General features: G+C 43.4%; 186 protein-coding genes and 1 riboswitch (2 of these 187 running past the window's edge). Of the genes, 118 read left to right on the top strand and 68 right to left on the bottom strand.

Features of this window, described 5'->3' with window-relative positions; genetic code table 11:
* The 9 genes from V6M43_RS07500 to V6M43_RS07460 all read left to right on the top strand — a co-directional run.
* A protein-coding gene (locus V6M43_RS07500) for a helix-turn-helix transcriptional regulator (RefSeq protein WP_332733857.1) crosses the window boundary here: on the top strand, positions 1-111 show its final stretch. The gene continues 891 nt to the left of window position 1, outside the view; the window shows 111 of its 1,002 coding nt (coding positions 892-1,002); its start codon lies off the left edge, out of view; the stop codon is at positions 109-111.
* Positions 112-125: 14 nt separating this feature from the next.
* Positions 126-644, top strand: a complete 519-nt coding sequence (locus V6M43_RS07495) for a thermonuclease family protein (protein ID WP_332733856.1) — start codon at positions 126-128, stop codon at positions 642-644.
* 602 nt (positions 645-1,246) lie between these two features.
* Positions 1,247-4,162 (top strand): restriction endonuclease, encoded by a 2,916-nt coding sequence (locus tag V6M43_RS07490; RefSeq protein WP_332733854.1) that lies wholly within the window; start codon positions 1,247-1,249, stop codon positions 4,160-4,162.
* A 4-nt stretch (positions 4,163-4,166) separates the two neighbouring features.
* Entirely contained in the window at positions 4,167-6,131 is a 1,965-nt protein-coding gene (locus V6M43_RS07485; protein ID WP_332733852.1) for a site-specific DNA-methyltransferase, read from the top strand.
* 206 nt (positions 6,132-6,337) lie between these two features.
* Positions 6,338-6,532, top strand: a complete 195-nt coding sequence (locus tag V6M43_RS07480; protein WP_332733850.1) for a hypothetical protein — start codon at positions 6,338-6,340, stop codon at positions 6,530-6,532.
* 43 nt (positions 6,533-6,575) lie between these two features.
* Complete coding sequence (locus V6M43_RS07475) at positions 6,576-7,328, top strand: hypothetical protein (protein ID WP_332733848.1); 753 nt, start codon at positions 6,576-6,578, stop codon at positions 7,326-7,328.
* Between the two features lie 155 nt (positions 7,329-7,483).
* Positions 7,484-7,792 (top strand): hypothetical protein, encoded by a 309-nt coding sequence (locus tag V6M43_RS07470; protein ID WP_332733846.1) that lies wholly within the window; start codon positions 7,484-7,486, stop codon positions 7,790-7,792.
* Between the two features lie 705 nt (positions 7,793-8,497).
* Positions 8,498-10,693 carry an ATP-dependent endonuclease gene (locus V6M43_RS07465; protein WP_332733844.1) on the top strand — a complete coding sequence of 732 codons (2,196 nt, stop codon included), beginning with the start codon at positions 8,498-8,500 and terminating at the stop codon, positions 10,691-10,693.
* Positions 10,690-12,582 (top strand): UvrD-helicase domain-containing protein, encoded by a 1,893-nt coding sequence (locus tag V6M43_RS07460; RefSeq protein ID WP_332733842.1) that lies wholly within the window; start codon positions 10,690-10,692, stop codon positions 12,580-12,582. Before V6M43_RS07465 ends, V6M43_RS07460 begins: the two co-directional genes overlap by 4 nt.
* A 736-nt stretch (positions 12,583-13,318) precedes the next feature.
* On the opposite strand, the gene V6M43_RS07455 is transcribed toward V6M43_RS07460, so the two are convergent.
* Complete coding sequence (locus V6M43_RS07455) at positions 13,319-13,903, bottom strand: hypothetical protein (protein WP_332733840.1); 585 nt, start codon at positions 13,901-13,903, stop codon at positions 13,319-13,321.
* A gap of 253 nt (positions 13,904-14,156) precedes the next feature.
* On the opposite strand from V6M43_RS07455, the gene V6M43_RS07450 reads away from it, so the two are divergent.
* From V6M43_RS07450 to V6M43_RS07440, 3 genes are read left to right on the top strand one after another with little or no spacing between them, the layout of a single operon-like run.
* On the top strand, positions 14,157-15,449 hold the full coding sequence (locus V6M43_RS07450) for a hypothetical protein (RefSeq protein ID WP_332733839.1): 1,293 nt from the start codon (positions 14,157-14,159) through the stop codon (positions 15,447-15,449).
* A 5-nt stretch (positions 15,450-15,454) separates the two neighbouring features.
* Positions 15,455-17,539, top strand: a complete 2,085-nt coding sequence (locus V6M43_RS07445) for a hypothetical protein (RefSeq protein WP_332733838.1) — start codon at positions 15,455-15,457, stop codon at positions 17,537-17,539.
* A complete protein-coding gene (locus tag V6M43_RS07440; RefSeq protein ID WP_332733836.1) occupies positions 17,523-20,327 on the top strand; it encodes a helicase-related protein in 2,805 nt (934 codons plus the stop codon). Before V6M43_RS07445 ends, V6M43_RS07440 begins: the two co-directional genes overlap by 17 nt.
* 24 nt (positions 20,328-20,351) lie before the next feature.
* Here the strand turns inward: V6M43_RS07440 and V6M43_RS07435 are convergent, their stop codons facing one another.
* The gene (locus V6M43_RS07435) at positions 20,352-21,785 is read right to left on the bottom strand and encodes a GDSL-type esterase/lipase family protein (protein WP_332733834.1); all 1,434 of its coding nucleotides are present in this window, start codon (positions 21,783-21,785) and stop codon (positions 20,352-20,354) included.
* A 17-nt stretch (positions 21,786-21,802) separates the two neighbouring features.
* Entirely contained in the window at positions 21,803-23,389 is a 1,587-nt protein-coding gene (locus V6M43_RS07430) for a hypothetical protein (protein WP_332733832.1), read from the bottom strand.
* Positions 23,390-23,772: 383 nt separating this feature from the next.
* Here V6M43_RS07430 and V6M43_RS07425 point away from each other — a divergent pair, with 383 nt between their 5' ends.
* Positions 23,773-24,813 carry a hypothetical protein gene (locus V6M43_RS07425; protein WP_332733830.1) on the top strand — a complete coding sequence of 347 codons (1,041 nt, stop codon included), beginning with the start codon at positions 23,773-23,775 and terminating at the stop codon, positions 24,811-24,813.
* Between the two features lie 139 nt (positions 24,814-24,952).
* Here the strand turns inward: V6M43_RS07425 and V6M43_RS07420 are convergent, their stop codons facing one another.
* Positions 24,953-25,399, bottom strand: a complete 447-nt coding sequence (locus tag V6M43_RS07420; protein ID WP_332733828.1) for a hypothetical protein — start codon at positions 25,397-25,399, stop codon at positions 24,953-24,955.
* A 233-nt stretch (positions 25,400-25,632) separates the two neighbouring features.
* On the opposite strand from V6M43_RS07420, the gene V6M43_RS07415 reads away from it, so the two are divergent.
* Positions 25,633-30,426: a RecQ family ATP-dependent DNA helicase gene (locus V6M43_RS07415; protein WP_332733826.1), complete on the top strand. Its 4,794-nt coding sequence runs from the start codon at positions 25,633-25,635 to the stop codon at positions 30,424-30,426.
* 115 nt (positions 30,427-30,541) lie between these two features.
* Here V6M43_RS07415 and V6M43_RS07410 read toward each other — a convergent pair whose 3' ends face one another.
* Complete coding sequence (locus tag V6M43_RS07410) at positions 30,542-30,922, bottom strand: hypothetical protein (protein ID WP_332733824.1); 381 nt, start codon at positions 30,920-30,922, stop codon at positions 30,542-30,544.
* 16 nt (positions 30,923-30,938) lie between these two features.
* The gene (locus V6M43_RS07405) at positions 30,939-31,649 is read right to left on the bottom strand and encodes a hypothetical protein (RefSeq protein WP_332733822.1); all 711 of its coding nucleotides are present in this window, start codon (positions 31,647-31,649) and stop codon (positions 30,939-30,941) included.
* A 477-nt stretch (positions 31,650-32,126) separates the two neighbouring features.
* On the opposite strand from V6M43_RS07405, the gene V6M43_RS07400 reads away from it, so the two are divergent.
* The 10 genes from V6M43_RS07400 to V6M43_RS07355 all read left to right on the top strand — a co-directional run bounded on the left by V6M43_RS07400 (position 32,127) and on the right by V6M43_RS07355 (position 38,190).
* Positions 32,127-32,447 carry a LytR/AlgR family response regulator transcription factor gene (locus tag V6M43_RS07400; RefSeq protein WP_332733820.1) on the top strand — a complete coding sequence of 107 codons (321 nt, stop codon included), beginning with the start codon at positions 32,127-32,129 and terminating at the stop codon, positions 32,445-32,447.
* A gap of 431 nt (positions 32,448-32,878) precedes the next feature.
* On the top strand, positions 32,879-33,454 hold the full coding sequence (locus V6M43_RS07395; RefSeq protein ID WP_332733818.1) for a hypothetical protein: 576 nt from the start codon (positions 32,879-32,881) through the stop codon (positions 33,452-33,454).
* Positions 33,455-33,515: 61 nt separating this feature from the next.
* Positions 33,516-33,743 (top strand): hypothetical protein, encoded by a 228-nt coding sequence (locus tag V6M43_RS07390; RefSeq protein ID WP_039135420.1) that lies wholly within the window; start codon positions 33,516-33,518, stop codon positions 33,741-33,743.
* A 173-nt stretch (positions 33,744-33,916) separates the two neighbouring features.
* A complete protein-coding gene (locus V6M43_RS07385) occupies positions 33,917-34,675 on the top strand; it encodes a hypothetical protein (protein ID WP_332733815.1) in 759 nt (252 codons plus the stop codon).
* Positions 34,676-34,677: 2 nt separating this feature from the next.
* Positions 34,678-35,109 carry a DUF5675 family protein gene (locus V6M43_RS07380; RefSeq protein ID WP_332733813.1) on the top strand — a complete coding sequence of 144 codons (432 nt, stop codon included), beginning with the start codon at positions 34,678-34,680 and terminating at the stop codon, positions 35,107-35,109.
* Positions 35,110-35,202: 93 nt separating this feature from the next.
* Positions 35,203-35,526 (top strand): LytR/AlgR family response regulator transcription factor, encoded by a 324-nt coding sequence (locus V6M43_RS07375; protein WP_332733810.1) that lies wholly within the window; start codon positions 35,203-35,205, stop codon positions 35,524-35,526.
* 279 nt (positions 35,527-35,805) lie between these two features.
* Positions 35,806-35,943 (top strand): hypothetical protein, encoded by a 138-nt coding sequence (locus tag V6M43_RS07370; RefSeq protein WP_332733808.1) that lies wholly within the window; start codon positions 35,806-35,808, stop codon positions 35,941-35,943.
* Positions 35,944-36,073: 130 nt separating this feature from the next.
* Positions 36,074-36,997 (top strand): helix-turn-helix domain-containing protein, encoded by a 924-nt coding sequence (locus tag V6M43_RS07365; RefSeq protein ID WP_332733806.1) that lies wholly within the window; start codon positions 36,074-36,076, stop codon positions 36,995-36,997.
* Positions 36,994-37,824, top strand: a complete 831-nt coding sequence (locus V6M43_RS07360) for a FecR domain-containing protein (RefSeq protein WP_332733805.1) — start codon at positions 36,994-36,996, stop codon at positions 37,822-37,824. The genes V6M43_RS07365 and V6M43_RS07360 overlap by 4 nt, the downstream gene beginning before the upstream one ends.
* A gap of 42 nt (positions 37,825-37,866) precedes the next feature.
* A complete protein-coding gene (locus V6M43_RS07355; RefSeq protein ID WP_332733803.1) occupies positions 37,867-38,190 on the top strand; it encodes a LytR/AlgR family response regulator transcription factor in 324 nt (107 codons plus the stop codon).
* 187 nt (positions 38,191-38,377) lie between these two features.
* Here V6M43_RS07355 and V6M43_RS07350 read toward each other — a convergent pair whose 3' ends face one another.
* A complete protein-coding gene (locus V6M43_RS07350) occupies positions 38,378-38,725 on the bottom strand; it encodes a hypothetical protein (RefSeq protein ID WP_332733801.1) in 348 nt (115 codons plus the stop codon).
* Positions 38,726-38,792: 67 nt separating this feature from the next.
* On the opposite strand from V6M43_RS07350, the gene V6M43_RS07345 reads away from it, so the two are divergent.
* From V6M43_RS07345 to V6M43_RS07290, 12 genes are all read left to right on the top strand, one after another.
* Complete coding sequence (locus V6M43_RS07345) at positions 38,793-39,404, top strand: RNA polymerase sigma factor (RefSeq protein ID WP_332733799.1); 612 nt, start codon at positions 38,793-38,795, stop codon at positions 39,402-39,404.
* Positions 39,405-39,555: 151 nt separating this feature from the next.
* On the top strand, positions 39,556-40,629 hold the full coding sequence (locus tag V6M43_RS07340) for a FecR family protein (RefSeq protein WP_332733797.1): 1,074 nt from the start codon (positions 39,556-39,558) through the stop codon (positions 40,627-40,629).
* 21 nt (positions 40,630-40,650) lie between these two features.
* Positions 40,651-44,031 (top strand): SusC/RagA family TonB-linked outer membrane protein, encoded by a 3,381-nt coding sequence (locus tag V6M43_RS07335; protein ID WP_332733795.1) that lies wholly within the window; start codon positions 40,651-40,653, stop codon positions 44,029-44,031.
* A 29-nt stretch (positions 44,032-44,060) separates the two neighbouring features.
* Positions 44,061-45,614: a RagB/SusD family nutrient uptake outer membrane protein gene (locus V6M43_RS07330; protein WP_332733793.1), complete on the top strand. Its 1,554-nt coding sequence runs from the start codon at positions 44,061-44,063 to the stop codon at positions 45,612-45,614.
* 9 nt (positions 45,615-45,623) lie between these two features.
* Positions 45,624-50,615, top strand: a complete 4,992-nt coding sequence (locus V6M43_RS07325; RefSeq protein ID WP_332733791.1) for a glycoside hydrolase family 2 TIM barrel-domain containing protein — start codon at positions 45,624-45,626, stop codon at positions 50,613-50,615.
* Positions 50,616-50,617: 2 nt separating this feature from the next.
* Positions 50,618-52,924: an aminotransferase class III-fold pyridoxal phosphate-dependent enzyme gene (locus V6M43_RS07320; protein ID WP_332733789.1), complete on the top strand. Its 2,307-nt coding sequence runs from the start codon at positions 50,618-50,620 to the stop codon at positions 52,922-52,924.
* A 27-nt stretch (positions 52,925-52,951) separates the two neighbouring features.
* The gene (locus tag V6M43_RS07315) at positions 52,952-53,851 is read left to right on the top strand and encodes a DUF1338 domain-containing protein (RefSeq protein ID WP_332733787.1); all 900 of its coding nucleotides are present in this window, start codon (positions 52,952-52,954) and stop codon (positions 53,849-53,851) included.
* Positions 53,852-54,439: 588 nt separating this feature from the next.
* Complete coding sequence (locus V6M43_RS07310) at positions 54,440-57,154, top strand: phosphocholine-specific phospholipase C (protein ID WP_332733785.1); 2,715 nt, start codon at positions 54,440-54,442, stop codon at positions 57,152-57,154.
* Positions 57,155-57,290: 136 nt separating this feature from the next.
* Complete coding sequence (locus V6M43_RS07305) at positions 57,291-58,085, top strand: hypothetical protein (protein ID WP_332733783.1); 795 nt, start codon at positions 57,291-57,293, stop codon at positions 58,083-58,085.
* An 800-nt stretch (positions 58,086-58,885) separates the two neighbouring features.
* Complete coding sequence (locus tag V6M43_RS07300) at positions 58,886-60,187, top strand: patatin-like phospholipase family protein (protein WP_332733782.1); 1,302 nt, start codon at positions 58,886-58,888, stop codon at positions 60,185-60,187.
* A 298-nt stretch (positions 60,188-60,485) separates the two neighbouring features.
* A complete protein-coding gene (locus V6M43_RS07295; protein ID WP_332733780.1) occupies positions 60,486-62,189 on the top strand; it encodes a hypothetical protein in 1,704 nt (567 codons plus the stop codon).
* Complete coding sequence (locus tag V6M43_RS07290) at positions 62,186-63,793, top strand: hypothetical protein (RefSeq protein WP_332733778.1); 1,608 nt, start codon at positions 62,186-62,188, stop codon at positions 63,791-63,793. Before V6M43_RS07295 ends, V6M43_RS07290 begins: the two co-directional genes overlap by 4 nt.
* Before the next feature lie 434 nt (positions 63,794-64,227).
* On the opposite strand, the gene V6M43_RS07285 is transcribed toward V6M43_RS07290, so the two are convergent.
* Positions 64,228-65,073, bottom strand: a complete 846-nt coding sequence (locus V6M43_RS07285; protein ID WP_332733776.1) for a hypothetical protein — start codon at positions 65,071-65,073, stop codon at positions 64,228-64,230.
* A gap of 242 nt (positions 65,074-65,315) precedes the next feature.
* On the opposite strand from V6M43_RS07285, the gene V6M43_RS07280 reads away from it, so the two are divergent.
* Positions 65,316-65,867, top strand: coding sequence for a hypothetical protein (locus V6M43_RS07280; protein ID WP_332733774.1), 552 nt, complete (start codon positions 65,316-65,318; stop codon positions 65,865-65,867).
* 528 nt (positions 65,868-66,395) lie between these two features.
* Here V6M43_RS07280 and V6M43_RS07275 read toward each other — a convergent pair.
* Positions 66,396-69,203: a hybrid sensor histidine kinase/response regulator transcription factor gene (locus V6M43_RS07275; protein WP_332733772.1), complete on the bottom strand. Its 2,808-nt coding sequence runs from the start codon at positions 69,201-69,203 to the stop codon at positions 66,396-66,398.
* Positions 69,204-69,475: 272 nt separating this feature from the next.
* Between V6M43_RS07275 and V6M43_RS07270 the strand changes: the two genes are divergently transcribed.
* The 5 genes from V6M43_RS07270 to V6M43_RS07250 are packed head-to-tail and all read left to right on the top strand — an operon-like array spanning position 69,476 to position 78,192.
* The gene (locus V6M43_RS07270; protein WP_332733770.1) at positions 69,476-70,804 is read left to right on the top strand and encodes a sugar porter family MFS transporter; all 1,329 of its coding nucleotides are present in this window, start codon (positions 69,476-69,478) and stop codon (positions 70,802-70,804) included.
* A gap of 31 nt (positions 70,805-70,835) precedes the next feature.
* Complete coding sequence (locus V6M43_RS07265; protein ID WP_332733768.1) at positions 70,836-71,744, top strand: carbohydrate kinase family protein; 909 nt, start codon at positions 70,836-70,838, stop codon at positions 71,742-71,744.
* A 51-nt stretch (positions 71,745-71,795) separates the two neighbouring features.
* Entirely contained in the window at positions 71,796-74,930 is a 3,135-nt protein-coding gene (locus V6M43_RS07260; protein WP_332733766.1) for a SusC/RagA family TonB-linked outer membrane protein, read from the top strand.
* A 20-nt stretch (positions 74,931-74,950) separates the two neighbouring features.
* Entirely contained in the window at positions 74,951-76,657 is a 1,707-nt protein-coding gene (locus V6M43_RS07255) for a RagB/SusD family nutrient uptake outer membrane protein (RefSeq protein ID WP_332733764.1), read from the top strand.
* A gap of 47 nt (positions 76,658-76,704) precedes the next feature.
* Positions 76,705-78,192, top strand: coding sequence for a glycoside hydrolase family 32 protein (locus tag V6M43_RS07250; RefSeq protein WP_332733762.1), 1,488 nt, complete (start codon positions 76,705-76,707; stop codon positions 78,190-78,192).
* Here V6M43_RS07250 and V6M43_RS07245 read toward each other — a convergent pair.
* The 8 genes from V6M43_RS07245 to V6M43_RS07210 form a co-directional block, all read right to left on the bottom strand.
* Positions 78,189-78,725 carry a DinB family protein gene (locus V6M43_RS07245; RefSeq protein ID WP_332733760.1) on the bottom strand — a complete coding sequence of 179 codons (537 nt, stop codon included), beginning with the start codon at positions 78,723-78,725 and terminating at the stop codon, positions 78,189-78,191. The two genes, V6M43_RS07250 and V6M43_RS07245, sit on opposite strands and share 4 nt — an antisense overlap.
* A gap of 6 nt (positions 78,726-78,731) precedes the next feature.
* Positions 78,732-79,322 carry a hypothetical protein gene (locus V6M43_RS07240; protein WP_332733758.1) on the bottom strand — a complete coding sequence of 197 codons (591 nt, stop codon included), beginning with the start codon at positions 79,320-79,322 and terminating at the stop codon, positions 78,732-78,734.
* Positions 79,323-79,372: 50 nt separating this feature from the next.
* Entirely contained in the window at positions 79,373-80,026 is a 654-nt protein-coding gene (locus tag V6M43_RS07235) for a DUF998 domain-containing protein (RefSeq protein WP_332733756.1), read from the bottom strand.
* A gap of 164 nt (positions 80,027-80,190) precedes the next feature.
* Positions 80,191-81,324, bottom strand: coding sequence for a family 20 glycosylhydrolase (locus V6M43_RS07230; protein ID WP_332733755.1), 1,134 nt, complete (start codon positions 81,322-81,324; stop codon positions 80,191-80,193).
* Positions 81,325-81,369: 45 nt separating this feature from the next.
* Positions 81,370-82,701: an alpha/beta hydrolase gene (locus tag V6M43_RS07225; RefSeq protein WP_332733752.1), complete on the bottom strand. Its 1,332-nt coding sequence runs from the start codon at positions 82,699-82,701 to the stop codon at positions 81,370-81,372.
* A gap of 152 nt (positions 82,702-82,853) precedes the next feature.
* Positions 82,854-83,354, bottom strand: coding sequence for an SRPBCC family protein (locus V6M43_RS07220; RefSeq protein ID WP_332733750.1), 501 nt, complete (start codon positions 83,352-83,354; stop codon positions 82,854-82,856).
* Positions 83,338-83,670, bottom strand: coding sequence for an ArsR/SmtB family transcription factor (locus tag V6M43_RS07215; protein WP_332733748.1), 333 nt, complete (start codon positions 83,668-83,670; stop codon positions 83,338-83,340). The genes V6M43_RS07220 and V6M43_RS07215 overlap by 17 nt, the downstream gene beginning before the upstream one ends.
* A 113-nt stretch (positions 83,671-83,783) precedes the next feature.
* Positions 83,784-84,530 (bottom strand): GNAT family N-acetyltransferase, encoded by a 747-nt coding sequence (locus V6M43_RS07210; RefSeq protein ID WP_332733746.1) that lies wholly within the window; start codon positions 84,528-84,530, stop codon positions 83,784-83,786.
* An 85-nt stretch (positions 84,531-84,615) separates the two neighbouring features.
* Here V6M43_RS07210 and V6M43_RS07205 point away from each other — a divergent pair, with 85 nt between their 5' ends.
* Complete coding sequence (locus V6M43_RS07205; RefSeq protein WP_332733744.1) at positions 84,616-87,117, top strand: family 20 glycosylhydrolase; 2,502 nt, start codon at positions 84,616-84,618, stop codon at positions 87,115-87,117.
* Between the two features lie 73 nt (positions 87,118-87,190).
* On the opposite strand, the gene V6M43_RS07200 is transcribed toward V6M43_RS07205, so the two are convergent.
* A complete protein-coding gene (locus tag V6M43_RS07200) occupies positions 87,191-90,028 on the bottom strand; it encodes a DUF1080 domain-containing protein (protein WP_332733742.1) in 2,838 nt (945 codons plus the stop codon).
* 24 nt (positions 90,029-90,052) lie between these two features.
* Positions 90,053-91,327, bottom strand: a complete 1,275-nt coding sequence (locus V6M43_RS07195) for a Gfo/Idh/MocA family oxidoreductase (RefSeq protein WP_332733741.1) — start codon at positions 91,325-91,327, stop codon at positions 90,053-90,055.
* An 88-nt stretch (positions 91,328-91,415) separates the two neighbouring features.
* Here V6M43_RS07195 and V6M43_RS07190 point away from each other — a divergent pair, with 88 nt between their 5' ends.
* Positions 91,416-91,880 carry a hypothetical protein gene (locus V6M43_RS07190; protein WP_332733739.1) on the top strand — a complete coding sequence of 155 codons (465 nt, stop codon included), beginning with the start codon at positions 91,416-91,418 and terminating at the stop codon, positions 91,878-91,880.
* Between the two features lie 12 nt (positions 91,881-91,892).
* On the opposite strand, the gene V6M43_RS07185 is transcribed toward V6M43_RS07190, so the two are convergent.
* Positions 91,893-92,849 carry a hypothetical protein gene (locus V6M43_RS07185; protein ID WP_332733737.1) on the bottom strand — a complete coding sequence of 319 codons (957 nt, stop codon included), beginning with the start codon at positions 92,847-92,849 and terminating at the stop codon, positions 91,893-91,895.
* A 246-nt stretch (positions 92,850-93,095) separates the two neighbouring features.
* Between V6M43_RS07185 and V6M43_RS07180 the strand changes: the two genes are divergently transcribed.
* The 6 genes from V6M43_RS07180 (at position 93,096) to V6M43_RS07155 (ending at position 98,151) form a co-directional block, all read left to right on the top strand.
* Entirely contained in the window at positions 93,096-93,569 is a 474-nt protein-coding gene (locus V6M43_RS07180) for an Hsp20/alpha crystallin family protein (protein ID WP_332733736.1), read from the top strand.
* A gap of 55 nt (positions 93,570-93,624) precedes the next feature.
* A complete protein-coding gene (locus tag V6M43_RS07175; RefSeq protein ID WP_332733734.1) occupies positions 93,625-93,909 on the top strand; it encodes a hypothetical protein in 285 nt (94 codons plus the stop codon).
* Between the two features lie 55 nt (positions 93,910-93,964).
* Positions 93,965-95,143 (top strand): threonine aldolase family protein, encoded by a 1,179-nt coding sequence (locus tag V6M43_RS07170; RefSeq protein ID WP_332733732.1) that lies wholly within the window; start codon positions 93,965-93,967, stop codon positions 95,141-95,143.
* Positions 95,144-95,178: 35 nt separating this feature from the next.
* Positions 95,179-97,536 carry a mechanosensitive ion channel domain-containing protein gene (locus V6M43_RS07165; RefSeq protein ID WP_332733730.1) on the top strand — a complete coding sequence of 786 codons (2,358 nt, stop codon included), beginning with the start codon at positions 95,179-95,181 and terminating at the stop codon, positions 97,534-97,536.
* Positions 97,537-97,611: 75 nt separating this feature from the next.
* Complete coding sequence (locus V6M43_RS07160; protein WP_332733728.1) at positions 97,612-97,956, top strand: hypothetical protein; 345 nt, start codon at positions 97,612-97,614, stop codon at positions 97,954-97,956.
* Between the two features lie 9 nt (positions 97,957-97,965).
* Positions 97,966-98,151 (top strand): hypothetical protein, encoded by a 186-nt coding sequence (locus V6M43_RS07155; protein ID WP_332733727.1) that lies wholly within the window; start codon positions 97,966-97,968, stop codon positions 98,149-98,151.
* On the opposite strand, the gene V6M43_RS07150 is transcribed toward V6M43_RS07155, so the two are convergent.
* A complete protein-coding gene (locus tag V6M43_RS07150) occupies positions 98,133-99,410 on the bottom strand; it encodes a metal-dependent hydrolase family protein (protein WP_332733725.1) in 1,278 nt (425 codons plus the stop codon). The genes V6M43_RS07155 and V6M43_RS07150 overlap by 19 nt on opposite strands.
* Positions 99,411-99,522: 112 nt before the next feature.
* Here V6M43_RS07150 and V6M43_RS07145 point away from each other — a divergent pair, with 112 nt between their 5' ends.
* Complete coding sequence (locus V6M43_RS07145; RefSeq protein WP_332733723.1) at positions 99,523-100,158, top strand: hypothetical protein; 636 nt, start codon at positions 99,523-99,525, stop codon at positions 100,156-100,158.
* Positions 100,159-100,463: 305 nt separating this feature from the next.
* On the opposite strand, the gene V6M43_RS07140 is transcribed toward V6M43_RS07145, so the two are convergent.
* Positions 100,464-101,456 carry a GlxA family transcriptional regulator gene (locus tag V6M43_RS07140; RefSeq protein ID WP_332733721.1) on the bottom strand — a complete coding sequence of 331 codons (993 nt, stop codon included), beginning with the start codon at positions 101,454-101,456 and terminating at the stop codon, positions 100,464-100,466.
* A 111-nt stretch (positions 101,457-101,567) separates the two neighbouring features.
* Between V6M43_RS07140 and V6M43_RS07135 the strand changes: the two genes are divergently transcribed.
* From V6M43_RS07135 to V6M43_RS07100, 8 genes are all read left to right on the top strand, one after another.
* Positions 101,568-101,972: a VOC family protein gene (locus tag V6M43_RS07135; protein ID WP_332733719.1), complete on the top strand. Its 405-nt coding sequence runs from the start codon at positions 101,568-101,570 to the stop codon at positions 101,970-101,972.
* Between the two features lie 12 nt (positions 101,973-101,984).
* Complete coding sequence (locus V6M43_RS07130) at positions 101,985-102,560, top strand: dihydrofolate reductase family protein (protein ID WP_332733717.1); 576 nt, start codon at positions 101,985-101,987, stop codon at positions 102,558-102,560.
* A gap of 1 nt (position 102,561) precedes the next feature.
* Positions 102,562-102,972, top strand: coding sequence for a DoxX family protein (locus V6M43_RS07125; protein ID WP_332733715.1), 411 nt, complete (start codon positions 102,562-102,564; stop codon positions 102,970-102,972).
* A gap of 75 nt (positions 102,973-103,047) precedes the next feature.
* Positions 103,048-103,677 carry a Crp/Fnr family transcriptional regulator gene (locus tag V6M43_RS07120; RefSeq protein ID WP_332733713.1) on the top strand — a complete coding sequence of 210 codons (630 nt, stop codon included), beginning with the start codon at positions 103,048-103,050 and terminating at the stop codon, positions 103,675-103,677.
* Positions 103,678-103,741: 64 nt separating this feature from the next.
* A complete protein-coding gene (locus V6M43_RS07115) occupies positions 103,742-105,142 on the top strand; it encodes an MBL fold metallo-hydrolase (RefSeq protein WP_332733711.1) in 1,401 nt (466 codons plus the stop codon).
* A gap of 142 nt (positions 105,143-105,284) precedes the next feature.
* Positions 105,285-106,946 carry an alpha-glucan family phosphorylase gene (gene glgP, locus V6M43_RS07110; RefSeq protein WP_332733709.1) on the top strand — a complete coding sequence of 554 codons (1,662 nt, stop codon included), beginning with the start codon at positions 105,285-105,287 and terminating at the stop codon, positions 106,944-106,946.
* A 44-nt stretch (positions 106,947-106,990) separates the two neighbouring features.
* Positions 106,991-107,452 carry a low affinity iron permease family protein gene (locus V6M43_RS07105; RefSeq protein ID WP_332733707.1) on the top strand — a complete coding sequence of 154 codons (462 nt, stop codon included), beginning with the start codon at positions 106,991-106,993 and terminating at the stop codon, positions 107,450-107,452.
* A 114-nt stretch (positions 107,453-107,566) separates the two neighbouring features.
* Positions 107,567-108,760, top strand: coding sequence for a hypothetical protein (locus V6M43_RS07100; protein ID WP_332733705.1), 1,194 nt, complete (start codon positions 107,567-107,569; stop codon positions 108,758-108,760).
* Positions 108,761-108,835: 75 nt separating this feature from the next.
* Here the strand turns inward: V6M43_RS07100 and V6M43_RS07095 are convergent, their stop codons facing one another.
* A complete protein-coding gene (locus tag V6M43_RS07095; RefSeq protein ID WP_332733703.1) occupies positions 108,836-109,099 on the bottom strand; it encodes a hypothetical protein in 264 nt (87 codons plus the stop codon).
* A 115-nt stretch (positions 109,100-109,214) separates the two neighbouring features.
* On the opposite strand from V6M43_RS07095, the gene V6M43_RS07090 reads away from it, so the two are divergent.
* The 3 genes from V6M43_RS07090 (at position 109,215) to V6M43_RS07080 (ending at position 110,938) form a co-directional block, all read left to right on the top strand.
* Positions 109,215-109,706 carry a CinA family protein gene (locus V6M43_RS07090; protein WP_332733701.1) on the top strand — a complete coding sequence of 164 codons (492 nt, stop codon included), beginning with the start codon at positions 109,215-109,217 and terminating at the stop codon, positions 109,704-109,706.
* The gene (locus tag V6M43_RS07085) at positions 109,703-110,329 is read left to right on the top strand and encodes a DUF4142 domain-containing protein (RefSeq protein ID WP_332733699.1); all 627 of its coding nucleotides are present in this window, start codon (positions 109,703-109,705) and stop codon (positions 110,327-110,329) included. Before V6M43_RS07090 ends, V6M43_RS07085 begins: the two co-directional genes overlap by 4 nt.
* 81 nt (positions 110,330-110,410) lie before the next feature.
* Complete coding sequence (locus V6M43_RS07080; protein WP_332733698.1) at positions 110,411-110,938, top strand: YciE/YciF ferroxidase family protein; 528 nt, start codon at positions 110,411-110,413, stop codon at positions 110,936-110,938.
* Here the strand turns inward: V6M43_RS07080 and V6M43_RS07075 are convergent.
* Positions 110,928-112,514 (bottom strand): N-acyl-D-amino-acid deacylase family protein, encoded by a 1,587-nt coding sequence (locus V6M43_RS07075; RefSeq protein WP_332733696.1) that lies wholly within the window; start codon positions 112,512-112,514, stop codon positions 110,928-110,930. The genes V6M43_RS07080 and V6M43_RS07075 overlap by 11 nt on opposite strands.
* Before the next feature lie 170 nt (positions 112,515-112,684).
* On the opposite strand from V6M43_RS07075, the gene V6M43_RS07070 reads away from it, so the two are divergent.
* From V6M43_RS07070 to V6M43_RS07055, 4 genes are all read left to right on the top strand, one after another.
* Positions 112,685-114,049 (top strand): alpha-L-fucosidase, encoded by a 1,365-nt coding sequence (locus V6M43_RS07070; protein ID WP_332733694.1) that lies wholly within the window; start codon positions 112,685-112,687, stop codon positions 114,047-114,049.
* 21 nt (positions 114,050-114,070) lie between these two features.
* Positions 114,071-114,409 (top strand): L-rhamnose mutarotase, encoded by a 339-nt coding sequence (locus V6M43_RS07065; protein WP_332733692.1) that lies wholly within the window; start codon positions 114,071-114,073, stop codon positions 114,407-114,409.
* Between the two features lie 33 nt (positions 114,410-114,442).
* Positions 114,443-114,970, top strand: a complete 528-nt coding sequence (locus V6M43_RS07060) for a DUF6933 domain-containing protein (protein WP_332733690.1) — start codon at positions 114,443-114,445, stop codon at positions 114,968-114,970.
* Between the two features lie 109 nt (positions 114,971-115,079).
* Positions 115,080-115,619 carry a ferritin-like domain-containing protein gene (locus V6M43_RS07055; protein WP_332733688.1) on the top strand — a complete coding sequence of 180 codons (540 nt, stop codon included), beginning with the start codon at positions 115,080-115,082 and terminating at the stop codon, positions 115,617-115,619.
* 88 nt (positions 115,620-115,707) lie between these two features.
* Here V6M43_RS07055 and xseB read toward each other — a convergent pair whose 3' ends face one another.
* Both xseB and xseA read right to left on the bottom strand, forming a co-directional pair.
* Positions 115,708-115,902, bottom strand: a complete 195-nt coding sequence (xseB, locus tag V6M43_RS07050) for an exodeoxyribonuclease VII small subunit (RefSeq protein WP_332733687.1) — start codon at positions 115,900-115,902, stop codon at positions 115,708-115,710.
* Positions 115,880-117,295 (bottom strand): exodeoxyribonuclease VII large subunit, encoded by a 1,416-nt coding sequence (xseA, locus tag V6M43_RS07045; RefSeq protein WP_332733685.1) that lies wholly within the window; start codon positions 117,293-117,295, stop codon positions 115,880-115,882. Before xseA ends, xseB begins: the two co-directional genes overlap by 23 nt.
* A gap of 430 nt (positions 117,296-117,725) precedes the next feature.
* On the opposite strand from xseA, the gene V6M43_RS07040 reads away from it, so the two are divergent.
* The 14 genes from V6M43_RS07040 (at position 117,726) to V6M43_RS06975 (ending at position 137,582) form a co-directional block, all read left to right on the top strand.
* Entirely contained in the window at positions 117,726-120,758 is a 3,033-nt protein-coding gene (locus V6M43_RS07040) for a SusC/RagA family TonB-linked outer membrane protein (protein WP_332733683.1), read from the top strand.
* A gap of 32 nt (positions 120,759-120,790) precedes the next feature.
* Complete coding sequence (locus V6M43_RS07035) at positions 120,791-122,350, top strand: RagB/SusD family nutrient uptake outer membrane protein (protein WP_332733681.1); 1,560 nt, start codon at positions 120,791-120,793, stop codon at positions 122,348-122,350.
* A gap of 142 nt (positions 122,351-122,492) precedes the next feature.
* A complete protein-coding gene (locus V6M43_RS07030; protein WP_332733679.1) occupies positions 122,493-124,070 on the top strand; it encodes an alpha-N-arabinofuranosidase in 1,578 nt (525 codons plus the stop codon).
* A gap of 5 nt (positions 124,071-124,075) precedes the next feature.
* Entirely contained in the window at positions 124,076-125,566 is a 1,491-nt protein-coding gene (locus V6M43_RS07025) for an arabinan endo-1,5-alpha-L-arabinosidase (protein ID WP_332733677.1), read from the top strand.
* Positions 125,567-125,572: 6 nt separating this feature from the next.
* A complete protein-coding gene (locus V6M43_RS07020) occupies positions 125,573-127,549 on the top strand; it encodes an alpha-L-arabinofuranosidase C-terminal domain-containing protein (protein WP_332733675.1) in 1,977 nt (658 codons plus the stop codon).
* A 103-nt stretch (positions 127,550-127,652) separates the two neighbouring features.
* Positions 127,653-128,585: an arabinan endo-1,5-alpha-L-arabinosidase gene (locus tag V6M43_RS07015; RefSeq protein ID WP_332733673.1), complete on the top strand. Its 933-nt coding sequence runs from the start codon at positions 127,653-127,655 to the stop codon at positions 128,583-128,585.
* A 25-nt stretch (positions 128,586-128,610) separates the two neighbouring features.
* On the top strand, positions 128,611-129,762 hold the full coding sequence (locus tag V6M43_RS07010; RefSeq protein ID WP_332733671.1) for an aldose epimerase family protein: 1,152 nt from the start codon (positions 128,611-128,613) through the stop codon (positions 129,760-129,762).
* Positions 129,763-129,791: 29 nt separating this feature from the next.
* The gene (gene fsa, locus V6M43_RS07005; protein WP_332733669.1) at positions 129,792-130,442 is read left to right on the top strand and encodes a fructose-6-phosphate aldolase; all 651 of its coding nucleotides are present in this window, start codon (positions 129,792-129,794) and stop codon (positions 130,440-130,442) included.
* A gap of 2 nt (positions 130,443-130,444) precedes the next feature.
* Positions 130,445-131,095: an HAD family hydrolase gene (locus V6M43_RS07000; RefSeq protein ID WP_332733667.1), complete on the top strand. Its 651-nt coding sequence runs from the start codon at positions 130,445-130,447 to the stop codon at positions 131,093-131,095.
* Positions 131,096-131,216: 121 nt separating this feature from the next.
* Positions 131,217-132,920 (top strand): ribulokinase, encoded by a 1,704-nt coding sequence (locus tag V6M43_RS06995; RefSeq protein WP_332733665.1) that lies wholly within the window; start codon positions 131,217-131,219, stop codon positions 132,918-132,920.
* An 11-nt stretch (positions 132,921-132,931) separates the two neighbouring features.
* Positions 132,932-133,624 carry an L-ribulose-5-phosphate 4-epimerase gene (locus tag V6M43_RS06990; RefSeq protein WP_332733663.1) on the top strand — a complete coding sequence of 231 codons (693 nt, stop codon included), beginning with the start codon at positions 132,932-132,934 and terminating at the stop codon, positions 133,622-133,624.
* Between the two features lie 40 nt (positions 133,625-133,664).
* Entirely contained in the window at positions 133,665-135,164 is a 1,500-nt protein-coding gene (gene araA, locus V6M43_RS06985) for an L-arabinose isomerase (protein ID WP_332733661.1), read from the top strand.
* Between the two features lie 24 nt (positions 135,165-135,188).
* Positions 135,189-136,874, top strand: coding sequence for a sodium:solute symporter family transporter (locus V6M43_RS06980; RefSeq protein ID WP_332733659.1), 1,686 nt, complete (start codon positions 135,189-135,191; stop codon positions 136,872-136,874).
* An 18-nt stretch (positions 136,875-136,892) separates the two neighbouring features.
* Entirely contained in the window at positions 136,893-137,582 is a 690-nt protein-coding gene (locus tag V6M43_RS06975; protein ID WP_332733657.1) for an NUDIX hydrolase, read from the top strand.
* An 8-nt stretch (positions 137,583-137,590) separates the two neighbouring features.
* On the opposite strand, the gene V6M43_RS06970 is transcribed toward V6M43_RS06975, so the two are convergent.
* Entirely contained in the window at positions 137,591-138,427 is an 837-nt protein-coding gene (locus V6M43_RS06970; protein ID WP_332733655.1) for an ion transporter, read from the bottom strand.
* A 30-nt stretch (positions 138,428-138,457) separates the two neighbouring features.
* On the bottom strand, positions 138,458-139,048 hold the full coding sequence (locus V6M43_RS06965; RefSeq protein ID WP_332733653.1) for a peptidylprolyl isomerase: 591 nt from the start codon (positions 139,046-139,048) through the stop codon (positions 138,458-138,460).
* A 104-nt stretch (positions 139,049-139,152) separates the two neighbouring features.
* A riboswitch (cobalamin riboswitch) is annotated at positions 139,153-139,289 on the top strand.
* Positions 139,290-139,444: 155 nt separating this feature from the next.
* On the opposite strand from V6M43_RS06965, the gene V6M43_RS06960 reads away from it, so the two are divergent.
* The 3 genes from V6M43_RS06960 (at position 139,445) to V6M43_RS06950 (ending at position 143,898) form a co-directional block, all read left to right on the top strand.
* Positions 139,445-140,416 (top strand): ribonucleoside-diphosphate reductase small subunit, encoded by a 972-nt coding sequence (locus V6M43_RS06960; RefSeq protein ID WP_332733651.1) that lies wholly within the window; start codon positions 139,445-139,447, stop codon positions 140,414-140,416.
* A gap of 28 nt (positions 140,417-140,444) precedes the next feature.
* A complete protein-coding gene (locus V6M43_RS06955) occupies positions 140,445-142,790 on the top strand; it encodes a ribonucleoside-diphosphate reductase subunit alpha (RefSeq protein ID WP_332733649.1) in 2,346 nt (781 codons plus the stop codon).
* 136 nt (positions 142,791-142,926) lie between these two features.
* On the top strand, positions 142,927-143,898 hold the full coding sequence (locus tag V6M43_RS06950) for a glycoside hydrolase family 43 protein (RefSeq protein ID WP_332733647.1): 972 nt from the start codon (positions 142,927-142,929) through the stop codon (positions 143,896-143,898).
* Between the two features lie 6 nt (positions 143,899-143,904).
* Here the strand turns inward: V6M43_RS06950 and V6M43_RS06945 are convergent, their stop codons facing one another.
* The gene (locus V6M43_RS06945; RefSeq protein ID WP_332733645.1) at positions 143,905-145,227 is read right to left on the bottom strand and encodes a DEAD/DEAH box helicase; all 1,323 of its coding nucleotides are present in this window, start codon (positions 145,225-145,227) and stop codon (positions 143,905-143,907) included.
* A 51-nt stretch (positions 145,228-145,278) separates the two neighbouring features.
* Between V6M43_RS06945 and V6M43_RS06940 the strand changes: the two genes are divergently transcribed.
* Positions 145,279-145,755 carry a hypothetical protein gene (locus V6M43_RS06940; protein ID WP_332733643.1) on the top strand — a complete coding sequence of 159 codons (477 nt, stop codon included), beginning with the start codon at positions 145,279-145,281 and terminating at the stop codon, positions 145,753-145,755.
* A gap of 15 nt (positions 145,756-145,770) precedes the next feature.
* Here the strand turns inward: V6M43_RS06940 and V6M43_RS06935 are convergent, their stop codons facing one another.
* The 6 genes from V6M43_RS06935 to ric are packed head-to-tail and all read right to left on the bottom strand — an operon-like array spanning position 145,771 to position 150,052.
* On the bottom strand, positions 145,771-146,202 hold the full coding sequence (locus V6M43_RS06935) for an RrF2 family transcriptional regulator (RefSeq protein ID WP_332733641.1): 432 nt from the start codon (positions 146,200-146,202) through the stop codon (positions 145,771-145,773).
* 9 nt (positions 146,203-146,211) lie between these two features.
* Positions 146,212-146,538, bottom strand: a complete 327-nt coding sequence (locus V6M43_RS06930; protein WP_332733639.1) for a metal-sulfur cluster assembly factor — start codon at positions 146,536-146,538, stop codon at positions 146,212-146,214.
* On the bottom strand, positions 146,535-147,830 hold the full coding sequence (locus tag V6M43_RS06925; protein WP_332733637.1) for a cytochrome C oxidase subunit I: 1,296 nt from the start codon (positions 147,828-147,830) through the stop codon (positions 146,535-146,537). The genes V6M43_RS06930 and V6M43_RS06925 overlap by 4 nt, the downstream gene beginning before the upstream one ends.
* Complete coding sequence (locus V6M43_RS06920; RefSeq protein ID WP_332733635.1) at positions 147,827-148,651, bottom strand: DUF2249 domain-containing protein; 825 nt, start codon at positions 148,649-148,651, stop codon at positions 147,827-147,829. The genes V6M43_RS06925 and V6M43_RS06920 overlap by 4 nt, the downstream gene beginning before the upstream one ends.
* 2 nt (positions 148,652-148,653) lie before the next feature.
* On the bottom strand, positions 148,654-149,088 hold the full coding sequence (locus tag V6M43_RS06915; RefSeq protein WP_332733633.1) for a hypothetical protein: 435 nt from the start codon (positions 149,086-149,088) through the stop codon (positions 148,654-148,656).
* Position 149,089: 1 nt separating this feature from the next.
* Positions 149,090-150,052, bottom strand: a complete 963-nt coding sequence (ric, locus tag V6M43_RS06910; RefSeq protein ID WP_332733631.1) for an iron-sulfur cluster repair di-iron protein — start codon at positions 150,050-150,052, stop codon at positions 149,090-149,092.
* Positions 150,053-150,195: 143 nt separating this feature from the next.
* Here ric and V6M43_RS06905 point away from each other — a divergent pair, with 143 nt between their 5' ends.
* Positions 150,196-150,579: an SRPBCC domain-containing protein gene (locus V6M43_RS06905; RefSeq protein ID WP_332733630.1), complete on the top strand. Its 384-nt coding sequence runs from the start codon at positions 150,196-150,198 to the stop codon at positions 150,577-150,579.
* 5 nt (positions 150,580-150,584) lie between these two features.
* On the opposite strand, the gene V6M43_RS06900 is transcribed toward V6M43_RS06905, so the two are convergent.
* Together V6M43_RS06900 and V6M43_RS06895 are read right to left on the bottom strand one after the other, a co-directional pair.
* A complete protein-coding gene (locus V6M43_RS06900; protein WP_332733629.1) occupies positions 150,585-151,805 on the bottom strand; it encodes an RtcB family protein in 1,221 nt (406 codons plus the stop codon).
* Positions 151,806-151,856: 51 nt separating this feature from the next.
* Positions 151,857-154,712 (bottom strand): S8 family peptidase, encoded by a 2,856-nt coding sequence (locus tag V6M43_RS06895; RefSeq protein ID WP_332733628.1) that lies wholly within the window; start codon positions 154,710-154,712, stop codon positions 151,857-151,859.
* 132 nt (positions 154,713-154,844) lie between these two features.
* Here V6M43_RS06895 and V6M43_RS06890 point away from each other — a divergent pair, with 132 nt between their 5' ends.
* On the top strand, positions 154,845-155,651 hold the full coding sequence (locus tag V6M43_RS06890) for a M57 family metalloprotease (RefSeq protein ID WP_332733626.1): 807 nt from the start codon (positions 154,845-154,847) through the stop codon (positions 155,649-155,651).
* Between the two features lie 124 nt (positions 155,652-155,775).
* Here V6M43_RS06890 and V6M43_RS06885 read toward each other — a convergent pair whose 3' ends face one another.
* From V6M43_RS06885 to V6M43_RS06865, 5 genes are all read right to left on the bottom strand, one after another.
* Entirely contained in the window at positions 155,776-157,083 is a 1,308-nt protein-coding gene (locus tag V6M43_RS06885; RefSeq protein ID WP_332733624.1) for an O-acetylhomoserine aminocarboxypropyltransferase/cysteine synthase family protein, read from the bottom strand.
* Positions 157,084-157,149: 66 nt separating this feature from the next.
* On the bottom strand, positions 157,150-157,572 hold the full coding sequence (locus tag V6M43_RS06880) for a hypothetical protein (RefSeq protein ID WP_332733622.1): 423 nt from the start codon (positions 157,570-157,572) through the stop codon (positions 157,150-157,152).
* A 15-nt stretch (positions 157,573-157,587) separates the two neighbouring features.
* The gene (locus V6M43_RS06875; protein ID WP_332733620.1) at positions 157,588-158,169 is read right to left on the bottom strand and encodes a YceI family protein; all 582 of its coding nucleotides are present in this window, start codon (positions 158,167-158,169) and stop codon (positions 157,588-157,590) included.
* A gap of 92 nt (positions 158,170-158,261) precedes the next feature.
* Positions 158,262-159,617 carry a hypothetical protein gene (locus V6M43_RS06870; RefSeq protein ID WP_332733618.1) on the bottom strand — a complete coding sequence of 452 codons (1,356 nt, stop codon included), beginning with the start codon at positions 159,615-159,617 and terminating at the stop codon, positions 158,262-158,264.
* Between the two features lie 44 nt (positions 159,618-159,661).
* Positions 159,662-160,264: a YceI family protein gene (locus tag V6M43_RS06865; RefSeq protein ID WP_332733616.1), complete on the bottom strand. Its 603-nt coding sequence runs from the start codon at positions 160,262-160,264 to the stop codon at positions 159,662-159,664.
* A gap of 269 nt (positions 160,265-160,533) precedes the next feature.
* On the opposite strand from V6M43_RS06865, the gene V6M43_RS06860 reads away from it, so the two are divergent.
* Positions 160,534-160,869: a four-helix bundle copper-binding protein gene (locus V6M43_RS06860; protein WP_039133884.1), complete on the top strand. Its 336-nt coding sequence runs from the start codon at positions 160,534-160,536 to the stop codon at positions 160,867-160,869.
* A gap of 372 nt (positions 160,870-161,241) precedes the next feature.
* Here the strand turns inward: V6M43_RS06860 and V6M43_RS06855 are convergent, their stop codons facing one another.
* Both V6M43_RS06855 and V6M43_RS06850 read right to left on the bottom strand, forming a co-directional pair.
* A complete protein-coding gene (locus V6M43_RS06855) occupies positions 161,242-161,448 on the bottom strand; it encodes a hypothetical protein (protein WP_332733612.1) in 207 nt (68 codons plus the stop codon).
* 63 nt (positions 161,449-161,511) lie between these two features.
* Complete coding sequence (locus V6M43_RS06850) at positions 161,512-162,162, bottom strand: YdcF family protein (RefSeq protein WP_332733610.1); 651 nt, start codon at positions 162,160-162,162, stop codon at positions 161,512-161,514.
* A 103-nt stretch (positions 162,163-162,265) separates the two neighbouring features.
* Here V6M43_RS06850 and V6M43_RS06845 point away from each other — a divergent pair, with 103 nt between their 5' ends.
* From V6M43_RS06845 to V6M43_RS06820, 6 genes are all read left to right on the top strand, one after another.
* The gene (locus V6M43_RS06845; protein ID WP_332733608.1) at positions 162,266-163,609 is read left to right on the top strand and encodes an OmpA family protein; all 1,344 of its coding nucleotides are present in this window, start codon (positions 162,266-162,268) and stop codon (positions 163,607-163,609) included.
* A 95-nt stretch (positions 163,610-163,704) separates the two neighbouring features.
* Positions 163,705-164,904 carry an ATP-binding protein gene (locus V6M43_RS06840; RefSeq protein WP_332733606.1) on the top strand — a complete coding sequence of 400 codons (1,200 nt, stop codon included), beginning with the start codon at positions 163,705-163,707 and terminating at the stop codon, positions 164,902-164,904.
* A gap of 1 nt (position 164,905) precedes the next feature.
* Positions 164,906-168,508, top strand: a complete 3,603-nt coding sequence (locus V6M43_RS06835; RefSeq protein WP_332733605.1) for a response regulator — start codon at positions 164,906-164,908, stop codon at positions 168,506-168,508.
* 1 nt (position 168,509) lies between these two features.
* Entirely contained in the window at positions 168,510-168,896 is a 387-nt protein-coding gene (locus V6M43_RS06830; RefSeq protein WP_332733603.1) for a response regulator, read from the top strand.
* Positions 168,883-169,725, top strand: a complete 843-nt coding sequence (locus V6M43_RS06825) for a CheR family methyltransferase (protein ID WP_332733601.1) — start codon at positions 168,883-168,885, stop codon at positions 169,723-169,725. The genes V6M43_RS06830 and V6M43_RS06825 overlap by 14 nt, the downstream gene beginning before the upstream one ends.
* Positions 169,698-170,279 (top strand): chemotaxis protein CheB, encoded by a 582-nt coding sequence (locus V6M43_RS06820; protein ID WP_332733599.1) that lies wholly within the window; start codon positions 169,698-169,700, stop codon positions 170,277-170,279. Before V6M43_RS06825 ends, V6M43_RS06820 begins: the two co-directional genes overlap by 28 nt.
* On the opposite strand, the gene V6M43_RS06815 is transcribed toward V6M43_RS06820, so the two are convergent.
* Together V6M43_RS06815 and pta are read right to left on the bottom strand one after the other, a co-directional pair.
* The gene (locus V6M43_RS06815) at positions 170,276-171,496 is read right to left on the bottom strand and encodes an acetate/propionate family kinase (protein WP_332733597.1); all 1,221 of its coding nucleotides are present in this window, start codon (positions 171,494-171,496) and stop codon (positions 170,276-170,278) included. The two genes, V6M43_RS06820 and V6M43_RS06815, sit on opposite strands and share 4 nt — an antisense overlap.
* A gap of 17 nt (positions 171,497-171,513) precedes the next feature.
* The gene (pta, locus tag V6M43_RS06810; RefSeq protein ID WP_332733595.1) at positions 171,514-173,607 is read right to left on the bottom strand and encodes a phosphate acetyltransferase; all 2,094 of its coding nucleotides are present in this window, start codon (positions 173,605-173,607) and stop codon (positions 171,514-171,516) included.
* Between the two features lie 183 nt (positions 173,608-173,790).
* Here pta and V6M43_RS06805 point away from each other — a divergent pair, with 183 nt between their 5' ends.
* Positions 173,791-176,082, top strand: coding sequence for a GH92 family glycosyl hydrolase (locus V6M43_RS06805; RefSeq protein WP_332733593.1), 2,292 nt, complete (start codon positions 173,791-173,793; stop codon positions 176,080-176,082).
* 38 nt (positions 176,083-176,120) lie between these two features.
* Positions 176,121-176,834, top strand: a complete 714-nt coding sequence (locus tag V6M43_RS06800) for a DUF92 domain-containing protein (protein WP_332733592.1) — start codon at positions 176,121-176,123, stop codon at positions 176,832-176,834.
* A gap of 12 nt (positions 176,835-176,846) precedes the next feature.
* Here the strand turns inward: V6M43_RS06800 and V6M43_RS06795 are convergent, their stop codons facing one another.
* The 10 genes from V6M43_RS06795 to V6M43_RS06750 form a co-directional block, all read right to left on the bottom strand.
* Positions 176,847-177,449 (bottom strand): hypothetical protein, encoded by a 603-nt coding sequence (locus V6M43_RS06795; protein WP_332733590.1) that lies wholly within the window; start codon positions 177,447-177,449, stop codon positions 176,847-176,849.
* Complete coding sequence (locus V6M43_RS06790) at positions 177,436-177,930, bottom strand: RNA polymerase sigma factor (protein ID WP_332733588.1); 495 nt, start codon at positions 177,928-177,930, stop codon at positions 177,436-177,438. Before V6M43_RS06790 ends, V6M43_RS06795 begins: the two co-directional genes overlap by 14 nt.
* A 13-nt stretch (positions 177,931-177,943) precedes the next feature.
* Positions 177,944-178,789, bottom strand: a complete 846-nt coding sequence (locus V6M43_RS06785; protein ID WP_332733586.1) for an alpha/beta fold hydrolase — start codon at positions 178,787-178,789, stop codon at positions 177,944-177,946.
* 112 nt (positions 178,790-178,901) lie between these two features.
* Positions 178,902-181,046 (bottom strand): glycoside hydrolase family 97 protein, encoded by a 2,145-nt coding sequence (locus tag V6M43_RS06780; protein ID WP_332733584.1) that lies wholly within the window; start codon positions 181,044-181,046, stop codon positions 178,902-178,904.
* A 76-nt stretch (positions 181,047-181,122) separates the two neighbouring features.
* On the bottom strand, positions 181,123-182,019 hold the full coding sequence (locus V6M43_RS06775; RefSeq protein ID WP_332733583.1) for a DUF5777 family beta-barrel protein: 897 nt from the start codon (positions 182,017-182,019) through the stop codon (positions 181,123-181,125).
* An 11-nt stretch (positions 182,020-182,030) separates the two neighbouring features.
* Positions 182,031-182,570: a YceI family protein gene (locus tag V6M43_RS06770; protein ID WP_332733582.1), complete on the bottom strand. Its 540-nt coding sequence runs from the start codon at positions 182,568-182,570 to the stop codon at positions 182,031-182,033.
* Positions 182,571-182,574: 4 nt separating this feature from the next.
* Positions 182,575-183,009: an OB-fold protein gene (locus V6M43_RS06765; protein ID WP_332733580.1), complete on the bottom strand. Its 435-nt coding sequence runs from the start codon at positions 183,007-183,009 to the stop codon at positions 182,575-182,577.
* Between the two features lie 68 nt (positions 183,010-183,077).
* Entirely contained in the window at positions 183,078-184,319 is a 1,242-nt protein-coding gene (locus V6M43_RS06760) for a hypothetical protein (RefSeq protein ID WP_332733578.1), read from the bottom strand.
* The gene (locus tag V6M43_RS06755; RefSeq protein WP_332733576.1) at positions 184,300-184,902 is read right to left on the bottom strand and encodes an RNA polymerase sigma factor; all 603 of its coding nucleotides are present in this window, start codon (positions 184,900-184,902) and stop codon (positions 184,300-184,302) included. Before V6M43_RS06755 ends, V6M43_RS06760 begins: the two co-directional genes overlap by 20 nt.
* A gap of 98 nt (positions 184,903-185,000) precedes the next feature.
* On the bottom strand, positions 185,001-187,835 hold the full coding sequence (locus tag V6M43_RS06750; RefSeq protein ID WP_332733574.1) for a PAS domain-containing sensor histidine kinase: 2,835 nt from the start codon (positions 187,833-187,835) through the stop codon (positions 185,001-185,003).
* A gap of 326 nt (positions 187,836-188,161) precedes the next feature.
* Here V6M43_RS06750 and V6M43_RS06745 point away from each other — a divergent pair, with 326 nt between their 5' ends.
* The 4 genes from V6M43_RS06745 to V6M43_RS06730 all read left to right on the top strand — a co-directional run bounded on the left by V6M43_RS06745 (position 188,162) and on the right by V6M43_RS06730 (position 191,291).
* Positions 188,162-189,511: an MBOAT family O-acyltransferase gene (locus V6M43_RS06745; protein ID WP_332733572.1), complete on the top strand. Its 1,350-nt coding sequence runs from the start codon at positions 188,162-188,164 to the stop codon at positions 189,509-189,511.
* 35 nt (positions 189,512-189,546) lie between these two features.
* Complete coding sequence (locus V6M43_RS06740) at positions 189,547-190,509, top strand: hypothetical protein (protein WP_332733570.1); 963 nt, start codon at positions 189,547-189,549, stop codon at positions 190,507-190,509.
* Positions 190,510-190,579: 70 nt separating this feature from the next.
* Positions 190,580-191,032, top strand: a complete 453-nt coding sequence (locus tag V6M43_RS06735; RefSeq protein WP_332733568.1) for a MarR family winged helix-turn-helix transcriptional regulator — start codon at positions 190,580-190,582, stop codon at positions 191,030-191,032.
* A 22-nt stretch (positions 191,033-191,054) separates the two neighbouring features.
* Positions 191,055-191,291, top strand: a complete 237-nt coding sequence (locus V6M43_RS06730; RefSeq protein WP_332733566.1) for a hypothetical protein — start codon at positions 191,055-191,057, stop codon at positions 191,289-191,291.
* Positions 191,292-191,295: 4 nt separating this feature from the next.
* On the opposite strand, the gene V6M43_RS06725 is transcribed toward V6M43_RS06730, so the two are convergent.
* Positions 191,296-192,993, bottom strand: a complete 1,698-nt coding sequence (locus tag V6M43_RS06725) for a GMC family oxidoreductase (protein WP_332733564.1) — start codon at positions 192,991-192,993, stop codon at positions 191,296-191,298.
* Between the two features lie 27 nt (positions 192,994-193,020).
* A complete protein-coding gene (locus V6M43_RS06720; protein WP_332733562.1) occupies positions 193,021-193,944 on the bottom strand; it encodes a sugar phosphate isomerase/epimerase family protein in 924 nt (307 codons plus the stop codon).
* Positions 193,945-194,024: 80 nt separating this feature from the next.
* On the opposite strand from V6M43_RS06720, the gene V6M43_RS06715 reads away from it, so the two are divergent.
* The 7 genes from V6M43_RS06715 to V6M43_RS06685 all read left to right on the top strand — a co-directional run bounded on the left by V6M43_RS06715 (position 194,025) and on the right by V6M43_RS06685 (position 202,171).
* Complete coding sequence (locus tag V6M43_RS06715) at positions 194,025-195,299, top strand: alkaline phosphatase family protein (protein WP_332733561.1); 1,275 nt, start codon at positions 194,025-194,027, stop codon at positions 195,297-195,299.
* A gap of 47 nt (positions 195,300-195,346) precedes the next feature.
* Positions 195,347-196,804: a cardiolipin synthase gene (gene cls, locus V6M43_RS06710; protein WP_332733559.1), complete on the top strand. Its 1,458-nt coding sequence runs from the start codon at positions 195,347-195,349 to the stop codon at positions 196,802-196,804.
* A 37-nt stretch (positions 196,805-196,841) separates the two neighbouring features.
* Entirely contained in the window at positions 196,842-197,270 is a 429-nt protein-coding gene (locus V6M43_RS06705) for an RrF2 family transcriptional regulator (RefSeq protein WP_332733557.1), read from the top strand.
* Positions 197,271-197,481: 211 nt separating this feature from the next.
* Positions 197,482-200,370 carry a TonB-dependent receptor gene (locus V6M43_RS06700; protein ID WP_332733555.1) on the top strand — a complete coding sequence of 963 codons (2,889 nt, stop codon included), beginning with the start codon at positions 197,482-197,484 and terminating at the stop codon, positions 200,368-200,370.
* A gap of 10 nt (positions 200,371-200,380) precedes the next feature.
* Positions 200,381-201,133: a DUF2490 domain-containing protein gene (locus V6M43_RS06695; protein WP_332733553.1), complete on the top strand. Its 753-nt coding sequence runs from the start codon at positions 200,381-200,383 to the stop codon at positions 201,131-201,133.
* 50 nt (positions 201,134-201,183) lie between these two features.
* Positions 201,184-201,465: a hypothetical protein gene (locus V6M43_RS06690; protein ID WP_332733551.1), complete on the top strand. Its 282-nt coding sequence runs from the start codon at positions 201,184-201,186 to the stop codon at positions 201,463-201,465.
* A gap of 184 nt (positions 201,466-201,649) precedes the next feature.
* Positions 201,650-202,171 (top strand): pyridoxamine 5'-phosphate oxidase family protein, encoded by a 522-nt coding sequence (locus tag V6M43_RS06685; protein ID WP_332733550.1) that lies wholly within the window; start codon positions 201,650-201,652, stop codon positions 202,169-202,171.
* On the opposite strand, the gene V6M43_RS06680 is transcribed toward V6M43_RS06685, so the two are convergent.
* A complete protein-coding gene (locus V6M43_RS06680) occupies positions 202,168-204,078 on the bottom strand; it encodes an AAA domain-containing protein (RefSeq protein WP_332733548.1) in 1,911 nt (636 codons plus the stop codon). The two genes, V6M43_RS06685 and V6M43_RS06680, sit on opposite strands and share 4 nt — an antisense overlap.
* A gap of 237 nt (positions 204,079-204,315) precedes the next feature.
* Here V6M43_RS06680 and V6M43_RS06675 point away from each other — a divergent pair, with 237 nt between their 5' ends.
* Both V6M43_RS06675 and V6M43_RS06670 read left to right on the top strand, forming a co-directional pair.
* Positions 204,316-207,570: a SusC/RagA family TonB-linked outer membrane protein gene (locus V6M43_RS06675; RefSeq protein WP_332733546.1), complete on the top strand. Its 3,255-nt coding sequence runs from the start codon at positions 204,316-204,318 to the stop codon at positions 207,568-207,570.
* Positions 207,571-207,606: 36 nt separating this feature from the next.
* Positions 207,607-209,043, top strand: coding sequence for a SusD/RagB family nutrient-binding outer membrane lipoprotein (locus V6M43_RS06670; RefSeq protein WP_332733544.1), 1,437 nt, complete (start codon positions 207,607-207,609; stop codon positions 209,041-209,043).
* A 79-nt stretch (positions 209,044-209,122) separates the two neighbouring features.
* Here the strand turns inward: V6M43_RS06670 and V6M43_RS06665 are convergent, their stop codons facing one another.
* The 3 genes from V6M43_RS06665 to V6M43_RS06655 form a co-directional block, all read right to left on the bottom strand.
* Positions 209,123-210,352 carry a hypothetical protein gene (locus V6M43_RS06665; protein ID WP_332733542.1) on the bottom strand — a complete coding sequence of 410 codons (1,230 nt, stop codon included), beginning with the start codon at positions 210,350-210,352 and terminating at the stop codon, positions 209,123-209,125.
* A gap of 181 nt (positions 210,353-210,533) precedes the next feature.
* Positions 210,534-211,286, bottom strand: a complete 753-nt coding sequence (locus tag V6M43_RS06660) for a LytR/AlgR family response regulator transcription factor (RefSeq protein WP_332733540.1) — start codon at positions 211,284-211,286, stop codon at positions 210,534-210,536.
* A 15-nt stretch (positions 211,287-211,301) separates the two neighbouring features.
* Positions 211,302-212,414, bottom strand: coding sequence for a sensor histidine kinase (locus V6M43_RS06655; protein WP_332733538.1), 1,113 nt, complete (start codon positions 212,412-212,414; stop codon positions 211,302-211,304).
* Positions 212,415-212,716: 302 nt separating this feature from the next.
* On the opposite strand from V6M43_RS06655, the gene V6M43_RS06650 reads away from it, so the two are divergent.
* On the top strand, positions 212,717-213,886 hold the full coding sequence (locus tag V6M43_RS06650; RefSeq protein WP_332733536.1) for a hypothetical protein: 1,170 nt from the start codon (positions 212,717-212,719) through the stop codon (positions 213,884-213,886).
* A 5-nt stretch (positions 213,887-213,891) separates the two neighbouring features.
* Here the strand turns inward: V6M43_RS06650 and V6M43_RS06645 are convergent, their stop codons facing one another.
* Complete coding sequence (locus V6M43_RS06645) at positions 213,892-216,081, bottom strand: alpha/beta fold hydrolase (protein ID WP_332733534.1); 2,190 nt, start codon at positions 216,079-216,081, stop codon at positions 213,892-213,894.
* An 85-nt stretch (positions 216,082-216,166) separates the two neighbouring features.
* Here V6M43_RS06645 and V6M43_RS06640 point away from each other — a divergent pair, with 85 nt between their 5' ends.
* From V6M43_RS06640 to V6M43_RS06620, 5 genes are all read left to right on the top strand, one after another.
* Positions 216,167-216,598: a hypothetical protein gene (locus V6M43_RS06640; protein ID WP_332733532.1), complete on the top strand. Its 432-nt coding sequence runs from the start codon at positions 216,167-216,169 to the stop codon at positions 216,596-216,598.
* Between the two features lie 92 nt (positions 216,599-216,690).
* Positions 216,691-217,749, top strand: coding sequence for an L-rhamnose/proton symporter RhaT (gene rhaT / locus V6M43_RS06635; RefSeq protein WP_332733530.1), 1,059 nt, complete (start codon positions 216,691-216,693; stop codon positions 217,747-217,749).
* A 38-nt stretch (positions 217,750-217,787) separates the two neighbouring features.
* Positions 217,788-219,908 (top strand): bifunctional aldolase/short-chain dehydrogenase, encoded by a 2,121-nt coding sequence (locus tag V6M43_RS06630; RefSeq protein WP_332733528.1) that lies wholly within the window; start codon positions 217,788-217,790, stop codon positions 219,906-219,908.
* A gap of 24 nt (positions 219,909-219,932) precedes the next feature.
* Entirely contained in the window at positions 219,933-221,207 is a 1,275-nt protein-coding gene (locus V6M43_RS06625; RefSeq protein ID WP_332733526.1) for a sugar isomerase, read from the top strand.
* A complete protein-coding gene (locus tag V6M43_RS06620; RefSeq protein ID WP_332733524.1) occupies positions 221,207-222,448 on the top strand; it encodes an FGGY-family carbohydrate kinase in 1,242 nt (413 codons plus the stop codon). The genes V6M43_RS06625 and V6M43_RS06620 overlap by 1 nt, the downstream gene beginning before the upstream one ends.
* Here V6M43_RS06620 and V6M43_RS06615 read toward each other — a convergent pair.
* The gene (locus tag V6M43_RS06615; protein ID WP_332733522.1) at positions 222,439-223,140 is read right to left on the bottom strand and encodes a PKD domain-containing protein; all 702 of its coding nucleotides are present in this window, start codon (positions 223,138-223,140) and stop codon (positions 222,439-222,441) included. The two genes, V6M43_RS06620 and V6M43_RS06615, sit on opposite strands and share 10 nt — an antisense overlap.
* 316 nt (positions 223,141-223,456) lie before the next feature.
* Complete coding sequence (locus V6M43_RS06610; RefSeq protein ID WP_332733520.1) at positions 223,457-223,882, bottom strand: PKD domain-containing protein; 426 nt, start codon at positions 223,880-223,882, stop codon at positions 223,457-223,459.
* A gap of 672 nt (positions 223,883-224,554) precedes the next feature.
* Between V6M43_RS06610 and V6M43_RS06605 the strand changes: the two genes are divergently transcribed.
* The gene (locus V6M43_RS06605; protein ID WP_332733518.1) at positions 224,555-225,571 is read left to right on the top strand and encodes an aldo/keto reductase; all 1,017 of its coding nucleotides are present in this window, start codon (positions 224,555-224,557) and stop codon (positions 225,569-225,571) included.
* 15 nt (positions 225,572-225,586) lie between these two features.
* Complete coding sequence (locus tag V6M43_RS06600) at positions 225,587-226,216, top strand: flavodoxin family protein (RefSeq protein ID WP_332733516.1); 630 nt, start codon at positions 225,587-225,589, stop codon at positions 226,214-226,216.
* Between the two features lie 4 nt (positions 226,217-226,220).
* On the opposite strand, the gene V6M43_RS06595 is transcribed toward V6M43_RS06600, so the two are convergent.
* On the bottom strand, positions 226,221-227,117 hold the full coding sequence (locus V6M43_RS06595) for a helix-turn-helix domain-containing protein (RefSeq protein WP_332733514.1): 897 nt from the start codon (positions 227,115-227,117) through the stop codon (positions 226,221-226,223).
* 189 nt (positions 227,118-227,306) lie between these two features.
* Between V6M43_RS06595 and V6M43_RS06590 the strand changes: the two genes are divergently transcribed.
* Complete coding sequence (locus V6M43_RS06590) at positions 227,307-228,425, top strand: aldo/keto reductase (protein WP_332733512.1); 1,119 nt, start codon at positions 227,307-227,309, stop codon at positions 228,423-228,425.
* A 64-nt stretch (positions 228,426-228,489) separates the two neighbouring features.
* Here V6M43_RS06590 and V6M43_RS06585 read toward each other — a convergent pair whose 3' ends face one another.
* Together V6M43_RS06585 and V6M43_RS06580 are read right to left on the bottom strand one after the other, a co-directional pair.
* Complete coding sequence (locus tag V6M43_RS06585; protein WP_332733510.1) at positions 228,490-229,554, bottom strand: carboxymuconolactone decarboxylase family protein; 1,065 nt, start codon at positions 229,552-229,554, stop codon at positions 228,490-228,492.
* 11 nt (positions 229,555-229,565) lie between these two features.
* A complete protein-coding gene (locus V6M43_RS06580) occupies positions 229,566-229,979 on the bottom strand; it encodes a (R)-mandelonitrile lyase (protein ID WP_332733508.1) in 414 nt (137 codons plus the stop codon).
* A 395-nt stretch (positions 229,980-230,374) separates the two neighbouring features.
* On the opposite strand from V6M43_RS06580, the gene V6M43_RS06575 reads away from it, so the two are divergent.
* Positions 230,375-230,686 carry the beginning of a SusC/RagA family TonB-linked outer membrane protein gene (locus tag V6M43_RS06575; protein WP_332733506.1) on the top strand. It continues 2,604 nt past the right edge of the window, so the window shows 312 of its 2,916 coding nt (coding positions 1-312); it begins with the start codon at positions 230,375-230,377; its stop codon lies off the right edge, out of view.

The raw sequence follows: 230,686 nt of genomic DNA, 5'->3' as shown, positions 1-230,686 counted from the left end.
GAGCTTCGTTCATTGCTGCTTGGTCTTGGTCCCCGACTGAAAGTATTAAAACCAAAAGAATTGCGCGAACAAATGAAAGCCATGTACGAGGAGGGACTGGCGGCATATTAATCACTAAATCAAACATGAGAAATTTCACCTACATATTTCTGTTCGCCCTGCTAAACCTTGGTTGGAACAATAAAGAGAACACCATCCAGTCGGCAACTTTAACCGGTAAAGTGATCGGCATTAAGGACGGAGATACTATCGAAATCCTCTACAACGGCAAGCCACTAAAAATCAGGTTGGCGCATATCGATTGTCCGGAGATAAAGGGAAGCCAGCCTTTTGGCCGCGCCGCAAAAGAGTATGTATCAGACCAATGTTTCGGCCACCTGGTTAACATCCAGCATAACAATGAATACGACCGCAACAAACGACTCATAGGTGAAGTGATCAATCAGAAAGGGATAAATGTCAATAAGGCATTGGTGAGTGTTGGCCTCGCCTGGCATTATAAGAAATATTCTACCGACAATGATTATGCAAAGTTGGAAATGTCTGCCCGTATGCAGGGGATCGGGGTATGGAGTGAATCAGCGCCAGTAGCGCCCTGGGAGTGGAGAAAACCGGTGGGGAAAAGGCTAGGGGAAAGAAAATAAGAGGAATGAGTTAAGACAGCGTGTAGGCCTATCAAGTCATCGATAGAATTTTGTATAATAATGCGCCTGGACAAGCGATTTGTTTTTTTGCCACTTTACTTAGCTGTGGATAAGGCAAAAATATAAAAATTGTCAAATGCTGATTTACATCACTTGACCATGGGAGTGAGGAGGCGAAGCTGTGGAACATCAAGAACAAATCCTAGAATTGTACAATCTTAAAAAGGCAATGTGCAAATCAGGGGCTTTAGCTGAATGGACGCAATCGCTTATCAAATTTATTGAACCACAATACTTACCCGTTTGACAAACCCTGAAAATTTGCCGAGGCTGCCCCACCCAATTTTTAGCACATGGCAAGGCGCACAAAGCCCAGACACAAAAGCTAACCTTGCCAAGAGCTAAAAATGCCAACGCACAGCCTATCCCACCCAAGCTGACTGAATTCCTTTCAGCTTCAACTAAATACATCAGCAAATAACTATATTGGGCACCAAAATTCAACCACCAACCGGCAACTGGACAGGTGGATTGTCAATTAACAACAAATTGAACAACAGCATTATAGCACAACTTTGCCAATCAGAAAATTGAACAACTAAATGACGACAGAAACAAAACAGTTTCAATATGAAATACAAAACTATCAGGAGGACTGTGTTACAAACATTACTAGTCTTTTTGAAAGCCTTCGCCAAAAGGTGAATTTTGGTGAGGTGATGACAGCACACCACAAAAAGAACAAATACAATTTTCCTGTTCAAGCCACTAAAAACATTGACATAATGATGGAAACGGGAACGGGTAAAACGTTCACGTTCATCAAAACCATTTTTGAATTAGGTAAGCGTTTCGGCTATAAAAAATTTATCGTTCTTATTCCGACCGTTCCAATCAGAGAAGGAACAAAAACAAACTTAGAGGACACCAAAAACTACTTTAAAAGCTTTTACGCCAACGAGAAAGAAAAGGAAATTGAAACCTTTGTTTACGAAGGTGGAAACATTTCAGCCGTTAGACAATTTATCGGCACTTCGCATTTATCGGTTTTGGTAATGACACCAAGCTCATTCAGCCACAAAGACAATATTCTAAACCGACCATTAGAAAAAGACATTAACACACCTGAACTATTCGTAAACAATCAGGAACCGCCAAAATCATATTTGGAATGTTTGAAACGCTTAAATCCGATTGTGATAATGGACGAGCCTCACCGCTTTGAGGGCAACGCTTTTAAAACATATTTTGAAGGTTTTGAAAATTACTTTTTGCGTTTTGGTGCTACATTCCCTAAAAAGAAAGACAGTTTGCCTTTATCCAATGTAGCGTATGTATTAGACAGCATTTCCGCGTTCCGGCAAAGTTTGGTAAAGAAAATTGTGGTTTACACGCAAGACGTAATTGAAAATACAGATACACTCATTGGAGTTGAAAAAGTTGGAACAGTTAATAAAGCCCTTGTAAGCACACTAACCAACGGAATTATTGCAAGACGGGAATTAGGAGTTGGAGCAGTTTTCAACGGGAAAAGCATTAAGAAAATAAACAAAGACACTATTGTTTTAGCGGACGACACGATTGAAAAGGTTGATTATTCTTTGTCTGACGAATCATTGCGGGCAATGATTAAGGAGACAATCAAAATTCATTTTGAAAAAGAAAAGGGATTGTTTGTGCAAGGCATAAAGGCATTGACCTTGTTTTTTATGGAGGGTGACACCAGTTTGTTTCGTGGCGACAATCCCAAAATCAAGAACTTTTTTGAAGAAGAATACAAAAAGCAATACAGTGAAATTTTAGGCAAACTTGACCAAACAAGCGACTATTACAAATTCTTGCAGAATGATTTTGACAGCGGCAATACTTTGCAAGTTCACAAAGGGTATTTTTCAGGCGACAAAGGAAACGCTGATGAAAAAGTTAAAGCGGGAGTTGACGAAATTTTGAAAGACAAAAAGAAATTATTATCGTTTGAAAGTCCTACTCGTTTCATTTTCTCTATTTGGGCATTACAGGAAGGTTGGGACAACCCAAATGTTTTCACAATCTGCAAACTTTCTAATCAAGGAAGCGAAATATCAAAATTGCAACAGATTGGAAGAGGTTTACGCATTTGCGTAAATCAAAATTTACAGCGTAACACACTTAAAAATCTGAATGACGACCAAGAAGCATTTTGGAAAATCAACAACCTTGATGTAGTTGTATCAAGCAAAGAACACGGTTTTGTGGAGGCAATTCAAAATGAGATTTTAAGTAACTCATTCCTGATTTCTGAAACATTTACAGAGCAACAACTGATTAAAACGCTTAAAGAAAAATCGGGCTTTGATGATGATACGGTAGTTACTTTGGTGGATGATATTTTGAAAGACAAAAAAATGATTCTCCGCAAGGCAATTGTGGACGGTCAGAAGATTTATGCGAAATCGCCTGAGTTCTCTACAATTCTCAATGAGCAAAACTTGCCCGAAGAACAAGTAAAAGCAATTGAAAGCTTGTTTGCAACCGATACAAACACTTATGTTCAGAAAGCCGAGAAGAAAAAAGAGAAAAAGAAAGTTTTCATAAAGGCAACTCACTTGCAAGAGTTTCAAAACCTTTGGAACGCTATCAATAAAAATGCTTTCTATGTTTTAGAAACATTGACAGAAAAACAAGAAAACCAACTGATACAAAACATTAAAGCTCAAATTGAAGCAGTAAACATCGAAGAAATTCTATTGCAGACTATTCGTGCTGACCTAAACGTAAACAAGATTGGAGAACAAGGAGCAATTACAGAAAAGCTAACCGATACCGTTTCATACAAAAGCAAAGTTGATTATTTGGAATTGGTTCGCACTTTGTCCAACAACACCAAAACGCCTATTTCTTTTGTTGTGAAAGTTTTCAATGCTTTGAGTGATGATTTCAAGACGAAAATGCTCTGCAACAATCCTGAACAAGCACAAAGAGAAATTTCCGAAATAATCAACAAGAACTTAATTGCAATGCTCAAAGCAAATATTAAGTATGATGGAATTAATGGAACCGGTTTACCAAATGTATTTAAGACCGATAAAGGAAAAACATATTTAGACACAGGAAGCGTTGGTAAATTTCAAAAAGAAATTGCAGGCGCTTTCAATTTGAAAACCAAATGGGTATTTGAAGAGGTTATTGAATATGACAGTGATTTTGAATTGGAAATTGTGGAGCAAGACCCCGACATTGATAACATTGAAATTTTCGGCAAACTTCCACGCCTGAAAATCAAAACTCCTTTGGGAGATTACAACCCCGATTTTTGCTATGCTATTAAAAGCACCGGGGTCAACAAAATATTCCTTGTAGTGGAAGCCAAAGGCTATAAATCGTCAACAGCAATTCCCGTAGATGAAAAAGGCAAGATTGACTTTGCCAAAAAATATTTTGAGGCATTAGGCGAACACTACAAAGACCAAAACATTAAAATTTCATTTAAAGAACGTATCAATAAAACGCAATTAGCGGCATTGATAAACAACGCATAAGACAATGGCAGAACAGGATTTTACAAAAGCAGGTTTTTCAGTAGTTGGAACAGAAAACAACGAAAACAAATTGTTGAGTTTTCTGAAAGAGAACTACCCCAACGTAATACGTGACACCGAAATAAACATAGAAGAACTAAAAGCCGTTTTGGGCTTGCCTATTGACGAAAAGGTAAACGGATACGGATTGAACTTTGTAGGCAGAAACTTTGCAAGAGCTAAATATGCTCAAAAAACCGAAAAGGAATTACGCCTCAATAACGCCTTGAGTAAGGATATTGATATAACCCAAAATTTGGTTTTGAAAGGCAACAACTTAGATAGTTTGAAAATTCTTAAAAACTATTATAGCGGTCAAATCAAATGTATCTACATAGACCCTCCCTACAATACTGAAAAGGACGAGTTTGTTTACCCGGATAAATTCGACAAAGAAGAAACAGAAGTTTTGGGCTTGGCTAACTTGAGTGAAAACGATTTTGAAAGAATGGATTTTAGTTTCAGAACCAAAAAGAGCCACAACGGCTGGTTGGCATTTATGTATCCTCGTTTATTATTAGCAAGAGATTTATTGACCAAAGACGGAGCTATTTTTATAAGTATTGATGACAATGAACAAGCAAATATTAAACTACTCTGTGATGATGTTTTTGGGGAAGAAAATTTAATCGCTCAAATAGTAGTTCAATCTAACAAAAGAGGACAAACATATAAGCAATTAGCGAAGACGCACGAATATTTACTGGTTTATGTCAAATCTGAAAAATCCGTATTAAATGAACTTGTAAAAGAATTATCTGGTGGAATAAAAACTGATGATATTGGTGATTTTACAGAAAGGGAACTAAGAAATAGAAATCCTAAGTACGGTAGATTTAATCGTCCTAATTTATACTATCCTATCTATGTGAACCCTAACCATATTGATAGAAATGGATACTCTCCACTATCTCTTGAAAAATCTGCTGACTTTAGTATTGAAGTATTTCCTTTGAACAGTGAAAAACAAGAAAGTTGTTGGCGTTGGGGTACAAAGAAATTAATAAACAACCTAGGCGAAACAACCTTGCTTAGTAATATAGTTGCACGAGCAAAGTCTACAGGTGAATACGGAGTTTATGAGAAATATAGGAAAGACACATTTAAGGCGAAAACAATATGGTTTGATGAGTTAGAAATGTTAAATGAAGACGAGGAGGAAGAAGATGGAATTTGGGATGAGACAGGAGTAATAACAGAGCAAGGTTCTACTGAACTCAGAAAGTTTGGTATGGGTGATGCATTCGACTTCCCAAAACCAACATTTCTTTTGAAGAAAATATTGAATATTGGGTCAAATTTAGATTCAATTTGTTTAGATTTTTTTGCTGGCAGTGGAACTACGGGGCAAGCAGTAATGGAATTAAACAAAAATGGAGGAAAGCGTAAGTTTATCTTATGCCAAATTGACGAGCCAATTAAAGAAGATAAACCCGCTTACAAGTTTTGTATTGATAATAATTTACCACCAGTTATTTCCAGTATTACCATAGAACGCCTTAAACGAGCAGGAGAAAAAATCAAGAAGGACATTGAAGAAGAAAATGACCAAAGCGGACTGTTTGAAGAAGATAAAAAACAAGTTCCCGATATTGGCTACAAGGTTTTTGATAGAGTTGAAGCACCAAAATTGAAAGTGGACGATAAAGGACAAATTTCAATAACGGAAAATGAAACGGATGCTTTAAGTCGCATTTACAACATGATTTTCACCGTTGGTTTGGACGAGCCCACACAAGTTCCCGAAGAAGTAGTAAAAGATTGCATTTACAAAATTGGCAACCATTACTACATAACCAATAGTGAGAAAATAACAAGTGACGATTATTCAAACGCCATTAAAAACGGGAAAGTATTTATTGATGGTTGGACAGCCAGCCTAAACGGAACTTTGCAGAACTATAAAGAAGATGTGAAGATTGTGTTTTAATCCAACCCACCAAGTCAGGTACATTTACAAGGCACACAAAACCAGCGCACAAAAGCCAACCTTGCAAAAGAGCCTACCTTGTTCCCACGCTTCCAGGACACACAACTTCGGCGGACACAGAAGTTCATTTTAAAACACCAAGACGAAGGGCGAACGTACAACATGGGTATTGCCAAAAGCGGGGCTGGACATTGTTAGTTTCGGCTATGTGTAGGCATCAACAGCAGTTCGGGGGCGACGGAATTCTACTTGGCATTAGTTCTTTTCATCATCATTTTTATCTTTATTCAGCAGCGGTTCGGGGCTGGAAGTTCAATGAATATCCCGCCTTTGGCAATACCTGTTCTGTTGTGCGCAAACAAGGTTATACAATAGACAATTCAAACATGAGCCATAACTAACTGTTTTGAATTTTTTTTATTTGTAGAACTTAATATTTGCAAAATGTCTACTGACTCTCAGGACCCGGTGAGTTATACCATTGATTCAAAAGAGCTATTTAGACTTCTTACGGGGAAAGGCGTTTCTACCTTTCACCATGCCAACACTGCGAAAACTGCCCTGACTTTCATTTCAGAAGGTGCCCTGTTATCCAGGGCCTATGTTGAAAACAATGGATTGTTTCAGACAGAACAATATACTGATGAGAAAGACAAGAAGCTTGATATCTGGGATGCCGTATTTGTAGATGGCTTGGATCTTCATGAGAAATTCTCAAGACGAAATAAGTATGGCCCTGTTTTATTTCACATGGATTTAAAAATGCTTCTTAGCGAAGATTTTCCTTTTGTACGCGTCACAAAAAATAATCCTGCTAACTGGTCTTTAATAGAAACAAATTTCTATTCATCCATAGAAGATATTGATAAAGACTATTTGACCGGGAATGATTATAGAGATGGGGGAATAATGTTTCTATTTGATAAGCCTGAAAAAAAACTGGCATTGAATACTTACTGTACAAAAATCATAGTTGATGATCCAAGAATAACACTGGTATGTAAAGATCAAAGTCAAAGGCCCATATCTGAATTAGTAAAGGCTACAATGGAAAATACTTTGAAAGAAAATGGATTACATAATATTCCTGTGCAAATTAGGCACCCAGACTTATCTCATTGCAGTTGCTATCTTCATTATAAGATGATGTATAATAACAACAAAGAAGCATTCGATAAGCTTTTCAGTAAAAAATAGCCGTTATATGATCCTCAGTTCAGGCTTAAAGCATACGCTGGAAAAAGAAACAAGGGAAATTGCAGATGTTTTGTTTCTGGCTCAAGAATCATTTGATTTTATTAAGTGCCTACTTAAGAGATAAAGACGACGAGGATAGAGCATATATAAAGGGCATGAGTTCCTTTTTCCAATTCTCGCTTCGTCTGTGCTGGCGTGTTACCGTAATCGAACTTTGGAAATTGTTTTCCACAAGCATTGGTGATAAGTTTAGATTAAACATATTTCTGAATAAATTAAAACCGGGCGGTGTATATGAGCATGCAGTAATTTCCTTTAATAGGATAAAAGCCTGGGAAGAAGTAATTGCAGGAGAAAAAGACAATATTGAGAATCTTAGGATCCAGAGAAATAATGTAAATGCCCATAAAGATCTTGACCACGATACGGTTACAAATACTGTTAGCCTTAAAAAGACAGAATAATTAATTAAGCTTGCCCAAGATATTAATCATGAAATTCATCTATTAGTGTTTAAAAGGGGATATATTTTTTACGCCATTAATTCGCCGGTTCAAAACCTTGAATATCTTCTTAAATGTTTGGGAAGAGACAAAAATGAACGAAGACGAAATCAGAAAGAACTTGTGTAAGTAAAATGATGACAACAAGAAGTACAAAGTTTCAAATATTACTCCCTCAACATGCTCCATTGCTCTGGTTCCCGAAAACTCCGTTGAAGAGTCAGTTATACAAAAGCCGGAAGAGCAGGATACTTTTCTTTTCTATTATCAGCAGGCATTAAAAAAAACATATACATCCTGACGCTACCTGTGTAAATATAATTGATGATACAAACTACCCTAAATCGGTTGTAGTTAAATATCAAAGGGCAAAAGGTATAGGAGGGTATTAATGTCTCATTCGATTCTCGGCTTGTGATAACAAATTAAACTTTCAACAAATATTTTTCCAATTTTCCTTAATGTAGACAGCTTACTTTGTCAGTTCGCCAAATGCGAACAACATCAGCTTTCTAAAACCAAGGCTGAGGAACAAGAGTTAAACTAAATATCATTAATGAACAACAGAACAGCTGTGAGGCTACAGGAACAATGAATACCTTGACTTCAGAAAGCTGTTCTCCGGAATGGGAAATGCTACCAAAAACTATTCGCTAAAAATATACCATGAAAATTGACTTCATAAGAATAAAAAATTTCAGAAAACTTAAAAATTGTAAAATTGAATTTTCTGATAAAGAAACAATATTTGTAGGTGCAAATAATAGTGGAAAAACTACTGCTATGGACGCACTCATAACTTTCTTGGAAAGAAAACACTTTAAAACGCAGGATTTTACAATTACTAATTGGACTGAATTAAAAGTAATTGCTGAAAAGTGGATTGCTAAAACAACATTAGAAGATGAAGATAAGAACATTAAATTATTAGAACCTTACTTACCTTCCTTAGACTTATGGTTTAAAGTTGATATTTCAGAATTAAGATACGTAAGTCACATAATTCCGACACTTGATTGGAATGGTGGCTTGATAGGCTTAAGACTTATTTTACAGCCAAAAAACATTGAATCATTAATAGAAGAATATATACTTGCAAGAAAAAAAGTAATAGACTTAAATAATAAATCAGGTAAGACCTTGGAACTTTGGCCCACAAATTTTTGGCAGTTTTGTGATAAAAAATTAAATGCATTATTTGAAGTAAAATCATATCAATTGGACCCTGATAAATATGAAGTAGATCAAATACTTTCAGACCAAAACATCGAACTCGAAGGAAATCCTTTAAATGGGTTAATAAAAATTAGTACAATAAATGCACAACGTGGATTTAGTGATGCTAACTCTGACAATCCAGAATCCAATAACACCAAATCATTGTCTTTCCAACTTAGATCTTACTATGATAGTCATTTAAACCCATCGATTGATCCTAGTGAACAGGATTTGGAAGCAATTGAAAAGTTAAGCGATGCGCAATTTACTTTTGATAAAAACTTGATTTCATGTTTTGAAGCACCTCTTAAAGAGCTAAGTGATTTAAATTATCCTGGTTTTGGAAATCCTCAAATAACATTATCTTCCCTTATCAAAGCTACAGATGGACTAGATCATGAATCGGCTGTTAGATACAATTTAGCTGAAGGCCTTACATTGCCAGAAAAATACAATGGATTAGGTTATCAAAATTTAATTTCTATTGCTTTTAAACTAATTGGATATCGTGACGAATGGATGATGAAAGGTAAAAATAAATTAGAAAAGGATAAAGTTATTGAACCAATACACTTAGTATTGATAGAAGAACCCGAAGCTCATTTACACGCACAAGTACAGCAAGTATTTATAAAAAAAGCTTATGATATTTTAAGAGCACATGAGAATTTAGGAACCAAACCAGAGTTTACCACTCAGCTAGTAATCAGTACACACTCTAGTTATATTGCTCATCAAAAATTTGAAAGTTTAAGATACTTTAAAAGAAATAATATTACAACTACTACACCTACATCTGAAGTATTGAGCATAAAATCAATATTCGATTCTACTCTACCGCAAGAAAATGAAACTGAAAAATTTGTAATTAGATATTTAAATACAACGCATAATGATTTATTCTTTGCAGATGCGGCAATTCTAGTTGAAGGACCAGCGGAAAGAATTCTAATACCTCATTTTATAAGAAATCATCATGAAGTTCTTGATAGTTGCTACATAACAATTTTAGAAATTGGAGGAAGCCACGCTCATAGGTTAAAGCCACTTATCGAAAAGCTAGGTTTAGCTACATTAATAATTACCGATTTAGATTCCCAAGAAAAACTTACTGACAATTCAACAAAACCGCCAAAAGTAAAATATAGGAAAAGTCAACCAAAACTAGGAACAGATCAAATTAGTAATAATTCTACGTTAAAATATTGGAATCCAAAAATTACAGATATTGATCAATTAGTAAAGCTGAAGTCTGAAGAAAAACTATTGGCAGATTTTCCAGTTAGAGTTGCTTATCAAGCTGAAGTTGATTTATCTGGAACAAAAGTATATCCTTATACATTTGAAGATGCATTAGTCTTAGAAAATATTGGAAAATTTAAAACGATTACAGCAACATCAGGATTGTTGAAAAAAATGGTTCAAGCTGCAACAGAACATGATGTAAGTAATTGTGCCCAAAAAGCTTATGAAGCTATAAATAGCGAGAGTGCAAAAAAAGCTGAATTTGCCCTTGATGTTTTATATTTTGAAGCTCCAGAAGAGTTAAAAGTGCCAACCTATATTAAAGAGGGTTTAGATTGGTTAGAAAATCTTTTAAGACCTATTAAAAATATTATTGAATCCGAAACTCATTCAACATGATAACAGACAATAATGATATTGATGAACAAGTTGATGAAGATATTTTCAATTGTATAAATCCAAATTCACTAAAAAGTTTCTTTCTTTTTGCTGGAGCTGGTTCTGGTAAAACAAGAACATTGGTTAATGTATTAACAAAATTCAAAGAATCTTTTGGGCTGGACTATAAACTACGCAATAGAAAAATTGCAATAATAACTTATACAAATGCGGCGGCAGATGAAATTAAACATAGATTATCTTACGATTCCATTTTTGAAGTAAGTACAATACATAGTTTTTGTTGGGAGTTAATTAAAAATTTTACATTAGATATCAAAAAGTGGGTTGAAATTGACATTAATGAATCTATAAAGGATCTTGAAGACAAGCTTTCAAAAGCTAAGGATCCTAATAATAAAACCGCAATCTCTAACAGAAAAAAAATAGAATCAAAAAATAGAAGATTAGTTGCTTTACCATCAATAAGTAAGTTCGTTTATAATCCTAATGGTGACAATTACACTAAGGCGTCATTAAATCATACTGAAGTCATATCAATTGCGTGTAGTTTTTTAGGCTCAAAAAATTTATTCAAGCAGATTTTAATTGATAAATTTCCAATCGTTTTAATCGATGAAAGTCAAGACACTAAAAAAGAATTAATTGAAGCTTTGTTTAAGGTTCAATCTGATCATAAAGGTTCATTTTTATTAGGATTATTTGGTGATACCATGCAACGTATTTATAGTGATGGTAAAGAAAAACTTGGGGAAGATTTACCTGATGATTGGATGAAACCAGTAAAAAAAATGAATCATCGGTCAAAATCTAGAATTATTGAACTAAACAATAAAATCAGGAAAGATATTGATGGTCAAGAACAGTTGGCTCGGGTTGAAAACTCAGGCGGTGTCCTTAGATTGTTCATTGTCCTTCGAGGAAAAAACAAATTAGATACTGAAATGTCGATAAGGCAAAAGATGTCAATTATAACAGGCGATAATAAATGGATTGACAAATCAATTCCTAAAGATAAAAGAAACATCCCTGTGAAGACCCTCACTCTAGAGCATCATATGGCGGCAATCAGAATGGGTTTTGAAACATTTTTTAATCCTTTATATAAAGTCGATCGATTAAAACAAGGATTGTTAGATGGAACTTTATCTACTGTTAATTTCTTTAGAAAAACAATATTAGCATTATATAATGCAAATAAAGCTGGTAATAAATTCGAAATCTCCAATATCGTAAAGCGAGATTCACCAATATTTGATAAAAGATCTATCATTGAAGGACCTGACAAAATGGCCATTATAAATAATGCTAAAGCTAGTATTGATAGTTTATTAAAACTCTGGGAAGATAATAGTAAACCAAGTTTGAAGGATATAGTTTTTGAGGTTAACAAATCAGGAATATTCATTATCCCGAATGAGTTGAAAATATCTCTAGAAAGGACAAAAAGCTTAGGGAAAGAAGAGGAGGACAACGATGATGATGAAACATTATTAGCTTGGGATATTGCTTTAGATTCTAGTTTTACTGAGATAATTAATTACAACGATTACATATCTGACAGTTCAAATTTTGGAACTCACCAAGGAGTTAAAGGATTAGAGTTCGATAGAGTAATGGTAATAATTGATGATGAAGAGTCTAAAGGTTTTATGTTTAGTTATGACAAACTGTTCGGGGTAAAGGATCTAACAAAAGGTGATAACGAAAATATTGCGGAAGGAAAAGAAACCGGAATAGATCGTACATCACGACTTTTTTATGTGGCATGTAGTAGAGCAAAAAACAGTCTTGCTATTGTCGCCTACACTGATAAACCAGAGCAATTAAAGACTTACGTGTTAGGATTAGGATGGTTTGTTGAAAATGAAATAGAATTAATCAAATAAGCACTTCCCATAAAAGGTATTTGCAAATGCGGGGCTGACAAGCTTAGACTGGACATTTGTAGAAGGTTCAATTTTCATTCTTTGATTGAACTTCAGTTTTAATAATCCCCCTTCGGCAATTGCCAAACCGTTAGCAGAAACCCTATTGGCGACAACCTGCTATTCGTAAGTGGACAGGAAATATAAACAACCCATCGCACATTCTGGCACATTTGCAAGGCACACAATGCTTACACACAGAAGCCAACCTTGCAAAGTTACCAAAAACTTTCACGCACAGGCAAATCCAAGTTGGACGCTAATACATTCAAACAAAAGGCGCCAAAACAATTTTTTGGAAACAAAAGGCGACCACTTAGACCCAGAACAAAAAATCAGACTTGGAAATCTTTGGGCAAGTAAAGTAGGAAACAACTATCATTACTTTATGGTTTACGACAGACAGACAGTAGGTAGATCATATAAATTGGAAGACTTTATAAACATCATAAAAGTGATAGATCCGACACACCAAATTAGGCTCTTTTGCAAGGCACACAAATGCCTACACACAGAAGCCAATAAACCATATGGCAATGGCAATAGTGGCAAATAGAGGGTTTGCAAAAAATACAACTTGCTGCGGCGTGAACATATTCCATCTGTTCGATTATACCCCCCCCAATTATTACCAACGCTTTGGAATTTAGCAGGGGATACAATTGATAATTCGGCCACCATTAAAACCTTTCTGGCGTCATTTCCTAGTTTTCCGTTTCCTTCCTAATTCAAACAGCACCAACTCCAAAGCCCTTAGTTTACTTACTGAGTAGCCAAGCTTCTCCTTTACATTTTTAAATAATTCTAAAGTTTCCTTTTTATCCACTAAACTATGAAGCCATTTATTATATCCTAAATATAGCTTTACAGATTGGATCCCGTAATTGCTTTTGTTTTTAGTATAGATTCGATAGATATGGCTGTCCCAGATGGCATATTGTTGAGGGTTAATAAAATGCAGAAGCTTGGAACTGCCCACAAGAGAGTTGTTAATCGACTTTTTGACCACAGTTAACTCTTCTTCGTTTATTATTTCACTGGTTCTCGCCTTGTTGAGAATTTTAAGCAGAACAACTTTATTCGATATATCAAGATTTAAACTTCTGGGCATCCATCCATATACCATGTGAGCCCCAATGATTATGTGATGTTCGTTAAGCTTGCCCGCATTTTTGAAATATTTAATAAACTCCCGGTACGATTGCCTGTAATTATCGCTGACTGTGGATAAATGTTTGGACCCATTTATAAGTTTTTCTAAAGTCATTGTAGTTGTTGCCATAGGTAATTTTCAGTTTTTTAAAATCGGGAAAATCTCGGAGTGAAACGCCGTAGGGCTCATAATTAAGGTTATTTGTTTTTATTTATTGTTCTATCTCAATTATAATAATCATGAGTGCAATCTATTTGCAATACGTAGGTATATTACTGTAACCCGAAATGCAAATAGGCTGCAGATCAAAATGGTATTTTGTTTTAAACATTTGTAAATTCAAACATGTAGCTACCTTATCCTAACCTATCCGTTATCAAAAATGCTTATCACCTCCACCCTCTACGACCCCGTTTTATCCGATGAAGGCACCCTTGATCCACTTGGCTTAGCCTCCATCGCCGATCGTCTTGGCAACCGACTGGTCCCCGGCGTACGTGAACGTATGCGCCATCCTCGTTTCCTTACCGCCATAGCTGCAGGTGCCCGTATTTGTGAACCCTTCGAAGGTGCTATTTGCGCTGATGGTTATAGCGAGCCATTCCAGGTGTATGAATGGATCATGGTTCAGGCGCTTTATCGAACATATAGAGATGATCCTGCCCAATATCGCGGCATGCCAGGCACGCTTAAAGCCCAGGAGGCATTCAAGAATAAAGATTCGCTCTCCCGTAACCGTTACCTTAAAAATGCATACACCTTTGGCTTTCATGGTGTTTACAGAACCCTGGCAGAAACGCTTGATATTGCTACCGATGGCATATTGGGCGAGAAAGGAGATCGCTTATTGCGTACATGGGAGGAAGAACAGAACATGGACGGTTTCCTTAGCGGCCATAATGGTCCGGGTCGTATCCTGTTAGATAAACTTCAGAAACTTCTGCGTAATAGTATTGATAGCGGCGAAGTAGCTGCGAACTGGAGTTCAAACTTTTGGTCAGAATTGGCTCCACTGTTTGCCCCTTATAAGGCCGGACCAAAAGAAAAGCAACTGATCCGGAACCTGATTGTAGATGACAAGGTTGGCTTTCGGGATGTATTCCTTGATAAAATCCCAGAATATTATAAAACACTGGAACCGGATCAGGATGCAAATGAAAAGAAGTTTCATGATTATCTCATGGTAACCACTGATCCGGAACTTAATGAACTGCTGGAAACTATCCAAACCTACGAGAAGTTCGCCCTTGAAGTTCACAATTGCTTTTACGATATCCTTGCTTTCCTGTCTGATAAAAACAGGCGCGTAACTCTAGCAGAACTGGAGCATAATTGTAAACACATCCCCAATCTTGCTTCCCTTCAATCTTCCATGGCTGCTAGCCGGATATGTCTTGATAAATATGGCCAGGCTTTATTTTTTGAAGAGAATTTTGAACATTTGATATGTATTCAGGGTCAGCAGGATATAATACCGGCCATCTTAAAACACCATCGCTCCATCCAGGAGGCTAAACCGCCTAATGGAAAGATGCCATGGCTGGAGGAATTCCCTAACCAACAATTTATGATCCGGCCCGCCCATAGAACTGGAGAGCGAATTATACCTGTTGACCAATATGTAAATAGTTACAGGCTTTACGCTCTTATTGACTTTCACAATGATCTAACCTGACTCTTATGGCTAAAGCTGATACCCCCGGTAAATCCCGTATCCTTGATCATTGGCGTATCCCAGCGCTTGCAGGTAAACCCATCGGTTGCCTCGCTACCACCTTTACTTTCGATGCTGCTTTTTTTGAAGAAGAATGCTTGTCCAGATTCCTTGGAATGGAATCCAATGCTGCTGAAGATGGCCCAATCTATCTTGTTGAAAGAGAGGAAAAGCTAAATAGTGTGGAATGCGCCGCAGTGCTGGTGGATGAAGCGTTTGGCAAACAACTGAGAAACCTTAGGTGGGACCTGATCCCTGTTCGTCTTCAACAGGGTATTCAGCACTCAAAGATATCCGTGCTTTATTGGGAAAATCACTTACGCATACTCGTTGGCTCAGCTAATTTAACCGTGCCAGGCTATCGTAAAAACCAGGAGATTGTAGCTGTACTTGATCTGGTTGAAAACAACTTGCAGAACAAAGTACCCATAATTATTATATTGGATTTCCTGGTTGAGTTGCTACAGAATGCAGACCAGGCAATGGCCTCCATCAATGATAGATCGGTTGGATTTCTTCAACGTGCCCGCGCGCACGCCAATTCTTTTCCTGATACCACAACTACCAGCCGTAATATTCCCTATAAAAGTTTTGCCCTGATTACCGGACCAGGCAAGCCAAACTTTTTTGAACAAGCGAACAAGATCTGGCAGGAACAGGTTGGTAATGTTGGTCCGGATCTGGCGGATATAATCAGCCCTTTTTTCGATCCCTCTGAGAAGGACAATGTTCCTGCTAAAAAATTGTGGGAGATCATGAGAAAAAAAGGACCCTTATCAATTTCTATCAGCACCACTGGTGAATTCTCGCTGGATGAACAACCCCACCGCATTCATGCACCTGTTTCATTGTTGAATTCTCTACCTGCAGGCAGAAAGGATATTACGTTAGAGATGGCTATCATTCGTGATGAATCAGCATCGGAAAAAGCAATCCGCCCCTTACACGGAAAAGGATATTGGTTTTCCAATAGCAAATACGACTTATACATTATCGGCTCTTCTAACTTTACTGTACGTGGATTGGGACTGTCCAATCGCCCAAACCTGGAAGCGAATATTGGAATTCTCGTCAATAGTGAAAAAAACTCTCAATTGTTCAAGGAGTTGAATGCATCGTGGATAAAGGGAGAAGTAGTAGATACTAAGAATATCATGTGGCAACCTCTCGAAGATGAGGAGCTTAAAGAAGCTGAACGTACACCTATTCTGCCCCCCTTCTTTAAAACGGCAACATTGCGTAGGGAGAATGAATTATTTATTGAACTTGAATTAGATATTTCGCGGCCGGTACCTGGCTTCACTATAAGCAACATAAAAAACCAGCCGTTGCTTACTTACCAACAATGGCAGGATCAACAGTCACCAGCAAGGCCTCGCATATTGGTGGAGGAATCTAATTTGCCCTCCTTTTTATTAATTGGATGGCCTGAATCACCGCTTCCAGCATCTATGCCCGTGAATATTGAAAATCAAAGTTGTTTACCACCACCAGAAGAATTAAGAAATCTTCCTCTTGATGTATTGGCAGAGCTAATAACATCCGCAAAACCAGTCTATTTAATTTTGAAAAAATACATTACCAATAAAGCGAAACATAATGCTGACCCCAACATTGTTATAAATCCATTGAAGCGCTTTAATAGCTCAACTTTTCTATTGCAGCGCACCAGGAAGTATTCAAAAGCAATCAACCAGATTCAGACAATACTGGGTAGCCCTTTTGTCACGAAGAGTTCGCTGGAGTGGCGTCTGAACGGACCAGTAGGTATAAAGGCAATTATTGAAGCAATGGTTCGTGATGCACTTAATGCAAGTGAAGCAGTATTTTTCCTTACTGAAATTTGGAAGTCCCTCGGTAATGTTCAGCCGCGTCACGAAAAGGGTTGCTTGCCGGTAGAGTATGTAAAAAAAGAAATTGAAAAACTTAAGGTGGATCTTGGTCAAAGAATTGTTGAGTTATGTAAAAGTTCTGAGAATAATGATATCAATCACTATTCAAAAAGACTGCTAGAATCAAATCAGAATAATCACTATGTCCTGGAATTATAAATTCTTACCCGCCATTAATCTTCATGTAAAAGATCGTATTCAGGAAGCAGATGCGGATAGACAACGATCAACGGCAGAAAGTCTGCTGCTGCGTCTGGAAACTATGCCGGGCCAAATACTCGCCGATGAGGTGGGTATGGGTAAAACATTTGTTGCACTGGCTGTTGCTGTATCTGTAGCCCTGCAGGATAAAGACCAGCGTCCTGTTGTAATCATGATTCCACCGGGTTTGAAGGAAAAATGGCCAAAGGATTTGGGTGTGTTTTTGGAAAGATGTCTTGATGAAAAAAGTCGTGCAAAGGTGCGTTGGGGGATTGCCGGGAGCAATGTGGAATTTCTTAAACTATTAGATGATGACCCAGCTCATCGAAAGAATATTATTTTTCTCACCCACAGTGCACTTACAAGAAGCCTTACTGATAAATGGTTGAAACTCGCAATCATTCAAAGGGCTTTGTACCGGAGGAAAGATGAGCGGATACCGAAAATGTATAATAGACTCAACCGTTTCGGATCTCAGATTTTTGGCTTACAAGGGAGAAAAAATAATAATGAGAATTTGATCCTGGACCTGCTGGAGAAAGATACCTCGAAATGGAAAAAGATATTAATTCAGAATGGCTTATTGGATGAAGGCGCTGATGATCCTGTTCCGGCGCAGATTATTGATATCCTTTATAAAGATTTGTCAGGTCAGGATTTCAATAAATTATTAGAGGTATTATATGAGAACTTGCCTGCAAAGAATCTGGGCGATGTAAAATCCCGCATTAAAGATTTCAGATATTATTTCAATGAAGAAGTTAAGACGATATGGGGCTTATGCTTAACCAGGATCACGCATTCAATTCCATTGTTAGTTATGGATGAGGCCCATCACCTCAAGAACGGTAAAACTAATATTGCGCGATTATTTTACGAAGCAGAATCGGATGAAGACATCAACGATGGCCAACTACATGCCGTTTTCGAACGAATGTTGTTTTTAACGGCAACACCCTTTCAGTTGGGTCATCACGAATTATGTAATGTGTTGGATCGTTTCAAGGGTATCAACTGGCAAAATGCACTGGCAGCAGGTTTAACCCCTGAATGGTATGGCAATGACTTATTGGAACTAAGAAAGTTATTAGATTCTACGCAGGAAGCGGCGGTACGTTTCGACCAGGCATGGGGCCAGCTTAATCCAAATGACCTTGTTATTAATGAACATCAATTTGACGATGTTGAGCAATGGTGGTTGGCGCTGCAGGGGATCGAGAAGGAGGGAGTAAGTCCGGTTATTCATTCGGTTAGGGAGAGGTATGATGCTTTATTCAGCAAAATGAAATTAGCCGAAAGCCATCTTCGCAAATATGTTTTACGACATATGCGTGAAAGGGAATTTACGGGAGAATATAAAGGCGTAATGCGACGTTTCGTCTTCCCCGGATCTGCTATTAATAATGATAGTTTTAAGAATTCTGAAGGACTTCAGGTCGGAAACGGATCACTGCTACCATTTCTGTTAGCGGCAAGGTTGTCGTCCTTAAATCCTGAAGCCAGACCTGTTTTTGCAGAAGGACTTGCCTCCAGCTATGAGGCTTTTTTGTATACCCGGAAAAAGAGCTGGGATATTGATCCCATTGACATGGATGATGACCATGAGTTGATCAGACCCATAAACAACGGAGAGGCAGAATGGTACTTAAAAGAAATTGAAACATTGATAAGCACCGATGGGAAAGCAGACCAGCATCCAAAATTAAGTGCAACGGTAAATAAGGTAATTGACCTATGGTCGAAAGGGGAGAAGGTTTTAGTATTTTGTCATTACCTGGCAACTGGCGATAGTCTCAGGCTTGCAGTATCCCGTGCTATACGCAATTGGATCGATGAAAAAGCTTCTCAGATATTAGGTTGCTCAAGGGAAAAGGCGGAGGAAGAACTTACGCATATTGGATCCCGTTTCGATGAAGGATATAGAATGCGGACACTCTTTGATGATAAGCTCCGGCCAATAATCCATGAATACGACGATCTGAAAGAATACACAGATCAGATTATGGGAGTTATACTCAGGTATTTCCGAACGCCGGCTTTTCTTACCCGTTATTTCCCACTAGGAGTGCAGGACGATGAAAATGTATTACTCGATAAAGCATTTGAGCAACAAGACGCAAGCGGCTTGTCATTATTAAAGATGATAAGGAATTTCCTTTCCTTTCTGGCCATCAAGTGCGGAGAAGAAGAACGAAAAAAGTATTTGCAAGCACTATCCTCCATACAGACTGGCGAGATTCGCATAGGCTCCGCAGAAACCGGAAATGTGCTACCAAATGTAAGATTGGTAAACGGATCAACAATCATGGAAACCCGCCAAAATCTGATGCTTACTTTCAATACCCCCTTTTATCCTGATATACTCATAGCAACAAGTGTGATGTCAGAAGGTGTGGATCTGCATCTGAATTGCCGCCATATCATTCACCATGATCTATGCTGGAACCCCAGCACCCTGGAACAAAGAACCGGACGTATTGACCGTATAGGAGCCAAAGCAGAACAATGTAGCAAACCCATTCACATATATCACCCATATGTAGCCGCCACGCAGGATGAAAAGATGTATTCGGTTGTAATGGATCGAGAGCGCTGGTTCAATATACTCATGGGAGAAAACTACAAAGAAGATCTCGAATCCACAGACAAGCTAGCCGAGCGGGTACCTCTTCCTGAAGTTATAGTTAAAGAACTTGCGTTTAAATTAGAAGTTACTCCTCCTCAAAGTAGTCATTTTAAGAAGTAGATTGTTGATTTAATTATGATGGATTTATTTTATAATTCTTCCCGGGCGAGTTGGAACCAAAATACGTTGCACCTTGCTCTTAATAATTGGGAAAGCATGTTGAGCGATCATTCTGTGACCTTTTTCATTTGGATGAATTGAACCTTCAATAGTCCCTTGACTTTCTATCGAATCATTGATAAAGACAAACCAACTTTCAGAACCAGCACAATATCCATGGTTTTTGAATAGATCCCTAATTCCGTCAACGTAGACCCATTGAAATTTCTGACAGGCAGCTTTTTGTTGTTGAATCAGTTTGTCTCCGATACTTTCCAATCGAGTTATGTCCTCATTTTCCATTAATTTGAGTAATCCACATCCATCAGTTAAATTTCCTGATTCATTACGCATAAATTGAACGGGCATTTGAAACAATACTACAGTTTCAGGATTTAAAGCCTTTTTCATTTTATCATAAACTTCATCATATCTAAAAGAAATATTCTCTACGATATCACCTGCTTCATAGTAAGCAGCATGATTATTAAATTCGGGCGGAGCAGGATTAGCAGCTGCTTCAATAAGCCTTGACATTCCATGAGTATTTCCGAGATCATTTAATCCGATTGATAAAAGGACAAGATGTACTTTTCTATCTTTAATGTAATCTTTTACCTCTTCTATTTGACCCTTTAATTGCCAGGAAGGATGTTGCTGAAATAAAAGTCCATGTGAGGTTTTTGCACCTGATGTTGCTACATTTAGGAAGGTTACAGCTGTGTGAGGATCATCGGCTTCTAATTGCGCTGCAATAATGGATAGTGCACCTTTATAGGATCGATTTGCTTTTGGTTCAAGCCAGGTCGCATCATCATCATCAAATACATAATCATAATTACCTTTTTCATCCGGATTCCCTTCGCCGGAAGCAAAAGAATCACCCATAACAATAACTAAATAATCCTTTACTTCAATAACCTGATCCAAAATCGCAATCTCTTTGGGCTGATTTGGAGTTGAACCTTTTGCTAATGCAACAATTCTAATTTTATATGTTCCACGATATGTAAACAATGGGATTGTTTGTACATCAGGTTCTGTATCCACGGACATTGAGGAGCCCGCATACAAGATTTTTTTATTAGTAGTAATTACGTGGGAGAAAGTGTTAGGTGTGCCATCTTCTTTCTTCATACCAGAAATCTCCCAGCGAAAACTTTGAGGGTGTAACATGTTCCCATTTTGATTAACATGAACTTTTAAGGTAAGCCCATATCCAGTTGGGTGAACATAACTTGGAAGGTACTTATGACCTGTTCGGTTATATCCATTAACAGTAACTTCATTTTTTGCGAAATTTGTATCTGGAATAAAGCGTGAATGCATGCTCCATTCAAGTCTTAGAGTAACATTGTTTATATTGGAATAAGAATTTTCAAATATTAATAGTGTAAGTAACACAAGTAAATGTTTCATATTGATTGATTTAAAAATTAATTTTTGTTTGAAATACTTCCTTTTAAAACAGTATTCTTAGGCACCAAACGAACCGCAACGGTACCAAACACATTATCATAATAGACCTCTAGTTTTATCAATTCATTTGTTCCATTAACGATCTTAATTTTAGACAATTCACTAATTTCAGTGCTGTTTGAAGTCATATATCCCTGTGAGAAAGTTTGCTTTATTGTTTTATCCTCGAAACCAATGCCAAGAAAAGCAAGTGTTCCAGATGTGTAGTCTTTGATTTGACTTGAATAAGTTGTATTTGCAGAGTGATTGGAGATAATTTGGGTTTTATTTATTGATCTTTCAAAACTTAGCGATGGACTAATACTTTCCTTTATAGGATCACCATTCAAGTCTTTGACTATTGTATATCTGGGTGGATTTGGACCACGGATTGAAAACCCATCAAGTGCGACTAAATTTTTCAGATCTGGGTTATTTGATTGACGCATATAGGCTGTAGTCAAATATTGTGTTTCAGTAAAATCAAGTACGCTGTAGCTAAAATTATTATCCTCTAGTATCCATATTACTCGCACATCCTTCAAGACAACAAACTGGTCAGAATGGACAGGTCCTAAGGTGGGAATGGGGTTACTTCGAGTTACAGATTGTTCATCTATTGATTCAATCACTAATGAATTCTCTTTTATCTCTCCAATTGTATTGGTAATCTTTTCTTCACCAAATGCGCCTCTGATTGCTTTCATTGTAGCATTAGCAATTTGCGTGTAAGGGTCAGATGAATTACTGGTTTTTTGTATTCCTATATCCAGGAGACTATATACTTTATTAATGAGGGTCATCTCTGGTCTTGTTTCTGAAAACTCTTCTTTTGATGATAGTTCTACACGTGTACCAACCTTCGCCTGTTGAGTAAAGCTTATAATATTTTGTGGTGACCCTGTAACTGGAGGAGCATAAATTATTCCAATTGGCAAATAGGGTAAAGTATATACCCCCATTGCGTAGAATTTTTTTCTTATAATTTGTAATGCATCCTTATAATTGGAAATCGGTTGACCCCTGTTTGGAATTAATCCTATTTCCCAATTGATTCGGCTTGATCCTTTTATTCTTATAGAAAGTGTTGTGTTATTTGAACTACTCCGGTATTCGCGATTATTTATGATTACATGAAAACGGTTTATAGGATGTTTCATACGAAAAACTAGAACTGATCCCAAGCTTTCAGAATTCTTAACCGCAGGAACTCTTTTTCTTACAGTTTTTCTTCCATCATGCACTTCCATATATCTTCCAATTAATCCATCAAAATTGCCAGTCAAATGGTCAAATGTTCCCATTTCTATTGTATCCAACGCATTTGGTTGAGGGAAATTCTGGGCATTATTTTTAATTGCTTGATACATTTTTTCGGTTAACTCATTCCTTTGAGTTTGTGAGAATATTTGTGATGGCAATTGTACAAGAAAGACTATGGCTAAACCTGAAGTAATTCCAAACAGATATTTTACTCTGATTTTGTCAATTAAACAGCTCAAAACTGTGCGTAAATGAATAAAGAACCACAGTATACGTGAAATTAGCAGTGTTGTATCTTTCATTTCTGATCCTTTTCACAAACCTAATATTTGTGTGTTTCGATTAGAAACTGGTTTTCGCTAACTGCTTTATTGATTTAGTAAATTCACCTTGTTTCATCCATAATCTAACAGTTATGGTTATGGGTTTGGTGAATATTGCAAACAGTGTTTGAAGTGGTTGCGATAATCCCAAATCAATGTTCTCTTATTTGCATATTTTACTAATTATGGCTTTGTTCTTCATTTTAAGTTTGCGGTACAAAAAATGAATTGAAATGCTTACAAAGTCTTTATTACAAATAATTAGCTTCCTAATTTTTTATATTACTAGTGCTGGGCAATATCAGCATACTAATCCCAGGCTGATTCGAGATCACCGGCCTGGAGGTTCCTATACATACCGGATGGATAGCCTTGTCGTTTGTATTCGGGATGGAAAATTGGAGAAAGCTGCACAAAACCAAGACGTAATTGGAAATAATTATGATGGTGATTTCGAAATCGGTATGGCCCAGAATGATAATTCTTACACTGGGACAGCTACAGATTATCAACCAGTCGATGGGTTTAAGCGGACAATTACAGGATTACTCGAAAGAATGAAGTATATGGGTGGGGGGCTGTTTGATAAAGATGATGATATAAACTTTATAATTAAAGCAAAGCCAGATAATGAGTTGTTAGCTGCTCACAAGGATAATCTGATGCGTGCTAATTACCCGGCGGATAATCGTCCTTGGAATCTAATATTTGGCGAAATTGATATACATGAGGAGTCACATAAATTTTACAAATCACCATACCCTATGCCCATACCTATGCAGGATTCTGTTTCCCTATATGGTCCTTGGGTTTTGGAATTATATGATGAGGATGAAGGGCGATTCGGGAAATTTCACCAGAATTACCATGAAATACATCCTTCAGAACAAATCTGGTGGGTCAATAAAAGAGGTCGTAATAGAACCATTTATATGATAATGGCAGCTGATAATTCCGGAAGATACAATGGTCGTAAAGATTATACAGAGTATGGTAACACCAAACTTGTAAACCTTTGGCAAAATAGTCCTTTTGAAGCGGTTTTTGCTTTACCATTGAAAATGAATATGAAAACCGAATCCATCGTATTTGAGATAACTGAGGTTGCACAGAAAAATGTCAAGAGGCCTTCAGAATTGCCAAAGAATCACTTTTTAGTATATAAAAAGGATACGCTTGCGCAGGTAATTCTTCCTAACAACTCTCCGTGCAGTATTTCATTTGAAAATATTGGATATGACCCTCATTCATATTGGAGTGATACCAACACTACCGTTGTTAATGGCTTTTTAGTTATAAGGGCTACAATCCATTCACCCAATGATTATGCAGGTAATTTAAGATTAACGGTTCAAGAGAAAAGGAAGGCAAAGATGTATAAAATTTCAACTGGCTTAAGATGATTTATGCTATTATCGTATAATAGAGATTATTGCCTTTACAAAGGTTAATAAAGCCACAGAACTTAATTTTATCTGTCATAAAAGTGTTTTCCTCTATTCATGAAATATACCTTCATAGTTCCTTTCAATCCAGATCTTTCTAGTCTTTGTAGAGTAAGCCCGGCGATAAAGCCCCCGTTTCCATCTGTATGATCTCCGACTCTTCCTTGCCGATCACCTTCCCGATCCTGTATCCCTCGATCATCTTGCCCACCGCTTTCTGAAACTGTTCATATAAAGAAGTGCCCTTCAATTGTTGCAGCATCGCCGGCGCCAGGTCGATGGCCTCGATCTCTTCATGGGTGAGGGGAAACTCACGGATACTGAACCCGGGCTGCGCATACTCATAACCGCCACGCTCTTTGTTGAACCGGATCGGCGCCCCATAAATATCTTTCATGGCCCGCAGGTCTTTATTGACCATCGACTCCGAGATCGATTGCCCCAGCTTCTCCGCGATCTTATTGCGCAGGTCGCCCAGGCCCGGGTAGCGCCGCATCGTAAGCACTTTTATTTGCCGGCATATTCTTTCCGATCTGTTTCCCATCTAAGTTAATACTGAGGACCCATTATCTCTTCATCACCAATTATATAATTACCATCCTTTGTATTTGTTTTATATTTTGTGAGCGATTTAAATGACTTCATAATAAACTCCCAGGTCATTCAGACCAAACACTGTTATCATCATATTTTTCCCCTCATAAACCAATTTATTTTATAATTTGGCGTTATCGTTTTTGAATTATAGTTCCTTATCCAGAAGAAACGCAATAGCCGATGACCCCTGTAATTACGTTTTTTGATATAGAGGTCAATCCTAAATCAAATAAAATTGCGGATCTGGGATTTATTTCCTCTGAAGGATCCCAATACCACGGGGTTGCCATTGATAAACTCATAACTCAATTTCAGCAGTCCGCTTTTATAGCCGGGCATAATATTCTGCTTCATGATTTGCACTACCTACGCAAAGTTTACCCTCATGTAAATTTCGACCAGTGGATTTTTATTGATACGCTTTATCTTTCCGCTTTACTCTTTCCTTCTAAACCATACCATCGCCTTATCAAGGATGATAAAATCTCAGACGAAGCACCTAACAACCCGCTCAGTGATTCCATAAAAGCCAGAGACCTCTTCTATGAAATTCTGGCTGCTTTTAAAAGCCTTGATCCAATTTTACAGGATATATTTTATTATCTGCTGAAGAAGGATCACCGCTTCCGGCATTTTTTTCATTTTATTTCTTTTCAACCCGTTTCTGAGCATAGAGTTATAGCCCTCATTCATCAAACATTCCAGAACAGGATTTGCAGGAATTGTCTCGTTGAAACTATTATTAACTCAAATCCTACTGAACTGGCGTATGCATTGGCGCTTATTGGTGCCAACCACCGTCAATCAATTCTGCCGCGATGGGTATTGCATACTTTTCCCAGAGTAGAACAGATTCTTCAACAGTTGCGCGGAACACCTTGTGACAATAATTGTCCATATTGCCTGGAATCACTGGATGCACGAAAAGCATTGAAACGATATTTCGGATATGAGAATTACCGTAGTTATGATGGGGAACCTTTACAGGAAAATGCTGTTACAGCAGCCATTCACAATAAATCACTATTGGCAATATTCCCTACCGGAGGCGGTAAGTCAATTACATTCCAGGTACCCGCATTAATTAGTTCGGATACGGTTAAAGGGCTGACGGTGGTTATTTCTCCGCTTCAATCCTTGATGAAAGACCAGGTGGATAACCTGCTGGAGAAACATATTACCTCTGCCGTCTCTATAAATGGACTGCTGGATCCGATAGAAAGGAGCAAAATGTTGGACCTCGTTGCAGATGGTACCGCAGGAATACTATATATATCTCCGGAATCGCTCCGCTCTGCTACTATTGAAAAACTTTTGATAGGTAGACATATAAGCCGGTTTGTTATAGATGAAGCACATTGCTTTTCTTCCTGGGGCCACGACTTTCGCGTTGATTACCTCTATATCGCTGAATTTATAAAAACACTGCAGCAAAAAAAGAACCTGCAACAGCCTATCCCGGTTTCCTGTTTTTCAGCAACAGCAAAACCGCAGGTTGTGGATGATATACGGAATTATTTTATGACCCGATTAGACCTGAACCTGGAACTATTCCAGGCCAGTGTCAGAAGAAGCAACCTTCACTATAAGGTCATTCAGCTTAACTCCGACGAGTCAAAGTATGAAGCACTCCGAAACTTGTTGGCTCAGCGCGATTGTCCCACTATCATCTATGTTTCCCAAACAAAAAAGGCCGAGTCTATTGCTGATAAACTATGCTTGGATGGTTATGATGCACTTCCATTTCATGGCAAAATGGACAGACAGGATAAAACCAGTCATCAGAACGATTTTATTTCCGGCTCCGTTAAAATCATAGTAGCAACTTCCGCATTTGGAATGGGAGTGGATAAAAAGGATGTGGGCATGGTCATTCACTATGACATATCCGACTCTCTGGAAAATTATGTACAGGAAGCAGGCAGAGCAGGGAGGGACCAGTCTCTGGAGGCAGATTGTTTTGTATTGTATAATCCTGATGACCTCGACAGGCACTTCAGCAGACTCAATCAAACTAAAATGAGTCAGGCCGAAATTAATCAAATCTGGAAAGCCATTAAGGAACTTACCCGGAAAAGAACCACTATATCAAACAGCGTTCTTGAAATTGCAAGAAGGGGCGGATGGGAAGAAAGTATTTCGGACCTTGAAACCCGGGTAAAATCTGCTATAGCTGCGCTGGAAAATGCCAGCTATCTTAAAAGAAAACAAAACATGCCCCAGGTTTTTGCTACCAGCATTGAAGTGTTTAATGCCGACGAAGCCATTGCCCGGGTGCAGAATTCATCAAAGATATCAACGGATCAAAAAATTCTGGCAAGCAGGATAATCAGGTCATTGATCTCTGCAAATCGTAAATCTATTGGGCGCGATGATGCTGTTGAATCGCGGGTGGACTATATCGCGGATAAACTGGGCATTAGTGTATATGAAGCTATTCAGGTTATTAACCTGCTCAGAGAAGAAAATATTCTGGCTGATGCAAAAGAAATTCAAATTAGCATTGAGAAAGGGGAAGAGGCTAAATACCAGCGCTTATTACTAGACCATTTTAATATGGAAAGGGCCTTGTCTCAGAACCTGAGTTGCCAGGAAACCATTATTAATCTGAAGGAACTCCTGGATACTATCAATGGTGAGCATAATAAAGAATATTCACCAACACTATTGAAGAACGTCCTGAATTTTTGGGTGGTAAAAAAATGGTGTAAAAGACAATTACAAGAATTTTCAAGGAACCATTTGCAACTTCAACTTACAGTAGACAAAGAAACTCTGTTGACAAGGATTGAAAAAAGAGTCGTCATTTGTAATCATATCGTGGAATATGTAAGGAAATGCGCAAATGAATCATTGTCATCCGGCAGTCGCACCGCAATAGTTAAAGTTTCTGTTATTGGACTCCGGGATAATTTAAGGCAATCAAACACCCTGTTTAATCAATCTGCCAACATTGATGAGATTGAAGATGCGCTTTTTTACTTGTCGAGAATCGGAGCATTAAATATTGAAGGAGGATTTATGGTCACCTACAATAAGATCCAGATAGAACGAATTGAAACAAATAATAAAGTCCAGTATAAAAAGGAAGATTATGCTCAACTGGATGAATATTACAGGCAAAAGGCAGAACAGATTCATATTGTAGGGGAATATGCAAAAAGGATGTCTGATGATTATGAGGATGCTATAAATTTCACAGAGGATTATTTTAGTTTACCGAATGATCGCTTTATCCGAAAATATTTTCCGGGTGAGAAGGCAAAAGATCTGACAAGAAAAATGAGCCCGGAAAATTATCAACGCATCTTTGGATCTCTCGACGACCAGCAATCGAAAATCATAAATGACCAACAACACCAGCATATTATTGTTGCAGCCGGACCAGGAAGTGGTAAAACACGTATACTGGTAAGTAAAATAGCTTCCTTATTGTTAATGGAAGACATAAAACAGGAACAGTTGTTGATGTTGACATTTTCCCGTGCTGCAGCCATAGAGTTTAAAATGAGACTAATTGAACTGATAGGGTCTGCTGCACATTTTGTAGAGATCAAAACCTTTCATTCGTACTGTTTTGATTTATTGGGTATGCAAGGTAACCTGGAAAAATCGGTTAATATCATTAGGGCTACCATTGACAAGATCAGAAAGGGAGAGATAGAGCCTAACAGAATCACTAAACAGGTTCTGGTGGTAGATGAAGCGCAGGATATTAATGATGATGAATTCGAATTAATAAAAGTATTGCTGGAACGCAATGAAAATATGCGAACCCTTTTGGTGGGGGACGATGATCAGAATATTTTCGGATTTCGCGGAGCAAACAACCGGGCCCTGCTGGAAATGGCTGAATTGGAAACAGCGAAACTGTACCACCTGGTAACCAATTACCGCGCTAACCAGAATCTGGTATCTTTTAGTAACCAATGGGCTTTGTTGATGCAAAAACGCATTAAGCATGAGTCCATCAAAGCTAAATCAGATCAAATGGGCCAGATTGACCTTGTTCAATATGCGAGTAATGAATTTAATCTGGGCTTTTCAAATGACCTGTTAAGAGAAGTGCCTACTGGTTGCACAGCTGTGCTTACGTATAAAAATGAAGATGCCCTGCAACTACAATGTCTTATTGAGAAAGCAGGTGTACCAACGAAATTGATGCAGGGGAACGAGGGATTTCATTTATTCAATTTGCTTGAATTAAGAGCATTTACAGATAGGGCTTGCAGCCAGACTGATAGCCCGGTGATTTTAAAGGAACATTGGCAATCCGCTAAAGATTACCTGAATTCTCATTTTGCCAGAAGCTCCAAACTACAAGCCTGTTTAGGGATTATTGATGCATTTGAACAATCGAGTGCTGATACAAAGTATAAGTCAGACTGGAAATCTATGCTAGCCGAATCATCAATTGACGATTTTGTCCGGATCGGTAAGGAACAGGTTTACCTCAGCACGATTCATAAAGCAAAGGGGCGGGAGTTTGACAATGTTTATTTAATGCTGAAAGGTCTTGATCCCAGATCTGAAGAAACAAAGCGGCTGATTTATGTTGCATTAACCAGGGCAAAAAAGAAGCTCAGCATTCATTATAACGGTACCTATTTTGATCGTGTTAAAGTTGCCGGACAGGCCAATCGGTATGAGGGTAATATTTATAATCTGACTCCTGAAATAAAATTGCAACTATCGCACAAAGATGTTCAACTTGGTTATTTTGAATATGTTCAGAACAGAATAGCTGGGGTTCAATCAGGGAATATCTTGAATGTTCTTAATGATTCAGAACTTGGACTTAATGAAAACCGTATACTAAAATATTCCGGTTCTTTTAAGGAAAAATTGGATAGTCTAATGCAACAGGGATATCGGCTTACTTCTGCAGAGGTGAATTATGTGGTTTATTGGAAGAATCAAAATAGAGACAGTGGCTGCTGGATCATTCTGCCTGCGGTTTATTTGAGAAGATAGTCCCATACCGCCGTCAGCCACCGGGTAACCCATCATGAAAATACCCGCCACCATTTTATTGCGTCATATATAGATCATAATAAAATCCGTTTTTCGAATACTCCGGTTTTTCTTCTTAACTACATTTTACTCTTGCAGTTACTTTACTGATGCCAATGGTTACTTTAGGACCACCTGATGATTTATATATTGTAACCGTGCAAAATCCAACCGACATTACTACTGGTGAATTGGAATTATCACTGCTGACTCCTTTCGCTACAATATTCTTATTGCTGTCTATAACGATTAAGTATTCCTGGATTCCCTTACGATTTTGTATTGCTAAATAGGAGCCATTTTCGAGATCAATTAGTTTTATTGCTGACTTGGAGTTTCTGGAAGAGTTCACTTTTTTACTTATATCGTATTCCTTTTCATTCAAATTTCCGCTTACTTGTGCAAAAGATATTATTGCAAAAAATAGAATTATTGGTAATAATAGAGCTGATTTCATGACTGTCTTTTTAATATCAAAGATTTATTTCTTCTATACTTGCTGATGTGAAATAATATATAGATCCTTCGTCAACATATAATACAATTCGCACGTCACGGAATGCTGCTGTTCCAGCTGTTAATGAAATTACTGTTCGAAGCGATTGATTACCCTCTCCATTAAAACCGATTACCTGTTGCTTTTCACCATCATCTATTGATAATTTATATGGTGTTAGTGGGCCACATCGAACATTAATTGTAATAAGATAATCTTTACCTCCCCTCAATTTAGAAATGACTCCAACATATGATCTAAGATTGGAATTCCCACTTCCCAATAGTTCAAAAAAAGATCTTTCGTTATCGATATCGCAGTTTAATTTATCGATTCTATTCGTATAAGATCTAATACTCGTTCCATCGGGCTTTACTGATTTAGAAATACAGGGGTTAATAATTAGCTTGTTTGAATTTCCTGCTATACCAGCAGATGTTTGAATGTTTGCGAAAAATACTTGCGCTTCTTTCCCCACCGTTAATACAGGTACTCTCCCTATTTTGGTGCTATCAAGCGCATTAAATGAAAGCTTGCTGGTAATAGCTGCTTTTGATAATGGAGGTTTGGCATTTTTAAACTGTTTTTTTTCCTGTAAAATTTGTCCCGTTAGCTTATAGGTTGAACATAACTGTACTATTACCAGTAAAATAATGTAACCAAAATAGCGGCTATAAATTATTTTCATTTCTGATTGTTTGCACAAACCTATTATTTGTATGTACTCTATTGAAACTGGTTTATACCAAAAGGTTTACAGCTTTAGTAAATTTCCAGTTGACGCTGCTATAGTAGCTATATAATCATTGCATTTCTTATTTACTGCAAATGCACTACACAGTATTTGCAATAAATTCTAAACACCCTTTTCTGGTTAGCAATTTTTAATAATCATATGTGAGAAGTCTTTCCAAATGACTGATTACACCCTAACCTCGTTTTCGGGAGGCCGTTAGCCTCGTTTTCGGGAGCTTTTTTCCTCTTTATTTTATGCTACCCATCCAGAAAAACACCCTTTTTTGCACCCTCCATTTTGCAGTTCACACCAACATTTACGTCACTCACACCATAGTTTATGTCATTCACGAATCTCATTTGGAATCCTGTTTCGGGTAGGGTATAATAGTATAGTTCAAAACAAACAATTAACCTAAAACCAAATGATATGAAAGAGAATAACATGCTGATCAAAAATGGATCGCAGTATTTCAGGCTCCTGGTGGATGACATCCTCTATGTTCAGGTGGCAGAAAAATATTGCTTACTGTTCACCCACGAGATGAACTACACCTACAGATGTTCGCTGACTAAATTGCTGGCCGACATGCCCTTTAAAAACATCGTGAGGGCGCACCGTTTCTTTGTTGTCAACTGGAATTACGTTACCGGTATTAGCAATGATGAAATCTATCTGGGTAAGCGAAGTATTCCGCTGGGCCCTGCCTATGCAAAAGATCTAAAACTGAAGTATATACACGACCTATAAGCTAACACCCACTGTGCAATGTTTACTGAGCCGGACAGCCATTCGGTTGAGCGGGAGGAATGGCCCCGCAAAACCATCCGGGAGTAAACAGTGGCAGCCAAGCGGTGTTTGATGCCGTCTCTAAGCCGACCAAAAGCCGAGCAAAAGCCGACTCTAAGCCGCCTCTAAGCGGGTTGGAAGCGGGCGGGAAGCGTCTCCGAAGCGTGATGGAACGGTAGCGGATGCGTCTTTGAAGCGTCTTTGAATAGTCTTTGAAGCGTTTTTGAAGCGTCTCCAATGCGTTCACTATACCGAAAAAAAGTCCGAACCATCATTGTCGTGACCTGAACCGCCCAAAAGGAAGGCAGAAAAGACAGCAAAAGTCCCTAAACCCCTATTTAGAATCTCCGGAATCCGATCCCTTTTTTTCAAACCATTAAAAACCAAAAACAATGGCAAATACTAAGAGTAAAACCAACATCATCACCCACAATTATGGAGGCAAACTGGATGATCAATTTGTAATTCGCAAAATAGGCTCAAAATCCATCCTCGCCAGTTTGCCAAAAGGATACGAGGTGAAGGAACGATTCAAGCCACAGTTCGAACAGACCAAGCGCAATTTCAAGCTCGCTGTTATCTATGCAAAAAAAGCAATCCAGAACCCCGAGCTGAAAGAGCAGTATGAAGCTGTTCGACGTGGTAACCAGTCGGCCTTCAACGTGGCATTCCAGGACAAATATTATGCCCCGGAACTTTCCGCTCTCCGTACCGAATCCTATACCGGACAGGCAGGGCAACAGATGCTGGTGGAAGCCACAGATAATTTCCGCGTCACCAAAGTTGTCTTCACCCTCTTCGCGTCTGATGGCACTGTACTGGAAGAAGGTGATGCTGTGATGGATGACAACGGTTTTGATTGGATCTACACTACAAAGGTGGCGAATCCCTCGCCAGCCGGAACCATCGTACGGGTAACGGCGGAGGATATCCCAAAAAGCAAAACCATCCTTGAAGGTGTGATCTGATCCGGAGCCTTACCCTTACCCTTGAAAACACCTATTTCAAAACCCCTAAATCCCGAACAAAATGAAACAACAGGAAATCGACAAACTGACCATTGCCGAACGCGCCCTTGCAGAAACCCCGAGCTTCTTTAAGAAGCTGCGAAATGTTGGACTGGCACTCGCCGGCATCAGTGCCGCCTTGCTTGCGAGTCCGGTGGCCCTGCCGGCCATAGTCACCACCATCGCCTCCTACCTCGGTGTGGCCGCTACCGTAGCCAGCGCCATCAGCCAGGTGGCGGTGAAGGGATAGGCGGATCCCCCTTCTGGTTCTTTTTTTCCTTTCAGTCCCGGCCTCGCCGGCCGGGACTTTCTTTAAACTAACTCAAACCCTTAAACGCAAATCACTTATTGTAAAAACCCTTATCCCAATCATTAACCCCTACAAAAACATTAACTCAAACCCCAACCCTTAACCTTTTTTTTATGGCAAAAATTCAATGGGATTATACAGCCCGTAATATGTATAAAGTGCTCATGCAACTTCTTACTCCGCTTCATTTGGCTCGTACTGCTTACAGGAAATCAAAGAAATCAGGATATTCTCAGAAACAGTTTTCCGAAACTCATGATGATCTGAGTTCAGTATCCAATCCTAAACTGATTCCCGCATCCAATGCACATTCAGCTTCGCTAATCAATACGCAACCCGCTTCACCGACCAATCCTCACCCGGGTTCCGTTTCCTTATCAAAGTCTCTCTCCATCGGTGAACCTCCCACCCAATCCAACGCCCTTCCTCCCTCCCATTCCCGCGTTTCCATCGCCGGCGGTGAGCATCGTTTCAAACTGGCATCCAGGTATGCACAGAAAGTGATGAAAGACCCCGATCGGCTGCATTCCTATGGCGAGCTCCAGCCCGATGCGCCGAGCTTCTACAAACTTGCGTTCAACGATGCACTCGTTGGTCCCAAGCTGGGAGAGCCGATACTGCGAACCGTTTTCGGTAATATGGTAAACATCATAGTGCCGGCTACTGATAATGTTGGCGTGGCCCAGGTGGAGTTCGTGTTAACGGATGCGCAGAAGCAGGTGCTGGCCGAAGGCAATGGCAGCAAGGCAAAACACAGGGAAGAGTGGACCTGCAAAACACGCTGCACCATGGAGCAACTTGCCGGCGCCCAATTATTCATCAAGGCCTCCGACCTCGCCGGCAACCAGGCCATCATCCGCAAAACCCTATGATCATGGAACTACTATTAGAACGCGATTACCATCCTGAGGCTACTGATGGGATCCTGAGTTGCGAAGAACGCTTTCTCTGTTTTACGATCGAACTACCGTGGAGGGAGAACCGAAGACTGGTTTCCTGCATCCCCGAAGGCCGTTACCGCCTGGTGCTTCGTTTCAGCGAGCGACATCGCTGGCACCTGATGCTCAAGGATGTTCCCGGCCGAACGCTCATCCTCATCCATAAAGCCAACAATTCGTTGAAAGAATTGAAGGGATGCATTGCCCCGGTAACAGAGCAGCTCTCGCCAGGCATCGGCAAGAACTCGCATACCGCTTTTTCCATGCTGATGAAGAAAGTACGCGCCTGCATCGACGACGGCGAACGGGTATGGCTAACCGTAAAAAATCTTTCAGACCGTTACCACAGCACCCTTGCACCATCGTGATTTTTTGTAAATCCCCGGCTAGTCCTGGCCGGGGATTTCTTTACCTCTACAATCCAATCAACAGCATTCCAATTCGATTATAACTTACTCAAAATGAACCCCGAAGAAATACTTGTACGAGCCGGCGATAAGTGGCTGGTGCTTCGTATCGCCGATATCCGCTACATCAAGGCCGACAATAAGGTCTGCCGCGTAATAACTATTCACCGCGAACATATCCTGACCACACCCTTGCAGGTGCTGGAGGCTGATCTTCCCAGGGATCGCTTTCTCCGGGTACATCGCTGTTATCTCGTTGCCTGGAGTCATATCACGGCGCTAACTACTAATGGCGTTTATGTTGGCAGCGAAGAGTTACCGGTTTCACGCAATGTGTTGCCCGATTTGAATAGTCGGTATGCGATGAGGTATTATTAAAGTTCCCTTAACCGGGCCGTGATCCTTACAAGTATGGTTATTTCTAGTGTATACAATTTGTAATAATATATAAGGATAAATCTCTTCGAGACTTTGATTTGTCCAAGAGATTTTACAAAGTGCAATTAGGATGGAGTCATACCATTTTTAAACCAGCGTTTTTTATTGTTCCATATTTAGATCAAAATGCACAATTAATGACTCATATATGGGTCAATATAAAACACTCTTTTTTTGAGTACCATTCTTCCAGCTAAATGCAGTTTACAAATCCCGTTTATGAGATCCAGACTCCCGGTAAAACTGTCGTACTTACCGGGTTTTCATCGCTCACTCGACCCAGGAAAATCTCTCTTATTCCGCCTCAATTCTTCAATGCAGAAAATTCCTGAAAACCAACCTCGTTTTCGGGAATAATAACCTTGTTTTCGGGAACATTTGCTCTGGAGCCATATTTCATATCCAAAAGTTTGCAGGTATGCATAACTGTTTTTAGCATTGCATTGTCCTTGCCCTGGTGATGTCGCTAACTTCATAATCCTTTTACTTGCTGACAAAACTTAAACATATAGGCGAGGACTCTATTCGGTTCTCTTCCATCTCGGATCTGCTGGCTCCCCTTCCCGGACTCAGTCTCAGCAGCAACGGAATGGCCAATGCATTCAAAGGAAAGATTGGCTTGCAGAGCTATAATACGGTAGATGGAGTGCTTCAGTTGTTTGATTACGATGTTCCCAATGAAGTAGTACTAACAAAGGATAATCTGGAAGAAGCGCACTGGATGGTGATAGTGGTAGAAGGTCAAATAGATTTTATGGTGGGAGACCGCACTTATGTTATTTCCAGGGGCTGTAGTGCTGTTTTTAAAGCAAAGGACTATCAGATCAAATTGTTAGGGAGTAAGGTAAAATACCTGCTCTACAACCTTGAAGGGCTTATAGAGCGAGCTGAACTCTGCCTCGATGAATTTTCACTGGGGGGATACAGGCTCACCAATGAGATGCAGGTAAAGGTTGCCGATATCCTTTTTGCGCCTAAATCAATCCCCCGTCCCACAGAATGGTTATCTAATCAACTTCAGCAGTTGCTACTCGGATTGATGGAAAAATGCCGGGAGGCGAAGGAATCACCCTACTGCTCTGATAGGATGCTGGGGATAGCGTTAGCGGCCGAAAAATTAATCATCGAACAGTATTTGGATAATGTGAACATCTACCAAAGGGCTAAAGAATTGGGGACAAATGAAAATACTCTCAAAAAAGCCTTCAGACATCATTTTGGAATTGGTATGGCGAAATTAAGGAACCAGCTAAGGGTAGAAGAGGCGAAGAAATTATTGATATACACAAATATGACTGTAAGGGATGTTGCATTTAAGTCGGGCTTTGAATCAGAAGGTGCAATGGTCAAGAATTTCTCTTATGTCACAAATATGAAACCCAAAGAATTCCGCAAAAAATATAAGTTATGAGTAAGATCAGTAAAGAATTGGAACAGGCGGCCGCGGTTGCCAATCTCACACCGAGGGCTGCGCATTTATTGCGGAATTTTTTCCTGAATCTCGCCACCCAGGAGGAGAAGGATGAACTCGATATATGGATGAATGAATCCGAGGCCAACAGCTATCTGTTCGATCTGCTCCTTGATACGAACAGGGAAGGAACGGGTGCTGCTACCATGCATCTACTAATAAAGATGGCGAAGAAAGAACCGCGGAAAAGGAATATCATTGCTAAGATCCTCGGCTGGGGTATTGTAGCCATAATTGTGCTGACCATGATCGATATTTTTATCCCGGGAAGAATTGTGAGCCGGCTTACTACCGACGATGAATTAAAACAGATCAGCTGGAAAAAGATCACCGTGGAAACCGGCGATCAACCGAAGACGATCTGGCTGGCTGATAGTACGCGGGTGGATCTGATGCCGCATTCCAGTATGTACTTTCCCGAGGATTTCTATTATTATGATCGCCTGGTTAAGCTTAAGGGCAGTGCAAAATTTGATGTTCGCTATATGGACCGCGAACCATTCCGTGTGGAGCTGGAAGGTGTGTATGCGCAGAGTGTGAGGGGTGCATTTTCCCTTCAGAACGATAGTATCGCAAAGCGTATAGTGCTTGACGTGAGCAGGAAGAATGTGCTTTTTGGTTATGACAAAAATAATAACTGGAGCCTTGAGGAAGGGGAGAAGGGAATTTATGAGAATGGGACCATCCACCTCGAGCGGCCAGGGAAGACGCCCGCTAACGAGCCGCTTACCAATCAAGTGCCTGCTAACGAGCCGCCCGCCAAATAAAAATGTCAACCCTCCACCCTCATACATTCAAACACCCAACGCATGGTAACCGAAGAACTATTAATTCGCAACGGAAAGAAATGGGTCGTAGTACCGCAGACTCAAATCAGGTATATTATTGCGGAGAATAAACTCTGCAAGGTTGTGACGTCAACCCACGAATACCTGCTCAGCACGCCCCTGCAGGTATTGGAAGCTGATTTGCCTGGCCATGTATTTATTAAGGTACATCGCTCCTGTATTGTGGCCTGGTCTTCCATTACTGCCATAACTGATTCTGCTATTTATATCGACAAACTTGAACTGCCGGTGTCCCGAAAAATATTGATGGATATTAAGAATCGATACCAGAAGAAGTATTACTGAAATACGATTTCATCATATACTCAGGGGGCCAGAATTAAAATGATTACGCATTGATTTCTTACAAATCGCAAGTGCCAGGAATTCTAATGTTTGGTAATTATTGTGAGGAGTTTTTACAAATTGAAAGTACTCATAATACATACCCAAACTGTCAGGTGTATGGATTTCTTACAAATCGAAACCAGCATTAGCATGTTCCATCGTTTTGTAACTTGTTCTTCATATTACTTTCGTTTTGTAAAAAAATGCCGCACACGAAAAGCCACTCCCACCTCCCCGCTACTTTCAATTTGTAAGGAAATACCACTACGCGAAAAACAACTCCCCCCTTCCAGCTACATACCCGTCCCGCTACTTTCCATTTGTAAAAAATACCCACACATGCAAAACCACCTCCCACCTCCCCGCTACTTCCGATTTGTAAAAAATTCCCGCACCTGAAAATCTCTACCCCTCCTTTAGCGGCCTGCAGTTTGAAAACCCTCGTCCTCAGTATTCTCCCGCCAAGTTCAACAGACAATAAACTGACCAGCATAAACCCGGAATTAACCAGTTTTACTTAGCTTACCTCCGGAATTCACCCGCCGTTGAACCCTGACTGCATGAAAGAAGATTTTCCAGGTCCCGACTCCAATTCATTCCAACATCACTGGAATGCCTTCCGGCAGCACCAGGAAGCCGGACTTTACCAACTTTATCACCTCACATATGACAGCTTCTACCGCTATGGCATGCTCTCTTCCGCTGATCCACATATCGTTAAAGCGGCTATCAATGCCACTTTTATCGAGATCTGGACAAAACGTTCAACCCTTCCTGAAGTGGATAATGTAAAAGGGTACCTGTTCATCTGCTTCAAACGCCAACTTTTCCAGGCCATTCGCAAAGAATCCCAATATTATAAGCAGGAAGCTCAACCCATCCCCATTTTACTAACGGAATCTTCTTTCGAAGAAGCTTTGATTAACCATGAACTCGACTCTCTCCGTAAGGCCCGTATCCGCACTGCAATGGCCTCCCTCTCTACCCGGCAGAAACAGTTCATCCAGCAAAGATTCTTCGAAGACCTCAGCTATGAAGAAATCGCCGAACAATCCAATACTTCAGTACGAACCGTGTACAATACCATCCATAGTGCCATCAACCGCCTGCGCACCGAACTCGGTGAAACTGAAATAATGCTTCTCCTTATTGTATGGCATTACCCCTACTGACCCATGACACTACCCATGTACTGCCCCCCTGAAGCCCTGCAACTACCCTTTAGGCAACACGCCCAAAGCGACCCCAAAATATTTTTTAAAAAACTTTCATTTTTCTTAGTAAATAATTCTACATCCCCCTCTCTTTATCATAATTGCTGCCATGAACAATTACCGAAACTATAGTATAGAAGACCTGCTGCTCGACGATTCCTTCGTTCACTATTGCCTGGAAACAGAACAGGCCGCAACGGAACAATGGTCTGCATGGCTCCTCCAAAATCCCGACCAGGAATCTAAACTGAAAGCCGCCCGAAAACTGCTTTTCTCCCTGGGCATCCGCATCAGCGCTGAAGAAAAAACAGTTGAATTCAATAAGCTGAAAACAGCGGTTGAGGCCCTCCGGAGCTCCGAAGCATCAACTCTTGTAAACTATCAAGACCCATCAAAGTCGCCGGCAAAGAATCCCGCGAAAACCTTTTCGCTTTTCCGCATCGCCGCCTCTGTTGCAGCAGCCTGTCTGCTTGTATTGCTGGGTTACTGGTTGAATAGCACCATAACGCCCGCTGATCAGACAAACCAGCGCCTTGCCTATGAAATAGTACGTACCGGAAATGGAGAGCGTAAATCTGTTGAACTCGTTGATGGTTCAACGGTTCTGCTTAATTCTAATAGTACCATAAAGATTCCCATCGATTATAACAGGAACAAGCGTGATCTGCAACTGGAAGGGGAGGCCCTTTTTGAAGTCGCAAAGAACGCTGGCAAACCATTCCTGGTTAAAGCAGCACAAACAGAGGTTGAAGCTCTCGGAACTATATTTAAAGTAAGATCCTACAGCTTTGAAAACTTTGTTCAAACCTCGCTGCTGGAAGGTAAAGTGAGTGTGATTCAATCAAACCGGCCGTCTTCACTCCATTATCTCGGTCCGGGTATGCAATCCACCTATTTTGCAAATGCTGATACATCTGATCTGACTTCATTTAATATCGCAACGGAAGAAAAGTGGCGCAATGGCGAACTTGTTTTTCAAAATGCCAGCTTCAGCCAGATCCAACAGACCCTTCAGTATTGGTTTGGAATGGAAGTTGAACTGCACGGAAAACCAGCAAAGCCTATCCTTTTCAACGGAAAATTCAGTAACAAAAGTCTGGAAGATGTAATGAAAGCCATAGCCTATGTAAATAACCTTTCCTACACTATAAATGATAAACAGATAACGATTATTTCAAAGTAATTACCAATTAACATTGCTGCTATGAATCAAATGCTCCTTTCCCTGAGGTTGCGTAACCGCCTCTTATTGCCCCTGCTCATCCTGCTCTGCTTCCCATTTTCCATGCTGGAAGCCCAGCCGGGAAACACATCAAAAATCCGGATAGATATCGGCTTTACGAATGCAGATATTAAATCTGTCTTTAACCAGATAAGTTCTAAAACCCGCTATACATTTTCATATAATGAGAACGATCTGGCCTCCTCGGGCAAAATCACTGTTCCAAAAAAGAATCGCACCCTTGATGAACTCTTGCAATTGGTAAGTCAGCAATCCGGCCTTGATTTCAGGGTTGATAAAGACCTGATCCTGGTTAAGTCAAGATCCACCAGGGAATCTAATAATAATAATGCTGGAATAGATGTATCCGGCACTATAAGATCGGCCAACGGTGAACCATTGGCTGGTGCCACCATCACCATAAGGAATACATCAATGGGTACTGCCTCCAACGAAGCAGGAAATTTTCAGCTGAAAAATATTCCTTCTAACAGCATCCTGAATATTAGTCTTGTGGGTCATGATCCACTGACTGAAGCCCTGAATGGTCGTAGTCAACTCAACATCATTCTTAACACTACCAGCCAGCAGATGGAGCAGGTGGTAGTAGTTGGATATGGTACGCAGCGCAAAAGAGATGTGATTGGTGCGGTTTCTTCTGTTAACACTAAGAACATGGAAAAACTTGCAGGTGGTAATGTTGCCACGATGTTACAGGGCCAGGTGGCTGGTATCAATGCCGCCCCTGGTTCCGGTGATCCCGGTGCTCCACCCGTAGTGCTGGTGCGCGGCCTCTCTACAATCGGCAATAACGATCCCCTCTATGTGATCGATGGTATTCCCGGTGATATCAATGCTATCAATCCGAATGATATCCAATCGATTGATGTATTGAAAGACGCTTCGGCAGCTACTATCTATGGGTCAAGGGCATCTAACGGCGTTATCATGGTCACTACAAAAAGAGGAAGAACCGGCAAAGTTCTTATCGGTGTCAATACCTATTACGGCATCAACCAGCTTGCAAAGAAACTTCCTCTGGCAAACCGCCAGCAGTATAATACAATCATGAAGCAGGTGGCCATCAACGATGGTACAGAACCGCTGGATTATATTCTTTCTGACACTTACACAGATAGTGAGGGGCAAACCCAAACATACCCCGATACCGACTGGCAGGATGCTTTCTTCCGGACAGCCCCTGAGAATAAGATCGATGTTTCCGTTTCTGGTGGTACTAAGGATATGCGCATGAATGTTTCCTTCGGTCGCTATGCCCAGGAAGGTATCGCCATCAAATCTAATTTTGAACGGTATAATATCCAGGTGAACTCCGACCTCACCAAGGGGAAATTTAAATTCGGCGAATCTTTTACCTATTCCAAAACCCGTCGCCGCTTACTTCAGGGTTCTAATGAAAGCAGGGCCAACGGACAAAATGCAGGCTATCCCCTGGTATATGAAATGATCAACCGCGTACCTCATCACAAACTTTATGATCTGAACAATGATGGCGGATTCGGTAGTCGTATTGGATTCCAGATGACCGATGCCATTAACCCTGTAGGTTACCAGACCCTGGTTAATAGTCGGGATGAACCTTCCTATTTTATAGGTAACATTTTTGGTGAATACCAGATCCTGGAATCACTCAGCTTCCGCCTCCAGTATGGTTTCAATTCAAGTGACGGGTATAGCTATACGCATATTCCAACCTATTATATGGGCGATAAGGCGCAGAACCCGAATGCGCAATTATATGAAACCCGTGACCGCAGGTTCAGGGATGTGCTGAATGCAGTGCTTACCTATAACAAAATATTCCGCGATCTCCATAGCCTTAATATAGTGGGAGGCTTCTCCCAGGAAGGTGAGGTTTACAGAAGCTTATCCGGCAGTAATAATAATCTCCCTTCAAATGACCTCGGCTCACTCAACGGCGGCATAGGCGATAAGTCGGCCGGTGGTGTTCTGCTGGAAAGCACGCTACGCTCCTTGTTTGCAAGGATGAACTATTCTTATGATGGAAAATACCTGTTGGGTGCCAGTATCCGCCGCGACGGTTCCTCCCGTTTCTCCGATGCCAATAAGTACGGTACATTTTATTCTGTTTCCGGTGGATGGCGCGTAAGTGAAGAAGCATTCTTCCGTGACCGCTTCTCTTCTGTCAGCGATCTTAAACTCCGCGCCAGCTATGGCGTTCTGGGTAACCAGAGCATCCCCGATTATCTCTACCTTCCTAATACTGTTAGCTCAGGAAATCCAACCGTCAACTATCCTTTCGGTTCCGGACTCCGCCAGAATATTGCCGTGGGTGCCATCATCACTAATGCTTCTTCCCCCGATATAAGATGGGAGCAGTCGGCTACTTTTAATGCCGGTATCGACCTCTCTCTCCTGAACGAAAAGTTCCTGTTGATCGTTGATTATTTCCGCACCCGCACTTCCGACATGCTGGTTACCATTCCTCTTCCTCCAAGCGCCGGATTACTTTCCAATCCAATCCGTAATGGGGGCGAAATGCAGAACCATGGTATTGACCTCGCGCTTACCTATCGTAAAAATAAAGGCGAACTTAAATTTGATATCACTGCGAATGTTTCGGCCAGCCGCAATAAGATCCTCCAACTGGGTTATGCAGATGAAGCATTTACCGATGGGTACATGGACTATAATAATTTCCCCACTACCCGAACAGAAGTGGGTGGACAAATTGGCCGTTTCTATCTCTACCAGACAGACGGCATCATTAAAAATCAGAAAGAGCTTGATGAAGTCAGCCTACTGCAACCCAATGCACAATTAGGCGATATACGCTTCGTGGATATCAACAATGACGGGGAGCTGAATGATGATGATCGCAGATTCATTGGCAGCGGTCTGCCTAAAATGGAATACGGCGTAACTTCTAATTTCAACTATAAAAAATTTGATCTCAATATATTCTTCCAGGGCACCCAGGGCAACTATATGTATAATGGTGCTAAACGATTGATGTACCAGAATACCATCTTCAATAAATCAACCGATCTGCTTGATGCATGGACGCCATCCAATGCCAACAGTAACACTCCAAGGGCTACTGTGATAGATGCAAATGGCAATATGGGAAGGCCCTCGGACCTCTTTCTGGAGAAAGCCTCATACCTGCGATTGAAAAGTATGCAGCTTGGTTATAAATTCAATGTAAAAGGAATGAACCTGCTGCGTGTTTATGTAGGCGCGACGAATATTTTCACCATAACAGATTATTCCGGATATGATCCGGGTGTGGTGAATTATTCTTCCTTCTCAAGAGGAGTTGACCGCGGACTCTATCCGCTATCAAGGAATTATTTCGCCGGATTGAATCTTGAGTTTTAATATTTCTGCTAACGATTAATAACATTGTCATGACCAAACAATTCATATACGGATCATTACTTGCCTGCCTGCTAACATTATCTGCGTGCTCCAAATCTTTTCTCGACAAGGAAAATAAAAATGAACTTTCCGGTACCTCCTTCTGGAAAACCCGCGAACAGGCCTTGCAGGCAATAACTGCCACTTATGGAGCATTACAGGCTGCCGACGGATCAAAATGGACATGGTTTGAAGAAACCTATGTTGCAGCCGCATACAAAACGGATGAAATAATTAATAATAAGGCGGAAGGCTATGGTAAAAGCCTGCAATCATTCACACACACTACTGATGAAAGCAGCTTCACTAATCTCTGGCATATGTGCTTCGCCGGTATAAACCGTGCCAATCAGTGCATTGAGAATATTCCCAAAGTTTCTTCCAATGCACAAAATGGATTAACCGATGAGGAAAAGGCCAGCCTGGTTGCTGAAGCAAAGTTCCTGCGCGCTCATTTTTACCTCCTGCTTCAAAGTTATTTCACCAATATTCCTCTTGTTGTATCGTTACCTGCTTCCAATGCAGATTTCTATCCTGCACCATCAACCGAGGTAGCTATATGGCAGCAGATAGAAGAAGATCTTTCTGATGCAATCGACCATCTTCCTGAAACAAGACCTTCCCTGGAACTCGGCAGGGTTACTAAATACTCCGCCATGGCATATCTTGGTAAGGCATACCTGTTCCAGGAAAAGTTTGAGGAAGCAACCGTTGCTTTTGATGGTGTTATAAATAGTGGAAACTACTGGCTGCTTGATAAATTTGAAGATAACTTCAATGGCCTTTCTGAAAACGGTCCCGAGTCAATTTTTGAGATCCAGTTTTCGGGCGACCGTACCAATGGTAATGACGAGAGAACACCAATGCCATGGGAGGTAAGTCCCTATGCACTTAATGGATGGGAACTCTTTTATCCATCATCCTGGATGACCAACGAATTGAAAACGGATAAGAGGATTGATGGTGGTTATAGCGATCGTGTATATGGAACCATATTTTTTGATGACGCGCAATCAGTTGCGGCAGTGGTTGACCAGCCAGGGATTATCAAAAAATATTCGGAGGTTAAAAACGATTTGAATCATTCCGTTTATTACAAGAAATATACAGCACCTACTGATCTGGCCGACAATGGATTTTATACCGGCAGTAATATTAACCTGATGCGTTACGCTGATGTTTTATTGATGCAGGCGGAGGCGTTGAATGAATTAGGTAAAACCGGCGATGCTTTATTATTGGTGAACGAGGTTAGGCAGCGATCCAAGGCGGCACCACTTGCAGCCCTCTCAAAGGACGCACTGCGCCAGCAGATCCGGCACCATGAACGCCCATGTGAACTGGCAATGGAATATGCTATTCGCTGGGCCGACCTTTATCGTTGGAGCAAAAGCAAGACGGCACCTGAAAAAATCAAGTCAGTTATGGTGAACCACCAGCATGAATTTGCCAACAACTTCATAGATGGCAAACATGATATTTACCCAGTTCCGCTTGCTGAGATCAATAAGAATCCTAATAGCAAACAAGCTCTTAATTGGTAATACCAAAGAATGAAAATATCCATCCATGCCAGGGCTGTTTTTACGGCCCTGGCTTTATCAATAGCCAATGCTATTCCGGCGCAGATCAATGATTGGGAAAATCCTTTACTGGTTTCACAGAACACGCTGGAGCCGCATGCATGGTTTTTTCCATATAAGAATCTTGAGGAATTAAAAGATGGAAGATCTTCCTCCGTAATTAACCTGGATGGTGTCTGGAAATTTAATTGGGTCAGGACCGTGCAAGAGCGTCCCCTGGATTTCTTTAAGAACTCTTTTGATTATACGCAATGGAAAAATATCCGTGTTCCGGCCAACTGGCAAACCGAAGGATTTGATTCCTATATTTTCACTGATGTTGAATATCCTATACCGCCAAATCCGCCATTTGTTCCCAAAGATTTCAATCCTGTTGGCTCTTATATCCGTGAGTTTGATCTGCCTGAAGGCTTTGCAGGCCAGCCCGTTACACTACGTTTCGGTGCTGTCAATTCATTCTTCTATTGCTGGATCAACGGAAAGTATATGGGTTTCAGTAAAGACAGTAAAACCCCTGCCGAATTTGATGTTTCAGCCCATCTCCGGAAAGGGAAGAACAGGTTGGCGGTACAGGTTTTCCGCTTCAGTGATGGTACTTACCTTGAAGGCCAGGACATGTGGAAGCTGAGTGGGATAGAACGCTCTGTAACACTCATAAGAAGGCCATCCCACCATATACGCGATTTCTTTGTACGCGCTTCCTTAGATAGTGCATACAAGGATGGACTGCTCAAACTTGATATTGAGATGGCGGGTAAAACAACCCGGCAGTCACCAATAATTGAGGTGCGCCTAATGGATGCTGTAGATACAAGTCGGGTGGTCTTTACAACTACTGTATCTGTAAAGCCAAACGACTCAGTGAATCTGGTTAAAAAAATTCCTTTTGTAAAGCAATGGAATGCTGAGACACCTAACCTCTATACACTACTTCTTATTCATAAAAACAGGAAGGGACAGGTTCAGGAAGTTATCCGGCAAAAGATTGGATTTCGCAGTGTTGAAATAAGAAATGGTCTTTTCCTTGTAAATGGAAAGGCGGTTAAGTTGAAAGGAGTGAACCGCCATGAACATGATATGATCACGGGAAAAGTCATTACGCGTGAAAGTATGATCAATGATATCCGGCTCATGAAATCTTACCATATCAATGCTGTTCGAAATAGTCATTATCCCAACGCAGAAGAATGGTATGAGTTATGCGATCAGTATGGCCTCTACGTGGTTGACGAAGCCAATATTGAATGTGATGGCATGGCTTTCCATCCTTTGCAAACCCTCTCTGATCATCCCGATTGGAAAGCTGCCTACCTGGACAGAATGAAAAGAATGGTGGAACGTGATAAAAACTTCTGCAGCATCATTACATGGTCTATGGGTAATGAAAGCAGATTCGGGAAAAACCTGGAAGCAACCTATAAATGGACAAGTCAACGTGATTCTACACGGCCGGTTCAATATGAAGAAGCAAGGGACAATCCATATACTGATATTTTCTGCCCGATGTACAAGTCAACAAGTTTCCTGCTTGATTATGTAAAAGAGTGGAAAACAAGGCCGCTGATCTTATCTGAATATGCGCACATGATGGGTAATGGCGGTGGTAATCTGAAAGATTACTGGGATCTCATTTATCGTTATCCTCAGTTGCAGGGCGGTTTTATATGGGATTTCTCAGATCAAACATTTCTGCAAAAAAATGAGTCAGGGCAATCATACTGGGCTTATGGAAGCGATATGGGGCAGGTGGGTGCAACCAGTGATACAAGTTATTGTGCGGATGGACTTTTCCAGGCTAACCGTCAGCCACATCCGCAGGCCTTTGAATTAAAGAAAGTGTATCAACCAGTACATTTTGAGACGGTCCCTTTGGGGAATGCCATTAAATTATATAACAGACATGACTTCACAACCCTGAGTGGAGTTATTCTTAACTGGTCAGTAAAATCAGCGGGTCAATTGATAAAGTCCGGAACAATAAAAGATCTATCCGTTCTGCCGGGGGCGCATGCAATGATCAGGCTTCCTTTGCCTGAACCGGATCTGTTGCAGGAGAAGGATTCATATCTGCACCTGGAACTTTTATCTACTATACCCACCGCATTATTGCCTGCAAATTTTGAGCTGGCAACAGGTCAATTTCCTATAACGGGAACGAAAACGCCATTGCTCACGCATAGCCTCTCAGGGCAACCGATTAAATTGTTGGACACATCCGGCCAATACACATTAGGTAACGATGATTTTACTATAAGCTTCAACAAATCAAGCGGGTGGATGGTGCATTATGGGAAAGGGGAAGACAACCTTTTAAAGGGAAGTTTAACGCCCGATTTCTGGCGAGCAGTCACAGATAATGATATCGGCAACAGTTTACAAATACGTGCTGCTGCCTGGCAGAATATAGCTGACAATGCAGTGTTAGAGGATATTCAGTTACAAAAGGGTGGAAGCGCAGATTGGCTGGTTATTACAAAGCATGTTTTACCATCGGTGAAGGCCACCTATTCCACCACTTACAGAATAAATCAGGCAGGGCAGGTTAAGGTAGAATCAAAGCTTTCAACCAGTGGCAATAACCTTCCGGAACTTCCTCGTTTCGGATGGAAACTTAAAGTGGATAGATCATTGCAACACGCTGAATGGTTTGGGAGAGGTCCTTTCGATAATTATGTTGACAGAAACTATGCTGCGCATATTGATTTATATAAGCTGCATGCAGATAGCTTTTTTCACCCATACCCAAGAGCACAGGAGTCGGGTTACCGCACCGACAGCCGCTTCTTGCAGCTTTCAGAGGCGTCAGGTAAAGGAATCCGGTTCTTTACGGATAGCCTTTTCTCTTTCGGGATTCTTCCCTTTGACAGACAAAAAATTGAATTTGATCGCAAAAAGAATATCCACGGGTCAACCATTATACCCGATGATTTTTATTGGGTCAATATTGATCTTATGCAGATGGGTGTGGGGGGAGATAATAGCTGGGGGGCTAAAACACATTCGGAGTATACGCTTCCGTACCGCGATTATACTTTCCATTTTAATATGGAGCTTATTGATAATAACAGGGCAAATCTTATATCACTTCAAGATCATGTTCAGGATACAAGTAATGTAGCATCCAATTTCTTCAGCGACCTTGGTGCCTGGCATGCTTATGCGCTTCCTCTAAAGGGCGCCGATCATGGTGGATTTATCGGGCCTTTATTGATGGATATGAAGGGAACCTGGCTGGCTAACAATTTTTCATCATTTAGGGTGGTTGAAAAAGGCAGACTTCTCCAACCTGATACTTCACGCACGCGACTGTACTATTACCCGGGCAGGATGGAACAACATCTTTATTATGATGGCCTTGAATCTGTTATCCGCCTGGTTTATACGGATAACAGGCAGGCATTGATTTACGCTACGCTTACCAATACCGGAAAACAGAACAGGCATTTTGACATTGGCTGGTCGGGCTCTTCACTACTTGCTAATAATTTCATTTCTGCGCAAAAAGGAGAACTGAATACAAGGTTTACAGATTCAAAGGCTTTGTTGAAAATTGTTTTCAGCGATGGATTTGAAATCATGAATACAAAAGGCAGCAAGTCATATTCTGTTTTGCGGAAGAATGTTCAAATTCCAGCGGGCCGGTCAGCGGACTCCTGGCAAACACAGGCATTTTATCCTGATAGCAACCAGCAAACAACGAAGCACAGAAAGATCGATCCCATTGAAATATTCGAGGAGAATGCAGCTCGATGGGATAGATATCTCCAAACTTATTTCAGTAAAGCAAATGCAGGCACCTTATCTGAATCCGAGAAAAAACTCGCTGTAAAATCTATCATGACTCTTATCACCAACTGGCGTTCAGCTTCTCGTGATCTGCTTCATGACGGATTATTCCCTTCTGCTTCCTACCAGGGCTTTTATGGGTTCTGGAGTTGGGATTCGTGGAAACATGCTGCCGCGCTAAGTCTGATCGATACCTCACTGGCACGCAAGAACCTTTTATGTATGTTCAGCTACCAGGATTCTGTTGGCATGATACCCGATTGTATTTATGCCGATAAGAAAGAAAACAACCTTCGTAATACAAAGGCACCACTGGCTGCATGGGCCGTTATGGAAATTTTTCGGCAAAGCCGCGATACTTCCCTGTTGAAGGAGTTTTATCCACTGGTTACAAAATATCATAATTGGTGGTATAAATACCGGGATCATGATCAGAATGGATGGTGTGAATTTGGTTCTACCGATGGCACACGCCTCGCTGCTGCCTGGGAAAGTGGAATGGATAATGCCGTGCGTTTTGATAGTGCCGTCATGGTAAAGAATACTTCCGGGGCCTGGTCACTTAATCAGGAGTCTGTAGACCTGAACGCCTTTCTTTATCTTGAAAAGCAATGCCTGGAACAGATGGCATCCATTCTCGGATACAAGGAGGATGCAATTGCTTTCAGAAAGGAGTTGGGTATGATGAAGAAGCGGTTTGATGACTTCTATAATCCGGAAAAGGGTTATTATTTCGATCGTAAATTGTTTAGCGGGAACCTGGTGAATATACCCGGCCCGGAAGGATGGGCACCGCTATGGGTGAAACTGGCATCACCGGAACAGTCCCGGGCTTTGAAGGAATTGTTGCTTGATTCGCTTATGTTTAACACAGCAATGCCTTTCCCTACATTGAATCGCTCGCATCCCCAGTTTGACCCAATGGAAGGATACTGGCGGGGACCAGTTTGGCTCGACCAGGCTTATTTTGCCATTGCAGGCCTACGACAATATGGTTATACAGTAGAGGCAGCACAGTTGGAAAAGAAGTTACTCGAAAATGCCTCCGGACTTTTGCAAAGAGAACCCATCTATGAAAATTATCATCCGATCACAGGGGCAGGATTAAATGCGCAGAATTTTAGTTGGTCGGCAGCAATGTTGTTGCTATTATTAATTAATCGAAATTCAAATTGATCATGTATTTATCAGTTCCGCAACTCAGCTCTATCCTGCAACAACATTTTGGTCTAACTGGTAACATTGAATCGCTTCAGGGTTATGATGAACAAAATGTTTTATTAACTACTACAAATAACCAACTCTATATCTGCAAGGTGGCATCTAATGAGCACGATCTTTTTTTCCTCGAGGCCCAGGTTGCCATCCTTCGTTTTCTGCAGGAATCTCCGGTTAGTAAGGGGATCCAGTTTGTATTGCCAACAGTTAACAATGAATATGTACTAACAGTTTTGATTGATGATGTACACTACCATATAAGGGTTCTTAATTTTTTAGAGGGAGATTTCCTGGTGGACCTTCAAAATCATTCAACCTCTCTGTTAGCCTCCATAGGAGATTTCCTTGGCCGTATGGATAAATCACTGAAAGATTTTAAACATCCTGCCATGCATCGGCATTATGAGTGGGATATCAGTAATGCCCTGGATGCTTCGCCTTACCTGGTGCATATCAGTAACCCGGAACAAAAAAGGCTTGCAGCTTATTTTTTATTACAGTTTGAAACGCTTGTATTACCGGCACTCTCTGGTTTGAGGAAAGCGTATATACATAATGATGCCAATGACTATAACCTGCTGGTAACCGATGATGCCATATCCGGACTCATTGACTTTGGCGATATGGTGTATGCGCCTTTGATCAACAACCTGGCAGTTGCATGTACCTACACAATGCTTCATAAGGAGGACCCCCTTACTGCAGCAAAGGAAGTAGTGAAAGCTTATAACCACCAATACCCTTTGCTCGAAAAAGAGGCTGATCTTCTCTATTACCTGGTGGCGGGCAGACTTTGCATCAGTGTTGCGAGAGCGGCTTATAATCGTAGCCTGGATAGTTCTAATGAACACCATTTTGTTACGGAAAATGCCGCCTGGAAACTGCTTTACCAGTTAATACAGATCAATCCCCTCCGCGCGCAACAGGCATTCAGGGAGGCTTGCGGAATGCCTTCCTGTATTCAGGGAGGCGACGATCATGATACGTTGATGCAAAGAAGAAAACAAAGGGTTGGCCGCAACTTAAGTATCAGTTACCGCAGAAAACTTAAGATTGAAAAGGGAGCCCTTCAATATTTGTACGACGACCAGGGTAATACTTATGTGGATTGCGTCAATAATGTAAGTCATGTTGGTCATTGTCACCCGGTAGTAGTAAAAGCCATGCAACAACAGCTGGCTACATTGAATACGAACACCCGATACCTGAACGATCATCTTGTTGAATATGCGGAAATGCTGACGGCAACCCTCCCATCAAAATTGAGCGTTTGTTATTTTACTAATTCAGGGAGTGAGGCCAATGACCTGGCGATTCGCATGAGTCGCCATTTTACGGGGCAAAAAGACGTTATCGTACTGGATCATGCTTATCATGGCACTTCAACAACAGCCATTGAAATGAGTCCATATAAGTTCGATGGTAAAGGAGGTTTTGGCCGCCAGCCTTATATCCACAAGGCGATGAATCCGGATGGATACCGTGGTCCGTATAAAATAGCTGATCCGGAAGCAGGGGCTAAGTATGCGGCTGATATGGATCGTATCATTGCTTCCCTTCAGGCAGAAGGAAAGGCACCCGCTGCATTTATCTGCGAAACACTATTAGGTGTTGGCGGACAGATCCCACTTCCTGCGGGTTACCTGGCGGCAGTTTATAATAAGATCAGAAAGGCCGGCGGTATTTGCATAGCCGACGAAGTACAGGTTGGTTTTGGAAGGGTGGGAGAGGCATTCTGGGGATTTGAGCTGCAGGATGTGGTCCCGGATATTGTTGTTATGGGAAAACCTATCGGCAATGGTCATCCGCTTGCTGCCGTGGTTGTTACGGAAGAAATCGCCAATGCATTTAATAACGGTATGGAATACTTCAATACCTATGGCGGCAACCCCGTTTCAATGGTTACGGGCAAAGCAGTGTTGCAGGTAATACAGGAGGAAGGTCTACAGGCACATGCATGGAAAACTGGTAATCATCTACTGGGAAAATTAAGAGCACTCATGCCGAAGCATGCGATCATGGGCGATGTGCGCGGACATGGTTTGTTTATAGGAGTAGAATTAATTCGCGATCATCAAACATTGGAACCGGCAGTTCCCGAGATCGATGATATAGTGGAGGTAATGAAAGAAAGAGGTTTTCTATTAAGCACCGATGGACCGTTGAATAATGTGCTGAAAATAAAACCCCCCTTGGTTTTTTCCAAAGCGAATGCCGATGCAATGGTAACGATGCTGGATCAGGTAATGACCGATCTTGGCTATTAGTATCAACTAATTCAAAATGCTTATTTTATGATATCCAGATCAACTATTCTTAAGCAAATGCTTAATGGGCTCATGCGTCGCTACCAGGAGCGCGTTCCTGATGTGCAGGCAATTATTAATGCGATGGTTGCTGAGGAAATTATTCAAAAGCCGGAAGATATCGATAATGATCATATAGCTTTTCGAACTTTAGGAGTACCCAACCTTGGAATCCCATCGATAGAAAAAATATTCCTTCATCTCGGATATGAAAAAAGGGACAGCTACAACTTTCCCGAAAAAAAATTGAATGCCTATTGGTATTCACCGCCGGAAGAATTTTTGCCCAGGATTTTTATCAGCGAGCTGAGGGTTAATGAGCTTTCTGAAAATGCACAACAGATTATCAGGAAATATACAAACCAGATTGAGTCAGATCCTGTAGATAAACTGGATATGAATAACCCTGTGGCACTTGATCATTTTATGCATGGCGGATTGTGGCCTATTCCTACATTGAGTGAATATTCCCGGCTTCGGGATGAGTCGGAATATGCTGCATGGGTTATATATAATCGCTACTACCTGAATCATTTTACCATAAGTATCCATAATCTTAAAGAAGGTTATAACACTATTCCTCTCTTCAATTCTTTCCTGGAAAAGAATGGATTTAAGTTGAATGATGCGGGGGGTAAAATTAAAACCAGTGCCGATGGATTATTGCATCAAATCGCAACAGTTGCCCATATGATAGATGCAACCTTTGCAGAAGGCGATGTACATCCAATTCCTGGTTCTTATGTGGAATTCGCCGAACGAAAAATGCTCCCCCAATTTGAAGGCCAGGGGAATGAATATTCCAATAGAAGTCTCCGCCGGGAAGGATTTGAAGCTGCCAATGCGAACCGCATTTTTGAAAGTACTTATCGGTCGCAAACGGAATAAGAATCTTCATCCCCAAAAATATAGGCTATCTATTTCTTACAAACCGCAAGTAATCAGAATTCTATTCCCAAAATATAGTGTATATATTTTCTTACAAATCGCAAGTACTCAGAATTCTATTCCCAAAATATAGTTTACATATTTTCTTACAAATCGCAAGTAATCAGAATTCTAATCCCAAAATATCCAGACCACAAAATATCTCCACCACAAAATATCTCCTCGCAAAAAAAGTAATTTCCATTATCAACCTACTTGCGATTTGTAAAAAATTCCAGCACGTGAAAAACAACTTCCCCCTTCCCGCTACTTTCTATTTATAAAAAATACCCGCACCCGAAAATCACCACCCTCGGTTCCCCAACTTTCCATTTGTAAGAAATTCCCGCACCCAAAATTAGCACCCACCTCCCCGCTACTTTCTATTTGTAAAAAAATCCCCGCATCTAAAAAATCACCACCCTCTTTTACCCTACTTTCCCTTTGTAAAAAACCCCCTCCCGCCGAAAAACAAACCAATCATTTAATACCCCAACCTCCCCAGCACCAAAACTTCTGCTTTACCTTAGTTCCCAGTAAACGCAAACAATGGACAACAGAAGGGAGTTCCTGAAAAAAGCAGCACTACTATCCGGCACCGTAGGCGCAGCAGCCATATTTCCGCCAGCCATACAAAAGGCCCTGGCCATAAATCCCGATCCCGGCTCCAACTGGCATGACGCGGAGCATATCGTTTTCCTCATGCAGGAAAACCGATCCTTCGACCATTGCTATGGCGCGCTACAAGGTGTCCGCGGATTCAACGACCCCCGCGCCATCCGTCTGCCCGATAATGATCCCGTCTGGTTGCAGATGAATGCCAACGGCCATACCCATCCTCCCTTCCGCCTCGACATAAAAAACACCCGCGCCACCTGGATGGGCGACCTCCCGCATTCCTGGGATGACCAGCAGCAGGCACGCAACAAAGGCCGCTACGACCAATGGCTGGAAGCAAAAAAGATCGGCGGACGCAACGATAAGGACTTCCCCATGACCATGGGCTTCTACTCCCGCGAGGATATCCCCTTCTACTACGCCCTCGCCGACGCATTCACGGTGTGCGACCAGCATTTCTGCTCCTCCCTCACCGGTACCACCGCCAACCGCCTCTACTTCTGGACCGGCAAGATCCGCGAAGACCATAACGCCAAAGCACGCACGCTAAACAGCGATACCGACTATTCCCATGAAGCAAGCTGGACCACCTTCCCCGAGCGACTCGAAGAGCAGGGCATCTCCTGGAAGATCTACCAGAACGAAATCAGCGTAGGCGCCGGACTTAGCGACGAAGAAGATTCGTGGCTCGGCAATTTCACCGATAACCCCATCGAATGGTTCAGTCAGTACCATGTGAAATTATCGGCGGGATATATCGACTTCCTCCAACAGGCACCGGCGAAAATCGAAGCCTCTATCCGTGCGCTGCAGCGTAAGCTCGATGCTTCAACCAGCGCTAGAAAGAATAACGCAAAAAACAAAGAAGCCGACACTTCAAAGAAGACCGCAAACAATCTATCCGCCGAGGCCTTAAAAAAGGAAATCGAAGAAAGAAAAAAATCACTCGCTCGTATAAACGAAGACAAAAAACGTTTCACCCGCGAACACTATGAGCAATTATCGCAGCGCGAAAAAAACCTCCACGATAAAGCCTTCACCACCAACCGCGATGACCCCTTCTTCCACCAGCTCACTTCCCTTAAATATGAAGAAGCCGGTAAAGAAGTGGAGCTCTCCATACCCCGTGGCGATATCCTCCACCAGTTCCGCAAGGATGTGAAGAACAAGCAACTCCCAACCGTGAGCTGGCTCGTGGCGCCGCAGAAATTCTCCGATCACCCCAGCGCCCCGTGGTATGGCGCATGGTATGTTTCGGAAGTGATGGACATACTCACCGAAGACCCCGCCCTCTGGAAAAAAACCATCTTCATCCTTACCTACGATGAGAACGATGGCTATTTCGATCATATCCCGCCCTTCGTTGCGCCACTGCCGGCCACGCCTTCCACAGGCTCTGTGAGTCCCGGAATTGACGCAAGAACCGAGGTGTCGGATAACCAGCCACTGGGCCTTGGTTTCCGCGTTCCCATGGTGATCGTTTCACCCTGGACAAGAGGAGGATGGGTGAACTCCGAGGTTTTTGACCATACTTCTAACCTGCAGTTCCTCGAGAAATTCCTGCAGAAAAAATTCGGGAAATCAATCATCGAAAACAATATCAGCAGCTGGCGGCGCACCATTTGCGGCGATCTCCTCTCTGCTTTCCGCCCTTATAACGGCGAACCGCTCTCGCTTCCCGAGCCGGTGAAAAAAGAGCCCTTCCTCAAATCAATCCACGATGCACGCAACAAATCGCTGCCGCAGTATGAAAAGGATGGAAGGTTTATCTCTTTGCAGGAAAAGGGAACGCGAAACTCCTGCGCTCTACCATACCAGTTATACGCAGATGGAAGGTTATCTGGCGACGAAAAACAATCCGCGATAGGCAATCAAACGCCTGGTAATAAATCCTTCGAATTATCTTTTACAGCCAGCACAGAATGCTTCGGCGATCTTTCGCGCGGAGCGGCCTTTATCGTGTATGCACGCACCCATAAAGACTACTGCCGAAATTATGCCCTGAGCGCCGGAAGCCAGTTGACCGACCGCTGGTTGCTGGACGAATTCCCCCGCAACGAATACCGCTTTGATGTGTATGGCCCCAATGGATTCTTCCGCATGTTCAGCGGAAACGAAAACGATCCTGAACTCGCGATCGTCCTTGAATACGAAAGAGAAAGCGGAAAGCCCAAACAACTTACAGGCAATCTTCTGTTGTCGCTATTGAATTTCGGTAGTACGAAATTGATTGTTGAGATTGAGGATAATTCTTATGGAGCAGCAAAGCGGACGATAGCACTCAACGCATCGCAGGCATCTAAGTCAACGCAAATCTTAAAGCTTAACAGTCCCACGATAAATACTGAAGTCCAACCAATATCCGGAAATAACAGTTCGCAGCAACCCAATCCGCAGCAATCCAATCCACCCCAATCTAATCCCCCCCAATCCAATTCACCTCAAGCCAATCCACCCCAATCCAATTCACCCCAATCAAAATCTGTTGAACGCATCGTACTTGATTCCAGTTCCGGCTGGTACGACCTATCCATATCCGTTAGCGGATACAAAAATTTCGAGAAGCGTTATGCCGGCCGCGTTGAAACTGGCCGGCATGGATTAACTGATCCGCTGATGGGTGGGGTGGCAAAAATCCGAGATTGAGATCTCCTGCTTGAACGCTATTGCTTTCAGTCTTATAACCTGGAATGGATTCAGTGCTGTAAAACCAATTAGGGTGATTTCACGGTTTTTGGGGATGGTGATGCGATCTATATTTGTGGCAAATAAACCTCTTCATATGGCCAGTAGCCTCAAATACCTGGAAAAATATAAACGTGAAGTCCCACTCATCGCGCTTGCATTTGGTGATAAAGATCCCCGCTGGACGCACGAATATTTTTTCCTCATCAGGAGGCTGCTTAAAGACCTGGCCCTCGATGCGGATGACCCTCGTTTCGCCCTCACGCTTACCGATAGCGGACTTACCAGTTTCATCATCGGCAAAAGGGTGGTGGCGGAACCTGGGAGGGATCAGAATATCCGGCTCATGATGCCAATGGACTTCGATCATGAACAATACAATTCGGCCTCTATCCTGGGTTATTATACTACCAATGGAGTAAAGGATGCCAAACTGATTGATGTTTTTCTGGCTGTGCAATTTGGGATTCCCGGGGTTTACGATGCATGGAAGCAGGCCTGCGAGGCCGCGCTCATTTCTTCTACCCACTCCGCGCAGATAGTGGAGGTGCATCCACTTAGTAATCAGGCCGCCAGCCCTACGCTACATCCCGAAACACTATCACATGTTGACAACCCAAGCAACCTATCCCCATTAAAACTTCAAAACTCTCCCATACTTAATAATTTCAGTAATTCCCACGGATTTTCCAGGCTGAAAAGGGCCTGCCTACCGCAAAACTCAGCGATTCTCCAAAACTCAGCGATTCTCCAAAACTCGCCGATTCTCCAAAACACATCCAAAACTCAAAATCATTCCCAACTCCTCTACCTGCTCGTCTCTAATGATGAGGCCTGGTCCGAATGGATGTTATGGAATGAGTTGGAGGAAAACGTTTTTCATTATAATTAGATCTTCTGTAGCGTTCTATCATTTGTTTCTTACAATTCGCAACTATGTTCGGAAACTGTCTTGTATTTGCAATCACAGATTTTTTTACAATTCGAAACTAAGCTGAACTACACCTTTTTATTTCCATCTCCACAATTTTTACAATTCGCAAGTAGTAGTTCTGTATTATAACAGCTTTCAACAATGCAGAATGAGGGCAGATTTCCTGAAATGTAGCATGACAATAGTTTTCTGAATGCATTATGCTGAAGCGTTGCTGAATCCATTATGCTGTAGCTTTCCCGCATGCAATATGAGATCAGTTTCCTGAAATACTGCGTGACCTCATTTTTTATGAATGTAGTATGACAGTCGATTTTCTGATTGCAGTATGACAATAGATTTTCTGAATGCAGTATGACAGTAGATTTCCTGAATGTATTATGCTGTAGATTTCCTGATACAATATGAAAGCAATAGAATTCTGAAGGTCGAAAAAGTCAGGAATTTATACTGATTCATAAATCGATCAACAAACACTCATTTTGATTCATATATGGAGCAATAAAAAAATGATCTTTTTCCGACCCCATCTCTTACACCACTTGCGATCTGTAAAATTTAATAGCAGCGATATTTTCTACCTGCAGGAGCACCACTTGCGATTTGTAAATTTCACCCGCCGTATATGAGCGACCCTACCATGATCACCGCCACCCCGCCACCCCGCCACCCCGCGCAACCCGCATAAATACCCGAAACTGGTAATTGACATTACTCCTTTTCTTTCGTATCATCACAGTATCCAAAAGCATTAAACCATGTCCGCCTCCAATCGCCTTGGACTATCCCTCTCCGGAGGGGGATACCGCGCCGCAGCCTTCCACCTCGGCACACTGAAAAAGCTCCAGGAAATGAATGTCCTCGATCAGGTTGATATCATCTCCACCATCTCCGGCGGATCCATCACCGGCGCCGCCTACTGCACCCGAAAAAATTCATTCGAAGAGTTCTTCAACGAACTCTACAACGGCCTGCAGCAAAAGAACGTTATCAAAAAACTTCTTCTCTCAACAACCTTCCTGCAGCTGATCCTGGTAGTGCTAGCCTTCCTCGTACCCGCCATAATTCTTCTGTTCACCAACTACGAATGGGGATCGCCGCTACTCATCATCACCCTGCTTATCATACTTTACAAATTCCAGTTCCAACTCTTCCCCGCCAGCAGTCGCATAGAAAAGATCTACGACGAATTCTTCTTCCATAAAAAATCATTATCCCAACTGCACCCATCACCCACACTCGTCATAGGATCCACCAACCTGCAAACAGCCCGCCCCTTCACCTTCAGCCGCACCTGGATGCAGGACTCTACCTACCAGTTCCTCGAACGCCCCATCAAATTCAACGCCGGCGATTTCCCCATCGCCCGCGCCGTCATGGCCTCCACCTGCGTGCCCTTCGCCTTCACCCCCATAACCATCGATAAACAATTTTTCCGCGAGCCCTCCGACGCCAACCGCATCCACCCCGCTCTCGTCGACGGCGGCGTATACGATAACCAGGGCATCCATAAGATCATGCAGCGCGGCCAGTACAACTGCTCCACCATCATCACCAGCGATGCCGGTGGCGGCATGGGAAAAGAACTCTCGTTCAGCAATACCATCTCCCTGCTCGTGCAAACAGTCAACGTATTCATGATGCGCATAAAAAATGCTCAAATGGTGCAGGACGTCTATGAAAATGCCGCCGCATCAGGCAAACAAATAGCATACCTATCCCTTGGGTGGAACGCCGAAAACAGCATCCCCGGCTTCATCACCAACCTCGAGAAAAAGCAGGTACCCGACTCCGTTATAAGAGCACATGAACTGAAAGAAGAATGGGTCGCGAGTCCCGGTCACTACACAGGCGAAATCACCAACTGGCTGAAAGAACGGATCAACTACAAAAGTTTAGATTTCCCCACAGCAGAAGAAAAGCGTATAGCCCGCACCGTGGGCACAAATCTCACCCCTCTGTCAAAGCAACAGATGGACTGCCTCATCAAACAGGCATCCACCTTAACCGAGATACAGGTTAAACTCTATTGTCCAGCGTTAATCTATCATTATGCCTGACCATATCCTCAACAACCGCCCGCCCTTCCGCAAGCTGCGTGGCTATGCCTTCGACCCTATAACATCCCTCGACCTCGACACAGTAGGCATCAACGAGATCACCTACAAAGTGCCATGGGAGGATAACCTCAAGCCTGGGCCCGACGGTGAGTATATCCGCGTCATTGACCGCGATCCCGCCAGCAACGCCATCTACAAACCCGTGGACCTTAACCGTCCCGAGATTCTGGCGTCCGACGGTCTCTCACCCAGTGAAACCAATCCGCAGTTCCACCAGCAGATGGTGTACGCCGTTACCATGAACACCATAAAGAATTTCGAGAAAGCCCTGGGTCGAAAAGTGATGTGGAGCCCCGTGGAGATGATCGACAGCAATAACAGACGCAGCTTCGAATTCGTTCGGCAACTGCTGGTGTTCCCGCATGCTCTGCGCGACCACAACGCGTACTACTCGGCCGACAGGAAAGCCCTGCTCTTCGGCTACTTCAATGCCACCGCCACCAACAGCGCTATCTACCTGCCCGGAGGCATCGTGTTCTCCTGCCTATCGCATGATATCATCGCCCACGAAACAACCCATGCCCTCCTCGATGGCATGTATAGCCGCTTCCTCGAACCCACCCATCCCGATACCGCCGGCTTCCACGAAGGCTTCGCCGATATCGTGGCCCTGCTCCAGCATTTCACCCATCCCGAGATCGTCCGCAACCAGGTTCGCCTCGTACGCGGACAAATAGATGCCGAAAACCTGCTGGCAAAACTGGCAGTGGAATTCGGGCAATCGACGGGTGAATACCGCTCCCTCCGCGATGCCATCGGTAAAACAGTTGATGGTGTTTGGCAACGAAATATTGCCAGTCCAACTGATTATGAGAACAACCTCGAATGCCATGACCGCGGCGCCCTGCTGGTATCGGCCGTCTTCGACGCATTCGTCACCATCTACAAAAACCGCACAGCCGATCTTCTTCGCATAGCCACGGGCGGCACCGGCATCCTTCCTAACGGTGATATACACCCGGACCTTGTTTCCCGCCTCGCCGATGAAGCTTCTAAAACGGCATCGCATGTGCTGAATATGTGCATCCGGGCACTGGATTATTGTCCGCCGGTGGACCTCAACTACGGCGATTATCTCCGCGCACTCATCACCGCCGACAAAGAACTGGTGGCCAATGACGACAAGCATTACCGGATCGCTTTCATCAACGCATTCCGCAAGCGCGGTATCATCCCTGCCGGCGTGCCCAATCTCTCCGCCGATACGCTCGGCTATAGTATCTATGAATCGGAGAGCGATAAGAAAGGCTTTGCGCGTGATATCAGCCAGTTCCTTCGTGGCTTCAAGGAGAAGCTGGCCTACAAAACAAACCGCGAAGATATCTTCAATGAAACCCGCGACTTCATCCGCGGCAATCCCAGGCTGGGCATCAAGGGACTGCATAGTTATATGTTCGATGAGCAGGGCGCAGCCATCGACCCCATCACATTTGAAAATATAACCGGACTCGTATTCTCGGAGCAGTACAAAGATTTCGGCATACGAACGTCTAACAGTACCCGAAAAGGTCCATCGGTGGAGATTCATTCACTGCGTTTACACAATCGGATCGGTCCCGATGGCAATGTGCTCAACCAGATCATCATGACCCTCTCACAACGCTGCAAGCTTGCAGTGGAAGAGAAAGACGGTGTCCCCAGCTTCCGGAAATTCCGTTATGGCAATAAGAGCGATATGGCAGGAGAGAGCATGATCTTCCGCGGTGGCTGCACGCTGATATTCGATCTTGACAACCTCACACTGAGGCATGCTATCCGCAAACCCATCTTCGATACTTACCGGCTCACGAACAAGGCTAACCGAAAACTGAAATTCAACGAGAGCAGGCTCAAAATGCAGTGGCGATGCATGCTCGGCGATCTCGTGGAGGATATCGGTTTCGCGCACGACAAGCCCGAACCTCTCGCATTTATTCACCAGGCAAAAACTCCCGTTATATGAGTACAATTGATTCTATCCGTTTCAGGATGTACAATACCGGTTCTGTGGGCGACTGTCTCCTGCTGCTCTTCCAGCGCGGTGATGATATCGCATTTTCCATGCTGATCGATTGCGGGGGATGGATGACGAAGAAGGAGGCTATCAGCGCCTGCGTGGAAGATATCCATGCCACCTGCAATGGGAAGCTCGATCTGCTGGTGCTCACCCATGAGCATATGGATCATGTTTCGGGATTCAACCAGGCCCGTGCTGTTTTTGATCGCATTGAAGTGGGAAAAGTGTGGATGTCATGGATCGAGGATGAGGGCGATGATATCGCGAAGGTCCTGAAAGATCTTTATGGGAAAAAAATGCAAGAGCTGACGCTTGCTGCTGAAATGGCGATCACTTCTCTCAGGCGGAAAGCTGCCGCCAGCTCGCATGTAAGGGGGATGAATGCGCGTGCAAAAGCGCAGCTCCAAACGATGGAGGATACGCTTGAGTTACTTCGGTTAGAGGATGGCGTTATACCGATGCGGGGTGCCAAGGCATCGCTCACCAATAGTGATGCTGTCAGCTACCTGAAGAAGAAAGGGGATGTCCGTTACCTCAAACCGGGTGAGGTGATCAGCGATCTGGAAGGAGCGGAGGGGATGAAATTTTATGTGCTCGGTCCGCCGCGCGATAGGGATATGCGTTTCTTTAAGATCGCAACCGAGGAAGATGAGATGTACAAACTGGCGGTTGCTTCGCCATCAGCAGATAAGGCTGGCGGGGCAGGTGTGTTAAACCAGGTTTCTGGGGCGGGCTTAAATCCGGGTTCTGGGGCGGGCTTAAATCCGGGTTCTATGGGGACGATAAATCCAGCTTTTGCGGGTGTATTAAATCCCGCATTTGCCAAAGAGGATGAGAATTTATCCTCTTTTAATGAACCAATTGTGGAGAGTGGGATCAGCCTGGAGGAGGGTCAATCGCCTTTTGGCGAGCAATATATTTTGCAGGGAAAGGAGAAGGAAGCATTTCTGAAAGAATATAATAGTGTTGCCAATCGCTGGCGGCAGATTGAGACCGACTGGCTCGAGAATGCTGCCTCCATTGCGATGCGGGTGACGGCGCTCACCAATAATACCAGTCTGGCGATGGCGATTGAATTTGGCGATAGCGGTCGCGTGGTGTTGCTTCCCGGCGATGCACAGTCGGGCAACTGGATGGGCTGGCATAAGCCAACGGTCATGCGCAGCCTGAAGAAGAAGGGCGGCAAGGATACTGCTGAGCTGCTTGCCAATACGATCTTCTACAAAGTGGGTCATCATGGCAGTCATAATGGAACAGCTTCGGTGAGCGGACTTAACCATGTGCAGAATGATGATCTTGTTGTGTTCATGCCGTTGGTGCAGGATAAGGTGCCTTCTGCATGGGGCGGGTCTGAGAATTTCCCCGACAAATCATTATACCGTGTGCTGATAGAAAAGTCGCGCGGACGATTGGTGCGTACCGATGTTGGGGTGATCCAGGATGCGCGGGCGAAAAAGTTCCGCGCTGAACTGAAGGCTTCGGAGAAAAAGGAGTTCACCGATTCCTTTAAGAAGGGACCTAACTGGGTAGAGTATGTTATAAAGGGGTGATTTGATTCTATTTTTGCTTTTATTCTTGCACGGAGATTTTTACAAATCGAAAGTATGTTCCGATACTGCTATTTATTTTCAATGACCGCCCTTTTTTACAGATCGAACTAAGCTCCTATACAGCTATTTATTTTGAATGGCCACCGTTTTTTACAAATCGAAACTGTGCTGATCCAGATCATTTATTTTCCATCTCCGCATTTATTTACAGATAGCAAGTAGCGGTTATCCTGAATTTAGTATGGTAGTAGTTTGGGGAATGCGATATGACAGTTTCCGATACCATCACCCTGCCCACTTGCGATTTGTAAATTTTAATAGAAGCAAGAATTTCCTACCTCAAGTCTCACCACTGGCGATCTGTAAATTAAAATAGCAGTGACAATTTCCCACCCCAGGACCCACCACTTTCGATTTGTAAATTTTAAAACAGCTTATATTTTTTTCGCGATAACACTTAATCCAGGTTCGGTTATGGTCAGCGAAATGACTTTACCAGCTTCAACATTAAAACTTACAACAACTGATGGAGCTCCATTATAAATGAATTTATTGTCGCCGATCTTATAAAGTGCGCCGCCGTTTTTCCCCAGCTTACCCAGACTGATCATTTTCCGCATATTGAGTTTGATGGAGAATCCCTGCTGCTCACCATCACCATATTTGTAATCACCCAGGTATTTTTCTTTCTCGCCATCTTCCATGCTGAGATAGGTTTCGCCATCTGCATCACCCAGTGATTGCAGGTAACTGATTAGTTTGGTGGCCTCCCGGTTGTTGGGCTCTTTTTCCAATCCGTTTTTTACATGCTGCAGCAGACTGATGCCATGGGGTCCTGCAATGCGCTGAACACCCGGTGTTAAATCAATCATCGATTTAACTGTTGAGTAAGCGCCCAGCATGGCATAGGTGAAAATATCGGGTCGCGCGCCTATAGACATCAGGTAGTTGACAATATCTTTTCTACCCACATGTGATGCCGCGCCAATGGCTGTTTCCCAGTCGCCGAAACCCCAGTCCCAACAAGCTCTTGCGAGTTCAGGCCGCGGTTCCACAAGTTTCTTCAATCGCTCCAGGTCGAAATGTGATACCCCAACCACTTCGGCTACTACTGACTCTTCAATAGCGGGGTAGCGACTATTGGGAACTGTCTGCTCAACATTATCGCTGCAATAATTTATGTTGCGGGCAAATAGCAACTGTGGTATGCCTACCGATAGTAATCCGAATACAGAACTCTTTACGGCTACTCTCCTGGAGATGGAATTTCTATTGTCCATGGGCGATGGTATATAATAGTAATTTAAATTATCCTTTTCTGTATGCCGGATATAATACATCAATGGTATGTGCCAACGAAAACTTGCATGGTTCGCATTAATTGCTTAAATTTAAGTACTCCTCACAGCTGCATATTTACCCCTCTTGCCCTAACGAATACACGACCTTATCTTCCCCTTTTGCGAACTGATTTTTCAATTAGACTGTCTTTATTTATTCACCAAATAACGGGAGGTCTATTATGAACAAGAAATCAATTGTTCCACTGATCTTATGCCTTGGTCTGATCACCATCGGCTGCAGTAAAGATTATTCTATATCCGATGAATTGGCAGTTGGCAATCTGAAATCCGTATTGATGGAATCAATGGGTGCAACACAATATTCAGGTATTGGTTATTTTGACGATAGCGATGCCTGTAATGTAGCAGCACAGCAAGGTGCGGCTTTTGCCGTAAGGATGACAGGAGATCTGGAGGGATGTCTCTATGTGTTTGTGGATGAATTCGAATGCTCTCCAAGTGGCACCTACCGCGAAGTGGGCAGGGAACTTTTTATTGGTACGTATAAAGGAAGTTCCGGTTCATTCTGGACCACCTACAGGTTTGAAGCAAAGTATGAAGGCTGTGCAGAAGACGGTTCCTATTTGGGGGCGGAAATTCTTGGTCGTTGTCAGCATCCTCTTGTTGATGGCAGCGGCGAAGGTGTATTTGAAGGTGTTAGCGGCAGACTCGATATGAAGGATGATATCGAAGCAGGAAATTATCCTTACCGCGGGCACTTCAAATTCTGAGTAGGGTGGTTTTTAACCGGGACCACATTAATCATTTGGATAGAGATTAGGTTCCGGTTTTTTTACAAATTGAAAGTAAGCTAAGAATTGGGCTTGCAAAAGAAGCTGTTTTATATTGACCCATTTATAGATCAATAAACACATATTATGTTCCAAATATGGAACTATAAAAATGATCTTTTTCGACGCTATCACCCACACCACCTGCGATTTGTAAAATTTTGCTAACGTGAGCATTTTCTACTCCTCGCATCACCACCTGCGATTTGTAAAATTTTGCTACCAGTGGCATTTTCTATTTCTCCCATCACCACCTGCGATTTGTAAAATCTATTAACGCATCATTTTTCTACCCCTCGCCTCACTACTTTCGATTTGTAAATTTTGCCCGAGATGATTACGAAGTCTAAACTGAATGAGAGACTGGTTGCGCAGTATGCGCTGAATGTTAGTGTGCGCTGAATGTTAGGGTGCGCTGTAAGACATGCGCTTATTGCGAGCCCACCCTTGCGAGGCCCACCAGCAGCATTACTCCTTTCCCATCCCCTTATCGCGGTAAACGGTAGGCGAGATCCCAACCTTATTCTTGAAGACCGTAGAGAAATAAGCCGGCGAGGAAAACCCGGTCTTGTAAGCTACCTCTGCAATGGTCATCTCTTCATGCTGCAGGTAATATCGCGCCTTCTGTATCCGCATTTGCAAAATGTATTCATTGATATTGGTATCCATCAGCGACTTAACCTTTCGGTACAACTGCACCTTAGAAATGGCCATCTCCTTACAGATATCTTCAATCGTAAACGCATCATTGGAAATATTGGCCTCCACAATTGATGCAAAAGTCGAAACAAAACGACGGTCAGTTTTATTTGCTCCCGGCGTCCGGATCTCAGCAGGAAGCGCCGCCGTAAAATGCTCCTTCAACTTATTCCGGTTAGCCAGTAAACTACTTATACTCTGTTGCAATAATGCGAAATCAAAAGGCTTGGTGATATAGGCATCCGCCATACTTTTCAGTCCCTCCATTTGCTGCGAAGTAGCCGTCCTCGCCGTTAGCAGTATCACCGGAATATGGGAAGTGCGCACATCAGTTTTTAACTGGTTGGTGAGATTGATGCCATCCCTGCCCGGCATCATCACATCACAGATGATAATATCCGGCAGGTTATCCATGGCTTGCTGCAATCCACTGTTACCATCTGCCGCCTCCAGCACCTCATAACCTCCCTCGAGCCGCTGCCGCAGAAACTGCCGCATCTCAGGATTATCCTCTATCACCAGCAGGACGGGCTTCTCATCAGGGGCCATAAGAGCCTGGCCTCCCTCAAAGGCTGATTCAGCTGCCCCCACCCCACGATCATCCACCTCCGATTGAAAATATTTCTGCTCATCCAGCAGCCAGTCGCTTTCCAGATGATCGGCACTGATCTCCTCAGGTTGGAAATGACGATTACCAAGCGGAAGCCTCACCGTAAACACCGCTCCTTTTCCCTTTTCACTCTGCACACTGATGGCACCATGGTGCAACTCCACCAGCTCTTTACTGAGCGCCAGGCCCAGTCCCGACCCTTTATGCGTATCATGATCGCCCTGGTAGAAGATCTCAAACAGGTGCTGCTGCGTTTCGGCACTCATCCCCATACCCGTATCCCTCACCTCAACAACCGCCTCATTGGCAGCAACATCTTTCTCTATCTGCAAAGTGATCGACCCGTTCTCCTCCGTGAACTTGAACGCATTGGATAATAGATTGAAAAGCACCTTATCCATCATACTCTCATCGATCCAAACCGGCAGACTCCGCTCTGCTGTCAGCAAACGGCAATCGATATGCTTTCGCCGCGCGATCTCCTGGAAGAGCTGCACCACCTCATTGGCAAACAATACCAGGTCGGTTTCCACCGCCCGCACCTGCATCTTATTGAACTCGATCCGCCGCAGATCGATAAGTTGATTCACCAGCCTCAGCAGCCTCACCACATTTTTGCGCATCATGCTCAACTGCTGGCGGAGTGGCGTCGGCAGCTTCCTGTTTTCGAGCATCTCCTCCAGCGGTCCCAGTATCAGCGTTAGCGGCGTCCGGAACTCATGCGAAATATTGGTGAAGAAATTGATCCGCGCCTCATTGGCCTCGGTTGCCCTGGCCGACATCTCCACCAGTTGCTCACTCTGCTTGCTGATCTCTTCATTCTTGCGGGCTAACTGCCGGTTGATCTTTTTATTTAACTGCCGCAGGTACCAGAGTAGTCCAGCAAATAATACTACCAGACTCAGTGTCACCATCAGTATATATACAAAGGTGCGCTGGGTATTGTAGGTGCGCCTTTGCTCAGCCATCATTTCCTGCTGCTTTTCTATATCATTCTGTTGGCTCAGGATCTTGTCACTCTGTAGCTTCATCATCCGCACATTACTGGAGTCCACCACCAGGGTAGGTAGAATAGTGCGTTTTGGTAATGTCTGCTTTTTGAGTAGCTGCACCGCATTGCGGATGGCTTCAACCCCTCCGGTGGAGTAGAGCATGGATGCTTCCAGCCTTCCGTCGGCCACCATATCCATCCCCATCCCCTGCACGGGCAGCGCATCTACCCCGATGAACTTTATATTGGTTATCCCCGCCTGCCGCGCTGCCTCATAGGCGCCCATCGCCATAACATCATTGTGTGCATATACCAGCTGTGTTTGGGGCAGACTCTCCTTCAGACTGTCGATGCCCCGCTGTGCCGGCGGCCTGATCCAGCCGCCATTAAAAGTGTGGATGATCTTCATCTCCGGCCATTCCCTGATGGCATCCTCAAAGCCCTTCCTCCTCCCGATAGCGGGCGATGACTTGGGTAACCCCGTGATCTGTATAATATTCCCCCTCCCTTTCAGCAGACTGGCGGCATGCTGTCCGGCTATCCGTCCTACCTCGTAGTTATCAGCCCCTATAAAATTGGTATAGCTTGGCCGAGCGATCTCCCGGTCGATCACGATCACCGGTATACCTTTTTCATAAACCTCTTCCACAATAGCGGTGAGTGGTTCTATTTCATTGGGGGATATCAGCAAAAGGTCGATCCCATCGGCCAGCAACTCCTTTACCTGCTTCACCTGCAGCTCACTGTTATCATCGGCCTGCTTGTAGATCAGTTCCATATCCTGGTGGAAGGCCAGTTCACGCTTCATCTCCTGAAGCATATATTTCCTCCACTCATCGGCATCCCCGCATTGCGAAAACCCGATCCTGAATGTTTTCTCTTCTCCTCTTTCCGAACAGCCAAGGAAGAGGCTGCACACTATTATAATACAGAGGAAGCCCTTTGACCCTTTAAACCATGGCATGGCAATATTCATATGGCATCAATTGCACTATTAAATTATTGTATCATTTCATATTCTAATCATTTCATTGCAGGATGGGGTGCCTAAAATGAAACAAATCTTAAAATTCCGGTTACAATTCTGAAAGCGCAGCGCTTATTCTAAAACTATTTTGAGCAACATCCCTCTCATTATCAATGATTTAAAAGAAATATTCCATTTGGAAGAATTTCAGAAGCTTTTGAAATGCTATCCTCCCCCTTCCGCCATAATGAAACGGTAGTTTGCTTCAAATTGCTTGTCACATGAACAGAAAAGTTTTGTTATGGAGCGTCGTCGTGGCGCTGGGAGGTTTCCTCTTCGGATTCGATACCGCGGTGATCTCCGGCGCGGAACAGTCGATCCAGACCTATTGGAGCCTCAGCGCCTTTGAACACGGACTTACCGTTTCCATTGCGCTTATCGGCACCATCCTTGGTGCCCTGCTGGGCAGGTTCCCCTCTGAGAAACTGGGCCGTAAAAAGACCCTGATCCTGATCGCCGTTCTTTACCTGCTTTCCTCCATCGGAACAGCTCTTGCTACCAACTGGTATATCTTCCTCCTCTTCCGCCTCCTGGGGGGTATAGGGGTTGGCGCTTCTTCCGTAACGGCCCCGATTTATATTTCCGAGATCTCGCCTCCCAAAAGCCGCGGTAAACTGGTGGCCATGTTCCAGTTCAATATCGTTCTCGGTATCCTCGTCTCCTATCTTACCAACTACCTCATCGGTATGGAAGGCGAAAATTCCTGGCGCTGGATGCTGGGGGTTCAGGTGGTCCCCTCCCTCATTTTCCTACTGATGCTTAGGCTGGTTCCTGAGAGTCCGCGCTGGCTGATCCTCAAGAAGAACCGTATCGCCGAAGCGGAAGAGGTGCTGAAAATTATTAATCCCGAAGGTTATAAAGAAGACGTAAACATGATCCGCCAGGATGCTGTTCAGGTTGCTGGGGAAGAAGATAATACCACTCTCTTTACCCGCAAGAACCGCTTTCCGGTATTCCTCGCCGTTAGCTTCGCCGTTTTCAACCAGGTATCGGGCATCAATGCCATCATCTATTATGCCCCGCGCATTTTCGAGATGACCGGCCTCGGCAAACAATCCTCCCTTTTATCCAGCGTAGGCATCGGCGCCGTTAACCTGCTCTTCACCCTGATAGCCCTCAACTTCATCGACCGCTTCGGGAGGAGAACCCTTATGATGATCGGTTCATTCGGATTGATACTGACCCTCGGACTGGTATCCCGCGCTTTTTACCTCAATGATTTCGGCGGACTCATGATCACCGTTCTCCTACTGGTATATATTGCCTTCTTCGCCTTCTCGCAGGGCGCTGTGATCTGGGTTTTCATCTCTGAAATCTTCCCTAACCAGGTGAGGGCAAAGGGACAAACACTCGGCAGCCTTACGCATTGGGTGATGGCAGCCGTGGTGGCCTTCTCTTTTCCCATGCTTGCTGAAAGCCTGGGTGGCGGAAATACCTTTTTATTCTTCTGTATCATGATGGTGGTGCAACTGCTCTTCGTATGGAAGCTGATGCCCGAAACCAAGGGCAAGAGCCTCGAGCAACTGGAACACTCTATCGTGATGCATTAAACGCTTTTCTCAAAATCTTAAAACGACTGCCATGAATACACCTGTCAACAACAAACTGGTTTGCTTTGGGGAGATCCTCTGGGATATACTTCCCACGGGTGCCAAACCCGGTGGTGCTCCCATGAATGTTGCCTATCACCTGAATAAGTTAGGGATGGTACCGTCCATGATCACCCGAATTGGTCTCGACGACTGGGGTAAGCGTTTACTCCAGCTAATGCAGGAGCAGGAAATCAGCACCGATTATTTCCAGCTGGATGCTAACCTGCCTACCGGTACCGTCATCGCCACCATAGGTGAACACCATGAAGTGAGCTATGATATCGTGAAGCCCGTTGCCTGGGATAATATCCATTGGGATGATCGCTTTGAGGCCCTGCTCCATGACGCGCGCTTCTTTGTATATGGCAGCCTCGCCACCCGAAGTACCGCATCCCGCAATACCCTTTACCGCCTGCTGGAAATAGCACCCTACAAAGTGCTGGATATAAATCTTCGTCCGCCGCATTATAATCGCCGCGTCATTGAAAAACTCTTACAACAGGCCGATTTCCTCAAGCTCAACCTGGCCGAACTGGAATTGATCACCGGCTGGTTCAGCAAGTTTCCATCAGCAGCAGATCGAATTAAACTGATACAGGATCGCTTCCATATTCCTTCGGTTGTAGTTACCCGTGGTAGCGAAGGCGCCATGTTCAATTTCAACGGCCATCTCTACCAGCACCCTGGCTTTAAAGTGGAGGTTGCTGATACGGTGGGAAGTGGAGATGCCTTTTTTGCCGGACTGCTTTCTCAGTACGCAAATGGTGCAAAACCCGATGAGATGCTGATGACAGCCAGCGCCCTAGGTGCATTGGTAGCCAGCTACAGCGGCCCTTGTCCCGATTACCAGCTGGAAGAGATCAACCAGCTTATTCGCCAACAGGCTTTGAGCAACTGATCACCATATATGAACCCAAACAACACCCGCTAATTATTTAAAAACGATGTTATGAGAAAATTGCTATTGCTAATCCCCATGTTGCTGCTCCTGGCATCTTCGTATGCTCAGCAGAAAAAAATAACCGGAACGGTTACCAGCAAAATTGACAAGTCCCCGCTGCAGGGTGCTTCTATCCAGGTGAAGAATCGTGCCACTACTACTGATGCCAATGGAAAATTTTCCATTGATGCCAATGTTGGTGAATCGATCACCATTACCTACTCCGGTTTAACCGCCATAACTATTCCGGTCACCGATAATATGGATGACCTATCTATTGAAATGGAAGGCTCTGCCAAAACAGAGGAAGTGGTTGTTGTAACCGGTTATACCACCCAGCGAAAGCGCGATCTTACCGGCGCCGTTGCCGTGGTGGATATGACACCCGTTAAGAATAACAGCTCCGGTAATGCCATGCAGGCGTTGCAGGGCAGGGTGGCCGGACTTTACATTGAAAAAGACGGATCGGTGAATGGCCGTAGTTCGCGTATACTTATCCGTGGTTCCAATACACTCGGTAATACTGATCCGCTTTATGTGATCGATGGTATCCCTACCACAAGGCCTGAAGTATTTCAGAATCTCGATCCTGCTGTCATCGCTTCCATGCAGGTATTGAAAGATGCGTCCGCTGCTTCTATTTATGGAGCAAGGGCATCCAACGGTGTTATTGTTGTTACTACTAAAAACGGTGGAAATACCGACGGTAAAGTAAACTTCCAGTTCAACAGCAGCGTGTCAGCACAATCTGAAAAACATGCCCGCTTCAAGATGCTGAATGCCGTTGACAGAGGCAGGGCTTTATGGCAGGCATCTGTGAATGATCGCCAGGATCCCGCCGCTGCTTATGGTGAGATCTATGCTTTCAACTGGAACAACGATTATGATAATCCTGTTCTCAACAGCGTAACCGTTCAGCCCTTTGTTGGTGGTGATCCCAACACTCCGGCCGGCAATACTGATTGGCAGGATGTGATGTATAAAACAGGTATCGTTACCAGCAACAGTTTAACTGTTTCTGCAGGTAACCGCAATTCATCTCTGGAGGTGAACCTTCAGCATTTCAAGAATACCGGTATGTTACGCTACACCGATTACGAGCGTATAGCCGGTAGCATCAATGCTATTACGCGTGCCTTTGATAACCGGGTAAGTTTCGGGATGAATATGCGTGTTGCCAACTCCAATGAAACCCTCACCAGCAGGGATATTGGTGGTGCCTCAACAACTTCACTCGCCGTATTCCAGGTGCCTACCATTCCTGTATATCAGAAAGATGGCGTCACATTTGCCGGCGCATCGGGTGGGGGTTACTCCGACCGTAACAACCCGCTGCATATGCAGTATCTGTCGCGCTGGGATAATGCCAACCGCGTATCTGCTTTTGGTAGTGCTTTCGTGGAAATTCAACCTATTAAGAACCTGTTTTTCAAATCAACATTGGGTGCTGATTATGCCACCTACCTGAGCAAGATCATCCTGCCTACTTTCACAGAAGGTGCTTTCAACAGAACCACTAATAGTTTATCGCACGACCAGAATAAATTCCTTAGTTATACTTTCTCCAATACCGCCCGTTATAACTGGAACCTTGGTACTGATCACAGCTTTAAGTTTCTGGCGGGAACAGAATTCATCAAGACAAATCTCGATTTCCAGTTTACCCGTAAGGAAAATTTTGCCATACAAACAGAAGACTATTTCACGATGAGTGCCGGAACAGGAAATACCACTGTTGCAGGTGGATCAACCGGTAACAGGTTGTTCTCACTCTTCGGAAGGGTGGATTATAGTTTTGATGACAGGTACCTCGCTTCGTTTACTATTCGCCGTGATGGTTCATCCCGCTTTGGTGCCGACAATCGTTATGGTATTTTTCCCGCCGCTTCACTGGGATGGAGAATTGACCGCGAAGCATTCATGGCCGATAGCAAATTGTTCTCTGAGCTCAAACTCCGCGTGGCTGCCGGCCGCGTGGGTAACCAGGAGATCGGTGACCTGAGCCGTTTTGGTTTGTTCGACACCCGATATGGTACCGTTCTTTCTCAATTGGTTGGTGGCTTCTGGGAGCAGTATATGAATATCGGTACCGCCTATGCGCTTAGTGGTGGTAACACAGGGGTATTGCCTTCCGGTTTCGTGCAAACGCAGGCCGCCAATTCGCAGCTTCGCTGGGAAACAACAGAAGAGATTAACGCTGGTGTTGACTTCGCGTTGCTGGAGAATAAGATCTTCGGATCATTTGATTATTTCTCGCGTAATACAACCGGTATCCTGATCACACCACCCATTGCATCAGCACTGGGAGAAGGTCAGCAGAAGACCGTGAATGGTGCTTCTAAATCTAACAAAGGATGGGAATTTGTGATCGGCTACAGGGGTGAGAGAAAGGGTGACTTTACTTATAATGTTCAACTGAATTTTGCGCATTTCCGTGATAAGATCACTGAGCTTCCAGAAGTTGTTCGTCCGGCTTATCCGGGTAACCTCGTGAACACCATTATTGGTCATTCGCAGTTTGATATATTCGGTTACAAAACCGCCGGACTTTTCCAGAGCCAGAGCGAAGTTGATAAAGCGCCTACGCAGGTGGGTGCAGGTCCGGGAAGGATTCGTTATGTTGATATCAATGGCGACAACGTGATCAACGACCTCGACCGTACCTGGATCGGCACGCAGTTGCCCGACCTCGAGTATGGTATGCGGATCGATATGAACTACAAGAATTTTGATCTCTCTGTTTTCGGATCAGGCGTAGCTGGCAGGGAAGGTTTTGATGTGTACACCGTATTCAATAACCTCATGAGAGGAAGAGAAAATGTTGGTCCGGGTGTATTCAACGGCTGGACTCCCACCAACACCAATACCGACGTGCCTGCATTAACATTGAAGGACAATAACAGCGAGGGACGCACCTCCGATTATTTTATCGTGAGCACTTCTTATTTCAAAATGAGGAACGTTCAGTTGGGTTATACGCTTCAGCAAAAATCGATCTTCTCAAGGCTTCGCTTTTTCCTGATGGGAGAGAATCTTTTCCTCATCAAGAGCAAAGATCATTTGAGTCCCGACCCCGAGAGAATTGATCTTGGCCCAATTCCCATCCCACGCACATTCACTTTTGGAGTAAACGCTTCTTTCTGACCTACTAAAAAAAACGAACAATGAAACGTCAATATATAACCGCAATTTTCGCTTTAGCACTGATCTGTTTTGGCAGTTGTAAAAAGCAGTTGGAATATACACCAACAGGTGTATTGTCATCACAGGATCTTACCTCCCCAACAGCAGTGGAGGGACTGGTAACAGCAGCCTATGCTGCCATTGGTAATGGAGATATGATAGGCCCTATCTATAGTATGTGGGTGTATGGTAGTGTACGCTCTGATGACTCTTATAAAGGTGGCGGCGGTACCGGCGATGTATTTGAGATAGACGCGCTGGAACATTACAACACGGTTGTACCAACCTTTGATGCCTTTATTTCAAGGAGCTGGAAGAACCTTTACAAATCTATCTCCCGCGCCAATGTTGCGATCCGCGCCGTGAATGGACTTGCTGATGCGGATTTCCCGCAGAAGCAATCAAGACTTGCAGAATTGAGGTTCCTTCGTGCACATAGTTATTTCACTTTAAAGAGTCTCTACAAGAACATTCCCATCTTCGATGAAAATGCTACTGCTGAGGAGATCCTGGCGGTATCAAATGATCTGGGTTGGGAAGAATCCTGGAATAAGATAGCTGCCGATTTTGAATATGCCATTGAGAACCTCCCCGAAACTCAGCAGCAACTCGGCAGACCAAACAAATATGCCGCACAGGCATATCTGGCCAAGCTTCGTTTGTTCCAGGCCTACCAGCAGGATGAGCAGCACCAGGTGGTGAGCATCAATCAGCAAAGGCTGCAGGAGGTGGTTGATCTTACCCAATCGGTTATTGAATCAGGCAAGTATGCATTGAATGCTGATATCGCGGATAACTTCTTACCCGAAACCGAGAATAGTCCCGAGTCAATTTTTGCCATCCAGTTCTCTATCAATGATGGTACTACTTCCGGCAGACTTAATTATGAAGACGGACTGAACTATCCGCATGGTGCACCGCAGTATGGCTGTTGCGGATTCAATGCTGGTACGCAGAACCTCGTTAATGCGCATACTACTGATGATAAGGGCCTGCCTAATATGACAGGTTTCAACAATGGCATCGCTGATCTTTCAAAGGTTACCGTGGATGTAAGGCTTGATCATACAGTAGGAATTGATGGGCATGTTTACAAGTATGATAATACTAAGCTCTTCAGCAATAGCTGGGTACGTGATGCGGGTGTTTATGGAAACTTCCACACCATGCGCAGCCAGCAACTGGCCACCAGTCCATCTTATTTCAAGAACGGGCCATTCATGGGTGTGGCGAAGAACCAGGACATCCTTAGATTTGATGAAGTGTTGCTGATGCAGGCGGAGGCTTATATTGAACTGGGCCAGCATGATAAAGCGCTTCCGCTCATCAACCAGATAAGGGAAAGGGCAGCGGCAAGTACATCAAGGTTGAAAAAGCTGGATGGAAGTTTCGCGTCTAACTATAACGTTAAGCCATACCCTACAGCAGGATGGACACAGGACTATGCCCGACTTGCACTGCAATGGGAGAGAAGACTTGAGTTTGCAACGGAGGGACATCGTTTCTTTGACCTGGTACGTTGGGGTATTGCGGAGCCAACACTTAACCAGTACTTAAATGTGGAGAAGGTGAGGAGGCCATACCTTTCAACAGCGAAGTTTACTGCCGGTCGCGATGAATACCTTCCCATTCCGCAGTCAGAAATTACTTTTACCAAAGGGTTGTATATTCAGAATCCGGGTTACTGATGAATTGATCCTTTGATTCTAATTACAATAAACAAAAGCAGATCCACATGAAAATATTTTATGGTTTAATGGCAGCAGTTGTGGTCGGTTCACTGCTTGGTTGCGGCTCCTCCGGGACGCCGCAATCGGCAGGTGAGCCACATCGTCCACAAGTACATTTTACTCCTGCCGAGAAATGGATGAATGATCCTAATGGTATGGTGTATTTCAATAACCAGTATCATTTGTTTTACCAGTATTATCCGGATAGTACGGTATGGGGCCCCATGCATTGGGCGCATGCCACCAGCAAAGACCTTGTGCATTGGGAGCACCAGCCGGTGGCTCTCTATCCTGATAGTCTGGGATGGATCTTTTCGGGTTCTGCCGTTGCCGATATCAACAATACTTCCGGTTTTGGAAAGGATGGCAAAACCCCGCTGGTGGCTATTTTCACGCACCACAATTCACCAATGGAAAAGACGGGCAGCAGCGTTTTCCAGTACCAGAGTTTAGCTTATAGTCTCGATGAGGGCAAGACATGGGAAAAATATGCTGCTAATCCTGTTCTTAAAAACCCTGGTATCCGCGATTTCCGTGATCCCAAGGTGATGTGGTATGAGGCAGGGAAGAAATGGATCATGACATTGGCAACAATGGATCGCATAACATTTTACTCTTCTCCTGATCTGAAGAACTGGACAAAGGAGTCGGAGTTTGGAAAGGAAGTTGGTGCGCATGGTGGCGTGTGGGAATGCCCTGATCTTTTTTCGATGGAGCATGATGGTAAACAGGTTTGGGTGTTGATCGTGAGTATTAATCCGGGTGGACCGAATGGTGGTTCTGCCACCCAGTATTTCACCGGCGATTTTGATGGTACTACCTTCACTCCGCACAATACGGATATAAAGTGGATCGATTATGGTCCGGATAACTATGCCGGAATAACCTGGGCCAATACCGGCGATAGAAAACTATTTATCGGCTGGATGAATAACTGGCAGTATGCCAATGTTGTTCCAACTGAAAAATGGCGTGGAGCAGCTACCCTTCCCCGTGAGCTTAGAATGGAGAAAGTGGGTGAACAGTATTTTGTTGCTTCAAGCCTGGTGAAAGAGTTGGATGTATTGAATGATAAGAAAATAACCCTGGAGGATATGAAGGGCGAGCTTACTGGTGCAGCGAAATTGGATCTGGCAGCGACTGCCCTTGCTTCCTATACCATCACGCTCTCCAATAGCAAGGGAGAGAAACTACTGATAGGATTTGACAAGGCCGCCAATCAATATTTTATTGATCGTACACTTTCAGGAAAGGTGTCTTTTGAAAAAGGATTTGCTGCACGTCATACAGCGCCGCGCATTAGTAAGGAGGCTGGAATGAATATGAGTCTGGTTGTTGATGATGCTTCCGTGGAGTTGTTGGCCGATGACGGGCTTACGGTTATGACCTCGGTCTTCTTCCCCAACGAACGCTATACTGATATACAAATAGATACGCAGGACAAGTCACTGTTTAGTAAGCTGGAGTTTACTTCCTTGAAAAGCATTCACTAAGTTGTTTTAGTGTTGCCCAGGATCCCAAGATATTCGACCCATGGACCTACTGCTGTTTTATACTGCGCTGCCATTACCCTGCTGATCTGTGCAATATGGTTCAGGTCATGAACCGCCCAGGTTGCCAGCAATTGCGCCAGGGTGACCTCTCCAAAGGCGGGATGAATACCGGTTTTGGCGAGGTCTGCTTCCCGGAGGTTTTTAGAGCGAAGCAGCAGTAGGTTTTTTTCTCTTATGGATGTGAATTCATCAAGTAATTCGTCGATTGTTTTTCCCTTGCTTGCTTCAAACTGAGCAAAGCGATCGAATTTCTCAAAGCGTCTCTCTCCACTTCCGGAAAGGATTATCTCCATACGTGGGATCCAGTCAGTCTTCTCCCCATGAATGAGATGCCCGATGATATCATAGGGAGACCATGTTTCTGGTCCCTGGTTATTAAATAACCACTCATCCGATATACCCTTTAACAGCGTATTCAGGATGGCTGGAGTTCTTTCGAGGATCTCCATGGATTTATCTACAGAGAAATTCATATCAGTTTATTGCAGCATTTCCTTTGGCAGGAATTTGCTTAGTATGGGTTTCTGCTTTTCTTCCACCACCACAAACTTCCATTTTTCGCCGTCGGCAGAAGTTGCAACCACATCCTTAATGCTGAATATGGTGAAATAGCCTGTTGCAGCATCATACCTTACGTTCTGATCGCCGAATGTTTTTTCAAGATTTGCTTTGGTGAGGCTGGTGGTCATCTCTTTCTCTTCCCCAGAAACTGCTTCGCCATCTTCTGCTGGTATTACGAATTTCATGCGCAGCAGGTTTGAATATTGTAATCGCGCATAGTCGTTTGCGTTGAATTTCCTGCTGTCTTCAATCTTTATGATTTTGGGAGAATCAATAGCAAATTCAATATCGGGGTTGTTGAAGGTTTTCTCCATCAGCAGAACAAGCTGTTCCCTTGGAATAATTTTAAAGAAATCCTCAATGATATAATTACAAGCTCCTTTGAAATCTTTTTCTATGATATGGTTGGTGTAGGTCAGGAACTGCTTTTCGATCGTCTTTTTATACTGTTGCGAATAACCGGTAAAACAGAAAATAATTAACAGGCCTATCAGGGTAAGGTGCCTCATATGAATTGGTTTATACTACCAATGTATAAAAACCTTCGGTATAATCAAATTCATGCGGCACCCTTTTTGCGATCATGCTGTCTAAGCAGTTGAAGGGCAAACACAGCCATCCAGAGCATATACAATCCTATGCCAATTCTTTCCCATACTCCAAGCAGCGGTGTTGGCAGGTTTGCTTCCATCTGTGGGGATTGTAATGCGGTTAATCCAAGGAATATAATCATCAGCACCAGGCTGCCGATGGCATAGATCCTGAATTTTTTACCACATGCTCCAGCACTGAAAGCCATCATTAGCAAAAATGCAAGAACAGTAATTGCCGAAAACACAATATGCAAGGTATCGGTGGTGGATCCCTTTCCAGCCACCAGGTCTTCCCGCTGGTGCATGGGGGGCCAGAAGAGCCCTATAGCTGCACTTACCACCATAAGCGCAGCTACAATTTGCAAGGATCGTTTCCCTTTTGCAGACAACCAGATTCCGATGCCAAAAGCAATGCTGAGTACAGCATATATATTAGCCCAGAAGATCCAACTGTTTCGGGTGGTTGCTCCTACTGCCGATAATTCGCTGACGGCTTGTTCAGAATAGTTATACCCGGGGTAGGCCATCGGAATAAATATATTCATCCCCAGGTATAATAATGAGGCTAACAGTCCGCAGGACACAAGTATTTTGCGCAGCGTTTCGTTGGGTGCTTTCATATAGAAATCCCTCCGGTCTAAAACTAATCCTATTAACGCAAAAGGATTATGACTTGCATCAGCTGGAAATTCTAAAGCCAATTATATACTTGCGAATTGTAAGAAAATCCTGCAGTCCGAAAATCGTGTTCGGAACCGGCAGCCTTAAATAACAAGCAACCCCATTATAATTTCTTAAACTCCTGCATCAGCCGCTTCAGCGTGAGTGCATCTGAAATCGTCTCTTTCTCAAGAGCTGGATTGTAATAACTATCGAGGAAACGATCTGCACCCGACCATACCGTCGCGATAATGCCCTCAAACCTTGGTTTCATTGCTTTTGTTGCCTGTTCACGGTAACGTTGCATATCCGCCACCTGCTGGAGCGCCAATTCCGGCTTGCGCCATGGACAGGTAGCCACTGAAAATCCTTTCATGGCAAAATACACTGCAGTAGCATCCGGCCTTTCATAATGCCAGTCGCAGATGAATACATCTTTCGGGATCATGTCTATCGCCCGGTGTGTATTGTTCATACTTGCTTCCCACATACCGATACCCGTAGTCTTCCCATCTATCAATCGATCTCCCCAAATCATCAGTCGGCGGTTCTTTGCAGCAAGATGTTCACGAATCTTCGTCACTTCATTCGCGAATAATTCTGCCTTATCCCTGCCACTACACCGCGGACATTTATCATCGCCAATATAGAACACCTCATCCATGCCGGCATGAAACCATTCCGCTTCAAAGGCATCCATTATCTCATCCACCAATGCAAATACAACTTTGTGTACACCGGGGTGGAGGGGACAATAACTTTTGCAATAGAGTCCATCAGCGTTAGGCCATCCCGTATAATTTTTGGTATCTACATGCGGTGTTTCATCAAACTCTGGATACACGCGTAAGAGCGCAGTCGTCTTTGTTGCCCAGGATTGGTGACCCAGTAAATTGATCTGCGGCGCGATCTTTATTCCATGCTTCTTTCCCGCTGCAACGATCTTTTTTACATCGGCTTTTGAGAGGGGGAATGAATCCCTTAGCTCGGGATGGCTTTCATATGCGTAATTATAATCCACCCGAAGTATCAGCAGGTTGATGCGGCCCGGAGCCAGTTCCTGCTCAATAAAACGAACGAACTCATCCAGTCTTTTTGCAGAGGGTGCGGCAATGGCGAGTCCGCGTACAGGCAATACACTATCAATAGCTTGCGTGGATGTCAGTGCCTTCTGATTCGCGGACGCTGTTTTCGTTTGTGCATTAGCGGTGAACATCACTGACACCGATAGGAGGAATGCAAGTAATCGTTTAATCATGGGTTGTTGTATTGTAAAGTGGATAGAAATTTACGAAACTAATTTTCAAACCATCATAGCAAGAAATCTCTCCATATCATAGATAGCTGAATGCGTTGCAGGTGATAACTTAGGCAGAGCCATATCAAATGCATGATCGGTTTGGGGGAGTATATGCATAACTACCGGTATATTTTTGCCGGATAATCTTTCCTTAAGTAATCGTGTTGTCCTAACGGGCGCCATTAGATCATGCCCGCCATGAATAAGTAAAGTTGGCGGACATTTAGCATGCACATGTGTAAGAGGAGAATAGAAGGCATAGGTATCGGCACACTCATCGGGGTGGCCGCCAAGCAGGGGAGCCAGGGCACCGGCTTTCTCAAAGCCCTTGTCGAGCCCCAGCCGATGGTAATCGCTGCCCATTTTCTTTTTGATCCATTCAGGCATTTGGGTGGGGACTTTTTTCTTTGGTTGGCCAGGCACTTCACGTGTGGTAAGGTGCTGCCTGGTATGATAGTAATGCGCTGCCAGGTCAGTTGGTCCATACAAAGAAATTACTCCCTCGCAGCTAAGATCTTTTCCGGTTAGTTCCGGCGGAGTGAAGCGATCATCCTTTGCAGTGTAGGCAGCCATTAGCGCGAGTGTTCCTCCTGCCGAACCACCTCCAACAACGATGCGGTCGGGATTGATCTGATATTCGGCGGCATTTGATTTGATCCAGTGGATGGCACGCTTAACATCATGTACCATACCCATAATATCTGTTTCAGGGGCCAGCCGGTAGGCAACATCCATAATAAGGTGTCCCTGTGCGGTTAAATGCCTGAACAGTGGGCGTGTTCCCATGTCTTTATCCAGAAAGTAGAAGGCGCTCCCATGCAGAAAGATAAAGGCAAGCTTTGATGGTTTGGTAGTTTCCGCGGGATGCCAGAGATCAGCGTAAATTGTTCTGCTACTTTCTGCAATAGTAGCAAAAGGAAGATCTTTTATAAATCCTGGTTCGGACACCTCCGGCAGACTGAATATTCTACGCGATGAAAGAAAGAATTTCTTCTGATCTGGTTTTATCCGCGATTCATATTGAATGCCAAATGCATTTTCAAAACTGCCGGATTGTTTTGGAGCAGCCGTAACAAGAAGGAAATGGGCAGCGTAGACCAAAACAATATAGGAGGCAATAGTAAATAGAAAAGTAGAATGCATTGTCCAGCCAGCTATCATACAAATGATGCCTGTAAACACAATGAAATAAGAAAGTGATGAGGCATAAAGTTTTAGTATCCACCATACGGGTGCGGGCCAGCGAAGCCGAATGAAGAACAAAATGCTGGTTGCTGCTGTTAGAATACAAACAACAGTAAGCAATATTTGAAGAAGCATTACCAGGAAATTCATCAGCTGGCAACTATTTTAGTGCCGCTTAAGGTATACTTACTATCCTTTTAATATATTGATATGAATTAGGAGCAGTTATGATTCTACTCAAAATCACCTGCGCATTGGAGGGTGGTCTACCCTCTGCGCAGGTGATAGTTTGAAATATAGGATCAGGCTGTTTTCTTAAGCAGCTTCTCGAGCTGGTCGAGACCTGTTGTGAAACCTTGTTCGAAGCCCATTTCGACGATCTTCTGAAGGTCGGCATCTGAGTCAAATCGAACATCTACCGTTACAATGGTTCCGTTATCTGCTTTGTCAAGACTGGTTGTCCAGTACATTTTTGGCATGTCGGTAGCGTAATTCCCCTGCTCATCACAGAAGGCATCATCGCCTTCAAAAACCTTGAAGGGCTCTATGCGGGTATAGTTTACCATGCACCATTGCCTGGTTTGATCCGGGCCTACCATGGCATAGAGCCAGCGGCCACCAACGCGGAAGTCCATACTCTTAGTTTCCGACCTCCATGGTTCAGGTGCCCACCACTGGTCGAGCAGAGCGGGTTCGGTCCAGGCTCTCCAAACCTGTTCTTTACTGGCATCAAAATACCGGGTGATCCGGATGGTCTTGTTTTGCAGGTCTTTAACCACCTGTAGTTTATCTACGCTGATCATTTTTCGTGGATTTTATTTGGTTTAAAACAATGTCGAGTTTATCAAAACGATTTTCCCAGGTATGCCGGAACTGCTCCATCCATTTGTCGATCTCTTTCATTTTTTTGGCATTGAAATGATAATAAATCTCCCTTCCCTGCTGTTCTTCTTTCACGAGTCCACATTCGGCCAGCACCCTGATATGCTTTGACACGGCCTGCCTGCTGCTGTCAAAGTTCTCAGCAATGGCATTGGGTGTCATCGCCTGTACGGCAAGCAGGGTAAGGATGGCCCGCCGGGTAGGGTCGGCTATGGCCTGGAAAACATCACGCTTCATCTGTCTTCGGTTTTAGAGTTGTAGTTGCTAGTACTATACGCAACTGTCTGGTTGCAAATATACACGCAACCATTCAGTTGCGCAAATTTATTTTTAGGCTTTAATTGTCTATTCTATTTTGTATCGCCGCATAGCATATATCCCACAATACGCATGCCTGCTTTTTCAAGGGTGCCTTTTGAGGCGATGTTTTCAATATTGCATCTCGCCGCCGGCACCCGCCCTGCTTTGTAACATGCTCTCTTGATCTCCTGCACTATAAAACTCCCATATCCTTTTCTGCGTTCTGGCTCTATAACTTCCATATATATGTCGGCGTATGGGAAATTATAATGCGTATAATAACCACCTGTTGCAACAACCTTGTTACCGGAAACAAGTACATAATCTCTTTCGGGTTCCGGACCATCTACAAATATTTCGTCCTCCGCTAATCTTTTACGGAACACCAGTTTATTCATTTGCAATTGCGCATCATGATCGTCTTCAAACAGTATCGCTTTTGCATTGATGTCTTTTCCAAACATATTCATCATAGCATGCATTGATGATTCATTCGTCTGGCACTCCATATGATTGGCCCCTGATATTATAAGCAGTTCAGAGAACAGGTCGGGAAGTTGTTTCCGATATGGAGGAAGAATATAACTTTCAAAAACAGTATCACGATCGCAAATATTATTGAGTCCCTTTACCGATGCATACCCAACCGGCAATCCATCCAGGCTGAAAAGGTAGCTGTCTGACCAGCCTCTCTCATGGCAGGCATTATACCGAACCTGGAAATGGTTTTCCTGCAGGAATAATGCTCTCAGTGAGAGGATATCAGTCAGGGTAACTTTGGTGGCTTCTGCTTTCATGGTTTTCTATTGGAACCCGTGTTTACCATAATTTACGCAAACGTTCTCACTGTTTATAATGTCATACATATTTTATATTCGGGGTATGGCCAGATTATATTTTCTCCTCCTGATCTTACTCTCGGGCGCTGTATTATACGCACAGACAAATCCTCCTGCGGCTCGCTTCGGAACCTACTACCAGCAACGCGAATCTCATTTTAATACGCTTACCGGTAAGCCCGGGGGTATTGTATTTGTTGGTAACAGTATTACCGATGGCGCCGAGTGGCACCAGCTTTTCCCCGATGTCAACATAATCAATATGGGTATCAGTGGCGATATCAGCGCCGGGGTATTGAATCGTGTGAGGTCGGTTATTGCCAGCAAGCCCGATAAGGTATTTTTATCTATCGGAGTGAATGACCTGGCCCGGAATATCTCTGCCGACTCTGTCATCAGCAATATTTTCCGTACTGCTGATAGTATTAGGATCCTGTCTCCCGCTACCAATCTTTATATACAGGGACTGTTGCCCGTAAATGATAGTTTCCCCGGCTTTAAGCAACATACCAACAAGGGGGCCACCATCCTGTTCATCAACAAAGCATTAGCAGCGGGCGCCGAAAAATATGGTTATAGTTATGTTGATCTGCTCCCTCATTTTGCCGATAAAAATGGAAAACTAGGTAGTCGTTTCACTAACGATGGACTTCATCTTAGCGGCGACGCATATATCCTCTGGAAGCATATCCTCTGGCCGCATGTTTATGGCCTTCAGGAGCAACCAGCTCTTGTTCCCATGCCACGCTCAGTCAACTGGCAACAGGGACGATTCCCTTTTTACCAACTGGATAATATCGTTGTTAGCCAGAATGAGTTGGTGAAAGAGTTAGCTCCATTGCAACCATTATTTAATTCAAAGATTCTGGCTGTCGCAGTCGGTAATGGTACAAGCTCGGTTAGCCCTTCCCTTCTTGTTCGATTATCGCCCCAAAGAAATGACAGCAGCGAAGCCTATACATTAACAGTGAGGGATAACCGCATTGTGCTGGAGTCGCCTTCACCAGGGGGTATCTTCTACGGAATGCAGACCCTGAAGCAATTGGCGCTTGATGGCGTATATATCCCGAATTGCCATATCGTGGATTCACCCGCTTATTCATGGCGTGGTTTCATGGTGGATGTGGGAAGAAATTATCAATCGATGAAACTCCTGAAAGAGCAGATCGACATGATGGCCAGTTACAAGATGAATATTTTTCATTTTCACCTCACCGAAGATATTGCCTGGCGGATTGCGATCGACCGCTACCCTGCTCTCACTGCCGATAGCAATATGACCCGCGACCCGGGCATGTATTATTCCAAAGCTGAATTGAAGGAGTTGGTTGAGTATTGTCGCGACAGGCATATTTTATTGGTGCCTGAAATTGATATGCCCGGCCATAGTGCCGCTTTCGAAAGGGCCCTGCATACCAATATGCAAACGGACAAAGGGATGAGCCATGTAAAACTCATCCTGGAAGAACTGGTGGAGAGTTTCAACTTTCCCTATATGCATATCGGTGGTGATGAAGTGAAGATCACCAATGATCGATTCCTTCCGGAGATGGTCAGGCTGCTGGAGAAGAAAGGGGTAAAAACCATCGGCTGGAGCCCCGGGGGAAATGTACCCGCCAGCACCATCCGGCAATTATGGATGGGTGATGCGCCTATTGAAAAAGGCTACCGATACCTCGACTCACGACATCTTTATCTCAACCATATCGATCCGCTGGAATCGGTGGTCACGATATTTCACCGCCAACTGGGTGATCGTGTCCAGGAGGACAACCAGATGATGGGTGCCATCCTCTGTGTGTGGAACGACAGGCGCATTGCCCGAGAAGAAGATCACCTGCTCTTTAACGGCGTTTATCCATCCATGTTGGCATTTGCTGAACGCTCCTGGCGCGGCGGTGGAGAGAAAGGCTGGACCACCCGCATAGGTGATGAGAATTCAAAAAGGGCAAAGGACTTCTTCGACTTTGAAAGGCGCCTGCTCGATCATAAGCAGCAGAATTTTAGCTCTATGCCCTTCCCCTACTGGAAGCAGGAAGGATGGAAATGGGATCTTCGTGTAGAAAAAGATGGTAAACAAACGAAACTGGGAGAAGCACTCGGCGGCACAATCGTTCTTCGTCATTGGTGGACGCCTTTAATTGATGGCCATATTCCAACACCAAAGGAGAATTCAACCGTTATAGCATCCACCCGTGTGTATAGTGAAGAGGACAAAGCCGTTCCATTTCTCATTGGCTTTGATAACCTTAGCAGGTCGATGGCAACCAATTCACCACCTGCCGGACAGTGGGATTACAGGGGATCTTCTATCTCCATTAATGGTAAGCTGATTCCAGCTCCCGTTTGGAGCAGGGCCGGACGCAAGGGTTCACTTGAATCACCACTGATTGATGAAGATTATTATTATCGTCCACCCATCATGGTTGATCTTAAAAAGGGCTGGAATGATATCCTGGTTAAACTACCGGTAAAATCTTTCAAAGGATCCGACTGGCAGAACCCCGTAAAGTGGATGTTCACCTGTATCATCCCCACACCATAGTATAAGCGCAGTTTATAAAAAAAGAAAAGAGCCGATGCCGGCTCTTTTCTTTTTGTGTTTATTTTGAACAGCTCTATTTTTTCTTCTTCTTCTTTTTCTTTTTTGATGATTGATCCTCTTTAACAGAGAGATCTTTTATCCGGATGTTCCTGAAATAGAGTGTATCACCATGACCCAGGAAACCGATATGTCCGGCTTTGCGTTTGAGTCCGGGGTGATCACGATGATCCAGTGTTCCATTGGCAGAAGCTTCTGCAAGATCACCTTCCAGTATAACGGTTCCGTTCAATGTTACTTTGATCTTATTCCCAATAAGTGAAATCTCTTCTTCATTCCATTCGCCCATAGGTTTCAGGTGGCCCTTTTTTGCAGTCATCACGCCATATACCGATCCATGGTACTGGTAGGGCTGCAGGTTCCGGTAGATCTCGGCATCGTTATCCAGGATCTGCACTTCCATTCCTTCATAGGCAGCATCGCCTTCCAGCGGAGCGCGTATACCCACGCCATTGTTGGCACCGGGAGTAAGCTTGAATTCAAAGCGGTAGATGAAATCACTGTACTGGTCTTTGGTGAACAGGTTTCCATCCCCTCCTTTTTTAGGGTAAACGGCCAGCTTGCCATCCTCAACAACATAGGCGGTTTTATTGCCGATCCATTCATCGAGATTGCTGCCATCAAACAACACCTTGAACCCCTCCTGCTTTTCCCTCTCTGGCAGAACAAATGGCTTTACGATATCATCCTCTTTGGGCAGGGTGGCCATATGCTTGCGAACCGCCGCTTTCAGGTATTCACTTTCATCACCGGAGATGGTTCCCATTGATTTCTCCAGCAATGTATGAACACGCTCGCCTTTCAACTGGTTATTGGCCAGCGCGATATTCATAACGGATGATGCTGCAGCGTTTTTCAGGGAGGCATTATCCAGGAATTCCGCTGTATAATACAGCGAAGGATAGGTTGGGATATTACCCAGCGAGCGCAGCAATCCAGCCTGCATGGGAACCGATGTTGCTTTTGGCATCAGCTCACGGATCATGCTGTATTTGCTTTCATCAGCTACTTTACTGTTGGAAAGCTGGCGGGTAAAGGAGCCGATAACAGCATTCATTAGCGCCGGACTCAATTCTTTTTTAGACAGGTTGAACAGTGTTTCAAGGGCTGCTCCTTCTTTCCAGTTGGCCATGGCCTGTATCATCGCCTGCTGGGCGGTAGGATTGGCCTTATCAAATCCGCCAGACAATTCCTCCAGGAGGGAAGGCGTTCCGATGGCTGCCATCACGCGGTAGTAGTTACTCTGCTGTTCGGCGCCTGCACTGCGATAGGCTGCGAGGAGCTGGCTTGCCTGCTGGTTGGGGTCGGTTATCCCTTTAAGGGCACTGGTCACAATATCCTGCCTGCGGGCTAACTCATTGCCACTTGCCGTGGTTGCCAAAAGTGGAAATAGCTGTGGCAGTTGATCCGCCACTACCATTTTGGGCAGGGCCGCAGCCGCCGCATCTTTTAGCTCTGCTGATTCATTATTTAGCAAGGGTAAAACGGTTGGAACCTGCTCCGATACCGCCCTTTCTCCCAGTACAGTAATGATGGCTGTTTTACCGGCGGGTGATGCCGTTGCCATGGCAGCAGTTGCAGTTTCCACGGCTGCCTTACCATCGGCCAGCAATAGCGCATTCCGGATAGCGTTTGCCTCTGTAGCATCGGCTGTTTGTAATAGCTTTCCCAAAACAGGTAAAGCCTTTTCAGGAGCCAGTTTAACTGCGGCATTCATTATACTACCCCTAAGAGATGCATCTTTACTTTGGAGTAGCTGTAGGGCAGGCGTAGCTGCCGCAGCTATGCCTTTATCGGCCAGAGCGTTCACAAGCTCAGCTTTGGCAGCGGGTGCCAGCGTAGGCAAAGGCTTCAACCAACTGGAGGCATTTGCAGCTGTAATGCCGGGTTTGGCAAATCGCAGGGCCGCCTGGCGGTAAGCGATATTCTTATCCTTGAGCGCATTGAGTAAAACCTGCTGAGCACCGGCAGGGTATTTCTTTGTCAGCATCTCCAGCACGGCTATGCGTGTGGCAAGCTGTTCTGGTTGCTGCAGGCTTACCAGCAGTCCACTGAGCTTTTTGGTGGTGGTATTTCCATCGGGTTGCTTTCCCAGCCATTGCAGGTAGGCAGCCGTTGCGCCATTATTGGTATACCGGAATCCTTCCTTACGGGCCGAATTTGCCAGCAGGCTTTCTGAGGCTTTGTCGCCAATTGAGGCAAGGGCATAATAGCCCGCCTTTTGAAGAACCGTGTCTGCTGGATTTGAGCTCAGCAACTGGGTGATGGCAGGGGCTGCAGGCGGGTAGGCCGCATATCCCAATGCCTTCACATGGGCCAGGCGGCTGGCACCGGTGGCAGCACCCATGGCGCTGTGGATGGTTTGCAGCGCCTCAGGGGTACCAATGATAGCAAGGCTTCTGCTTACAGCATCAACCAATCGGTCATTACGTAACAGGCCCTGCAGGTAGGGGATGGCATCATTCTTTCCTACCATTTCAAGCTGGGTGATGATAAACTGCTGGTCAACGGGATCGGTCAGCTGGCTGAGGCTCTTACCGTAAGCGGTAGTGGCCATGCTCCGCCACTCTTCCCTACCTTCCTGTGTTGCATAAAAACTGAACCCACTGATAGCATAGTGAAGGCGGCTCTTATCACCCCCCTGGTTCAATTGCTTTACCATCTCCACCAGTCCGTCGGCTCCCAGAGCAACAACTTCTTTGGCATTGTAAATTAGCTGTGCCGAATCATCGGCCGGGGTCTTTGCCAGCAGGTCGGCGATCCTTGTGGGGATGGTACGCTGCTGGTCGGTTTGTGCTATGGCAGGCGCGAAAAGGGCACCGGCCAGTATAAATGATAATATGATCTTTTTCATGATGTTCTTTCGAAGTTGAATGGATTAAATTGACCAGGCACCACGCATAGGTGGGTTCAGCAACCGGTTTGCCCCTTCGTCGTTGATGAATACCTGCTGAACGGGGTCGAAATGGAGGGTGCGGCCCAATTGCAGCGCCACCTTCCCAATGTTGACGATAGTACAGGAGCGATGCCCATTCTCTTCATTAAGGGCAAACTTCTTACGGTTCTTCACCGCATCAACAAAATTGGTAGTAACGGGCGCCGGGTCAGGGAAAGCCGCAAGTTTCCTTTCAATATCCGGGATGGTGCAGTTGAAGCCTTTGTAGAGTTTTCCTTTTGGTCCCTCTATATAAGCCGCGCCTTCCAGACTTCCATCTCCATCCAGAACAATCTGGCAGCCATCGGCATAGGTATAGGTAATCCGGCGCCAGGTTCCTACAGCATCATCATGCTGCTGGGGTGCATCCACTTCCACGCGTATGGGGGAGTCGTCATCCTTACCCAGGAAATACTGGATGGGATCAATATAATGCTGGCCCATATCGCCGAGTCCGCCACCATCATAATCCCAGTACCCCCTGAAGGTAGTATGGGTTCTGTGGGCGCTATAGGGCTTGAAAGGCGCGGGTCCCAGCCACATTTCGTAATCCAGTTCCTGCGGAACAGGATCCACCGGCAGGTCAGTTTTTCCTACCCAGTAGAATTTCCAGTCGAACCCTGTATGCTTACTCACGGTCACCTTCAGTGGCCATCCGAGTAGTCCGCTGTCCACCAGTTTCTTGATGGGCTTTACGGTGGTATTCATTCCATAAAAATTGTCTTCGAATCTGAACCAGGTATTGAGTCGGAAGATGCGGCCATGCTGTTTAACGGCTTCCACCACCCGCTTTCCTTCTCCGATAGTGCGGGTCATGGGTTTCTCACACCAGATATCCTTTCCGGCACGGGCGGCATCGGCGGCCATGATACCATGCCAGTGTGGTGGGGTGGCGATATGCACGATATCTACCTCAGGAAGGTTGATCAGTTCGCGGTAATCGCGGAAAGTTTTGATCCCTTTTCCACCCCCTAGGGCATCGAGGGCAAGTTTGATATGACGGGTATCCACATCACAAACGGCAACGGTGCGGGTACCGGCATATTCAAAGTGGCCGCGTCCCATGGATCCGACGCCTATCACACCCTTGGTAAGCGTGTCGCTGGGGGCAAGGAAACCCCGGCCCAAAACATGGCGGGGAACAATCGTAAAGGCAGCAATGGTTCCGACGGTATTCCTGAGGAATCGCCGCCGGGAATTGGTAAGTTGGCTTGACATATGTAATGAATGATTTTGCGCGCTTAAGTTAAGAATTAATGCTTGTAACGCCTTTGGAAAACCGAATTGATTGCCGTAACTTATTGCCATGAAGTACGCACTTCTTATTTTGTTACTCCAGCCCCTGTCACTGTTGGCCCAACAGTATCCCGTTTACACTTCATCTTGGTATAGCGAAGACAACACGGTTAACTTCTATGCTATTGAATCTGAGCAGCAGGCATTGGTTGGAAAACTGGGAGATGCCGCACGGGCGATAAAAAAAATTCCCTTACAACAGGTTGAGAGCGAAGAAATATTATCCAGGTTTGAGGAAATGAAGGGATGGTATTCAAAATATATTTCTAAACTTTCTATGTATAACAGCAACCAGTATTCACCCGCTGTGCAGCAACTGGCAGCTGAGCTATCAGAAGAAACCGAAACCTACTTCCACCAATTGCTTACTGATAAATTGATCCAGGAGCGGATCAACTACGCCAGAAAAAAAATCCGTGAGCGTCATCTACCCGTGCCACGCAAGGTGCGCGTTATCTGGCAGTTTATGCCCTAGCCATTTCCGTTATTAAGTACCTGCAATGGGCTTTTGCCTGCCTGTTGGTTCTTTTTGACGAGGCGGACGTTTATCGTTACCAATGATCTTGATCACCGACTTAACTACTTCAATAACCGGTGCACCTATTCCAAGTTTCTGCGCATTGGAATTGGCAGGAGCAATCACCATACTGGAAGGGTCAAATACAATAAAATTTGCAGAACTATCTGGCACTGGCTGTGCATTTTCAGGAACATAAACCTGTATCCTGGTTTTCTTATAAGACTCGGGATAATAGCGGAGGTAATATCCATCCGGATGCTGGTACCACTGAGTGAGTTTGAATTGGGGACGACTAATCTTTGATGGCTCCCTCAGCACCGCAATACGTTCATATGCTTCATATGATTGGGTACCCAGGTCAAATAATTTTCGGATATCATTTCCGCCTGAAGATGGTATCATGGTAGCAACTGTTTTGACCATTCCCATCATGCCACCATTCAACTCAAAAATTTGCTTTGAGTTAAGTAATTGCCTTCCGGTTGATTGTACATCGCCCGGTAACTTGCTGAATTCTTTTTTACTCACTACTGCCCAGAGTAATAACTGGATATGCTTTTGATCGATGTTGGGTGCATCATATGAGTTTCTTAAAATGGTCTCCACATATTCTTTCCTTCCACCTCCTGCGGCTGACAAAAAATAAGCGTCATTACGGGATGGATCCGGAGTACCGGGTTCGAGACAATAAGATTTGAACTCGGCTTCATAAAATCCTGGAGTTAATGCGAAAGAGCCATCTTCAAAACGAGGCTGTTCAACCAGGGATAGGGCTGTTGAGTCAGTAATAGGAAGTTCTGATACAATAACTGGTTCTGATGGATTGTTAGCAATTGACTGGGTAACTGGTTCCTGCTTTGTAACTGCGGCGCAGGCGGAAAGAAAAACAACAAATACCAGTACATGGGGTAGATGTTTTAGCATGGGGTTCATTTAGGGTATAACAATAACGCTCAAACAAAATGGAAAATTATAATCGACCATGCAAGAGAATGCCCTGCAAACTATTGTTAATGTCGACCAACAGGCCTTTATACCAGTCCGCTATCCGGTTTCGATCATTCGGATACTGAAAAAATGACAAGAAAATCTGGCAAGTCCTTGTCATTTTTTCGGTTCTTTTTAGTTTGGTATTTTCTTTGTTTGCATTTAAGAAAAAAAGGAGGTTTTATGACAACAGCAGTTGCAAAAAGACAAAACGGTAATCCGTCCGTTTCTTTTGGAAGTGTAGTTGATAACATCTTCCAAAACAGTCTTCGTCGTTTTTTTGACGACAGTTTCTTTGAGCAGGGTATGCCGCAGATGGCCAGCGGAAGCATACCTGTGAATGTGCGGGAAACAGACCAGCAGTATGAACTGGATCTTGTAGCTCCCGGATGTCGTAAAGAGGATTTCAATATTGACCTCAACGACAATATGCTCACTATTTCTTTTGAGCAGAAAGCTGAGAAGAAAGAAGAGAATGAAAACGATGGCTGGGTTCGCAAAGAATTCACACAGCGATCCTTTTCCCGCAGTTTTACGCTGAATGACATGGTTGATATCAACAAAATTTCAGCAACGTATACGGATGGGATCCTTCACCTCGTATTACCTAAGAATGAAAATTCCAAAAAGCTTTCCCGTAATATTGAAGTGAAGTAAACATTGGGGGTGGGATATCAGATCCCGCCCTTATGTTTTTAAGCAAAACGCCAGTTTGGAAACACAATTTTATATCGTTATTAATCTCAAAACCAGCGAAGGTCCCCAAAGCTTCGCGCGGTTTTTTATTGGTAATAACCGGCACAATGCCCATCATATTTTCCGCCAGTTGAAAGGAATTGATGCCGATGAAACGAATGTGCTTTACCTGGAATTCCGGGAAACAGTTGGAGGCTTGCCGGTAAACATAGACATGATAACCTGCACGCTCGACCAGCTCTCCGAAAATTGCAGGATCATCACAAAAGAAGTATTCCGTTTATTCAACCTGGAGGATTAATTCGTTCATTTCAGAGGGGCTTAATTAAATTATATTTGAAGTATAAGCTCTCCAAATGAAATCCCTGCATAGAAGATTTTTTCTTAAGACATCTGGTCTGGGTCTTTTGCCCTCCATATTTCCTTTTTCCAATGCAGCGGCGGCGGTGGCTGACAACATTTTATCGGCCCCACAATCCGAAAAGCTGATTAAGTTTTTCGGTGATGGAGAAATGTTTGAGCCCGGCGATTATATAGCTGAATTGGCGAAATCGCATGCTTCCACCGCCATTGTAAAAGACAGGTATGGAGTGGGAGGAGTTGTAACCGAACTCGAAAAGAAATTTATAGCGCTCACAGGTAAGGAGGCGGCAATTTTTATGCCCAGCGGTACCATGGCCAATCAATTGGCAATAGCTGTTTTGAGTGGTCAGAAGTCAAAAGTTTTATTACAGGAAACCAGCCATGTTTACCGTGATGAGGCAGATGCGGCCCAATCTGTTTTTGGCAAAAGGCTGATACCATTGGCAAAGGGCGAAACATATTTTAACCTGGAGCAGTTAAAGGAAACAATATCTGCAATCAAAACTGAGGAGGCCTATGGTGGAGAAATAGGCGCGTTGTCAATTGAAAATCCTGTTCGCAGAACGGATGGACGTGTGTTTCCATTTGATGAGATAAAAAAAATAAGCAGCTATTGTCGCGATAACAATATCACCCTTCATCTTGATGGTGCAAGGCTTTTTATAGCATCTGCATGGAAAGGGATTCCGGTGAAAGAGTATTCCGCTTATTTTGATACTGTTTATATCTCCCTGTACAAATACTTTGGTGCGAGTGGAGGGGCTATATTGTGCGGGCCTAAAGCCATCATAGACCAGATGCCAGAACTTATTAAGGTACATGGTGGAAATATTTATGGTAACTGGACGAATGCAGCGATGGCTCTACACCGGCTTGAAGGTTTTGAAGAACGCATGGAACAGACAATAATGAGGACTAAAGAACTGACCGCTGAGCTCAATAAGATAGCCGGTATAAAAGTTGCTCCATTGGATGGCGGCACCAATATTTACAGCATTACTTTATCAAAGAATCTTAATGGCCGGCAAATGCGTAACCGCTTGTATAAAGAATTCAATATCCAGATGGGATTTCCAGAGGGAGCCAGCCAGGCCTTGATCACCTTTAATGAAACCATACTTTACCAGGATATATCCTTCATTGTCAATGCTTTCCGTAAAAGCATCACGTGAATACTTTTAGCCCTGTTTTTTTCGTTTAATGGGCTATGAAAAGCCTTTTTTGCCTGATTTTTTTCTGCAGCATCGCAGGTCAGGTTCTTTTTGCACAAGACAGCAGCCGCCGACAGCGGCGTTATATGGATTCTGCCATATTCACTGAATCTAATGTCCTCACCCGGAGTGATTACTTATTAGCCCTTGAACGCAGCTTCCAGTACTTCAATAAAGTTCCCATGGTTACGGGGTCATTTGTATCCCTCGATGGCATACGCGGCAGACTGACTGCTGATGATTCAGTACTATCTATCATCAAGGGCAGGCTGGCCAATTCTGAACGCAATATGAATATGCGAAATCTCCAGATGTATTCTGCCTTACTGGAGCATCTTCATGAGAATGAGGAACGCTATGAAGGGCGGCTGAATGAATATGATGCTGCCATGGACAGTCTGAGGAAAGATTTTGCTCAATTAAGAAAGGACAGTACCCTGCGTGGTATGTTTCGCGACTCTCTGCTGAGGGCCAGCTTCAGGCCACAGATACAGGACCTGAGAGCGAAGCGGCAGTTGGCTGATAGTGTATTCAAGATGGCAACCGCAGATGTCAATAACCTCAAGGCACATGTAACCACCAACCTGATTGCTGCCGAAGAGTTACAACATAAAGTTGATCGCCTTCTTGCCACCACCGGTTCCCGCGCCTTTAGTAAAGAGCGCCGTTATATCTGGGAGCCTCGCACCGGTAATTCCCGCGCCCGCAGGGTGGGTAGCGAATTCCGGAAAAGTCTCAAACAGGAGAACCATATCGCTCAATATTATTTTGCCAACACCCGAAACCAGCGGACCATGCTGTTGGTTTTTGGCCTTGCATTTTTCGCCTGGATCTGGTACAATTTCAGAAGCCTGCGTAAGCTGGGAAAACTGGATACCCTGCGAATTTTTGAATTCCGGTATATCAGCGCGCTCCCAATTCTGGTTTCGGTGCTTTTCATGTTAAATCTTGCACCCCTTTTTGACCTTAATGCCCCTGCGCTTTACCTGGAGACAATAGGATTCTTTTTGATGACAAGCTTATCTGTCTATTTCTGGAAATACCAGAAACGGGTCTTCTTTTTTCTCTGGTCCCTCTACATCCTGATATTCCTGTTCTATAGTTTCAGCCGATATCTTGGACTACCCTATTCCATTCTTCGATTCTGGAACCTGGGAATAAACGGGGCTTCCATTATTCTGGCCATCACGGTTTGGCGGCAGTTTATCAGGCATGTGAGCAGGGCCCGGCTTTTGAAGATCGCTCTGGGTGGGTTTATGGCGTTGCACCTGCTGGCAGCCATCAGTAATGTGTTTGGAAGAGTAACGCTTTCCAATCTCCTTAGCTCAACCGCTATATATTCCTTTGCCCAGTTGATTGGTTTAGCCATTTTTGTTCCCCTTGTTTCGGAAGCCTTTCTATTGCAGATACAGGCGAGCCGTATCCGCAAACAATACCCTGTTAGCTTTGAATCAGAACCCATCCGTGTTGGAATTACAAGAGTGGTGACCATACTTGCAGCGCTCATCTGGGTGGTGGTATTTACCACCAATATGAATCTCTATAGTGGACTATCAGATGGCATTATGTCTTTTCTTACAACAGTCAGGAATATCGGCAGTTTCAGTTTTACCATCAGGGGTGTACTGCTTTTTCTGGGAATCATTTGGCTGGCGAATTTCCTTCAGAAGTACATCGCTTATTTCTGGGGCGATACCGGTGATGAAGCCTCTTTCGACAATAAAGGGCAACGCTCAAGGCTGCTGATCACCCGGCTGATACTTCTTACAGGTGGATTCCTGCTGGCAGTAGCGGCATCGGGGTTGCCGGTAGATAAGATAACCGTTATACTTGGTGCGCTTGGTGTTGGTATAGGATTGGGACTGCAGAGTATTGTAAACAATTTCGTGAGTGGTATCATCCTCATATTTGACCGCCCCCTGCGTATTGGAGATCTTGTAGAGATCGGGGATAAGAAGGGAAGGGTGAAAGAGATCGGGGTACGCTCCAGTACCTTGCTCACAGCTGATGGAGCGGAGGTGATCATCCCGAATGGCGACCTGCTATCCAATAATATCATCAACTGGACGCTCAGCAATAATCATATCAGAATCGACCAGGTATTTGAGCTTGAACATGATGGCGAGGATCCGGAATTCCGTGAGGCACTTAAAGCGAGGGTGCTATCGGTTCCGAATATGCTTAAATCGAAAGAGCCGCAGGTCCTGATTGATCCGGTGGGTGGCCATAAATATGAACTGCGCTTGTATAGCTGGTGTGCCGACGTAAATAAGCTCGAAAGCACACAAACAGCCCTTCGTCGGGCGATAAAAGAGTTTCTCCAGGATGAACAGGATCAAAAGAAGAGAGCATAAAACTTAATAATAAGATAATCTCAGTTTAACATTTGCCTGCTGATGCTATAGTACCTTGAAAAGGAAAATCAGCATATGAAAGCATTAGTAAACCAGGCAGGCTCCGTTCAGGCATTTGTGGAACAGCATATCATTCTCGATCCCGAGGCACATTCAACGGTAGGCATTATACTTGGGGGTTGTGTTTTTGATTCACATGGCACTTATAAGGGTAAATGTTTCAATGGTGCCGTATATGGATTGAAAGGTGAAAAACTTGCTGAGATGGGAACAACAATGGCAACTGATGCGGTTTCAATCCAGGAGGTTCGCAAATCGGGATGGGAGCTTGTTACTTCTATTCATGATCATAAATGCAGCTGGATAGAGCCAACAACAAAATGGTCGCGCCAGTCACTGATCTCCTATCTTAATAATTAAGTTTTGAGAATGGATATGATCCTGTCTAGCAAAGATATCCTCATCATAATCATTACCATCCTGGTAACGATAGTACTGGTTGTTGCACTGATAATAAAGAACAAGCGCGACAGGAAAAAGTACTTTGATTCGAGTCCCTCTGATGCTGTTGAAGAGCAAAGGGAGGAACATCTCCATCACCGCGACAGGTTATGATATATTACTCCGTCTTTCATCACCAATGTGATCTTACGAATTGCTGATATACTTATGGCTGGATTACCTTCCACGGCAATTATGTCTGCCAATAAGCCGGGCCTGATTCTTCCAAGTTCATCACTAATGCCAAATACATCTGCATTTACCGATGTGGCCGACCGCAGCACTTCCAGTGGTTTCATGCCATAGTCCACCAGTAGTTCCATTTCACGGGCATTGTCGCCATGTATATATACTCCAACATCTCCTCCCATAACAATGGTTACGCCTGATGCCAATGCTGCAGCAAAGCTTTTTCTTTTTTCGATGATGCGGGCAGGGGCGGGTTCATTACGCTTCCACCCCCTGTATTCCGACACCGCTTCTCCTGCAGCAATGGTGGCACAGAGAGCAACCCCTTTTGACTTCATCAGAGCAAATATTTCAGGTGTTCCATCATCACCATGTTCGATGGTTGATACTCCGGCCATTGCGGCCCTGCGCATGGCCTCGGGGGTGGTAGCATGTACCACAACCTTGCGTCCACTTCCCCCTGCTATTTCTACTGCACGGGTAAGTTCTTCAATAGAAAATGTAGGGGCTGCTTCACCTTTTCTTCCCCAGCGGTAATCACCATAAAGTTTAATAAGGTCTGCTCCATTGCCGATCTGTAATCTTATTTCAGCTGTCAATTCTTCCATGCCTCCCACTTCAGCGGCACCTCTTAATAATTGCAGTTCAGTAACATCTGATTTTGGTCCATAACTACCGGTTGCCACAATTGCTTTGGTTGCCACCAGCATCCGTGGCCCTGGAATGATACCCTTTATAATGGCTGTTTTGAGGCCGGCATCATCATATGCAGCCCCTTCCGTACCAAGGTCGCGCACGGTTGTAAACCCCGCCATCAGCGTTGCTTTCGCATGCATCACTGCTCTGGCGGTTCTTTCAGCGCGCGACTCTTTAAGAACCTGGTCATCCCAGCTGGTTTCATTATAGGGATGTAAAAAAAGATGGCTATGACCCTCTATCATTCCAGGTAAAAGCGTTTTGCCTTTGAGGTTGATCTTAATGGCCTCAGGGGGTATATTGGTAAGTTTACCAACTGCTTCAATTTTATTATCCCGCACCAGCACCTGCCATCCCTCCTGCATTTGTTCACCATCAAATACGCGATCGGGTTGAAGAAGGTATATGCCTGTTGCATTCTTAGTTTGTGAATGAATTGGTTTACTGGCGATAAGAAAGATTAAAATGAATACGGTGACAACACGCATAAAGGGGAGTTTATCAAACTTAATTAAAAACTCGCCTCTTTCACGCTGGGGTTGGAAGGATTAATTGTGATGGCATAGATTTTTGATGGATGTAAATAACTAATACATTTCCATGGAAAATTCCCCCAGCAATATTCCTCCACAGATGAAGGGTCAGCATTCAGATAATTGCTACCAGGTGGAAACGGAATCAAATGAAGCGGCCCGACATTTATTTTATATGTCGGCCCAACGACTCCTGGATGTAAATAATTGGGGAGAAATTGCAAAAGGCTCACCGGCAAGTTTTCAGTTAACAGATAGTGACGGAAACGAGGTGCAGGGCAAGGCCAGGAAGGGATTGTTTTTTCAGATTGATCTTCCCGCTCCCGGAAACGATGCAGGAGAAGGATCTGATTATGTTGTGATTGAATCTATTGAAGACAACCTTGCTGATAATGAAGCACAGGAAAATTATATCTCTATACGGGTAAGGCCTGCTCCCAGGCCTGGAAGTACTGCGGAAGAGGCCGCACATTTTTTTACTACAGCCGCAACTTCCAATTTTATCGTCCACCGGAAGGCTAATGTTGTGAGTGCCTGCGTTATGGGGCGGAATGAGGAACCCAATAATGAGGAAACTTCAATGGTAGACAAAATACGCAATACGCTGGTTGCCACTGCTGCAATACTTGGCCTTGCCGACATGCAGTGGAAAGCGCTTGTAAAAGGTATTGTTGGCGATACTACTGATAAGGGCAAAGATTAGCCAGATCGTAGAGTTGATTCCACAGATTCAATTTGCTTAACGGCATGGTATGGTTTCTGCCTTTAGAAGTCAATTCGTGCCCGTATACCTAAATAAAATTTAAATGTATGAAAAAGCAATTTTTGATTCTGGCTACGGTTACAATCACCTTTTTGTTCGCTGCTTGTGACAGCGGTACCAATACCTCTATTGAGGTTAGAGATTCTACTATGCACAATGGATCTACTATGCATACAGACACTATGATGATGACTGATACAGTAAGAACCGATACATTGATCCGTGATACTACTATTCGGAATTAATCAGAGAGATGCCATTGCTTCTTTACTGTCCTTATTGTACTTATTACGATAATCAATAGGATTTAGTCCGGTGATTTTTCGGAATACCTGACGGAAGGCTTTGGTATCGGTGTATCCCACATCATACATCACTTCATTGATATTTTTACGGGTAGCTTCGAAGCTGCGCTTGGCAGCTTCGATCTTTACCCTTTGTATGTACACTGCAATAGTGTTACCTGTAGCCAGTTTAAATCGTCGCTCCAGGCTTCTCCGCCCCAGGGCAACTTCGGTAGCAAGCTGTTCAACTGTAAGCTTTTCTGTAAAGTTGGTTTCGATGAACTCCTGCGTTCTCTTTACCTCAACATCTTTATGGTCTTTCTGAGCCCTGAACATAGAGAAGGCTGCCTGGCTTTTTCTGTCGATATCAATTGCGAAATATTTTGCGGCAAGAATAGCTACTTCCCGGTTTGTGTATTTTTCAAGTATATGAAGAAGCAGGTTCCAACATGAGTTTGCGCCACCACTTGAATACAATCCCCCTTCATCGGTAATTATATGCCCATCCATAATGGTGACATCGGGATACATCTCACGGAATTCATGGTAAAAGGCCCAATGTGTTGAGCAGCGCTTTCCATTTAGCAGCCCGGTTGCTGCCAGCAGAAATGAGCCCACACAAAGCGATGCAATCTCTGCACCGGATGAATAGATATCTTTGATCCATTCTACTTCCTGGCTGTTATTTTTAATGACTTCCTTAAAATCACCTAAAATAGCGGGGATAATTACAAGGTCTGTTTGTTTTACTTCAGAAAGCAATTTATCTGCATGAACAGAATAAATACCTCCATGTAATTTAACCTCCGGGCATCTTGCTACCAGCTCAACTTTAAATGAGGGATCATTATCAGCTGCTGTCAGAAACTGGTTAGCAGTTGTGAATAGATAGCGCGGGTCGGCAACGGTTTCCATCACCGCTGATTCCGGCACCAGTATGGATATGGTTTTCATGCATTAAAGCTACTGATTAGGACTGACGGAATCAACCCCTTTAAACGTCGTGATTTCATCCCTTTTGTCTGCGAAAAGCTTGCCATTTTTACAAAGTAATTAATGAGCCCGATGAGTCAACTGATAACCTATCTTACATTTAATGGAAACTGCAGGGATGCGATGGATTTTTATCAGCAATGCCTTGGTGGTGAACTTTATCTTCAAACGGTTGGTGATACCCCGATGGCAGACCAACTTCCGGAGGAGATCAGGGGCTGTATACTCCACGCATTGCTTAAAAAGGGAAGTCTGGTATTAATGGGCACGGATATGGTGGGAGATGAAGTACTTATACAGGGTAATTCAATATCCATTTTACTGGAATGCCGTACTCCGTCACAAATGGTACGCTATTATAATAAACTGGTTGAAGATGGCCAACAAACACAACCCATAGAAAAGACTCACTGGGGTGCGTTATTTGGAGCGCTTACAGATAAGTTCGGTCATCACTGGTTGCTAAAATGTTCATAATTTATACCTAATATGAGAAAGTTAAAACTACAGGTACAGATGACCGTTGATGGCTTTATTGGAGGGCCTTTGGGGGAAATGGATTGGATGATAAGTACATGGTCGGAAGATGTGAATCAGTATGTGACGGCATTAACAGAACCCGTTGATACAATTCTACTTGGACGTAAACTTGCACAGGGATTCATTCCCCACTGGAAGGGCATTGCAGAAAAAGAAGCTCCGGAACATTACTCAAGAAAATTTGTGGAAACTCCCAAGATTGTTTTTACCAAAAGCCTTGAGAATTCAGAATGGGAATATACTACCCTGGCCAAAGGTGATCTTACCGAAGAAGTTAATGCAGTGAAAGCAAGGGAAGGCGGAGACGTTATTGTGTATGGCGGAGGAAGTTTCGTTTCTGCACTTATCAGGGAAGGATTGATCGATGAGTTTCATCTTTTTGTTAATCCGGCACTGTTGGGCGATGGGATGCCGATATTCAGGGAGCTGAAAGAAAGACAGGCACTTCATTTAAAAGAATCGCGGAGTTTTGACTGTGGTATTGTGTTGCTCTGTTATGAATTGGTAAATACAAATCCATTATAATATGAAAGCTCTTTTCAAAACAGAATCGTTACATACCGATCTCGCCACATTGCTGTTACGACTTATTGTGGGAGGATTATTCATACGTTACGGGTGGATGAAAATCGTGAATTACGACCAGATCCTGCCAATGTTTGGTGATATTATTGGTATTGGTTCCAGGCTATCATTCAACCTCGTAATATTCGCGGAATTTTTCTGTGCTATTTTAGTGGTGTTAGGATTAGTTACCCGCTTAGCGATCATACCCATCTTCATAACTATGACGGTGGTTTTCTTTATAGCACATGCGAATGATCCATTTGATGCCAAAGCTATTTCCTTTATCTATTGGTTGCTTTGCTTTGTGATCTTCATTCTGGGAAGTGGTAAATATTCTCTTGACAAGTATATCTTCAGACAGCCGAATTAAGAAATCTCTTGTGTAACAATTAGCACAGTCTGAATTGGTAAAGATTCTCAATTTACGGGAAGATTACTACCAATCATGATCCAGCATAATACGATCAGGCAGGTATTACCCGGATTTGAACCGGAGTTATACAAAGAAATGTTTCGATATGGACAGGTAAACACCCAGGCTGCCGGCACCACCTTTATCAACATGGGGGATCCAATAAAATCGGTGATCCTTGTATTGGAAGGAATTGTCAAACTCTATCAGAAAGATAGTGAAGGGAATAAATTTTTCATGTACAGCATACATGGTGGACAAGCCTGCGCAATTTCATTGGTAAGTGATTATCACGAGGAACTCAGCTCTGTTATGGCTTTAGCCTACACAGATACAATGACACTTACCATTCCCCTCGAGCTTATGGATAAATGGCTAATGCAATATAAGAGCTGGCATTATTTTATATTGCGGTCATACCGCGACCGTTACGATGATTTGCTTCAAACAGTAAATGAGATCGCATTCCGGAATATGGATGAGCGTCTGGAATTCTATATCAGGCGTTATGTAAAACAATTTGGTAACCAGGTAAAATTAACGCACCAGGAGATTTCCAATGACCTTAATTCCTCCAGGGAAGTAATCAGCAGGCTGCTGAAGAAAATGGAAAAGAATGGATGGATTATTATTCATCGAAGTTATTTTGATTGGGTTAAGTGATTTTTGGCACAGAACAAGCCAATTGTTAATGGCAATTTTACATCAGAAATAAACTATAAGCCATATGTTCTTCCAACACATTTATGACAAGAGTCTTGCACAGGCAAGTTATTTTATTGGATGTCAGAAAGCGGGGGTAGCCGCTGTAATTGATGCCAAGCGCGATGTAGATACCTACCTCGAAATCGCAAAGCAAAACAACATGAAGATCACCCATATCTTCGAAACCCATATCCATGCTGATTTCCTGGCAGGTTCAAGAGAGCTTGCTGCGTTAACAGGTGCTGATATGTACCTTTCAGCAGAGGGTGGTGAAGGATGGGAATATGAATTTCCCCATAAGCCTCTTAAAGATGGCGATGTTGTTATGGTGGGTAATCTTAAGATAGAAGTGATGCATACGCCGGGTCATACGCCTGAAAGCATCAGTTTCCTGTTAACGGATACTCCTGCCAGTGATGAGCCGGTTATGTTATTTACAGGCGACTTTGTATTTGTAGGTGATATTGGTCGTCCAGACCTGCTGGAGAAAGCTGCCGGTATGAAAGGCACCCAGGATGTTGGCGCTCATCAGATGTTTAATTCCATTAAAAAATTTGATGCTCTCTCCGATTTCATCCAGGTATGGCCAGGCCATGGTGCAGGATCTGCCTGTGGAAAGGCGCTGGGTGCAGTTCCGAGTACAACAGTGGGGTATGAAAAGGCCAGGAACTGGGCATTCCGATATGAAAATAATGAGCCTGGATTTGTAAAATATTTACTTGAGGGCCAGCCTGAGCCACCGAAGTATTTTGCGATGATGAAGAAGCTTAACAAAGTTGATCGTCCTTTACTTACAGAGGTTCCTAAACTTAAGCAACTTAATGCTGCCGAACTTAAAGCAGCATTGGATAAGGGAATTAAGTTGATAGATACCCGTAATAAGTCTGAGTTTTCAGAAGGTTTCATTCCGGGTAGCATCAATATACAGAATAACAATTCCCTGAGTACCTGGGCGGGTTGGTTCCTGACTTATGAAGAACCATTTATTCTGCTTGCAGAAGAATCACAGCTGGATGAACTTACCCGCAAGCTGATGCGTATAGGCCTCGACAATATCTATGGCTTTGTTCCTTCCGTAAAGGTTTGGGAAGAAACAGGCGGAAAGCTGGAGAAGGAAAATCGTATCAGCCTGGAAGAATTCAAGTCATTGAAAGAAAGCAATGGCATCCAGGTGGTGGACCTTCGTGGTGCAACAGAATACGAAAGCGGACATATTGCGGGAGCCGATAATGTGTTTGTGGGAACTATTCTAAACAACCTCGACAAGGTAAGCAAAGACAGGAAAGTGGTGATCCATTGTCAGGGTGGTGATCGTGCTGCCATTGGCTATTCAATTCTTGCCGGCAAGGGTTATAAGAATGTTGTGAATTTTTCTTCCGGTATCAATGAGTGGGTCAATGAGGGTAATCCGGTTGTAAGTTAATAGGGTTGAATTGGGTTTTTATAGGACGGGGCTGTCTCATAATATGAGGCAGCCTTTTTTTGTTGACTATAATCATCGGCCGGTTGAATAATGATCAGCATTCAGGCTATTGAATTTTGGTAATTTGAGAAAACGGTTATTCATGGCTTTCGAGTTCTCACATCCATACGAATTTGATCCTGCATATTCACGACCTGTTGCATATTTCTGTATGGAGTATGCGATCCATCAGAGTTTTAAAATATATGCGGGTGGACTAGGTTTTCTGGCCGGTTCTCATATGCGTAGTGCCTTTGACCTCAAACAAAACCTCGTGGGCATTGGCATTTTATGGAAGTATGGCTATTATGATCAGGTTCGGAAGGCCGATCAAACAATGGATATCCTCTTCCAGGAAAAAGTATATGGGTTTTTGCAGAAGACAGGGATAAAATTCACTATAAATATTTCCGGCCACGAAGTTTGGGTAACTGCCTTGTATTTGTCACCCGCTGTATTTAATACAGTGCCAATGTTTTTCCTTAGTACCGATCTTCCGGAGAATGATTACCTGGCACAAACCACCTGCCACAAGTTGTATGATGCCAACCCGGAAGCCAAAATTGCAGCTGCAATTCTGCTCGGCGCCGGTGGTGCCCGTTTGCTGGAGATCCTCAATTGGGAGCCGGATATTTATCACCTGAATGAATCGCATGCATTACCCCTTGCATTTTTTCTTTACCAGAAATACCGTAACCGCGATGAATTGAAGCGACACCTGGTATTCACGAACCATACTCCTGAAGAAGCAGGCAATGTAAAATCAGATTTGATCTGGCTCGAGAAAATGGGTTTTCTATGCGGAGTTCCCATAACTGAAGTGAGGATAATTACCCATACAGAGGGTGACACATTAGATCATACAGCTTCCATCTTACACCTTGCCGGCATGGCGAATGGTGTATCAATACCACACCAGCATACTATGCTCAAAATGTGGGCAAACCACAACGATATATGTTCTGTAATCCCTATTACAAATGCCCAGCATTTCGGTTTCTGGGCCGATGAAGGAATGTATAAAGCGCTTGAAGAAGGAGATGATGAGGCCTTATGGAGAGGAAAGAAGATTGCCAAAATGGCTTTGTTTGAAGAAGTGTCTGACCAGAATGGAGAGATCTATGATGAAAACATTCTAACCCTCGTGTTTGCAAAAAGGTTTACAGGATATAAACGACCTGATCTTTTGTTCCATGATATGGAAAGGTTTGAAAAGCTTATCAGCAATCCTGATCGGCCAATACAGATCATATGGGCCGGAAAACCCTATCCGCTTGATTACATCTCAATAGGCGTATTTGACAAGATTGTACATATCTGTAAATCTCATTCCAATTGCGCAATACTGGTTGGGTATGAAATGAAATTAAGTCGATTGTTGAAAGGTGGTGCTGATATCTGGCTGAATGTGCCTCGCCTTCGCCATGAAGCATCAGGAACAAGCGGCATGACCGCTGCAATGAATGGTGCGGTTAATGTAGCCCTCCCAGATGGTTGGTTCCCGGAATTTGCCCGCGATAAAAAGAATTGTTTTGTCATTCCCTCCTGTAATCCCACCTTAAATGAGCACCAGCAGGATGAGTTAGATGCCGCCTGCCTCTATGAATTACTGGAAAAGGAAGTTATTCCACTTTATTACGATTACCCTCAAACCTGGTTGCATATTATGAAGGAGGGAATGCGGGATATTTTTCCGCAGTTCGACAGTGCCCGACTTGCAAGACAATATTACAAAGAGTTGTATAGTCCCATAACTGTGTCATAAGCTCCCCAAGTACGGGAATTGAATGATCAGGTTAAAAACAGGTTATGGGTAAAAATAAAAGTGGCGGCCTTTCCAAAGTGTTCGCTTCCGTGGCTGATAAGGTAACCCGTGCCACGGGTAGTCCGGTGGCATCTATTATTGCCATGGTTATCGTTATCGTCTGGGCTTTGTTGGGTCCGGTTTTCAAATTTTCAGATACCTGGCAGCTGGTAATAAATACAGGTACAACCATCATTACCTTTTTGATGGTATTCATCATCCAGCAATCTCAGAACAAAGATACCCTTGCATTACAATTGAAACTTAATGAGCTTCTTGCGAGTAGTGATAAAGCCAGCAATAAGCTTATTGATATTGAAGAACTGACAGAAGAAGACCTGGTGCGTATGCGTAAATATTATCAGCATCTTTTTGACAAGGCAAGGGAACACGATAGTAGTAATGAATCACATAGCATTGAGGAGGCTGAGGAGATTGCTCTACAGAAACAAAAAAGGGTAAAATGATGTATGAAAAGTAGATTCCGTTACACGATTTAGTGCCTGAAATTTTCTTGATTACGGGGCAATCGTTTTGCATGGTAGTAATGCCATTAATTTTTAAACAAAAAAACGATTGTTATGAAACGAGAAAACTCAAGAAGCAATTACGGACGAAATGAGTCTTATGGTTCACACTATAATAATGACAGGGGGTTTGGTTATGACCGGGAAGGTGAAGAAGATTATGATCGTCGGGATAGGTCCTATGATGATGACCGTTCATGGGAAGGACAAAGAGATCATGGTCGCGACAGTTATATGAGTCGCCAGGACCGTGGTTATGATCGCGGTCGTGAGGGACGTGGTTATGGATCAAATGGAGGAAATGATTATGGTCAGGGTTACGATCAGCGTGGCTATGAGCAACGCGGGTATGATCAGCGGGGATATGACCAGCGTGGAAATGATCAGAGAGGATTTGACCAGAGAGGATTTGATGACCGTGGATATAACCAGGGCGGCTACAATCGCGGTTATGGACAGGGCAACCAGCAGTCATGGGGCCGTGGAATGGAGCAAGGATATAATTCCGGAAACTTCGGTGGCGGAATGCCATGGGATCAGAGCCAGCGTAATTTCCCACAAGGTGGATTCGGCAATCAGCAACAGTCCTACGGACAGGGAAGCTTTGGTGGTTATAATGAGCGAAATCCAGGATCTGGCCAACAGGCATGGAACCAGGGCCAGGAAAACCAGTCGTGGAACCAGGGTCAGGGACAGGGCCATCAGTCATGGAATCAACAGGGTATGGGCCAGCAGGGATGGAACCAGGAGCATCATGGTCAGGGACACCAGGGATATGGCCAATCCAACCAGGGTTATGGCCAATCCAATCAGGGATACGGCCAGGGAAATCAGGGATATGGATCAGGCAATCAGGGCTCTAATCAATCTTATGGCCAGCAATGGAACCAGGGTCAGCAAAACTGGAACCAGGACCGTGAAAATCAGGGAAACCAGGGAAACCAGTCATGGAACCAGGGGAATCAGGGCGGCCAGGGAAATCAGGGTAGCCAGTCATGGAACCAAGGGCAATCTGGTGACGACAACAGATCATCCCAGCAGTCCTCTGGTCAGTATGGTAGTCAGGAAGATAAATCTAAGCAGGATCCCTGGAAGCAAAGTGGACAGGAGGGCAATAAATCAGATGCCGGTAAATCCACTTCAATGTCATCAATGAGCAGCACTGATAAGAAAGATCAGTCTGAAGAAAATAAGGATGGTAATAAATCAAAAGATTCTTCTTTTACTGAGAAGAACGCGAAGAAATAAACGTTCTGTTTGTTTCTGAAACCAAAGAGGCTGTCAATTGACAGCCTCTTTCTATTATCCACTATTACACCAAAACTACATGGGCCTGTTTTGCTTATCTGTCATATTAGGGATCTTTTCTTCTGTAGTGGATGGTTGCGGTGCTGGATGATCAATCTCCGGTTCATTTTTCCCACCGGTATCATTGTTTCCTGCGCCTTCACCAATATCATCCTGGTCATCTTTATTAGTGATATCATTATCACGGTTTGTCACCGGACCCTGGCTATCATTTCCGTTAGAACCACCGCTTTTACCTGGCCCGGGATCAGCGTTAAAATACATAATTGATTTGTACATGGCATTCGTTTTAAATGTTATAAATTCTGTTTCAACATCCATGCAAACAGGGTACCAGCCAATAATGATAAAACAGATGGCACGTTTTTTTAGCCAACAGCTGTAATGATGCTGTATGGTTAGAACAGAAATACCTCTTGTTGAAATAAAGGAACTGGGTAGAATACTTATAAAACGTTCCAAGACTATTGCAATTGCAGAAAGTGTAACTTCAGGATACATTCAAGCATGGATCTCATCTGCTGATAAGGCCACAAGTTTTTTCCAGGGCGGTATTACCGTGTATAATAATAGCCAGAAGTTTAAACATCTCGGAATTGATTCTATAAAAGCAGATAAGGTGAATGGTGTAAGTGCAAATATTGCAGAAAAAATGGCAATGGCAGCAGCATCAAAATTTGGAGCCGATTATGGATGTGCTATAACGGGTTATGCGGCACCTGATCAGGAATTGGATATTGATCGGCCTTACGCCTGGTTGGCAATATGCACGCCTGACCAGGTCATGTTTAATAAAAGGCTTAAAGGATCAGAGGGAGATTTCCATGAGGTTCAGCAGGGATACGCGCGGCAGGCCATTGATCTGCTGCTAAAAACAATCATATGAAATCATTACACATGTTTCTGTTATTCGCGCTGATTAGCTTTTCGGTTTCGTTATCATCCTGTATTACCGAATCAAACAAGGAAGAAGAAGTTGTAGTTTCTTCCGAAAAGGACTCTTCTACAAAAAATGCAATAAAGGAAGCACAAGAAACCACAAAGCCTGAGCCAACCACTTCAACTGGTAATGGTGCGGCAGAACCCGGTGTGGGAACAACCGCTACTAATGCGGCCCCATTCATGGAGAAGGCGTTAAGAAGCCATCAGCAGGATATACATATCGCGGGACTTGCGGAGAGTAAAGGAACCAATGCAGATATAAAAAATCTGGCGCGCGCAATTCGGGTTGATCATCAGCAGTTGCTTGATGAGTTAAAAGCAATTAGTGGCAATGTGCCAACAGGGCCTGCACAGGGAAAAGAAGTTTCAGAGCTGGAAAAACTTAAAGAGGTTTCATTTGATGAGGCATGGAAGAGTACCATGTTAAAGCAACAGGAAAGTTTGATCAATACATATACAATTCAGCTTGGTAAGGAAAATGATCCGGCTTTACAGGCTCATCTCAATAAGGCTATTTCCGTTCTAAGATCAAACAGGCAGAAAATGGTAGAGTTTCTCAGTAAGTGATCATCTTCATTTTTAAAGTTGATTTCTATCATTGTTTTGCAGAAAGTATTTTCATAGCTTGACCATCCTAAATTTAGTTCTATGGCAGCGCTTAACAAAGAGATCAGCAATCTTCATGACCTGCTCGATTATGATGCACGTAATCTTCTTAGCGGTGAGATGCAGTTGAAACAGGTCATCCACGATTGGACCAACCGGGCGAATGCTTTCAAATTGAAAGAAGTACTATCCAAATACCTCATTTTTATTGAGAAACATATCGTAGTGTTAACGGGTTTTTTTGCTGAAGAGAAAATGTTTTCCCAGGCATTAGCGAGTAAACCAATGCAGGCCTTTATTCAATCGTGCAACGAAAAACTACAACAATGTGCTGATCCTGAAGTGAGTGATGCCTGTTTGCTATCCTGTATCCAGGAAATTAATCATTACAAGATTAGTAGTTACGGAACTGCGGCTGCATTTGCGAATACGTTGGGGATGGAAAAGTTCGCTGCTGTTTTTCATGAAGCTGAAGTGAATGAAAAGCAGATTGATGACAGGCTATCACAGTTGGCAGAGCATGATATAAACATAAGGGCCAGGGCACCAATTTCTCTGCCTAACGTTTAGCTGGTCCATACAGGCAGCTACCACTTCGTGTACCAGTATGTTTTCCTTCATCAATAACCATTTGCCCGTTCACAACTACATACCTGAATCCTTCCGAGAACTGGTGAGGCTGTTCAAATGTGGAACGGTCGGTTACTTTTTCGGCATCAAAAACAACAATATCGGCAGCCATACCTTCCATTATAAGTCCGCGGTTTTTAAGATTGAATTTCTGCGCTGCAAGGGAAGTCATCCGTCGTATTGCTTCCTCCAGGCTTATGATCTTTTCTTCCCTTACATATTTTGCAAGTACCCTTGCGTTGCTGCCATACCCACGAGGATGCGGCATTCCCTGTCCATTTGATACACCTGCGTCGGCCCCAACCATATTGTGGGGATATTGCATAAAATGGCGCACATCATTTTCATTCATGCTATGATAAATCATTTGGGCGCCACCGGCATCGATCATATCTATAACCGTTAACACTTCTTGTTTTAATTTCGGTTTCCTGCCTTTTATTTTATTTATTTCTGAAATTGATTTTCCATTGAAACTACTATCGGCGGAGAAACGGGCCACAACTGCATGGCTATAATTTTTGTACTTGTTTTTTTTCATCTGAGTAATCATTTCGCTAACGATGCGCTCTTTAATAGCTGCATTAGCAAATCGCAAACGGATTGAGTCCGCTCCGCCATCCTGTGCCCAATCCGGTAACTGTGTATTCAGATTGGTGCTGCTGGCTGTGTAAGGATATTGATCGATTGTAACATCATATCCTCCCTTTCTGGCTTCTTCGATATAAGACAATGTTTCACTCGAACGGCCCCAGTTTGATTTTCCACTCACTTTAAAATGTGAGATCTGAACAGGGATTCCAGCCTCTTTACCAATATTGATCGCCTCTCTGATGGCTTCAGCAACATTGTTTCCTTCGCTGCGTATATGAGAAGCATATACTCCTTGATGAGCTGCTGCAACTTTTGCCAGGCTAACCACTTCTTCGGTTTTTGAAAACATACCAGGAAGATATATCAGGCCGGTAGATAGTCCAACTGCTCCATCCTGCATTGCCTTTGCAACAATACTGTCCATTTTGCGCTGGTCCGATTCAGTAATAATTTTATTTTCCAATCCTACTGCTAATCGTCTAACTGTATTATGGCCTACCAGTGAGGCAATATTTAGTGATGTTTTTACACTATCGAGAGATAAGAAAAACTGCGAGAGATCATTCGCTGATCCCCCACAATTGCCAGTTATAATTGTGGTAACGCCATCATAGATAAAATTATCTGCGGTAGGGCGTTCCAGGATGCTTCCCTCAATATGGCCATGCACATCAATGAAACCCGGGGCTACAATAAGTCCCGCTGCATCTATTGTTTTTGTTGCCTTTTCGGCAGCCAGATTTCCTATTCTGATAATCCTGCCATTAATAATTCCCACATCCCCCCTGAACCAGGCATTTCCTGTGCCGTTGATTATTTTACCATTCCGGATAATGATGTCAAAAGGCTGGGCACTAAGGAATAGTGATTGCAGCAACAGAAAGATAAGGAGTCTAACAGAAAGGGATACCTGCAATTTCATATTTCAGTTTGAAGAAAAGTTACGATATTCTATTTCAAGTTTTTAAAAGGTGAAACTGGTGTATTTTGACATTTACTGGGAAAATATTAACTCCTGCCATTTTCCCTAAGGCTGTTCAGCAGAAAGTTTGTAGTTTGATAGCAGCACCCTCAAATGGATGCCCTAACGATATGCGTTCGCAATTAAGGAATGTGGCCCTTGCTACAGGTTTAATGGTGGCGGCTTTGTTTGAGCCGTATGAATTGATTTCCCAGCCATACCAGCCAAGCGCGGAAGTAATTGCGGCAAGGAAGGCATTTCAGGCTGATAAATTCGGGATGTTCATTCATTGGGGTGCTTCCAGTGTGCTGGGTGACGGGGAATGGGTGATGAACAACAGAAACATTAAGGTTCCTGATTACCAGAAGTTGCAACAGATTTTCAATCCGTCGCAGTTTGATGCTGCAACCTGGGTAGCTGCTGCCAAGGCTGCCGGTATGAAATATATCACTTTCATAACGCGGCATCACGATAGCTTCAGTAACTGGGATACCCAGTACAGCGATTGGAAGATCACAAATACACCATATGGACAGGATGTATTGAAAGCACTGTCTGATGAGTGCCGGAAGGAGGGCATCAAACTCTATTTATATTATTCTCTGTTGGATTGGTACCGTACCGATTATCAGTATTGGACGGGCCGAACCGGCCAGGGAACAGGGCGTACAGAAAGGGGCAGCTGGGGCGATTATATCCAGTTCATGAAGAACCAGTTGACGGAGTTGTTAACCAATTATGGACCTATAGCCGGCATCTGGTTTGATGGACATTGGGACCAGGTCAGCTTTAATGAGACCACCAAGAAATGGGAAGGTGAAAGTAAGGTGAACTGGCAGTATGATGAGATCTATGCCCTGATCCATCGTTTGCAACCTGGTACCTTGATAGGCAACAATCATCATCTGGCGCCAATTGATGGTGAAGATTTCCAGATGTTTGAACAGGACCTTCCGGGGCAGAACACTACCGGATGGGGTACAGACCCAAACAGCATTTCTGCCCTTCCGCTGGAGAGTTGCATAACGATGAATGGCTCATGGGGGTTCAATATCACCGACCGGAATTATAAGAGCACCAGGGAAATGATTCAGTTACTGGTAAAAGCTGCGGGACTTGATGCTAACATGCTTTTGAATGTTGGTCCAATGCCCAACGGTGTAATACAACCGGAGTTTATAAACAGGCTTGATTCCATTGGGAAATGGATGGAAGTAAACGCTGAAAGTATCCACAGCACTCGCGGTGCGGGTATTACTAAGGAAAGTTGGGGTACAGTAACAAGATCGGCAGATGCATTTTATTTTCATGTTCTTGACCCCTCTGCCAGCGAAATCCGGCTAGAGAATTTTCCATACAAGAAACTGAAGTCACTAAAGCTTCTCGCAAATGGCAAATCCATCCCATACGAACTCAAGAAAAAAGTATTGACAATTGGATTGGATGGCATCCAAAAAGATCCATACGATACAGTGATAAAAATGATTTATGAATAGGAAGGCATAAAAATCCGGAATATGAGATACACTCTAGCGCTCGACCTTAAAGATGATCCTCAGGCCATTTCCGAATATGAGTCATATCACCAGGCGGTTTGGCCTGAAGTTCTGGACAGTCTTAGGGATAGCGGTATTAAGGAAATGCGAATCTACCGCACGGGAAACAGGCTATTCATGATTATGGAGACCATTCCCGGTTTTTCTTTTGAGGCGAAAGCTGCTGCTGATGCCTTAAATAGTCGCGTGCGTGAATGGGAAGATCTGATGGAAAGGTTTCAGCAGCGTCTTCCCTGGGCGGAGCCGGGCCAAAAATGGGTGCTTATGGAAGAGATATTCCAATTTCCATTGAACAGTTGAGCGGATAATAGGTGCCAATTATTATCTTTAAGAATGATCATCATCCAGGCGGTGCATAAACTTTTAAATGCGTCGCGCTTAAAAGCGCCATTATACATCTCAGAGCCATCCCCCGGACAGGAATTGCATACCTGGTATGCAAAACTGATCCGGACCTGTTTTCCTGGCAAGATGCTGGTATTGTACATGCACAAGCCCTCCGGTTTAACAGTGATTGTTCATGGCAAAACATTGCAGGCAACACATTGTATGTTCAAAGAACGTTTGTTGCTCTTACTACGCCGAAACGGTTTTTCGGAAAAATTCATTGACAGAGAACTGGGTTTAATTGATGATGGTTATGTTGTTGGCAAAACCAGTAGCAAGCAGATGCTGGGCCGCATGAACCAGCTTACCTACATTATAGAAGAATATTGCGTGCGGTCCCCTACTATTGAAGACCTTCCCCTTACCCGGCTTGAAGATCTTATAGCCGATAATATTTACCTGAATACAGAAAATAAAAAGTATGTAGATCCTCTGGATTATTTCCGGGATTTAGGGGTAGTTTCACGGCACTGAGAGTAATTTTTCCCAAAATGTTTCGGTGTTCCCCCACCTTTGATCTATAATATAGCGGCATGCTTATTTTAAGTTATAAGTAACGATTATAACCTTAAAATTTAAGCATATGCAAAAGACTAAGAAGGCACCCGCCGCACCACGTAAAAAAATGACCAGTGAGCAGAAAGAAGATCTTAGTAAGGTCTTTGAAGATGGCCTGAAAGACATGTACTGGGCAGAAAAATACCTTGTGAAGGCACTGCCTAAAATGGCAAAAGCTTCAGAGGACGAAGAATTGGCAGGTGCATTTGAAGACCACCTTGCCCAAACAGAGCAGCATGTTGCTAAGCTTGAGCAGGTTTTTGAACTTATAGGTAAAAAGGCCGTTGCTAAAAAATGTGACGCCATGGAAGGACTTGGTAAAGAAGCAGAATCAGTTATGGAAGAGCATGATGCCGGTCCAGCCCGTGATGCAGCCCTTATTATGGCAGCACAAAAGGTTGAGCACTATGAGATTGCATCCTATGGCTCTCTTGCCACCTTTGCAAAAGTACTTGGCAACACAGAAGCCCGTGATATTCTTGGTGGAATTCTTGACAATGAAAAAGATGCCGACAGCTTACTAAGTGAAATTGCAGAATCTATCAATGAAACAGCAGCTGAATAAAGATTTTTGACCCGCATGGAGCAGTCCTGAAGGTCGAATTCCAAAGCGCGCTCTCAATACTTTTGTATTGAAGCGCGTTTTTTTGTTCTCATTCCATATTTCCGATAATCTTATTCACTTCCGTTTCTGTTGATCGAAGTCTTGCCTGGCAAAATTCAATCAGGGCGGCCGCGCGCTTTAGCTTTTGTGCAAGTTGATCAACAGTGATTGTTTCATTTTCTATCTCCGTTGCTATCTCTTGCAATTCGGCATAGGCCGACTCATAGGTCAAATGGGTTTCCATCAGGTATTTTTTTGCTATTAACAGTTGTACTTATTTCTGCATCGGCCATAATTATATCAACAAGATCACCTTTCTTAAAGCCTCTCCCACTCGACATAAAATTATTATTATGTCGTATAAGTGCAAACCCTCTCTGCAGTAGATTTTCAGGAGATGCCATACGGAAAAGCCTGATCAGGTTATCAATATTGGATTGATGCTGCTTTAAAAAATTCCGGTTATGAACCCGGAGTGTAGTGATCGTGTGGAATAACTCATTTTTTTTTGTTGAGATTAGCTGGACTGGCCTCTGGGCGAACATATTTTTCCATAGAATAAGTGATTGTTTGTGCTGGTAAAGCAGGGTTTGAGATTGGAAAAGTACAGCGGCCCGCAATTGTGTTAGTTCTTGCTTGCTTGCGGCCAACATTTGCTGGGCATAAATGATTGCAGACTGCTGACTTGTTAGTAATTCCTGTTCAAATGTCCTGTTATGCTGGATGATATACTCGGCAACTTTTGTGGGTGTTTTAAGGGAAGTATGAGCCATCATATCTGTGATGCTCTCATTTTTCTGATGGCCAATTCCAGAAACAACAGGGAATGGGCATGCCGCAACAGCTGCAGCTATTTCATACATGTCGAAAAGTAAAAGATCGGTAGCGGAGCCGCCTCCCCGAATAATCACCACGGCATCGTAGTCCACCCCTTTTTGATGCGCAGCTTCTGCAACCTCTTCTAGTGTGGCAGCCAGCGCTGGTGCATTCTGCTCACCCTGCACGGTGGTAAAAAAGCCATCAATTGTGAACTTATAGTGAAAAGGATTGTCTTCAAGGCTATGCAGGAAATCTTCATATCCCGCAGCACTTCGGGAACTCACGATAGCTATACGTTGGATAACAAGTGGAATCTCGAGCTCCTGGTTAAAAGTCTCTAGTCTACCATCACTATTACGCCAAACATAATCAGGGTTTTCAATTAACAGTCTTTCAATGGTAGCCTGTCTTTGTTGTTCCTGTTGGCCCATTGTAAAGCGGGGATCAATATCCAGAAGGGTAAGTTTAAGTCCGTATACCGGATGGTAATCAACTGACACCTCAGCCAGTACTTCAATATCATTGGTGAATATTTGGGCAGTTTCATTCTCAAATGCCTTGATCCTTGTCGCCCCTGTACTCCATGCAACAGCGGCGAGTTTTGTAATAATATTAGCGTTACCAGATGCGATTTTAGTTTGATTTTTAAAGTTCCCGCCTTCACGTTCAACCAGGTCAAAATAATGAAATCCCTTCTGGCGATAAAAGCTGTGGTTGATTACTTCCGCTATTACCCAAAATCGTTTATAAGCAAAACTATCCTGCAAAGTTTCCTGGATTAGCAGGCTGAGTTGGGATAGCCGCATGAATGATGACATGCGTTAAAGATAAGAATTGTAAAGAGGCATTTAACGCAATTCTACACAGCGGCATAAGCAAATTCCCATGATCTAAACAGAGCAGCTTTAAAATTTACCACTTAACAACCATGAGGACAGGTACGTGATATGTTTTGTTCATCCAATACACCGGTTATAAGTGTTAAAATGACAAATAATATTGATAATGACAGCTTTAGGTGTTTCATTATATAGAAGATTCTAACAAAAAGATACAACAATAGCGCTTACCTATTTAATAGATATGCATTATTGGTGGGTGCAGGGATTTGAGAATCTACTCCTGAAAATATTTTAAAATAATTTGGCTAAATATTAATAAATGTCAAAAATACATTTATTTTAGTGCAAGGAAATCGTATTTCCTTATGTTGTTTTTTGCATTGTGAACCATTATTAAAAAAAACTTATGAGATTGCTTGTCACACGAAAATTTCGGTGCATACTGCTTTGCATCTCTCTCACTTTAACCTTTTTGCAGGTTTCCGCACAATCCACTCCAGTAACAGGAAGAGTCACCGATATAAAGGGTAATCCCATTGTTGGTGCAACTGTTTCACTCCAGGGCGGTAGTGCGATGGTGATGACTGATCAGGATGGTCGATTTAGCATTGAAGCTAAAGAGAACGACATTCTGCAATTAACAAATGTTGGTTTCAAGGAACAACGCATTACCGTGCGTGCTGGCCAGGCCATTCGTGTTTCTCTTGAAGAGGCAGTAGGCACGCTGGATGATGTTATCGTTGTAGGTTACGGTACACAAAAGAAAAAGGATCTTACCGGATCGGTTGGTGTGGTTAAGGTAGATGATGCTAAGAAAACAGCAACCTATGATGTTGCGAAAATGCTTCAGGGTCAGGTATCAGGTGTAACCGTTCATGGTTCGGGAGAACCAGGGGGGTATGTTCGTATCAAAATTCGAGGGGTGAGTTCCTTTGAGAACAATGATCCACTTTTTGTTGTGGATGGCGTTCCGGTAACAGCTCCATTTGATTTCAATCCTGGTGATATTGAAAGTGTTCAGATATTGAAGGATGCTTCTGCCGGTGCAATATATGGGGCACGCGCGGCCACAGGTGTAGTTATCATCACTACTAAAAAGGGGAAGGCTGGACAACTCAAAGTCAATTACAACGGATATGTGGGCGCACAATATAATCCCAAAAAATTGTCTGTTACTGATCGTGTTGGATACCAGAAGATCGTCACTGCGGCCGAGTTGAATGCAGGTCTTGGAATTGCACCCGCCAATGATCCATCCAGTGCAAGTTTTGTGGATGATGTTAACACCGACTGGCAGGAGGAAGGTTTTCAAACAGGTTTGATTCAGGATCATAATGTTGGTTTTTCTGGTGGAAGCGAAGCGGCTACTTATAGCGTTTCCCTTGGCTATTTCGACCAGCAGGGAACATATACTGGTCCACAGAAATACAATCGCTATACCCTTAATGCAAACCTGGGCGGGAAGAAGGGAATATTTTCCTATGGGGCCAAAGTTGCCTACAGCCAATCTGGTAAAGTGGCGCCTTTCAATGATATGGGCTCACGTGCTGTATTTGGTGGAATGGTCACCAGTCTGGTTACCGCTTTCCCAACTATACCCGTTAAGGATCCGAATCATATTGGTGGATATGGTGGACCCGCAGAAACAATTTACAGGGGTATCATGCTGAATGTGATAGGAATGAATGCACTACTTGATAATGAGAACAACCGCTCCCGGATGCTTGGAAGCTTTTGGGGAGAGCTGGCATTGGCAAAGGGACTAAAATACAGGCTCAACTTAAGTTATGATCGCACAGACTGGAAAGACAGTTGGTTCGAACCAGAGTTTGAAATGGGTACATACTATACCAATACATTATCGCTCCTTCGTGATAACCGGGGTATTAATAATACTTCACTTATCGAGAATCTGTTAACATACAAACTGGAGTTGAATAAGCATACATTTGATCTCCTGGGTGGAATAACATATCAGTACGATCGCGGAGAAGGAATTTATGCCAGTGCACGTGGTCTTACAATGCCATACTATCCCAATTTTGAACAAGCGCCCGCTGAGGGAAAAACAGTTTCAAGTGGCTACCAGGAAAGCAATATCTACTCCTATCTTGGAAGACTGAATTATAATTTCGATGATCGTTACCTGCTGACGGTGAATTTCAGAAGGGATGGTTCATCACGGTTCGCACCTGGTAATAACTTCGGTAATTTCGCCTCAGCTGCAGGCGCCTGGAACTTACATAATGAGCAGTGGTTACGTTTGCCAGATGTTATCAGTTCGCTGAAAATAAGGGGTGGCTATGGTGAACTTGGAAACCAGAATATTCCCAATTACGCCTATCAGGCTTTCGTGAATACCAATGCGTCTTATGTTTTTAACGGCGTACTTGCACCTGGTACTACAACTGTAAATGTTGTTGACCCTTCATTGAAATGGGAAACGAAAGTAACATCATATGTTGGTGTTGATGCGGGTTTAATGAATGAGAAGCTTACTTTCTCCGCTGAATATTATCGTAATACAAATAAGGACCTTCTCTTCCCTCTTCCTATACCATTAACGGTTGGATCATTCCCCTCCAATGTGATTTCCAATGCTGCGACTATGCGTAATAGTGGTTTCGAATTCAATCTTGGTTATCGTAGCCAGGTGGGGAAATTCAAATATAACCTGAATGCGAATATGCACACTGTAAAGAATGAAGTGCTGAAGCTGGGTGATAATGATGACCCTATTTATGGTGCCGGCAGCAAAACTGAAGTTGGCCGTTCAGTAGGAGATATTTTTGTTTACCGTACAGCAGGGTTATTCAATAGCCAGGAAGATATCGCCAAGCATGCGCAGCAGGTGAATGCGGCTCCCGGTGATGTTAGATTTGTGGATACAAATGGAGATAATGTTATCAATGACCTCGACAGGGTTTACCAGGGTAGTGCCATTCCGAAATATTACTTTGGATTCAATGCCGGAGCCGGCTACGGAAACTTTGATTTTTCAATGTTCTGGCAGGGGCATGGAGGTAACAAGGTGGTGAATGGAATCTACCATGACCTTATGCTTGGCTTATATGCTAATTACCATACCGATTACCTGAATTACTGGACACCTCAAAATACGAATACAAATGTTCCCCGCCCGGTAATAGGTGATCCGAACGGCAATAACAGATTGTCTGATCGCCATGTTGAAAGCGGCAATTACATAAGGCTTCAGAATTTCCAGGTTGGATATTCACTTCCAGCTGGTATCCTGGGAAAAACTAAGATCCTTAATTCACTCCGCATTTATATTTCAGGACAGAATGTTCTTACAATTTCTGATTACAAAGGATATGATCCTGATTTCATGAGCGATGGTCTCTATAGCAGGGGCTTTGATATTGGTTCATGGCCTAACCCAAGAACGTACATGTTTGGTGTGCAGGCAGGTTTTTAAGGTCGCTAAATTTCAAAAAAATCGAAATGAAAATGCCAACAATAAAAATATATGCGGTAATGATTGCCGCAGCAACAATAGGGTTCACAGCCTGTGAGAAAAAACTTGAACTCGTTAATCCTAATGCACCTACCTCCGCCAGTTTCTGGAAAACGGCAGATGATGCTATTAAGGGAGTAAATGCTGCTTACAGCAGCCTGATCATCGATGGAAGCTATATGCGCTCCACACCACTCATGATGGATACACGTGGGGACGATGCAAAAAGTAATAGTCCCTGGCTTCAGATGTACAATACCGGCAAATTTGCTCTCAACACTGCCGATGGCGCAATTTATGGCTGGTCTTATGGTGCCTTTTATGAAGGGGTGTCAAAGGCCAACCAGGTCTTACATTATGTTCCACAGATCGAGATGGACGCAGAATTAAAGAACAGGATATTGGGACAAGCCCATTTCCTGCGTGGATTATATTTTTTCCATCTCGCCAATTTCTGGGGAAATGTTGCTTATCCTACTGAACTGCCAGCTAGTAAGGACGCTTATTATATGCTTCAGGAAACCCCGGAAGCCGGTTGGGCTAAAGCGATGGCTGATTTTGATGCCGCGGCTGGTCTCTTACCGGTAAGTTATGATGGCGTAAATGGTCCTGACCAGGGTAATAAAGGAAGGGCCACCAAAGGTGCTGCACTGGCTTACCTGGGCAAGGCTCAGCTTTTTAATAAACTATGGCCCGAAGCGGCGGCAAGTTTCAAGGCAGTGATTGACCTTGGTGTTTATGACCTTGTGGATAATTATCGCGACAATTTCAGAGAAAATTCCGAAAATAATATCGAGTCAATTTTCGAAGTTCAGTTTGATGGAAGTGTTGGAGGAACAGAATTGGGCTGGGGCGGCACCCCGTCATCCTCCTGGGGTAAATACAGCGCAAGAGCAATAACCTATGGCCCCCGTGGATTTGGCTTTGTGGATGTTCAACCAACAAGGGCTGCATTCAATTCTTTCAATGAAGAAAAGACAATTGATGGCAAAGAAGATCCACGCTTGCGTGCAACCATGTTCTTTAATGCCCCGGGTGTTACAGTATACGGACAGGAATTCTCTGTGGCCTATGCAAATAATCCTGCCGACCTGAATGATCTCTTCGTGCGTAAATATCAGAATGACGAAACCAAACCAAATGAATTTGACTGGCGTTCAGGCATGAATGAGAGACTCCTTCGTTATGCGGATGTATTACTCATGTATGCTGAAGCACTGAATGAAACAGGTGCAACTGCTGAGGCATACCAGTGGATCAAACTTGTTAGAGATCGAGTTGGTCTCCCTGATCTATCGGTTACAAAGCCCGCAATGACTCAAGCGCAGATGCGTGATCAGATTGCACACGAGAGATTATTGGAACTCAGTCTTGAAGGTAAACGGTTTGATGATATCAATCGTTGGGGATGGCTTAAGGACCCTGTAAAACTGGCCATGCTCAAGGAAAGGGATCCTGAATTCAATTCCTACCAACCTGGGCGTGAATACTTTCCAATTCCTCAGTCAGAGATAGAGATAAATAAGGGATGGATTCAAAATAGCAGTTATTAAATATTTCTCATACAGCAAGCATCAGTCGTTTATTGGGAGAATGGCAGGAGGATTGTTCCCGATCCTCCTAACCCTCCCTTTCTATGTATTAATTCTATAAAAGTGTATATTTAACAATTAATAAGCCACATAAAATATTTGCATGAACCTAACGATTGCCACCCTCGTTCGGCTGCTCTTAAAGACAGCTTTTACAATAACCATTATTTTCAATTCAATAAATGTTTTGCAGGCACAGGTGGTCAATGTATCACTTCGTCCATCCGAAGCCCAGCACGTAATTGATAAGAATATTTACGGTCATTTTGCGGAACACCTGGGCACCTGTATTTATGGTGGGTTTTATGTTGGTGATACCAGCACACTTGTTCCACATTCTGAAGGCGTACGTAATGATGTTATTGAGGCGTTGAAAAAGTTGAAAGTGCCTGTACTTCGCTGGCCTGGTGGTTGTTTCGCCGATACTTATCATTGGAAGGATGGTGTAGGCCCCCGTGAAAAGCGACCCACAATAGTTAACAGGTGGTGGGGAGGAGTTACAGAAGATAATAGTTTCGGTACACATGATTTCCTGAATATGTGTGAGAAGATCGGCGCACAGCCCTACCTGGCCGGAAACGTAGGGAGTGGTACGGTGCAGGAACTGATAGACTGGGTTCAGTATGTAAATTTTGAAGGGGTAAGTCCCATGAGTAAATGGCGTAAGGAAAATGGCCGTGATAAGCCATGGGATGTAAGTTATTGGGGTGTGGGAAATGAAGCGTGGGGATGTGGTGGTAACATGACTCCCGAGTATTACGCCAATGAGTACCGTAAGTATGCAACCTTCATGACCGATTGGAGCAATAGCGATAAAATGTTTCGTATTGCTTCCGGTGCCAATTCAGGAGATTTGAAGTGGACTGAAGTGCTTATGCGCGATATCCCCCACCACATGTTGGAAGGCGTGGCACTTCACCATTACGCTGTAATCGATTGGGCCAAGAAAGGTCCCTCTATTGATTTCACTGAAGCGCATTATGCAGCTACAATGAAATCAGCATTAAAGATGGAAGAATTGGTAACCAAGCATTCAGCGATAATGGACAAATATGATCCTAAGAAAAGAGTAGCGCTGGTTGTGGATGAATGGGGAGGATGGTATGAAGGTGATCCTGGTACTAACCCAGGGTTCCTGCAACAACAAAATACAATGCGTGATGCAATGATCGCAGGGGTAACGTTAAATATTTTTAATAATCATGCAGACAGGGTACGTATGGCGAATCTGGCACAGACCATTAATGTGCTGCAGGCTGTAATACTTACTAATAAGGAAAAGATATTACTTACTCCCACATTCCATGTTATGGAAATGTACAATGTGCACCAGGACGCAACGATGATACCCTTGGACTTTGCTAGTCCCACTTACATCGCTGGCAAGGATACCATGAATGCGGTGTCTGTATCCGCATCAAAAAATAAGGCTGGCGTAACACACATATCTCTGGTGAATATTGATCCATCCAATGCCAGGGAGATAAATATTGGCATAGATGGCCTTTCAGTTAAATCTGTAAAAGGACGTATTCTTTCTTCAGCAAGGCTGCAGGATCATAACAGCTTTCAGCAACCTGAAAAAGTGAAGCCGGCAACATATAATGGAGCTTCATTGAAAGGAAAACAAATAAATCTGAAAATTGCTCCTGCTTCTGTAGTGGTGCTTGAATTAAGATAATGCAAATGCTGAGATATATATCTAAGTGCACGCTGTCAATTATTTTGATTGGGGCAATGACGGCAGGATGTTCCAAAACTGATTCTGGTCCGGCCCAAAACCCTGATCCGGTTCCAGGACCAGGGCCAAGCCCTTCACCAGCATTTGACATCAATTCAATCCGGGATAATTATGAGGATATTGCTTCCCCGGAAAAATATTTTTTCTGGGGATCTCATAATGTACATGATCCTTCCATCATAAAAACTGGGGAATACTATTATGCGTATAGTACAGATGTTGCCTGGGGGCATGCTATACGTGCGGGATTACAGATAAGGCGATCCAAAGACCTGGTTGAATGGAAGACTGTGGGCTGGGTATTTGATGGCCTTCCAGCAAAAGGTGCTTCGTTTATCAGACAGAACAATAGCGAACCATTCGGATCACTCTGGGCGCCATATGTTTTGAAGGTAGGTAACGAATACCGGCTTTATTATTCACTATCAAGTGCGAAGCCAAGGCTGAGTGTTATTGGTCTGGCTACCGCCTCCTCGCCCGAGGGGCCCTGGAGGGAAAAGGATCTTGTAGTTGTTTCCAGGGATGACCAGACCATACAGACAAATGCTATCGATCCTGCTGTTGTGGTTACGCCGTCAGGGGAACATTGGTTTTATTATGGCTCTGCCTGGGATGGAATTTATGCATTGCCGTTAGATCCGGTAACCGGTCTTGCAAAGTCACCAGGATATAAAGGCAAGCGCATTGCCAATCGCGGATTTACAGGAGGAAAATATAATGGAAATATTGAAGGCCCTGAGGTCATTTACAATTCCCAATTAAAAAAGTATTATCTGTTTATTTCTTACGATTGGCTTGAATCAAAGTACAATGTACGGGTAGCAAAAGCTGATAACCCCGATGGTCCTTTCTATGATTATAATGGAAAGGATGTAAATATTAATGAGGATCATGGCCCTATGATTTTAGCACCCTATCAGTTCAGGAACCATAGCGGTTACCAGGGTGTTGCCCATAATGCGGTTTTTGAGGATGGCGCAGGTCAGTATTATATTGCCCATCAGGCGAGGCCGGGGAATGGCAAATTCTTTATGAACCTGCATGTAAGAAAAATTTTCTGGACCCCTGATGGCTGGCCCGTAGTATCTCCCGAACGATATGCCTGGGAAGATAATAGCCTTGTTCCTTCCGCGGATATATCTGGTAGTTACGAGCAGATCGTGCTGGGCTATCGTGTTGTTCCCGGATATGCGGAAGAGCAAGTTTCTCCTGACTTCCAGGTGAGTGTTGATCTGATGGTCAATGCTAACGGAAGTCTTAACAACAATGCTGGCACCTGGAATTATAACGCACCCTGGCTCGAACTCAAATGGAACAATGGCTACACCGATAGGGTAATGGTACAAAGAGGCCGTGATTGGGAAAATAAGAAAAACACTATCATATTCACCGGACTTAACAATGAAGGAGTTGCTGTTTGGGGAAAGAAAAAATGATCAATGATGAATAGGATTTTAATATTAGTTGCCTTGCTTTTTTCATTTACCGGAACCATGCAGGCGCAAGAGAATGCAGAAATAGTAGTGAATGCAGAACATAAGATTGCACCAATACAACCTACTATGTGGGGAGTTTTTTTTGAAGACATTAACCTTGGCGCCGATGGGGGCATGTATGCAGAATTGGTGAAGAACCGTTCCTTTGAATTCTCTAAGCCATTGATGGGATGGAAAACAGAAGGCAAGGTGAAAGAGGGGAATTTCCTGGTCATTAACCGCGGACTTGAATCTGAAAAAAATCCCAGATTCTTACGTGTAAGCACTGAATCAGCCACAAAAGGAAGTTTGGGAATTACCAATGAGGGGTTCCGTGGTATGGGCATTAAAAAAGATCTACAATATGATTTTTCTGTATGGTATCGCCAGCCTGTAAAAGGACTGATAATGCACCTTGAGCTCTTGAGTGACAATGGCGAAACTATGGGTAGCGCTGTGTTTACTCCTGAATCTACCAACGAATGGAAGCAGGGTGGAGTGAGTTTAAAAGCAGCTTCTACTTTTGCTAAAGGGCAATTTCGCATATGGTTTGAAGGCAATGGCCAGATAGATCTGGATATGATTTCTCTTTTTCCCACTGATACCTGGAAAGGACGCAAGGGTGGACTTCGCGCAGATATGGTTCAGATGCTGGCTGATATGAAACCTGGATTTATCCGATTCCCTGGAGGATGCATTGTGGAAGGTCATGATCTTGGCGTCAGGTATCAATGGAAAAAGACAATCGGCCCCGTTGAGCAACGCCAGCAGATCATTAATCGATGGAATACGGAATTCGCACACCGACCCACCCCCGACTATTTTCAAACTTTTGGACTCGGATTCCTTGAATATTTTCAGATGGCAGAGGATATGGGTGCTGAGGCACTGCCTATTCTTAATTGTGGCATGGCCTGCCAGTTCAATACTGCTGAGGTGGTTCCCCTCAGTCAAATGCAACCCTATGTTCAGGATGCCCTGGATCTTATTGAGTTTGCTAACGGCGATGCTACTACGCAATGGGGGAAGATTCGTATCGCACTAGGACATCCTTCCCCCTTCAACCTGAAATATATTGGAGTCGGGAATGAAAATTGGGGCCCACAGTATGTAGAAAGGCTAAAGATATTTACGAAGGCAATTAAGGAAAAGTATCCAACTATTAAAATTGTCAACAGCTCCGGTACTGATCCCGAAGGTGAGCGATTCGAATATCTTAATAAGGAGCTTCGTAATATGGGTGCTGATATTATTGACGAACACTATTATCGTCGCCCTGAATGGTTTCTCAGTAACGCAGGCCGATATGATTCTTATGATCGTAAAGGCTCAAAAGTGTTTGCAGGTGAGTATGCTGCACAAAGCGACAAAACGGTCAGTGTCAATAACCGAAATAACTGGCTTACAGCAATGGCAGAAGCTGCGTTCCTTACTGGACTTGAAAGGAATGCAGAAGTTGTTCATATGGCCTCCTATGCTCCTTTGTTTGCACATGTAGATGGCTGGCAGTGGACGCCTGATCTCATATGGGTGGACAACTTAAAAGTATATGGTACGCCTAATTATTATGTACAGAAGCTTTTTTCCACAAATCGCGGTACCCATGTTGTTGAAATCACAAGCAAAAAGCAAGCATTAACGGGTAAAGACAGTTTATATGCTTCCGCAGTGCTTGATGAAGATAAAAGTGAATTGATTTTGAAGATCGTGAATGCTTCCGGAAATCAAGTGGAGAGGAATTTGAATATTAAGGGAGCGAAGCGAAAAGATACTTCTCCTAAAATGTTGGTTTTAAAAAGTGATGATCTTAATACTGTGAATTCTATTGATGCACCAATGACAGTGGCTCCCGTTGAATCTGTTATGAAAAGCAAAGGCCCTAAAATGAAGCTGCTACTGGCGCCACAATCGCTTACAGTTGTTCGCATTGCTTTGAAGCAGTAATCAATACAAGGTAAGTACAACTTTAAGATTAGCGAATAATTAATTCATGAGCCGTCTCAATATTTTAGTCTTAACTTCTTTATTGCTTTTTACTTGCATTGCTGTGGCACAGCCCGCCACGCCCTCACAAATATCTGTGCATGATCCGGTGCTTATTAAAGAAAAGGATAAATGGTATTTATTTGCAACCGGCATGGGTATCAGTGTGTGGAGTTCAACAGATATGAAGAACTGGAAGCCTGAAAAGCCTGTATTTTCCGAACCACCTCAATGGGCCATTCAAACAATACCTGGTTATCGGGGGCATACCTGGGCGCCGGATATAAGCTTTGATGGTAAGAACTATTTTCTCTATTACAGTGTATCTGCTTTTGGAAAGAATACTTCTGCAATCGGACTTGCAGTCAATAAAACATTGGATCCGGCATCTCCTGATTTTAAATGGATTGACAAAGGCAAGGTCTTACAATCTGTTCCTGGCCGCGATATGTGGAATGCTATCGATCCCAACCTTATCAGAGATGATAAGGATCAACCCTGGCTGGTATTCGGCTCTTTCTGGAATGGAATGAAACTGGTAAGGCTTAATAAAGACCAGGATGCGCCTGCAGTGCCAGAAAAATGGTTTACTGTGGCAGCAAGGCAGCGCAGTTTTTATCTGCCCGATACTGCAGCCGGCGATGCCGCAATCGAAGCGCCTTTTATTATAAAGAGAGATCAGTATTATTATCTCTTCGTTTCATTTGATTATTGCTGCAGGGGTGAACGAAGTACTTATAAAGTTGTGGTCGGCAGGTCGGAAAAGCTTGAAGGTCCATATATTGATTGGGATGGATTAGCTATGAACCTTGGAGGAGGAACCACCGTGTTTGAAGGAAATCGTCAGTGGCATGGCGTAGGCCATAATGCTGTTGTATCGGAGGGAGGAAAGGATTATCTTGTTTGTCATGGGTACGATGCCAATGATAACGGCAGGCCAAAACTTATTATTCGGGAGATGCAATGGAGAAACGGATGGCCATTGGTGCCCCGTTAACCAAAGAAAAATAAATGATGTTAATATGAAAATAATGAAGGTATTACTTGCCGTAGGTGCTTTGGCATTAACCACATTTTCCTGCAAGAATGAAGAGCAAAAAGAAACAGGAGAACCAATGATTAACAAAGGATCTGCTGAACCCGGAATTCATAAAGCATCATGGGGAATGTTTGATAACAGGGAAGTCGATCTTTATACATTGATCAATAAAAATGGGACCACAGTAAAGATTACTAATTACGGGGCCATTGTAACTGCATTTGAAACCAAAGATAAAACCGGAAATTTTAGCAGTATTGTTGTAGGTTTTGATAGCTTGTCGCCCTATCTGCAAAGTCCGCCCTATTTTGGCGCGATCATAGGTCGTTATGGCAACAGGATTGGTGGCGGAAAATTTATGATAGGAAAGGATACTTATACTCTTGCCACGAACGATGGTGAAAATCATCTCCATGGGGGTAAAAAGGGATTTGATAAAGTTGTTTGGGTGGCGGATGCTTATGTGGACAGTATCCCATCCATAACCCTAGGTTATGAAAGCAAGGATGGAGAAGAGGGCTATCCGGGTAATCTGAAGGTGAGCGTTAAGTATACATTGACCGATAATGATGAATTAAGAATTGTTTATGATGCAACAACAGATAAGCCCACACCGGTGAATCTTACCAATCATAGTTATTTCAACCTTACTGGTGATGTACTGAAAACTATTTTGGATCATGAGCTCCAGATCGATGCGGCGGCTTATACACCAGTGGACAAAGGTTTGATCCCAACCGGGGAGATACGTGCAGTTGCCGGAACACCCTTTGATTTTACAGCACCCACAACAATCGGAAGCAGGATAGCACAGGTTCCCGGAGGTTATGACCATAACTGGGTGCTCAATAATAAAGGGGGATCATTAGCACATGTGGCAACACTTACTGATACATTGAGCGGGCGCTACCTTCAGGTGCACACAACAGAACCCGGATTGCAATTCTATTCAGGCAATTTCCTTGATGGTAAATTTATCAATCACACTGGTAATCCAGTTAATCTTCATACGGCACTTTGCCTGGAAACACAACACTTCCCCGACTCACCAAATAAGAAAGAATTTCCCTCAACTATACTGGAACCCGGACAAAAATATCATACAGAAACAGTATATAAAGCAGGACTTAAATAGAATTTATAATAAACAGAAACCAGCGTCAGATGAAGTTTTTTATAGACACAGCAAACCTTGATCAGATAAGAGAAGCGTATGCATTAGGTATCCTGGATGGTGTAACAACCAACCCTTCCCTGATGGCTAAAGAAGGCATCAAAGGCAATGAAGCCGTTCTTCAACATTACAGAAATATTTGTGAGATTGTTGAAGGTGATATAAGTGCGGAAGTTTTGGGAACAGATTTTAATACAATAATTGAAGAAGGAAAAGTGTTGGCCGCATTGCATCCAAACATCGTTGTAAAAGTGCCAATGATCAAAGATGGGGTGAAAGCCATCAAATGGTTTACAGATAATGGCATCAAAACCAATTGTACTTTGATCTTTTCTGCCGGACAGGCAATTCTTGCTGCAAAGGCAGGCGCCACTTATGTATCGCCTTTTATTGGGCGTATTGATGATAGTGGATGGGATGGGATGCAGCTTATTAGCCAGATATCTTCCATATATGCGATACAAGGATTTAAATCCCAGATTCTGGCAGCATCAATACGTAATGCTAACCATATAATTGATTGCGCTGAAGCCGGTGCTCATGTGATCACCTCGCCCCTGGATCCAATCCTTGGACTGCTTAAGCATCCACTAACAGATATCGGACTTGCGAAATTCCTGGAAGATGCAAAGAAAATGTAACTATGAGCATACTCCGGCCGTATAAGGCATACCTGTTTGATCTGAATGGTACCATGATAGATGATATGGCCTACCATGTGCAGGCCTGGTCATCCATACTTAATGATGATCTAGGGGCAGGACTGGATTATGAGACACTGAAAGCTGAAATGTATGGAAAAAATGATGAGCTCCTTGTAAGGATCTTTGGCGAAGCCAGATTCAGCGATGTTGAAATGAAGGATCTGTCTATGGAAAAGGAGAGACGGTACCAGGCGGCATTTTACCCAACACTTAAACTTATTGATGGATTGCCCCGTTTTCTTGATGAAGCAAAACAAAAAGGGATTAAAATGGCGATTGGGTCAGCTGCTATCCCCTTTAATATTGATTTTGTATTGAACAACCTGCAAATCCGCCATTATTTTGATGTGATTGTGAGTGCCGATGATGTGATGGTAAGTAAACCTCATCCAGATACATACCTGAAATGTGCCTCCCAACTGGGAGTAAATGCCCCTGAATGTGTTGTTTTCGAAGACGCACCAAAAGGAGTTGAAGCAGCTCAGAATGCTGGGATGAAATGCGTGGTATTAACTACCATGCATGATGAAAGCGAGTTCAGGAACTATCACAATATTATTCGATTTATAGCTGATTTTAATGAGCTATAACCATTTGCTGTATTGACTCTGCGACTCTCTGGAAAGAAACTAATAAATAAATGTATAATATACACTTAATATTAATTTAGTTGTATATTGGTATTGAATTGCTTGTCATAATAAGAAGAATATGTCAGATTTGTTTGTTATTGGAGTTGATTACGGCACGGACTCAGTTCGGTCGGTAATTGTAGATACAGCCACTGGCGCTGAGATTTCCTCTTCTGTATATTATTACCCCCGCTGGAGGGATGGTCTTTATTGTGATGCGGCATCAAGCCGTTTTCGTCAGCATCCTTTGGATTATATTGAAGGTTTGGAGAATACGGTGAATGAATGCCTTCGAATTGCGGGAACTGCAGTTGCTTTAAGAGTAAAAGCCATTTCTGTTGATACAACAGGTTCCACCCCGGTTGCTGTAGATCGCACGGGTACTCCGTTAGCCCTACGCCCTGAATTTGCAAATAATCCCAACGCAATGTTCATTTTATGGAAAGACCATACTTCTGTTAGGGAAGCAGCGGAGTTAAATGAACATGCATTGAAATTCGATATCAATTATCTCGACTTTGTGGGCGGAATTTATTCATCCGAATGGTTTTGGGCAAAATTGCTTCATATCCTTCGTATTGACCAGGATGTTCGAGGTGCTTGTTATTCCTGGGTTGAGCAATGCGACTGGATTCCTTTTCTTTTAACCGGAGGCACCGATGTTAATCAATTAAAGCGTGGTGTTTGTTCAGCCGGCCATAAAGCCCTTTGGGCAAAAGAATTTGGCGGGCTACCTCCCGATAGTTTCTTTAGCTCCCTTGATCCTTTGCTTTCGGGATTCAGATCAAGATTATTTACAGAAACATTTACAGCCGATAAGGCTGCAGGCAACCTTTCACCCGAATGGGCAGAGAAACTTGGATTATCAACTGATGTTATTATTGGCATAGGAGCTTTTGATGCACATATGGGTGCAGTGGGCGGACAGATAGAGCCATATCATCTGAGTAAAGTGATGGGAACCTCTACCTGCGATATGTTGGTGGCACCTATTGATGAAGTAGAGCATATTTTGGTAGGGGGTATTTGTGGCCAGGTGCCAGGTTCAGTAATCCCGGGAATGATGGGCATGGAGGCAGGTCAGTCGGCCTTTGGCGATACATATGCATGGTTTAGAAAAATGACTACACAATCCATTGGTAAAATATTGCGCACATCATCGCATATTGATGCAGGTTTGGCTGCGATTCTGGAAGACGAGCTTAATGAACGATTCATAAGAGAAGTATCGCAGCAGGCTGCTGCATTGCCCCTGGATGAAAACGATGAACTGGCAATTGACTGGCTGAACGGACGTCGCACCCCGGATGCCAATCAACTCTTGAAAGCCACCATAACGGGGCTGCACCTGGGAACAGATGCTCCAAGGATACTTCGCTCGTTGATAGAAGCAACATGTTTTGGCGCAAGGGCAATCGTCGATCGTTTCAATGAACAGGGTGTTCCTGTGAAGGGATTAATTGGATTAGGCGGTGTGGCAAGGAAGTCGCCCTATATTATGCAGGTGATGTCTGATGTTATGCAAATGCCTATACGAATTCACCGGTCAGAACAGACCTGTGCCGCGGGAGCTGCAATGTTTGCCGCTACTGCTGCAGGCATTTTTGGAAAAGTAGAAGATGCAATGGATAAAATGGGGCAGGGATTTGATGCAGAGTACTATCCTGATCCTAAGAATGCCAATCATTATGAAAGAAGGTACCAGCGTTACCTGGAATTGGGTAATTACATTGCAACCTATCAAACCATAAATACTGCCGAGACATCACTTGTTAATAATTAATGTCATTATCTATGTTTCATCAGATTCGCCAAGAAGCCTATGAGGCAAATATGCAGTTGCCCCGGCTCGGCTTGGTACTTTTCACCTTTGGAAATGTAAGTGCTTCAGACAGGAGTCGGCGGGTTTTTGCGATCAAGCCAAGTGGTGTTCCTTATGATCAGCTAACTCCCGATGCAATGGTCATAGTGGATTTTGATGGTAAAGTAGTGGAGGGTGATCTGCGACCATCCTCTGATACTCAAACACATGCCGTATTATATAATCACTGGGAAGGTATAGGAGGAATTGCTCACACACATTCCACTTATGCTACCGCATGGGCGCAGGCACAAAGGGATATCCCAATTTTCGGAACTACGCATGCAGATCATACAACGGTTGATATCCCTTGTGCAGCCCCCATGCCTGATTCAATGATACAGGGCGATTATGAATACCAGACAGGTTTTCAGATAATGGACTGCTTTAAAGAACGCAATCTTGATTTTAAAGAAGTAGAAATGATACTGGTGGGTAACCACGCTCCTTTTACCTGGGGTAAGAATGCAGCTAAGGCAGTATATAACAGTGCTGTTCTGGAAACAGTGGCCAAAATGGCCATGTATACAGAACAAATCAATCCGAATGCAACAAGATTAAAGGAGGCACTAATCAAAAAACACTATGACCGGAAACACGGCGATAGTGCTTATTACGGTCAATAAATAATTTCCAATTACAACAAGCCATCAAAATAAAATAAACATGGGTTCCCTCAAACATCTTGAGGTCTGGTTCCTTACAGGAAGCCAGCATCTTTACGGAGAAGAGACATTAAAACTGGTAGCTGAGCATTCGCAAACAATTACCAGATCACTTAGTGCTGCTGCCTCCATACCTGTAACTGTAGTGTATAAGCAGGTTCTTACAACACCTGATGAAATATTTTCGATTTGCCAGGAAGTGAATAATGCAAAAAATTGTATCGGTGTAATCACCTGGATGCATACCTTCTCTCCAGCTAAGATGTGGATCAGGGGGTTGAAAATATTACAGAAACCTTTGCTGCACCTGCATACGCAATTCAATCGCGACATACCCTGGTCGCAAATCGACATGGATTTCATGAACCTGAACCAGAGTGCCCATGGCGATCGTGAATTCGGTTTCATGATGACCCGCATGCGTATGCGCCGTAAAGTGGTTGTTGGCCATTGGGAAGATGCCGCAGTGCATGAACGGATCAATGTATGGGCCAGGGCTGCTGCTGGATGGGCTGATTGGCAGGGTGCAAAATTTGCCCGCTTTGGAGACAATATGCGACAGGTGGCAGTTACAGAAGGCGATAAAGTAGAGGCTGAACTAAAATTTGGATATTCTGTAAACACTTATGGGATAGGTGACCTGGTAAAAGTTATTTCTGAAGTTTCAGATGCAGACATAGATAGGCTTTGCCAGGAATACGATGACCAGTACAAGCTGGTAGATGTATTAAGCAAAAATGGGTCACAACGGACCTCTCTGATAGAAGCAGCCAGAATTGAAATTGGTTTGAGGTTTTTCCTTGAGCAGGGAGGCTTTAAAGGGTTTACGGATACTTTTGAAGACCTCCACGGAATGGTGCAGCTTCCCGGTATCGCCACACAGCGTCTGATGGCTGAAGGGTATGGCTTTGGAGGCGAGGGCGACTGGAAGACCGCAGCCCTTGTACGCGCCATGAAAGTGATGGGAACCGGACTAAAGGGAGGAAATTCTTTTATGGAAGATTATACTTATCATTTTGATCCGGCAAACCCTATGGTGCTTGGCTCACATATGCTGGAGATCTGCCCATCAATTGCGCATGGGAAGCCGGCATGCGCTGTTCATCCCTTGGGAATTGGCGGGAAAGCAGACCCGGTAAGGCTGATCTTTAATGTAGATGGAGGTGCTGCCATTAACGCTTCCATAATTGATATGGGCAACAGATTCAGGTTGCTTGTTAATGAGGTGGAAGCCATTGCACCGGTACATGATTTACCTAACCTTCCAGTTGCAAGGGTGTTATGGAAACCAATGCCCGATATGCAAACCGGATGTGCGGCATGGATCCTCGCTGGTGGAGCGCACCATACCTGCTACAGCCAGAACCTGACTTCAGAAAATCTTGAAGACTTCGCAGATATGAGCGGTATTGAGTATGTACTCATCGGAAAGAACACAAATCTTTATCAATTCAAGAATGAATTGCGCTGGAGTGATGTATATTTCCAAATCAATTCTTAACCATAAACAACGGGCTAGCTTGTCATGATTAACCAACTCTCAACTGCCGATATTATCGTCTTCCTCATCTATTTTGTTGTGGTGGCGGGATATGGAATCTGGATCTATAATCAAAAGAAAAAAGCTGTTACGGATACTAAGGATTTCTTCCTGGCCGAAGGCTCTCTTACATGGTGGGCTATTGGAGCCTCCCTCATCGCCTCTAATATATCTGCCGAACAATTCATCGGCATGAGTGGAAATGGTTTCTTCGTTGGGATTGCAGTTGCAGCCTATGAATGGATCGCAGCATTGGCTCTTATTATAATTGCCGTTTGGTTTATACCAATTTATCTTAAGAACAAGATATATACAATGCCACAGTTCCTGAAGATCAGGTACAACGAAACTGTAGCACTAATTATGGCAATATTCTGGCTCTTCCTATATGTATTTGTAAACCTGACTTCCATTCTTTATCTCGGCGCAATAGCCATTGACGGGTTGCTTGGCGGTCAATACCTTCATACTGTTATGGTGGCCCTGGCGATCTTCGCCATCATCATAACGCTGGGTGGAATGAAAGTGATCGGCTATACGGATGTTATCCAGGTTGGTGTGCTGATCATTGGTGGACTGGCAACTACCTATATGGCTTTAACTCTGGTTAGTGAAAAATTTGGATTGGGGAGTGATGCTATTGCCGGATTCAAGGTGTTGATGCAGGATGCACCTGACCATTTCCACATGATCCTCGATAAACCAACCGCCGATTCTCCCCAGGAACATATTGATAAATACCTTATCCTGCCCGGCATTCTGATGTATGCTGCCGGTCAATGGATCGTAAATCTTAACTACTGGGGATGTAACCAATACATCACACAACGTGCCCTGGGTGCCGATCTTCATACAGCACGTACTGGTATTCTTTTCGCAGGATTCCTCAAGCTTATGATGCCGGTAATCGTAATGTTGCCTGGTATTGCTGCCTATGTGTTGCACAAGAACGGTCATCTCCCGCAACTTACAGGCGGCATGGATGGCGCCTATTCTGCCGTGTTAAGCTTTCTTCCTTCAGGATTGAAAGGTCTGTCAGTAGCAGCATTAACCGCCGCCATCGTCGCTTCGCTTGCAGGTAAGGCAAACAGTATCTCGACCATTTTCACGCTCGATATCTATAAAAAATACATCAAGCGGGAAGCGGATGAAACCAAGATGGTATGGATCGGCAGGTTAACTGTTGTGCTGTCAATGATAATTGCCGTAATGTTCACCTGGGAAGATACCCTTGGAATTGGTGGTGCAGGCGGATTTACCTTTATCCAGAAATATACCGGATATATCAGTCCGGGTGTATTTGCCATCTTCACATTGGGTATGTTCTGGAAAAGAACCACCGGGGCCGCTGCCGTTGCTGGTATTCTGTTTGGTTTCGCCTTTTGCGTATTCTTCAACGAGTTCGCCCCAACGCTTTTTGGGAATGACACTTTCTTTTATACGGCCTACCGGAACAGTGCAGGGGAGTATGAAATTCCTTTCCTGATCAGTATGGGACTATCCTTCTTTTTTACCGTTGCAATTATGGTAGCAATGAGCTTTGCGGGTCCTAAAGTTCATCCAAGGGCCTTCCACCACGAGAAGGGAATGTTCAATGTGAAGCCGATTACCGTGGTTCAGATTGTAATTACCCTGCTTATCCTTATGGCACTGTATGTGAAATTCTGGTAACTTCGCGCATCAGAAATTATGGGAAGAATAGAATACAAAAATTACGACAGGTTCCTCCTGGCAGTGGATTGTATCATTTTTGGTTTCGATGGATCAGGTCTGAAAGCTCTGTTAATAAAGCGTGGACTTGAGCCTGAAATAGGGAAATGGTCACTGATGGGAGGATTTGCGGAAAAAGAGGAAAGCGTTGACAGTGCGGCACAGCGTATATTATATAAGCTCACCGGACTGGAAAAAATCTACATGGAGCAACTTCATTGTTTCGGTGATGTGGGAAGGGATCCGGGCGGACGAGTTGTATCAATAGCATATTTTGCCCTCATCAAGATCGATGAGTCAAGTACGGAACTCCTTAATTCTCATAACGCGAAGTGGTTTGATCTGAAAAAGTTGCCTTCGCTGGTATTTGATCATAAAGCCATGGTGAAGCTCGCCAAGGAGCGCTTACAGCAGAAGGTTAGTAATCACCCGATCGGTTTTGAGCTCCTGCCAACCAAGTTCACGCTTCAGCAGTTACAGGGGCTCTACGAAGCCATTTTCGAAACCGCTTTTGACAAACGTAATTTTACACGCAAAATATTATCGCTGGGCATTCTTCAACGCCTGGATGAAAAGGAAAAGGAATCTTCTAAAAAGGGTGCTTTTTATTACATCTTCGATAAGAAAAAATATAAGCAACTCGAATCTGAGGGTATCAAACTTATTTAAATAAATCATTACAGGCTGTGCCCACAGTACTTACAGAATTTTGCATCGGGATCATGTCCATATGCCGAGCAGTTGGGGCATGCAGTGGTATTTGTTTCATCGCGGCGCGCACTTCTTGATAATTCTACCGTAACGATACCCGTGGGAACAGCAATAATTGCATAGCCTAGCAGCATGATAAAAGATGCGATAAGTTTTCCAACGGGAGTTATCGGCGAAATGTCTCCATAACCAACTGTAGTTATCGTTACAATTGCCCAGTAAACACTTTGAGGAATACTGCTGTATTTCTCATTTACCCCGCTTTCCACCACGTAGATTAAGGCACCCAGGATAATACTTAATAGCACAACGAAACTTAGAAAAATGCTAATGCGCCGGGCACTTGCTTTCATCGCTAAAACTATCGTAGTGCCCTCACGTACAAACTGACTGAGTTTAAGAATTCGAAAAACCCGCATAAGTCTTAGGGCACGTATAGCCAGTAAAAAATGTGATCCGGGAATAAGAAGGCTCAGGTATGTTGGAAGAATTGACAAGAGATCAATGATTCCATAAAAACTGGTCATGTATTTTACCGACCTCTTTACAGAGAGCAGTCTTAATACATATTCAATAGTGAAAAGTATTGTAACGATCCATTCGAGGGTAACTAATTCCTTTCCATATATATCATTTACCGGCTTCATGCTTTCCAGCATTACAATAGCAAGGCTCAGTAAAATGAAAAACAGTAAAGCAAGGTCAAAAATGCGGCCCGCTTTCGTGTCTGCTTCAAAGATGATAGTGAAAAGTTTCTGTTTCCAGTTTTGTTGTACCGGGTTAAGCACGGTCTTTTGACTCATATAAACAATTTACGAAAATGCTTTATTTATCTAGCGTTTTACAATGTCTATGATCATTATGGGTGGATCAAAATACTGATCATTTTCAGGTTTGTTATAGATCTTCCTTACCACATCCATTCCGCTAATGACCTTTCCAAATGCTGCATAACCCTGGCCATCCGGATTGTTTTCGCCTCCATAATCCAGTCCCGGCTGGTCAGCAACGCAAATGAAGAATTCAGAACTTGCGCTCCCGGGTTCCTCCCTGGCGAGCGATAAGGTGCCGGCAAGATGCTGAAGTCCGGTCTGCTGAGTGGTTTCATGTTCCACTCTTGGAACGTCAGGACGTTTCTTTGTCCGGCTCCATAAACCACCCTGCAAAAGTTCTGCCTTTGGGGCATTTGATGGCTGGTTTGCATCATTGAGTACCCGGTAGAAACTGCTTCGTTTATATAAACCTTTATCAACGATCGCCAGAAAGGCAGCTGTAGATTTTGGTGCTTTGTCCGGAAATACAGCCACATTGATGTTGCCCTCTGTGGTTTTAATAACAAGCTCCACCGCGCCTTCCGGGGCATTTTGAGAAGTGCATGCGTTGAGCACACCAATTATAAAAAGCAATATTAGATTTCTTTTCATGTCTGCAAATTTTCAGGAATATAGAATGGTTTCGAGAATCTATCCACATGTGTGAAAAAGTATTAAAGCCTCCCCCTGAGTTTGAAGGTATTTTCGTTTTAGTTCATGCAATTAATTATTTCGGTGCGTCCGGCTCTGAGCCGGTTCGCTTAATAGGGAATCGTGTGCAAATCACGGGCTGACGGGCAACTGTAAGTAACCATGTTACAAGCCAGACACCTGCCGATACTATTTTTTGTTTGGGACCTTCCCGCGTAAGGTACAGGCAAGGTGTAAGCGTCACATCTCATGACGCGCTTCAGAACTCAGGTCATGGCAATTGCCAGATGACCAGGGTTTCCCCAGCGACACTCCCTTGTATTTTAACAGGTATTGAGAAAATTTAAAATAATCGATATGTCGAATGAGAATGAATTGTTGCTCAGGGAAAACAAGGACCGTTTTGTGATCCTTCCTATCAACTACCCCAAAGTTTGGGAAATGTATAAAAAACATGAAGCCAGTTTCTGGACTGCTGAAGAGATTGATCTTAGCGCCGACCTGACCGATTGGGCCGCCCTTAATGATGGAGAGCGGCATTTCCTGAGTCATGTTCTTGCATTCTTTGCTGCAAGTGATGGTATCGTAAATGAAAACCTGGCCGTGAACTTTATGAGTGAGGTTCAATTACCCGAAGCACGATGCTTTTATGGTTTTCAGATCATGATGGAAAATATCCACTCCGAAACGTATGCATTACTTATTGACACCTATGTAAAAGATCCTGTTGCAAAAGATAAACTCTTTCATGCTATCGATACAGTGCCTGCAGTTAAGAAAAAAGCTGAATGGGCTCTGCGTTGGATCGAGAATGGTTCTTTCGCGGAAAGACTGGTTGCTTTCGCAGCGGTGGAAGGTATCTTCTTTAGTGGAAGTTTTTGCTCTATATTCTGGATGAAGAAAAGAGGATTAATGCCTGGACTAACCTTCAGCAACGAGCTTATAAGCAGAGATGAGGGGCTGCATTGTGAGTTTGCATGCCTACTCTATAGTATGCTCTCACAAAAACTATCACAGGAAGCTGTACACGCTATTATCAGCGATGCTGTAGCAATTGAAAAAGAATTTGTGACTGAGGCTTTGCCTGTTGATCTTATCGGGATGAATGCAAGACTGATGCAGCAGTATATTGAATTTGTAGCCGACCGCTGGTTGGGTGAACTTGGATATACTAAACTCTACAACACAACCAATCCATTTGACTTCATGGAAATGATCTCGCTTCAAGGCAAGACCAATTTCTTTGAAAAGCGCGTTGGGGATTACCAAAAATCAGGGGTGATGACTGGTGCTTCCGGACAAACATTCTCCCTTGAGGAAGACTTTTAAAACCATTCCCTACCTATAAATCATTGATATGTTTGTAATTAAAAGAAACGGTAGAAAAGAGGCCGTTAAGTTCGATAAAATAACAGCTCGTATTCAAAAGCTCTCCTATGGGCTCAGCCCAATGGTTGATGTAATTGATATAGCCAAGAAGACTATTGAAGGTATTTATGATGGAGTTAGTACCACGGAACTCGATAATCTTGCTGCTGAAATGGCCGCAGCGCTCACAACCCGTCATCCCGATTACGCTTTGCTGGCCTCGCGAATAGCAGTTAGTAACCTTCATAAGAATACGAAGAAATCATTTTCGGATACTATGCGTGCCTTGCACCAGTATACCGATTCCGTCACAAATAAATCACTTCCCCTTGTGGCTGACGATGTGATAGAGATCATTGAAGCAAATGCTGAAATGCTCGATAGCACAATCATTTATGATCGTGATTTTGGATTTGATTATTTCGGTTTTAAAACTCTTGAGAAATCCTATTTGCTCCGTATAAACGGCAAGGTGGCCGAGCGACCTCAACATCTTTATATGCGGGTTGCTATTGGTATCCATAAGCATGATATGGAACAGGTAATTAAAACCTATCACCTGATGAGTGAACGGTGGTTCACGCATGCAACCCCAACTTTATTTAATGCCGGAACTCCAAAGCCTCAATTGTCAAGTTGTTTCCTGCTGACGATGAAGGATGATAGTATTGATGGGATCTATGATACATTGAAACAAACCGCTAAAATTTCTCAAAGTGCTGGTGGTATTGGTCTCGCTATCCACAATATCCGTGCAACGGGCTCCTACATTGGCGGAACGAATGGAACAAGTAATGGCATAATCCCGATGTTGCGGGTTTTCAATGATACAGCCAGATATGTTGACCAGGGAGGTGGAAAGCGTAAAGGTGCCTTCGCGATTTACCTTGAACCATGGCATGCGGATGTTTTTTCATTTCTTGACTTGCGCAAAAACCATGGCAAGGAAGAATTACGTGCACGTGATCTTTTCTATGCACTCTGGATACCAGACCTGTTTATGAAACGGGTTGAGGAAAATGGAGACTGGACTTTATTTTGTCCTAATGAGGCACCTGGATTGCAGGATTGCTTCGGTGAGGCATTTGAGAAGTTGTATGAGCGATATGAACAAGAAGGCAGGGGCCGCAAGACCATCAAGGCACAGGAATTATGGTTCGCAGTACTCGATGCACAAATAGAAACCGGAACACCATACCTGTTGTATAAAGATGCTGCTAACAGCAAGAGCAATCAACAGAACCTTGGTACTATCAAAAGCTCTAATCTTTGTACTGAGATCATGGAATATACAGATGCTAATGAAGTAGCTGTCTGTAACCTTGCTTCTCTCGCCCTTCCTCGATTTGTTCGTGAGGGTAAATTCGATTTCGAGAAGTTATATGAAGTCACCTACCAGGTTGCAGTAAACCTTAACAGGGTCATCGATGTGAATTATTACCCGGTGGAAGAAGCGCGTCGTTCAAATATGCGTCATCGCCCAATAGGGCTGGGGGTTCAGGGATTAGCAGATGTTTTTATTCTGATGCGACTTCCATTTGAATCTGAGCTCGCTTCGATGCTTAATAAGAACATCTTCGAAACAATTTATTTTGCAGCGATGACCGCAAGTAAGGATCTGGCTAAAGTTGAAGGGGCCTATGAAACCTTTGCAGGATCGCCTTTGTCAATGGGAATGTTTCAATTTGATCTCTGGGGTATAAAGGCATCTGATCGGCATGACTGGAATGGTCTGCGTAAGGAAGTAATGGAATTTGGAGTTAGGAACTCCTTACTGGTTGCACCAATGCCAACAGCATCTACTTCTCAGATTCTTGGAAACAACGAATGTTTTGAGCCATATACTTCTAATATTTATAGCCGGCGTGTTTTAAGCGGTGAGTTTGTAATAGTTAACAAACATTTATTGAAAGACCTGATATCCCTTGGCCTCTGGAACAATGAGATGAAGAACACTATCATCGCTGCTAATGGTTCTATTCAAGGTATCACCAATATACCCGAAGATATAAGGGCACTCTATAAAACTGTATGGGAGATAAAACAACGGACCCTAATTGATATGGCCGCAGACAGGGGCGCATTCATTTGCCAGAGCCAGAGCTTGAATTTGTTCGTTAGCAATCCCACAGCATCTAAGTTGACATCCATGCATTTTTATGCCTGGAAAAAGGGCCTCAAAACTGGCATGTACTACCTGCGTACACAGGCTGCGTCGCAGGCAGTACAGTTCACAGTCGAAAAGCAGGGAATAACCAATGAAATTGACTCCGTACCAATTACTGAAGGTGCAGTTTGTACCATGGAGGAGGGATGCATAAGCTGTGGTTCATAAATAACCGACGTTATAATACTTTAAGCGGCTTCCCCGGAGGCCGCTTTTTTTTTTAGAATGAGTCGTACATCTAAAGATGATTTGGTTTTGGTAATAAATGTATAAATTACATTTATAAGAATCAATGCTTGTCATCATGAAAAAACTTTTTACTCTATCACTGATTACATCAGGCCTTTTCCTGCTTTTGGCAAATGGAGCAAAAGCCAGTGCAGACACAAGTTTTCCATCAAAGGGTAATCCCATAATCACTCATAAATACACAGCCGATCCCTCAGCCCTTGTGCATGGAAACAAAGTTTGGCTTTATGCAGGGCATGATGAAGCACCTCCTCGTAAAGAAGGATATGTGATGAATGAATGGTTATGTTTTTCTTCTTCCGATATGGTCAACTGGACTGAACATTCCGTACCTCTCAGGGCCAAGGATTTCAACTGGGCAAAAGGAGATGCATGGGCATCGCAGGTAATTGAACGTAACGGTAAATTTTACTGGTATGTAACTGTAGAGCATGGAACCATTCCAGGAAAATCTATAGGTGTGGCAGTGGCTGATCGCCCGGAAGGACCTTATCGCGATGCCATCGGCAAAGCTTTAATATCGAACGATATGACAAAGGCTACCAGCATTTTCTGGGATGATATTGATCCCTCCGTAATAATAGATACAGACGGTCAGGCTTATCTTTTCTGGGGAAATACAAAATGCTACTATGCCCGCCTAAAACCGAACATGACAGAATTGGAAGGTGAGATCAAAACGGTTGATCTTACATCGTTCACCGAGGCGCCCTGGATTCATCATAAAAATGGATGGTACTATCTTTCCTATGCCTACCAGTTCCCCGAAAAGATCGCCTATGCCATGAGTCGATCAGTTAATGGGCCATGGCAATTCAAAGGAATCCTGAATGAACTTGCTGGCAATTCAAACACCAATCACCAGGCTATCATCGATTTCAAGGGCAACGCATATTTTATATATCATAACGGGGGAATACCTACTGAGGGCGGTAGTTTCCGCCGCTCAGTTTGTATCGACAGGTTATTTTACAATGAAGATGGTAGTATGAAAAGAGTGCAAATGACTTCTGAAGGAGTTCAGTAATTTATATTACTTCGCAACCTCGATCTTGACTTTCTGTCCCTTCACCTTATGGTCTTTGATAAGATTAAGGGTATGGCTGGCTTTTGATTTTCTGATGGCAACATAAGAGGTGAAATCCTTCACTTCTATCAACCCGATATCTTCTTTTTTTAGCTCACCCTTTTGTGTAAGAAAGCCAACCAGGTCCACCTTATTTATCTTATTTTTCTTTCCGGCAGAAAAGTAAAAGGTTGTCCATTTAGGTTTTTCCGGTAGATCCTGCTTTTCCGGCAATTCTATCTCCAGAATATTTGGGTCCACATAATCTGGTATTTCTTCTTCGGGGGAAACAATAAGTATCACGGTTCCGCTGGCTTCCTGTCTGGCGGTACGTCCGTTCCGGTGTGTAAATGTCTCTTCTTTATCAGGAAGGTGATAATGAATGATATATCGGATGTTTGGAATATCCAAACCTCTTGAAGCAAGATCAGTTGTCACCAGTACATTCGAACTGCCATTTCGGAATTTATTTATGGCGGCATCCCTGTCGGGCTGTTCAAGGGCCCCGTGATAATAAACATTTACAATACCCTGTTCCTTAAGATAATTGCTCACCCTTTCAACGGCATCACGGTAGTTGCAGAAGATGATGGCTGAACGGTTACCTACCAGGCAGAGCAAACGGAACAAAGTCTGCAATTTATCATTATCATCACTTTTCACGTATTGGTATGCCAGCATTTCAGGTACTTCACCAGTAAGGAAGTTTAGTTTAACCGCTTCCTTCATGTTGATGAATTTTGGCATTTCATCCGAATCGGTTGCAGAAACAAGTATACGCTTCTTTACTGCGGGTAATGATCCCACCACAAAAGACATCTCTTCTTCAAATCCAAACTCAAGCGATTTATCAAATTCATCAAGTACCAGTGTTTCAATGGTATCAGTCGTGATATTGCCCCTGCGAATATGGTCCGCAAGCCTGCCAGGTGTTCCGATGATCAGGGCTGGTGCCTCCAGCAGGTTATTCTCCTCTGTTTCACGAAGATGACCCCCGTAGCAGCAGGTTACTTTAAATCCCGTACTCATAGTGCGGAATACCTGGTCGATTTGCAAGGCCAGTTCACGGGAAGGCACAATTACTAAAGCCTGTGTGGTTTTCTTTGTATTATCCAGGAGTTCCAGAATGGGTAACAGGTAAGCCAGCGTCTTTCCTGAACCTGTAGCGGAAAGCAGCAGAACGTTATCATGTGCTTTATTTGCTTCAATGGAAGCGATCTGCATATCATTAAGCGCATCGATCTTAAAGGCGCTAAGTATCTTTGGGAGTGAATAGTGTGTATTTTGCATCGGGCCAAAGGTACGTAATAGGAAAGTTACCTTGTAAGTGCCGTCTAAATGATGAAACCAGCTTCAATCCACGAAATAAAAGATGCACTGCAAGCGCTTCCACCCGCAAAGGTGTCGGAGCTTTGTCTTCGCCTCGCCCGTTTCAAAAAGGAAAATAAAGAATTGCTGACCTATTTGCTTTTTGAAGCCGATAATCTTAACAGCTACCTTGCTGAGTTAAAGGTAGAAATGGCAGATTCGTTTTCAGAGATTAATAGCTCTCACGTGTATTATGCTAAAAAATCATTGCGGAAAATTCTGCGTGAAACCAGTAAGCAAGCCCGTTATATTGGAGATAAAGGCGCTGAGGCGGAGTTATTGATAACATATTGCCGCCTGATGAAAGATATGGGACTTCCATTTAAAAAATATACAGTGCTCGATAATATCTTCCAGTCACAACTTAAAAAAATAGCGAAACTGATAAATGGACTGCATGAAGATCTTCAGTTTGAACTTAGGCGCGAGCTGAAATCATTGGAGGGATAATATGCGTTGATATGATCAGCCTGTGAGATATGCCAGTCCATTTGCCACAGGATCGCAAAGATCAGCAATACGATTAGACCTGAAAATTTTCTCATAAAGATCTCGTGCTGCTTTATATTCATCGTGAATGGGGCAGGGATGTGCAGCAGAACATTTAGTTAGTCCCAATCCACAGCCGGTAAATATTTGTCGTCCATCTATGGCCTCAACAATATTGATGATAGGTTGGTTGCGCTGCTGTTTGCTTATGAAGAATCCGCCGGTTGGACCTTTCACGCTATTTATCACCCCCTGTTTTACCAATGTCTGAAGCATTTTGCCCACCGTATGTTCGCTGGCATCAATATGTTCGGCAATCTCCCGGATACCCGATTTTTCCCCCGTTTCAAAACGTGCTGCCAGGTAAATTACTGCCTTGATTGCAGTCTTACAGGTATTTGTGAGCATTGATTGTGGTTATGGTCTGTTTAGAAATGCTTTTCCTGAATCAGAGATCCTTTCATAATTCCAGGGTGGGTCAAAAACCAGGTTCACCTTTACCTGCATATCACCAAAAGTTGTTTCCAGGCATTGTTTTACCCCATCTGTAATGGATTCTCCCATCGGACAAAACTGCGTGGTGAGCGTCATAGAAACAAAAATTTCTTTATCCTCCTCGCTGAAATCGATCTGGTATATCAGACCCAGATCTACAACATTTAAACCGATCTCCGGATCGATCACCGCTTCCAGCGCGGCAAGCGCTATAATAGCCTTCATTTGGTTATTGGAAATGATATTCATATCGCAGGCTTTCCTCTGTTAGGGTTATGAAAAAGTAAATAAAATACATTCCAGTTGTAAAGTACAGCTGCCAATAATAATGAAATGGCTGAGATCCGGATGAGAATTGTACTGATCAAAAGAATACCTGTTATAAACCCCACAAAACCTATGAGATATAAAATACCCATGCCATTGAATACTGATACACTAAATAGATCCTTGGGGTTTGGTGTTTTGCCCATCGCTGAACGCGAGTGATAAAATTTGTTCCATACTATAAAGGGGACAGTTTTAAAGGTCATGCCGAAAATTATAGCTGTGAGCCATCCGAAGAAGATGGAAAACCCATAAGCCATAATGATCCTGTTTGGTGCTTCACCCGATGCCAGCAGAAATGGAACAAACAAGAGAAATAATACCGGCAACAACATCATCAATACGGAAAGCAGCGATATTTTCATGGGTTCATCAACTGCCTTCCTGATCCTATGTATGAATGACATCCGGCAATAGTATGCAAATGACGCCAAACTCAGTGCCAGCGCAATCCCGGGGATGAAAAAATACACGTTTCCATTGTTATTCAGATGGATAAAAACAAAGCTGATAAGCGCGCTATTTATTGCGCCAAAAATTATCCATAGTAACCTGTTATTGGTGTATTTGGAAATCAGGAACATTGGGAGCAATCTTGATGCTACACCTATTACAAGCAGAAGAAACCACCCAACTATTCCGAGATGCGCATGCAGTGAAAGATAATGCAATGAATCTTTTGGGAGAATGGGACTTGTAAAATTAAAGACCAGCAATAGTCCTATTATAGTAGTGGCAAACAACCATAGTGCAGCAGTTAACATAAATATGGCATGTATGTTTTCTTTTTTGCTGTTATTGATGCCTGACACAAGATTGAAAACGTAAACTGCTATGGATGCATTAACCAAAATGCCCCCGACTTGTGCAGGCCAGCCCAGGTCAAATGCAAAGAAGCCGTACACAATAAGTGGAATACCAGTTGCTGCCAGATAGAAACTTACACCGGCCAGCTTGTGGCTGTAAAGTGGCGATTCTGTAAGAACCGGAACGAGTTGGTGGCTGGCTCCCAATATCATCATCGTTCCCCAGCCCAATGCCATTGCATGTGTAATGGCAAGGGTCCGGGGATTGAAATGATGCCCTGTAAAAGCCTCCGGCGAATTACATAGAAGCAATGTGGATACCAGTAATGACAAAGCTGCATACGCATAGAATGGCAAGACGACCTTTGACGAAGTGGGCTTGTGGATTGTATGGATGCCTGTTATCATAAAGATTCCCTGAATATCAGGAGATGAACTTCCTGTTGATTCAGTGTTTTTGTACGGTAATCAAATCCTCTTTCTGATAATTCAGGTAAAAGGAATACGGGGATACGCTTGTGGTACACATACAACGCCTCACCGGGGGGAAGTGATTCAAGGGCTTCGAGGATGCTGTGCATAGGTTGAGGCATTTCGAGTTGACGCACATCCACATATCTCATCCTGCCTTCAAATAGTGATACTAACTCGTCCCAGCCGGAATCTTCTGTTACGATTGGTACGGGGTTTTGATGTATCAGTTTTTGGTTGATGAACCAGGTATGAATTTCTGATTCATTCACTGTTTCTACATATGAACTAAAGCCTTTTTTGTTTAGTAAGTTTATCAGCGGGGTGGGTTCGAAACTATTAATGATCAGCAGAACCTGGTCTCTCTTAAGTGCCCCTATGGTAGTCATGATTTTCTCGAGTGGATCAGTTCCCCCGGCGAGCATAGCACGCACATCAAGCCGAACCACCTGGTCTTCCCCCAGTGTTTTCAAATATTCACGCGATTCATTATCGTCTTTGATAGAAAGTTCCTTTTGCGGCTTGTTGCTTAGTTCTCCACCCTCAAAGCCAAGTGGTTTCAGTTTTTCCAGAAAATGCTCAACAGTACACCCTGCCAGTTTACAGGCCATGGCAATACTTGTTCGGCCAGCCATCAGCTTACGCAGCAAAGGGTTACGCAATTTCTGGAACGCCGGACTGATGCTGATAATTGTTTCCAGAGCATCATCATGGCGTTTCAGGATGGTAGCAATTTTTGTATCTGCATTTATAACCATGTTTATTCAAAATATTCAGGGTAAAGGATCGCATATTTTCTGAGCGTCTCAAAATGTTTTGCGCTTTCTTCTGCTGTTGCCGATGCTTTCAATGCCTTCACCTCACCCATGAATGGTTCAAGCCATGCATGCAATGCATCGTGATCAGGCCCTTTCATTTTGCACTGTTTAACCAGTTGATTGACTCCCTCCTGCAATTCTGTTGCAGCTTCCTTGTAGGTAACTAATGTAGTGGCTTCATTGGCTGGGTAACGGTCAAGTGTCCTTTGGAGACTTGCAACATTTGAATTGGTGCTATCATCCGAATTCCATTTCACTCCATTGTTGAGTGTTAGTTCGGGGATGGCTGATTGACGATTATTGCAGGAGAAGCAAAAGGCTGCTGTGACCATGAAGATCAGCAGCAGCCATTGTTGGTGTTTTCCAGGAGTTAACATTTTAATATTTTAGTTCTTTTTCCAGTTTTAATGCTTTGGGGAAAAGGATATTATTCTCGAGGTGAACATGTGTATGCAAGTCATCTTCAAACTCTTCCAGCAAGCGATAGAGTAAGCTGTAACTGGCACAGGCGTCTTCAGGGAGAATATAGTTCCTGCTAAGCTCTCTTATCTGCTCAAGGTTATGGCCCACTGCTTCATGTTCCATTTCCATCATGTTTATTGGCTGCTGAACGGTAGTGAATGGTGAAGGAGCTGGCGATGCGGCACTCTTACTTTCCGCAACAAGTTCTTTTATATATGGGAACAGTACTTTCTCTTCCTTTATCATATGCGATGTGAGTTCAGCATTGATCTCTTCCACCAGCGTGTGAATTGCCAGCAATTCAGGATGCCGGCTCCCATGAACCCTTGCAACTTTGGCAGCATAGGTCCTTAAATCCGGAAGCGTTTTAGCGACATATGAATGGTGCGTGTTTACAATATAATCTGCAAGGAAATCAATAGACCAGTCATTATATGGCAATGGCCTTGATGTTGCAAGGTTCTGGTCTGCGGACTGTAATTCCTGCTCAATCCTCGTTACGTCCAGACCTTTCTCCGCGCAAGCCTCTTTCACAGTCTTCTTCCCACCACAACAGAAATCAAGTCCGTATTTTTTAAATATCTGAGCCTTGCGCAGATCTTTTGTCGCGATCTCTCCAAGGGTTTCCTCACCCTCATCATTCCTGCGCTTACTTATTCTAACCTTCCACCACTCTGGCCCCTGCTCAAGGTATTCCCAATTAAAGCAGTTACCTCTTTCTCCCAGTAGCTGATAGTATAAAGGTTTCGGATCATGATCGTTGTGAATGGTTAAGGATTCTCCCGGCTCCAGATCATCAAACCTCAAAAATATGGTTGGATGTTTTTGCCTTGGTTCAAGTTCTGTTACGTTAAGAATGTTTTCTTCGAGCGTTTGCATATGGAATCTTTTAAATGATTAATTCAGGATACAAAACTAAGCAATCTTTTATAATAAAAGTAATAAAGTACTTTTATACTGTATTATTTTACTTCTTTATGACATTTGCGTTTTCCAATCACAGGAATTAGTAATTTCCCACCATGAAAGACTTCAAAAAGTATTACATCATCCCGGCACCACCGGTGGAACTGTACGCCGCATTGACAAATCCGGCCACCATGCAGCTGTGGACCGGCGCACCGGCAATTATGTCTACCGAGCCTGGTTCAGAATTCTCCATGTGGGATGATAATATTGCCGGTAAAAACCTTGAATTTGAGGAAGGAAAGAAGATTGTCCAGCAGTGGTATTTTGGCGAAGAAGAAGAGACCCCTTCAATAGTAACTTTAAAATTACATGAGCATGCACAAGGCAGTTCAGTAGAGCTTCGGCATACCAATATTCCCGATGAGGCTTATGACGATATTACAGAAGGCTGGACAGATGTTTATTTTGCCGCGCTGTTGGAATTTTATACCGATTAAGCGATCTATTTCCATTTTCTCGCTCTACCCGAATCGCCATCCATACGAACAATAGTAGGTATGAACTTTCCAACGATATCCACTAATTGATGCTGGCTTTTCATCACCATTTCTATATTCTTATAAGCATGTGGTGCTTCATCCAGTCCCCCTCCCATTAATGTAACCTTGTGTTTGGCGAGCAGTTCATCCATTTCATTGCGGTCGATAATTGTCATGGCTTTACTCCTGCTCATGGTTCTCCCTGCCCCATGTGAAGCGGATTGCAGAGAACTTTTCTCACCCTTACCTTTCACTATATACCCGGGTGCAACCATCGACCCCGGGATTACTCCCAGTATATCCTTTCCGGCAGGAGTTGCTCCTTTACGATGTACGATGCGTTCTTTTCCATCCACTATTTCTTTCCAGGCAAAATTGTGGTGATTTTCTACCCTGGCAATTGCTGTTTCATTCAGTGCCCGAGATATCTTTTCGTGAATCACCTCATGGCATGCTGCCGCATAATTACCGGCAAGATTCATAGCCAGCCAATATTCAGCACCTTCTTCTTCATCTAATGAAAACCAGGCGAGATGAGCAGCTTCTCCCGGGAGCCGCCTTTTCTCCCTGGCCAAACGGGTATAATGGTTGGCAATATTTGCCCCAAGTGCACGCGATCCTGAATGTGATAACAAGCCCAGGTATTCACCCGGCTCAACGCCAAGCTGAGGGTCTTTTTCTTTTATTTCCAACCGGCCAAATTCAACAAAATGATTACCACTTCCAGAACTCCCTAATTGTTTCCAGGCTTTGCCATGTAATTCTTTCAGAATGGGAGTTGCATTGAAAGCGGGATCTTCCATAACAGCATGATCCCATGGATATTCCAGTTGCTGGCCGCTTCCAAAAACAGTATTATCAAGCAATATCTTTTCAAACATTGCATGCTTTTTCGCCATTTCCGATAAAGCTATTGGAAATATGCTCAGGCTCATCCTGCATCCGATATCTACGCCAACACCATAAGGTATCACCGCATTGTCTGTTGCGAGTACTCCACCAATTGGAAGTCCATAACCGGAATGAGCGTCGGGCATAAGGGCTCCTGCAACAGTAATCGGCAACCTTGCGGCGAGGTACATCTGGTGCAAGGCAGCCTCCTCAATCTGATCCTTACCAAAAACTTCAAAGGGTACAGCATTGGAGTTTAGCTGCTCATTAATATCTTTTTCCTTCTTTTTCATCTTATAATTCACTTGCCAAAATCATACCCTTCCCTTTATAACCTGATCACATCATTGTATTACGATCTTGCCAGTTCGTTGCTTTAGATTCCCCCCATGGATACGGTAAAAATAAATGCCTGCGGATAATCCGGTTGTATTTATTTCCTGTATCCTTTCTGTTAATCGTATTTGTTTCCAGATTCTTCCCTGTACATCATAGATCGTCATCTCTAATTCATCAATTATATCTGTAAGGATGCGCAATGGTTGCCCTCTCTTAACCGGATTCGGGAAAAGGAAAAGGGGTTTCTCACTGAATTGATAAACAGTTTCCGTATTAGTAAAGAACTGCTGTCCATCATCGGTTATTATCACGCCCCGATAAAGATTTACACCATCTCTGGCTGGAACAAAAAACCTGTTATCAGATAGAAAATTAGCCCCCGGATCATAAATGGTTACGAATTGGTTGCCATCAAATCTTTGTACCAGAATTTGCCGCACACCGTAAACGCTCCCAAGCAAAAAACTTATCATTGCCTCACCAGGTTCAGATGCAATTGCGAGAAAAGATCGCAGGTAACATTCCAGCAACTGGCTTTTATAGTTAAATGTATAAGCTTTCCTTCCAACAATTCCATAAGGAAGAATGGGAGCGACAGTATAATATTCAGCAGGATTATTGATTTTGGGTAAAACCAGAAAACTATCACTTACCATTCTGAAGGGCTGCATATATTTTCCTTCCAATCGGAACAATTGATATTGCTGAATATCTGGTGCTTTTTGCCAATATATCATAAAGGAATCAACACAATTGAAGCCTGTATTTATATCAAGTTCTTTTGAAAGACCAACCGTGTCTGAATAATATGTTTCAACTCCAACGGTCATCCTTAACAGAATACTCCTGTAAAGAGCCGGCGCTTCAAAAAATGCTTCCCCGGCTTCCAGGGTATTATTTTCATCAATGCTGGTCCATTGTTCACCACCATCAAAACTATATTCCAGCTTGCCAATTCCCTTCATAGATGATTCCCACCTGATCCTGTTTCTTGCACCACTTGTGAGGATATCGCCACGTACAGGATAGGTGAACAGAAAAGAACCAGTTGTATCATGGTTCCAGGAAAGCGCATATTCCTGGGAGGTAGTTAAAAGCGAATGCCCCCTTATCCTTACCTGGTAACTACCGGCAGGGGGTAACTGCAGCGATACCTGCTCTGAATTGTTTACACTATCACGACCCCTTATTGCAGAGCGCTCCAATGAATCAATATGTGGTGCCGTGCTTAAAACCCATGACTGCCACAATTGCCCCGATGGTATATGTATCAGTTCAAGATCAAGATCATTCACAAGAGCCTCTGATGTGTTTTCTGATGCGGCAGGGTCTGTCCAGTTAAGCGTAAGTTTCAGGTTTACCGCATTGGCAGGAATAGTGATTGTATGCACCGATGCGCCATCCTGTTGAACAGTGCCAAGGAAATATTTTACCTGTTCCAGGGTTCTGATCGCCTTTAGCGCATTAACTCTTCCAAAGCCGGAACGGTAGTCTATACCGAATGCCCCAACATCATCCGCACTATTGAATAATATGGATCGTGTTAAAGAGGAAGGCGGCATCTGACCATTTCGGTTAGCATATTCCTGTTGAAGCAGAAGTGATAAGCCCGATACAATTGCAGCGGCACCAGAGCTTCCATCTTCTCCAAATGCAACAAGTTCAGGTTTGATACGTCCGTCATGCGCCGGACCTTTTGAACTCGGTAAAAGCACATTACCGCTTGAATCCATGGCTCCAACACTGATACTGTTTTTACTCATTTTGAAGCTGCCAGTAAGGTTTGCATAGCCAGCAATGCCAGCGTATTTTCCTGTGGAAGAGCTGCTGTTCCCTGAATTTCCTGCAGAGAATACATGTTGTAACCAGGGAATCGAAACAGATTGCTGGTCATAGGCAGCAGCGTCGGCACCATAATAGTTCTCAATGCCCGTGCCATAGGAATGATTCTGGACTGTAATGCCTGTTTGTTGAATGGAATTGTTATTGTCTGGTAATAGATTTACAAAATCTGAAGAACTATATCCAGCAGCCCATGCCACACCTTTCCCGGTATAGAAACTGTTTCCTGCACCCGCTACAATGGTGGTCATGTTGGTGGCATGTGTGGCCGGCGTTGTAGCGGTCTCGGCACTAACTACAAAACGATTAACAAGATCAAGGTCGGTAGTATCCATAAGGTTTTCCTTTATGGACACTATCAAGCCATTGGCGTTCAGATCGGGACGGAAACTATGCAAAGCATTAACCCGGTTGGCAGACAGGTCAAATCCAGTCAGCTCTCTTTCGGCCCTGGGATGGTCTGCAATAGAGATGAAGGTTATATTGGCATCGTAGAGTGCCTGCTCACGGATCCACCGGAATGGCGCGCGTATTATTATCGCCTCCCCGAAAACCTTTATAAGCCTTATTCTATTTGAAACTGGTCGCAGGTATCTGTTTCTGAATGCAGCGGTATCAATAACTCTAAGCAATAACCGAATATTATCATTCTCCTTTGAATTTTGAAGGAATCGCTCAAGCAGCGGTGGACTCATTTTCCAGTTATCATTAACCGGAATCACCAATTTTGCCCTTTCTTTTAGTTGTGTATATTTTGCCTGGTTGCTGATAGAAACTATAAATATATCGTGGGATAGTTGGCGAAGAACCCTTACATCATCCGGAACCTGGGATGATACCACGGCAAAATGCCTCGTATCTGACTCAGGTAGCTGGGTATTTTTCGAGCCCTCCGCAATTTTTAAATAGGGAGCAAGAAGGGTGGTATCGGTTTTCTGCTTCTGTGCCAAAGCAGGGAAACAATTGAAAACCAATAAGAACATGAGCAGGTAAGCCCAGGATGAAAATTTTAAAGGCATGGATCTGTTTACTATTCGCCGCAACATTGTTGCATATTAGGACTGGAATATTAGTAAAAATAATATTAGTTTAATAGCGGAAAATAAGCTTTCCGGAATTTATTGACTTTCCAACTATTTAAACCAACACACATGTTAAAGCATTTTCGTACCATGTCATCAGTTGCGTTACTGATGATGGTTTTTGTTTCCTGTAAAAAAGAAGCTGTCAACGAAACACAACAGCTGGAAGTTACTGATGAAGTTGTAGCCAGCATCAGTAAACTTGGATTCTCTACCCATAATATTATGGCTGCTGAAGGGGGCTATGTTGTTGAGGGTGATATTTTCATTCCATCCAACGAGTTGAACCGCAGCCTTACCGGTGCAATTGTTCGCGTTGGTGAATCGGAGCAGTACCGCACTACTAATCTCGTAACGGGCTTACCAAGAGTAATTACTGTTTCGGTTGATTCCAAATTAAGTTCCAAATATGTAACCGCCACAGATGCAGCCCTAGCAAGGTATAATGCGCAAAACCTAACAATTACATTCCAGCGTGTTGCCAGCGGAGGAAATATTGTTCTTAAATCTTCTCCCCGCAATGCGCAATATTTGGCATCAGCAGGTTTTCCTACAGCTCAGGGAAATCCACACAATTCTGTTTTGATCAACAACTGGTATATGGACCGTAATGGCTGGGATGGTGGTACACTTGTAAGTGTAATTGCCCATGAGTTTGGTCATTGCATCGGCTTCCGTCACACCGATTATATGGATCGCTCTTATAGTTGCGGTGGTGGAACTGCTAATGAAGGTGCTTCTACCGTTGGCGCAGTTCATATTCCTGGAACTCCTACAACAGCTGATCCAAATTCATGGATGCTGGCTTGTATAGGTAATGGCGTAGATCGTCCTTTTAATGCCAATGACAGAACTGCCTTAAGTTATCTTTATTAATATCCCCTAAGCTTATTTACCAGGCCGGCTCTTGTAGCCGGTCTTTTTATTAAAAAAGGTTCCGGCGATTTACCGGAACCTTTCATTTGTTAATTATTCTATGTGAATCATTTCAAGATTTCTCTCAGGAACCTGCAGATTTAAAAGCAGATTCTATATCGTCTTTAATATCATCTATATGCTCAATGCCTAATGAAATTCTTAGTAAACCCGGCTCCACACCAGCCGATTTCTGCTCTGCCTCTGTCAATTGCTCGTGAGTAGTAGTAGCGGGATGAATTATAAGCGTTTTTGCATCACCCACATTCGCCAGGTGACTAATAAGCTCCAGGTTATTTACAAATTTATCCGCCGCATCTTTTCCTCCTTTGATCTTGAAAGACAATACTCCACCAAATCCATTTCTCAGGTATTTTTTAGCCAGCTCATGGTATTTGCTGCTCTTCAAGCCAGGATAATTTACATATTCCACCTGTGGGTGTTTCTCCAGCCATTCAGCAAGTTCCAATGCATTGTCAACAGTTCGCTGTACACGTAGACTTAATGTTTCCAGCCCCTGCAGGAAAAGAAATGAATTAAATGGACTTACTGCCGGACCAATACTTCGGAGCCCGGTTACCCTTGCACGAATTATAAAGGCGATATTTCCAAATGGTCCATCCGTTCCAAATATGTCCCAGAACTTCATGCCATGATAAGCTTCATCGGGCTCAGTGAAATAAGGAAATTTCCCATTACCCCAATTGAAATTTCCTCCATCAATTATGATTCCCCCGATACTGTTTCCATGACCGCCAATCCATTTGGTGGCAGATTCAACAATCACATTTGCTCCGAAATCTATCGGCCTGCAGAGAAAACCAGCTGCACCAAACGTGTTGTCAACAATAAGTGGAATATTATTCTTTTTAGCGATGTCAGATAATTTCTCAAAGTCGGGAACACTAAAACCTGGGTTACCGATTGTTTCAACATACAGTGCTTTTGTACGAGCATCGATCTTGCTTTCAAAATCAGCTGGGTCATCTCCATTTGCAAACCTAACCTCAAAGCCTAACCGCTTGAAGGTAACCTTGAACTGGTTATAGGTTCCACCGTATAGATAAGAGGAAGAAACAATATTGTCGCCCTGCAATAGAATGTTTTGTAATGCAATGAACTGCGCCGATTGTCCCGATGCCATGGCCAGGCCTGCAACACCTCCCTCCAGCGCCGCTACCCTTTTTTCAAACACATCTGTAGTGGGATTCATCAGCCGGGTGTAGATATTTCCAAACTCGCGAAGGCCAAACAGGTTAGCCGCATGTTCGGAACTGTCAAACACGTATGAACTGGTCTGGTAAATAGGAACTGTCCGCGATTTGGTTACCGGATCTGGTTCCTGTCCTGCATGTACCTGCAGTGTCTCAAAACGTAGATTTTGCTTTGACATCTGAAATTGTTTTTGCTTGATTTGTATGAGGGAGGATCAATGTCTACAAATATAGTAGGAAAAAAATCAACAGTCGAGTTTAGCAAACACAAAACCAGCTACAAATGCCTGTATAAAACCATAAAGCAACCAGGTGAGTATCATCCTTACAGAAACATCTATGGCACTGAAAGTCAACCACAGAACCGGGATCAGGGCTACAATGCCATATACCAGCGCTACTTCGAAGGCCCGCAATAAGCAGGGACCGGTAAATATTTCCTTATACCGCTCCCAGAACCAGAGCAGCGCAATGCTTATTACAATGGGGTGCCCGTAATAGAGCCAGTCCATCCTGCCGGCCGGACGAAAAACCGGGCTCAGGTATTCCATCGTTACACCCGGGAATAAATAAATGGAGAGTTTCAACATTACAAAACTCATCACCAGCAATGCAATGGAAGATATTGCTAGTGATAGAATTACTTTTTTCCAATGTAGTTTGAACATGACTTTAGGTGTTTATTAACCGGCCGCCCGAAGGCTTATTTTGAATTTTACCATTATATCTTCCTCTACTTTTATTAGTCCCGCAAGTTTATTTGGAGGCTTTAACCTGAAATCTGAAAAGCTGAGCTTCCTGATCCCTGAAAAACTAAGGCTATGGGGGGATGGATTACCCACCTCAAACATGATCTCAAATCTTTTGGTAACACCTGCAAGTTCAACCTCCACCACTCCCAATACTTTTTCGCCACTTTTTTTAAACCTGCCCACCTGGATCAGGTTGATCTTCATCTCCGGCTTTTCCTTTTCGCGAAGCGTCCGCCACATTTCCTTTGTCATCACCTGCTGCTCGCAATCAAACCAGCGGATCATTACTTTAAGTCCGCCTCCAAATGTGAATGCCGTATTCGGATTGTTATCCCGGAATATGGTTATGGTATCGCGATTGAGATATTGAACGGTCTGGCATTTAAAAGGAGCAACATTCGATTTTCCCTCAATGGTAAACACACTATTCTTGTCAATGATCCATCTTTCTGCAACTGGCTTTGATTCCGGAGTGAAGAATAAGTGGAACAATATGAAAAGAAGATTTGACATTAACTTGTCTTGTTGAATGTACCTGTTAAAAATAGGAAATGCCGGGTGATTCTACTACCCGGCATTTTTCCAAACACACATCAGAGAAAATATTAGAATCCAATTACTGCTTCAATTACATATCCATTGAATTTACCACCGTCCAGAATATCACCTTCTTTCCAACCTTTGTACTTCTGGTTAACGATCTCACCTTTCAACAGAATGTTTTTGGTCAGGAACCAACCACCACCGAAAGCGGTACGATTGATCTTCACATTATCATCATATCCTGGCAGTTCTGAACTTACATTGTTGAATCTTGCACCAAGGAAAACATTCTCGCTTTTGCCTATCCGGTAGATAACATCAAGGGCAGTCTGGTTCATTTTACGCTTATCAGGATCAGCAGCAGTTGCAGCATTACCTTTTGCAGTTTCATAAGTGCCAAACAGTTCAAGTCCTTTGTATTTACCAAATCCGTTCAGCATGATGGCGCGTACATTTCTGGTGAAACCAGGAGCGAAACGACCAGAACTGAATTTAGCTTTAAGATCAGCACCTTTTGCTTCCATAACAGCCCAGTAGTTTGAACCGGTACGGTCACCTGCATAGAGAACGTTACGCTGACTCCTGTTGTTTACATAGTAAGAACCGCTACCACGCAACCTGAAATCTTCAGTAACCTGCTTGTCAAATCCACCTTTCAGGAAAAGAGCAGGGAATTTTTTAGAGTTGTCATCAATATCAGTTGCCTGCTTGTTGATGGATGAGTTGATGGTACCATTGGTAACACCCACCATACCGAACCAACCATTCTTCTTCAGGTAAACTTCTGCACCGATCTCAGTTGAGAACGCATCAACAATAAGGTTCTCGATAAAAGGGTTGTAGATCGCATTACCACCATCAGTTCTGCGGAAGTGCTGGTCACCATAGTTGATCTCAAAGTGACCGATCTTGATAGTTGTGATATCCATCAGATCATTCCAGAATTTGCCTTTGAACGGCAGCTTGTCGAACTGGATATAACCACCTTTAACCCAGAATTCATTGTGGTGACGTGATGACATATAGTTTTCAAGAGAAACCCTGATACCATCTGCCAGCTGGAAGTCAATATTCAGGTTGGCTTGCGCGAGGTTGAAGCCAGGGCCCATTTCATAAAGAGGAATTTCACCTTTAGAGGCATTCTCATGGTCAAGGTTCTGGTACTGCTGTGTAAAACCTGCACCGAAACGTACACGTGGACCTTCAAATGCTATGCTGTCTTCTTTGGAAGTTTCAAACATATTGATACCACGCTTATCATAAGGTCTCCAGTTTGAAGGACGACCATAGAATTCTTTTACTTCCTTGCTTGGTTCTTTAATTGCTTCTTGTGTATCCTGGCCAAAGCTTATAATAGGAGCTGAAAGAAGAGCCGCGATGGCTATGATTTTTACTCTTCTGCTTGATAAAAGTTTCATAAGTAGTTACTTAAAAAATTTAATAAAGATTGTGTTTGTTTTGTTTAGGAGGCTTTTAATACGAGATTGTATTTTACTGTTATGCCGTCGCCGGTTTTAATGGTTCCGAAAACTGCGGTTGGGGGTTGAACTTTGTAGTCTGTCATCTTCAGTGTGTGCGCACCGGTAAAACTGATACTCTTATCTGGATTTATTTTACCATGTGCCACCAGTTCAACGTCTTTTGAAACACCGGAAATGGTCAGCTTACCTTTTGAAGTAAGTATGAAGCCATTGCCATTGGGTTTAATGCTGGATGAATTTGAGCTAAAACTGATATTTGGGTTTTTCGTTGTGTTAAGTGCTTTATATGTGTTTTTGTCCATCTGGTTGTGTTCACTCTTCAGGCTCTCTGCAGGAAGTACAAAACTGATAGCTCCAACTTCTTTAACACTAGCGCCATCCAGGGTAACGGTTGCTGTAACTTTTCCCTTTTGAGATTCCATCTTCCAGTCGTGAATATTTGAGGTTCCCTCGATCACTGTTTTGATCATTGATCCCTGGTAGCTCGACTGGCCATTCACAGAAGAAAAAATCGTCATTGAGGTGATGAATAAACCCAGCGGAAGCATCGCTTTCCTGATCAGGGTTTTTGTTAAGGCGTTCATTTTAATTCGTTTTATTCGTAATGCTTAATTGCTGGAACAAATCTATCCCAAGATTAATCCACCAATTATGACAAGCAACCCCTGAGGATGTGACAGTTGTCACTTAATTTCCTGATTATTGTTAGATTAGGTTATGACAGGGGGCTTTTGCTTTAATTGTGTACTTGATACACAAACAGTTATAGATCTGAAATTTGCTGCCTTCAACTCATCTGCCGCCTCCTTGCAGTGGCATGGTTTCTGAATAATTTTCAAAAAAACCATCAATTATGTCACATCAACAATACCAGCAATGCATTGAAGCTTGCCAAAACTGCGCAGTTGTATGTAATCATTGTGCTGTTTCCTGTTTACAGGAGGAAAATGTAAAGCACCTTACCGAGTGTATTGAACTCGATCTGGAATGTGCAATGATCTGTACAGCCGCTGCACAGGTTATGAGCGTTAACGGTGTAATGTCTGAGGAGCTTTGCAGGATCTGCGCCGATATATGTAATCGTTGTGCCGATGAATGTGAGAAACATGCTGCCATGGGTATGGAGCATTGTAAGGAATGTGCAGCCGCCTGCAGGCGCTGCGCCGAGATCTGTATGGAAATGGCATAATAATAACGCTCTTATATTACTCAGTAGGCCGCCCAATTCCAATTGGACGGCCTACTGTTTTATAGCCCTGGTCTATTCTATGTACAATGTTTGGGTAAAAATTGCATCATCCTTGGGTCATCTTAGGCTATTTCCAGGGTTATCCTAGGCTTTTAAGCATCAAAAACCCTAGGATAACCCTAGGATAACCCTAGGATAACCCTAGGATAACCCTAGGATAACCCTAGGATAACCCTAGGATAGATTAATAATCAGGCAATGGAAAAACAGCCATTGAACAGATTAACCCTGCTATTTGCAAACAAAAGGGCCGACTCATATAATGAGACGGCCCTTTGTTAAAGAGGGTGCAAATTTGCAGACCTCTGTTATTTACCCAACATGTGTGCGGGGAGACATTGACTTAACACCATTTTCTGCAGTGGTGCGGAATGGGTTGATTTGTTCAACCAGGCTTCTTCCCTTATCCTTAAGATCCTTAACCATTTTGTCCTTATCCTGCTGGTTCATTCTTGAATACTTGTAGTAAGCATAGGCTGCGAGTCCCGCCAAAAGGAGGGAGGTATTACTTCTTCTCATGATTTAAATTTTAAAGTGAATAAAGTTTCAATCTACCATAAGAATTAAAATACCATGCCAGCGTTAGTCGCGTATCAGATGTTTATTAAATCCTCTTTCCACCAGTTGTTGGTATGCATCCCAAACCTCATCGGGGATATCTTGTGGTACCTGGAAGCCTCTATCCGGGTAATACTTTATCCGCTGCAGGTCTCCCACCATAATATGAATTACTTTTTCAAGAGGGATCTCTGTATTATGGTATTGATCAAATGATAATTGTGGGGAAGTGACCAGTAGATCTTTATCGGGCCAGTGCTTTTTAAAAGTAGCGTAACTCCGCCTTTCCATATATGGCTTCTGCACAACAATAAAGCTTTGTGGATCCAGTCCATTTTCCGCTAACAGCCTTTTTGAAAACTGGATATTCTCACCGGTGTTTGTTGATTTGTTTTCAATAAGTATGGCCGAGGCAGGGATCCCACGGCTCATGGCAATAGCTGCAAACTTATCGGCTTCGGGCTCAGTCCATACACCCTGGGTGAGATTGCCGAGTCCCCCGGAAAACACGATCAACGGAGCCCACCCCTCTTCATAAAGATCACAGGCCCGGTCAGCAACCCTTAAGTCGTGGCTTCCCAAAGCCAGTATACAATCCGATTTAACCATGATATGGTTCATCTGGTGGTAGTTCCACACTTTGCGGGCCAGTTCAAGTACTTCATCATTTATCATGGATTAAACATAACAATTCATTCGCTTAATTCCGCAATCGGTAAAGGATGGACTTGATGGAAATTATGGGCTTATATAGTTTTGACCCCTAAACCTTATCGAGATGAGAATCAAGATCCTCTTATTGGGATTTATATTGTCCATTCCTGTTATAGTGCATGCCCAATTGGGAGACAGGATCATGAACCGTGTTAAGAACAAAGTAAATCAGCGGGCCGACCAAAAAATTGATAAGGCCATTGATAAAACGCTCGACGATGCAGAAGGCCGCGACAGAAATTCAAAGCCGGCACCATCTGCAAAACAAAAGAATGATCCTGTCGCCAAGCCAAAAGGAGAAGTTCCTAATAAAGAAGTAGCTCCCGCCAATGAGCCCGCAGCAGTTCCCGAAACACCTGTCGCAAGATCTTACGTCAAGTATGATTTTGTTGCCGGGGAAGAACTGATCTACATTAATAATTTCGAAACAGATAAGATTGGTGAACTTCCCGCGGGATGGAACACCAATGGGAATGGAGTGATAACAACAATAGAGAACCTTCCCGGAAACTGGATACAGTTTTCCCAGAACTCAGCATTCCTCACAGAAAACACAGCATCCTTCACAGACAACTTTACCCTTGAATTTGATATTGTGTTACGCCGGTTGAATCCAAAAGCTGTTTTCCCGCAAATAGCATTCGGTGTGATGAGTGCAGGAAATCTTTCTACCACCGATAACCAACTGCTGAAAAACTACAAGCAATTTGCCGCAGTTGAGTTGAAGTTGCAGCCATATGATAACGAGTCTTCCAATATGCATCTCGAAACCTACACAAAATGGCAGCGCCACCTGAATACCGATATTAGGAATTTCGGTAATCTGCAGCAGCATTTTAATAAACCATTGCATGTAGCTATCCACGTTCAAAAGGAAAGGCTTCGGATCTGGTTCAATGAAGAAAAACATTATGACCTGCCTAAGGCAATTGCCCCCGGCACCATTTTTAATCAACTTTATTTTAGCGTGTTGCGCTATGGCAGTGACGACAATGAGGTGGGCTATTCGATATCCAATATCAAGGTAGCAAAAGGATTACCGGATACACGTCACAAGCTGGTGGAAGAAGGAAAGTTCTCTACAACCGGGATCCTTTTTGATGTTAATGAGGCGAAGATAAAACCAGAGAGTGCTGGCATACTGGCGCAGATCGCGGATGTGCTGAAAAAATCACCGGGCATAAGGGTTAAGATAATTGGTCATACCGATTCTGATGGAGGTGCTGAAGAGAATATGACCTTATCACGTAACCGGGCTGCCGCTGTTAAGAAAGCTCTTCAGGAGCAATATGAAATAGATGGTTCGAGGTTAGAGTCGGATGGTAAAGGAGAAACAGTTCCGGTGGGGGAGAATTCAACCCGTGAGGGCCGCGCTAAGAACAGGCGTGTGGAGTTTGTTAAATTATAGTTTTGCTCTATGTATCCATAAAATGCAAATCGCATTCATAAAAAAAATCAAGGCTGTCCATTAGGATGGCCTTTTGCTTTATTTTCACACCATTAATGATACTAATTGTAGACGATAAGCAGGAGAACCTTTTCTCACTAAAGACGCTGCTTCAGATCCATGGATTTGAAGCGGATACGGCTGTTTCAGGAGAAGAAGCCCTGAGGAAGATTCTAAAAACAGAATATGAGCTTATCATACTGGATGTGCAGATGCCAGATATGGATGGCTTTGAGGTAGCAGAGGCCGTTAGTGGTTCCAGTAAGTTCCGGGAAATCCCCATCCTCTTTCTTTCGGCGGTAAGCATCGATAAGCGTTTTATCATGAAAGGTTACCAGTCGGGGGGAGTTGATTATGTAACAAAACCATTTGATCCGGATCTTCTCCTGCTTAAGGTTAAAACTTTCTGCAGGCTTTATCAGCAATCAAAACTGCTGAATGATGCGCAGGCCACCCTTGAACATAAGGTGGAAGAACGCACAAAGGAATTGGTAAGGATCAACAATGAACTTGAATTAAGAAATGCTGAATTGCAACAGTATGCTTTCATTGCCTCCCATGACCTGCAGGAGCCTCTCCGAAAAATACAAACCTTCACGAGATTGGTAAAGGAGCAGGTTTCTGACCGTCCTGAATCGGTACAATACCTGGAGAGGATCATAAATGCATCGGGCCGCATGCGCGATCTTATTGATGACCTCCTGAATTATTCACGGCTATCGGCGTTGCCGGTATTCAGCGAAATAGACCTTAATATGGTCCTGAATGATACTATCGCCGACCTTGAAGTATTGATCACCGAAAAAGGCGCAACCATCCACAAAGATGATCTGGTACATGCTGAAGTTAACCCGGGCCAGATGCGACAGCTTTTTCAGAACCTGCTGACCAACGCGCTCAAATTTTCTAATCCAGGTACCCCGCCAGTTATAAGTATTCGTTCCCAATTGGTTAACAGCCTTTCATTTGATGCGGTTCCCATTCAAAACGGTGAGTATGTAAAGCTTACAATTGAAGACAATGGGATCGGTTTTGATGAGCAGTATCTTGGCAAGATATTTACCATTTTCCAGCGACTGCATACAAAAGACCAGTATGCAGGTACGGGCATTGGACTGGCAATCGTAAAGAAGATCGTGGAAAAACATAATGGTATTATCACGGCAACGAGTGACGAGGGCAAAGGCTCTGCCTTTATTATTATCATTCCCCTCGTACAGCAAAAAATTAATAGCGAATTAGCGGAGAACATATAATATGACACTAATCCAATCAACTTTCAAGCGTAACCTGCTGATAGGCTTTGGCATTTCCTTACTGCTGTTAGCTGTCAGTTCAATTGCATCATTCATCAGTATCCGAAACCTGATGGACAGTGCCCGTCAGGTGGCCCATACGAATGAAGTTCGTAAGACAATTGATGAAGTACTTATTGCTGCAAAAGAAGGCGAAGCCGGACAAAGAGGCTACCTGCTTACAGATGATAGTCGATACATGAACCCATATCGCGGGGCATATGATAGGGCTAAGGATGCATTACGCCGGCTGGCTATTCTCATATCAGACAATCCGGAACAGAAAGCAGAATTAGACAAACTCAAGGCACTTGCTGACCAGCGTTTCTCCATGATGGAAATGATCATTGAGAAAAAGCAGAAAACGGGGATCGTACCTGCAGATCTGTTTAAAGGCATGGTGGTGATGGAAGAGATGGCCAGTATTGTTCAGGGGATGAAAGACAAAGAGAAGGCATTGCTCGATGAGCGTACCAATAAATTAAACCGCTTTGCTGCGGCAACGCCGATGCTTATAATTGTTGCTGCCAGTCTTGCCATATTTGTCACAATATTTTCTTTTTTCCGTGTAATAAATGATTTTGATTCCAGGGTTCAGATGCAGCAGGAGCTCATTAATAAAGACCAGGAAACTACGGAAAGGCTGGGTTTGATACGAGGCATTGCGGAAAAAATTTCGGCGGGAAATTATACTGTGCGGGTTAATGGGGAAGGTCGCGACCTCCTTGGAAGCATATCGGGTTCACTTAATAAAATGGCTGAATCCCTTGAGTTCTCTTTTTCAAAATTGTCACAGAAAGAATGGCTTCAAAGGGGGATAGGAGAATTAAATGAAAAGCTTATCGGTGAAAAAGACCTGGGTAATCTTTCTCATAACGTACTCGACTTTCTTTCATCATATACTGATTCGCAGGTAGGGGCTTTCTACCTGGTAAATTCACAGGACAGCTTACACCTGGCAGCAAGCATGGGATTGCAACAGCAAGGCCTTCAGCAAACAATTCGGTATGGAGAGGGTGTTGCCGGTATGGCCGCCCAGTCGGGTAAGATGCAGGTCATATCCGGATTGCAGGATTCTGAAATGGTGATAAGTTCCACATCAGCGAGCTTTCATCCCAACACAATTATCGCTTTCCCGGTTTATCATGAACAAAAGCTGAAAGCAGTTATTGAATTAGCTGCCATTAAAGAATACCCCGAAGCAGTTAAAGAATTCCTTACTGTTGCTCCTTTTAATATTGGGATGGCAATACATAGTGTGCGCGACCATCTGAGGGTTCAGGAACTTCTTCATGAAACACAAACCCAATCGGAAGAGTTGCAGAGTCAGCATAGTGAATTGGAAAATATCAATGCCGAACTCCATGCGCAATCAGAGAAGCTGCAGGCATCCGATGAAGAGTTGCGTGTTCAGCAGGAGGAGTTGCAACAAGCCAACCTTGAGCTGGAAGAAAGGAGCCGGTTGCTGGAGGAGAAGAATGAAATGATCATGGAGCGGAATATCGAAATTCAAATGAAGGCCGAAGAGCTTGCCACCAGCTCAAGGTATAAATCCGAATTCCTTGCTAATATGAGTCATGAATTGCGTACGCCCCTCAACTCAATTCTGCTGCTCTCCCGATTGCTTTCTGAGAATCATGAAGATAACCTCTCCCCCGACCAGGTTGAATATGCAAAGGTGATACAATCGTCAGGCAATGGATTGCTTACGCTGATTGATGAGATACTTGATCTTAGTAAGATCGAGTCCGGGAAAATGGAACTTGAATATAATGATGTGAACATAAATGATCTGGTGGATGAAGTCGGTTCAATGTTTTCGACTTCGGCAACAGAGAAAGGTATAAGCTTTGAGGTGAAGGTTGCACCGGGAACACCATCGCTGATCGAAACGGACAGGCTGCGTGTTGAACAGGTTCTCCGTAACCTGATCTCTAATGCCATGAAGTTTACTGCCTCCGGGGGTATCACTGTTGATGTATCTTCTTTTGACTCATCCATACTTTTTCGTGTGATCGATACCGGTATAGGTATACCAAAAGAAAAACAGGACACGATCTTTGAGGCCTTCCAGCAGGCCGACGGTTCTACGAGGCGCAAATTCGGAGGAACGGGGCTGGGACTTTCAATCAGCCGTCAGCTTGCACGCTTGCTTGGAGGAGACGTTACAGTGTCAAGTGAAGAAGGCAAGGGTAGTACTTTTAGCTTTATTGTTCCCGTTAAAAAAATGGAGAATAGGGATCAAAGCAGTGAAGAAAATGATTTTGCAACTCCGGAATACCATGAAGAAACCAGTGAACCGGTTTCTTTTAAAGAGAAGGATGAGTTTATTGCCGATACAATACCCCAGGCTGTTCCTGATGATAGAAACAATATCAAAAAGGATGACCGGGTTATTCTGATAATAGAAGATGATACTGCCTTTGCAAAATCCTTGCTCGATTTTGCGAGGCGTAATAAATACAAGGGTATTGTAGCAGTAAGAGGCGATGAGGGTGTGGCTATGGCAAAAAAATACCTGCCACTTGGAATTTTACTTGATCTTCAGTTACCCGTTAAAAGTGGCTGGGAAGTTATGGAGGAGCTGAAATCAGACCCGGCAACAAGGCCCATCCCGGTGCATATGATGAGTTCATACCAGATGAAGACAAAAAGCATTTCTAAAGGCGCCATAGATTTCATAAACAAGCCCGTTGCCTTTGAGAAGATGAGTGAAATCTTTAAAAAGATCGAACATGCCCTCTCGCGCGAACCGAAAAAGGTTTTGATAGTTGAAGAGAACCATAAGCATGCGGAGGCGCTTGCCTATTTCCTGGATACTTTTAATGTTGCGTCCGAAATAAAGGACAGCATCGATGGCGGTATCAAAGCATTGAATAATGATGATGTTGATTGCGTGATACTTGATATGGGTATACCATCCCGCCAATCATATGAGACCCTGGAAGAAATAAAGAATTCGCCGGGTATGGAGCATCTTCCCATCATAATATTTACCGGAAAGAATCTCTCACATATGGAGGAAATGCGGATCCGTCAGTATGCCGATTCCATTGTGGTGAAAACAGCCCATTCGTACCAGCGCATATTGGATGAGGTAACTCTTTTCCTGCATCTTGTAGACCAGAATAATAAGGAGGAAAAACGCCCCAGGTATAGAAAAATGAGTGCGCTTGCCGATGTGCTGAAGGGGAAGAGAGTTCTAGTGGCTGATGATGACGTACGTAATATTTTCTCCCTTAGTAAATCATTGGAGCAATACGGGATGGAAGTGATTTCTGCGATTGATGGTAAGGAAGCGATGAAGCAGCTTGAATCAAATGAAAAGATTGATATTGTACTGATGGATATGATGATGCCCGAAATGGATGGCTATGAAACAACCCGTGCCATCAGGGAAAGAAAAGAATTCAGAAACCTTCCTGTTATTGCCGTTACCGCCAAGGCCATGACGGGCGATAGGGAAAAATGTATAGAAGCAGGGGCTTCTGATTATATCACCAAGCCAGTAGATGTTGACCAATTGGTATCACTCTTAAGGGTATGGCTTTACACAAGTAGCTAAGATGAACAAACAGCCTCAAAGCATTCTTATCATTGATGATGATAGCAGAAATATTTTTGCACTTTCTGCTGTTTTGAAAGCCCGCGGATATACATGCTATTCAGCAAGTAATATGCAGGAGGGTTTTACTGTGCTGGCTCAGAATGACTCCATTAAGATCATCCTGATGGATATGATGATGCCTGAAATGGATGGCTATGAAGCCATTCCACGTTTACGCGCAAACGCCGATTATAATCATCTGCCAATCATAGCGGTTACAGCGCAGGCGATGGCAGGTGATCGTGAGAAATGCCTTGCCGCGGGTGCCGATGACTATCTTTCAAAGCCGGTTAACATAGAGCAACTCGAGCATATCCTAAATAAATACCTCGATGCGCAGCCTTAACAAGCATATTATTGGTGATGAGGAACTGGAGCAGTTATTAAATGAATTGTTTCTTACCCATGGTTATGATTTCACCAATTATGCCCAGGCTTCACTACGCAGGAGAGTGAATCGACTGTTCATTGTTGACCGGATATCAAGTTTCGCTGAATTGTTCTATAAGGTTAAGACCGACAAACAGTATGTAACGCATTTAGTTGAAGAGTTAACTGTAAATGTTACAGAGATGTTTCGCGACCCGCATGTTTACAAGTTCCTTAGGGAGAAGATCATCCCAGTGCTGGCAACGCATCCGGTGATCCGTATCTGGCATGCAGGATGTTCTACCGGTGAAGAGGTATATTCCATGGCCATCTTATTGGATGAAGCCAATCTTTTGCATAAAAGCCTTTTATATGCTACTGATGTAAATCCTTCAGTTATAGAAAATATCCGCAAGGGCGTCTTTCCCCTTCATCATATGAAGCAGTACTCCGAGAATTATATTCAGTCGGGTGGCAAACGTGATTTCTCTTCCTATTACACAGCGAAATATGATTGGGCCATATTTGACCAGAAGTTTAAAGCAAGAATGATCCCGGCAACACATAACCTGGTATCTGATCGTTCTTTCAATGAGTTCCAGGTGATATTCTGCCGGAATGTTCTTATATATTTTGATAAGGAACTTCAGAATAAAGTACTTGATCTCTTTGATGAAAGCCTGGAAAAGCTTGGTTACCTGGTTCTTGGCTCAAAGGAGAATATCAGGTTCTCACATATTGTTTCTAAATATGATCAGCCCGACCCACAAGAAAAAATATGGAGGAAGCTAAAATCAGAAAAGTAGACGCCATCGTAATTGGTGGATCTGCAGGAAGCCTCGAGCTTATCCTGTCAATTGTTGGTGCTTTACCTGCATCCACAAGAACAACCATCATCATTATTGTTCATCGCAAAAATGATTCTGAATCGCTATTGGAAGACCTCATTAAAAGCCGGACTTCCTTAAGGGTGCGGGAGGTGGAAGATAAAGACCCATTGCGGCCATCTACAATTTATATAGCACCTCCTGATTACCATCTTTTGTTTGAAAGCAGGAAGGAGTTCAGCCTCGACATGACTGCGAAAGTGCAGTATAGCCGACCCTCTATTGATGTGAGCTTTGAATCAGCCGCAACAGTATTTAAGGATTCACTTGCCGGTTTACTTCTTTCAGGGGCTAATGCAGATGGCACGGCGGGATTAATATCCATTTCTTCAAATGGGGGCATTGTACTGGTGCAGGATCCCTCCACAGCTGAAGTTGATTATATGCCACAACATGCCCTGGCAAATGCAAAAGTGGATTTTGTTGTAGCCAGTAATGATCTCCCTGCTTTTATTGCCTCAATTTGTAATTAATCATACTCAGTAGCATTCTCTCCTGTTAGCAGTTCATAACACTGCTTTACAATTTCCAGTTCCTCATTAGTAGGGATCACCATGATCTTTACCCTGGCGTTTTCTGTATTGATTTCCCTTGTGCCTGTATGGGGCATTTCGTTTTTAACCTCATCCATCTCTATTCCCAGGAACTCGAGATTGCTGCAGATCCTCTTTCTTATCTCGGTATCGTTTTCACCCACGCCCGCAGTAAACACCAACGCATCGAGGCCATTCAAAACGGCCACATAGGCGCCTATCATTTTTTTAATGCGATACGCATAAAGGTCATAGGCGAGGTCGGCTTCTTTATTACCAGCCGTTATTGACTTTCGGATATCCCGCATATCACTAAAGCCTGTTAATCCCAGCATGCCACTGGATTTATTCAGCAGGTTGCTGACTTCCTGTGCACTGAACCCTAATTGTTCAATGAGATGAAATATCACCGATGCATCAATATCACCCGAACGTGTGCCCATGATCAGTCCGCTCACCGGACCAAAGCCCATGCTGGTGTCAACCGATCGCCCTGCATCAACGGCCGACATGCTGCATCCGTTGCCCAGATGAATGGTGATGATCTTTGCTGCCGGGTTGTTCAGCTTTTTCATGGCCTGCTCACTCACATACTTATGCGAAGTGCCGTGGAAACCATAGGCCCGTATTCTCTTCTCAGTATAGAATTTGGCGGGGATGGCATACCTGTAGGCCTTTTCAGGCATGGTCTGGTGAAAGGCGGTATCAAAAACAGCGATCTGTTTTGCATTAGGAAAGATTTTCTCAGCCACTTCAATGCCAAGGTAATTGGCGGGGTTATGCAATGGCGCAAGGGAGAATAATTCCTTGATCTTATCTTTTATGGGTTCTGAAATAATGGTGGTGGCCTTGAAGCTTTCTCCTCCATGTACTACCCTGTGCCCTACTGCATCAATCTCTTCAGGATTTGCAATAACACCTATCTGCGGGTCGGTCAGTAGTCGTGCAACTTCGTGTAAGCCAGCCTGGTGATCTGCCAGTGTGAGTGATTCCCTAGTAACCAACTCCTGCCCATGTTTCCATGTTTTATGTGTAATGGATGAGCCTTCGAGACCGATTCTTTCTACCAGCCCACTACAAACCGGATTCTCCTGGGGCATCCTGAATAATTGATATTTGATGGAACTACTTCCTGAATTGATCACAAATATGTTCATCTTACTTTCTTTATAATTTATACTTCCTGCGCCTGGATTGCGGTAATGATGACAGTGTTGAAAATATCATCTACTGTACATCCGCGACTCAGATCATTGATGGGTTTATTCAGTCCCTGCAACATTGGACCGATAGCAAGGGCGCCAGTTTCACGTTGAACCGCCTTATAAGTATTATTGCCCGTATTCAGATCGGGGAAGATCAAAACACTTGCCTGTCCGGCTACTTCAGAACCCGGCAGTTTCTGCCTGCCTACGCTGGGGTCCACCGCCGCATCATACTGGATGGGACCCTCCACTTTAAGGTCGGGCCGTTTCTGCTTTACTATAGCCGTCGCTTGTCTTACTTTCTCCACATCCGCGCCTTCCCCTGAACTGCCGGATGAATAAGACAGCATGGCAATTCTTGGTTCGATCCCAAAGCGCTGGCTGCTCTCAGCGGATGAGATGGCTATTTCAGCAAGCTGCTCGGCAGTAGGGTCTGGATTTACAGCACAATCCCCAAATACCGAAACCCGGTCGGGCAGGCACATAAAAAATACTGATGATACTGTTGAGATGCCCGGCTTTGTTTTTACAAATTGCAGCGCCGGCCTGATAGTATGCTGTGTAGTGTGGATGGCTCCAGATACCATCCCATCCGCATGACCTTTATATACCATCATGGTTCCGAAATAGGAGACGTCTGTCATGAGATCGTGGGCCATCTCCATGGTTACATTTTTATTTTTGCGGAGCTCATATAATGTTTCTACATAGTCTTCGTAATGTTCGGAATGGGCTGGATTAATAATTCGGATCTTATGCAGATCAAGCGTTAATCCCAGTCGCTTTACCGTCGCCGCAATTTCAGCAGGATCTCCCAGAATGGTGAGCTCTACCAGTTCCTGGTTGATTAATCTTGCAGCAGCTTTAATGATACGGTCATCATTTCCCTCAGGTAAAACAATATGTTTGATCTTGCTTTTGGCCCGCTTCGCAAGCTGGTACTGGAACATATGTGGCGTAATACCCTCGGGCTTGAAGGTGATGATCTTTTCATCAAGCGCCTTCACATCCACGTATTTTTCAAATGTGCTGATGGCCAGCTGGATCTTCTTCTTATTGTCGGCCGTTATCCTTGAATTGATAGATCCTAATTGAGTGGTCGTGCCAAATGTTCCTGTTTGTACTGATATGATGGGAAGTACTGATGGGAGGCCTTCCACAAGACGAAGAACAGGCTTGTCGGGCTCAATACCCGCCGTAAGTACAATACCCGCGATCTTTGGATAATTCGCAGAGAGGTTAGCCTGGATGGCGCCAATAATTATGTCGCCCCGGTCGCCCGGTGTTACAATTAGGCAATTTTCGGTTATATAATTCAGGAAACTCGGTAACTGCATTGCACCGGTAACAAAATTATCAACCTGGTTATTAAGTTCATTTTCACCCAGGATAAGTTTGCCCCCTATCTGTTCATAGATTTCTTTCATGGTTGGATTCTGCAGGTCCTTGTTTTCTGGGATCACCGCAAGAATGGTATCATGGTTCAATTGTGATGAGAGGAGATCATGGACATCATCAACCATTTCTTTTTTAACCTTATTGGCAACAACTGCAAGTACCTGGATGTCGCGCGTACGGAAATTCCGTAGCAGGGTCTGAACAGAATTGATTAGTTGTGAAGTGGATTTTCCTGATCCGGAAACAACAATGATCACCGCTGCATTGAGGTTCTTGGCGATTGTGACATTTGTTTCGAATTCAAAAGCAGTGCCTTCACCCAGGTAATCGCTTCCCTCAATAACGGTGAAATCATATCGCTCCTCAAGCTTCTTCACTTTGCGGATAACAGTCTCAATCAACTCTCCCCTCGATTCACTCTCCATCTGCCGCATTGCCTGCTGCCGGGTGAACGCATAGGTATCTTCATAGGGGATCTGTAATCCGAAATGATTAACCAGTGTTTCAATATCTATGTCTTTCTTTTCTTTGGGGTCATCATTAATGATCGGTTTGAAATATCCCACCTTACGGGCCTTGCCTAATAACATGTTCACCACCCCCAGGGCTACTATCGATTTTCCGCTATAGGGTTCTGCCGTAGCAATGAAAATTGTTCTGGTCATAAGTTATACCATGGTATTTTGTGCAAAATTAATGTCGCCACACCGGTAAATTATCTAACATTCATCATGTGAGGAAATGAATAATGTTTGTGTTCGGATAAGGTGCACTGTTTATAATCAGGTTTTTTATATCAGGGTAGCTGTAATTTTCCGGTTTGGATAAGAGATAAGAAAATTTTTCATATGAGTCATCTATCTGTATCAAGGGCCTTTAAATGGTCCTGTTTGCTGTTAATGCTCCCATTTTTGCGCATTTCTGTATCGGCACAAACTGCAGGTTCAGGCCCCGATATTTTGAAACATGTTGATCCTTTCATTGGAACAGCTGGTCACGGGCATGTTTTCCTGGGTGCTAATGTGCCCTATGGCGCTGTTCAGTTGGGTCCATCAAACATTATGCAAACATGGGACAAGTTCAACGGCTGGGATTGGTGCAGTGGTTACAACTATATTAGTAAGGAGATTCTTGGCTTTACCCATACCCATCTCAGCGGAACCGGCATTGGCGACCTGAATGATATCCTGGTACTTCCCGCTAATGGGAAAGCCATGTTAAGGCCCGCAAAGTTCAACAACATGAATAGTGGTTATGGATCCGGTTTCTCCCACGAAAAGGAAAAATGCAGTCCCGGTTTCTATAGTGTTCATTTGGATAAATACAATGTAGATGTGCGTCTTACAACATCTGCGAGGGTTGGATTTCATGAGTACCATTTCGGGAAAACAGATAATGCCCACCTCCTCGTTGATCTATCGTTCGGGATGGGATGGGATGCTGCTACTAATACTTATTTCCGTCAACTGGATGATTCAACATTCCTTGGATATCGGTTTTCGAGTGGTTGGGCAAAAGACCAGCGGGTATTTTTTGCCATGAGGCTTTCAACAGGAGTTAAGCGTATGGAGCTTTATGAGGATACCCTAAAACTGGAAGGTAACGAGGCGCAGAACAAGCGTTTGAAAGCATTGCTCTACCTGGATCTATCAAAAGATGCCATCGTGAAAATTAAAGTTGGATTGTCGCCGGTAAGCCCTGAAAATGCGCTTGCCAACATAGAAGTAGAGATCCCGCATTGGGATTTTGATAAAGCCCTTTCAGCAGCAGAAGAAAAATGGAACGGCGAGTTAAGCAAAATAGTTATTGACGCTGATGAGAAAGTAAAGAAGATATTTTACACATCGCTCTATCATACACTTTTCTTTCCTTCTGTTTTTAATGATGTGACAAGAGAATACCGCGGCACTGATAAAAAAGTTTATACGGATCCGGGGTTCCATAACCATACCATTTATTCATTGTGGGATACCTACCGCGGTTTGCATCCGCTCATGACCATCATCCATCCCGAAAAGGTGAATGATCAGATCCGAAGCTTCCTTGAAATTTATAAACAACAAGGCAAGTTGCCGGTATGGCACCTTCAGGGCAACGAAACCAATACCATGGTAGGATATCCTGCCGTGCCCATTATCGTTGATGCATACCTGAAAGGTTACCGCAACTATGATATCAAGCTGGCGTATGAAGCAGTACGCCATTCGGCGATGCAGCAAAGCGATGGCATTCAGTACCTGCAAAAGATGCAGTTTATTCCCGCCGATAGTGTTGTTGAATCGGTAGCGAAGGCACAGGAATACGCTATTTCGGATTGGTGTATTGCACAGATGGCAAAGGATATGGGAAAAATGGATGATCACAAATATTTCAGTGAGCGTTCAAAATTATATAATCAATATTTCGACCGTTCTACAGGTCATATGCGTGGAAGACTATCCGTAGATCAGTGGCGAACCCCCTTTAACCCCTTTAATGCAGCCCACAGGCAGAATGACTACTGTGAAGGAAATGGCTGGCAATACACCTGGCTGGTGCCGCATGATGTACCCGGACTGATCAGTTTATTTGGAGGCGACAAGCTTTTTTTAAATAAGTTGGATTCATTGTTTACGGTACCGGCTGCAGGACTCAATGCAGATGCCTCTCCTGATATTTCGGGAATGATCGGACAGTATGCACATGGTAATGAACCCAACCACCATATCCCGTATCTGTATAATTATGCAGGGCAGCCATGGAAGGGAGCGGATCGTATACGACAGGTGATGGATACTTTTTATACTGACAGGCCCGATGGCATCTGCGGTAATGAAGATGCTGGTGAGATGTCGGCCTGGTATGTGCTCTCTGCTATTGGATTTTATCCTGTAAACCCAGCTAACGGGCAGTATGTATTTGGCTCGCCCATCATCAAGGAAGCTACCATCAATGTTGGCCAGAACCGGCGATTCAATATCCGGGTATTGAACCAGGGCAGGAAAAATAACTATATTCAAAAGATACTGCTTAATGGCAGGCCATATACAAAATCATATATACTTCACCGTGATATTGTTTCCGGAGGTGATATGACAATTGAAATGGGAGCCCATCCATCTAAAACATTCGGGCTGAATGTTTCAGACCGGCCGAGGTAAAACAAAACCACCTCCTGGTATTAATGCAATAAGCTATTATGTATACTGAGATCATCGTTCTCATTGCTGTTTTAGGTGCGGGTGTAATAGGATCTGTAGTATTCAGAAAACTTACGCTGCCGGCAGCCGCGGCTGGTGCTGCTATTGCGGGAGGAATATTTGCAGGGGCAGGGTGGACAGGCATTCTCATTATGGGAAGCTTTTTTGTGCTTGCAGTGCTGGCTACATCCTGGAAACAGGAATTAAAGCAATCATTAGGGGTAGGGGAAAAGATTAAGGGGCTAAGGACAACCTCGCAGGTAGCTGCTAATGGTTTGGTTGCAGGGCTGCTTGGATTAATGGCATTTTGGATGGAAGAGTACCGTCCTCTATTTCAACTAATGATTGCCGGAAGTTTTTCTTCAGCCACCGCCGATACCATTTCTTCAGAACTAGGCACAGTGTATGGGAAGAAATTCTATAATATAGTTTCGTTTCGCAATGATGAACGCGGCGAGAACGGCGTAGTGAGTATTGAAGGCCTGATATTCGGAATTATTGGCAGTAGCATCATCGCTGCATTGTATGTGGCCGGAATGGGCTGGAGTATCCATTTTTTTTTGATCATAGTTGCAGGCACCCTGGGTAATCTCACTGATTCTATTCTGGGGGCTGCCCTTGAAAGAAAATCATTGATAGGAAATAATGCGGTTAATTTCCTCAATACAGTTGTTGGCGCGTTAGCTGCAATGTTCTTGTATTTACTCGTTTAATTTGAAATACTTTTAGAATTGTTCTTCCAGGGCCTTAAGGTTTTGGATGATAGCCATAAGTTGTGATTCTTCCTTACGCAGGTTTTTCTTTCCCAGGTATAAGTAGGCAAACAACATCCATGCAACATAAGCAGCAACGAAGATGATTATATTCATGACTGGCCTTCCCCTGAATATCTCAATGAAGTACATGCCCATTGCCAGGTTAAGTGCAATAAAGTATAGTGGACCATTCCATTTTAGTTGCTTTTTCCGAAAAGCATAATATGTTTCCCATTCTTGAAGGTGTTGGCGGGGAGGATGCGTTTCATCAATGCTGCGTATCTTCTTCCAGTTAAAGAACAGGATCACCGATTGCGCCCAACATACTGCAGTCATCATGAACATGGCTATATAGGTTATCATCCATTCAAATCGGAAGTTGCCGAATATTGCCATAGCAAGGATCACAAATCCAGTGATACAAAGCATGATGCTGGCCCCGATCTGCTGGCGCTCGAGTTTTTGTTTGTGACTTTTACTCATGCTGCTTAGGCCAGTTGCACGAGGAGCATTGCCGGTGTTTTTGTCATCGGCTTTATCCCACATCTCTTTAAGTGCATCAAAGTCTTGCATAACTATTATAGATTTCGGTTAGTTGTTTTTTGATCCGGTGAATCTTTACTCTTAGATTATTCTCTGTCAGGTTCAGGATCTCCGCGATCTCCTCATAGGGCCGGTCTTCCAACACCATTGAAATTATAAGCCTTTCCGCTTCGGGTAACTTACTGATGCATTTGTATAACAATTGCACCTGCTGCTCCTTCTGGTCCGTTTCCTCTGCTATATCTCCAAGTGGATGATCATCTATCTCTACCGTCTTCAGCTTTTGTTTTCTTAAATAGGAAAGACAGGTATTAACCGCTATACGATATATCCAGGTACTCCATTTTGAATCGCCCCGAAACCGGTGCATATTATTCCATACCGCAATAAAGCTTTCCTGTAAAAGGTCTTCTGCCTGGGCAGCATCACCGGTATAACCAAGGCATAGCTTTCTTATGCCGGGTGAATAATCTCTGTAAAGCTGGTCAAATTCTTCTCGCTGTTGGTTCATGGCGACAGCTTCTTTATTTTAGGAAGGAATCGATCTGGCTGTAGAACCATACAGGCTCATCATACATGATAAAATGTTTACTATCGGCAACCACGATGGTTTTATCAGGAACGTTCTGGTATTGTTCATGAAGTAATTTATAACTGTTTTCCTTTGTCTGGTAAATACTTCCCAATACAAGCACTGGCTGACGGATGGAAGCAATGGCAGAGCGGAGGTCGGTAGTGGCCATTTCAATAATAGAGAGCGCCAGCGTACGACGATTACTGTTGAACTGCCAGGTAGCGATCTGCCTTGCCCGCGATGTATCCCGAACCTGCATCAACATGGCCTTTGTCATCATCTCCACATATCCTGAATCGGGTAAACGTTGAAAATTTTTGACCACCATTGCAGTATCATACATGGGATTTTTCTTAAGGGAATCGGCATTTGCTTTAGGATCTGCAAGTGCCGAAACAAACGGGAGCCCATCAACGCAGATAACCTTTCCAAACAGTGCCGGTGCTTCGCTGCTGGCCCACAAACTCATAAAAGCACCAAGGCTATGTCCAATCAATACGGGGCGCACAAGGTTTTTCGTTTGTACATAATTGATAAGCTCCTGCTTTACCTTTTCAAGTATAGGTGCATCCACGGCCGGTACTCCGGCATACCCGGCAATGGTTATCACATGGCATTCAAACCTGTCTTTAAGATGATTCACGGTTTCCTTCCAAACCTCCCCGCTGCAACTGTATCCAGGTATCAGGATGACCGGCTTGCCCTTACCGGATACTTCCACGGTAAAAGCGGGATCCTGGGCCCTGCAAATCTGTATAGAAAAAAGGCATACGAAAAGGATAAGTATATTTTTCATGGTGTGTTTTCTATTTGGATGCAGAGGTTTAATAATTATTACAAAAACTTAAAAAAATAAAAATGCCACCCTTAAAGAGCGGCATCTGGGATGGGATAGCTGAACTGCAATATCAATTCCGCTTTCTTTTTTTGAGATTGTTTATCTCTTCCCTGCTCGCTTTCTTAATGCTTATAGCAAAACCACCACTGGCAGCCATCTTTTGCTGCAACTTCGCCTTATTGGTTACAGCCAGTTTTCGGATATTGTATTTCTGCGGATTTGTAATATAGTGGGCATCCTTCCCATCCTCATAAATGGTAGCAATATAATTTTCATTGGGGTCAAGAAAACTTAGCTCAACATCGGATGTTCTGGGGTTTTCATCTGTGATGCCACCAATGAACCAATCATCTTTTCCTTTTGCTTTTCTTGCTATAATAATATGGTCGCCGGGCTCAGCACTTAATATCCTGGTATCATCCCAGTCGGCAGCCACATCCTTGATAAACTGAAAAGCATCAGGGAAACGTTCATAGTTTTCAATGATATCTGCTGCCATCTGAAGGGGACTATACATGGTAACATATAATGCCATCTGTTTCACAAGGGTCGTTTTCACATAACGGGTATCGCCGGGCTGGTAATAGTCAAGACGGGTTTGGAAGATTCCGGGGGTATAGTCCATTGGTCCGCCCATTAACCTCGTAAATGGAAGAATAGTGGTGTGGTCGGGATTATTACCGCCGAATGTTTCATATTCAGTACCTCTTGCTGCCTCTGCCGCAATGGCATTAGGCCAGGTTCTGTTCAAACCGGTTGGGTGAACTGATTCATGTGAATTCACCATGATTCCATATTGTGCGGCCTTTGTTATAGCCCTGTTGAAATGATCTATCATCCACTGGCTGTAATGATGTTCACCCCTTGGTATGATATTGCCAACGTAGCCACTTTTGACTGCATTGTAACCATGATTTACCATGAAACGATATGCAGTATCCATCCACCGCTCGTAATTGGTTACAGAAGAAGATGTTTCGTGGTGCATGATGAGTTTCACTCCCTTTTGCTGCGCATATATATTGAGCATCTTTGGATCAAAATCAGGATAGGGTGTAACAAAGTCGAATACAAACTCCTTTGATTTGCCAAACCAGTCTTCCCAACCTTCATTCCATCCTTCAACCAACACCGCGTCAAAACCATGGCGGGCTGCGAAGTCTATGTATTTTTTTACATTGGTATTATTAGCAGCATGCGTCTTATTGGGAGGTAAATTTTTATAATCGGTGATCCCCAGGTGAACATTGTCAATGTCAGTATAATTCCAGGAGCCCTGACCGGGACAAAACATCTGCCACCATACCCCAACATATTTAACCGGTTTGATCCAATCTGGGCTTGCGATCTTCGATGGTTCATTCAGGTTGAGGATTAGTTTGGAGGCAAGGATCTTTTCCGCCTTATCAGCCACAACAATGGTGCGCCATGGGGTGTTGAACGGAGTCTGTATATATCCTTTATTACCCTGTGCATCAGGTGTGAGGTGCGATTTTAAGGTATAGCTTTTCGGATCAAGCTCTACATGCATGGCTGCATAACCAACCAGGGCCGCTTCATGAATATTGATATAAACACCATCACCTGATTTAAGCATCAGGGGTGTTTGTAATGCCATCGGAACAATAGTTTGCGAAGCATTGCCGTCATAGCTTTTATCAAATAATGACGGAACTTCCGAAAGCTGGGAAGTTGTGTAATTGTATTCCTCGGTATCATAGTCGCCGGGTATCCACCATGCTTTATGGTCACCATTTAGCGAGAAACTTGTTTCCTCTTCTTTAATTACGAAATAGTTGAGGTTTTTCTGCTGTGGAAATTCATAACGGAATCCAAGTCCATCATTGAAGAGGCGGAAGCGAACAAGAATTTCACGGTTATGTGAAGGCTGTGAGAGTGTAACGGATAATTCATTATAGTTATTTAGAATGGATTTCACTTCTCCTAATACGGGATTCCAGGTTTCACTAAAACTCGAAGTTTTGGGATCCTTACTTATAAATCCTGTTTTAAAAGATGGACCATTTGCAATGGTCAATCCCAATTTGCTGTTGTTGAGAACGGGCTTGCCCTTGTAAGAAAGGGAATAGTATGGGATACTATCCTTTAATTCAAAAATACATTCTAACTGTCCATCAGGTGATTGAATGGTTTGGGCAAAAATACTGGTGATTAGCAACAGGGTTATTGCTAATAAGGCAAGTGGTTTTTTCATTTTAGCCATTTTATCCGGTGAGCAAAGGTTGAATGGCTAAGGTACATAGAATGTGTATTAAATACACTAAGCTCGCTTATTTTCTTCCTGTCTGGAACATTCTGCTTAAGTTAAAGCCGAACCGGATTTCTCCCTTCCAGAAATCATCGGTTGTGTCGGCCAGGTAAGCCCTTTCGTTCATCCCCACAGCATTGCTGAAATGAAGTTGGAATACATGTCCGCCGGTTTCAATATCCAGCCCTATACCCAGGGGTTGATAATAGGTTTCTGCTTTTGAAAAATTATGGTTGTAATCAAAGGTGAGTGCAAGTCGCTTTGTTAGTTTTAAACGGGCTCCTGCACCGAGGGCATAAATGGTATTGTCCATTATACCATCATTCACATAATTCATATGAAGAAGGGTTTGGATTAGCTGTAAGGAAAACCTGTTGCTGAATTTCCGGCCTATTAGTAGCTGCACATAGTAAGACAAGCGATCACCTGCATCAGCCTTATATCCGCTCAGGCTGATCTCATCTGCGGTTCGGATCATAGTGCCACCCGCAAGTACGAGCGAAAAGGGGATGTTCTTTTTACCGACCTGCTGTTGTACCGGTCGCAGCTTTATGAGAAGATCATATTCTTTCCGGAAGCTGCTTCTGCCCACCCCAATGGTAAGATTATCAGTTATTCCAAAGTCAAGGCCCATTCGCATGGATGCGTCATCAAGACCAAAGAATTCCTTGATACCATTGTTTACCTGACCGAAACGATGGAGTATCCTTACGTCCAGATTTCCTTTGTGTAACATTTCAACAGACTGTGATTGGATTACTCTTGTAGAATAGAATGCCTGGCTTATTTTTTCATTATGCGGAATACTGTCAACCAATTCATCGAGGGTAGAATTTTGATCTTGTGCCATCACGGCTGACATGGATGAAGGGAAGATCGCCAGAAATAACACATACAGTAAGGCTTGTATCGTTTTCATGTTCGTTGCAGTTAATGTAAATTACCGGTATCAATATTTATCCTGATCTTCTTATTAATATTGTCGGCCACCAGGGCAGGAATGCGGATCTTATAATCATCCACATTGATTGTAAATTCCGCAAGTGCTGAAACAATTCCTTTATTTAACCTGATACTTGCCGGAATACTCACAGGTCTTGTTTCGCCATGAATCGTGAGGTTTCCTTCCAACAGCACATCATAACTTCCATCGGTTGTCCAGTGTGGATGTCCGCTACTGATCATCCCCTTAAACTGTGCCTTTGGAAAGCGATGACTTTCCACATAATTTTCATTAAAATGTTCCTGCATGAGAGCCTTCCTGAACTCGAAACCCCTCATTAGAACAGCGGCTTCAATTGTATTGGTGTTTATATCTAAAAGGCATACTCCCTGCCTGTTGGTTGCTCTTATCTTTTCCAGCGGCGCATCAGAATAAAAACTAATACTCGCTGTGCGCGTAATTAGTTTCTGACCATTCACACAAAAATTAATAAGGCAGGCGTATATTAAAATAACTATTCGTTTCACCAGGTCAGTTTTTGTTGATTATAACGCCATTGTTTAGCTGAACATCAAGGAGATAACCTGTGCAAACTCCACGTACCACAACATTTACCTGCATAACTTCATGGCTGATAAGTTTTTCACTCCCGGGTTTTAATGCACAGCTTATCATCAAAGGGTAGCTTGAATCACCCAGGATCAGCAGATCTTCTTCACTATTTATTTCTTTGACCGGGCCCGATACCTCAAGGATCTTACCCGTGTAATTTTGCGCGGCAATAGTTTCGTTGAGATGGAATTCTTCTGCAAGCTTTTTTGCACTCATAGAAAAATCTGCTTTCTTTCCAGTAAGGTCTGGTGACAATTTCCTGTATTCGTATAACAAGTAACCCGCGCCAATTGCAATAGCCATTAGCAACAGTATCATTATGGACAGAAGGATTCGGGATTTATGTTTTGTCATTAACAGTATTTCTGCTAATCCAATCGTATCAATAGGCTATGGGGTTGCCTTGTGTAAGAAAAATCCTTTTATTTAAACAGATTAAAATTATAACGCAATCCAGCCTGTATACCTGCGGAACTTATTTCTACACGCCCTTCCCCAATTCCATTCAGAGGGAAATTGTAGTATGGATTCAATTGTACAACCAGTCTTGAGTTGATTTTTCTTTGATATCCCACTGATATTCCAGCCCCTGTTACCGGTTCAAATGATTTTGTGCGGTATGTATATTCGGATTCAGCCGGAACGCCATAACGGGTATACTGGTATTTGTAAAATTCCTTTTGCATAATTGAGGCAGTTATTCCAGCCATTACGAATATCGAATTGCGCTTTCGCTGAATAATATTCATGCCTAACTGGAGAGGGATCTCAATAATATTACAGTCGGCATCAACATGCTGAATTTTCAGGTTTTCATTATCATAATATGATCCGGGTTTCGGATAATAATGGGAACCATCCGCACTATAAACTTTGTTTGTATTTATAATACCAGCTTGTATGAAGAGGCTCCTGGATAGTTTCATACCGATTCCCATACCCATGCCGAACCGGATCTTTCCTTTCCCATTTACCCCTGAAACTTCAGGTCCGGTACTTCCATATAAATAGAAGGGGAGATCCTTTGGTGCCTGCTCAGCTTTATCTGTTTTGTCGGGAGATATTTTTGTGCCGGCACCATCATTGATCTTTTCGGGATATTCAAATGAAGATTTTTTTGCAAAAGGCGTGTGCAGTATTACTGTTGATGGTTCTAAGGGTGAATTGGTTGCTTCAGTTATTGCACGGCGATTAATTTCTCCAGGATTTCTTTTATCCGTTTGATGAAATGTTTTGTTTGTATTGGTACTGTTTGATATCCCGATTTTATTTTCATCATTAATATCGGGCTCAAGTATAGCATTGCCCTGCTTATAATCTGTTCCCTGTAGTGGACTCTCATCTTGTTCTGGTTTGATCACACTAACAGCATTTATTTCTCTTTTCTCTATTCCACTTATTTCAGTTGTTGCTGGTTCGGTCTTTAATTTAACCGAATGAATTTTAGTATATGTTTTAATATCTGGAAGAGCAAGATATCCACCTATTGCAATGCCGATTAATATAGGTATCCACCACCAGAAAAAGATCCTACGCCTTTTTTTCTCCTCCGCCTCCAGGAGGGTATTCATTTTCTCCCACGCCTCGGGAGAGGCGGGTGGGCCAGGTGTTTCAGCGGCCTGGCGGAATAGTTCGTCCAACTTATTATATTGCTCTTCTGCCATACGCTTTCTCTAACTTTTTTTCTTTAATGATCATCTTTTGAAGGTTCACCCTCGCTTTTGCAAGATTTGATTTGGAAGTTCCGGGTGATATATGCAGCAGTGCCCCAATCTCCTCATGGGTATATCCATCAATAACAAACAAGTTGAAAACGAGCCGGTATGCTGTACTCAGCCTGCTTACCATGGCCATTAATTCTTTGTGTGATAAATTATCCATTACAGTAGCTGGCAGTGAGCCGCCATTCTGTAAACTGGTTACATCATTCAATTCAATTGTAATCAGCCTATGCTTACGTAGGTGGTCGATCGACGTGTTGATGAAAATTCTTCGGATCCATGCTTTCAGGGAATCAGTAAGGGTTTTATGCATGGGTTTGAAATGCCGGATCTCCCTGAATATTTTCAGAAATCCGTCATTGATCACTTCTACGGTCTCTTCTTCATGTGATATAAAGCGGTGGCATACTGTAAACGCATAGCCATAGAATTGTTCGTAGAAACATTTCTGGCTTTGGCGCTCCAGTGCAATACAACCCTTTATGAGGTCTTGTAAGATTTGCTCCGGTGTGTCAGCTAAATCCATGCTTGTAAAATATCAATACGGATCAAGCGATCATAGGGTTGCCTTTCTTAAAATTAATATTTATTAGCCGATGCCGCCCCTTCTGACATTATTACTGCTTATGGCCGGTTGGTGATTGGCAATAGGATATGAAAACATGTAAATTGGCCGGGAACGGATTCCACGAAGATTATCCCGTTGTGATTGGTAATGATTCGTCTGCAAATGGAGAGTCCGATGCCTGATCCCTGGTACAAATCGCGGGCATGTAGTTTCCGGAATACTTCAAAAATCTGGTCGCGATATTCTGGTTCTATGCCAATTCCATTGTCAATGAATCGAAAGTGATGAAAATTTTCATGAAATAATTCAATGCCCGTTAGTTTTTCTGCTTCCTTTCGCCCGGTGATTTCAGCAGTGATCGAAATCTCCGGAATACGATGGGCTACAGTGAATTTTAAGGCATTGCTGAACAAATTGTAGAACAGCTGATTCATCTGCAACCCGATAGCCTCTATTACAGGAAGTTTTCCTACCCGAACAACTGCATTCTTTTCAGAGATGGCCAGTTCAAAGTCTGTTATGACTTTGTCAAGGGTGGACTGGATATCCACCTGTTGCATTAAATTGTCTGATTTGAGAAGACGGGAAAATTCAAGTAAGCTCTGGATCAATGTCGACATCCGTTCTGCTGAATTATTGATCTTCTCAATTACTATACGCTGGTCTTCGGGCGATCTAGTTTTATTCTTAAGCATATCGCTAAAGAGGCGGATCTTCCTTAGTGGTTCCTGAAGATCATGGCTTGCAACATAGGCATATTGAGCCAATTCTTCGTTTGAACGCGACAACTGTATATTGGATTCAGCTAGTTCTTCATTGGTTGCCTGCAGTTCCTCGATTGCTGCCGCCAGTTCTTCCGTTCGCTGATATACCTCTGCCTCCAGGCTCCCCTGGATCTCACGCTGCCGTGTAACATCCTGGGCAGTTCCGGTTATTTTTAAAGCTTCTCCCTCATCATTAAAAATTGTTTTTCCCTGTGCATGAAGAATCCTCCTTTCCCCCGTGTTTCGGTTTAAAACCTGGTACTCATCATCAAATAATCCACCCGATTCCTCACTAAGGGCAAGACCAATCCCTTTGATGATCCTCTCTTTATCTTCTTCAGCAACCGAATCAAAAGCCTGGGTTGCATTCATTTCCCTTTCATAGCCCATCCATCCGGCTAATCTTTCTGACAAATGGAAATTATTGCTCTTCACGTCAAAGCTCCAGGTGCCTAAATCGGCCAGCTCTACTGCACCCCTTAAGGCCAGCTCAGCTTCTTCTACTTTCCTGCGGGCAAGAAATTGTTCTGTGATGTCTACCGCCATATTCAAAATGGCATAGACCTCACCCTGGATATTCTTTAAAGGCTTATAGGTGAAATTGAAATAGAAGCTTCTGAGTACTCCGTTCACAATAAGATCGGCACGCTGCTCCTGTGCATGATATGGCACTCCGGTTGATAGTACATTTTGTAAAAGATCAAAGAAGGGTTGTCCCTCAAGTTCGGGTAGTGCAACGTCAAGCGGCATTCCGATAACAGACTTGTTTTTTCCCCAAAGCTGAATCATTGCATCATTGGCCATATCTATAATAAGCTCTCTTCCCCTGTAAACAGCAGTAGCAAAGGGAGCTTCTTCAATAAGTCCGCGAAATTTAGCTTCACTCTCTTCGATCGATTTCTTGGCCATTACCTGGCGGGTAACATCTGTGGCCAATACCATAACACCTGTTATATTATTGAAGACATCCCGAATTGGTGTATATACAAAATCGAAATAGGATGCCTCTAATATGCCTTTTCTTTCCAGCATTGCCAGAACACTATAGCCGTAATAGGGCTCACCGCTATCATATACATGTTGCAGGAGTTCCATGAATCCCTGTTCACGGATCTCCGGCAAAGCATCAAGCAATTCCCTTCCGATGATATTCCTGTCCTTCCCCCAAACCTCTAAGATGCGGTCATTACAGATCTCTACGATCATTTCTCTTCCTTTCAAAAGGCCAATTGCCATAGGTGCCTGCTCAACTATGCTTCGAAACCTCGACTCACTCTGTTTTACTGCCTCCCGCCCGCTGATCAGTTCATTGAGATCCATACAATATCCAACAAAACCAGCGTATTCGCCATTGTGGTGATAGTATGGATCACCGGCAGCCCGGCACCAGATGATATTCCCATCTCCTTTCCTGATCCGGAATACTACGTCGTAGTGACTTCTGGTGGCTACAGCATGGGCAAATGCAGCTGCACTCTTATCACGGTCCTCTTCAATGATAGCATTTGCCCAGCCAGTTCCCAGCAAATCTTTCATTTCCATTCCCGTCCATTCCTGCAAGGTTCTGTTGAGAAAAATGATATTGCCGTCTTCATCCGACAACCATAGGCCTGTTGGGGAACTGTCAAGGATGGCTACAAAAATGGAATCGCGCTGCGCCAGCGTTTTCCTGAGATCCGGCGATCCCGGATCGGGGACGCCAGCAGGAAAATATTTTCGCGGCTCCGGCTCAGGAACTTCAAGAGCTACACCCGAAAACTCATTCACTCTTCCATCAGAATCAAATTTTATTTTTCCCCTCAGCTCCAGCATGCATCTTTTCTGATGCTCTTTGCATTCCTCTGCATATAATTGAAAATGAAAAATATTGCTGCCATTCCGGGTGCAGAACCGTTCAAGCTTATCCTGAAAGGGTTGACGATAACCGGATTCAATAAGTAAAACAAAATCTTCTAAAGAAAGATTAACCGCGTAGGACTGTCCAAACAAGACCGCGGCTTCTGAATTCAAATGGATTACCCTATCACTGGGGTGATATTTCCACAATCCTATTCCTCCTCCCGACAAAGCATTTTCAATAGTATCTATTTGAAACAATGCTTCCTTCTTTCCGCTCTCTTTATCCATACAGCTATCCGAAACTTAAATTGGGTATATTATTATTTGTGCAATATAGTCCAAATTATTACCTCCTGAAGGATACCTGTTTCGGCCTGTAATAAGGCTGACAAGGGTACGGCGATACACTATTGAGGAAATGGATTAGCGCCTATTGTAAGGCCGGTTTTTATTTACTTATTTTACACCTCAATTTATATTCACCGTTAAAATCCGTTCTCAGCAACCTTACCTCTACCTCAATGCTTTTCAACTCTTTAAATTTTGCCGTATTCCTACCCATAGTTCTGATTCTCTATTGGTTTGTGACAAACAAAAGTTTGAAGCTTCAAAATATGCTCTTGCTTGTTTCAAGCTATTTCTTTTACGCATGCTGGGACTGGCGCTTTCTTTTCCTATTGATTTTTTCAACATTACTGGATTATTTTACCGGTCTCAAGATGTCTGATGCACCAACGGAACGTGCAAAAAAATTCTGGTTCTGGTTAAGTATAATTGTTAATCTGGGATTTCTTGGCATTTTTAAATATTATAATTTTTTTGCCACCTCATTTTCGGAGGCCGTTTCAGCGTTTGGCCTGAAGGTCAGTCCTTTTACCCTTGAAGTGATCTTGCCAGTAGGTATTTCCTTCTATACCTTCCATGGATTATCATATGTTATAGATATTTACAAGAACCGTATTCCGGCAGAAAGAAATTTTATTGATTATGCCGTCTTTGTAAGTTTCTTCCCCTTATTGGTTGCCGGGCCAATTGAAAGAGCAACACACCTCCTTCCGCAGATTAAATCAAAACGCAGTTTTGACTATACTAAAGCAGTAGATGGACTCCGACAAATTTTATGGGGATTGTTTAAGAAAGTGGTGATCGCTGACCAATGCGCAGAATATGCAAATATGATCTTTAACAATGCAGGGGATTACTCCGGAAGTACTCTGGTTTTGGGTGCTATATTCTTTGCCTTCCAGATTTATGGTGACTTTTCAGGTTATTCTGACATAGCACTGGGAACAGCCAGATTATTCGGGATCGAATTGCTGCGGAATTTTTCCTTCCCCTATTTTTCGCGAGATATTGCAGAGTTCTGGCGTCGTTGGCATATTTCCCTCTCGACATGGTTCCGGGACTATCTTTATATACCACTGGGGGGAAGCAAAGGAGGTAACTGGATGCGCGTACGTAATACTTTTATCATCTTTATAGTTAGTGGCTTCTGGCATGGAGCTAACTGGACATTTATAGTATGGGGGTTATTAAATGCCCTTTTTATAATGCCCTCCATACTTTTCAAGACAAACCGGAATAACCTCGATACTGTTGCACAGGGAAAATTAATTCCTTCCGGGCGCGAATTTCTTTCCATGGTTCTCACCTTCGCATTAACCGTGTTTGCATGGATATTTTTCAGGGCAGAAAACCTCACGGAGGCATTGAGTTATATTGCTGGTATATTCTCCACAACAATTTTCACCGTTCCTGAAATCTGGCCCGTTTCCTTGCTGATTTTATTGATAATTTTCCTGATTATTGAATGGATTGGAAGGGAAAATCAATTCGCTATTGCAGATATGGGACTTCACTGGCCCCGACCAGTGAGATGGGCCACCTATTATGTGTTCGGTACACTTATTTTTTATTTTGCTGCCTCCCAAACCCAGCAACAATTCATTTATTTCCAATTCTGACAATGAGGAGCCTCATCAAACGTATATTGATATTTATGATCATTCCCGCTCTGGGGTTTATCTTTCTGAGCATACTTTACGTTAAGCGGGATGTATACCAGGATTTTGGGAAACACAAAAACTATTCATGGAAGTATTTTTTTCAATCACTCGGTGATATATCAACAAAGAAACTTCTTCACAACCCACCGAATTATAACTCCTTCATTTTTGGGAGCAGCCGTTCCACAGGCTTATACGCCTGCTATGGACAGGAGAAAATTCAAGGCGCAAAATTCTTCCATTATGCCAACTGGAATGAAACGATCGGTGGCGTCAATGCTAAATTAAAGTTCCTTGATGCGAGGGGATATAAGCTAGATAACATATTTATTTATATCGATTCTGATAACAGCTTTAAAGAGGATGGTAGAGGTAGCCAACATGACCATTACCTTATTACCGGTCAGAATAAGTATATCTGGTATTACAAACATTATTGGGGGTATATGTCAACCATGGATTGGGATAAACTAAAGATACTCTTCGGTTTCCCTGTTAGCGGGGAGATCTTTCCAAATTGGGAATCCGATCCTGTTACCAATGACCATAGCCATATTTGTACAGATAGTGTTTTAAGGCATTATGGTAATACAAGAACTGACCAGGCACATCTTGAACTGATAGATTCACTCAAGCGAACAGGCTTCCTCTATGCACGACCTGCAGCCCAATCCTATCTGGCAAAGCAGATATCGCCTTACGAGGTGGAAACCCTCAACAGTATCAAAAGCATTCTTGAAAAACACCAGGCAAAATATTATATTATCATTACTCCCCTGTACGACCAGATGAAATTCCACCCCGCTGACAGGAAGATACTTGAATATGTTTTCGGATCCAACCTTCACGATTTTTCCGGCATCAATGTATTTACAAACGAGCCGGGCAATTATCCCGATCGAAAGCACTTCCTGCCATACGTGTCCAAGGCCATCATAGATACCGTCTTACAATAAATCCCTAAAACCAGCTGAAATATTTGATGATTTTAGTAATTATATTATCTTTGATATATCAAATATGGGTATGTCAATTAAAAAGAATGGAGATAGTAAGCTGAGCAATGTGATTTTTTATAGTATAGACAGGGCCATCAGGGCGTACAGACAGTACGCACAGAAGCAGATCAGGGATAAGGGTTTTGATATTACCATCGACCAATGGCTGGTGATGAAATCATTGCTGGAAAATCCGGGTATCAAGCAGCAGGATCTGGCAGAAAGCGTATTCAAAGACAATGCGTCGGTTACTAGGATCATTGAACTGCTGGTAAAAAACGGATATCTCGATCGCTCCACTCACCAGACCGACAGGAGGATGACACAGATAACAATTACTGCAAAAGGTAAAGAAGTGCTGAAAGCCTTACAACCTGTAGTAGCAAGTAATAGAAGGAAAGCACTTCAGCATCTGGATGATTCAGCAATTGAACAGGCTAAGGAACTGCTTGACAAGATTGCGGAAAACTGTAAACAATAATTTTAACCAATAAATCAATTATATGATCCGCCTGTTTTCCCTCAAACATTTTGTTTTGCTGGGCTTTGGCTTGTTCCAGGGTTTATTGGATAATGAAGTAAGGAATGGTTCATCGCGTTTGGAAAATCTGCTGACGCCGCGAAAACCTTGTATACGCTTGAAGATTACTACCGCAAACACAATTAATGACCGGCAACCTTCGGAAGAAGAAAAAGCAACTGAATCTCTGGTTGGTCAAATGATTACTGTGCTGATTTAAAGTTCTAAATATTTCTTTTCTTCAATTCGCTCACCGCATGATCACAGGCTCTTGCCGTCAGGGCCATATAGGTTAACGATGGGTTCACGCATGAGCCTGAGGTCATGCAGGAGCCATCTGTAATATAAACATTGGGAACTTCGTGCATCTGATTGAACGCATTTAAAACAGAACTGCGGGGATCGCGTCCCATCCTGGCAGTACCCATTTCATGATTGGCATTTCCGGGAAAAGAAATGCTTCCATTCACCTTAACATTAGAAAAGCCTGCTGTCTCGAGCATTTCTTTTCCTCTCTCCTTTATATCAGCATGCATTTTATTTTCATTTTCCCTGAAGTTGCAGTCTATAGCAATCATTGGTCTGCCAAAGCGGTCTTTGGTGGAATAATCAAGGCTGATGCGGTTATCCTCATAAGGTAAACATTCGCCAAAAGCATAGAGGCTCATCTGCCAGCCTCCGGGAACAGAAAGACTCTCTTTTAATTCCGCACCAATACCATCTGCTGAAGTCCTGCCCCTGTATGCGCCTCCACCAAAATGATATCCCCGCAGGAAATTCTTATTTTCTTCAGTAGCATTGCTGAAGCGGGGTATATAAATACTGGTAGGCCTTCTGCCTGCATAATAACTGTCCTCAAACCCCTCAATAGAACCAATAATGGAAATGCCCTTGTGATGATCCATGAGGTTGCGACCAACCTGGTCACTTCCATTTCCCAGGCCATTGGGAAAGCGGCTTGAAATGGAATTCAATAGAATGGCAGTTGTGGCTACTGTAGCAGCATTCAGGAAAATGATCCTCGCAGAAAACTCTTCTACCCGTCCTGTTTCTGTATCGATCACTTCCACCCCGCTCGCTCTTTGGTTTTTATCATCATAAACTACCTTGTTCACAAGTGAAAAAGGCCTGATGGTCAGATTTCCTGTATCATGCGCCGCCGGCAGGGTACTGGCATTAGTGCTGAAATAGGCTCCGTAAGGGCAACCGCGGTGGCAAAGATTCCTCGCCTGGCAAATACCCCTGCCTTTTACCGCCTGGGTAAGATTGGCCGTTCTGCCAATGATCACTTTTCTGTTTTTAAAGCTGGCTTCTGTTTTCTCTTTAAAATACTTCTCCACCTTATTCATTTCAAATGGTGGTTGAAAAGGGCCGTCGGGTAAATGTGGTATGCCATCCCTATTTCCACTCACTCCTATAAATGATTCAACATAATCATACCATGGCGCAAGGTCGCGATAACGTATTGGCCAGTCAACTCCATACCCATCATTTGCATTAGCTTCAAAATCGAGGTCACTCCATCTGTAGCAGGCCCTCGCCCATAGCAACGAACGTCCTCCTACAATATCTCCCCTGATCCAGTCAAATCGCTTGATTTCTTTATAGGGATTCTCCTTATCGTTAATGTAAAAATGTTTGTTGTCTTCCCTGATAGAATAATGCCGGCTCTGTATGGAATGTATTTCTTTATCAGCCGGCGTTAATTGTCCGCGGTGTGCAAAATCCCAGGGATCTTTTGTTGCCGTTGGATAATTGGGATGTTCAACAGGACTGCCCCGCTCAAGTAATAATACTTTTAGTCCTTTTTCACAGAGCTCCTTTGCCGCCCAGCCTCCGCTGATACCGGATCCTACAATGATGGCATCATAGCTGTTCAGGGCCTTACTCTTAGTATTGAGGTATAATGAATCTCCGGGCATGATTAATAGGGAAGATGATAAAATTAATTATTTGAAATGCTTCTTCATCACCACTGGATAATCAGCAAGTGCAAGCTCGGGCTCGGCAATTTCAGGATGCCATAACTTCTCCCACTCAAAACTGTAAAACCCATCATATCCATCCTTCTCCAGAATGGTGATGGCTTGTAATATTGGCACATCCCCTTTTCCGAGGAATGTGTACTGCAGTTTCGCTCCATCAAGTTTAGCATCCTTTACATGTATATGGCGGATATAAGGTTTCAATTCTTTATATACACCTGCAGGGTCTTCCTTAGTAATGGTCCACATATTGGAAACATCCCAAACCAAACCTGCATTTGGATGCTCCACCGCTTTCATTATGCGCACCAGATCGTTGGTACGCACCAGGTCGCCATGGGTTTCCATCAATACAGTAACCCCGCTACCAGCCGCATATTCTGCCAGTTCCTTTAATCCACCGCTGATCAGTTGCATTGTTGCCTCATACTCCTGGTTCTTTGGAAAATTATTAGGGAATACCCTCACATATGGACAATCGATTTGTGCCGCAAGATCAATAAATCTTCTCCCATCATCAAGCTGCTTTTTCCTCTCCGCAACATCCGCAAAATGCAGGGTAGACGAACTCCCTAATCCAACAAAACGCAGACCCTTTTCCTTCATCCGGGCAAGTGTTGCAGCTCTTTTTACCGAAGTATTGAATATAGAACTCTTAACCAGGTCCATTTCCCTCTGTATGCCCCTTACTTCAATACCAGTATATCCATGTGAGTGTGCGAAATCCGTGATCTTATTGAAATCCCAATCCGGGCAACCCAACGTTGAAAAGGCAAGTTTCGGTTGCTTGTTTCCACTGGCGAACAATGGTAGCGCCAGTGATCCCGCCACAAGGCTAAGCCCTGTTCTGAGAAAGCGTTTTCGTGTATATCGTTGTTGTATGATCATATCACCGCGGTTTTGCTGGACCATAATGTTACTTAAATTGGATGAAGGAGGGTACATTTGATCCTATATATTTTACAAACATGTTCGCTTCGATGAACGGCCTCTTTATTTTGGGTCTGTATTTTCTGCTTTCCACCCCACTACTGGCGCAGGATACAGTGCAGCAGGTTGTACAGGGTCGCAGAAATTCCCCACAAACTATTGATAAACCTTATCTCATTATTATTTCCGCTGATGGTTTCCGGTGGGATTATGCCCGCAAATACAATTGCGTCAACTTATTAGCCCTGGCCGCTAGAGGCGTGGAAGCAAAATCTATGCAGCCTGTTTACCCTTCCCTCACCTTTCCCAACCATTATTCTATTATAACCGGCATGTATCCCACGCACCATGGGCTGGTCGATAATTCATTTTATGACAGGAAGAAACAAAGGATATATGCGGTAGGAAATAAAAAGGAGGTTCGCGATAGTTCATGGTATTACGGTATCCCTCTCTGGGAACTGGCTGAGCGCAATGGTATGCTTTCCGCAAGCTCCTATTGGGTAGGATCAGAAAGTAGAATTAATGGGGTTGGACCAACCTATTTTTACAATTACAATGAAGCAATCCCAATTGACAGGCGTATTGAAGTGCTGCAGGAGTGGCTTCTGCTGCCAGAAGATAAAAGACCACATTTGATCAGTTTTTATTTTCCACAGGTTGATCATTATTCGCATTTGCATGGGGTAGATTCAAAACAGGCAATTGATGCAGTGAAATTGGTGGATGAATCTGTTGGAAAGATTGTTTCAACCTGTACAAAAACAGGACTTCCAATCAATTTCATATTTGTTTCGGACCATGGCATGACAAATACAGATACGGCAAATGCGCTGCCCATGCCAATTCAAATTGATACAGCAAGGTTTATAGTACCAAGGGGAGATGCGCTGGTGCATATTTATTCTAAATCGGGCGACCGTACGGAGATCCGGAAACTCTACAAAAACCTGAAGAAGAATGCTGCTAAATTCACCGTATACCGGCCTCAAAAAACACCTAAGTACTGGCATTATCGTGCTGCTTCCGACCACTACAACAGGTTGGGTGATATTCTCCTTGTTCCTGATCCTCCTTTAATGTTCAGCTTTACTGGAAGAACAACGATCGGTAAACATGGGTATGATATTCGCAACAGTGATATGCAGGCGAGTTTTTATGCCTGGGGACCCGCGTTTCGGAAAGGATTGACCATCCCTTCTTTTTCCAACGTACATGTATATCCTATGGCTGCTGAATTGTTGGGTTTGCCGGTTAGTCATAGTATTGATGGGCGACTTAAGGTTTTAAAATCCATCCTCAATTCTCACTGAACGCGCAGAGTTTGCGCGAATTGATTGATATTCATAAAAACATTTCCATGGATTGGTTGCTCCTTGCCCAAATCGTATATGTTCTCATACTGATCGTAGTTTGCGGAAAGATCATCTACGATACTCGTAGTAATGTCAAGACCCTGGCTTACCTGCTGGTTGCGATCTTTATTCCCATTCTCGGTATGCTTTTCTATTTTACTATCGGCATCAATTACCGGAAGCACAAAATGTACAGCAAAAAGATCCTTGATGATAACGATCTTGCCAAACACCTGAAAGAGGATATCCTGCATATATCAGAGAAAGCTTTTGCAAAAGGAGGTTCCGCCGTTCGGGATAATAAAGAACTCGCCGTACTCCTTCTTTCTGATATTAATAGTGCACTTACTGAAGGTAACCATGTAAAACTTTTAGTGAACGGCGAAAAGAAATTCCCCGAAGTGATCAGTGCCCTCAAAGAAGCAAAGCACCATATCCATATTGAATATTATATCTATGATGATGATACCATCGGCAGGGAAATCGAACAGCTGCTAATTCAAAAGGCTAAAGAAGGAGTTGATGTAAGATTTATTTATGATGATTTTGGGAGTCGCTCCCTACGTAAAGGGATGGTGGGAAGGCTGGAAGAGGCTGGCGTAAAATCTTTTCCTTTTTACAGGATACGGTTTATAGCACTGGCTAACCGGATCAACTACCGTAATCACAGGAAGATCATTGTTATTGATGGACAAACCGCCTTTATCGGTGGAATAAATGTCAGCGATAAGTATATCAATCAAAATGGAAATGGTAATACACTTTTTTGGCGCGATACCCATTTACGCATAGATGGTCCGGGTGTGTATTACCTGCAATATTTATTTCTGTGCGACTGGAATTTTTGTGCCGGAAACAGACTTAAACCAGATACCAGCTTTTTCCCTTCCATGGATTCATTTCCCAAAAAAGGTAAGAAATTGGTGCAGATAGCTGCAAGCGGGCCCGATTCAGATATGCCCACCATTTTATTCTCGTTATTGCAAGCCATAAATCTGGCAGAAAAAGAGATCCTGATTACCACCCCCTATTTTATTCCAGGTGAAAGCCTCATGGATGCCTTATGCATTGCTTCTTTGGGAGGATTATCTGTTAAGTTACTTGTGCCTGGTGTTTCAGATTCCAAACTGGTGAATGCCGCTTCCAGTTCCTATTATGAGGAATTGTTGCATGCGGGGGTGGAGATCTATCTCTACCAGAAAGGTTTTGTACATGCCAAAACGCTGGTGGCCGATCGTAAAGTAGCAATTATTGGTACTGCAAATATGGATACCCGTAGCTTCGATCTTAACTTTGAGGTTAATGCGGTAGTATATGATGAAGAACTCGCTAATGAACTGGCCGATGTATTTTACGATGACCTTAAAGATGCAGAGAAGATTGAAAAAGAATCATGGAACCAACGGGGCAGAATGAAAAAACTAACAGAACGAACGGCAAGACTGGTATCTCCACTCTTATAAACTATCTTTTGAACAGACTCATTAATAAAATATCCCTATGCTCTCGCAAAAGGCTAAATATGCATTACAGGCCCTTTCTTACTTAGCCTCACATTATAAGGAAGGACGTCCCGTTTTGATCCAGGAGATATCAGAGCGGAAGCGAATTCCACTTAAATTCCTTCAGGGTATCCTGCTTGAATTGAAGAATGAAGATATACTGATGAGCTACCGGGGAAGGAGCGGAGGCTATATGCTAAGCCATCCTCCGAAAGAAATTACACTTGCACGTATCATACGTATAATTGATGGTCCCATAGCCCTTCTAAGCTGCGTTAGCATGAATTTCTATAAGGCCTGTGAAAACTGTGATGAGAATACCTGCCGCATCAACCCCGTTATGGCAGAAGCCCGCGATGCTATCCTCAAAGTGCTGGAAAAAAGGACAATCAAAGACATTATAGAAGACGGCACACCTCTTCATTAGTTGCCGAAATCTGATGGGCATCAATATTTATTTTCCCAAATATTTGGATTTCTAATAAAGTCTACTAATTTTGTATACTTAAATTTAAATCATGTTCATTACTGCAGATAGTGTACGATGTTGTGGTGGGTTCGCCATTGTTAAAGAGAAATGAGATTTTTTTTATCATAAATGTCTATAAAATCAATAGACTAAATAACTATAAGAATTTATGCGATATATATATACAACCTTTCAACTGCTTATTCTCAATATCCTGCTTGTCACTTCGGTTAATGCACAGGGCTATAACCTGGTTGAGATTGCGGGTACAGTCCTCAACCAGGAATCAGGTCAGCCCGTTTCCGGCGCCAGTATAAATATTAAAGGCACGATCGCAGGAACCATTACCAATAACCAGGGTGACTTCCTTCTTCGAACCAAAGCTAAACTTCCCTTTACATTGGTGATTACATCTATTGGGCATGAACCCCAGGAACTGCTTATCGATGGACCGGCTGCAAAACTTAAAGTGGCCTTATCCACCCAAACCGTTCTTGGGCAGGAAGTGGTAGTTACTGCCTCAAGGGTTGCCGAAAGCATTCTAAAATCACCCGTAGCCATTGAAAAACTTGATATAAGGGCCATCCGCGAAACACCCGCTCCAAGCTTTTATGATGCATTGGCAAACGTGAAAGGGGTGCAGATGACAACCTCAAGCCTCACCTTCAAAGTGCCTAACACCAGGGGTTTTAATATCCCAAATAATTTCCGTTTTATGCAATTGGTTGATGGAGTGGATATGCAGGCTGCAACGCTCGGTGTACCACTGGGAAATGCTATCGGTCCAACTGAATTGGATATTCAAAGTGTTGAGATCACTCCCGGTGCCGCATCAGCGCTGTATGGAATGAATGCCATTAACGGTATGGCTAACCTGCTCACCAAGAGTCCGTTTACCCACCAGGGATTAAGCATATACCAGAAAGTAGGCGTTAACCATGTTGATGGCATTGATCATGCCCCTTCACTCATAACAGAAACTGCTTTCCGTTTTGCAAGGGCTTATAGGAATAAATTTGCCTTCAAAATCAATGGTAGTTATCTCAAAGGGACCGATTGGGTTTCAGGGTCAACTACCGATCAGAATCCTAACAACCTTAATACTGCAAATCCTTCTTTTCCTGAGCTTGCTGGTAGTAATAATCCGGCTTATGATGGCTGGAATAATTATGGGGATGAGAATAATAATGCAGTAACAATAAGGGGTGTTAATTATAATGGAAACTCCAATACCTTTCTTGTCAGGCGTTCCGGATATAAGGAAAAGGACCTCGTGAATCCTTCTGTTGATAACCTAAAGTTCGACGCCGCAGTCCACTATCGCCTAACGGAGAAGGCAGAACTTTCTTATGCATACAGAATAGGTAAAATGGATGGAATATTCCAGCGGGGTAATAAAATTCAATTGGATAATGTTGTGGTGCAAAGCCACCGGCTTGAATGGAAGGGCCACAATTATTTCATCCGGTCTTATGTGAATATTGAAAATACAGGTGATTCCTATAACCTGAAGCCAATGTCAGATAATCTTCAGCTAACGCATCTCTCAAATAATAATTGGGGCGCACGGTTTAAACAATCATTGCAGACTGAACTTGACGCAGGAACAAGTTTGTCAAATGCAATGATTGCTGCCAGACAATTTGCTGACCAGGGAAGATATGAGCCGGGTACTGCAGCTTTCAATAACCTCTTCGATACAATTCGCGGCATCAATAATTGGGATCATAAGAATGCTGGTGTTGCAACAGGTACTTCTACCGGTGGGGCATGGTTATCACAAAAAAGCAGGCTCTATCATATGGACGGACAATGGGATCTGAAAGACAAATTCAAGTTTGCCGACCTCCTCCTGGGTGCTGATATCAGGATTTATGAAGTGATTCCGGATGGCAATAATTTTGTTGATTTTTCACGCCCCGTTGATGATAGAACCACTCCATTAAAGGATGGGAGTTTTGGGAAGAACCAGTATTATAAAAAATTTGGTGGATTTGCCCAACTTACAAAAACCTTCTTTGAAGAAAAGCTTAAAGTTTTTGCTAGTGGAAGGCTTGATTATAATCCGGAGTTCGATCCAAAATTCAATCCCAGGATAGCATTTGTTTATACTGCCGCCGACAAGCATAATTTCCGGGCATCCTGGCAAAACGGATTTCGATTCCCTGCTTTGTTTGAAGCATTATCTTTCGTGAACAATGGCAATGTAAGAAGAGTAGGGGGATTGGAATTTGTAAATGAGGGACTGGGATATTTGGAAAATTCTTACAGCCTTGCATCGGTTAATACATTCAATGCAGAAGTGAATAAAGACGTAAATGCAGGAGCCACACCCGAACAGGCTGCAATAGATAACCGCGATATACTTGTTAAGACAGACCTTTCTCCAACAAGCCCTGAAAGAATCAACTCCTTTGAAATTGGGTATAAATCAGTCCTGCTGAATAATAAACTGGTGATCGATTGGGATGCATACTTTAATATCTATGATGGCTTCCTGGGGCAGGTAGAAGTATCTGTTCCCACTACCGGGAAAGTAGGTACCAACGAAGGCGTTACTGACATGCTCGCCGCTAATCGCTCAAAGCAGGTTAGATACCGGGTGTTTACGAATGCGAAAAATATTTACAGAAACTTCGGTTCATCCCTCGGACTCACCTATAATATTCATGCAAAGTATATGGTTAGCGGTAATCTTAACTATAACAATATCGTAGCTAATAAGGCAAGCGATATTTTTGAGAACGCATTCAATACTCCCCGATGGGCCTCAAACCTGTCTTTAGCTAATCGCGAAGTAATTAAGAATGTTGGGTTTAATATAACCTGGAGATGGCAGGACTCCTTCCTATGGCAAAGTCCGCTTGCCAACGGAGCAATACCCTCCTATCATACTATAGATGCACAGATCAGTGTTAAGATTCCAAAATTACTCTCTACAATTAAATTAGGTGCAGCCAATGCATTCAATCAGCGATATATACAGTATGCGGCCGGCCCTTCCATTGGCGGTCTCTATTATGTAGCTATCACTGTAGATGGGTTGCTGAATAATTAATCTGATCGTTATGAAGTTTTTGATGATCATTATATTGCCGGTAATCCTGGTTTCACCTCTTCGTGCCCAGACAAAAGAAACCGAATCTGTTCATCAACTTTGGGCAGGATATTTCAACCAGCTCCGTTTTACTGATAAGTGGGGTGCCTGGGTTGATATTCATGCCAGAACCCGCGAAGATTATTTTACTGGTTTATCACAGGGAATTGTGCGGGTGGGACTAACGCATTACCTGGCAGATGATCTCAAACTTACAGCAGGGTATGCTTTTGTAAATCATTTCCCTTCCGATAATCACAAAAACATTTCTATGCCAGAACATCGTGCCTGGCAACAGGTACAGTGGCATTCACGATATCCCGCAATCCGGTTAATGCAATGGTTCAGGCTGGAAGAAAGGTGGAGAAGAAATATTCTTAACGATGATAAACTAGGTGACGGCTATAATTTTAATTACCGTGTGCGATACAACTTCTTTTCCCAGTTCCCACTCAGCAAAAAAAGATTTCAGCCTGGTACAGCTTCCTTCGTTGTAAACAATGAGATACATCTGAATTTCGGTAAGCGGATCATCAATAATTATTTTGATCAGAATCGGTTCTTCGCAGGCTTCAATTATCATTTAAACAGCCATGATAATTTGCAGTTCGGGTATATGAATATTTTCCAGCAACTGGCTTCAGGTAATAACTACAAAAGCACCCATGTGGCCAGGTTATTTTATTTCCATAACATGGATCTGCGCCGTAAACAACCCCATTGATTGATTAGGTCGGGCCTGATTATTGTATTTCCTGTAAAAAATACTGGTTTATGAAAAATTCAAATTGGAAGTACATTTTCGCCAGTACAGCACTGGCCTTAGTTAGCTCTGGCCTCTTTGCACAAGAGGTTGATATTGATGCAGTGGAAGTGGAATCATTCTTTGAAAGATACTGGATGTGGATAACAGCGGGTGTAGTTGCACTTCTGCTGATCATATGGGCGGCTTCAAGCGGTAAAAAACCAACGAAAAAGACCACCACAACTACCACCGTTGAAAAGGATGATCTTGGCAATGTTACGCGGGTAGAAAAAACCACTGAAGTGAGGTAATCTCCTTAAATATTATCGTGGAATGCCCCTCGGGTTTGTTTAATGGTGGAATTTAATCAACAATTAAAGGAGTCAGATTCTGTTCGTACGCCCTAATTCTGTATAAATAACTGGCATGAATATTTAAACATTTGGGTACTCATCTGATGGGTGCCCAATTTTTTTACAGTTAAAATCATTTTGTATGAGCAAAAATCAAATGGACAGTTTTGAAAACCTTTCTGACCAGGAAGCGAGGGTTAAACTGAAGGAAATTGCTGAAGACTGCCGCATGTGCATGTTTGTGACCAATCTTTCTTCTGTACCTGCTGCATCCCGTCCTATGAGCATACAGGAGGTGGATGATGAAGGTGCGATCTGGTTCATATCATCCTCCGACAGTGATAAGAATAAAGAGATTGCTGCCGATAACCGGGTACAACTCTACTTCCAGAATAATGGCAGTTCAGAATATCTTTCCATCTATGGAGAAGCTTCAGTATTTACGGATAAAGCCACAAAAGACAAATACTGGACTGAATTTGCCAATGCATGGTTCACAGGCAAAGACGATCCGAAAGTGACTATCATAAAGATCAGGCCCATAGATTGTTATTATTGGGATACAAAGAGCGGGAAATTTATTGCCTTCATGAAAAGATCACTCGCAGCACTTACCGGTGCAGATGTGGATGATGATGGTATCGAAGGGAAACTTAAGATCTAAAATTCCCAGGCACTCACATAGGCATTTTGTTCCTGTGTATAGTTTATCAAATCAGCATAAAAGGGAAAGCTTGCGAGAGTGGCACTATCGCCTACTATTACAAGCTTTTTCTTTGCCCTTGTCATCGCAACATTCATACGCCGCACTTCTGAAAGGAAACCAATAACTGATTCGGCATTAGACCTTGCCAGGCTGATATAAATGATATCTCTTTCCTGTCCCTGAAAACTATCAATAGTGCTTATTGTCATCCTTTGAGAATACGGGGATAATAGATCTGATGAAGCTATCTGATCCTTTAAAATTTCTACCTGATGCCGGTATGGAGATATTATTCCTATGCTCGGATAGGATGTTTTTTCATAATGCAGATTAATATCCTCAACATATAAAGAGAGATGTTTTACAAGGAATGCAGCCTCTTCCGGATTGGAAATACTATTTCCTTCTTTAATCTCTTCAAATCCGCAGCCAGCCGTATCAATAAACAGCATCGGATTATCTTCATGAAATAATATCTCCGACGCAACTGAATCATCTGCCTCCAGTTTGTTGCCATAGAATTCTTTTGAAGGAAATCCTGCTATAGTTGCATGCATACGGTATTGCTTTTGCAACAGTACCACTGCCTCAGAATGTATTTCCACTACTTTTTCCATTAATGTTTTATTCAAACCATTTGATGGTTGTACCGACTTAATGGTTGGCGGCAACTGGTGATGATCACCCGCCATAACCAGTTTTTGTGCTTTTAGTATTGGTATCCAGCAGGCGGGTTCAATTGCCTGTGCCGCTTCATCTATCACCACCGTTTGAAAGCGTCTTGACCTTATTGTGTAATGCGATGCCCCAACCAGCGTAGCGGTTATTACTTCTGCCTTTGAAAGCAGGTCATCAGAAATATATTCTTCTAATCGTTCGATCTCTTGTTGAATGGCTCTTGCCTCAGTAAACAATGCTTTCCGTTGTTCACGTTCAGCCGATCCAAAACTGCGTTTATAGGTATGCGCCATATCACGGAATTCAGAAGCCTGTTTTCGCAACCGTTTAATATCGCGACTATTATGGTGTGTGGCAATTTTTTCGTCAAGCGTCAACCGGAGTAGTTTTTCCTGCACCCGTGCAGGATTCCCGATTCTAACAACATTCAATCCCTCATCCGAAAGTTTCTCACTTATAAGATCCACCGCCGCATTACTGGGCGCTACTACCAATACCTGTCCATTTTCACTCCTCGCCAGTGCCTGTATTACCTGCACCAGGGTAGTGGTTTTGCCTGTTCCTGGCGGACCATGAACCACTGCAATATCTCTGGCGGAAAGGATCTTCTCAACTGCCTCCAGTTGGAACGCATTCAACCTGCCGCTGAGTTTTGCCAGAACACCGGCAATTTCAGGATCATGATGATATTCAGGTTGCTCCATTCCCATAAGTATACGAACCAGGCGGCCCTCTTTAACCTTTTCCATCAAAAGGCTCGCCTGCTTCAGCGCTTGCTGCATTTCCTTATAGCTGTTCTCATCAAATATGGCGTCGATGCCAAGCTTGCCATCCCGACTCCAATCGGGCAGCTCATCCACCCGAAGGGCAACTTTCATCCGGTTGCCACTGATATAAGATATGATTCCCTCCAGCCGGTCATTTTCTGCATCATGGTTTGAGAAAAATGCCACTGACATCCCAAAACGGAACTGGTGCTGGAGTTCCTGGTGCGAGGTGCGCTCGATCTCAATGGTCAGGTAATCTCCCCTGCCCGGTTCACTTGCCTTCAGGGCAATAGGGAACCAGGTCATGCCGTTCTCCCGCTTCTCGCTGATCCGCATATGCCGGGTGAGGGCCTCAAAAGCCACTCGATCTTCCTCCCGCTCCTTGTCCAGCAATGCCTGCAACTGCCTGAAATATTCCATGCCCGCAAAACTATTCCTTTTTTTACCCGTCTGACGCCTGTCCTGACAGGCGTCAGACGGGTAAGTAGTTTAAACTCCAACAATATTTTTGCATGATTTCAATCAAGTTTTGCAGGAATATGCTTGTTCGTTTGGTAAAAACTGCATTTTCTTTGGGCAATGTTTAACAAATTGTTAAATTGTTTCCTTATTCCTCTTTCTTGAGGAGCATTTTTTTACCTAACTAACAACTAACAAATGAGAAAAATCATCATGATGGTTTTTGTCCTGCTATTGGGCGTATGCGCCGTATTTGCGCAGCAGCTCAGGTACACAGGAAAACTAAAAAGCAAGGATGGCACCCCCATCTCCAATGCTACGGTGAAAGTTAAAGGAACCACAACAGGTGTTGCAACCGCTGCCGATGGTTCCTTTTCTATTAGTGCCAGTTCCGGCGATGTATTGGAAATCACTTCCATCGGAATGGCACCCACAGAAATCAGGCTCTCGGGTAACAACAACCTCGGCGATCTGAGTGTCGACATGAGCCGTAGTGATCTCGAAGAAGTGGTGGTTACCGCTTTTGGTATCAAGCGCGAGAAAAAAGCACTTGGTTATGCCATCCAGGAAGTAAAAGGCGAAGACCTAACTCTGGCTAAGTCGGTGGATATCAGTAACTCCCTCGCCGGTAAAGTTGCGGGTGTGAAACTGATAGGCTCACCGAGCTCTTCTTTTGATAACGCTACCGTTATTATAAGGGGCGTTACCGGACTTGGACTCGCTTCCCCAATTTTTGTTGTAGATGGAACGGTTACTGACCAAAGTGCCGTGATCATGGACAACGTGGAAAGCTTGTCTGTACTGAAAGGACCTGCCGCTACCGCACTCTATGGTAACCGCGCCCAGAATGGCGTTGTGGTTATCACCACCAAGAAAGGTACCCGTGGTAAGCGCACTTCCGTTGATGTAAACCTGGGTGTTACCTCCGAAGCCCTCGCCATAATTCCTCCTTACCAGAATGAATACGCAGGTGGTTATGCCTCCTCCGCCAATACAAGAGGAAGTTATGACGAACAGGGATTTGCCATCTTCAAATACAACCCTGCCCGTCATGACCCTTCATGGGAAATTTTCGACGGACAAAAAATGCTCGAATATGGTGCCGATGAAAGCTGGGGCCCTAAAATGGATGGTACCCTCTATCGCCCCTATTATAGCTGGTATCCCGGTGAAGATTGGGGTATCCAGGTGCCTCTTACCCCGCAGCCAAATAACGTGAAGGACTTCTTCCAGCGCGGCCGTAACCTGAATAACTCTATCGCTTTCTCCAGCGGGGCGGATAATTTCAACTTCCGCATGACTTATGCTAACGTTGACCGGACCCTGATCTTGCCCGGGGCAAAAAGAGTTCAGCATCAACTGGGATTGAATGGCTCCTACGATATAGGCAATTACATCACCCTTTCTTCAGATGTTGCCTATACCACCCATGATACAAAAGGAAAACCACTGGAGGGATACCGTCTCGATGGTCTGAATATCACACAGAACTTCAACCAATGGTTTCAGCGCCAGCTCGACATGAAGAAGATGCAGAAGTACCGTAATGATGATGGTTCTCTCAATTCATGGAATATCGGTGACCCTAATGGATCAAGCGATATCAATGTTTACGGAAGACCAGCTTATTGGGATAACCCATATTTTGTTCTTCGCGAAAACTTCGGCACACAAAAACACAACAGACTGGTAGGAAATATTGGAATGAAGATCAAGTTCACAAAAAATCTTACCCTTCAATCCTATGCCAGGATGAGCCAGTATAGCAATGAAGATGATTTCCGTATTGCAACTGGTGGCCTCCAATTGGATAGTTACGAGATAACCCAAAACCAGTCAAAGGAAATGAACTATGAAACCAACCTCCTGTACAGCAACAGGTTTGGTGATTTCTCGGTAGATGCGATGGCTGGAGCTAACCGCAGGCAGGAATTCTTTTCGCAGGTATATAATGCAACAGTTGGCGGATTGAGTTCACCAAATTACTTTGATCTCGCTGCTTCTATTTCACGTCCAACAGTTACCCGTGGTTATTCGAAGCGCCGTGTAAACAGCTTATATGGCCGCTTTACAGTTGGATACAAAGATTTCCTGTTTATTGACGGAACGCTGAGAAATGACTTTTCTTCTTCTCTCCCTAAAGACAATAACAGCTATCTCTATCCTTCTATAAGCACCAGCTTTATCTTCACTGAACTGCTGGATGCAAGCGCTATAACCAACGTTATCACCTTCGGTAAGTTAAGAGCTTCCTATGCACAGGTTGGTAATGACCTTACTCCCCATACACTTGATATCGCTCTGAACAATGGTTCTTTCTATGGTTCCAATTCTTCTGTAGCAGTTGGAAACCAGTTCAGGAATGCACAAACAATCCGCCCGGCGCTGACCAAGTCATGGGAGGTAGGTGCTGAACTTCGTTTGTTCAACAGGGTTGGACTTGATTTTGCGCTCTATGAGAACAACAACGTTGACCAGATACTTTCACTTGATGTATCGTCTTCAAGCGGATTCAGTACTGCCCAGGTGAATGCCGGAAACATCATCAGTCGCGGTGTGGAAGTTTCCCTCAGCGGAACTGCTGTAAAGACCCGCAAATTCAGTTGGGATGTTGTGCTCAACTGGGCCAGCAACAGCAATGAAGTAAAAGAACTGTATGGCGATCAGCAAACTTATCTCTATGCAACCAACCGTTATGATACCCGCCTCGAGCATCGTGTAGGTGGAGAGTGGGGTACTTACGTTGGACGTAAATGGAGAAGAGATGATCAGGGAAGAGTGATCATAAATTATTCCAAGAATGCAGCAGGTGTTGAGTCTTCTACCGGTTTGCCGGAGTATGATATCAACCAGGAGATCGGACAGGTACTTCCAAAGTGGACAGGTGGAATGTACAATACTTTCCGGTTCATGGATTTTGATCTCGCTTTCTCAATTGATTTCCAGAACGGTGGACTGTTCTATTCTGAAACGAGAAACTTCAATACAGGTGCTGGTCTCTCTGAAGAAACAGTTGGGATCAATGATAAGGGTAATGACTGGAGAGAATTCCCCGGCTCTTATACTTTCGCCGGTGGTAATACTGGTACTGGTGGTATCCGTATTGATGGTGTATTCAATGATGGTAAAGGCACTCCCAATAACCGTTATGTTCCAGCCCGTACTTACTGGTATACAGCACGTCAGCGTGATGCCGGTGAAGTACTTCTGGATGCATCCTATATCAAACTGAGGGAAGTAAGACTGGGATACAATATTCCAAAATCAATCCTCTCTAAAATTGGAGCTGTTAAGTCGGCAAACTTTGGCGTGATGGTTCAGAACGCATGGCTCATCTGGGCTACTACAAAGAAGTATGGTGTTGACCCATCAGAGCTGGAAGTTTTCTACCGCGAAGGTGGTCAGTTATCCGCAACAAGACAAATAGGCGCTAACCTCCGTATCGGATTTTAATTGCGGGCATTCGCGTATCAATAAAAAATACCAAGTATGAAAAAAATATTAATAGTCATTGCTTTTTTCAGTGCAATGGCAGGTTGTAAGAAGTTTGATGATATCAATATCTCGCCGGTATTGCTCACTGAAGCAAAAACCCGCGCGTTACTTACAAATGCTATCCAAAGCATCCCTACCTTAACAATGGGTAATGATGCCGCAGGAAGGCTGGGTGCCCTTTATGTACAGCACCTTGCAGAGGGACCATATCCTGCTTCCTCTCTCTATTCTGACAGGACCCTCAACTTCGCTAACTTTTATATCGGGCCTCTGTATAACCTGCAGACCATCATTAACTACAATAATGAAGGACGTCCGGAAGCGGAGAATAATGGAAGTGCAAATAACCAGATAGCTGTAGCACGCATCCTCAAGGCTTATTATTTCCTGCAGATGACAGACAAATGGGGTGATATCCCTTACAGCGAAGCACTGCAGGGTGATAAGAACTTCGCTCCTAAATATGATAAGCAGGAAGATATTTATGCTGATCTTTTTAATGAACTCACCGAGGCAGTTGCACAGATCAACGAAAGTGAAGCCCCGGTACAGGGTGATGTTTTGTTGAATGGTGATATGGCAGCCTGGAAGCGTTTTGCTAATACCCAGCGTATGATCATGGCGCTGCGCCTCTCCCATGTTGACCCTGTAAAAGGAAAAGCTGAATACGCAGCTGCTGTTGCGGCCGGTGTTATAAGCTCAAATGCTGAGAATATCTCCTACCAGTTTGTGGCAGGCGATCCAAATAACTTCAACCCATGGTATAACAACTATGATATAAGTTTCAGGAACGATTACGCACTCAGTAATACCTTGGTTGATTATATGGTAGCCAACGACGACCCACGCTTACCAGTTTATGGGGAAGTGATAGGTGGGGAAGTGATTGGACTTCCTTATGGCCGGGTGCAGGCAGTTCAGATACCTGCAGTTTATAGCAGGATCGGTTATGCTTTCCGTTCAGAAGATTCTGAATTGCCCATTTTCAACTATGCACAGGTTCTCTTTATGGAAGCAGAAGCTGCCAAGATTAATTATACTGCAGGCGGCGATGTTGATGCGGCCGCTAAGTACCTGGCTGCTATCAAAGCTTCCTTTGAGCAGAATGGAGTTTACTCTGATGCGACTTATGCTGCCTATATCGCCAAGCCAGAAGTGGTTTACACTCCTGCTGAGGCAATAGAAAAGATCATCACCCAGAAATGGGTTCATGGTTTCCTGAACAGCTGGGAAGTATGGGCCGACTGGAGAAGAACCGGTTTCCCTGTTCTTACCCCTGCCCAGGATGCAACTGATTCAAGAGGTATTCCTCTTCGTATTGGATACCCATCGGCCGAGTCTGCCCTTAATAAGGTAAACTATACAGAAGCCGTATCCCGACTGGATGGTGGTAAGGACGAAAACTACAGTAAGATGTGGTGGATGCCATAATTATTCAGTGTGTAAATATGAAGGGCGTATCCGAAAGGATGCGCCCTTTTTTTGACCTCAGAATCTTTGTCACTTCTGCTTATCGCTTGAAATACGAAAAGGGGATAGATGCTAGTGCCATAAATATCTTCCATTGTTCAGGCGTTAACTCCTGGTAAGCAAAAGCCTTTACCGGCGCATCTTTTCCAATGGTCATCAAAGCCGGGTATTCTTCGATGTAAATCATCTTTGCCTGCATGTCCGATAAGCTCTGCATGCGGAATTGCTTATCTTTTGTTTTACCCCATATGGTTAAACCAGACCCTACAGAGAAGTTTTTCCATTTATCATTTAATGTGCCAATAGTGCTGCTGTCTTTCCCATCCCAATATTGCGTATGATCCAGGTTGCTCTTTGGTGAAGGATCATACGAAAGAGTAAACCAACCTACTGTATCCTGCCCAACCATGATAAACTGGTTCTCATTTGGGTCAGTATATCTTTCAGCAGCGCCATAATCACCTGCTTCTGTAGATACAGATTTTGATCCGTCATCGTTCTTAGTTTTTTCCACCGTTCTTTCTGCCGTTACTATCTCCTTGTAATCAATTACACACGTTATTGTATCGTTTCCTGATACAAATGGGAAAATAGCCCGGTAATCTGCCGATTTAGATTTGCTGATACCAACCCCCGTTATCAGGCTGATGGCTCCGGAGGCGGCATTTCCAGCTCTATTGGGCCGCCGGCGTGTTTGGATGATCTTATGTGGAAGAGGAGATAATTCAAATGAATCCAATTCCCTTATTGCTCCGGTCAGTATTCCTTTTGAGGAGTATATACAGGCGGGTGAAAGATAAAGTTCATGCGGGGCTATGTCGACGGGCTGAAAGATCCATGACGCAATACTATCAAATGCGCTGATATAGGCGGCAGGGTGGGCGGGTAGTTTAGTGAGTATAACCTGCCCTTCAGGTGCTCTATTCCGGTGAATATCCACCGTAAACATTTTATCAAGTAGGGCAGATCCATTCGCCCCATCAATGATCCTGCAATTGATCTCAATACTGCTGGATTGAACAACTGCATTATCTGAAATGCCTGGTTGGAAGAGAATGCGTTCAAAAATCTGGAGGAATAAATATAAAGATGTCTCCTTCTTTTCTTTCACCTCTGTTTTAAACTTCGGATATTCCTGGAAGGGATTCAATTTCTTAACGGTAAGGTTAAATGCCGTACTGCTGCTCTGGTAATGATTCGAAATTGCTTTCGCAAATATGCTTTCCACCTGCTTTTTATAGGACTCTTCCTGCAAGAGTACTACCGGCATCGAAGCTGGATTTTTAGCCCAGTAGTATTCAAATCGTTGAACTTCGAGTTTTCGTTCCTGTGCATGAAGCGGAGGTAGATTGCATAAAAAGCAATAGAAAAGGACGCAGTAAGCCACCACTTTTTTCCAATTGGTTAAGTTAGATAATAGCCTGTGTAAGTAAGAATATGAGCTAAACATTTTAATGTTTTTTAAGTCCAAGTTTTTCAAGAAGATTATCCTTCTTCGACTTACTAACCGCAAGTTTTTCGCCGGTTCTTAGAACAACATTTCCCCCGTCCGTTCTTAAGAATTGAAGAATGTAGTTCAGATTTACGAGTGTTGAATGATGTATCCGCTGGAACATCTCGGGCGGTAATAATTCTTCTATATCACCTAATGTTTTGGAGATAAGCATGGCCTTCTTGTCGGCAATAAAAATCTTTGTATAGGCTCCTTCTGCATAACAATAGACAATCGATGACACATCTACAAATTCATATCCTTCCCGCTGTGGCAGTGCAATTTTTTGATTCCCCGATGGCTTACGTATGTTCTCCAGGAATGTATTGATATGCTGTAATCCATTTCCTGAATTCATTTTATTCTCCACCTTCCTCACCGCTTCCTGTAGATCCGCTGAATCAATAGGTTTCAATAAATAATCAATGGCACTTATCCGGAACGCCCTTGCTGCAAATTCATCATGGGCAGTGGTGAAGATGATAGAGAAATCAACCTCCTCCAATATCTCCAGCATTTCAAATCCACTCATCCATGGCATCTGCACATCCAGGAAAACAAGATCAGGATGATGTTTTTTGATAGATAATATTCCTTCCTTCCCATTCGAACAGCTATCCACAATACTCACGGATGGACAATATTTTTTCAGATCGTTCTGAAGCGATTTCAGGCAATGTTGCTCGTCATCTATAAGAATAGCTCGTATCATTCTGATCAGTGCTTATTATTCTTCTGAAAACGATAAAACCACTTTCGTCCCTTTACCGCCACCGGCAACGGTTTCCTTATCAGTAATGGTGAGTCCCCCCTTCCGGTGCTTTAATAAATTATCCAGTTTCAGACGCGACGCTGTCAAGGCAATCCCTTTGCTCGTATGTGTGGGATTGGCAGGTGTTATATTCTGCATCGATAGTTTTCTTCCGATCCCATCATCCTCCACTATTATCTCTACTTCGTTGTTATTCTTCTCCACCCGCAGACTTATATGTCCCTTGTTATTTTTCGGTATTATTCCATGCCAGATGGCATTCTCAATAAATGGCTGGATAATGAGTGCTGGTACCTGCACCGATTTGAGATCTATATTTTCCGCAACATTAACTTCATAGGAAAATTTTTCATCAAAGCGCATTGACTCCAGCTGCAAATACAGTTTGCAGGTTTCGATCTCATCAAATAGCGTGATCTCTTTTTTGTCAGAATTGTTGATGAGGGTACGCATCAGTTTTGAAAAGGTGGTCAGGTAAACAATACTTTCTTCAATGCGATTTTCCTGTATCAGGGATTTGATAGAATTCATGCTGTTAAAGATGAAATGCGGGTTCATCTGTGCACGCAATGCTTTGGATTCCTCTTCTGCCTTTTTCAGCTTATAAGCTGTTTTTAATCGCTCTTCTTTGCGCACCCTTCTTACATAGTGAAAGAGAAAATAGATCAGTGTCCAGCCCGACAAAGTCAATAGTACAAGGAAAAGGTTGAAGAAAAATGCTTCATTCAAGGAAGGAAACCAGAATCCTTCACCTCTGTTTTTGACCTTCCATAATCCAAGATTCACCATTATGGTCATCCAGATTCCCGTTCCAAAAATTGAAACAGCAAGATTGATTAATGTTAATTGTATTATTTGTTTAGAAAACTTTTTCTTGAAAATTCCACGCGACTTAATGATCGTTTTGATTAGGTGGGAGGTTATGATCCCAAAAGCAATGACAGTTGCCGCAATGGGAGCAAAATATTTACTATCGTGGTATATCCTGTCGTTAAAGAAGAAAAGTACCACTGTAAATATGATCCAGCCTGCAAGCTGGTATTTCCAATAGAAGGATAATCTTTTCATGCCCTTATTAAGTTACCAAGATTTTTCTGATTATTCTTTGCTCAAACAATTTAGGTCTTCGGGGGAGCCCTGCCAGAGCAGAGTTGGCAACTGCGCGTTTCCGGTTGATAATTGCCTCAATCCAGCCCATAACCCCACTTATTCAATTTAAAACTGCCCGAACAACCAGTTCTCAATCAGATAAGGTAGGGTATACAATAAGCACGTAAACCCGCTAACTGCTGGTTGACTTCCGTTCTGTCAGCATATACTTTTGACTTCATCAGCCGGTTTCTTATTTCATAACCCCTAAACCTTGAACGATGAAATCATTATTATCATTACTACTCACGATCCTTCTGGAGACCGGGTATGCACAATCATTGTCAGCTGAAAGCCCTGCCTGTAAGATTGAGTTGATAACCACCAGCGGAAACCGTTTTGTGGGATGGTTGATTGAGATTGAAGATAGTTTAATCGATGCCCATCCCGGCAAAAGGCAGGAATTCAAAGAGGGTAAATCGCATAAGCCGGCGAGGTTTTATTTTAATAGGATTAAAAGCATTAAGATCCTGCAGACCAGATCTTCCCGGAAGGATTGGGAGGGTACTAAAAAATTTGTAATCAATGCCGACTTAAAATCATTCGAAGAATTCAGACACAGGATTACAATGTTTCGATCAGCCGCTGGAATTCCTTACAAATGCGGGAGATTGAATTTTATCGTATCGCCCCGTATGAAGAAAATTGATCCCGCATTTCTGAGTTTCCAGATGCAGGTAAGGTTGATGCGGATATTTCATGGCAAAAAACTTTACCTGGTTACGGCAGCAAGTTCAGCTGATGCTGTTAAAAAGATAAAAACCATATTGGAAAAAGAGAAAGCAATGATCGGGAACCTCTGGTTCGACAGCCATGGTAAATATGCCAGTCGGAAATCGCTTTTCTCTATTGGCAAGGAAGATTTTACTTATGCAGCCATTAAGGATGGCATGGCCACTCACCATCTGAAAGAGCTTTCAGCCTATTGCGATACCACCACACAGGTTGGTATAGGGTCCTGTTATGGAGGCGCCACTTTTACCCTGCCTGCCATTGAAGATTTCCCTGCTCAAAGAATGAATGGCGACTCACTGATGATCGGCATGAGCAGGCTCCTTGGCAATGCAACGGTATATGCCTGTGAAAGTTTTGTAATGACCGGACCAGGCCTCCTGAATGTCAACTACTCCTTATGCGGAACCCCCGCCCGAAAAAAATACAAGGATCCACTTTACAGTCCAGTTTGGGAAAGGGCTGGCGAATGGAACAGGTATTCTGGTAAGAGCGGCAGCTTTGGCACACCTGTTTCAGTTACCCTTCGGCACGATGGTACCATTGGCGTAAAAGACCAGCGATACCTCCAGATTAAAAAGAACAAAGAGAAACTTAACAGGAATCTGAAAAAATTCAGGTCCGGAAATTATAATATCGCACTTCTTTACAGGAGTTAGGTTCATCACTGCCCCATCAATCTCTTCACAGCAGCAATTACAACTTCCGGTTTCTCGCGTTGGATAAAATGCCCGGACTCAACAACCTGAGCACGAACATTTGGTTGCTGCTTTGACCATTTTTGTAGTTCGGAAATCCATATCTTCTTGAGAGGTGCTTCGGATGCCGACCATTCTTTTAAACTGCCTGCAATTAATAGCTCGGTTTTCCCTTTATACAACTTATCTGACCTGCTTGCCTGGTTCATTGCTGGCATCATCGCATCAAACTCATCCTGGGCTGCCTCATTATTAGCATTGCGTGTAGCAACCAGTAGGGTGAATTCATCGGGAAACTTTAATGCCATCTCATAATAACTTTCTTTACTGACAGGGTCCACCAACAACAAACCCTTCGTTTCTGTAGGATACATCGCCGCAAATGCCCGGGCAAAAGCACCCCCCCAACTCCAGCCACCTATGATATAAGGCCCTTTGATGCCAGATTTGTTGAGTGCCTGATGCAATTCCTCCGCTACCCGGTTGGCCGTGCGGCTCTGAGAACAGGCTTCCGAATCTCGGTACCCCGGACGGTCATAGGTTATTACAATGGCCCCCTTTGACAACTCCGGCACAATACTGCTCCAGCAAGTATGGTCACTGTTGCCTCCGGCTTCAAGCACTAACACCGGCCCCTTGTTACCCGTTTTATACAATACCATTTCATGGCCATCTACCATAACCCGTAAGGTATCCGGACGGTAAGTAAAGGCTTCGATGATTCCCTGCACACGGCGCTTTTGACTAGAATCAATTTCAATAGATTTTTTATAATTATAAGCAGCTGCCTGGTATTGACCCATTCTTCCCAACGCTTCTCCATAACTATCATAAACATTAGAAGACCGGGGGAATAATTTCGTATTCAGTTCAAATAATTTCAGTGCGCCCGCAGCATCATTATGTTCGCGCAGTCGTTCATATCCCCATCTATTCACCAGGTATTCAGCACTCGTCATATCATATTCTTTCTTTTGAACTTCTGTAAGTGCCATAAAGCTATCACAGGCAGCAATAACCGAACTCGTCATTATCTGCCTGCGTAAAGCATTCGCAAGTGTTTTTTTCTTAGGTTCCAGGGGCAAGTCATATAATACCGCTATGATATCACGGAACAGTGGAGTGGTTGCTCCCGATGTATTATCCAGCACAACAACAAAATTCTGCTCCTCCGGAAAACGAGCCAGCTCCGTGAGGAAACCATTTATTCCTCCACTATGCCATATCATGTTGATCTTCTTAGAACTATCCCGGGTAGGAATGTTCTCATTAAACCAGCCATATCCCGCATTCATACTTCCACCAATGGAAATATATCCCCTGAACATTTTCTGTTTAAGTGAATCACTTAATAATTTGTTGCTATAGAGTGCCTGGTTCCACCGGTTCAGATCTTCCACAGTTGAATAAAGCGACCCCGCTGAATACGGAAGGGCCATATTCAAAAAGGGAGCATTCCTATAGCCACTGAGTTTCTGTTCATATCCACTTGCCCTGTTCCCGATCAGGTACTCATGCATGTCATACCCAGTTTCCTTCATACCCACTCCATTCAGGATCTTTTCCTCTAGCTGCTTCTCATAACTATTACCACTAACCGCTTCTATTATAGCGCCAAGTATAAAGTACCCTGAATTGCTATAATTGAACCTGCTGCCGGGTTCAAATTCAAGGTCGCCACTGCAATACGTTTTTATAAAGTCGTGAACCTTATAATATTTTCCTGAGTTGGGAAAGAAGCTATCATCTTCTGTATAGTTCGGTATACCTGATCCGTGCGTCAACAAATGATGTATAGTAACCCTCTCACCTGTTTCCTTTCGGTAGTTGGTAAGATAATCAGTGATCTTACCATCCAGCCTGAGTTTCCCTTCTTCTACCAACTGCATGATCAGCATAGAGGTGAATTGCTTGGTGATAGATCCCAGCCGGAACTTAGTTTGGGTTGTATTCGGAATATTCCACTCAAAGTTCGACATCCCCACTGCGCCTTTATAAACCACTTCATCTTTCTCTGCCACCAGTACAGAACCATTAAATAGTCCCTCGTCAGAATAATACTTTACCAATGCTTCGATTTTTTCCGATTTTGATTGTGCCCTAAGCATGGGAGTAATAACAATCAAAAGAACCAGGAGAAGGATAGTTTGTTTCATATTAGGTTTTAAAATAACGCATTTGATGGTATAGAGCAACTACTATGGTATATTTATTGAAGTATTTAATCTCAAAATCTTTTGTATGAAGAATATTATTTTCATTTTAAGCGCATTCATATTTTTCTCTTGCAGTGAACCTGCAGAAAAAGATACGGCAGACCAGAAAATTGAAGAAGGACTCGACCAATTAAAAGAAGGGCTTGAAATGAAAGCAGATTCTGCAGGCGCTTACCTTGAAGCACAAAAGGCTAAGGCAGAAGCGGAGATCAATGCCCGGATGAAAGATCTTGATGCCCGCATCGACGAACTCGAAAAGGATGGCAGCAAGAAAAGCAAGGAAGCCCGCATTGAACTGGAAGAGGACCGCACTGAACTCGAAAAGAAACTGGATGAAATAAAGAACAGCTCTGAAGCCACCTGGGAAAAAACCAAACAAAGCCTTGATACAACTTTCCGCAAGGCCGATACAAAATGGCAGAAGATAAAAGGAGATTTTAAAGACCTGTTCAATTAAACGTCCTTAACAGCATTTCACCTGCGCATCGTTTTGGTTTTACCATATTGATTAACTTCCATGGTAGTACGCTTTACAATTAAACCAAAACGATGCAGGCTATTTTTGGAATTCTCTTTCATTTTATCGGGGGCTTCGCCTCAGGAAGTTTTTATGTTCCTTTCAAAAAAGTCCGCCAATGGTCATGGGAATCTTACTGGATCATTGGCGGACTTTTTTCATGGCTTATAGTACCTCCTCTGGCAGCCCTCCTTACCGTACCAGGATTTGGTTCTATCATCAAAGAAGCAAGTTCGTCTACGCTGGGCTGGACTTATTTCTGGGGTGTACTCTGGGGTGTTGGCGGACTCACCTATGGTCTGGGAATCCGTTACCTCGGCATGTCGCTGGGTAACTCTGTTCTGCTTGGATTAACAGCCGCCCTCGGATCTCTGCTCCCCGCCTTCTATTACAACTACGCCCCATCTGAAGGTAAGATCACCTTCTCGCAGATGCTTGCTTCAAGTGGCGGACAACTGGTACTTCTCGGAGTGCTGGTATGCCTCATAGGTATCGCCATCTGCGGTTATGCAGGAAGACGCAAGGAACTGAAGGCCTCTCTCACAACCCGTGTTGAATCGCAGAAAGAATTCAACCTGAAAAAAGGACTCACCTTCGCCATCATTTCAGGAATCCTCAGCGCCTGCTTCAACTATGGCATCGAAGCCGGTGATGAACTCTCTCAACTCTCCGTCAGCCGGGGTTTCAACCCGCTCTTCCAGAATAATGCTACCTATGTGGTACTACTCTGGGGTGGACTCACCACCAATCTCATCTGGTGCGTATACCTGAATTACAAAAACCGATCCTTTAAAGACTATACCGATAAATCTTCGCCGCTGGCCAATAACTACCTGTTCTCTGCACTGGCAGGAACTACCTGGTACCTTCAGTTCTTTTTCTATGGTATGGGTGAAAGCAAACTCGGTAATGGAGCCTCCTCCTGGATCCTTCATATGGCGTTTATAATCCTGGTCTCTAACTTCTGGGGACTGGCACTGAAAGAATGGAAAGGAGTGGATAAGAAAGTACTGGGGATTTTTGTCCTGGGTTTGCTGACCATCTTCCTTTCGGTGATACTGGTAGGTATTGGAAACTCCATGTCGGTGTGATGATTTTTATTTTAGTAACTGATTGATAATTGAATATTATGGCAGAAGTTCTTAGGTCTTTCAAATACGTAAGTTATTTGTGGGATGATGAAATAGCCGCTACCATGGAAGGTGATGAAGTGGCATTACTTGTGTATCGTTCCAATCTCCTTGGCGCCGATCTTCGGCTCACCAATTATGGCGGAGGCAATACCTCTTGTAAAGCGATGGCTACTGATCCACTCACGGGCAAACAGGTGGAAGTGATGTGGGTGAAAGGTTCTGGTGGTGACCTCTGTACTATGAAACGGAACGGACTGGCAGCACTTTACGTTGACCGCCTCCGCAGTTTAAAAAATATCTATAAAGGCATTGAGCAGGAAGATGAAATGGTGGAACTGTTCAATCATTGTATCTATGACCTAAGCTCTCGTGCCCCATCCATCGATACCCCGCTTCATGGTTTTCTTCCATTTAAACATATAGATCACCTTCACCCCGATGCGGCTATTGCCATCGCTGCCGCAAAAGATGGCAAGAGTATTACAGAGGAACTTTTTGGCGGAACCATCGGCTGGGTTGATTGGCAAAGGCCGGGTTTTGATCTTGGACTGAAATTAAAACAATGCCTCGATGAGAACCCGGGAATCAGGGGAATCATGTTGGGCTCTCATGGGCTTTTCACCTGGGGTGATACCGCCTACGATAGTTATATCAATACCCTCGAAGTGATCGAACGTTGTTCTGAGTACATTGATTCCGCCATTAAAAACCAAACTGCAGTGTTTGGCGGAGAAAGGATAGTATCACTCCCAGCAACTGCACGAAGAGCAACTGCGGTAGCCATAGCGCCCATCCTGCGAGGACTATGTTCTTCCCAAAACAGGATGATCGGTCATTTTACGGATGATGACAGAGTTCTCCAATTTATCAATAGCCATCACCTAAGCCGGCTGGCACCGATGGGAACCAGCTGTCCCGACCATTTTCTTAGAACCAAAATATCACCCATGGTGCTTGAATTGTCGGGGGATGATTTTCACTCCCCCACAGAGGAACTTAAGCATCGAATAACTCCTCATTTTGAAGATTACCGGCAGAAATATGCCGACTACTACAACACCTGCAGGCATGCTGATAGTCCCGCCATGCGCGACCCCAACCCTGTAGTCATCCTACTTCCCGGCGTGGGTATGTTTGCTTTCGCAAAAGATAAGCAGACCGCTCGCGTGGCCTCCGAATTTTATATCAACGCCATCAACGTGATGCGTGGCGCCGATGCCATCTCTGAATATACCTCCCTGCCGCACCAGGAGGCTTTCAATATTGAATACTGGCTTCTCGAAGAGGCAAAACTTCAGCGAATGCCCAGGCCTAAACCCCTCAGTGGAAAGATTGCCCTCGTAACGGGAAGTGCCGGAGGCATCGGAAAAGCCATCGCCAGAAAGTTCGCTTCCGAAGGCGCCTGCGTAATTCTCAACGATATCAACCAGGAAAGACTTGATGGGGCAACAGCGGAATTTCATAGAGAGTTTGGAAAAGATAATGTGGCCTCCTGCACTTTGAATGTTACCGACGAAAATTCTATTACAACAGCCTTTGATGCTGCATCCCTCGCTTTCGCTGGTGTCGACATCGTGGTTAATAATGCTGGCATCAGCATCTCCAAACCAATAGAAGACCATACCATACAGGACCTCGACAGGCTGTATGATATTCTTGTAAAAGGCCAGTTCCTTGTCTCAAGGGCTGCACTTGCCGTTATGCGAAAACAGGAATTGGGAGGTGATATCATCAATGTTGTTTCCAAGAATGGGATCCTGGCCGGACCTAATAATGCCGGTTACGGCAGCGCCAAAGCGGCACAGGCACACCTAAGCCGGTTGATGGCCGCTGAATTGGGAAAAGACAATATCCGCGTTAATACGGTTAACCCCGATGCGGTGATCTCCGACAGTAATATCTGGAGTGGTGGCTGGGCCGAAGGAAGGGCCAAAGCCTACGGCATCACCGTTGAAGAACTGCCGGCTTATTATGCCAAACGCACATTGCTGGACGAAACCATCCTGCCCGATGATATCGCTAATGCCTGCTTTGCTTTTGTAGGTGGGCTCCTGAATAAGTCCACCGGTAACACACTGAATGTTGACGGCGGGGTAGCTGCCGCCTTCATACGTTGACCACCATATAAAAAGAACGATTTTATGTACTTAGATCCATCCCGCATCCAGGAATTAAACCAACCCCTGGTCGCGGAACATAAACGAAAATTCGAATTTCATGCGGCAGGCGCTGCCGGTATTGAAACTGTTATCCAAAAGCTGATGGCGTTCAATGTGGCTATCCCATCATGGGCGCTGGGAACAGGTGGCACCCGCTTTGGAAGATTCTCTGGTGCCGGCGAACCCGGAAACCTTGAAGAAAAACTGGATGATATCGGTTTGCTTCATGCCCTCAACCGAAGCAGCGGCGCCGTTTCACTTCATATCCCCTGGGATATTCCGGAGCATTATGCTGCTATCCGCGCCAAAGCTGCCCAACTGGATCTAGCCTTCGATGCCGTCAACTCCAACACATTCCAGGACCAACCCGGCCAATTGCTCAGTTATAAGTTCGGATCACTTCAACATGTGGATGCCGCCGTCAGAAGACAGGCCATCGACCATAATATTGAAGTGATCCGCCATGGAATTGAGTTAGGTTCTAAGGCACTGACCGTTTGGCTCAGCGACGGGAGCTGCTTCCCCGGTCAACTGAACTTCCGACGGGCCTTCCAGAATACACTGGAGAGTCTTCAGGAGATCTATAAACAACTGCCGGCCGACTGGAAACTTTTTGTGGAATACAAGGCTTATGAGCCGAATTTTTATTCTATGACAGTGGGCGACTGGGGCCAATCTCTGCTCTTCGCCAATAAATTGGGTCCGCAGGCTTACACACTGGTTGATCTCGGGCACCATTTGCCCAATGCCAATATCGAACAGATCGTGGCACTTCTTCTCATGGAAGGTAAACTTGCCGGCTTCCACTTTAACGACAGTAAATATGGGGATGATGACCTCACGGTTGGAAGCATAAGGCCCTACCAGCTCTTCCTTATTTTCAATGAACTGGTGGAGGGGATGGATGCCCGCGGAATGGATCATGCCACCGACCTGGGATGGATGATCGATGCTTCACACAATGTAAAAGACCCGCTGGAAGACCTGCTTCAATCGGTGGAAGCCATCCTCATTGCATATGCCCAGGCGCTGATACTTGACCGTAAAAAATTGGAGGAAGCACAGCAATCTAATGATGTGGTGAGAGCCCAGGAAATTTTGCAGCAGAGCTTTCGAACTGATGTGCGCCCTTTTGTGGCGGAGGCTCGTTTGCGCAGTGGTGGTGCACTTGATCCGCTGGGATGTTTCCGATCACTTAATTTGAGGAAGGAACTAATCCGTGAACGAGGTGCCAAAACTATTGCAACCGGATTATAATGGCGGCTAAAGAAGTAATTGCAGTTTTTGATATCGGGAAGACCAACAAAAAGTTGATCCTTTTTGACAAGGACTACCAGCTTGTTTGGGATTACTCAACACAGCTTCAGGAAACAACTGATGCAGATGGTTTCCCCTGCGAAGATATCAATGCATTATCAAGTTGGATGCTCTCATCATTGCAATCAATCCTGGATAATCCCGGTTATAAATTGCGGGCAATAAATTGTGCGGCCTATGGCGCCAGTTTCGTTTTGATTAATGAGGTGGGAGAGGTTATTGCACCCATCTGCAATTATCTTAAACCTTATCCAGAATCCCTTCTCGATCAATTCTATGTGAGGTATGGTGGCAGGATAGAACTCTGCCGGGCAACAGCGTCACCAGCACTTGGAAGCCTGAACTCCGGTCTCCAGCTTTACCGGCTCAAAAATGAAGATCCGGAATTGTTCAGCAGGCTGCATTATGCCCTGCATCTTCCACAGTATCTCGCATACCTTCTTACAGGCCATGCCTTTTCGGACATCACCAGTATTGGCTGCCATACACATCTTTGGAACTTTGATAAATCCGATTACCACGATTGGGTTTACCGGGAAGGCATTGATAAAAAGCTGGCACCAATTCATCCAAGTAGTGGAATTGCTGGTTATTACCAGAAAATCCCTGTGGGGGTTGGATTACATGATAGTTCAGCCGCCCTTGTTCCCTACCTGCAGACCTTCCAGGAACCATTTATTTTATTGTCGACCGGTACCTGGTGCATAAGCATGAACCCCTTTAACCATAGCTTACTCACTGATACAGAGTTGCAGAAAGATTGTCTCTGCTACCTGAGTTATGAAGGCCGTCACGTTAAGGCCAGCAGGTTGTTCTTAGGTTACGAACACGAACAGCAGGTAAAAAAACTTGCCGCTCAATTTGATAAACCCCTCCATTATTATAAGCATCTCCGATATGATCCTGCACCCGAAGCAGGCTATGAAAAAGCCTACCATCAGCAGGTGCAGGATTTGGTACAAAAACAGGTGGAAAGCACAGGCCTTGTTCTTCAGGAGGGTAACTGTAAAAGGATCTTTGTTGACGGCGGCTTCAGTAGAAACGACGTATATATGAAAATGCTGGCTGCGGCATTCCCTGCATATGAAATATGTACGGCAGAAGTAGCACAGGCCTCTGCTTTGGGGGCTGCAATGGCTATGCATGAACATTGGAACGCGTTGATGCCATATCATGGTTGAAAAACAACTTTTACATTCGGCGTATCCTGCAAGTCATTAGATTTCGTATCGAATATTAATAGATCACCGTATTTGTATTGATGGGTCATATCCGTATACTCCTCTATAGAATATCCATAGTGATCAGTTTCATCATCGTAATCAATCACTTCAATCCAGGATGGATCAAAGTCACGCTGAATATATACTTTGAATTTTTTATCAGGTGGAACGTTTAATGGAAAAGAGGGTATTCTAACTATTGCTCCCCACCATAAATGATTGGTCCAGGAGAGATTATTGAAAATAATCTCTCCATTATCAATTGACTTGAGATTAACTCCAAGTGTCAGGGTATCTTTTACCACTTTGCCTCCCACATCCGTTACAGAAAGCTCAATTTCATATTTACCGTTCTTCAACTCTTTTAATAGCACATCATTATCACTGGATGGTGTGATCTTTACTTCCTCCGGTCCACTGAGTTTGGTCCATTTTAATGTAAAGACGTTGGATTCGGCATCAACAATACTTGGATTTATCCGGATAGCCGGGAAAGGATAATCTTGTATATCACTGCCCACATTCACGATTGGCGGAGTGTTGTTGTCCACTATAATTGGGTCAATAACTCGGTCAGGGCTATCCTTTTCAGGTGTGCATGCTATTCCAACCAGAAATAGTAGGAAGCAACAATTAAGGAACTTTTTCATAACAAAGGTTTATACTTGAAATTATTTTCTCCTTACTCGAAAACAACTTTGACAGAAGAGGTGCCCGTGGTATTTCCACCGTAAGAATAAATTATTAAATAGGGGAGTAAATTACTTACCGGCTCATATGAATAAGTCTGCATCCAATCGTAGGGAGATTTGACCTCAACCCATTCAGGATCGTCGTCGCTTTGTATAAATATTTTATATGCCCTGCCGGCTTCTGCGATGTATATAAAATCAGGAATTTTTAAATACATACCACTCCAGTCGTCATATTCCCAAGCACGATCCTTGAAGTAGAGTTCTTTACTGTTTAAAGGTTTAGTTCCACATTTATTGAAATAGTGTCTTTGCCTACCAGGCCCATGGAATCTTTTGCTTCCAGTACAAATTCATAATCACCATTCACTAGGTTACTGATAAGTGTCGAAGGGAGATCCTTAGTTTCAATCCTGTAAGATTCAGGGCCGTTGATTTTATTCCAGGTGAAACTTAAGGAATCACCTTGTTCATCATAAGCCCCACTGTGCAATTGTATTTTACTAAAAGGAAATTTTACCAGATTATCTCCTATCCCCACATACGGGGCAGTATTAGTTGGAGGAGGAGGCGGTGGCGGAGGTATGGGTGTACCAGCGGGTGGATCAATTGGTGGCCGTATCACAGTATTATCTTTATTACAGCTTTGACCGGCAAATAAAATCAGGGATAAACCCCAAAGAAGGAATACTTTTTTCATGGCTTAAGGTTTTAATAAGCATTATTCCACGCTATTTAATAGTTCATTTAACCCCATCCGAACCCTTTCCGAAGGATGCTCGAAGGATTGCCGTAGGATTGTCGAACAACCATGCACGAATAGGATATATTAAATAGTTGATCTTTCTGAAGAGAAGCGAATCCAGTTAAAACTATTATCTATTATGGAGAAGTTTTTTCCAATGCGACGGGATGATTGCCGCTATCGACAGACTCCTGCCTTTAAACGATTAAAACTTTCTGTCGAGACTACAGGTTGACTATTAGGTTAGACTTAGGTTAGACTTAGATTAGACTTAGATTAGACTGCAATCACTATGAAACGGCTACGAAATCGCTATACCCAGCGGCCGGGATCACTACGGCGCCGCTACAGAACCGCTATGGAATCACTACAGAATCACTACAGAATCGCTACAGAATGATTACAAATTCGCTACGGAATCGCTACAGAATGACTACAGAAAACGAAGTCTATTGTGAAGTAATGTTTTAAAAACCAATGTACTGTCACCTAAACATAACTGACATATATCTCCCCTGCGCGCCTGCCGAAAGCTTGCTGAAGGCAGGAATATTGGTAGTTAAATCAGTAATGCGTATAAATAATGCCCCTTCTTTCTATCGACCTTTGCCTCATTAACATAACAATATGCAAAACGATAAAATAAACACCCTCACAACAATGCCTTCCCGCATATTAGGGAAGAGCGGATTGGAAGTTTCAGCACTGGGACTGGGATGCATGGGACTCAGCTTTGGTTACGGTCCGGCCACAGACAAGCAGGAGGCCATCAAACTATTACAGGCCGCATATGATAATGGCATCACCTTCTTTGATACAGCTGAGGCTTACGGCCCATATGATAACGAAATATTACTTGGTGAAGCTCTGGCCCCTTTCCGGAACAATGTGGTCATTGCCACCAAATTCGGATTTAAAGAAGGTAAGACAGCCTTGGGATTAGACAGCCGCCCTTCAACCATCAAAGCAGTTGCCGACGCCGCACTAATAAGACTGAAGACCGATCATATTGATCTCTTTTATCAACACCGCGTAGATACTTCTGTTCCTATTGAAGAGGTTGCCGGAGCCATACAGGAATTGATTCGGGAGGGCAAGATCCTTCACTGGGGATTGTCTGAAGCGGGGGTGGCAACCATCCGTAAAGCACATGCCATTCAGCCCGTTGCTGCACTCCAAAGCGAGTACTCATTATTCTTTCGGGAACCCGAAGAAGAGATCATCCCAACATTGGAAGAACTGGGCATTGGCTTTGTCCCATTCAGTCCACTTGGGAAAGGTTTCCTTACAGGAGCCATCAATGAACAAACACTATTTGATCCCACCGATTTCAGAAATATAGTCCCGAGATTTTCGGAAGAAAACAGGAAGGCAAACCAGGCAATGGTTGACATGGTAAAAGCTATCGCCGTAAAGAAAAAAGCCACACCCGCGCAAATTGCCCTGGCGTGGCTGTTGGCTCAAAAACCATGGATAGTTCCCATTCCCGGCACCACTAAATTTCATCGCCTGCAGGAAAATATAGGTGCTGTGTCTATTGAATTGACCCCGGCCGACCTGGAGCAGATCGAAACAGCGGCTTCAAAAATTACCATCCAGGGAGAAAGATACCCCCAGCATCTGCAAAAGCAGGTGGGAAAGTAATTCTAACCACAACGCATGAACTCGAAAATAAAATACTGGTTAAGCATCTTCGCGGTTTCCTGTTTACTGTGTGGCTGTTCAAGAGCACAGAAGCCGGGTGCTGAAAAATCATCCCGGCCGGAGGATAAAAAGGTGTTGATCGTTTATTTGTCGCGTACAAAAAACACCAAAGCAGTTGCTGAAATGATTCACCGGCATATTGGTGGCAAACTGGTGGAACTTGAATTGAAAAATCCCTATCCCGCACATTATCAAACAACCGTTGACCAGGTGGCCCGCGAAAATGCCAGCGGATTTTTGCCCCCACTTAAAACTTTCATTGACAGCATAGAAACATACGACATGGTGTTTATTGGGTTTCCCACCTGGGGCATGCAACTGCCTCCGCCCTTCAAGAGTTTTTTGACACAATACGATCTCCGTGGTAAAACCATTATCCCTTTTAATACCCATGCTGGCTATGGTGTGGGCAGCGGATTTGAAACGATCAAACAACTCTGTCCAAACAGTAAGATGCTGAAAGGCTTTTCAACAGAAGGCGGAAAAGAAAGAGATGGGATTCTTTACGTTATGCAAGGGAGTAAAGCTACACAGGTGGAATCATCCGTTAAGCAATGGCTGAAAGAAATCGGAATTATAAAATAACACCTTAATTCAAATGCCTGTATTCATTGGGTGATACGCCCACCTTTTGCTTGAATAGCCGGGTGAAATGCTGGGGATACTTAAAGCCCAGATCATAAGCCACTTCACTGATTGATTTCTCCTTATCATAAATGCGTTCTTTCGCCAGATCAATAAGTTTTGCCTGTATATATTCCTGTGCCGATTTCCCTGTCTCCTTTTTAATGAGGTCGCCAAAATAGTTGGCAGATAAATGCAGGGCTTCAGCACAGTATCCAACTGATGGCAATCCGAGGTTCTGTGGTTTCTCAGAACTGAAATAGTTATTCAACATGTCTTCAAACTTTTCTAATATGCCTTTGATGCTGTTATCCCTTGTTATGAACTGGCGGTCATAGAACCTTGTACAATAATTCAGGAACAATTCAATATTAGAGGCAATCAGGGTTTTACTATGTTTATCTATCGAATGTTCGATCTCATACTGGATCTTGGCAAAACAATCAAGTACGATCTGCCGTTCTTTATCTGACAGATGTAATGCCTCATTAACATCATAAGAGAAGAAAGAATAATTATGGATCTGCTTACCCAATGGAGTTCCTTTGATCAGATCGGGATGAAACATTAAGGCCCATCCCTTCGGTTCGAAAGTGGTTACATTTGGCTGAACACCCAGTACTTGTCCAGGTGCTATGAACACCAATGTTCCTTCCTGGAAATCATAATGGTTTCTGCCATATTTCAGCTCCCCGCATTTTAATTCCTTTAAGTATATGGCATACATACTGAAATGAAAGGTCTTTGCAGGCATGGGATTGGCTTTCGACAAATCCAAAACACTGATGAGTGGATGCATTGTCTTCACCCCGCGTAATTGGTTATAGGTTGCTATGCTATCCAGTTGAATGATCTCTTCCATGACTTCTGTTTTTTGCTTATATAAAATTACTGGTTCTTTTACAGGGTAAATCATATCCCTCCTCCAATCGGTAATAATGGTAAGGAATGCAGTAATCCATATAAGCTTAAGCTTGTAAGTAAAGCTGAAATTTGCAATAGCATCGTTCAAATGATGCCAGCAGATTTCATCAATTAATAAATTGCAGGTATGGATAACAACAATCGCCGACGGTTCCTGAAAGCAGGCGCAGCAATCAGCAGTGCATTCTTACTCTCGCCAACACTTGGACTCACTAATACGAGATCAGAAAAAAGATCCGAGACTCCAACCGATAGCAAAAAACGTGTATTGGGTTCAGGAAGTCAAAGGCTCGAAGTTTCAGCATTGGGATTAGGTTGCATGGGGATGAGCTACCATCGAAGTTTTGTTCCCGATAGGAAGGCAATGATCGGGTTAATTCGTAAAGCGCATGATCTGGGCGTAACCTTCTTTGATACTGCGGAAGCCTATGGCCCATTGGTGAATGAGGAACTGGTGGGTGAGGCATTGCAACCGATAAGAAAGAATGTGATCATTGCAACCAAATTCGGATTCATTGATGGTAAACCAAGCCTGGGACTTAACAGTCGCCCGGAGAATATCCGGAAAGTGGTGGAGCATTCTCTTAAGAGTCTGCGGACAGACTATATCGATCTGTTATACCAGCACCGCGTTGATCCCAAAGTACCCATGGACGATGTTGCGGGCACAGTGAAGGACCTGATAACAGAAGGTAAGGTGAAATTTTTTGGTCTCAGTGAAGCGAACGCTTCAAACATTCGTAAAGCACATGCAGTTCAACCACTCACCGCCTTACAGAGTGAGTATTCTATCATGACCCGGCAACCGGAAAACGATGTGATCAAAGTTTGTGAAGAGCTGGGTATCGGCTTTGTTCCTTATAGCCCCCTGAGCAGGGCATTACTTTCTGGTTATATTCATGAGCGTACCAAATATATTGCGGCCAATGATAACCGTCCCACCTTGCCACGTTACCAGAAGGATGCTATCATCGCCAACTGGCCTATAATTGAGATACTGAAAGATTTTGGTGATCATCGCGGACTAACTGTTGCCCAGGTAGCCTTGGCATGGCTGATGGCACAGAAGCCATTTATCGTTCCCATACCAGGAACTACCAAGCTTGCTCATCTGCAGGAAAATATGTGGTCGGCCAATTATACTTTCACACAGGAAGAGCTGCAAAAGCTGACAGCTGACTTATCTAAGATCAAAATTGTGGGCGATCGATACACGGGCACTGCGGCACAACAAACTAATAAGTAGTGGAATATCGAAATGGAAAAGGGTTACAGTTTTGTAACCCTTTTTTTATTGATAAACAGATTAGTCATTTGATCTTAAGAGTTGGGATAAGAGGATCTGTTTCTACCAGCTCAAGTCCCTTCACCATATTTGCAGTTCCATTCTTATACTTCAGAAAATGTGGGGTTTTCAGGTGCAACTGGTATGCTTCTTCATTGGCGTAAATCTCCAGAATGGTTAGGTGAGTTGGTCTTTCTTTTTCAAACACGGCATATAAAGTTAATACACCCGGTTCCTTTTGAATGGACGCTTCAATCTCTTCTTTTAAAAGTACCTTATATTTTTCCAACTGGTCGGCATCAACCTCAACTTTTGCCAGCCTTACTTTCTGAGGATTTCCATTACCCTTAAAAGATTCTTCCTTCTTCTGTGGTGAAATTATTTTCTTGAGTGTGGCCCTTGCCGATTCTGCCCGTTCTATTCCAATATGCATCTCCGTCAGATCGAATATTTCCTTTAACTGCGCTTCGGTCATTCCCAGTTTTAAGCCAATGGACAGATGGCCCTGTAATTGTGCTTCCACACCACTCATGGCCGATAATACGGAGATGGTTATAAGCTCGCGCTGACTGTAGGTGAGCAGATCGCGACTGAAAATATCGGCAAACAAATGCTCTTTCAGAAATGTATCGATCACCGGTGAGAATGCATTGTAACCTGTTTTAGGACCTCTTTCCTCACGACCAGTGAGTGCTTGCAAGGTTCGTTTTCCCCGCTCATATTTTGTGACGGAGTCTTTAATGGGTGAAGCATCCTTTCCCGTTATATCTTTTATGCCTTTTGCTTTTCTCTCCTCAAGCACCCCCATAAAACTGATTATACCATTCAGACTCCGGGGAAACCCACAATAAGCGTAGAGATGCACAAGCGTTTCTTTGATCTCATTGATGGTAAGTCCCGCATCTAGTGCCGCATTCAATTCCATCTTCAATTTCTCTATGTTGCCAACTGCAGTTAGTGTGGCAATTCCCGACATGCTTTTCTGCCTGGCATTTAGGGATACACTATAGTTAGTTTGCGCACTGATGGGTTGTACTATACACAGCAAAACCAGAAACAGCAGCTGTACCTGAAAAAATGTTTTTACCATATTGGTGATTGTTATTTGTTTTTTGCAGTACCATATTCTGCATCAGTGACTGCCTCAAGCCATACTACGCTTTGATCGTTAAGGATGTTTGTAATGGCAATATGCACGAACATGCTATTGGCTGATGCGCCATGCCAATGCACAGTATTTTCGGGGATGGTTACAACATCTCCTTTTTTCAAAGGCCTTGCCGCCTTTCCCTTTTCCTGGTAAAATCCTTCCCCCGATGTAATAATTAGGGTCTGACCCTTTGGATGAGTATGCCAATGGGTTCTTGCACCTGGTTCAAATGTAACATTACCAATAGAATAATCATTGTTGTTGTTGCGGGTAACCAGTGGCGTTAGGAAAGCATTTCCTGTAAAATAAGTATTTGGTAAAGGATCTCCTTTCGGGAAGATTAAGTTGTTGTATTGGGTAATCATCTCTCCTTGATTTTTTGAACTTTTACAGGCTGCACTGGATAGGATACAAATGAAACATACCAATTGAAGGATCTTCATAAACTATTAATTGTTGTCAGAATGTCGATGCGCCGCAGCATAAAGGTCCCATCTTTTATCCGCTTGCTACTGATACAGATTACTGTTTCTACTACCAGAATCACTGAATCAGCCATCTCCTCTTATTATTCAATTAATATGTCGTACATATTATCCTTATATTAAATTTTGCGCAAACGATTGCCTTTCTATATCAAACGTTTGCATTTTTTTGTTGGCGTATTTGCATCATCATACAGGTAAATCTTATTCGGCAAAACGGTTCATATTCGTTTGGAAGATGATTGATAAACATCAATTGTAAAAACCAAACGAGTATGAGAAATTTTTTGCTATTAATTGCATTCCTGGCAATAGGCATATCGTCTGTTGCGCAAAAAGTTCCTGTAAAGGGAACCGTCCGGGATAAGTCCGGAAATTCATTACCCGGCATCTCCGTTACAGAGAAGGGTACTTCCAATGTTGTTGTTACTGATGATAAGGGTGGCTTCAGTATTTCAGTGCTGGAGAAAGCCATCTTGGTACTGACAGGTGTTGGTTATGCCAGCCAAACTGTTGAAGCAAAGGGAGGTAGCACGCTTGCTATTCAACTGGATACAGAAGCTGCTGAATTGCAGGAAATAGCAGTG

It is taken from the genome of Flavihumibacter sp., assembly GCF_036676075.1.
Taxonomy (GTDB): domain Bacteria; phylum Bacteroidota; class Bacteroidia; order Chitinophagales; family Chitinophagaceae; genus Flavihumibacter.
Note: the sequence above shows the minus strand (reverse complement) of the source record. Positions and strands in the feature narration are given on the sequence as shown.

Excerpts from the sequence above, each read along its gene's own strand:
- V6M43_RS07495 (WP_332733856.1), top strand. The coding sequence starts at position 126 with ATGAGAAATTTCACCTACATATTTCTGTTCGCCCTGCTAAACCTTGGT.
- V6M43_RS07490 (WP_332733854.1), top strand. The coding sequence starts at position 1,247 with ATGACGACAGAAACAAAACAGTTTCAATATGAAATACAAAACTATCAG.
- V6M43_RS07485 (WP_332733852.1), top strand. The coding sequence starts at position 4,167 with ATGGCAGAACAGGATTTTACAAAAGCAGGTTTTTCAGTAGTTGGAACA.
- V6M43_RS07480 (WP_332733850.1), top strand. The coding sequence starts at position 6,338 with ATGTGTAGGCATCAACAGCAGTTCGGGGGCGACGGAATTCTACTTGGC.
- V6M43_RS07475 (WP_332733848.1), top strand. The coding sequence starts at position 6,576 with ATGTCTACTGACTCTCAGGACCCGGTGAGTTATACCATTGATTCAAAA.
- V6M43_RS07470 (WP_332733846.1), top strand. The coding sequence starts at position 7,484 with ATGAGTTCCTTTTTCCAATTCTCGCTTCGTCTGTGCTGGCGTGTTACC.
- V6M43_RS07465 (WP_332733844.1), top strand. The coding sequence starts at position 8,498 with ATGAAAATTGACTTCATAAGAATAAAAAATTTCAGAAAACTTAAAAAT.
- V6M43_RS07460 (WP_332733842.1), top strand. The coding sequence starts at position 10,690 with ATGATAACAGACAATAATGATATTGATGAACAAGTTGATGAAGATATT.
- V6M43_RS07455 (WP_332733840.1), bottom strand. The coding sequence starts at position 13,903 with ATGGCAACAACTACAATGACTTTAGAAAAACTTATAAATGGGTCCAAA.
- V6M43_RS07450 (WP_332733839.1), top strand. The coding sequence starts at position 14,157 with ATGCTTATCACCTCCACCCTCTACGACCCCGTTTTATCCGATGAAGGC.
- V6M43_RS07445 (WP_332733838.1), top strand. The coding sequence starts at position 15,455 with ATGGCTAAAGCTGATACCCCCGGTAAATCCCGTATCCTTGATCATTGG.
- V6M43_RS07440 (WP_332733836.1), top strand. The coding sequence starts at position 17,523 with ATGTCCTGGAATTATAAATTCTTACCCGCCATTAATCTTCATGTAAAA.
- V6M43_RS07435 (WP_332733834.1), bottom strand. The coding sequence starts at position 21,785 with ATGAAACATTTACTTGTGTTACTTACACTATTAATATTTGAAAATTCT.
- V6M43_RS07430 (WP_332733832.1), bottom strand. The coding sequence starts at position 23,389 with ATGAAAGATACAACACTGCTAATTTCACGTATACTGTGGTTCTTTATT.
- V6M43_RS07425 (WP_332733830.1), top strand. The coding sequence starts at position 23,773 with ATGGATAGCCTTGTCGTTTGTATTCGGGATGGAAAATTGGAGAAAGCT.
- V6M43_RS07420 (WP_332733828.1), bottom strand. The coding sequence starts at position 25,399 with ATGGGAAACAGATCGGAAAGAATATGCCGGCAAATAAAAGTGCTTACG.
- V6M43_RS07415 (WP_332733826.1), top strand. The coding sequence starts at position 25,633 with ATGACCCCTGTAATTACGTTTTTTGATATAGAGGTCAATCCTAAATCA.
- V6M43_RS07410 (WP_332733824.1), bottom strand. The coding sequence starts at position 30,922 with ATGAAATCAGCTCTATTATTACCAATAATTCTATTTTTTGCAATAATA.
- V6M43_RS07405 (WP_332733822.1), bottom strand. The coding sequence starts at position 31,649 with ATGAAAATAATTTATAGCCGCTATTTTGGTTACATTATTTTACTGGTA.
- V6M43_RS07400 (WP_332733820.1), top strand. The coding sequence starts at position 32,127 with ATGAAAGAGAATAACATGCTGATCAAAAATGGATCGCAGTATTTCAGG.
- V6M43_RS07395 (WP_332733818.1), top strand. The coding sequence starts at position 32,879 with ATGGCAAATACTAAGAGTAAAACCAACATCATCACCCACAATTATGGA.
- V6M43_RS07390 (WP_039135420.1), top strand. The coding sequence starts at position 33,516 with ATGAAACAACAGGAAATCGACAAACTGACCATTGCCGAACGCGCCCTT.
- V6M43_RS07385 (WP_332733815.1), top strand. The coding sequence starts at position 33,917 with ATGGCAAAAATTCAATGGGATTATACAGCCCGTAATATGTATAAAGTG.
- V6M43_RS07380 (WP_332733813.1), top strand. The coding sequence starts at position 34,678 with ATGGAACTACTATTAGAACGCGATTACCATCCTGAGGCTACTGATGGG.
- V6M43_RS07375 (WP_332733810.1), top strand. The coding sequence starts at position 35,203 with ATGAACCCCGAAGAAATACTTGTACGAGCCGGCGATAAGTGGCTGGTG.
- V6M43_RS07370 (WP_332733808.1), top strand. The coding sequence starts at position 35,806 with ATGAGATCCAGACTCCCGGTAAAACTGTCGTACTTACCGGGTTTTCAT.
- V6M43_RS07360 (WP_332733805.1), top strand. The coding sequence starts at position 36,994 with ATGAGTAAGATCAGTAAAGAATTGGAACAGGCGGCCGCGGTTGCCAAT.
- V6M43_RS07355 (WP_332733803.1), top strand. The coding sequence starts at position 37,867 with ATGGTAACCGAAGAACTATTAATTCGCAACGGAAAGAAATGGGTCGTA.
- V6M43_RS07350 (WP_332733801.1), bottom strand. The coding sequence starts at position 38,725 with ATGCTGGTCAGTTTATTGTCTGTTGAACTTGGCGGGAGAATACTGAGG.
- V6M43_RS07345 (WP_332733799.1), top strand. The coding sequence starts at position 38,793 with ATGAAAGAAGATTTTCCAGGTCCCGACTCCAATTCATTCCAACATCAC.
- V6M43_RS07340 (WP_332733797.1), top strand. The coding sequence starts at position 39,556 with ATGAACAATTACCGAAACTATAGTATAGAAGACCTGCTGCTCGACGAT.
- V6M43_RS07335 (WP_332733795.1), top strand. The coding sequence starts at position 40,651 with ATGAATCAAATGCTCCTTTCCCTGAGGTTGCGTAACCGCCTCTTATTG.
- V6M43_RS07330 (WP_332733793.1), top strand. The coding sequence starts at position 44,061 with ATGACCAAACAATTCATATACGGATCATTACTTGCCTGCCTGCTAACA.
- V6M43_RS07325 (WP_332733791.1), top strand. The coding sequence starts at position 45,624 with ATGAAAATATCCATCCATGCCAGGGCTGTTTTTACGGCCCTGGCTTTA.
- V6M43_RS07320 (WP_332733789.1), top strand. The coding sequence starts at position 50,618 with ATGTATTTATCAGTTCCGCAACTCAGCTCTATCCTGCAACAACATTTT.
- V6M43_RS07315 (WP_332733787.1), top strand. The coding sequence starts at position 52,952 with ATGATATCCAGATCAACTATTCTTAAGCAAATGCTTAATGGGCTCATG.
- V6M43_RS07310 (WP_332733785.1), top strand. The coding sequence starts at position 54,440 with ATGGACAACAGAAGGGAGTTCCTGAAAAAAGCAGCACTACTATCCGGC.
- V6M43_RS07305 (WP_332733783.1), top strand. The coding sequence starts at position 57,291 with ATGGCCAGTAGCCTCAAATACCTGGAAAAATATAAACGTGAAGTCCCA.
- V6M43_RS07300 (WP_332733782.1), top strand. The coding sequence starts at position 58,886 with ATGTCCGCCTCCAATCGCCTTGGACTATCCCTCTCCGGAGGGGGATAC.
- V6M43_RS07295 (WP_332733780.1), top strand. The coding sequence starts at position 60,486 with ATGAACACCATAAAGAATTTCGAGAAAGCCCTGGGTCGAAAAGTGATG.
- V6M43_RS07290 (WP_332733778.1), top strand. The coding sequence starts at position 62,186 with ATGAGTACAATTGATTCTATCCGTTTCAGGATGTACAATACCGGTTCT.
- V6M43_RS07285 (WP_332733776.1), bottom strand. The coding sequence starts at position 65,073 with ATGGACAATAGAAATTCCATCTCCAGGAGAGTAGCCGTAAAGAGTTCT.
- V6M43_RS07280 (WP_332733774.1), top strand. The coding sequence starts at position 65,316 with ATGAACAAGAAATCAATTGTTCCACTGATCTTATGCCTTGGTCTGATC.
- V6M43_RS07275 (WP_332733772.1), bottom strand. The coding sequence starts at position 69,203 with ATGAATATTGCCATGCCATGGTTTAAAGGGTCAAAGGGCTTCCTCTGT.
- V6M43_RS07270 (WP_332733770.1), top strand. The coding sequence starts at position 69,476 with ATGAACAGAAAAGTTTTGTTATGGAGCGTCGTCGTGGCGCTGGGAGGT.
- V6M43_RS07265 (WP_332733768.1), top strand. The coding sequence starts at position 70,836 with ATGAATACACCTGTCAACAACAAACTGGTTTGCTTTGGGGAGATCCTC.
- V6M43_RS07260 (WP_332733766.1), top strand. The coding sequence starts at position 71,796 with ATGAGAAAATTGCTATTGCTAATCCCCATGTTGCTGCTCCTGGCATCT.
- V6M43_RS07255 (WP_332733764.1), top strand. The coding sequence starts at position 74,951 with ATGAAACGTCAATATATAACCGCAATTTTCGCTTTAGCACTGATCTGT.
- V6M43_RS07250 (WP_332733762.1), top strand. The coding sequence starts at position 76,705 with ATGAAAATATTTTATGGTTTAATGGCAGCAGTTGTGGTCGGTTCACTG.
- V6M43_RS07245 (WP_332733760.1), bottom strand. The coding sequence starts at position 78,725 with ATGAATTTCTCTGTAGATAAATCCATGGAGATCCTCGAAAGAACTCCA.
- V6M43_RS07240 (WP_332733758.1), bottom strand. The coding sequence starts at position 79,322 with ATGAGGCACCTTACCCTGATAGGCCTGTTAATTATTTTCTGTTTTACC.
- V6M43_RS07235 (WP_332733756.1), bottom strand. The coding sequence starts at position 80,026 with ATGAAAGCACCCAACGAAACGCTGCGCAAAATACTTGTGTCCTGCGGA.
- V6M43_RS07230 (WP_332733755.1), bottom strand. The coding sequence starts at position 81,324 with ATGATTAAACGATTACTTGCATTCCTCCTATCGGTGTCAGTGATGTTC.
- V6M43_RS07225 (WP_332733752.1), bottom strand. The coding sequence starts at position 82,701 with ATGAATTTCCTGGTAATGCTTCTTCAAATATTGCTTACTGTTGTTTGT.
- V6M43_RS07220 (WP_332733750.1), bottom strand. The coding sequence starts at position 83,354 with ATGATCAGCGTAGATAAACTACAGGTGGTTAAAGACCTGCAAAACAAG.
- V6M43_RS07215 (WP_332733748.1), bottom strand. The coding sequence starts at position 83,670 with ATGAAGCGTGATGTTTTCCAGGCCATAGCCGACCCTACCCGGCGGGCC.
- V6M43_RS07210 (WP_332733746.1), bottom strand. The coding sequence starts at position 84,530 with ATGAAAGCAGAAGCCACCAAAGTTACCCTGACTGATATCCTCTCACTG.
- V6M43_RS07205 (WP_332733744.1), top strand. The coding sequence starts at position 84,616 with ATGGCCAGATTATATTTTCTCCTCCTGATCTTACTCTCGGGCGCTGTA.
- V6M43_RS07200 (WP_332733742.1), bottom strand. The coding sequence starts at position 90,028 with ATGAAAAAGATCATATTATCATTTATACTGGCCGGTGCCCTTTTCGCG.
- V6M43_RS07195 (WP_332733741.1), bottom strand. The coding sequence starts at position 91,327 with ATGTCAAGCCAACTTACCAATTCCCGGCGGCGATTCCTCAGGAATACC.
- V6M43_RS07190 (WP_332733739.1), top strand. The coding sequence starts at position 91,416 with ATGAAGTACGCACTTCTTATTTTGTTACTCCAGCCCCTGTCACTGTTG.
- V6M43_RS07185 (WP_332733737.1), bottom strand. The coding sequence starts at position 92,849 with ATGCTAAAACATCTACCCCATGTACTGGTATTTGTTGTTTTTCTTTCC.
- V6M43_RS07180 (WP_332733736.1), top strand. The coding sequence starts at position 93,096 with ATGACAACAGCAGTTGCAAAAAGACAAAACGGTAATCCGTCCGTTTCT.
- V6M43_RS07170 (WP_332733732.1), top strand. The coding sequence starts at position 93,965 with ATGAAATCCCTGCATAGAAGATTTTTTCTTAAGACATCTGGTCTGGGT.
- V6M43_RS07165 (WP_332733730.1), top strand. The coding sequence starts at position 95,179 with ATGAAAAGCCTTTTTTGCCTGATTTTTTTCTGCAGCATCGCAGGTCAG.
- V6M43_RS07160 (WP_332733728.1), top strand. The coding sequence starts at position 97,612 with ATGAAAGCATTAGTAAACCAGGCAGGCTCCGTTCAGGCATTTGTGGAA.
- V6M43_RS07155 (WP_332733727.1), top strand. The coding sequence starts at position 97,966 with ATGGATATGATCCTGTCTAGCAAAGATATCCTCATCATAATCATTACC.
- V6M43_RS07150 (WP_332733725.1), bottom strand. The coding sequence starts at position 99,410 with ATGCGTGTTGTCACCGTATTCATTTTAATCTTTCTTATCGCCAGTAAA.
- V6M43_RS07145 (WP_332733723.1), top strand. The coding sequence starts at position 99,523 with ATGGAAAATTCCCCCAGCAATATTCCTCCACAGATGAAGGGTCAGCAT.
- V6M43_RS07140 (WP_332733721.1), bottom strand. The coding sequence starts at position 101,456 with ATGAAAACCATATCCATACTGGTGCCGGAATCAGCGGTGATGGAAACC.
- V6M43_RS07135 (WP_332733719.1), top strand. The coding sequence starts at position 101,568 with ATGAGTCAACTGATAACCTATCTTACATTTAATGGAAACTGCAGGGAT.
- V6M43_RS07130 (WP_332733717.1), top strand. The coding sequence starts at position 101,985 with ATGAGAAAGTTAAAACTACAGGTACAGATGACCGTTGATGGCTTTATT.
- V6M43_RS07125 (WP_332733715.1), top strand. The coding sequence starts at position 102,562 with ATGAAAGCTCTTTTCAAAACAGAATCGTTACATACCGATCTCGCCACA.
- V6M43_RS07120 (WP_332733713.1), top strand. The coding sequence starts at position 103,048 with ATGATCCAGCATAATACGATCAGGCAGGTATTACCCGGATTTGAACCG.
- V6M43_RS07115 (WP_332733711.1), top strand. The coding sequence starts at position 103,742 with ATGTTCTTCCAACACATTTATGACAAGAGTCTTGCACAGGCAAGTTAT.
- glgP (WP_332733709.1), top strand. The coding sequence starts at position 105,285 with ATGGCTTTCGAGTTCTCACATCCATACGAATTTGATCCTGCATATTCA.
- V6M43_RS07105 (WP_332733707.1), top strand. The coding sequence starts at position 106,991 with ATGGGTAAAAATAAAAGTGGCGGCCTTTCCAAAGTGTTCGCTTCCGTG.
- V6M43_RS07100 (WP_332733705.1), top strand. The coding sequence starts at position 107,567 with ATGAAACGAGAAAACTCAAGAAGCAATTACGGACGAAATGAGTCTTAT.
- V6M43_RS07095 (WP_332733703.1), bottom strand. The coding sequence starts at position 109,099 with ATGTACAAATCAATTATGTATTTTAACGCTGATCCCGGGCCAGGTAAA.
- V6M43_RS07090 (WP_332733701.1), top strand. The coding sequence starts at position 109,215 with ATGGTTAGAACAGAAATACCTCTTGTTGAAATAAAGGAACTGGGTAGA.
- V6M43_RS07085 (WP_332733699.1), top strand. The coding sequence starts at position 109,703 with ATGAAATCATTACACATGTTTCTGTTATTCGCGCTGATTAGCTTTTCG.
- V6M43_RS07080 (WP_332733698.1), top strand. The coding sequence starts at position 110,411 with ATGGCAGCGCTTAACAAAGAGATCAGCAATCTTCATGACCTGCTCGAT.
- V6M43_RS07075 (WP_332733696.1), bottom strand. The coding sequence starts at position 112,514 with ATGAAATTGCAGGTATCCCTTTCTGTTAGACTCCTTATCTTTCTGTTG.
- V6M43_RS07070 (WP_332733694.1), top strand. The coding sequence starts at position 112,685 with ATGCGTTCGCAATTAAGGAATGTGGCCCTTGCTACAGGTTTAATGGTG.
- V6M43_RS07065 (WP_332733692.1), top strand. The coding sequence starts at position 114,071 with ATGAGATACACTCTAGCGCTCGACCTTAAAGATGATCCTCAGGCCATT.
- V6M43_RS07060 (WP_332733690.1), top strand. The coding sequence starts at position 114,443 with ATGATCATCATCCAGGCGGTGCATAAACTTTTAAATGCGTCGCGCTTA.
- V6M43_RS07055 (WP_332733688.1), top strand. The coding sequence starts at position 115,080 with ATGCAAAAGACTAAGAAGGCACCCGCCGCACCACGTAAAAAAATGACC.
- xseB (WP_332733687.1), bottom strand. The coding sequence starts at position 115,902 with ATGGAAACCCATTTGACCTATGAGTCGGCCTATGCCGAATTGCAAGAG.
- xseA (WP_332733685.1), bottom strand. The coding sequence starts at position 117,295 with ATGTCATCATTCATGCGGCTATCCCAACTCAGCCTGCTAATCCAGGAA.
- V6M43_RS07040 (WP_332733683.1), top strand. The coding sequence starts at position 117,726 with ATGAGATTGCTTGTCACACGAAAATTTCGGTGCATACTGCTTTGCATC.
- V6M43_RS07035 (WP_332733681.1), top strand. The coding sequence starts at position 120,791 with ATGCCAACAATAAAAATATATGCGGTAATGATTGCCGCAGCAACAATA.
- V6M43_RS07030 (WP_332733679.1), top strand. The coding sequence starts at position 122,493 with ATGAACCTAACGATTGCCACCCTCGTTCGGCTGCTCTTAAAGACAGCT.
- V6M43_RS07025 (WP_332733677.1), top strand. The coding sequence starts at position 124,076 with ATGCTGAGATATATATCTAAGTGCACGCTGTCAATTATTTTGATTGGG.
- V6M43_RS07020 (WP_332733675.1), top strand. The coding sequence starts at position 125,573 with ATGAATAGGATTTTAATATTAGTTGCCTTGCTTTTTTCATTTACCGGA.
- V6M43_RS07010 (WP_332733671.1), top strand. The coding sequence starts at position 128,611 with ATGAAAATAATGAAGGTATTACTTGCCGTAGGTGCTTTGGCATTAACC.
- fsa (WP_332733669.1), top strand. The coding sequence starts at position 129,792 with ATGAAGTTTTTTATAGACACAGCAAACCTTGATCAGATAAGAGAAGCG.
- V6M43_RS07000 (WP_332733667.1), top strand. The coding sequence starts at position 130,445 with ATGAGCATACTCCGGCCGTATAAGGCATACCTGTTTGATCTGAATGGT.
- V6M43_RS06995 (WP_332733665.1), top strand. The coding sequence starts at position 131,217 with ATGTCAGATTTGTTTGTTATTGGAGTTGATTACGGCACGGACTCAGTT.
- V6M43_RS06990 (WP_332733663.1), top strand. The coding sequence starts at position 132,932 with ATGTTTCATCAGATTCGCCAAGAAGCCTATGAGGCAAATATGCAGTTG.
- araA (WP_332733661.1), top strand. The coding sequence starts at position 133,665 with ATGGGTTCCCTCAAACATCTTGAGGTCTGGTTCCTTACAGGAAGCCAG.
- V6M43_RS06980 (WP_332733659.1), top strand. The coding sequence starts at position 135,189 with ATGATTAACCAACTCTCAACTGCCGATATTATCGTCTTCCTCATCTAT.
- V6M43_RS06975 (WP_332733657.1), top strand. The coding sequence starts at position 136,893 with ATGGGAAGAATAGAATACAAAAATTACGACAGGTTCCTCCTGGCAGTG.
- V6M43_RS06970 (WP_332733655.1), bottom strand. The coding sequence starts at position 138,427 with ATGAGTCAAAAGACCGTGCTTAACCCGGTACAACAAAACTGGAAACAG.
- V6M43_RS06965 (WP_332733653.1), bottom strand. The coding sequence starts at position 139,048 with ATGAAAAGAAATCTAATATTGCTTTTTATAATTGGTGTGCTCAACGCA.
- V6M43_RS06960 (WP_332733651.1), top strand. The coding sequence starts at position 139,445 with ATGTCGAATGAGAATGAATTGTTGCTCAGGGAAAACAAGGACCGTTTT.
- V6M43_RS06955 (WP_332733649.1), top strand. The coding sequence starts at position 140,445 with ATGTTTGTAATTAAAAGAAACGGTAGAAAAGAGGCCGTTAAGTTCGAT.
- V6M43_RS06950 (WP_332733647.1), top strand. The coding sequence starts at position 142,927 with ATGAAAAAACTTTTTACTCTATCACTGATTACATCAGGCCTTTTCCTG.
- V6M43_RS06945 (WP_332733645.1), bottom strand. The coding sequence starts at position 145,227 with ATGCAAAATACACACTATTCACTCCCAAAGATACTTAGCGCCTTTAAG.
- V6M43_RS06940 (WP_332733643.1), top strand. The coding sequence starts at position 145,279 with ATGAAACCAGCTTCAATCCACGAAATAAAAGATGCACTGCAAGCGCTT.
- V6M43_RS06935 (WP_332733641.1), bottom strand. The coding sequence starts at position 146,202 with ATGCTCACAAATACCTGTAAGACTGCAATCAAGGCAGTAATTTACCTG.
- V6M43_RS06930 (WP_332733639.1), bottom strand. The coding sequence starts at position 146,538 with ATGAATATCATTTCCAATAACCAAATGAAGGCTATTATAGCGCTTGCC.
- V6M43_RS06925 (WP_332733637.1), bottom strand. The coding sequence starts at position 147,830 with ATGATAACAGGCATCCATACAATCCACAAGCCCACTTCGTCAAAGGTC.
- V6M43_RS06920 (WP_332733635.1), bottom strand. The coding sequence starts at position 148,651 with ATGGTTATAAATGCAGATACAAAAATTGCTACCATCCTGAAACGCCAT.
- V6M43_RS06915 (WP_332733633.1), bottom strand. The coding sequence starts at position 149,088 with ATGTTAACTCCTGGAAAACACCAACAATGGCTGCTGCTGATCTTCATG.
- ric (WP_332733631.1), bottom strand. The coding sequence starts at position 150,052 with ATGCAAACGCTCGAAGAAAACATTCTTAACGTAACAGAACTTGAACCA.
- V6M43_RS06905 (WP_332733630.1), top strand. The coding sequence starts at position 150,196 with ATGAAAGACTTCAAAAAGTATTACATCATCCCGGCACCACCGGTGGAA.
- V6M43_RS06900 (WP_332733629.1), bottom strand. The coding sequence starts at position 151,805 with ATGAAAAAGAAGGAAAAAGATATTAATGAGCAGCTAAACTCCAATGCT.
- V6M43_RS06895 (WP_332733628.1), bottom strand. The coding sequence starts at position 154,712 with ATGCCTTTAAAATTTTCATCCTGGGCTTACCTGCTCATGTTCTTATTG.
- V6M43_RS06890 (WP_332733626.1), top strand. The coding sequence starts at position 154,845 with ATGTTAAAGCATTTTCGTACCATGTCATCAGTTGCGTTACTGATGATG.
- V6M43_RS06885 (WP_332733624.1), bottom strand. The coding sequence starts at position 157,083 with ATGTCAAAGCAAAATCTACGTTTTGAGACACTGCAGGTACATGCAGGA.
- V6M43_RS06880 (WP_332733622.1), bottom strand. The coding sequence starts at position 157,572 with ATGTTCAAACTACATTGGAAAAAAGTAATTCTATCACTAGCAATATCT.
- V6M43_RS06875 (WP_332733620.1), bottom strand. The coding sequence starts at position 158,169 with ATGTCAAATCTTCTTTTCATATTGTTCCACTTATTCTTCACTCCGGAA.
- V6M43_RS06870 (WP_332733618.1), bottom strand. The coding sequence starts at position 159,617 with ATGAAACTTTTATCAAGCAGAAGAGTAAAAATCATAGCCATCGCGGCT.
- V6M43_RS06865 (WP_332733616.1), bottom strand. The coding sequence starts at position 160,264 with ATGAACGCCTTAACAAAAACCCTGATCAGGAAAGCGATGCTTCCGCTG.
- V6M43_RS06860 (WP_039133884.1), top strand. The coding sequence starts at position 160,534 with ATGTCACATCAACAATACCAGCAATGCATTGAAGCTTGCCAAAACTGC.
- V6M43_RS06855 (WP_332733612.1), bottom strand. The coding sequence starts at position 161,448 with ATGAGAAGAAGTAATACCTCCCTCCTTTTGGCGGGACTCGCAGCCTAT.
- V6M43_RS06850 (WP_332733610.1), bottom strand. The coding sequence starts at position 162,162 with ATGATAAATGATGAAGTACTTGAACTGGCCCGCAAAGTGTGGAACTAC.
- V6M43_RS06845 (WP_332733608.1), top strand. The coding sequence starts at position 162,266 with ATGAGAATCAAGATCCTCTTATTGGGATTTATATTGTCCATTCCTGTT.
- V6M43_RS06840 (WP_332733606.1), top strand. The coding sequence starts at position 163,705 with ATGATACTAATTGTAGACGATAAGCAGGAGAACCTTTTCTCACTAAAG.
- V6M43_RS06835 (WP_332733605.1), top strand. The coding sequence starts at position 164,906 with ATGACACTAATCCAATCAACTTTCAAGCGTAACCTGCTGATAGGCTTT.
- V6M43_RS06830 (WP_332733603.1), top strand. The coding sequence starts at position 168,510 with ATGAACAAACAGCCTCAAAGCATTCTTATCATTGATGATGATAGCAGA.
- V6M43_RS06825 (WP_332733601.1), top strand. The coding sequence starts at position 168,883 with ATGCGCAGCCTTAACAAGCATATTATTGGTGATGAGGAACTGGAGCAG.
- V6M43_RS06820 (WP_332733599.1), top strand. The coding sequence starts at position 169,698 with ATGGAGGAAGCTAAAATCAGAAAAGTAGACGCCATCGTAATTGGTGGA.
- V6M43_RS06815 (WP_332733597.1), bottom strand. The coding sequence starts at position 171,496 with ATGAACATATTTGTGATCAATTCAGGAAGTAGTTCCATCAAATATCAA.
- pta (WP_332733595.1), bottom strand. The coding sequence starts at position 173,607 with ATGACCAGAACAATTTTCATTGCTACGGCAGAACCCTATAGCGGAAAA.
- V6M43_RS06805 (WP_332733593.1), top strand. The coding sequence starts at position 173,791 with ATGAGTCATCTATCTGTATCAAGGGCCTTTAAATGGTCCTGTTTGCTG.
- V6M43_RS06800 (WP_332733592.1), top strand. The coding sequence starts at position 176,121 with ATGTATACTGAGATCATCGTTCTCATTGCTGTTTTAGGTGCGGGTGTA.
- V6M43_RS06795 (WP_332733590.1), bottom strand. The coding sequence starts at position 177,449 with ATGCAAGACTTTGATGCACTTAAAGAGATGTGGGATAAAGCCGATGAC.
- V6M43_RS06790 (WP_332733588.1), bottom strand. The coding sequence starts at position 177,930 with ATGAACCAACAGCGAGAAGAATTTGACCAGCTTTACAGAGATTATTCA.
- V6M43_RS06785 (WP_332733586.1), bottom strand. The coding sequence starts at position 178,789 with ATGAAAAATATACTTATCCTTTTCGTATGCCTTTTTTCTATACAGATT.
- V6M43_RS06780 (WP_332733584.1), bottom strand. The coding sequence starts at position 181,046 with ATGAAAAAACCACTTGCCTTATTAGCAATAACCCTGTTGCTAATCACC.
- V6M43_RS06775 (WP_332733583.1), bottom strand. The coding sequence starts at position 182,019 with ATGAAAACGATACAAGCCTTACTGTATGTGTTATTTCTGGCGATCTTC.
- V6M43_RS06765 (WP_332733580.1), bottom strand. The coding sequence starts at position 183,009 with ATGACAAAACATAAATCCCGAATCCTTCTGTCCATAATGATACTGTTG.
- V6M43_RS06760 (WP_332733578.1), bottom strand. The coding sequence starts at position 184,319 with ATGGCAGAAGAGCAATATAATAAGTTGGACGAACTATTCCGCCAGGCC.
- V6M43_RS06755 (WP_332733576.1), bottom strand. The coding sequence starts at position 184,902 with ATGGATTTAGCTGACACACCGGAGCAAATCTTACAAGACCTCATAAAG.
- V6M43_RS06750 (WP_332733574.1), bottom strand. The coding sequence starts at position 187,835 with ATGGATAAAGAGAGCGGAAAGAAGGAAGCATTGTTTCAAATAGATACT.
- V6M43_RS06745 (WP_332733572.1), top strand. The coding sequence starts at position 188,162 with ATGCTCTTGCTTGTTTCAAGCTATTTCTTTTACGCATGCTGGGACTGG.
- V6M43_RS06740 (WP_332733570.1), top strand. The coding sequence starts at position 189,547 with ATGATCATTCCCGCTCTGGGGTTTATCTTTCTGAGCATACTTTACGTT.
- V6M43_RS06735 (WP_332733568.1), top strand. The coding sequence starts at position 190,580 with ATGTCAATTAAAAAGAATGGAGATAGTAAGCTGAGCAATGTGATTTTT.
- V6M43_RS06730 (WP_332733566.1), top strand. The coding sequence starts at position 191,055 with ATGATCCGCCTGTTTTCCCTCAAACATTTTGTTTTGCTGGGCTTTGGC.
- V6M43_RS06725 (WP_332733564.1), bottom strand. The coding sequence starts at position 192,993 with ATGCCCGGAGATTCATTATACCTCAATACTAAGAGTAAGGCCCTGAAC.
- V6M43_RS06720 (WP_332733562.1), bottom strand. The coding sequence starts at position 193,944 with ATGATCATACAACAACGATATACACGAAAACGCTTTCTCAGAACAGGG.
- V6M43_RS06715 (WP_332733561.1), top strand. The coding sequence starts at position 194,025 with ATGTTCGCTTCGATGAACGGCCTCTTTATTTTGGGTCTGTATTTTCTG.
- cls (WP_332733559.1), top strand. The coding sequence starts at position 195,347 with ATGGATTGGTTGCTCCTTGCCCAAATCGTATATGTTCTCATACTGATC.
- V6M43_RS06705 (WP_332733557.1), top strand. The coding sequence starts at position 196,842 with ATGCTCTCGCAAAAGGCTAAATATGCATTACAGGCCCTTTCTTACTTA.
- V6M43_RS06700 (WP_332733555.1), top strand. The coding sequence starts at position 197,482 with ATGCGATATATATATACAACCTTTCAACTGCTTATTCTCAATATCCTG.
- V6M43_RS06695 (WP_332733553.1), top strand. The coding sequence starts at position 200,381 with ATGAAGTTTTTGATGATCATTATATTGCCGGTAATCCTGGTTTCACCT.
- V6M43_RS06690 (WP_332733551.1), top strand. The coding sequence starts at position 201,184 with ATGAAAAATTCAAATTGGAAGTACATTTTCGCCAGTACAGCACTGGCC.
- V6M43_RS06685 (WP_332733550.1), top strand. The coding sequence starts at position 201,650 with ATGAGCAAAAATCAAATGGACAGTTTTGAAAACCTTTCTGACCAGGAA.
- V6M43_RS06680 (WP_332733548.1), bottom strand. The coding sequence starts at position 204,078 with ATGGAATATTTCAGGCAGTTGCAGGCATTGCTGGACAAGGAGCGGGAG.
- V6M43_RS06675 (WP_332733546.1), top strand. The coding sequence starts at position 204,316 with ATGAGAAAAATCATCATGATGGTTTTTGTCCTGCTATTGGGCGTATGC.
- V6M43_RS06670 (WP_332733544.1), top strand. The coding sequence starts at position 207,607 with ATGAAAAAAATATTAATAGTCATTGCTTTTTTCAGTGCAATGGCAGGT.
- V6M43_RS06665 (WP_332733542.1), bottom strand. The coding sequence starts at position 210,352 with ATGCCGGTAGTACTCTTGCAGGAAGAGTCCTATAAAAAGCAGGTGGAA.
- V6M43_RS06660 (WP_332733540.1), bottom strand. The coding sequence starts at position 211,286 with ATGATACGAGCTATTCTTATAGATGACGAGCAACATTGCCTGAAATCG.
- V6M43_RS06655 (WP_332733538.1), bottom strand. The coding sequence starts at position 212,414 with ATGAAAAGATTATCCTTCTATTGGAAATACCAGCTTGCAGGCTGGATC.
- V6M43_RS06650 (WP_332733536.1), top strand. The coding sequence starts at position 212,717 with ATGAAATCATTATTATCATTACTACTCACGATCCTTCTGGAGACCGGG.
- V6M43_RS06645 (WP_332733534.1), bottom strand. The coding sequence starts at position 216,081 with ATGAAACAAACTATCCTTCTCCTGGTTCTTTTGATTGTTATTACTCCC.
- V6M43_RS06640 (WP_332733532.1), top strand. The coding sequence starts at position 216,167 with ATGAAGAATATTATTTTCATTTTAAGCGCATTCATATTTTTCTCTTGC.
- rhaT (WP_332733530.1), top strand. The coding sequence starts at position 216,691 with ATGCAGGCTATTTTTGGAATTCTCTTTCATTTTATCGGGGGCTTCGCC.
- V6M43_RS06630 (WP_332733528.1), top strand. The coding sequence starts at position 217,788 with ATGGCAGAAGTTCTTAGGTCTTTCAAATACGTAAGTTATTTGTGGGAT.
- V6M43_RS06625 (WP_332733526.1), top strand. The coding sequence starts at position 219,933 with ATGTACTTAGATCCATCCCGCATCCAGGAATTAAACCAACCCCTGGTC.
- V6M43_RS06620 (WP_332733524.1), top strand. The coding sequence starts at position 221,207 with ATGGCGGCTAAAGAAGTAATTGCAGTTTTTGATATCGGGAAGACCAAC.
- V6M43_RS06615 (WP_332733522.1), bottom strand. The coding sequence starts at position 223,140 with ATGAAAAAGTTCCTTAATTGTTGCTTCCTACTATTTCTGGTTGGAATA.
- V6M43_RS06610 (WP_332733520.1), bottom strand. The coding sequence starts at position 223,882 with ATGAAAAAAGTATTCCTTCTTTGGGGTTTATCCCTGATTTTATTTGCC.
- V6M43_RS06605 (WP_332733518.1), top strand. The coding sequence starts at position 224,555 with ATGCAAAACGATAAAATAAACACCCTCACAACAATGCCTTCCCGCATA.
- V6M43_RS06600 (WP_332733516.1), top strand. The coding sequence starts at position 225,587 with ATGAACTCGAAAATAAAATACTGGTTAAGCATCTTCGCGGTTTCCTGT.
- V6M43_RS06595 (WP_332733514.1), bottom strand. The coding sequence starts at position 227,117 with ATGGAAGAGATCATTCAACTGGATAGCATAGCAACCTATAACCAATTA.
- V6M43_RS06590 (WP_332733512.1), top strand. The coding sequence starts at position 227,307 with ATGGATAACAACAATCGCCGACGGTTCCTGAAAGCAGGCGCAGCAATC.
- V6M43_RS06585 (WP_332733510.1), bottom strand. The coding sequence starts at position 229,554 with ATGGTAAAAACATTTTTTCAGGTACAGCTGCTGTTTCTGGTTTTGCTG.
- V6M43_RS06580 (WP_332733508.1), bottom strand. The coding sequence starts at position 229,979 with ATGATTACCCAATACAACAACTTAATCTTCCCGAAAGGAGATCCTTTA.